Here is a 228,049-nt window from a genome sequence, read left to right on the forward strand (position 1 = left end):
CGGGTCGGCGGTGGCGACGGTGGTGCCACGGCGCATGACGGTGATGTCGTCGGCGACCGAGCGGACCTCGTCCAGCTTGTGCGAGATGAAGATGATCGAGAGCCCCTGGCCCTTCAGCACCGCCAGGGCCTCGAACAGCGCGTCGACCTCCTGCGGCACCAGCACGGCCGTGGGCTCGTCGAGCACCAGGATGCGCGCACCGCGGTAGAGCACCTTGATGATCTCGACCCGCTGCCGGTCGCCGACACCGAGGCGCTCGACCATCTCGTCCGGGTCGACCTCGAGGCCGTACTGCTTGCCGATCTCGCGGATCTTCGTGCGGGCGGCGGCGCGGTTCAGGCCGAAGCCTCCCCAGCGCCGGGGCTCGGCCCCGAGCACCACGTTCTCCAGAACGGTCAGGTTGTCAGCCAGCATGAAGTGCTGGTGCACCATGCCCACACCGCGCGCGATCGCGTCGGCCGGGCTGTGCAGGACGACCTGCTCGCCGTTCAGCGTGATCGTGCCCTCGTCCGGCTTGTGCATGCCGTACAGGGTCTTCATCAGCGTGGACTTGCCGGCGCCGTTCTCGCCCACCACGGCGTGCACCGTGCCGGGCCGGACCCGCAGGTTCACGTCATGGTTGGCGACCACGCCGGGGAACCGTTTGGTGATCCCCGACAGTTCGACCGCGGGGACGGTGGCTGCCGCGCCAGTCTCGCTCTGCGCGGCACCTTCCGACTCGGGCATCAACGGAACACCTCTTCACCCACTGCTGGACATCCGTTTCCGGGGGGACAACTGGACCGCCGCCCCTCCCCGCAGAATCGGGGCGGGACGGCGGCCAGGGTAATGCGTCAGATCTGATCGATCAGCGTCACGGGGTGGCGGACACCTTGATGTCGCCGCTGATGATCTGCTTCTTGAGCTCGTCCGCCTTGGCCTCGTAGTCCTTGACCGCGTCGTTCGAGGTCGAGTACGCGATGCCCTCGTCGGACAGGTCGAACTCCTGCTTGCCGGTGAGCACCTTGCCGTCGACGGCGGACTTGATGAAGTCGTAGACCGACGTGTCGACGCGCTTGAGCATCGAGGTCAGGATGTAGTCCTTCACCGCGGAGTCGGCGGTCAGGTACTGGTCGGAGTCGACACCGATGGCCCAGTTGCCCTTGCCGGCCGCGGCGATGGCCTTGAACACGCCGGAGCCGGAGCCGCCGGCGGCGGCGTAGATGACGTCCGCACCGGCGTCGATCATGCCCTGCGCGGTGGTCTCACCCTTGTCGGGGGCGTTGAAGCCCGCGAAGTCCGGCGGCTGGGTCAGGTACTTGACCTGGACCTTGATGTCCTTGTTCACGGACTCGGCGCCCTGCTTGAAGCCGGCCTCGAACTTCTGGATCAGCGGGGTGTTCACGCCACCGACGAAGCCGACGTTGCCACTCTTGGAGGCCTCGGCCGCAATCGCGCCGACCAGGAACGAGCCCTGCTCCTCGGCGAAGACCAGCGAGGTCACGTTGCTGACCTTCTCCAGGCTGGAGTCGTCGATGATGCCGAACTGGACGTCCGGGAATTCCTTCGCGACCTTGCCCAGCGACGTGGCGTAGGCGAAGCCGACCGCGATCACCGGGTTGTAGCCGCCCTGCGCGAGCAGGCGCAGACGCTCTTCACGGGCCGAGTCGGTCTCGTTGGCGCTGGCCTCGAGCTCCTTGACATCGATCCCGAACTCGGACTTGGCCTTGTCCAGGCCGACACCGGCGGAGTCGTTGAACGACTGGTCGCCACGGCCGCCGACGTCGTAGGCCAGACCGACCTTGACGTCGGACTTGGCGGAACCGGTGTCACCGGCGTCGCTCGAGCCGTCGGAGCTCCCGCCGCCACAGGCGGCGAGGGCGAAGGTCGCGGCGGCAGCCACCGCAACCAGCTTGGTCACCCGGAGCACAGGTGCCTCCTCTTGAATCACAGCTTTGGACGAACCAGGGGTATCCAGGACATGACGTCCAGGACAACTGCCCCGGTCCCGGCCCTGACCGGGCCGGTATCAGGGGCGACCATAGCTGTTATTCAGGGCGCGATCTGACCCGGAGACATTCGGTGGCCGAACCGTGACCGTTGAAATCTGTTCGTCATTCGCCCTGCCCACCGGAGGACTCACCGCCCCGGGCCCGGAACTCGCCAATATCAGATCGAACCTGGTCAGGAGGGGCAAGCTCGCATTGATTGCCCTCGCGGACCTACGCTCCGAACAAATCCCGCACCGCGGTCGCGGCCAGGAAGGTCGCGGCGATCGTGACCGCCCGTTCGTCCACGTCGAAGTCGGGCCGGTGGAGGTCGAAGGTCGTGCCGCCCGGCGTGCGGGTGCCGAGCCGGACCATCGCGCCGGGCACCTTCTCCAGGATCCAGGCGAAGTCTTCTCCACCCAGGCTCTGCGGGGTCAGCTGGAGCGCCTCGGCCCCCAGCTCGGCCTTGATGCTGGCCTCGGCGATCGCCACGGCCTCGGCGTCGTTGACCGTGGGCGGCACCCCGCGCTGGTAGCTGACCTCGGCCTTGACCCCGTAGGGCTGAACGATCGAGTGGATGGTCTCGGTGATGACCGCGCTGGCGACGGTCCAGACCTGGCTGTCCAGGCAGCGGAACGTGCCGGCCACCTCACCGGCGCTGGGGATCGCGTTCATCGCCACGCCCGCGTTGATGCGGCCCCAGACCATGCTCGCCCCGGACCGCGGGTCGAGCCGGCGGGAGAGGGCGGCGGGAACCCCGGTGACGACCGCGGCGAGCGCGAAGATCACGTCTTCGGTGAGGTGCGGGCGGGACGTGTGCCCGCCGTGACCGGTGAGGGTGACGCTGACGTGGTCGGCGGCCGCGGTGATCGCGCCGACCCGGGAGCCGATGTGGCCGACGTCGGTGTGCGGGTCGCAGTGCAGGCCGTAGGCCCGGGTCACGTCGTCGAGAAGCCCCTCGCCGAGCACCTTCAGGGCGCCGCCGGGCATCTTCTCCTCGGCGGGCTGGAAGATCAGCCGCACCCGGCCGGGCAGCGGCGTGCGCTCGTGCAGGTCGGCGAGCGCCAGCGCGGCCCCGAGCAGACCGGTGGTGTGCACGTCGTGGCCGCAGGCGTGGGTGGCGCCCTCGTGGGTGGACGCCCAGGGGCGCCCGCAGCTGTCGATCATCGGCAGCGCGTCGAGGTCGGCGCGCAGTACAACGGTGCGCCGGCCGGTGCCGATGTCGCACCAGAGGCCGGTGCCGCTGTGCAGCCGCCGGGGTTCGAGGCCGGCCTTCGCCAGCCGGTCGAACACCAGCCCGGTAGTGCGGAACTCCTGAAATCCGAGTTCCGGATGCGCATGGATGTCACGCCGGACGTCGATCAGCTCGTCGGCGTACGCCGCTACCAGGGAAGCAACCTCGGGAATGTTCACGATCAGGCGAGCATAGACCTGCGTGGTGTGATCCCCGGCACCCGAATGGTTGACCAACAAGTATTTAACAAACCGTTCTCAGCAGTGCGCTGCACAAAGTCAGCCCCGGCCCGAAAGACATGGCCACGAGCGGCTCCCCGGCTCTGAGCAGGCGCTGTCGCCGGATCGCGCCCAGCACCATCAGCACGGTGGGCGAGGAGCAGTTGCCGTACTCGTCCAGAACGGCCCGGCTTTCGGCGACCTGATCGTCGCCGAGCCGTAACCGTTCGGCGACGACATCGACGATCCGGCGCCCGCCGGGATGGACGGCCCACCCGGCCACCTCGTCCACCGTGTGGCCGAATCCGGAGACCAGACCGGTCATGGCGTCCTCCACCTGACCGGCCAGCACGTCCGGAACCTGGGGCGACAGGCCCATCCGGAAACCGTGGGCGGTGACGTCCCAGGTCATCAGTTCCTCGGTGCCGGGGATCGTGACGGCGGTGGTGTGCAGCAGTTCCAGGCCGACCGGGGCGTCGGGCTCGATCACCAGGGCGGCCGCGGCATCGGCGAACAGCGCGTGCGACACCACGGTCTGGAGGTCGGAGGGGTCGTCGGACTTCTGCATGTGCAGGGTCGGCAGTTCGACGCACAGCAGCAGCGCGGGCAGGCCCTGGGCCCGCACGAAGTCGGCCGCGGCCTGGAGCCCGGGTACGGCTGCGTAACACCCCATGTGGCCCACCAGCAGCCGGCGGGTGTCCAAGCCCAGGCCCAGTTGCTCGGCGATCCGGATGTCCAGCCCGGGGGTGGCGTAGCCGGTGCAGGAAACCACGACGAAGAGCCCGATTTGGGACGGGTCCAGCCTTGCCTCGGCGAGCGCGGCCGCGGCGGCGGCACTCCCGAGGGCCTGGCCCTCGGTGACGTAGCGGCGCATCCGGTCACCGGTGCTCCAGCCGCTGACGTCGGTCTCGCGGGGGTCGACGGCCGCGTGCCGGGTGGTGATGCCGGCCCGCAGGAAGATCTGCCGGGCGACCCGGTTGCCACCCAACCGAGGTGAGAAGACGTCGTCCCACAATTCGTTCTGCGCGATCGGCTGCGGAACTGCCTGGCTCTGGCCGGTGATCACGGCGCGGTGCCCCAGAAGGCCTCTCACACGGACTCCTTGATCGCGGTCGCCTGGTAGACCGTGGCCACCGAACGGGTCGGCAGCATGGTCACGTCGTCGCGGCGGCGGGTCAGCCAGGCGAGGTACTCCCCCACCGCCGGGCGCAGACCGGTCGGTGGTCGCAGTCGCACACCGTGCCGGGCCAGCAGTTCGCCGAGCCGCTCGGGCGGGACCAGCAGGTCCGGGTCGTGGATGCCGGGCGGCGGGCCCCCGGGCAGGCGCTCGGCGATGCGCACCAGGGCGACCCGGCACAGGAGGGTGTCGTTCAGGGTGTCGACGACGAGTGTGCCGCCGGGTGCCAGCACGCGGCTGATCTCGGCCACGGCGGCCGGCAGGTCGGTGAGGTGCTCGAGCACCTCACCGGCCACCACGCACTCGAACGTGTGGTCGGCGAACGGCAGCCGGGTGGCGTCCGCGGCCAGGACCCGTACCCCGCGCACCCGGGCCTGGCGCAGCGACAGCAACGACAGGTCGATGCCGGTGTGCGCCCAGCCCGACAGCCGGCCGGTGAGGTGCGGTTGCAGCAGCCCGGCCCCGCAGGCGATGTCGAGCAGGGGCGCGCCCTCGCGGGGCGGGTCGGGGATCAGGCCGGCCCGGGAGCGCGCCAGCCAGTGCAGGGCCGCGAACCTTCCGTGCGGACGCCACCACTCGTCGGTGAGGTCGTCGTACTGCGCCGGATCGTTGCGGGCCCTGCGTGACGACATGTCGCTCCCAGGAGTTGGCCAACTCCCGTATTAGCTCATATCAGCGCAGGTCGTGCCGCCCGAGTTGGGTCAGGGTCTCGACGACCTTCTTGACGTCCTGCGCCCATTCGCGCGTGGTGACGAGCACGGCGGAGGGGGTGTCGATGACCACGACGTCTTTCAGGCCCAGCACCGCGACGAGCCGTTCCCCGGCCGGCACCGCGATGCCGGAGGAGTCCACGTCGAGCACCTGGGCGGCGTCGCCCACGACCTTGAGCGCGGCGTCGCCCGGCAGCAGGGCGGCCAGCGAGGCCCAGTCGCCGATGTCGTCCCAGCCCAGGGCGGCGGGCACCACGGCGACCCGGCCGGCCTCGGCCGCGGGCTCGGCGATGGCGTAGTCGATCGCGACCTTCTCCAGCTGCGGCCAGAGCTCGTCGACCACGGCCTGGCGCTCGTCGGTGTCCCAGACCGCGGCGATGCGGCGCACGCCCGCGTACAGCTCCGGGCGGTTGCGCTCCAGCTCGGCCAGCAGCACGTCGGCGCGGGCCACGAACATGCCCGCGTTCCAGCGGTACCCGCCCTCCTCGAGGTAGAGGGCGGCGGTGTCGGCGTCGGGCTTCTCGACGAACCGCTCCACCCGGTGGGCCGACGACGCGCCCTCCAGGCCGAGGGCCTCGCCGACCTTGATGTAGCCGAACGCGGTGGACGCGTGGTCGGGCTCGATGCCCAGGGTGACGATCTCGCCGTGCCGGGCGGCGGCCACCGCGTCGGCCACCGCGGCCTCGAAGCCAGGGGCGTTGCGGATCACGTGGTCGGCCGCGAACGAACCGACCACGGCGTCGGGGTCACGCTGCACGATGACGGCAGCGGCGAGGCAGATCGCGGCGGCGGAGTCACGCGGCGTCGGCTCGGTCAGCAGGTTGGCCGCGAGCAGGCCGGGCAGCTGCTCGATGACCGCCTCGGCGTGCGCGGTACCGGTGACCACGGCGACCCCACCCGCCCCGGCGAGCGGTACGAGCCGGTCCCAGGTCTGCTGCAACAGGGTGCGGCCCGAGCCGGTGAGGTCGAGCAGGAACTTGGGCCGGGCCTGGCGGGACAGCGGCCACAACCGGGTGCCGGCCCCACCAGCAGGCACGATGGCCCAGAACCCGGGCAGGGCAGCAGACGATTCAGGTGCTAGCTCAGTCACCCGCCCCACCGTAGGGCCCCGGGCAACCTCCCTGTACCGAACTCAGCGGAATAGACCCCGGATGAGCCAGACCTCACCCGGTAGCCAGCCAACCCCTCGCCGGTCGCTGTTCACCTGCGACACCACCGCCGCTTCCCTGACGCTCACCCGGTCGGCCCACGCTGTGGCCCATGCAGCGAGTGTCTGTGGTGGGGTCCGGCGCCGAGCTGGGCCTGTTGCGTCAGAGCCTGTCCCCGGCCGAGGTCAGGCCGCTGGTCCCTTCCTTCGCCTCATCCGTGAGCGAACTCCCCGTACCCGGCCCGTCGGACCGGCCCCTGCGGGTCGCGATCGTCGCCGAGTCGTTCCTGCCCACCGGTAACGGCGTCACGAACAGCGTCTGCCGGGTGCTGGAGCATCTGCGGGCCCACGGTCACGAGGCCGTCGTGATCTGCCCCGGCCCGGCCCCCCAGGCCTTCGCCGGGTTCCCGGTGGTCTCGGTGCCTTCCTTCAGTTACCGGCAGTTCCCCGTCGGCATACCCAGCTCCAGGGTGCTGCGCACGCTCTCGGCGTTCCGCCCGGACATCGTGCACCTCGCCTCCCCCTTCGTCCTGGGCGCCGTCGGAGTGACCGCGGCCGGACAGCTCGGGGTGCCGACGGTGGCCGTCTTCCAGACCGACGTGCCGGCCTTCGCCGGGCGTCACCGCCTGGGCGCGCTGGCGAGCACGGCCTGGCGCTGGGTGCGGCGCATCCACACGCAGGCCGACCTCACGCTGGCGCCCTCGAGCTCGGCGATGGACGAACTACGCGCCCACGCGGTGCCGCGCCTGGCCCTGTGGCAGCGCGGTGTGGACAGCGACCGGTTCCGCCCCGGCCGTCGCGAGACCCCGGCCGTGCGGGAACTGCGGCAGCGGCTCGCCCCGAACGGCGAGGTGCTGGTCGGCTACGTCGGCCGCCTGGCCACGGAGAAGCGGGTGCAGCGCCTGGCCGCGCTCAACGGGATGGAGAACGTGCGCCTGGTGATCGCCGGCGACGGCCCGCACCGCAAGACCCTGGAGCGCAGCCTGCCGGGAGCCACCTTCCTGGGCTGGCAGGACGGCGAAGACCTGGCCGACACCTTCGCCGCGCTCGACGTGTTCGTGCACACCGGTACCTCCGAGACCTTCGGGCAGACCCTCCAGGAGGCCATGGCCAGCGGCGTGCCCGTGGTGGCCCCGGCCGCCGGCGGACCGCTCGACCTGGTCACCCCGGGTACCAACGGCCTGCTCTACGCTCCCGAGGACGACGCGGACCTGCGAAACTGCGTCCGGGCCCTGGCCACCGACCCCGAACAGCGCCGCTGGATGGGCGCCGCCGGCCGGGTCGGCGTGCAGCTCAACACCTGGGACCTGCTGGGCGACGAGCTGATCGAGCACTACCGCAGCGTGCTGCGGGTGCGGGCCGTAGCCGCTTCCTGACCTTCCCCCCGACGCCAATCCCCTTCTTGGAGACGGCTTGACGCGCGTCGACCCGATCGGGCCAGGCCCGGCGGCACGTCGCCCGGGCACCGTGACGGCGTGCCCCGGGCGTCATCCGTTCCTTGTGAGTGCCCCGGGAGCGACAGGTACGCTCGAAACACGATGTCCAGTTCTCACCGCGTGCTCCGGATCGTCACCGCTGTCACTGCTGCCGCCGCTCTCACCCTGAGTGCGGCCGGCACGGCCCAGGCGGCTCCCACCCAGGACAAGAAGGACGACTTCGTCCTGCCTCAAGCGGTCTCCTGGGTCGGCGGTGAAGACCTGATCAGCACCAAGACGCTGACCGACCTGCCGGACGGGGTCAAGGCGCCGCCGAAGGTCAAGGCCGCCGCCTGGCTGGTCGCCGACCTGGACAGCCGGGAGATCCTGGCCGCGAAGAACGTGCACGTGCCGCTGCGCCCGGCCTCCACCCTGAAGCTCTTCACCTCGCTGACCATCGAGCCCCAGCTCGAGCTCGATCAGGTCTACACGGGCCGCGAGGAGGACGAGGCGATCGAGGGCACTCGCGTCGGCATCGTCAAGGGCTCGAAGTACACGGTGGACGACCTGTTCCACGGCCTGCTGATGGCCAGCGGGAACGACACCGCCAACGCCCTGAGCAATCTGATCGGTGGTCAGGCGGCGGCGGTCACGCAGATCCAGGCCGAGGCGACCTCGCTCGGGGCCTTCGACACGGTCGTGCGCAACACCAGCGGCCTGGATACCAAGGGCCAGGTGAGCAGCGCCTACGACCTGGCGCTGGCCGGAGCCGCCGCGCTGCAGAACGAGACGCTGGCCAAGATCATGGTGACCCCGGCGTACGCCTTCCCGAACAAGGGAAAGTCGCTGAGCGCCAAGCGGAAGCACTACCAGATCCAGAACCACAACCGGCTGCTCGGCTACCTGCCCGGGGTGATGGGCGTCAAGAACGGCTACACCACCAAGGCCGGGAGCACGAACGTCGCCGCGGCGGCGCACCAGGGCCACCACTACATCGCGGTGGTCCTGCGGTCCGACGGCTCGGTCTTCACCCCCAGCGGTGACCTGCTGAAGTGGGCCTTCACCTACGGCCAGAAGGCCAACCCGGTCGGTCGGCTCGTGGAACCCGGTGAGCTGAGCGCGATGACGGGCCCCGGCATCGACGTCTCGGCGGCGCAGGCGACCAGTTCACCCGACTCCGGCGCGGTGGACGGCATGATCAACGGCGCCGGGTCCGACCAGCTCAAGGCGGCTCTGCCGGCCGCCAACACGGTCAGCACCACCCAGCACATGACCCGCTTCTGGCCGCTCGTGCTCACCCTCGCCCTGCTGCTCGTGGCGGCGGCCTTCGGTCTGCGCCCCGTCCTCGTGAACAGCCGGCGCTCCCGCGCCCGTCAGGTGCGTCGCCGGCAGCGCGACTCCCGGCACCTCTACTGAACCAAAACATCATGGTGGACGTCGACGTCCACCATGATGTTTTGGGTGTCAGTCGTCGTCGTGGCGGCGCAGAACACTGCCGACCGACTTCACCGCGCCCACCGCGGAGCGGGCGGCGACCAGGCCGGCGGCACCCAGAACGGCCCCGGCCGCGACCGAGACCCGGTCGGCCGCACGAGGACTCACGACCGGTGAGTACTGCGCCGGAGGCATCGGGGTCGCGGTGCGCCGGCCGGCCGCGGCCGGGTTGGTGGACGCCGCGGGGCCCGTGGACGTGGCGGTACCGGCCCGTGTGCGGGTCACGGTGAGCGTCGCCTCCGGGGTGGGGACGGTGTCGGCGAGGTGCCCACGGTCGATCGCGATCGTGGCACCCCAGGCGGCCGCGACCAGCGTGAGGCGGCAGACCAGGTTCAGCCAGACCAGCAGGATCAGGGCGACGCCGGCGGTGGCCAGGAACTTGTTGTTCGTGGCCCCCTTCAGCAGCACGCCGGACAGCAGCTTCAGCACACCCAGGCCGATACCGCCGAACAGCGCGGCGTCCCACAGGTCGTGGTTGGGCAGCTTCACGCCGGAGAGCAGGCGGAACAGCAGCATGAAGATCAGGGTGTCGACGCCCAGCACGAGCAGGGTGCCGACGATGCCGAGCACCACCCGGCCGATGGCAGACCCCTCGTCCACACCGAGCCAGCCGAGCAGCACGCCGGTGGAGGCGCTGACGAAGATGCCCGCCACCGCGGAGACCAGCATCATCACGCCGAGGCTGGCCAGCACGCCCAGGTCGCGGGCCTTCGAGATGACGAAGTTCCGCTCCAGCTTGAGCTGGCCGAACATCGCCCGGATGCCCTCGCGCATGGCGTCGAGCCAGCCCAGGCCGGTGAAGAGGAAACCGACCAGACCGATGATGCCGGCGATGGTGAGCTGGCTGGAGCTGGTCAGCGTGTCGATCGAGACGATGCCGCCGCTGCCGCCCACCGGGCTGATGACCACGGTGCCGACGCCGTCGTTCACCGCGTCGACCACCCGGCGCTGCATCGGCTTGTCGTCGCCGACGATCAGCCCGAACACGGTGAAGCCGACGGCCAGGGCCGGGAAGATCGAGAAGAACGCCGCGTAGGCCATGCCGCCCGCGAGCACACCGCCGCGGGCATTGCCGTACCGCTGCCAGGCCCGCCACGGCACCGAACCCTTGGCCCGCTCGAGCAGGCCGGCCGACCTCTTCCCCACTGTCGTCTCGCTCACGGGACTAAGTGTCCAGCAGATCGCCCTTGAAGCCGAACCGACGCCGCAACTGCCACAGCCCGTCGCGCCCGTGCTCGTAGAAGTTGAGCCCGGCGACGTCGAACGTCGAACGGTAATCGGCCAGCTCGGACTCGGCCCGGTCCATCGCCGGGTCGTCGAGGTGGTGGGCCACCGTGACGTGCGGGTGGTAGTCGAACGGTAAGGCCCGCTTGAGCGGACCGGTGCGGATCAGCCGTTGCAGGTCGGCGCAGTGCTCGGCGCCGTCTTCCAGCTTCACGAAGACGACCGGTGAGATCGGCCGGAACGACCCGGTGCCGGACAGCGTGATGCTGAACCGGGTGGTGACCGCCGCGACGGCGCGCAGGTGATCCTGGATCGCCTGGTCGTCGCCGGCGGGCACCTGGGTCGGTGGCAGCAGCGTGATGTGCGGCGGGATCTCCGCCGCCAGCGGGTCGCCGAAGTCGGCCCGGCTCTGCCGCAGGAAGTCGGCCTGCGGCTGCGGGATGTCGAGCACCACCCCGATGGTGACCACGTCTTCGGAGACCGGCCGCACCAGAGCCATGCTCATGGTTGCCGGTGGTTCCCGGTGGGTTCCCCCCGTCATCCCGATCACCGCTTCGGAGGCAGGAACCCGACCCGGTCGTAGACCTCGGCGAGCACCCGTGCGGTCGTCTCCTGAGCCCTCGCCGCCCCGTCGGCGAGAATGTCGTCGAGCGTGCCCGGATCGGCGATCAGCGCGTTGGCCTTCTCCGCGATCGGCCCGGCGAACTCCTCGTACGCGGCCGCGACCTCCTTCTTCAGGTCGCCGTAGCCCGCCCCCGCGAACTTCTCCACCAGCGTCTCGATCGGGGTCTTGCTCAGCACCGACGCGATGGTGAGCAGGTTCGACACCCCGGGCTTGTTCTCCGGGTCGAAGACGATCTCGCGACCGGTGTCGGTGACCGCCGAGCGGATCTTCTTGGCCGAGACCTTCGGGTCGTCGAGCAGCCACAGGCAGCCGGGGCCGCCGATGCTGCCGCTCATCTTCTTGTCCGGGTTCTGCAGGTCGAGGATCTTCGCCGTGGCCTTCACGATGTGGGCCTCGGGCACCGGGAACGTCTTGCCGAAGCGCTTGTTGAAGCGCTGGGCCAGGTCGCGGGTGAGCTCGAGGTGCTGGCGCTGGTCCTCCCCGACCGGCACGACCTTCGGCCGGTAGATCAGGATGTCGGCGGCCTGCAGGATCGGGTAGGTGAAGAGCCCGACGGTCGCCCGGTCGGAACCCTCCTTGCTCGACTTGTCCTTGAACTGGGTCATCCGGCCGGCCTCGCCGAACCCGGTGATCGACTCCAGCACCCAGGACAGGCGCGGGTGCTCCGGGATGTGGCTCTGCACGAACAGCACCGACTTCGCCGGGTCGATGCCCGCGGCCAGGTACTGCGCGATGTAGCGGTGAGAGCGCCGGCGCAGGGCCGCGGGGTCGTAGTCGACGGTGATCGAGTGCAGGTCGGCGACGAAGAAGAAGGCCTCGAACTGCTCCTGCAGCTCGACCCAGTTCGCCAGCGCGCCGATGTAGTTACCCAGGTGCAGGGAGTCGGACGTCGGCTGCATACCGGAAAGCAGCCGGGGTCGCGCGGGACCGGTTTCAGGCATGGCCCTCATTCTGGCACCTTCCATCGGCCAGGGGGCACCGGGCTACCGGCTACGGGCCACCGGGCCTCGCCGGGCAGACCGGCGCGCGATCATCTACGGTCGTCGAGTCAGATTCGGCTGATGCACGCGGAGACGAAGGCGGGGGTGGATATGCCGGTCGAACAGGGCGAGGTCCAGACGGTGCAGCTGATCGACGGGCCGGCGCTGGCCGTGTCCCGGATCGAGGCCCCGCTGCGGCCGTTCCTGCTGGTGCACAGCGAGTCGGCCGACTCCACGGTGTGGGGTCAGGTGGCCGGGCGACTGGTCGAGGCCGGTCACGAGATCGCCGCCGTCGACCTGCGCGGTCACGGCCGGTCCGAAACCCCGGCGACCGGTTACGACACCGACACCAGCGCCGACGACCTCTCCACCCTGCTCGACCAGCTCGGCTACACCGGTGCACGTTCGCCGATCGTGGCCGGGCACGGCTGGGGCGCCAACGTGGCCCTCTCGCTGGCCGCCCGCCGCGACGGCATCACCGGGCTCTGCCTGATCGACGGCGGCTGGACCCGCCCGGCGTGGCGCTACCCGACCTTCGAGGAGTTCTGGGCGAGCACGAATCCGGACAGCCCTCAGGACGATGGTGATCCCCTGCTGGCCCGGCGGCGCTCGATCGCCCACTCCGTCTTCCTCGGTGAACCCCGCGCCTGGTACCCGCTCATCGGGGTGCCCGTGGTGCTCTGCCCGGTCGTGCCGCCCGACGGCGTATCGGACCCCGACGGCGGCGGTACGGCCACCCGCACCGGCATCGCGGAGGCTCTCGGCGGCCTGCCCCGGGCCCGGGTGAGCTGGTACTACGGCGTCGGCGCGCGCATGCTCACCGCCGACCCCGGCCGGATCGCCGACGACCTGCTGACCCTGGCCGCGGACGCGGAGCCGAGCATCAGCTGAGCCACCGGCCAGTCGCCGTCCGTCCTCTGACCGGGTGACGTCGGCCCGAACATTCGGCCAGGACGCCCTTCTCGGCCGGAACCGGGCATCCGGCCAGGTAGGCTGCGCGTCATGACGGCCTGGACCGCTGAACCTTCGGCGAACGAGCAGTACCTGACCGCGGTTCCGGCGGTCACCGCTATGCGTAACGCCGTGCGCGACTACGACTGGGGCTCCACCTCGGCGCTGGCCCTGCTGCAGAGCCGCACCCCCAGCGGCGGCCCGGAGGCCGAGCTGTGGATGGGCACGCACCCGTCCGCGCCCTCCGTGCTGGTGCTGCCCGACGGGCGCGAGCTGTCGCTGCCCGAGGCCATCGAGCGCTTCGGTGAGCAGGTGCTGGGCCGCGACGTGCAGGCCCGCTTCGGCGCCCGCCTGCCCTACCTGTTCAAGATCCTGGCGATCGCCCGCCCGCTGTCGGTGCAGGTGCATCCGACCAGGCAGCGCGCCCAGGAGAAGTACACGACGGGCCCCGACTCGATCTACGTCGACCCGTTCCACAAGCCCGAGATGCTCTACGCGCTCGAGCCGATCGAGGCCCTCTTCGGCTTCCGCCCGCCGGCCCAGGTCGCGATGCTGCTCAGTCGCCTGCGCGCGCCCCGTCTCCAGCCGCTGATCGAGGTGCTCGGCGAGCCCGGGCCGGACGAGGCCGCCCGCCTGCACTCCGCCCTGGAGCTGCTGATCACCTGGCCGATCGAGGACCGGGCCGCCCTGGTCGCCGAGGTCGCCTCCGGCAGCAGCCGGCTCACCGCCGAGGGCAGCCCCGACTACCCCGAGGTGTTCGGCTGGCTCGACCGCCTGATCGGCCTGCACCCGGCCGACCCGATGGTGCTGGCGCCGCTGCTGCTGGACCTGGTGCGGATGGTTCCCGGCCAGACCGTGTTCGTCGACGCCGGGGTGCCGCACGCCTACCTCAGCGGTCTCGGCGTGGAGATCATGGCCGGTTCGGACAACGTGCTGCGCTGCGGTCTGACCAGCAAGGAGATCAACGTCCCGGAGCTGCTCCACGTCATCGACAGCCGCCCGCTGGCCTCCGGTGACAGCAACCTCTCCCAGCTCTCGGACGACGAGGTCGCCTGGCGCCCGCCGGTCCAGGACTTCCAGCTCAGCCGGGTCGTCGTGACCGGCAGCGCCGTGACCGCCGACGCCTCGATCAGCGGCCCGCAGATCGTGCTCTGCACCAAGGGCTCGGTCACGGTCACCGCCGCGGGCATCTCGGTGCCGCTGGAGAGCGGCCAGTCCGCCTTCGTCACCGCCACCGCCGGTCCCCTCACCCTGAGCGGTGAGGGTGAGATCTTCCGGGCCGCCCCCGGTCGCTCCCTCTGAGACCCGGGAACCTCTAGAACTGACCCCCGACCGCCCGGGGCGGTTCCTCGTCCATCATCGGCAGTGATTCGGTGAAGACGCCGATCCGCACCGACGCCGGGATGGACGCGCGGTCCAGATACCGCACGCCGCTGCGCGGGCAGAACAGCACGCGCCACGACGGGGAGCCGTCACTCTCGTCGCCCTCGATGTGCTCCAGCAGCTCGAGGTGCCAGTTCACGTAGTAGCGCGTGCTCTCCCCCACGAACTCCGGGGTCGTCGCGCACCGGCAACGCAGGTCACGCTCGGTGCGGCGGCGGCGCCAGGTCTCCAGCCGGCGGGCCCACGACTCACCGAGCGAGCGCCGGTGCCAGTGCGCCGCGTCCAGTTCCTGCCCGGCGCTCTCGTGCCCGTGACTCTTCAGCAGGTCGGCCGTGCGGTGCCGGGGGTCGTCACCGACCCCGTTCCAGGCCGCCGCGTCGAGCAGCCGGTGTGCCCCGTGCGCGTCCCCCTGCGCGGCCCGGGCCGCGGCAAGCACCGCCAGCACGGCCGCGTTGGGCACGGTGGTGATGTGGGACGCGGCTTCGGCGGCGGCGGGAAGGTCGTGCGGGGCCGCCGACACGGCGAACATGGTCCAGTCGTCGGTGCCCGGCTCCTCCAGGCGCCGAAGCCCCAGCCGGGCCGTCTGCAGCCCCTCGGCCCGCCCGGACACCATCGCGATGCAACCGCGCACCAGCTCGGTCTCACCGGGCCGCGCCTGCGACGCCATCATCCGCCGGCCCAGGAACTTCGCGCCCGCGCGCGGATCGCCCGCGAGAATCGAGGCCAGCATGCCCGCCGCCGCATCGTCCGGTTCGTCGGCATTCAGCAGGCTCTGCGCCTCACGATAAAGCCCCAGACCCACGAGACGGGCGGCCGCCTCATGTCGGGCCTGGGGCGGCAGGCTGGGTCCAGGACTCACGACTGATTGATCGGTCGGCCGTTCCGGCACCTGAGCGCGGTGCGGCTATTCGCTCTTTCGGACGTTCAGAACAGCGTCGCGGGTTCGACCGGCTCCGGTGTGGGCAGGGGTTCCAGGCCGGGCACCCGGGCCCGCACCTCGTCGTGGAAGCGGCGGGCCAGGGCGGGCGCGTCGACGTTGTCGGGGGTGTGCAGGAAGAAGGTCGGGGAGCGGCCCTCGCGCAGCCAGGTGGCCATCACCTCCACCCAGTGCTGCCAGCCCGCGACCGTGCGGGCCTCGTCGTCCCGGCCGAGGTACCGGATCACCGGCCGTTCGGTCAGGGCCCGGTCGCGCCGCGGCAGACGCGGTTTACGCTCCCAGGCCTCACGTTCCGCGTCACTCGAGGGCGGCGAGGCAAAGAAGGCCGTGGTGTCGAACGGCACCCATTCGGTACCGGTCCGCTCGCACACCCGCTCCAGTTCGCCGGGGTCGCTGAAGAACTGAGGGTGCCGCACCTCGACGGCATAACGATTCTCCGGCGGGAGCTTTCGCAGAAGACCTTCGAGCGTGGGGACGTCGGTGGGCGCGAAGGTTCCCGGCAACTGGATCCAGAGGGCCTGGATCCGGGGCCCGAGCGGCTCGACCACGTGCAGAAACTGCCGCAGTTCCTCGTCCACCCCGACGAACCGGCGCTCGTGGGTGATCACCTTCGGCAGCTTCAGCACGAACCGGAAGTCCGGATCGGTCTGCCGCGCCCAGGTTTCCACGGTCTCGCGGGTCGGCGTGGCGTAGAAGGTGGTGTTGCCCTCCACCGCGTTGCACCAGTTGGCGTAGAACCGCAGCCGCTCCTGGGCGCCGGCGCCCCGCGGCGTGACCCGGCCCGACCAGGCCTTGTGCGTCCACATCGCGCACCCGACGTGAAGCCTTTGCATGTCCAGAACCTCCACTATTCACCGGATACCTGCCATCGGACCAGGTCAACGGCCAAAATGGCAGGTTCTCTCCGATGTAGCTATTCCGGGCAACAATCAGTACCTTCCGGTTCATGTCACTGAAGGCCCGGCTGCGTTATCGGTTCGACAACATCATGGCCCGTGGGGCCTGGAGCCAGATCCTGCTGCTGGCGGCCTTCACCGTCGTGCTGGTCGCCGTGGCCACCCTGGCCACCGCCGTCCTCCAAGTCCGGCCGCCCGACGACAGCGGGAAGGAAGACTCCCTCGGCCGGGTCATCTGGCTGTCGCTGATGCACGCGATGGACCCGGGGATGATCGGCGGGGACGGCGAGGGCTGGGTCTTCCTGACCATCATGCTGATCCTCACGATCGGCGGGATCCTCGTGGTGTCGGCCCTGATCGGTGTGCTGACCCAGGGATTCGGCGACCGGATGGAGTCGCTGCGGCGCGGCCGGAGCGCGGTCGTGGAGCAGCGCCACACCGTGATCCTGGGCTGGGACCGCAAGATCTTCTCCCTCCTGGACGAGCTCGCCGAGGCCAACCGGAACCGCCGCGACGCCTGCGTGGTGATTCTCGCCGACCGTGACAAGGTCGAGATGGACACCGAGATCGCCGAGGCCATGGGCGGTTCCAAGCTGCGGATCGTCACCCGCAGCGGCAGCCCGATGTCGTTCGGCGACCTCGGCCTCCTCGCGCTGGGCCGGTCCCGCTCCGTGATCGTGATCTCCCCCGACTATCACCCGGACGGATCGCTCGTCAGCGAGAGCGAGGCCGACACCCGGGTACTGAAGACGCTGCTGGCGATCACCAAGCGGGAGAACGACCAGCCGGGGCACATCGTCGCGGAGATCCAGGACCTGCGCACGGCCCCGGTCGCACGGATGGTCGCGGGTGACCGGGTGGCCCTGGTCCAGGCCGGAACGCTGATCAGCCGGCTGCTCGTACAGTCCGGCCGGCAGCCCGGTCTGGCCGCCGTGTACAGCGAACTGCTCGACTTCGCCGGTGTCGAGATCTACGTCGTCGCGCAGCCCCAGCTGACCGGGAAGACTTTCCGGGAAGCAGTTTTCGCCCTCGGAACCTCCAACCTGATCGGCGTGCGCACCGCTGCCGGGCAGATCCTCCTGCCCCCGCCCCCGGACCGCCGCTTCGAGCCGGGCGATGAGTCCGTCGTCATCAGTGAGGACGACGACCGGATCGTGCTGGACGGGGCCACCGAACCCCCGGTTCCGGTCCGCCCCGACCTCGCGCCGCAGCCGGCGGCCCGCCCGGAGCGCACCCTCATCCTCGGATGCAGCCCCCGGCTACCGGTGGTGCTGCACGAGCTGGACTCCTACGCCCCCGACGGCAGCGAGACCTGGATCGTGGGCGAGGGCGATCCCCAGTCCCTGATCACCGGCGACTTCCAGAACATGAAGGTCACCGCCCAGACCGGTGACGTCACCGACCGCGGCCTGCTGGAGTCGCTGGGCGTCAGCGGTTTCGACCACATCCTGATCCTCTCCGAGAGCCAGGGCCGTAACCAGGAGATGGCCGACGCCCGCACCACGGTGTGCCTGCTGCACCTGCGCGACATCGGCCGCCGGACCGGCGGCCTGCGCGTCACCAGCGAGATCCTCGACATCCAGAGCCGCAACCTGGCCGCGGTCGGCGAGCCCGACGACTTCATCGTCAGCAACATGCTGGTCTCGCTCATGGTCGCCCAGGTCTCCGAGACCCCTTCCCTGCTCGACGTCTTCGAGGAACTCTTCACCGCCGAGGGCTATGAGATCTACCTGAAGCCGGCCGCCGCCTACATCGTTCCCACCGAGGTCGAGTTCGCCGTGGTCTGCGCCGCCGCCCTGAACCAGGGCCAGGTCGCCATCGGATACCAGCTGGCTCGCAACGCCCACGACCCGTCCGGCTTCGGCATCGTCCTGAACCCGGACAAGCGCTCCCTCGTCACCCTGGGCGGTGAGGACCGGGTGATCGTGCTGGCGGAGAGCTGAACCCGGCGTTCCGCATCTCGTTCTCTTTGAACCGCACGCCGTTCGACCTCACGTACCTTCATCTGGGCGGCTCGTTACAACTCTTTCTCTTTTAAGGCCGCCTTGCGCTCGGCTTCCTTTGCGCGCAACGCCGCACGTCGTTCGGCATCCCGTTCTCTTTGCTCTGCGCGGCGTTGTGCCGCTGGATCATGGCTTGGCATAGACGCCGTGATTACCAATGCGTCGCCAGACGCAGAACCACTCATCACCCTGGAAAAGGAACTGGAAGGTTGCGCGTCCGTCGGGCGACGCAAAACTCCAGGTCATCTCCATGATGCCTGGAACTCTTCGCATCTCGTCCACTCGCAGTGAGGCCGGCCATACGTAGGACCTGCGTGCCGCCTGCGCCGACGCCCAGTCGTCGCAGGCAGGGGCGAACTTGTCCAGGACAACCTTCCGAAAGGCGTCCTTGTGCTCGGGCTTCAGCTTCTTGTAGTCCGACTTGAAGCTGTCAAGGGTTCGGAACTTCACGAGTCGAGGTCGGTGAGAAACGCGTCAGCGCTGTCATGGTCGGTAAACCGGCCTCCTTGGAGATCAGCCGTGGCCTCGCGCTCGCGCTGCTGCCACTCCTCTGCCCAGAACCAAGCCTGGGTTGCGGGGACGGCCGCCTGCGGGCGCACCTCCAGGACACCGTCCGGGCGCTCCGTGATCTCTACTTGGGCACCGGGCTTGTCCAGCCCGTACCGACGCCGAAGCTCACCGGGCAGAGCGAACAAGCCTCGTGACTGGAGGGCAATAAATCCATGAAACAGAGCGTCCGTCACGTCCACCCCTCCTACACCTAGTCAGCCATCCCGATGAGGATACCTCGCCAGCAGCAAAACAGCAATGCTGCAAAGCCGCAGGACGGCGGGGTCAGAAGCTGAGCTCCAGGTCCACGATCACCGGAGAATGGTCGCTCCACCGCTCGGCGTACGAAGGCGCCAGGTCCACCTCGGCGGCAGTGGCGGCAGCGGCCAGCCCAGGACTGGCAACGGCGTAGTCGATACGCCAGCCGGCGCCCGTGTCCAAAGACCGTCGTTAACCTACCCAATGTATTAGAATCGGACATTGGGGGTGGTCGCATGGTTCGAGCACCGCGTAAGGCTCTGATCTACGTCCGGCAGTCGACGCACAAGGAAGAGTCGATTTCGCCGGAAGTGCAGATCGAGCAATGCCTTTCACACTGCCGACGCGAGGGTTACGAGGTCGTCGGGCAGCCGGTGATGGACCTCGACCTATCCGGGCGGACGTTCACCAAGCGGAAGATCCAGCCGCTGATCGACCGGATTCGCGACGGCGAAGCGAACACGGTTGTCGTCTGGCGGTGGTCGCGGTGGGGCCGGAACCTGGTCGAGTCACTGCGCTGCATCGCGGAACTGAAACAGGTAGGTGGCCGCCTCGAATCTGCCACCGAGCCCATCGATGCCAGCACTCCCGCCGGCCGGTTCAGCGTGACCCAGATGCTCGCCATCGCCGAGTTCCAGTCCGACCAGATCGGGGAATCTTGGCGCGACGCCCGGCGAGCGATGATTGCCAGGGGTCTGCCGCCGCACTGCGGTCCGAGGATGGGCTATATCTACGACAAGCCCGCCAAGAGCTACACGATCGATCCGGTCACCGGGCCGACCTTCCGTAAGTGCTACGAGATGTACCGCGACGGCAAGTCGCTTCACGCGCTTGTGCTCTACCTGCGAGACCAGGGCGTGCTCAGCCTATTGGGCAATCTCATGTCCGAGAGCGCTCTCCGGAACTACCTGGACAGCGGTTTTGCCGCTGGCCTCATCTTGCTGAACAAGCCGGAAAGCTTCTTCTCCGACGAGCGGATGGAAGAGCTTGGGATCAGCCCCGATGAACGTCCGGCGTACTTGTCAGGCAGTTGGGACCCGATCATCTCGGAAGATCTCTGGCTCGCCTACCAGGAGCGGCGACGTATCCAGTCCACCAAACCCTTACGGTCACGAAATCCCCGCCAACACCTCAGCGGACATCTGCGATGCGCTGGTTGTGGCAAGCGCATGCTGTACCGGACCGAACGCACCCGGTGGGTCTGCAGCTCACAGCTTACGAAGGGCGGAACGCAGTGTCCGGTCCATGTCAGCATCGACAACGCAGAGGCCACCGACTTCGTGAAGGATTGGCTGCGCTCGCTCGCCAGCGCGTACGGCGAATCGTTCGATGCGCTTGTAGCGGAGCGTCTGAAGAGTCAGCAGGCCGGCGCCAACCACGAAGCCTTGCAAGCCCAGCTTCTGGCCGAAGAGCGTCGCCGAGAAAATCTGGTCCGTGCCGTCTCCACCGGTGCCTTCGAGGTGACCGATGTGGCCAAAGAGATGCGTCTGATCAAGAAAGAGGTCGAGCGCTTGAAGCTGACGCTCGCCGACCTTCGTCGCCAGGGCAATATCGTCGCCAATCCTACCGGAAGCTTTGAGCAGTTGCTTCAGAGTTGGGACGAGGCAGACGCCGCGACCGTGAGCACCGCTCTGGAGCACGTGGTGGACGGCATCTACGTTTACCCGTTCCGTTCTCGACCCCGAATGATCGTACGGGCCCTTTGGGAAGGCGAGAAGAAGATTCCGCGCGCGGAGGCACCCGACTTGAACTTCGCCCAAGGACGTACATGCCTAAAGTGCCAGAAGTGGAAGCCGCGCGACCAGTTCACCGTCTACGGTGCTCAACGAAAGATGAAGCCTCGGTGCCGACGATGCACAGCGACCTACATGCGCGAGTGGAACGCTCGCCGTAAATAGTAACTACTGCCCAAATCACCGGTCGTCACCCAAAATTTCTAACAGGCACATCGGTTACCTTTCTGGCACACCCCCATCCGACCGTCGGCAACCATCGGCACCCTGCCCTTGCGCACGTAGCGACGTCCTCGCAATTGGCTTGGCGTGAGATGCGACGGGGGGCCATGATTATTCCTCATGGGAAAAGGTGCGCGGATCCGAGCATTGAGACAGCGAGCGGGACAGAAGTCCGCCCAAGTCACCGTCGGCCCTGCCGAGGATTTCCCATTTGATCCGGGACAATCTCGAGCGAGCTTCAGATGTCTAGTTTGCGACCTTTGGTGGAGCCAACCCTCCCCCTTCATCGCTGTGGTGGGGGATGGAGATTTTTCCACGCTCGCACAATCGGCGCCTTGCCCGCAATGCGGTGCTCCTACGACGACAGCTGAATTTTCAAAAGAAAAATTAGGCGACGGACGTACGCTGATTCGCCCCGTCGAAATATTTCCCGAATTTTCATTTGACTCTCGTGAACCTCTACGCGGGTCACGGACCGCCAGCAATTGCGCGTTTTGCGGGTCGCGCATTACGGGAGCGAATGACAGTCGCGAACATGTGCTGGGAAAATGGCTGAGGAAGGTAAAATCCATCAAGGATAATCGGGCAGCCGATGGATCAGGCAGATGGCGATGGACCATGGACCCTCCGTTCTTAGCTCCAGCTGGTAGTGCAGTGCTGATACCACCACCCCGCAAACTGGCCGGAAAAGCCCTGCACCCGCTTTATGTGACGGTGAAGATATGCAAGCCATGCAACATTGGCTGGATGTCCAATATGGAGGAAAGAGCCATTCCAATACTTACCCCCTTGATCAACGATAAGACGCGCCTCATCTCCCAGGAAGATCAAGAGACCATTGCTCACTGGACAATGAAAACGGCAACCTGCTACGAGCAGGATGACGCGGGCAGCGCTCAGTTACAAAAGGCGCAGATTCGTGACGTGATGTCAGGCAGACCTTCTCGATGGTCGACGGTTTGGGCTGCACGATGGGCAGATCCAAGCGATGTCCTATTACGCCACGACGTACTGCACGGCTATCTTCCCGAAACCATGCAGTTGATGGGACAGTGGGGACGCACCCATATCGGACTTGGTAATGGCATTGCCCTAATGGCGATTAGCGCTAATCGTCCATCGAACGATTTCTCTCAGGTATCACCGAAGAGTCCCTGGCAGAGAATTTGGCCGCCAAGTGGAACGGACATCACGTTAAGGGATGAGCCCTTCAAACGATCGGATCTCGACAAATTGAACGCTGACATTGCGCTAAATGCTGAGGCCTGACGTGGTGAAGCTGTGCGAACAGACGCCAGGCACCAACACATAAATGCGGAACTAGAGTCGCAGGGAGGGGATGCTGCGGCTCGGGTGAGCGCCGAACTTATCGCCGCCGCAAAACGGAAGGTATCCTCCCGGCATGGGTGAAGAAGATGCGCTTCCATCGGTTCGAAACCTTTCTCTGGACTACCAGCGCAGACTCGCGACGAGTTTGACAGTGACTTCGGAGTTCGATCTTTATCGTCCAGAAAAGGACCCATGGCCTCCAGGTGCCACAGAATACTCAGTCAGCTTCTCTGTGTCATGGTTCCGACCCGAGGCTAAAGAGGCGCCGGACGGCGACGCTCAGATTCTGGGTGAGCTGTCGCGAGACGCAGCGGATGCGGACGGCTACGTCACCGCCAGAGTCGGCTCGGCTAATTTGATAGTGGCCGACATATACGAGCGTTCGTTGTTCGAAGCGCTCGACGCTCGCTCGGGCGATCTTGCCCATATTGGCGGGGCAATACTCGACATTGGAAGCGGAGAACTGGCCGCGGAACTTCTGAGGATAGTAGACGGCGTCGGCCAGAATCTTTTGATCGTCAACACGGTGCAGATCGATGAACCATTTCGGGGCCTATCATTTGGTTTGATTGGAACAGGTCTGCTTCTTCAGCACCTTTGCAAGAGTAGTGGGGGCGTCGCCGCGCTATACCCGATGAAGCCTGGCGCACAGGACGAGGACCGAGACACGTCCTATGCCCGCCTCAGCGCATACTGGAGCCGTTTGGGCTTTGAGCTATTCCAGGACAATGTTCACGTGCTGGATCTCGCCACGGTAACCCTAGACAGGAAGATGCATGATCTCCTTGCCTAGTCGTAATCGGATAGCAACAGATTGCTCAAATGTCATAATTGGGTTTGGCTGATTTTCTCAGGCGTCCTGCCCGAAATAGCCGCACAGATTCCCCCACCATAACTAGGGCGAAAGCGTCCCAAGCTTCTTCCTTTGCCACAACACTATCCCGCAGCATTGGCCACGGGTCGGCCCTACGTCCGGCTTCAGGTTCGTCAGACACGGCGCCCATCGGCTCGGGCCGCTTGACGGTTACTCGCTGCGTCCTGTGCCACCCCAGCGGCAAGAAGCGCTTGGCCTCTGTTGTACCCGTGGCCGACGAGTTGCCAGGACGATCTGACGAGGACATCTGAGGCGACCGGCTGATCCGAGTCGACTGACGACTGCTGCTGGTATGCGCTCCGTGCCGCGCGCAACTGGCCCAACGTGGTGGAGTACCGGCGCGACTTGGAGGAGACATGTCCTCGGTAGCCGAGTTCCTTGCCCCACTTGCGCAGCTTCAGGTCATCCAGCCCGGGCAGCTCGGCCAGAGCCCACGCGGTGTGGATCATCGTCGCAGCGTGGCGACCGCGCGGTGTTTCTCCCCAGGTTTCGGGGTTCCAGCCGGTGTCCTCGCTGCCCTTGGAAGCGTATTTGGCCACGTAGGCAGCGACTTTGGCGATGCTTTCGCCGCGGTCGAGGTGTTCGCCGATGTCGCGCACGTCCACCTGTATGCCCCACCGCATGGACCAGGACTCATCAGCGCCAGCCTCTTGCACGATCCTCACCGCGTTGGCCGCCGAATGCACGGCTTCCTTCAGCACGGGTGCCGTGGCCCAGCCCGGCGCGGGTGTCAGGTCTTCAGGGTTTTCGGTGCGTCCGTCGAGGCGGATGACTGCGTGGAGATGGACCAGGCCGCGCCGCTGGAACTCGATCACCTTCACGTAGGACAACCGAACGGCCTCGCGGACCAGGGCCACAGGGACAGCGCCGTGCCGGGCGAGATGACGGGGCAGGTAGATGCAGAAGCGTTCCCACAGGCGTCCGACGTTTGCTTGCCAGACGACCGCAGCCCGGTAGTCGTAGCACTCCCCGCACAGCGGGGATCCTACGTGCGGATCGCTCTCGGCATGGCGGACAAAGCACGAGATCGAGCGCCCGTGTTCGCAGTCCGGGCCTCGCCGGGGATTGCACACCCCCCGTCCGTTGCGGTGATCGCCTCGCCTGATGCGGGTGCCGCCGGCGGGCCGGGAGGTGTGGACGGCGCCGAAGGAGGGGGCGGTGAGGGTTACGAAGACCCGGGGATGGGCGGCGACGGATTCGGGGACGCCCTTACCGCCAGCGAGACCGGCTTTGACCAGCTGGAACAGGTCGCCCTGGTAGATCCGGGCGCAGGAGGGGCAGACGGCCGCGCGGCGGTTGCGGCAGCGGACGAGGATGACGCCGTTTGGGGCGTCGCGGCTGCTGAACTCCCGGTCGACGCGGCCGGTGGTCTGGTCGATGATCCGGGTGGAGCCGCGCATGTGCAGGGGGTGAGAGCAGCCGCCGATGCGCTGGACCTGGTCGAGCCAGGCCCGGTGATCGGGGCGGTTGACTTGCTCGATCAACTCGGCCAGTTCCGGGGCCAGCCCCAGGCCGAGCGTCAGTTGCCTTCCGGATTGCCTACTCTTGCTGTTCTGTTTCCTTGCAGTCTTTTTCGCCATCCCACCTACCTGCCGTTTGCTGGTTCATGAGTGTTGCCGGGGTGCCCGGCCCGTCCGAGGCGGATTGCTGGCATCGGACGGACCGGCCCGCAGCGCTGACAGTGGTCACGATGTCCTCCTGAGTTTGATTTCGTGGTAGCTAGTTCGAGCGCCTAGAGCAGTCCGGTTCCCCGGCAGCGGCGGCATCGCAGGTTCCGGCCGGTGTCGCTCTTGCAGGAGCGGTCCCAGCTCGGGACAGAGGTTTCGCCGATGCCTCGGCATGCCGGGCAGTCAACGTCCGCGAATCCCCGTATGGACGAGGTCGGGCGCGAGGAGTGGTTCACGTGATGCTCCAGGTGCTGATCCAGTCGAAGATGTTCTGTATGCCTTCGGAGATCGAGGGGGCGAGGGTCGAGCTGGCGAGGAAGAACCCGACCAGGGCACCGGCCAAGACCTGAAACCCGCGCAACTCTCCGGCCCGCCAGACGGCCCAGAGGACGGCGCCGAACACGAGGACGCCGAGGGTGGGTAGGTCCATTACCAGCCACCTCCCAACCGGACCCGGTGCACCGCGGCCTCCACCTCGGGCAGATCCAGGCACAGACGCGCGTACTGCGAGGCCAGCGCAGCCGCTTCAGTGATGTCCATCGGATCACTGCGGACCAGGTGCCACGCCCCGGAGTCATCCCCAGCCACCGCCACCCCAGCCAGGTCGGCCGGGATCTTCTGCGCTTCCAGGACGGCTTCCGCTGGGAGGCCGGCCAGAGTCATCGCGGCGGTTTCGGCGTCCGCGACCCGATGGCAGACCCGCCCGGCGAGCTGGGCCCGCAGCAGGGTGGCGCCGGGGCCCAGGTCGGACCCGAACCGCTGCCCGGACACCCACAGGTGGATGCCGAGGGCGGCGCCGAGTTGCCCGAGGCGGATCAGGCCCTGGATACAGCGGGCCGCTTCCTCCTTGCCGGGCTTGTCCGCGGCGAGCATGAGTTCGGCGACCTCATCGACGACGACCACGATCGGCCAGGGCCGCACCGAGGACGGGAGGTCCCAGATCGAGCGGGCGCCGTGCTCGCGGCAGGTCATGGTCCGCAGCTCCAGGACCCCGAGCAATCCATCGATCGCCGCTGCTGCTTCGGCCCGGTTGACCGCCAGCGCCGACAACCGCGGCCCGAACGGCGAAAGCTCCATGCCGTTCTTGGCATCGATTCCGACCAGGCCGACCGGGCGCCGGGCCAGTTCGGCCAGCATCCGGACCGTCAGCGTGGACTTCCCCGACCGGGTGGCCCCGCACACCAGGTAGTGAGGCCGGCGGGTCAGGTCCAACAGCCACGGATGGCTGTCCTCCCGGATCCCCACACTCACCGACAAGTCCGCCGGCGTCGCCTCAGCACGAACAGGCGCCATCACCTCGGACCCGTACTCCACCCGTTCCCGACCATCCTCCTCACTGGACGGAAGCTCCACAGGGTCGTGACCGACAGCCGCGATCTCCTGTGCGTGGCGGGGTTTCGGGTGCCGTAGCGGATCGAACCCGAGGCCGACCAGCGTCACCAATCCCGGTCGCGGCACCTCCACCCGCACCCGGTGGATGCGCCACGCGTGCGCCAGTCCTTCGGCCGCCCGTTCGAACTGAGCCGGTGTCTGCCCGGGCGCCAGGCGTACCCGCACTTCCAGACCGCTCTCCCGCACGCGCAGACCGACCCGACGCGGGGCAATGACTTTCAACGGTGTCCCCCGCACGACCAGCCCACCACTAGGGCCGTTGATCAGGCCGAACCGGCCTGAGCGAGCCGCCGGAACCGACAACCCCAGTTCCTCGCTCGCCGCCGACCAGGTCCGTAGCATCCACCACACCGCGACCGGGGCCCCGAACACCGGCCACCACGACCACGGACGAACCTCCCGCAGCCGCACCGACACCCGCCACACCACGACGGCCCCAACCAGCAGGACCAGCCACGCCACCGGGGTCGCCGGGCCGAACACGCCCGAGACGAGGTTCGTGATCCGGCCGAACAGCCAGACGACCACCAGCACAACGGCAAGTTTCCTCAGGAGCGACCTCATCGGGCATCACCTCGGCCCCCAGCACCCGGACCCCCGCCCGGACCAGCAGCCGGACCACCGGTAGGCCGGCCAGCGGCCGGAGCCTGAACAGGAGCCAAAGCCGAAGCGCGCCAAGCCACCCCCGAGCGCCCGTCCCGATCCCACGGCGTGGCCTCCAGATCGACCAAGCGGACCGGAGCACCCAGGGTCAGGCCCGCCGGTTCCCCGACCACCGTCACCTGAATCACCGAGGAGTTACGCCCCTGGATTGCGCAGACCCCGACCTGGTACATCGTCTTACCGGTCTCCCGGTCCTTGCGCAGCTCCCCCGTTTCCAGGTTCGCCACCCGCGGTTCGGGGAGCATCACGCACAACCACGCCTCGAAAGCTGAGACGTCTACCGGAATCGTCCTCATCCAGACCACCAACCTCACGTAGAGCAACTCATCAACTCGTTATGACGAGTGCAGTGATCAGTAGACGCCGTGGACGGCGAGGAGTCAACTACTTATGATGACGAGTAGATGAGCCGATCATTGCCGGATATCACCGGACACAGCCGGACAGTCGCGAGGGCTGGGCTGAGACAGCGAAGCCGATCAGGCGCACAGCCGCAGATCGCACAGGGGGAAGGGGCACAGCCGATGGGCAAGCCGCCCGCGTACGACGACGAAACCACCGACGCCCCGACGCCACCGCCCAAGGCATCCAGGAACGAGGCCGCCGGCCAGAACGCTCCCGACCGGGCCAACCGCGCTTTGCGAGCCAGGCTCCCCCGCTACGAACAAATCGCCTTGACGCTCCGCGAGCGCATCGAGAGCGGCGAGCTAGCTCCTGGGCAGCCCATCCCCAGTGAGACCGCGATGATCGCCGAGTTCGGAGTCTCCCGGATCACCGTCCGCCACGCCATCGCCGCGCTCAGGGCAGCCGGACTCGTCATCACCGAGCACGGCCGGGCCACACACGTCCGCGAAAGCCTCTCCCTGGCACCGGGAAGCGGACTCGAACTTGACCCGTCCATCACGCGCACCGAAGACCAGGACGGCCCGCGCTACCGGACCTGGGACGCCGAAGGCTGGGCCGACGTCGAAACACCGTCGTGCTACCGCACAGATGCCGGAACCTACGCTGACGCGCTCGCTATCCCCGCCGCTGAGCCAGTTTTCGTGCTGGAGCGCCAGCTCATCCACGCCACCGGCGTCCAGATCATGCACCGCACCTGGCTACCGTTCGCGGTCGTTGACGATCTCCACCTGGACGACGACCCGTTCCGCCTCCCAGCCGACCTCTACCAAGCATTCGCCGCCCAGGGACACGAGCTCACCTGGACCGACCGCACCCGCGCCGAGATGCCGAGACCGGACGACGTCGCGACCCTCGACATACGTCAGGGAATCCCCCTGATCGTCCACGTCCGCATTACCCACGGCCGCGACGCACGGCCCCTACTAGTCGAGGAAACACGCATCCCAGCAGACCGAGTCACTCTGATTGGCCGTCCCATCTGAACCATCAGTAGGGCAGGATGGCCCGGTGACGACCGCACAGGATGCGTACAAGCGGATGCTCCGTGACGAGATGGCCCCTCGACTCCGAAAGTTGGGGTTCAAAGGCTCCGGACGAAAGTACGACTTGGACGTTCCCAACCACTTTGTCCAAGTGGACTTCCAGAGCTGGAGGTACAACACCGCTGAGCACGTCCGGTTCACGGTCAACCTGAGCGTGATCTCGCACGCAGAATGGCAGCGCTTCTGCGAGACCTCAGGCTTCCCTGTGGAACCGAAGCCATCGGCTGGCGTCTATGGGCCTCAAGGACCGTGGGTCGAGCGGCTTGGATCGCTCAAGAGTCCGCTCGAGGACAAGTGGTGGGACATCTTTCTTGGCAGGCCCACAGAGCCCGTCGTACTCGAGATCGTCACCGCCATGGAGCAGGACGGATTACCGGAGATTAGAAGGCGCATGGTTTCGCGTGTAAGCGGTGAGGACGACTGGCTCACCGAACAAGACTGAGTATCCCGCCATGGAACAGTTTTCGTCACTTCCGACAGGCGACATACGAAGCCAAGCATCTAAGGCGCACGGCTCACCTTCCGGTACCACGCCCTGACTCCCGATAAACCCCGCAGTCCCAGCCCGGTCCAGGTCTGTGCTCCGCACAGGCGCGTGTGGACGAGGTAGGTCGGAGCGGGGTTGATCGCGAGCCTCCCAGGGCGAGGTACCTGGTGCCCGCAGCGGGGCAGGGAAAACCACCCGGCCCCACCGCGAGACCACCACCGGGAGGGCAAGCCCATGACGCGCCGCCGTACCCCGCACTTCTGGTTCCCGGTTCTGTTGCTCCGCGATGCGCTTGGACGCTTCGCCCGGGTCCGCCGGCCGCTGACTCCGGCGCGCCGCAGGCCCCAAGTCCGGCGCCCTACCTTGCCGGTCTTCGCGCAGCTTGAGCTTGACCTCGCGTAGACCGGGGTCGAGCGCCGAGGTGTAGAAAGTTGCCCTTACTTCATCAAGCCGGACCGCTGGCGCGGTCCGGGGCCGCCCGCGCCGCGCGTGCGGCGCGGACGCCGGTCACGACGCGGCGGCCAGACCGCGTGACTGCGAAGGCCACTACGACCCGTTGAGCACGATCCCTTGTATGCGTTGCAGGCAGACGCGAAGGTCGGCAAGCGTCGCCTCCTCGCTGCGGTGTCCCTGTTCCAGGACCGCGAGATAGGCCATGCACATACCGATCTCGCGCTCTACCAGGGCCAGTCGTCGGAACTCCACCGGCACCGACATGACTACCCTTCCGTATTCGGCCATCACCGAAAGTTCCCCCGTCTCAATAGATCGGCAAACATGAGCGGGCCAGCCGGCCCATAGCCGGAGGGAAGAGATCTATGCGGCGGTGCGCCCCTCGCCGCCGGGTGGCAGCCGCCGAGACTCCAGTAGCAGCACCAGGCGGACGACCGTCGTCTCGGGGACAGCCCCGAGCACTACAACCGGCCGGCCATCGGGCGCGACACCCGCACCGAGTTCCGGAAAGTCTGCGTCCGCGAAGCCGACATCACCGAGGCAGCGTCGCAGGCGAGCAGCGAGCCGACGCGCCCGACGATAGGACGCCATCAGTTCCCGCGACTCCCCCGCCCGCACCGACTGCCACGGCACGATCAAGCTCTCTTCGCCACCGGCGAATCCTTCGTTCTCCAGGAAATCCCAGTCACGCGAGCCCATCCCGCCCAGGTCAGTGCGTGCATCACCCTTGGATGCCTCGCGCTGGCCCCACTCTGGGCCGCTGTCCCCGTGACCGTCGTCCTCGCCTTGCTTCGTCAACTCTCGCTCCCACCTACCCCGAACATTTCTGCTCAAGGCACCGGCGAGCCAGACACGCGCGTCCGATTTGTTACGCACGCCGACTACGCCCCGGTACCATCCGACACCGGGACGTGACACGTTCCAGCCGGGCCACCCTTCTCCCCGCATAGGAACGGGGTGGCCCGGCCTCCGACTCATCTCATGCAGGCGTCCCTTCTCGCTCGGACGCCGCGACCATCACGCGAAGGATGGTGGGCGCCCCGGGCGCCTCTTCGACGCCGATGACACCGGCGATCTCAGCGACCGTTCGCCGCGCGTCGTCGTGAGCCCACTGGCCGGCGGGACCGTGCAGGAAGACCGTGAACCGCCCGGTCCCCTGTTCTTCGGTGACCGTGATCGCCACGACCTTGACGCGCTCCAGCGCCTTGACCAGCTCGGTTCGATTGAGGACGCGCTCCGCTGGCTCGATCACTGCGGTCACACCCAGCGGTACAAGTTGTCGACGACCTCAGCCGGGACGAGATCCGGCAACCGGCCCGCGATGCTGAGCGACAGGCGTCCCTCATTCGTCCGCTCCAACACGATGTCGTCCTGTTCCAGCGGATGAGTCGGAGCGTGCAGCCAGCCCCGAAGCCGGTCCCGATCGATGACGGCCAGGCACGTCGGCCCGAACCAGATCATCACGTGGTCGAGCCGCGCCACGATGGACGCCTCGCAGATCGGACCCCCGTGCCGATCCATGACCGCGAACTCGAGACGCCCCGTCCAAAGGCTCGACGTGCCCTTGACCGCAAGGGCCGGCCGAAGGCGCCGAAGAGAACCCGGGACAAGGCCCCGAATGGGAACGGCCGGACCGGCGACCTCGTTCACGCGGACCACCGCCGCTCAGCCTGCGCCCCCGTCGATTGAAGGACGAGGACCGTCAGGCCACCGCTCTCCAACTTCCGACGAACCAGTTCCTGGACCCGCGGCAGCCACCCAAGATCAAGCACCGAAGGCACAGCAACAGTGCGCACCTCGCAGCGCTCAGCCGTAGCAACCAGCGCCGACAACGCCGAGAAGGCCGTCCCAGGGGTCCATTCCAGGAAGATCTCCCCGAGCGTGTACCCCTCCAGCGCGGCATACGCGACGAGCACCCGCCGCCCGTTCGTCACTTCGTCATCGGACGAGTCCGGCCGGACAGTCTGATAGCCGAACAGCATCGGACGCAGATTCGTCCCCACGTCGTGGACCGGTTGCGCGCTCCCCGTCAGGATCGCCTTTCGGCGTCCTCTCCCCGATATCCCTCGCATGCCCTACAGGGTGCGGCCGCACAAGGGTCGAAAGGTTGCCAGCTTGGCAACCCCCTTATACCTCGCCGAGCACTCCGCAACGCTCGGCCAAGCCGCGCAGTTCTGCACCGGACACACGGCGGTGGTTCTGGTTGAGGAGATCCCGGACGCCATCGCGGACCACCGGACTCAGCCGGACGCGCAGCGGTGCGGAACGCTCAGCGCGGCGAAAAGCATCGATCGCCTCGCGATGACGATCCATCCGGGAGAACGCGCGGCCCATGTCGACCCACAGGTACGACATCCGCTCACGCTGCTTCACCGGGTGAGTAGCCAACGGGCGCGCAGTCTCCAGCGCCGCCGCCGGATTCCCCGACTCAACCTCGACGGCCACTCGATGCATGATCACGTTCCACGAGCTGAACGACGTGTGCCGCGCGACCAACGTCGGCTCCTCAACCCGGGCCGCCAGGCTCATCGCATCATCCAGTTGAGCCCGAGCCGTATCGATGTTGCCCAAGCTCGCATTGGTCGCCGCGCCCACCAGGAGGCACGAACCCCGAGCCGCCAGACTCTCGCTCTCTCCCAGGGCAGTTGCCTCGAATCCAGACTGAGCAACAGAGGCCGCCCGCCGTAGCGCCCCCGCCGGCGTCAGCGCGTGAGCCTGCCCGTAAGCCGCCAGCCCCAGCGTCGCCGGATCATTCGACGCCTCAGCCGCCGACCGCAGCTTCTCCGCGGCCATCCAGGCCAGGTCGAACTCCCCCATGTTCCGCGCATAGAAGATCGCCGTGTACGCGGCGATCGCCACCCGACGATGGGCCTCCGGTGAACCGGTCTCTTTGGCAAGTTGTTGGGTCCAGCGCAGGATGCTGGGAACGATGCGCGCCTCATCCACCAGGTCGCACCGAGCCATGATCTGGTCCAGGCCGTCGATGATCGCAGCCACCTCAGCCTCCGACCGCCCCGGCCCGTCCGGATCGAGCAGCGCCAACCGCGTCGCCTGCACCCCACGGTGCGCGTCCGCGTGGGTCTGCTCGCGCGGGGCATAGGGCTGACCAGTCAGATCAGCTACCGAGACTTCCAGCGCCTGAGCAATCGTCGTCAGCAGCGCCCGCGAGTCCACCGAGCGTTCCCCACGCTCCAACCTGGAGAGATACCCCTTACTGATGCCGGCCAGGCCGGACGCTTGATCGAGGCTCAGCCCTCGCGCCCTGCGGCATTGGCGGATGCGCGCACCGGTGTTCTCAACGTCACCCACGCGACCCCCTCGCCATCGATGCACTAGAAGGTGACATTCTAGCGACGGACCGACATTGCCCGAGCGCTATCGACAGGAGTTGCCAGGTGAGCAGCGCCCGAGGAGTTCTGTACGTGATTATCTGCGGTGTTAGCAACGCCTACGAATCTTACGATTTCATCCGTAGCGCTAGATCCTTCGGTTGGGATGTGTGTGTAATAACAACTCCCATGGGAGAACGCTTTGTCAACAGCACCGAACTGCGTGATTTAACCGGTCATCCTGTTCGATCAGACTACAAACACCCCAACGACCCCGATGTGCTTCCGACTCCAGACGCACTAATTGTTGCTCCAGCCAGCTTCAATAGTGTCAACAAGATCGCGAACGGCATCACGGATACTCTGGCCGTGGGCGTCGTGTGCGAGGCAATTGGCCAGGGTAAGCCAGTTATCATCGCCCCCTGGATGAATAGGGCCTTAGCCTCACATGGTGCCTACAGACGAAGTTTGGAATATCTCGCCGAGGAACGAGTGCAGGTCGTGCTGACCCAACGCACTCAACCTGGCAAGGGCGGCGAGTTGGAGCCAGGGAACTTCCCATGGACCAAAGTCGAGGCAGCTTTGCTTGAACTTTTCTAACCCGCAAGATTTATATCGTTCTCCACCGGAGGTCTGAAGGCCTTTGACGATGGCCGATAAGGACGTCCCTGAACCGCTCCTGTGGACCTGGTTCCACTCCCGGCAAACGATCGACAGGCCCCCAAGTCTCCCAATACTGTCTGGCCTTAGCGATGGGAACCAGCCTTGATATCTCATCGTAGCCGTTACCAATTGAGCCATCGGCCAGAAGCAGCAATATTTCTTCCCATAGACCCTGAACCAGCTTCAAACGAAAACGATGCTCTACTTCGACCAATTCCAGACATATTGCCACGGCCTTCCGAGAAAGGGTTAGCCGATCAACGTAGAGTTTCCGATCACGGCTGCTCCATCGAATTGGACTGGCCTCCAACGCATCAAGAACATCGTCGATGGCTATCCAGGCAATCGATCGAGCAGCGGCTAGCGGTTTCTCCACGCGTCCTCGTGCATCCAGATTGGCAGGCAAGAACGTAGAGAAGGGCATCGCGCTGAAGGTATTTACCGCGTATGACCAGACCTCATGCGTTGCGCGCAGCGCAACGGCTGCAACCGTAAATCCAAAATCTGGATCGCCAGCAACCGTAACTTTAAATTGTTCAATACTCGGCAGTAAAGCGTTGACATTAACAAGAGCCTGAAAGCAAGGGTTAATATTCTCCATAAAGAACTCGTGAAGCGACACCGTTGCGACCCTGGCGTTAAGATCCAATGACGTCACATGCAGACCATTGGTACCGAATAAGGCTTCGGCGCGCCGCCAAGCCGGCATGCGACCCCTTTCGTCCGGGCTCGGAAGGCTTAGCTTTAATTCCAGCGAAGCAGCTTTGAAGCAAACTACTCCCGCATCGCAGCCGCGAGCGAAGGAGTCCGCCCAGGCGGCTGCGAGAACTACTCTGGCTACTGGAATAGCATCATCGTCAATGACATACTCATGGCGAGTGCCATCCCACGTAAGGCTTTCGTGCGCTTCAGCGTTTCGGAATTCCGGCAGAATCCCAACGGCGGCGACAGAAGCAACCCAACTGTCGTGCGAAAGCAAAGCCTCATGGATCTGTCTGACCATCGGGACCTCTGACCATGGAAGTCCCTTTCGCAAACAATGGTGCAACCAACCGTATTGACGGACTGGCCCCTCAACGAGTCGCTTGTAGGCGTCCGCAAATGCCAAAGCGTTAACTTCTCCGCTAAGCGCATCGCCTGATCGCGCCAGAGCAATGGAGCGAGAAATACGATCCCGCCCCTGGCGCAGCACTGGCTCGCGCTTATCAAAGTACGAGACCACTGCAGAAGATAGTTCAGGATCGCTTTCGGCGAGATAGTGGTACGTAGATTTGAGACTTGCGGCGGCCAAGACTTGATTTTCAGCACAGACTACCCACCCCACAATACAGACGGCGGCGAGTGCGTCATAAACCGGAGGTACGCCTAACGACTGGAGATGTCCCACAACCCTCTGTATCAACTCATGATTCTTCTGGTAGTGGGCTTCAAAAACACGTGAGGGCAGGAATTCGCCATGCTCATTACGCAGATCGCGATCTGGCAGATCAAAAGCCAAGGCTAAAAGGTCCTGACCTTCATTGTCATGCGTTTCACGAAGCCAATCGACGCCCGAGACAGCGAGGTTGAGAACTGGCTCCTGGAGATTCAGCACGCAATCCGCTATACCACGCATCCATACGTCAACTGAGCCCAGTAAAGAATTTGCCTCTAGAGGCTGAAATACGTCGAAGGGTCTGAGCGAGTACAACAAAGAAACGATAGCCTGCCGTGCCTGCAACAGGTTGCTTATCCACGACCTGACCGAGATAAAGCTGTCTTCGGCCCCTGACCACTCGGTAGCTATCCGAGCCAAATCAATTACTTGCCCCTCGAGAGCCCCCCTGTAATATTCCCATGCGTCCCTGCTAAGGGGGAGCGTGTGGCTGCCAGACCAAACATAGGAGGAATTCAGTTCGCCGTAGATAGGTTGAGCAAGTTTCTCCCGAGCACTCAACGGAAGCCCGCCACCCGGCAGCATAAGCCCACCCTTCACTAAGAAGGACTCACCATGTCAATCGCTAGCCAATAGCGCTTGTTGCAGGGCTTCCTTCTCGGTTAAGTTATCTAACTCCGCGTCCTCATCAACAGCCTCATCTACTTCTTCACCTTCATGACGCCAAGATTCATCTGAAGAAACTAGGGGTCGCGACGGTGATTCCATGAGTATTGGAAGGAGTATGCCTCGAAGTGCTTCGTCGCGGCGCACACGGTTCAGTCGATCACTAGCCGCCCGTTCCACAGCCCGCAGATACTTAACCGCATGCTGACCAAGATTATCTTTGACTAGTGATTCAATCGGTCGCCCCTCGCTTTCTTCCTTCTTCACGTCGTTGATCCGGTTCGAGAAGTCCTTGAGTACCTGCGTAAGGTTTTCGGGATCATTTGTCGGCAATACGTGGGCGTTCTTGCCTAGGCAGAGCAGCAGCGAATAGAAGTCTGACTTGTTCCGGAAACGAGTCCTCCTTAGCTGGCCAGCTATCGGCGCTAGTTGTTCAAAGATGCGACCAAGCTTTCTGTTTAAGTCGTTGAGAACTTCTTGCGGAATTCCTTGGCGCTCGTACGTTAGAAATAAGTCCTCCAATCCATCCTTCTTGTTCGGGAATGCTCCTGTAGCTAATGAAAAGCAGATCTCGCCAAAGAACTCGTCGTTTCGCCTCCGAAGGTAATCCTTCGAAGAGAAGACGCCAATTTCGCTGAGCAGAGGTCTCCCAGCTGCGGCTTCTACGAGTTCGAGGAACGGCCCACTGTAAGCAGCATGCCGAAGCTCTTGAGCCTCCAATGGCTCGACGGTCTTGTTGAGGCGACGAAAAACTTCCCGCAAAACAGAATTTGTTTCTTCTGGAAGCTTTCGAACGATAAGCTCGAAGCTACGAAACCGCTTCTTCAGCGCATCCTCAAGTTCGTCGAATTTTTTGTTTCGCCATTTTTCATCCAAATCACCATCGCCAATGATACGAAGTTCTCCAGCTAGGAAACTAATGCATGTTGAAATGCGCTGCTGGCCGTCCACGACGATCATTAATTCGTCGCCGTCGGCGGTCGTATCGTTCTGGACGTATATCTCCGGTACAGGTAGGCCCCGAAGTATCGAGTCCACCAAAAAGCTCTGCTGCTCGACGTTCCACACCAAATTTCTTTGGAACGGAGGGCGAAGAATCAACTCGCCATCGACATACTTCTTATAAAAATAGTTCACTGTGAAGCTGGATGCCGTCGACGCTAGCTGTTTTTCAAATTCAGGTGATGAATTATTGCTAATCACGCGAGAATCCCCTTCTTGCATTCGACGATGCCTTGGGCGACGTAGTTTCGCACGCTCCAATAGTCGCGGTAGACCCATATCTCGACATCGATATTCCGGTCTAGGAGAATGGAGGTGCGCTCTTGGATGCGCTCAATAGCGGCAATCCATGATGAACCAAAGGAAAGTACTGGCAGCAACTTATTGATGAGGATGGCACCATCAAAGAAGCGCTTACGCTGCCAAGAAATATTTTCTTTTACCAATTTATCCATGGGATCCAGGCTCGGCTGAGCCTTGTTTCGTAGATCTCGCCACGCTTGTTCAAAATGGACCTCGGAAATCACGGCGATGTCGAGATCGGATTTCTCATCAAAGGGCTTCAAATTCCGGCCACTCACTTTTCCAGGGTTAGAAGAAAGTCCGATGGCGCCTGATCCAATACAAAATATGCCGTTCGGGTCCACCTGGAGCTGGTCGGAGACAAGTCTTACAAATTTGCGAAAATCGGAATTGGGAAAAGCAAAAGGATCTGAGCGTAGAAAATGTTCATCTATCCAACGAAGAAGCGGATCACTTCCCAATAGGTCTTCCTGTTTCGGATAGTCCATCGTCTTCTTTCTGGAAGCCTTTCTGGATCTTGGTATAGGACAGTATATGTCCCGATTCTGCGTGACTCAAGGTTCTTCGTGCGACCCCTACCAAGAGAGGGCCTTACCGTCTCTCGAGTGATTAAGTGAGTGCAGATGGAGGCCATGAGACACGCCAGGCCGTGTAGCCGGATGCGGTCTCGCCAGCATAGCTAGCGCGTATCGGTGCCGCGCTCGAATCCGCTGGAGCGGTGACCCTAGAGTGCCTTGGGGTGTAGGAAACCTCAGGGAAGTGCGGCAATTCAATCCACGGCGTGAACAGATTGACGGTGTCGTCACTCTAGGTCACAAGATCGACGGCCACTCTGATTCAACTTAGCGACGCCCAAAAAGAGAAGCGCCTATGGTGCAACCGGTCGCTTCAAAGATCCTGGGCTCGTAAAAGAATCACGTCCATGTCGGCATAGACGGGCGAGTGGTCACTCCAGCGCTCAGCATAGGCAGGCGCTCGGTCTACGTCGGCAGCAACTATGTGACCGCTCAGTGCAGGGTCGGAAATTAGGTAATCAATTCTCCACCCGGCCCCTGAATCCCAAGCACGGCCTCTCCATGAGAACCATGTATAAGGCCCAGGCCCCTCCCCAGCCATCTTTCGATGAACGTCCACAAGACCGTCTTCACCGAATAGCGAATCCATCCAAGCCCGCTCCCGCGGCAAGAACCCAGACTTCTTCAGATTTCCCTTCCAGTTCTTCAGATCCACCTCGCGGTGGCAGATGTTGAAGTCACCGCAGACCAGCAGATGCCGGCCGTCGGCGGCGAGCTTGTTCATCCGCTCCCGGATCTCATCCATAAACCGGTACTTCTCATCCTGCTTCGGCGTCTCAGCCTCCCCCGTGTGGATGTAGACCGACACGACGGTCAGCAGCGAGGGATCACCCTCAGCAGAAGGCATCAGAGCGAAGTCAGCCTCAACCCAGCGCCCAGCACCGAGGAAGGACCCCAGCCCCGAGCGCACGGCCACAGGCTCAGTCCGAGACAGCACGGCAACGCCGGCCCGCCCCTTCGCAGAGGCAGACTCCTCATGCACCCCATACCAACCCTCACCCATGATCTTCATGAGCGTCGCGTCATCCGCGCGGATCTCCTGGAGGCAAAGGATGTCCGGCTGGCGTTCAGCGAGCCAGGCAGGCATCCCCCGCCGCTCAGCCGCCCGGATACCGTTGACGTTGGCAGTAGCAACCCTCAGCACGACGCGTAAACACCCTTCGTAACGTTCTGACCTGCACTAATACACGTGGCAGATTGAGGACTTGCGCTATCCCAGGCCTTCCCCCGCCACGAGAACCAGGTGTAAGGCCCCGGCCCCTCCCCCGCCAGCGAGCGCTGGACGTCCACGAACCCGTCCTCGTCAAAAAGCGAGTCCATCCAGGCCCTTTCGGCCGGCAGGAAACCGGCCTTCTTCAGGTTGCCCTTCCAGTTCTTCAGGTCGGCCTCGCGGTGGCAGATGTTGAAGTCGCCGCACACCACCAAATGACGCCCGTCCGCGGCGAGTTTGTTCATGCGCTCACGGATCTCGTTCAGAAAAGCGTACTTCTCGGCCTGCTTCGGGGTTTCGGCCTCGCCGGTGTGCACGTACACCGACACCACTGTCAGCAGTCCGGGCTCACCCTCAGCCGAGGGTGTCAGCGCGAAATCGGCCTCCACCCAGCGCCCGACCGAGATGAAGTCGCCCAGGCCGGAACGGACAGCGACCGGCTCGGTACGGGACAGCACCGCGACGCCGGCCCGCCCCTTGGCCGAGGCAGACTCCTCGTGCACCCCGTACCAGCCCTCACCCATGATCTTCATGAGCGTCGCGTCGTCGGCCCGGACCTCTTGCAGACAGAGAATGTCCGGCTGCCGCTCGGCGAGCCAGGCGGGCATGCCCCGCCGCTCAGCAGCCCGGATACCGTTGACGTTGACGGTCGCGATCCTCATGGCGCCATCCTCCCCCATCGAGGAACGTGCCCGGGACGTCTTCCACCGTGACCCGAAGAGGAGGGGAACCATGGTCACAGTTCTGGCCCTCCCCGGTTCGTTCTGTACCCCAGCCGTGTTCGACCGGCTGGCCGCCGAGCTCACACCCGACCTCCCGCTCAAGACCTGGTCCTGGCTCACCCGCCCCGGCCCCTGGGACATCCCCGCCCTCGCCGACGACCTCGCCCGGCATCTGGAGGGGCCGGTGGCGCTGCTCGGGCACTCCACCGGCGGCGCGATCGCACTACAGCTCGTCCTGTCCCGGCCCGACCTGGTCACTCACCTGGTGCTGGTCGACACCGGGGCGCACATGAAGGATCACGGCGACGTCCGGAGCATCCTGCGGGCACTGACGGCGGGCCTGGCCCCGGACCTGCTGGCCGCCGTGCTCGACCGGTCGTTCCACAGGCCCCTCGAGCCGGCGCTGCGCGAGGAATGGCTGTCCTGGGCGACCGACGTGAACCCCCAGGCCGCCCACGACGCGCTGGCCAGTCAGCACGATCTGGACTTCCGCCCGGCCCTGTCCCGCATCACCGCGCCGACCCTGGTGCTGCACGGCGAGTACGACCAGGCCCGGCCCGTGCATCATGCGCAGGAACTGGCCGACGGGATTCCCGGAGCTCGGCTACAGGTGTTACCAACCGGTCACACGCCGGTCCACGAGGCTCCGGACCTGGTCGCGGCGTGGATCAGGAGTCACATTCTGTGAAACCCCTGTCCAGGGGGCTCGACAAAGGGTAGACACGTGGCATGACCCTTCTGGACGACGCGGCCGGGATCAGCGACGATCTCGCCGATCTGCGGCACAGGCTGCATCGGCGCCCCGAGATCGGGCTCCGGCTGCAACGCACCCAGCAGGCGGTGCTCGAGGCCCTCGACGGCCTGGACCTGGAGATCACGGCGGGTCAGGAGATCGGCTCGGTGACCGCCGTACTGCGCGGCACGGCCTCTCCCGACCCGGAGACCGCGCCGGTGGTGCTGCTGCGCGCGGACATGGACGCCTTGCCTGTGCACGAGGAGGTGGGCAGCCCGTTCCGCTCCACCGTCGACGGCGCCATGCACGCCTGCGGTCACGATCTGCACACGGCGATGCTGGTGGGGGCCGCCCGGCTGCTCAACGACCGGCGGGATCAGATCGCCGGTGACGTGGTGCTGATGTTCCAGCCCGGCGAGGAGGGCTATCAGGGCGCCTCGAAGATGATCGGTGGGGGCGTGCTCGGCGCCGCCGGTCGCGCCGTGGACAAGGCCTTCGCCCTGCACGTGCTGCCGAACCAGGTGCCGCTGGGCACGATCGCCACCCGCCCCGGAGCGGTGATGGCCGCTGCGGACGGGCTTTTCGTAACGGCCCGGGGCTCCGGTGGGCATGCCGCGTCGCCGCACCTGGCCCGCGACCCGGTGCCGGCCATCTGCGAGATGGTGATGGCGCTGCAGACCGCGATCACCCGCCGCATCGACGCTTTCGAGGCCGCAGTGCTCACCGTGGGCAAGCTGAAGGCGGGCACCAAGCACACAGTGATCCCGGAGACCGCCGGTTTCGAGGCCACCGTGCGCACTTTCGACCGGGGCGTGCGTCGTCAGGTGCGCGATCTGGTGCACCAGGTCTGCCAGGGCATCGCCGACGCGCACGGCGTGGAGGTGGTGGTCGAGTACGTCGAGGAGTGCCCGGTCACGCTGAACGACGTCAGCGCAACCGACTTCGCCTTCGAGGCGGCGGCCAACCTGTTCGGCGAGTCCCGCACGCACACCCTGGCCCGGCCTCTCACCGGCACCGAAGACTTCTCCCGGGTTCTCGAGAAGGTCTCGGGGGCGATGGTTCTCATTGGTGCGTGCCCCGAGGGGCACGATCCGGAAACCGCACCGAGCAATCACTCGCCGCACGCCACGTTCGACGACGCGGTGCTTCCCGACGGGGCGGCTCTGTACACCGAGCTGGCATTGCGTCAACTCAGTATTTAAATTGAGGACGCCCGCCACTCACCATCGGTGAGTGGCGGGCGTCCTCAATTTTGAAGCTCTTACTGCCGCTCCGCCGCCTCGACGACGTTGGCGAGCAGCATCGCGCGGGTCATCGGGCCCACACCGCCCGGGTTGGGTGCCACCCAGCCGGCCACCTCGCGCACGTCGAGCGCGACATCGCCCGCCAGCTTGGACTTTCCGGTGACCGGGTCGGGAACGCCCCGGCTGACACCGACGTCGAGCACGATCGCGCCCGGCTTCACCATGTCGGCGGTGATCATGTTCGCGACCCCGGCCGCGGCGACCACCACGTCGGCGCGGCGCACGTGCTCGGCCACGTCACGAGTACCGGTGTGACACAACGTGACCGTGGCGTTGAGCTCGCGACGGGTGAGCAGCAGGCCGAGCGGGCGACCGACGGTGACGCCGCGGCCGACCACGCAGACCTCCTTGCCCTTGAGGTCGATGTCGTTGCGCAGCAGCAGATCCACGATGCCGTGCGGGGTGCACGGGATCGGGCTCGTCATCGGCGCGTTGACATTGAGCACCAGGCGGCCGAGATTCGTCGGGTGCAGACCGTCCGCATCCTTCGCGGGGTCGATCAGCTCCAGGACCCGGTCGGAGTCCAGGCCTTTCGGCAGCGGCAGCTGAACGATGTACCCGGTGCAGGCCGGGTCGTCGTTCAGCCGCTTGACCGCGGCCTCCACCTGCTCCTGCGTCGCGTCGGCGGGCAGGTCCTCGCGGATGCTGTTGATGCCGACCTCAAGGCAGTCGGCGTGCTTCATCGCGACGTACTTGGCACTGCCCGGGTCTTCACCGACCAGCACGGTGCCCAGCCCGGGAACGATGCCCTGTTCCTTCAGCCGGGAGACACGCTCCTTGAGCTCGAGACGGATGGCAGCCGCGGCGGCCTTGCCGTCGAGAAGCTGCGCGGTCACCAGGACTCCAGGCCTTCGTACAGCGGGAAGTCCTGGGCCAGCTTCTCGACCCGCTTGCGCAGGCTCTCGATGTCGGCCGTGGGCTGCAGGGCGTTCGCGATCACGTCGGCGACCTCGGTGAACTCCTCGTCGCCGAAGCCCCGGGTGGCCAGCGCGGGCGTGCCGATGCGCAGACCGGAGGTGACCATCGGCGGACGCGGGTCGAACGGGACCGCGTTGCGGTTCACGGTCACGCCGATCTCGTGCAGGCGGTCTTCGGCCTGCTGACCGTCGAGCTGGGACTCGCGCAGGTCGACGAGCACCAGGTGCACGTCGGTGCCACCGGTGAGCACCGAGACGCCGGCCTTCGTGGCGTCGGCGGCAGTGAGGCGCTCGGCGAGGATCTTGGCGCCCCGCACGGTGCGGGCCTGACGGTCCTTGAACGCATCGGAGTGAGCGATCTTGAACGCGGCCGCCTTACCGGCGATCACGTGCATGAGCGGGCCACCCTGCTGACCCGGGAAGACCGCGGACTGGAACTTCTTGGCGTTCTCCTGGTCGTTGGCCAGGATGATGCCGCCCCGCGGACCGGCCAGGGTCTTGTGTGTGGTGCTGGTGGTGACGTGGGCGTGCGGGATCGGGCTCGGGTGCAGACCCGCGGCGACCAGACCGGCGAAGTGCGCCATGTCGACCATCAGGTAGGCACCGACCTCGTCGGCGATCGAGCGGAACGCGGCGAAGTCGAGCTGACGCGGGTAGGCCGACCAGCCCGCGATGATCAGCTTCGGCCGGGCCTCGAGGGCCTTCTCGCGCACGACGTCCATGTCGATCAGGAACGTCTTCGGGTCGACCCCGTAGGCGGCCACGTTGTACAGCCGGCCGCTGTAGTTGATCTTCATGCCGTGCGTCAGGTGACCGCCGTGGGCCAGCTCCAGGCCCAGGATGGTGTCGCCCTGGCGGATCAGCGCGTGCATCGCGGCGGCGTTGGCCTGCGCGCCGGAGTGCGGCTGCACGTTGGCGTAGTCGGCCCCGAACAGGGACTTCACCCGGCTGATGGCCAGCTCTTCGGCGACGTCCACGAACTCACAGCCACCGTAGTAGCGCTTGCCCGGGTAACCCTCGGCGTACTTGTTCGTGAGCACCGAACCCTGCGCCTCGAGCACGGCGCGGGGAGCGAAGTTCTCGCTGGCGATCATCTCGAGGGTGTTCCGCTGACGGCCCAGCTCGTTGCCCAGAACAGCGGCGAGCTCGGGGTCGGCGTCAGCGAGGGACTCGTTGGTGATCGCGCGGCTGGTGGAGGCGGCGTCAGACGTCATGCGGTTACTCCAAGCAGTGTCGGTCGTCGGGTGGTCAGGTCGTGCTTCCCTTGCCCCGGGCCCAGGCGAACGACCCGAAGACGACGACACTCCACCGCTTCCCGGTGGTGACCCACCCGAACGCCAGTCGCGGCGAGGAACATCGTATCAATGCCCGCGAGTGGCCGGTCGGTTGCGTATGGCGATAAGCATCGCATCATCCGCAACAGCTGTCAGCAGTCGGCGGACGAACGTCTCAAACCGGCTGGATTGCCGTCACCCGGCGCGTCCACGGCCGGGCCTGGATGCGCACGACCTTCCCGACCCGGACCCTCGCGGAAAGCCAGCGGTTGGCCGGCAGGCTCACCACAGCGGGCGGCTCGTCACCGGGCAGCTCCGGCGTGGCCGCATCCGGCTCGATCTCGGAGGGCCGGGTCGACCAGAGCATGTAGGCGCAGCCCAGATCGCCAGGAAGAAGGCGACGAACAGGATCTTGATCAGGACATCAGGCATCAGAACTGGGCGGAGACGTTTCCGCGCTCCTCGCCCCGGGCTTCGAAGTACTCGGCCGGCGTGAAACTCCCCAGGCCGGCGACGATGTTCGTCGGCACGGCCTGGATGCTCGTGTTGTAGGTCTGCACGGCGTTGTTCAGGAACTGCCGGGCGTAGGCGATCTTGTCCTCGCTGTCGGCCAGCTCGCCCTGCAGCGCGCCGAAGTTCTGGCTGGCCTTCAGGTCGGGATAGGCCTCGGCCACCGCGAACAGCCGCGACAGCGTGGCTGACAGCTCGTTCTCGGCCTGCGCCCGCTGCCCGGCGCCCGCCCCGTTCACGGCCACCGCCTGCTGCCGCGCCTGCACCACGGCCTCCAGGGTGCCGCTCTCGTGGGCCGCGTATTCCCTCACCGTCTCGATCAGGTTCGGGATCAGGTCATGACGGCGCTTGAGCTGCACGTCGATCTGTGCGGACGCGGCCTCGACCTGGTTCCGGCGGCGCACGAGCCCGTTGTAGGCGCGCACCGCCCAGAACAGGAAAAGCCCCACGACCACCAGGACGGCAAGCGTCACCACGAGCACCATGGCCACAACGTAGCCAGTCACCGATCCCCATTCCACGCGTTTGCCCCATTCACGACCCAAGGGGCAGACCATTCGGTCCTACCGGACGAGTCATATCCTGATGTCATGGAAGAGCTGCGCTTCGGCATGACCCTCGACGACCGGCCCGCACGGGTGCAGGAGATGGGCGGGCGCGAGTTCACGGTCATCGGGGCGGCGAATCATTACCAGGAGATCGGTGTGGACGCCGAGGGTCGCCTCTTCCTGCTCGACCCCACCCCGAGCACGCCGTGCCTGCTCAGCAGCAGCATGGATGCCTTCCGCGGATTCCTGAAGGCGTTCGACGAGTTCTACGCGGGCGCCGATGCCGACCCGGAGATCCCGCGCCGCAAGCGACTTCGGCTGCTGAAGAAACAGCTCACCGCGATCGACGCCGATGCCCTGCTCAAAGACCTGCACTGGTCGGTCACCGTGGAACAGATCGAGGACGGCATTCTCTAGCGCATCGTTCACCCACCACGAAAAACGCCTCCCGGGAAAATGCTTCCCGGGAGGCGTTCTCGCGTGCGGTCTACTTGCCCCAGAGCGCCTTGTACTTCGCGGCGGCATTCGGGTTCTGTACCTCGCCGAAGATCGACCCGGCGTAATAACTCGCCGGCTCGTTGAAGTAGGCCTCGTAAGCCAGTTGACTGCCCAGGCTTTCGAACCAGGCCTTCATCTTCGCGATGTAGAACGCGTTGTCGCCGCCGTTGTTACCGGCATGCGCCGTACCCGGGTACACACCCCACTCCGGCACGCTGATCTTCTTGCCGTGGTTCTTGGCGAAGTTGGCCCAGTACGTCAGGCCCTGCTTGCCGTTCAGCTGCTCGTCCCAGGCGGACTCGCTGGTCGCACCGGGCCACATGTCGTAGGAGTCGACGCCCACGATGTCGACATACTTGTCGCCCGGGTAGGCCTTGGCCGGGTCGGCCTGACCGGCGCTGACGCCCCGGTTGACGTTCCAGTCCCAGGTCAGGGCCGGAGCCACCGACTCGGCCGCACCCACGACCTGTCGCCAGCACTCGGCGAAAGCAGCCGGATCGTTGGCCTGCCAGTTGTACCAGTCGCCGTTGAACTCCCAGCCCAGGCGGATGACGCTCGTGTCGTCCAGGCCCGCGGCCTTGATGTTCGTGGCGATCTGCTTCCACTTGTCGTTGTAGGCGCCCGAGGCGCACTGCGACAGGGTGCTTCCGTCTTCCGGGAAGGGCGGGAAGCCGAACGACTTGGTGTACGAGGTGTTCTTCCAGGAGTCGTACAGCCACTCCGGGTTGATCAGGTCGTCCCAGCTGGCGCGCGCCGGCCAGTCGACGACCACGTCGACACCCGCGCCGCGCCACTTCCCGAAGGCCGCGGCGTTGCCGGCGCTGCTGCCCGGCATGTACAGACCCGAAGCCCAGCCCAGACCGGAGGCCTTGTCACTCAGGTTGGCCAGGCCGATCTGGGTGGTCTTCCCGCTGCTGGTGGTCGTGGACGGCGAGGAGTCCTCCGTCGTCCTGCTCGCGCTCGGCGACTTCGATTTGGTACTCGTCCTGGCCGCGGCCTTCTTGGTCTTCGTGGACGTGGCCTTGCCCAGGCGTTCCTGGTTCTTCTTCAGCTCTTCCGAGGTCGGCGACGCGGAACGGTCCGCGGTGATCGCCGGCATCGAGTTGCTGTCGCTCGTCAGCGCGGCCTCTTCGACCGTGTCCTGCTGGGCGCGGTCGATGAAGTAGGCGCCGGGCACGGCAATGGTCAGCGCGATCGCCACGGCACCGAGCCAGGCGCGCTTGTTGCTGACCGCACGGCCGATCGGGCCGCGGTTGGACCGGCGGCCGGTCTTCGGGCGCTGCCCCCGCAGGGCACGGCGGCTGCTGAGCTCACCGGTGGGCGTCGGGTCGTCGACCGTGACATCGGTCTCGACGATCTCCAGCGACCCGGACGGCGGGGCCTTCACCGTGGCGCGTGCGGAGCGGACCTTGATGGAACCGGTCTGCGTCTCCTCCAGCTGGGGGATCGCGACCGTGACGGCGTCGGGGTCGGTCTCGCGACCCAGCAGCCCGAACGTCAGCTGGCGCTGCAGGGCGCGGCGACGGCGCCGCTTCTCCATGCGCTCGCGGCGGGCCCGCAGGTCGGAGCGGCTGAGCCGCTGCTCGGCCGGGGCCGGCTCGACCCGGACGCTCGTGGCCTGGGTGCTCCGGGTGCTCTTGTCCTGGCCGTCGTCGTCGGCAAAGAAAGAGGACCCCTCCAACGCACCCACTCGGGCGTTGGCAGCGGCGCGCCGCTTGCGGCGGGCCATTGCGGGGTCCAGCGGGGCAGATCGGACGGAATCGCGGGTTGCTCGGGTGGCTCGGCTACGGCGGGTGTCGAGCACTTCGCCACGGTTCGCGGGAGCCTCCCGGCCCTCACGCTCCGCAGCGGATCTGGCTCTTCGATCGCCCTCGCCCTGAGCTCTGCGTCTGCTCGTCACGGTGGTTCTCTGCTCCCATGGTCGCCCGGCTTCTTGCACGGCTGCTGGCCGCCCTTGGCCGGTTGATACGGATGCATCCCGGCCATATGTCGCAACCGAGATCGAATCGTGATGCTAGGTGACCCCGTCCCCAACCGTCTAATGTGTGGCAGACCATACCAGTGCTGGTCAGAGGCCATTCAAGGCAATCTTGGGATTCTCAGGACAGTCTCAGGTGAGACCCGCCCGACCAATTCCCAACCCTCGCAGAACGGACGTCGCGCAGGTCATGGCGGCGTGTTGGTGGTGCCAAATGATCATGTGAGCTGCGGGTCTAACGGTGAGCCATCGAACGACTACGCAGTACCGGCAGGTAGCGCGCAACGCATCTTTGCCACTTCCATAACATTCACTTAGCGTGCAAGTCCTTGAAGGTCACGAGCACTGCTTCTGATGTGCTATCAGATCCGCTCCCGTGCTCGATCGGGCCGCCTTTCCCGAGGTCGCCCCACCTCGCCGGGGCGCCGCTCTTGACCGTTCGGTGCCCTCCCACGCACGCTGCGCAGGTGACCGAGGCCTCTGCATCCACCCCATCCGCGCCGACATCCACACCTACTCCCCTCGGCACGGGCGGCTCCGCCCCGGCCGACCGCCGGCAGTACATCCTGACGCTCGCCTGTGAGGACAGGCCGGGCATCGTCTACGCCGTCGCCAGCTTCCTCATCCAGCACGGCTGCAACATCCTGCAGAGCGAGCAGTTCGACGATCACGACGGCACCGACCCGGGCATCTTCTTCATGCGGGTGAAGTTCACCGCGCTCGACCCGGTCGAGACCCTCGACCGTCTGCGCAACGGGTTCCTGTCCGTCGCCGACTCGTTCCAGATGCAGTGGCGCCTCGTCGACGCCAGTACCCGCTGCCGCACCCTGGTGCTGGTGTCGAAGTTCGGCCACTGCCTCAACGACCTGCTCTTCCGTCACCGCATCGGCGCGCTCGGCATCGACATCCCCGCCGTCGTCAGCAACCACCGGGAGTTCGAGGACCTCGTGCAGTCGCACGGCATCCCGTTCATCCACATCCCGGTCACCAGGGACACCAAGCCCGAGGCCGAGAAACAGCTCCTGGAGATCGTCGACCGCGAGAAGATCGACCTCGTCGTCCTCGCCCGCTACATGCAGGTGCTCTCCCCCGAGCTCTGCCAGGCCCTCAGCGGCAAGGCCATCAACATTCACCACTCGTTCCTGCCCAGCTTCAAGGGTGCGAGGCCCTACCAGCAGGCCCACGCCCGCGGCGTGAAGATCATCGGGGCCACCGCCCACTACGTCACGTCCGACCTCGACGAGGGCCCGATCATCGAGCAGGACGTCCAGCGCGTCACCCACGCCACCAGCGCCGAGCAGATGGCCGCCGCCGGACGGGACGTCGAGTGCCAGGTGCTCTCACGAGCCGTCACCTGGCACGCCGAAAACAAGGTCATGATCAACGGCACGAAGACCGTCGTCTTCAGCTGACCCCACCCCGAACGGCCCGGCCCCCGTCCAGGGGCCGGGCCGTTCTGCTTTGGAGCTTGTGGACGTTATCCACAGTTTGGATTCAGGGGCGGACTTTGAGGGGGAGGCTGGCTATTCTCTTTGCATGATCGGGGGACGATTCAGAGCACAAGGTGTTGCCGTCGGAGTCCTGGCCGGCCTGCTGGCCATAACCGGCTGCACAGGAGGTAGCAAGGACCCCACCCCTACACTCACAACAACAATTTTACCTTCTTCAACACCCACCCCAAGCGCGACTGCGACACCGCCAGTTGCTCCGAAGGCGGTGCGGAGTGCGAAGGGGGCGGAGGATTTTGTTCGGTATTTCTGGGATGTACATAATTATGCCTACGAATCGCTGAGCACGGACGAATTTAATTCCATCGTCCAGGTCAGCTGCACATTCTGTGCGTCCACACTCACTGACATCCGAGACGCGAAATCTAAAAACTCAACGATCTCTGGATCCACCGTTCAAATTTACTTTGTTGCCGCTCCACCAGGAAAGGTGGGTAATCGCCTACTCGTCGCCACCGTGATCTCACAACAAGCTGGAGTTGAAACGCGTCCCGATGGAAGCCAAGAGACCTACCCTTCTGTCCCCAAGACTCAAAGCTCAGTTGCTCTGCAGTGGACCGCCGACCATGAGTGGCTTGTGCACGACGTGTCTATCGACGAAGCGAGTTCCTCGTGAAGCGCCTTTTCGTGGGCACCGTGACGGGCTTAGCCATGCTGTTCCACGGTCATGCCTCCTTTGCCGAGGATGCACCCTCGAACACAGATAGATCCATAACCTCACGCGCCTCAGCCAGCAATATGGATCTTCGGGGATGGACTGAATCCAACGGCACACAAGATTCAGGCACCACGATCCCTGTCTCCACCCGGCCCAAAACCAAACACATGTACCTCCCCGCCTGCGCGGGAAACCTGCCCACCACAAGCGCAATCGTGCTGTGCAACAACGCCAATCTCATGTGCGCCGGCACACCCGCGCCTCGCGATATCGGGTACTGGGTTTTCAGTGCGCCCGTTGGTTCCAACAACTGGACGGCGACCGGTGCGTACGTCTGCCTGGGGGATGTTGATCCTGACAAACCTGCGCCCGTGGTACCGGTTCTCACGGGTGAGGATTTTCAGCGGCTGCCGTTGCCGGCTTCGCCGATCGTGATGCAGCCGGCGGATGGTCGGACGTTGGTGAATGTTCCGACGAATCTTTACGCCGAAGCTGACACAGTGACGCTTCCGACCACGATTTTGGGGCAGGCGGTTCGGGTTCGGGCTACGCCGGAGGAGTTTCGGTGGAGGTACGGGGATGGGGGCGGGCTGACCACCGAGGATGCGGGGGCGCCCTATCCTGAGCTGCGGACTGCGCACGTCTATCGCTCGTCCGGACGTCAAAAGGTTGGGCTAACTACGGTTTACAGCGGTGAGTATTCCGTCGGGGGTGGGCCCTGGCTGCCCGTGGACGGGGTCGCCACGGTGAACAGTCCGGCCAGCACGCTGAACGTTGTCTCGGCACAGAACCGCTTGGTGGCGGGGACCTCGTCCTGAAAGAAATTCGCACCTGCCCCTTGGGGCTGGGGCAGGTGCGACCGGAGGTTGAGGGTCAGTACTCGTCGGGGGTGGCCCGGCGGATGACGATTCTTGTCCACGCGCCGACGTAAACCCGGTCGCCCTCGCGGAACTCGGTGCGCTGGCCGCCCGGGATGGGGGTGGTGGGCAGCGGGGCTCCGGCGGGGGCGATGTGCGTGCCGTTGGACGACTGCAGGTCTTCGGCGAACCAGCGCTGTCCGTCGGTGGTGAGCTGGGCGTGGCGGCGGGAGACGCCGTGGTCGTTGCCGCAGTCCACCTGGGGGTGGATGTTGCGGCTCGTGGACCGGCGCCCGACCAGAATGCTCTGGTCCCACAGCGGAACCACCTGCGGCATACCGGGTGACGGGCAGGGCTCGTCGCTCTCCTGGGTGGAGTACCAGTCTGGGTCGACCCACACCTCGGCCACCCAGGTCAGTGGCGTCTGGGAGGCCTGAGTCGCGACGGGCACAGTGGGATCAGGCGGCTGGAGGGCTGCGGGTTCGGCCGCGGACGGCGCGGGCTCGGGGGTCCCGCCCACCGGTTCGGGCATGACCCCGGTGGTGAAGTCGTACCCACAGACCTCACAGAACAAGTCGTCGGCGGGCACGACCGAGTTGCAGTGCGGGCAATCCTTCTCCGGCTGACCGCCACCCGGCTGGGCCGGGGAGATCAGGTCGAGCGGGTTGCTCGGCGGAAGGGGCGGAGGGGTCGGCGTTGCACCGATCGGCTGACCGCAGACGTCGCAGTAGTCTGTCGATTCGGAGATGTGCCCGTCGGGACAGCGTGAGCTCATCGCTTGTTGACCCTTGTCGTCTTCGTCGAAGCGGTGTCGAGCGCCATCTCGTCCAGCTTGTCGACCGAGCGCTTCAGCCGCACGGTTCCGGTGGCCGGATCGTCGATGTCGACGACCTTGCGCAGCTTGCTGGTGGCCTCATCGTTACCGGTCTCGGCGGCGAGCGCGACCGCACGGCCCAGCTTCGTGGTGGCGGTGGCCTCGTCGCCGGCGGCCTTGGCGGCCAGGCCCTCCTGGATCACGACAGCCAATTCGGCCTGGCCGGTGTAGTGGGCGACGGCGGGGTCGATGCGGGTGGTGAGGGCGTCGTCGCCGGACCAGCGGGCCTTCACGAGGCCCTGCGAGACCACCGAGTCCTGTACGAGAAGCTGCACGCGGGCGGCGAGACGTTCCTGGCCGACGGGCTGCGGGGGGACGCGCACGGCCACGTGGTAGTCGCGGGACTCGTCGCCCCAGGCGCCGGTCGGGAAGGCCGAGGTCAGCGGGTTCACCTCGACCTTGCGGCTGGTCAGGTCTTCCACGCTGGGTGAGACCTGGCGCACCCACAGCAGGTGCGAGCCCTGCGGAGCCCAGACACGAAGGGTGGCCTCGGCGACGCCGCGGCCCATGGCCTTCTGCATCAGCGACTCGAAGTCCGCGGCCATCGCGGCCGGGTTCGCGATCAGGTCGACCGTGCCGAGCAGCGCGGTGGAGACGTGGCGCAGTTCGGCGACGTCCCAGTCGGCGCCGACGCCACGGCAGTCGCACTGGAACCGGCCGGTGACCGACTCGATGGCGGCCTGGAACTGGTAGGGCTGCTCGCTCTGGTTCTGCCCGTCGGTGAGCAGGATCGCGTGCCGCTGGGTGGCCTGGGGCACGGTGTCGAAGAGCTGCCCGGCGAGCTTCAGCCAGGAACCCATCGCGGTGCCGCCGTCGGCCTCGAGCCGGGAGATGGCGTCTTTCGCGGCGGCCCGGGCGCCGGGCTCCATCTGCACCATCGAGACCCGGGCGTTCGGGTACGGGAAGGCGCGGGTGGCCACGTGCGTGCCCGAGATGACCGCGAACCAGGTGCCGTCCAGGATCTGGTCGACGGCGACGGCCGCGGCCTGGCGGGCGGCGATGATCTTCGCGTCGAGCATCGAGCCGGAGGTGTCGACGATGATGATCTCGGCGGCTTCACCACCTTCGCCGCGGCCCGCCTCGCCGGCTCCGGCGCAGGTCACCGAGACAATGGCGTGTACGTCAGTGGCGCCCTCGGAGATGAACTCGTTCTGGAACACCTCGGCGCTGAAGGACGGCATCTGGCTCTCCGATCGTTCGTGGGCCACCGTGAGGCGTGGCCCGTGTGTTTCCGGGGGCAGGTCAGGCGTGCGGGTTTCCGGGGCCGGTGGGGGCCGAATCAAGGACGCCGTTGAGCCCGCTCGACGTTGCTTGCGTCGGGGTGGTGGTTTCGTCGGATGTGATCCCGTTGCCGCGCTGCGGTGGGATCGGCGCGATCCGGGCCAGGGCCACCGTGATGTTGTCCATCCCGCCCTGCGCGTTGGCCCAGTCGATGAGCCTGCTCGCGAGATGTGAGGGATCGCCCTGCGCCTCGTTCGCGAGACCCCGCACCAGCGTGGCCAGGTCGGAGGCCGGGGAGCAGTAGTTCCACAGGCCGTCGGAGCAGACCAGCAGCCAGCCCGGTCGGTCGGGTACGCGGGAGTCGCGGGTGGGCACGGTGTCGGGGCTGTCCGGTCCGAGCCAGCGGGTGATCGCGTGGGCCCGGGGCCCGTTCTCGGCCTCCTCGCGCGGCACCCCGGCGAGGATCTGCTCGGTGGCCCACGAGTCGTCCCGTGACATCTGTTCGGGCTCGCCGAAGTCGGGGATCCAGTAGATGCGGCTGTCGCCGACCCAGCCGACGACGATCACCCCGTTGTCGACGACGGCCGCGGCGAACGTGCACGACGGCGGGCTGTCCTGGCGTTCGCCCGGGCGTCCGCTGGGGTGACGGCCGGCCTCGACCGCCTGCTTGTTCGCCTCGTCACCGGCCAGGGCCAGGCGCTCGTTCCAGGCCGAGATGCGGCCGGCCACCGAGGCGACGTCCGGCCGGGGCCGGTCGAGCACCTCGCGGGCGGCCCGGGCGGCGCCGAGGCTGGCGATGTCCGAGTCGAAGGACGACGAAACTCCGTCGCAGACAACGAGAATGGCGCGGGATCCGGGTTCCGGGCGGGCCGAGACGGCCATCCCGTCCTCGTTGCGGTGGTGCCGTACACCTCGGTCGGAGACGGCCGCGACCCAGGCGGCCGGGCGCTCCTCCCAGTGGTCGCGGATCTTCACCGCGGGCGAACCGCAGTTCTCGCAGTAGCCGTCCTGGAAGGTGGTGCCCCGGCAGGTGCGACAGACCGGGCTCAGCGACTCCAGGTCGACCGGGGTGGTCGGCAGGGCGGCAGCCGGGTGGGACAGGCCCCCGGGCCGCTTGGAGGAGTCGGCCGGCACGGGTGTGATGCCGTCGGGCAGATCCTGACCACAGCCTTCGCAGAACAGGTCACCGGGCTCGGCGTCCTCCCCGCAGTTGGGGCAGACAATGCGCTGCCCCGCTGTCGGTCCCGGCGCCGGGTGCACGTCGGACGGAGGATTCTCGTTCACATCAACCTCTTGGCGTTTCGGTCAGGCAGTCGGTTCGGCAGTCGGTTCGGAATGCTCACCGCCAGGTCCAGCGGCGCACTCTGTTCGCCTCGTCGACGAGCCGGACCCGCTCGTCACGTTTCTCGGTGAGCCCCGCCAGTTCGCGGTAGGCCCCTTCCAGACTGTCTTGCAACTGTGGCGTCTGCGCGGGCACACCGCCCAGCCGGACATCGGACCGTTCTCCGGTCTGCTGCACATCGGTCAGGGCCGCGGCCAGCACGTCGACCCGCAGCTGGGCGCGGTCGCGCGGGTCGAGCCGCACGGCCGCGACACTGTCCAGCGCGGCCGACAGGGCGTCCAGCCCGGCGCCGGAACCCACCAGCAGGGCGGCCTTCTGGCGGCGGGCGCTGACGAAGCTGCGGCTCGTGGTCGGCACCATGTCCAGCGCCGCGATCGCCGCCTCCAGCTCGCCCTGCCCCTGCGAGTGCCGCTGCGAACGGATCCGGGCCAGGCCGAACGCGGCCGGGGCGGTGAAGTTGGCGTCGGTACGCAGGCAGGTCAGGTACAGGCTCTCGGCGATGTCCGGCTGGCCGCCCTCCTCGCAGGCCACGGCGAGCGCGAGCTTGGGCGCGAGCTCACCGGGCGCCTGGCCGTAGACCGCGTTGAAGGCGGCCTGGGCCGCCGTCGCGTCTCCCCGGGCCAGGGCCCCGAGCCCGGCGAGCCAGATGGCCCGCCATTCCCAGGGGTCTTCGTTGAGAATCTCGCCGACCACGCGGTCCGTGGTGTCCAGGTCGCCGGCCTCGACCGCGGTGTAGGCGGTGGCCAGGCGCACCTCGACCGAGGGGTTCAGCGCGTTGAGCAGCAGGTCGAGCTTGGCCAGGGGGTCGTCGACGCTGATCGAGGCCAGCCAGGCGGCCTGCGGGTCGGTGTCGTCCACGCGCAGGCGCGGCAGGTTGTCCCACTGCAGCCGGTCGCCCTCGACCACCGGCGGCTCGAACAGCAGCGAGGCGGTGGAGTGCGAGGCGGGCCGTTCGCCGTGGCGGTCGGCAGCCACCACCTCGCGCAGCACACCGAGCAGCTGGGTGCGCAGCTCGTCGGCGGTGGCGAAGCGGTCGCCCGGGTTGGGGGCGCAGCACTTGGCCAGCAGCCGGTACAGCGAGTCGTACCGCTGGAACAGCAGGGTGTCGGCCACGCTGGGCAGGCTGGTGGCGTAGGTGCTGGTGTTGCCGCGGAACTCTATGGCCAGCGAGAGCAGGCTGCGGCCGAGGGTGTAGAGGTCGCTGGCGACGGACGGGCCGACGTCGGGCACCTCGGGGGCCTGGTAGCCCACGGTGCCGTAGATGGCCGAGTCCAGGTCGTCGATGCGGCGCACGCCACCGAGGTCGATCAGCTTGATCGAGTCGCCGGCCTGGACGATGTTGTCAGGCTTGAAGTCGCAGTAGATCAGCCCGGTGTCGTGCAGGTACTGGAAGGCGGGCAGCACCTCGAGGATGTAGGCGATCGCCTGGTCCACCGGGAACGGCGAGTAGGCCCCGCCGGAGGCACGCATCCGTTCTTTCAGAATGTCTTTCAGCGACTGGCCGGCGACGTACTCCATGACGATGTAGCCGGCCTCGTCGTGCGTGACGAAGTTGTAGATCTCGACGATCAGCGGGTGCTCGACCTGGGCGAGGAACCGCTGCTCGGCGATGGCCGCGGCCAGGGCGTCGGGGTCGCCGGAGTTCAGCAGGCCCTTGAGCACCACCCAGCGGTCGGAGACGTTCTTGTCCTTGGCCAGGTAGATCCAGCCCAGGCCGCCGTGCGCGATCGCGCCGACCACCTCGTACTGCCGGGCGACCAGGTCACCCTTCTTCAGCTTGGGCGTGAACGAGAACGGCGAGCGGCAGTTCGGGCAGAAACCCTCCGGCCGGCCTTCCCGTCCCTGGCGTGAACGGCCCACCGGGTTACCGCAGTTCGGGCAGAACCGGCGGTTCTCCGGGACCTGCGGGTTGTCCTGCACCGCGGCCAGCGGGTTGGGCACGGGGGCCGGCGGCACGGTGGTGATGCCCGCGCCGAGCCGGGCCGCGCGGGTACGGGACGACGTGGAACCCAGCCGGCGGGTGTTGTTCGTGCCTCCCGTCGCCCGGGCCGAGCCGAGCGGCGCACTGGCCAGGCGGTTGGACGACGACGCGGCGGTGCGTGTCGACATCGCGTGGCCGGCGTCGGGGTCGGGAAGAGCACCCTGCGCCGGGGTCGGCGCACCGATCGAGGCCGGGGCACCGCAGATGTTGCAGTACCCGTCCTCGATCGTGCCCGTACAGCCGGGCTGCATGCAGGAGAGCGGAGTCGAGGTCATGTCAGATTCCTCCCCCGGGGACCGGGACGATCAGGCGCTGGTAGTTCTCCACCAGGTTGCGGGCGTCCAGGATGTGGCAGGGCACGGCCGACAGCGCTGTCTCGGCCTGCTCCCTGACGAGTGCGACGAGCGGGTCTTTCGCGCGGCCGTTGGCCTGAGCCTTGGACGCGAAGGCACGCAGCAGCCCGAGCAGGACGCCGGGTTCGCCGAGGGCCGAGGTGTAGGTGTCACGCACCTGCGTCATCGCGGTGCCGACCAGGTCGAGGCGACCACGGAAGGTGTCGAGCGCCTCCCGGGTCTGCGGCACCTTGCCGAGCCGGGACACGTCGGGCACAGCCAGTTTCGGCGCCGGCACCACGGCGGCGCGGGTGCGCTCGACGAGCTTGTCCAGCTGGTCGGCCTCGGCCTCCAGCTCCCGGCGGCGTTCCAGTGCGGCGCGGTAGTCCCGGCCCAGACCACGATGGGCGGCCGCCGCCATGATCAGGTCACGTTCGGCCCGCGCTGCTGCCGCCTCGATCGCCGCGAACGGTCCGCTGACGTCGGACCCACGCCGGGCCCGGGCCGCCAGTTCGTCCAGCCGCCGGGTGAGTTCGTCGAGATCGGGCAGCGACAGGGGCCGGGCGGCGTGCCCCCCAGCCAGTTGATCGCGGCAACGTTCCAGGGTGGCACGGGTGGCCTGGATGCGGGCGGCGACGTCGGCGGCCATCGGGTCGAACGACAGCCGCGCCCGCAGGGCTGCGGTCAGGGCGTCGGACAACCGGCAGGCCTCGGCCAGGGACAGGCCGATGGAGCCCGTCAGGTTGCCCGAGGCGGTACCGGTCCCCCAGATCACCCGGGACATCTCCTCCCGCTGCTGCGGGCCGACCCGTCCGGAGTCCCAGATCTTCGTCAGCTGGGTCCACCGGTCACTCACCGACTGCCACATGGTCATGGCCAGGGACAGGTCGCCGACGTAGCTGTCGGCCTCGTCCGAGCGGAGCGCCGCGGCGTCGATCTGGTCGAGCTCGCGCTTGCGGGCGGCCCGCCAGTCGTCGAGCGCGCCCAGATAGGTGCGCAGCTCGTCCACCCCGATCGCCTGTCCCAGCTGACCGGGGGCGACGGGGGCAGTGGCGTGCGCTACTGACGTCATCGTCGGCAATTCGACCACGACACCCACCGCTGCCGCTGGCCCAGGGGTGAACGGGACATCAGCCCCGGGCCTCCTTGAGCTCGGCCGCGGTACGCCCGTAGACCGCCGGAGGCACGTCGGGCTGGGTGCCGCTGCCGCTCATCCACTTCGTGTAGAGCCGGTCGAGGGTGCCGTCACGCCGCATGTCTTCCAGCACCACGTTGACGAACTGGGTGAGGTCGGCGGCGTCGGATGCGGTGCCGAGACCGTAGGGCACCACGTTGAGCGGTTCACCGGCCATCACCTTGGCGTACGGGTCCTGCTTGGCGAACCCGGCGAGCACCGTGTCGTCGCTGGTGATCGCCGTGGCCTCGCCCTCCTGGAACTTCACCAGGCACTCACCCACATCGCTCACCACCACCGTGGACTTCACCAGGTCCTTGATGTTCTCGAGGCTGGTGGAACCCTCGGTGGTGCAGACCGTGGCGTCGCCCAGGTCCTTGACGTTCTGGGCGTCCGAGTCGCTGCGCACCAGCAGTTTCTGGCCGGCCCGGTAGTACTCGGTGGAGAAGTTGATGTAGTTCTTCAGGTTGTCGTCGGTGCCGAACCAGCGGGCGCAGTTCATCGTCATCGTGTCCGCGACCAGGTCCACCTCGCCGTCCTGCAGCTTGGGCAGACGCTGGGCGAAGTTGATGACCTTGTACTCGACGTCGCGGTTCGGGTCGAGCCCGAGCTCCTGCGCCACCCGCTTGACCACGTCGATGTCGAACCCGGCGAGCTTGCTGGTGAACGGGTCACGCGAACCCCAGAGCGTGACGTCGCCGGCGACCCCCGCGATCAGCTTTCCGCGGCTCTTGATCTCGGCCATGGTGGAGTCGCTCGGCCAGGAGCTCGCGGACGTGGTGATACGGCCCGGATCGATGGACGCCACGGCGGACTTCCCGTCCTGGTCGCACGTGGGAATGCTGTCATCGGCGGCCAGGGCGGCGGCCGGGCGGGCCTGTGACACCGGCTGCGTCGACGTGGCGGCGGTTCCGCAGCCGGCCAGCAGCGCGGCGGCACCCACTACCGCCAGGAGGCGAGGTCGCTTCATGGTCATCACCCTCACCGGTACTCGTTGAGTCGGAACGAGACGCCCCGCCAGGCCGCCGCGGCGCAGAACAGGCCCACCAGCAGGAGCAGCACGGCCACCGGCAGCAGGAGATCACCGGTCGATGAGAGCCCCTTCGCGGTGTCGTCCTTGGCTTTCCTCAGGGCTTTCTCGGTCGAGTCGTCGTACTTCAGGAAGAGCGCGTTGGCGGAGGTGTCGGACTCGGAGGTCGCCAGATTCACCGCGCTGCGCCAGGACCCGTCGACATCGAGCTGGTTGATCTTGTCGTGCTGGGCCTTGTAGGCCTCGAGCTGGGTCTTCGAGTCACCGTCGACCAGGCTCAGCGCCTTGTTGTATTCCGTGTTCCAGGGAATGTCGTCCGGGGTGGCCGATCCCTGTTTGATCAGGGTCAGGCTCTCGGTCGACTTGGCGGTGAAGGCTGCCACCCGGGAAGCGCTCAGAGCCAGTGCCGGACGCAGGGATTCCGAGCGCACGTCGTTGGCCTTGCTCTGCGCCGCCGCCATCAGGACCGCCGCGCCCCCGAGCGTCACCACGAGCACGACGGTGGACGCGACAATCGGCAGGTTGAGATACCGGTGTGATTGCCGGCTGAGTGTGACCTGCGCGTAGAGCAGGCCCCCGATGCCGACTACAGCTGCGAGAAGCAGCAGCCAGCGGGCGAACCCGGCATCGGCGTAAGCGTCATCCACGGCCTGGGTATCGGCCGCCACGCGGGCCTCGATCAGGTCGATCGCACGGTGCCCGGTACTGACATCGTCTTTGTCATCGGGGTCGCTCAGCAGCGCATTGGCGGATGTCAGGTAGCTGGCACCGACGGAAAAGCCCTGGCGATTGTTCGCGCGCGCCGAGCCGACGAAGCCGCTGTAACGGTTAAGCACCGCATTGGCCTCACCCAGCGCCTTGGCATCGGCCGAACTGTGCTGCGCGGCGATGACCAGGTCGTTGGAGACCGCCTTCATGGCCTTGATGTAGCCGAGCCGCTGTTCCTGCGGCTCCAGCCCACCCTTGAGGAACGCGTTCGTGGCATCGGCGTCGGCCACCACCAGGTTGGTCTGCACGCCCTGCAGGAGCAGGAGATGGGACGCCGACGAATCGGCCCGGCCGAGGGCGTCGGACCGCATCTTCAGAGCCACCGCCCCCAGCACCGCGGAGACCAGGACCGCCAGGACCGCGCCGATCGCGGTCAGCCGCAGACGGCCCGGCGTTCCGGAGAACGACGGCCGGACGGCACCCCGTTGTTCGGGCAAGGTGGTCAGGCTCATGGTGCGCTCTCCGTTCCCTCGTCCGGTACGTGGGCCTCGTTGTGAACGCTCACATCCGTGCCGACGCCGGAACCCCCGAATTCGTTGCTCAGTTCATCGCTGTTTCCGTCCAGATCACCGGGCACCAGCTCACGCAGTTGCTCCAGGGTGGGCGCCTCGACGTCCCGCAGCCGCCAGGCCTGATGCCCGATCGCGGCCTCCAGCATGTTGCGCGCCCAGCGCCCGTTGCCGAACCCGACCGGCCGGTCCTTCCCCGGCAGCAGCTCGCGGAAGCGCGCCCGGGTCTTCTCACCGACCTCGTAGTCGGCGTTGCCGGCGTGCACCGCGAAGATCTGCTCGAGCTCGGCGTCCGTGTAGTCGTCGAACTCGATGACCGTGCGGAACCGGCTGGAGAGCCCCGGGTTGCTGGCGATGAACCCGGCCATCGGGCCGGGGTAGCCCGCCACGATGACCACCAGGTCGTCGCGGTGGTCTTCCATCTCCTTCACCAGGGTGTCGATGGCCTCGGTGCCGTAGTCGTCACCGGCCAGCGAGTAGGCCTCGTCGATGAAGAGCACCCCACCCAGTGCGCTCTTGACCACCTCGGCGGTCTTCGCGGCGGTCTGGCCCAGGTAACCGGCCACCAGCTCGGACCGGTCGACCTCGACCAGGTGGCCCTTCGAGAGCAGCCCGAGAGCCCGGTAGATTCCCGAGACCAGCCGGGCCACAGTGGTTTTACCGGTTCCCGGGTTTCCGTTGAACACCAGGTGCCGGGTGATGGTGACGCTGCGCAGCCCGGCCTCCTCGCGCAGTTTCTCCACGCGCAGCAGCTGGGCCTGTCGGTGGATCTCGTTCTTCACCGTGGTGAGGCCGATGAGTGCGTCGAGCTCAGCGAGCAGCTCGGCCAGCGATTTAGCAGGCACCTCAGGCACTTCCGGCTCAGCAACCGGCTCTGCCGCGGGGACCGGAGCCTGCGAGGCCATCAAGCCGGACGGGTCGGCCGGACCGGCGAAACGCCAACCCCCCGGCAGATCCTGCACCGAGGCCACTGAAGAAGGAGCCGGGGAGACGTTCACCCCGGCCAGCTGCGCAGCGGAGGCGGCCGAGGCGTTGGCCACGACCCGGATGGTCGGCTCGCCGAGTGTGCACGCCGCGGAGGCCACCTCGGTCAGGGCCTTCGCGTAGTCGGCCGCGACCGGCGAACGATCGTTCACCAGGCCGGTCAGCAGGGCGGTCGGGGCGTTGCGCCAGCGCCGCGCACTGCTCGCGGCGTCGAAGAAGTCTTGCACGGTGCGCCCCAGATGAGCGGCCCAGTCCTGCGCGCCGCCGGGCGCGGACTCGGCGATGGCCGCCGCGAACGAAGCTCCCTCGGCATACACCGGGTCGCGCTGGAGACCGGCCGAAGTACCTGCCGCCACGAGGTTCTCAAGAGCGGGCAGAAGTTCGTGGTGGTCGGTCACAACGCCCCCGGCGGGTCGAGCCGGCGCAACGGCGGGCTGGTCGGCTCGTCGTCGGTGTCAATGGTGGACGTCTGTGAGCTCCCGGGCGCGGCGGGCGGCTGGGGTGCCAGGCTGGGTTGGGCGGGCACGTTGATCTGCCCGCCGAGCTCGAGAGAGCTTCCCACGGCGAACTTCTCGGCCAGGAACTGACCGTGGGCCACCAGCGCGGCCGCATCGGCCCGGACGACCGCGTCGAGGATCTGGTCCATCTTGTAGGCCAGCAGGTCGAGCTGGTCGCAGAGCAGCAGCAGTGCGGTCTTACCGTTCGCGATGGGCCGGGTGTCGGCCCAGGAACGGGGCAGGCGCAGGTAGCCGCCGACCGCCTCGGGCAGGTAGCTGGTGGCCGTGGCGACGACCGTGTGCGCCTGGTAACTACCGGCGCCGAGCTGGTCGAGCCGCGGAATGGTCTCCCGCACGATCGACGTCACCCGGGACACCCGGGAGATCACCATCGCGGGTACCCGTGCGGCGATCTCCCGCTCGAACTGCTCCAGTTCCGCCAGCAGCTCGGCACTGCTCTTGACCTTGGGCAGCTCCAGACGGGGCTGATCCGGTTCGGGTTCCTTCCCGAACACCTTTCCGAGCCAGTCACCGAATGACACGGAGACCCCGTTCTGTCAGCATGCTCAGCGACCGATCCCCAGGTCGAGCGAACCACCGTGCGATGCCTCGGACGTGCGCTGGTCGTTGGCGTGGACGCGGTCGAGATAGCCCCGGGCCTTCGTGGTCTCGGTCTCGAGCGTGCCGATGGTGGAGGCCATCGTGTCGAGCGCCTGCACCTTGAACGTGTCGATGGCGTCCATCGTCGCGTAGATGTTGGCGAAGGCCCGCTGCAGCTCGGGCAGGCCGACCGCGGCGGAGGCGGCCCCGGCCTGGATCCGCGCCGAGTTGTCTTTCAGCATCTCCGAGGTGCTCTCGATCATCCGCGAGGTGGTGCTGTTCAGCGCGGTGATCTGGTCGAGCACGAGCTGCTGGTTGGACAGCGCCTGGGCCACGATGACCGCCGTGCGCAGGGCCGAGACCGTGGTCGTGGTCGCCCGGTCGACGCCCTTGATGAGCTCCAGGTTGTTCTTGATGATGATGTCCATCGCCAGGTAGCCCTGGATCGACACCGCCAGTTGCGTGAGCAGGTCCTGGTGCTTCTGCCGCACGTAGAACAGCACGTCTTCACGCAGGGCCTTGGCCCGCTGCGGATCGGTCGCGTCCAGCTCGACGATCGTGGCCGCCAGCCGCGCGTCGAGCCGCTCGGCGACGTAGATGTACTGGTTCAGCCGGGCCATGGTGGTCCACAGCTGCTGCTTCTCCTGGTTCAGGGAGGCATTGTCGCGACGCAGCTCGTCCTGACCGTTGTAGAGCGCCTGGATGATCGCGTTCAGCTGCTCCTGCGCGCTCTGGTAGCGCTGGAAGTAGTCCCGCACCTTGTTGCCGAACGGGATCATCCCGAGGATCTTCTTGGTGCCGGTGGCACCCTTCGGGTCCAGGTCTTCCACCGTGCGGCGCAGCTCGACCAGCGTGGAACCGACCTTCGAGCCCTGTGACAGGCCACCCTCGTTCAGGGCGCGCACCGGCACCTGGAGCAGCCGGTTGGAGCTGTCGGCCGCCTCCCGGATGTCGGTGTCGCCCATCGTGCGCACGTCATTGGTGCGGCTGGCGAACTCCGGCGACTTCGGGTCGGCCGTCATCAGGGAGCCGATGTAGTCGTTCACCTTCGCGTCGAGCCCGGGCACGGCGGCCGGGTCGACGGCCGGGGCCAGCTCGTGTGCCTGGGTCTGCGCGATCACCGGGGGCGGCTCCGGCGCGGACAGGGTCAGCGAGGGCGCCGACGGCGCCGGGGGCTCCAGCGGGCTCGGGCGGGTGGCAGCAGCCTGAAAACCGGGGCTCGTAGGCTCGCTCATGAGATCCCTTTCGCGTCAGTTCCCCGACGCCGGCACGGGCATCGGATTTCTCCCGGGGCCCGGAGCGGGCCCCATCACTCAGAACGCTTTGCCCCGGATCCACGTTGCATCCGGACGCCCGTCCGGTCTCTCGTCAGCCTATGTGCTCGCCCCGCCCGGGCGGATCACCCGCCGGGGACTTTCCACGCCAGTAACGCAATGGCGACACCCAGGACGAACATGGTCAGGACGTCCTGCTGCCGGGACCGGACCAGAAGTCCCAGGCAGAGGTAGTCCGGCAGCACCGCCCGGGCGGTGCCGCCGACGATCGCCGCCAGGGCGAGCGAGTAGCCACCGACCTGGAAGTTCACCAGCATGGTCAGTGGCAGGGACGCCGCCACCAGAAGCAGCACGACCAGGAACGCGATCCGGCGTACCGGTAGCGACGGCCCTTCCACCGAAGTTCAGCTCCCCGCTTGTCTCGTCAGCTCGACAGTGTGTGGATCAGTGGGCGAAGTGACGGGTACCGGTCAGGTACATGGTCACCCCCGCGGCCTGGGCCGCGGCGATGACCTCCTCGTCACGGATCGACCCGCCCGGCTGCACCACGGCGCGCACCCCGGCGTCGAGCAGGACCTGCAGACCGTCGGCGAACGGGAAGAACGCGTCCGAGGCGGCCACGGCGCCCTTGGCCCGGTCGGCCCCGGCCCGGTCCACCGCCAGGCGGCACGAGTCCACCCGGTTGACCTGGCCCATGCCGATGCCGACGCTGGCGCCGCCGTCGGCCAGCAGGATGGCGTTGGACTTCACCGCGCGGATGGCCCGCCAGGCGAACTCCAGGTCGGCGAGCGTGGCCTCGTCGGCCGCCTCACCGGAGACCAGGCGCCACTTCGAGGGCGCGTCGCCACCGGTGGCCGCGTCGTCACCGGCACCGGCGTCGATGCGGTCGACGTTCTGCACCAGCAGGCCACCGCTGATCGGCCGGGTCTCGACCGCCGGCGGAGCCGTGTCGACCGGCACCTTCAGCAGCCGGATGTTCTTCTTGCGGGTCAGCACCTCGAGCGCGGCCGGCTCGAAGTCGGGAGCGGCCACCACCTCGGTGAAGATCTCGGAGAGTCGCTCGGCCATCTCCACGCTCACGGTCTGGTTGGTCGCCACGACGCCGCCGTAGGCCGAGACCGGGTCGCAGTTGTGGGCCTTGAGGTGGGCGCCCGCCACACCGCCCGCACCGGTCTCGACCGCGATGCCGCACGGGTTGTTGTGCTTGATGATCGCGACGGTCGGCTCGTCACCGTGGTCGTGAGCGGCCCGCCAGGCGGCATCGGTGTCGACGTAGTTGTTGTACGACATCTCCTTGCCGTGCAGCTGATCGGCGTGGGCCAGGCCGGGGCGCTCGCTGCGGTACAGCGCGGCCTGCTGGTGCGGGTTCTCGCCGTAGCGCAGCACCGTCTCGCGCTCGTACGTGGCGCCGGAGAAGACCGGGAACGCGCTGCCGTCCTGCGCGGGGGCCAGCACGCTGCCCATCCAGGAGGCCACCGCGACGTCGTACTCGGCGGTGTGCCGGAACGCGGCGGCGGCCAGCTGCTGCCGCTGGGCCAGGGTGAACCCGCCCGCGGTGACGGCGGCCAGGACGTCGGCGTACCGGGCCGGGTCGACCACGACGGCCACCGACGGGTGATTCTTCGCGGCGCCGCGAACCATGCTCGGGCCGCCGATGTCGATCTGCTCGACGCACTCGTCGGGCGTGGCGCCGGAGGCGACCGTGGCCGTGAACGGGTACAGGTTGCTGATCAGCAGGTCGAACGGCTCGACGCCGAGCTCGGCCAGCTGCTGCACGTGCGAGTCGAGCCGGCGGTCGGCCAGCAGCCCGGCGTGCACCTTGGGGTGCAGGGTCTTCACCCGGCCGTCGAGGCACTCGGGAAAGCCGGTGAGGTCTTCGACCTTGGTGACCGGCACCCCGGCCGCCGCGATGCGGGAAGCGGTGGAGCCGGTCGAGACCAGGGCCACCCCGGCCTCGTGCAGACCACGGGCCAGTTCTTCGAGACCGGTCTTGTCGTAGACGGAGACCAGGGCCCGGCGGATCGGGAGCCGGGTGGTGGGGTCGGACGTCATGCGTTCGCTCCAAGCGGTGTTCTGCCGTCAGGGGTTTGCGCAGCAGTCGCTGCAGCTCAGGGCCCAGGCGAACGACCCAGAGGACGACACTGCACCGCTCCCCGGTGGTTGCCCACCCGAACGCCAGTCACGGCGGATTCATCCTAGCAACGCCCGCCCCGTCACCGGTTCAGCCCGCAGCTCGCCCCAGGCGCACGCGGCGGCCGTCGACCTGCCAGCCGGTGGTCGCCATCTGCTCCACCACGTCCACCAGCAGGTTCCGCTCGACGACCTTGATGCGCTCGTGCAGCGACTCCTGCGAGTCGTCGTCCAGGACGTCCACCGCCTGCTGGGCGACGATCGGACCGGTGTCGGTGCCCGCGTCCACAATGATCACCGAGCAGCCGGTGACCTTGACCCCGTGGGCCAGCGCGTCGCGAACCCCGTGCGCCCCCGGGAAGGCGGGCAGCAGGGCCGGGTGGGTGTTGATGATCCGGCCGCCGTACGTGCTCAGCAGCGGCTCCCCGATGATCCGCATGAAGCCGGCGAGCACGATCAGGTCGGGCGAGAACGTCTCGACCGCCCGCAGCAGGCCCCGGTCCCAGGACGCGCGGTCGGGGAAGTCCTTCAGCTCCACCACCGCGGTCGGGACACCGGCCGCCCGCGCCCGCTCCAGGCCCAGCGCGTCGGCGCGGTCGGAGAGGACGGAACTGATGGTGTAACCCTGAGCGTTGTCCAGAAGTGCCTGCAGCAGAGTGCCGCTGCCGGACACGATGACGGCCACCCGCGGCTGGGAAGCGGGTACCTGCGGTTCCTCGGTCACGAACGGAGACGATAGCCAGCTTCGGGCGGTACCCGGGCGCCGCGTCCCGGCGGCAGCGCATTATTTGAGAACATTCGAACGATTCGGCCGCCCAGGGCGGCCACCGAGCGAACAACGAGCGAACGACGAGGAGCCGTGCCGAGCACCCCGAATCCCGGGCCGGGCAACAACTGGCCCGACGCGCCGGAGACGAACCCGGTGCCGCCCGACGACCGCCCGGCCGAGGCGGACGGCGCACCGGCGCGGAACGGACAGGCCCAGGCGCCCTACTACCCGCCGCCCTATCCGCCGGCCAACTCCGGCTGGAACATGCCCGAACGCCGCCGCAAGACGATCGAGGAACTGAAGGCCACGGCCCTCCAGACCCGTTCCCGGCTGCGGCTTTTCATGATCATGGTGCTCGGTCTGATGATCGTGGCCCAGCTCGAGCTGCCGTTCCGGCTGGGCGGCATCCCCCTGGGCCTGGCCGCGGGCTGGGTGGGCATCAAGGTGGTGATCGGTCTCGCCGAGATGCGCCGGGCCGGGCTCGGCTCGCGCGGCATCATCTTCACGCTGTTCGGCCTGGGTATGACCGGCTACCTGATGCTGATCCTGGTGGCGCACGCCGTGTACTACCCGGCGGTCTCCGACCTGGAACAGTGCCAGGCCCGGGCCAACACCGAGTCCGCCCAGCAGATCTGCACCGACGACTACAACGAGCGGTTCGACAAGATCCTTCAGGACATGCGGGACCGCACCCAGTAACGGTCAGGGCGTCACGACGGCGGTCCGGGACGGTCGAGCCACTCCAGCGGATCCCGGGCCGCACCGGAAAGGGAGGCCGAAGAGGCCGGGCGAGGCACCCCGGCCGGCTGCGAACGGTCAGGCTGCGAACTGTCCCCGGCCAGCGCCCTGACCCCCAGTCCCACCGCCACGGTCAGCACGATCGCGGCACCGCTCTCGAGTGCCGTCCAGAGCACGAACACCGGCACGTCCGGGCCCATCGTGCCCAGGCGCCCGGGTCCCGCCGCACCCCCGGCGAGCCAGCCGAGCAGGGTCCAGACCAGCGTCATCAAGACGGTCGCCACGACCGAGCGCACCAGGGGCACCCGCACGTGATGCGGCACCCGCTCGATCATCTGGCGGGTGGACGAGGCGTCGAGGTGCAGGAAGTTCCGGCCCAGCGGCATCCGCAGCACCCGCACCCCGGTCACCACCCCGCCGACGGCCGGGATCGCGACGAGCAGCCAGAGCAGCTGCGACCCGGGCCCGGCCGGGAGCGCGCCGAGAACCGGCAGGGCGGGCAGGGTCCCGACATCGAGCTGCCCGGGGGCGACGGTGGTGCCGGAGCCGACGGAGAACCCGGCCCCGGTGGCGTAGGACGCGGCCCAGACCATCAGGTTGGGCACGACCAGGAGCTGGGCGAGCACCAGCACGGCCCCGCCGACGAGGCCCGTACCGAGGGCGTTGTGCAGGGTGACCATCCGGCTCCAGCCCAGTCCGCCCGCGACCAGCAGCAGGATGAGGGCGGCGACGAGCTGGACGCAGACGCCCAGCAGCACCGGGCGCAGGCAGCGGCGGATCACCTTGGGGCTACGGGTCTTGTCGACCATCAGGCGCAGCCCGGGCACGACCCCACCGCCGACCCAGGCGGCCATCCCGGCGGCCCCGGACAGGCAGACGATCGCCATCGAACCGGCGAACGCCTGCCCCAGAAGCGGCCTCACCGCCGGCTGGGTGCTCAGTGCGGCGACGGCCGTGACGATGCCGGCGTAGCTGAACACGAATACGCCCATGGCCTTCGGCGTCGGCGCCTTGGGCCGGGCCCGGCCGATGCCCTCACGGATCGCGTCCGCGTTCGGGTCGAGGCCACGGGCCAGCCGCACCCCACCGAACCAGCAGCTCATCACCGGCACGAGCATCAGGCCGAGCGGGACGAGCCCGAGGTGGCCGTCCGGGATCACGATGCCGACGTGGTGCGCGAGCAGCCAGGCGCCGATCCCGAACTGCACCACGTCGGTCCACGGGGCCTTGCTGTACGAGGCGGTGGCCCAGGCCAGCACCACCGGCACCATCACCACGGCGAGCGAGGCCGCCGCGGCCTGGGCGGCGACGACCGCGGCGTACAGCACCACGTTCGGCCGTCGGCCGGGTCCGCGCACCACCGTGCCCGTGGGTGTGCCGATCTGGTCCCGTACGGTGCTCATCCGGTTCATGCTGGTGCAGGAATCGCCGATGACGTGGGACTTCAACGGGGGTGTCGCCAGATCCGGCGAGAGTCACAATGCGGGCCAAAGGCGACCCGCTCGTCCTTCATTCAAAAACCAGCAAAACGGTTCGGCCACAGGAAGCCCACCACCACGGACCTCCCGCGGCCGGAACCGCGCGGGAAACCGTCCAGAGCTAGAGAGCGCTGACGATGTCCCGCATGAGCTGAGCGGTCTCGCTCGGCGTCTTGCCGACCTTCACGCCGGCGGCCTCGAGAGCCTCTTTCTTCGCCTGCGCCGTGCCGGACGAGCCCGACACGATGGCTCCCGCGTGCCCCATGGTCTTGCCCTCGGGAGCGGTGAAGCCCGCGACGTAGCCGACGACCGGCTTGGTCACGTGGTCCTTGATGTAGGCCGCGGCGCGCTCTTCGGCGTCGCCCCCGATCTCGCCGATCATGACGATCGCCAAGGTGTCGGGGTCGGCCTCGAACGCGGCGAGCGCGTCGATGTGCGTGGTGCCGATGACCGGGTCGCCACCGATGCCGACGCCCGACGAGAAGCCGATGTCGCGCAGTTCGTACATCATCTGGTAGGTCAGCGTGCCGCTCTTGCTGACCAGGCCGATCGGGCCCGGGCCGGTGATGCTGGCCGGGATGATGCCGACGTTGGACTTCCCGGGCGAGATCAGGCCCGGGCAGTTCGGCCCGATGATCCGCGTGGTGCCCGAGTTGACCGCGTGCTGGTAGAAGTCGGCAGTGTCATGCACCGGCACGCCCTCGGTGATGACGACGGCCAGCGGGATGCCCGCGTCGATCGCCTCGTACGCGGCGGCCTTGGTGAAGGCGGCCGGGACGAAGATGACGCTGACGTCGGCGCCGGTCTCCTTGATCGCCTCGGCGACGGAGCCGAAGACCGGCACGGAGATGCCGCCCTCGAACTCGACCGTGGTGCCGGCCTTGCGCGGGTTGACACCGCCGACGATCTGGGTGCCCGACTTCAGCATGAGCTGCGCGTGCTTCTTGCCCTCGGAGCCGGTCAGGCCCTGGACGATGACCTTGCTGTTCCCATCGATGAAGATCGCCATCGTTCAGGCTCCCTTGGCTGCGAGCTCGGCCGCGCGGGAGGCGGCGCCGTCCATCGTGTCCACCTGTTCGAGGCCGGGAAGGCCCGCGTCGGTGAGGATCTGCCGGCCCAGCTCGGCGTTGTTGCCGTCGAGCCGCACGACCAGCGGACGGGTCACGGCCTCGCCGCGGGACTCCAGCAGGGCGAAGGCCTGCACGATGCCGTTGGCCACCGCGTCGCAGGCGGTGATGCCGCCGAAGACGTTGACGAACACCGACTTCACCTGCGGGTCGGAGAGGATGATCTCCAGGCCGTTGGCCATCACCTCGGCGCTGGCGCCACCACCGATGTCGAGGAAGTTGGCCGGCTTGCTGCCGCCGAAATCCTCGCCCGCGTAGGCGACGACGTCGAGGGTGCTCATCACGAGACCAGCGCCGTTGCCGATGATGCCGACGTTGCCGTCGAGCTTCACGTAGTTGAGGTTCTTGGCCTTGGCCTTCGCCTCGAGCGGGTCGGCGGCGGCCGAGTCGGCCAGGGCCTCGTGCTCGGTGTGGCGGAAGCCGGCGTTCTCGTCGAGCGAGACCTTGCCGTCGAGGGCGATGATCTTGCCGTCGCCGCTCTTGATCAGCGGGTTGACCTCGACCAGGGTCGCGTCCTCGGCCTTGAAGACCGTCCAGAGCTTCTGGATGACCTCGATGAGCTGGGGCTTCACGTCGGCCGCGAATCCGGCCGCGTCGACGATCTCGGTGGCCTTGGCCTGGTCGATGCCGGTGATGGCGTCGACGGGGATACGGGCGAGGGCGTCGGGCCGCTCGACCGCGAGCTCCTCGATCTCCATGCCGCCCTCTCGCGAGGCCATCGCGAGGTAGGTGCGGTTGGCCCGGTCGAGCAGCACCGAGAAGTAGTACTCCTCGGCGATGTCGGCGCCCTGGGTCACCATGACCCGGCGCACGGGCAGGTCCTTGATCGTCAGCGCGAGAATGTCCCTCGCGCGATCGGCGGCCTCTTCCGGGGACTTGGCGAGCTTGACGCCGCCCGCCTTACCCCGGCCTCCGGCCTTGACCTGGGCCTTCACGACAACGACGGAACTACCGAGTGCAGAAGCGGCTTCGGCGGCCTCTTCGGGCGTGTCGGCCACGGCGGCGTCCAGCACCGGTACGCCGTGGGCCGCGAACAGGTCGCGTGCCTGGTATTCGTACAGATCCACGGGTGGTCCTCAACGACGGGGACGGATGTCTGACCGAGCCTAGTCCGGACAGGTTCACCGACCCGCACGTGTTGCCGTGGAGCGCGTCACGTCCAGGGACATGACAGGCTGCTCAGGTGATCGATACGCGCGGACCGGGACCCGATCGACGCTCGCCCCGTCACGGCCGACCAGCCGTGGGGCTGACCAGCGCCATCACCCTGGGCCTCGTGCTGGCCGGGTGCTCGTCGGGATCGTCCGCGGCCTCCGGGAGCGATGCGATGACACAGCCCGGTGCCACCAGTACGACGGACAGCCGTGACCTGCCCCAGGAATCGGTGTCGCCCAGCCCCACCGTCGACCCCGCTGTCGCGCAGGCTGCGGCATGCGTGCAGTCCACCGTCGATGCGCTGAGCCCGGCCGGGCGGGCCGGGCAGCTGGTCATGGCGGGTACTCCCCTGACGAACGCCGACTCGGTGGTGTCGGTGATGAAGAAGAACCATCTGGGCTCGGCGTTCCTGCACGGGCGCAGTAGTCGTTCCGCGGCCGGCCTGAAGAGGGAGATCAACCGGCTGCCGTCGGTCCGGGCCGGTTCCGCGACGATCGCGCCGCTGGTCTCCATCGATCAGGAGGGCGGCGCGGTGCAGTCACTGCGCGGTGGGCGCTGGGGCACGCTGGCGAAGGCTCGCGTGCAGGGCACCTGGAGCACCACGCGACTGTCCCAGAAGACCGAGATCTGGGCGAAACAGCTTTCCCGGGCGGGCATCACGATGGATCTGGCGCCGGTCGCCGACACCGTGCCGAGCGGTACCGAACGCCGCAACCCGCCGATCGGGGTGTTCGGCCGGGAGTACGGCACCGACACCGCCACGGTCTCCCGGGCCGTCACCACCGTCACCACCGCGCTCGAGAAGAACGCGGTGATCGCGACGGTGAAGCACTTCCCCGGGCTGGGGCGGGTCACGAAGAACACCGACACCTCCAGCGGGGTCGTCGACACCCGCACCACCGCGAACGACACCTACCTGCGCCCCTTCCAGGCCGGCATCGACGCGGGAGCGGGCGCGGTCATGATCAGTTCCGCCACCTACCGCCGGATCGACCCGGACAACCGGGCCGTGTTCTCGTCGAAGGTGATCACCGGCCTGCTGCGCGAGCAGATGGGCTACCAGGGCGTGGTGATGACCGACGACGTCGGGGCGGCCAAGGCCGTCACCGACGTCGCCCCCGGTCAGCGGGCCGTGCGGTTCATCAACGCCGGGGGCGACCTGGTGCTCACCGTGCCCAGTGATCAGGCCCGCGCGATGATGGTGGCCATCACGAAAAAGGCTGCCGTGAACCGGAACTTCAGCAAGAAGGTCGAGGCCTCGGTCACCCGGGTACTCACCCTCAAGCAGAAAGCCGGCCTGCTCACCTGTAACGAGGGCTAAAGCTTGACCACCGGCGCGTACCTCAGCAGCAACCGCTTGACGCCCTCACCGAAATCGATGTGGGCCACGGTCTTGTCGCCCTCGCCGACCACCTCGATCACCCGGCCCATGCCGAACGTGTCGTGCGTGACGCGGTCACCCGGCTCCAGGTTGACGGCCGCGCGGTTACCCGTCGATCGCGCGCCCGGACGTTGCGCCAGGCGGGCCACGGCCGGGGTGGACGACGCGCGCATCTGCGTGGACTCGCTGCGGCGCCAGGTGATCAGGTCGACCGGGATCTCGTTGAGGAACCGGCTGGGCGGGTTGTAACTGGGCTGGCCCCAGGCACTCCGGATGGCGGCGCGGGTGATGTAGAGCCGCTCCTTCGCCCGGGTCAGGCCGACGTAGGCCAGACGGCGCTCCTCGGCCAGTTCCTTCGGGTCCTGCAGCGAGCGCAGGTGCGGGAACGCGCCGTCTTCCAGGCCGGTGAGGAAGACGACGGGGAACTCCAGGCCCTTGGCGGTGTGGAGGGTCATCAGGGTGATGACGCCCTCGTCCTCCTTGGGCTCGTCGCCCTCGGTCTCCTCGTCTTCGGGGATCTCGTCGGCGTCGGCCACCAGCGACACCTGCTCGAGGAAGTCCTGCAGGGTGCCGCCGGGCGTGGTGCGCGAGTAATCCTGGGTGACGGCCACGAGCTCGGCCAGGTTCTCCACGCGGGACTCGTCTTGTGGGTCGTGGCTGGCCCGCAGCTCTTCCAGGTAGCCGGTCTGCTCCAGCACGGCCTCCAGCACGGTGCCCGGGTCGGAACCGCTCTCGACCAGGGTGCGCAACTGCTCGACCAGCTCGGAGAACCGCTTGACGGCCGTCAGCGAGCGGGTGGCGATGCCCGGCGCCTCGTCGGCCCGGAACAGTGCGTCGCCGAACGAGATGTTCTCCCGGTCGGCCAGCGCGGCCAGGGCGCCCTCGGCCCGGTCACCGATGCCGCGCTTGGGCACGTTGATGATGCGCCGCAGGTTGACCGTGTCGGCCGGGTTGACCAGCACCCGCAGGTAGGCCAGCGCGTCTTTGATCTCGCGGCGCTCGTAGAACCGGGTGCCGCCGACCACCTTGTAGGGCAGGCCCGCGCGCACCAGTACTTCCTCGAGGGCCCGGGACTGGGCGTTGGTGCGGTAGAAGATCGCGACGTCGCCCGGCCGCACCGACTCCTGCTTCTGGAGCTTCTCGACCTCCTCGGCGACGAACGCGGCCTCGTCGTGCTCGTCGTCGGCCACGTACCCGGTGATCTGCGTGCCGGTGGCCCCGGCCGTCCAGAGCTTCTTCGGCTTGCGGTCGGGGTTGTGCTCGATCACCGCGTTGGCCGCGGAGAGGATGGTCTGCGTGGAGCGGTAGTTCTGCTCCAGCATGATCGTCTGCGCCTGCGGGTAGTCGAGCTCGAACTCGATGATGTTGCGGATCGAGGCGCCCCGGAACGCGTAGATCGACTGGTCGGCGTCGCCCACCACGGTCAGCTCGGCCATCGGGATCGGTGGCGTGCCGTCAGTGCCGGGGGTGTTGGGGCTGGCCGTCGGACCGCCCGCCAGCTCGCGGATCAGCACGTACTGGGCGTGGTTGGTGTCTTGGTACTCGTCTACCATGATGTGCCGGAACCGGCGCCGGTACTGCTCCGCGACCTCGGGGAAGGCCTGGAAGATGTTGACCGTGGTCATGATCAGGTCGTCGAAGTCGAGCGCGTTGGCCTGGCGCAGCCGCCGCTGGTAACCCGTGTAGACGTCAGCCAGTACCCGCTCGCCCGGGTTGCTCTCACTGACGCGCCCGGAATTGGTCTCCTCGTCGATCAGCTCGTTCTTGAGGTTGGAGATCTGCGCGGCCAGCCCCCGGGGCGGGAACTTCTTCGGGTCGAGATCGAGTTCGCGGGCGACCAGGCCGATCAGGCGCTGCGAGTCGGCCGAGTCGTAGATCGAGAAGTTCGACTTCAGGCCGACCTTCGTGGCCTCCCGCCGCAGGATGCGCACGCAGGACGAGTGGAACGTGGACACCCAGATCGACGACGCCCGCGGCCCGACCATGGTGGCCACCCGCTCACGCATCTCGGCCGCGGCCTTGTTGGTGAACGTGATCGCCAGGATCTGCCCGGGCCGCACGTTGCGCGCGGCCAGCAGGTAGCCGATGCGGTGGGTGAGCACACGGGTCTTGCCCGAGCCCGCTCCCGCCATGATGAGCAACGGTGAGTCGCGGTGCAGCACGGCCGCCTGCTGCTGCTCGTTCAGCCCGAGGACCAGCTTCTCCGGGTCGAGGTTCGGCGCGATGGCTCGTAGATCCCGCGCAGGCGCCTCGTCACCCTGGACCAGCGTGGGCAGCGGGTAGCGCTTCGCCGAGCGTTCGGCAGCCAGCAGCCGGGCCCTGTCCTTGGGAGAAGGCGCAGCCGGCTCAGGCACGGGCTCAGGCTCAGACTCGGGCTCAGGCTCGGCATCGGGAAGATCGAATAGCGTGCTCATCGGAAATCAGCCTACGTGCCCGCACCGACAGACATGACCACCCGCAGGCCCCCGCCGGACCCTCTGGCTAGCGCAACCGCCGGACCCTCCGGCTAGAGCAACCGCCGGTCCGCCGCCCAGCGGGTCAGCTCGTGCCGGCTGGACAGCTGGAGCTTGCGCAGCACCGCCGACACGTGGGTCTCCACCGTCTTCACCGAGATGAACAGCTCCTTCGCCACCTCCTTGTAGGCGTAACCGCGCGCGATCAGCCGCATCACCTCGCGCTCGCGGGCCGAGAGCCGGTCCAGCTCGTCGTCCACCTGGGCCACCTCACCGGCGCCGGTACCGAACGCGTCCAGCACGAAACCGGCCAGCCGGGGCGAGAACACGGCATCGCCAGAGGCCACGGTCAGCACCGCCGCGACCAGTTCCGGCCCGGAGATCGACTTGGTCACGTACCCCCGCGCCCCGGCCCGGATCACCGCGATCACGTCTTCCGCGGCGTCCGACACGCTCAGCGCCAGGAACCGGGTGACCGGGTCGTCAGCCGTGTCCGCGTGGTTGGTCAGCGACGCCGAGCGCTGCAGCACCTCACGCCCACCCGGACGCACCGTGCCGCCGGGCAGGTGCACGTCGAGCAGCACCACGTCGGGCCGGTGCTTCGCGACCACCGCGACGGCCTCCTCCACGTCGCCGGCCTCACCGACGATGTCGAGCTTGCCCTCGGAGACCGCCGTGGCCAGCTCGGCGCGCACGCCACTGCGGAACACCCGGTGATCGTCCACGATCACCACCCGGACCGGCAGCTTCACGGGTCGTGCGACGTCCTTGCTCACTGTTCCTCCTCCACGGAACCGCTGTCCGGCAGCAACAGCCGGATCTCGGTCCCCTCACCTTCGGTACTGCGCACGCGGGCCGAGCCCCCGTGCCGCTCCATCCTGCCGATGATCGACTCCCGCACGCCCAGCCGGTCTTCCGGCACCGCGGCCAGGTCGAACCCCGGGCCCCGGTCGCGCACGAACGCCTCGATGCCGTCGGGCATGCACTCCACATACACCCGGATCGACTCCCCGCCCGCGTGCCGCGCGGCGTTGGCCACGGCCTCCCGCAGCGCCGAGAGCAGCGACATCGCCCGCTCGTCGACCGGCCGGTCGCCCACCGTGACCACCTCGATCACGGCTCCGTGCACGTCCTCGGCCTCGGCCGTCAGCGCCGCCACCCGGGCCGAGATCATCGTCGGGTCGTCGTCCCCGCGACCGTAGAGCCAGCCGCGCAGGTCCCGTTCCTGGGCCCGGGCCAGCCGGGCCACCTCCGGGGCGTCCGCGCTGCGGCGCTGGATCAGCGCGAGCGTCTGGAGCACGGAGTCGTGCAGGTGGGCGGCGATGTCGGCGCGCTCGGCCTCGCGCACCCGGCCCGCACGCTCGGAGTCCAGGGTGCGCCAGAACCGCACTCCCCAGGGCGCGAACACCACCGTCACCCCGAACAGCACCGCGACCGTGGCCAGCAGGGTCTGCGTGATCAGCACCGGATCCGCGTTCTGCAGCACCAGCAGCACGATGCCCAGCACCACCACGACCACCCCGAGCATCAGCCGCAACGTGGTGGCGCGCGTGGTGAAACCGGTCGACGAGAACCAGCGCGAGCGATCGGCCTCGTCGAACTGGGCGTAGGCGATCACGGCACCGGACGCCACGATCAGCAACGGCATGGTGAATCCCGCCTGCACCTCCAGCCCGGTCCAGCTCGCCAGCAGCACCGCACACGCGGCGAACAGGCACAGCCCGGCGAACAGATCGGCGCGTAACCGGCTGCGCCGGCTGGTGCGGACCTGCTCCTCCACCTCCTCCACCGCAGCAGCCACGGCGGCCGCACGGGCCTGGAGAACCGTCTCCTTCAAGGGGCCGATGGTGGACGTCGTGGAGCTTCCGGCGGTCACCTCGGCTTCCGGAGGAGCCGGGTCGGGTAGGTCGATCCGGTCCACCGGATCGGAAGGTGCCACGAGTGCGGGCGCCGGGAACGGTCGTCCCCCAATCTGGGCACCGAGAACGGGCGCGCCCGAATAGGGCGCGCGGGTGGCCGCCTGCTGGGCGGCCTGCGCCGCGGCGGCGGACGCCGAGTCGGGCACGAGCGCCCAGAGCCAGGCGTAGAGCACGGCGCCCGGGCCACCCATGAGCGTGGCCACGACGAACCCGATGCGCACCGCGCGCACCGGCAGACGCAGGTGGACGGCCACCCCGGTGGCGACCCCGGCGAGCACCCGCTGCTCCTGCGGGCGCACCAGCGGCGGGCGCCGCGACCCGGAGACAACTGACAGGGATGTACTCACCGGATCATCGTCACACGCACGGCCCCCAATTCCCTCAGGGACGAACCCGCCGTCCCGGCCCGGTGGTTCAGGGTGCTCTGGGGGGCTCCCCCGATCCCCCGGACCCCTCGGGGCGAGCAGGATCTTCGGTAGACCAGTGCCGATCGAGGGGGCCCACGACATGCCCGAGACCCAGGAGCCCAGCGCTCCACCCAGCACTCCGCCCGCCCGTCCCGGTGACGAATTCTTCGCGAAGATCCGCGAACAGGGCGTTTTCCGGCCGGCCGAGAACCGCTGGGTGGCCGGTGTCGGCAGCGGCCTGTCGCGTCGCCTCGACATCGACCAGACCCTGATCCGTGGCACTTTCGTCGCGCTCTCGATCATCGGGGGCCTGGGCGTGGCCCTGTACGGCGTGTGCTGGCTGCTGCTGCCACAGGAGCAGGACGGCCGCATCCACGTGCAGGAGGCCATGCGCGGACGGTTCAGCCCGGGCTTCTTCGCCGGGGTGATCCTGGCCCTCGCCGCCGTCGGCGGAGGCGGGCCGTGGCGCGGGAACGGCCACTGGTTCTGGGGTTTCCCGGGCACGCTGATCCTGGCCGCCCTGATCGTCGGGGGCCTGTGGTGGATGGCGAAGCGCCTGCCCCAGAACCGTGATCAAGTGCCTCCGGCCGCGATGACCACGGATTTCAGCCAGAAAGAGCGCACCGCCCACGAAGAGGCCGCCCGGCAGCACCACGAGGCGCAGCAGCTGGCCCGGGCCCGCACCGCGCCCTCGCGCCGGGTGCGTCAGCTCACCCTGGGCCTGGCCCTGATCGCCGCGACCGGGGTACTGATGGCCGAGGCGTTCGGCGACCTGCCGGGCTGGGCCGGGCTCACCGCCCTGGGCGTCGCGATCGCCGTGATCGCCGGCGGCGTGGTGGCGAACGGCCTGATGGGACGCCGCAGTCCGGGCCTGGCGGGGCTGGGCGTCCTGCTCTCCCTGATCCTCGCGGTCGGCGCCGCGGCCCAGCACGCCGGGGTCGAGACCAGCGAGCACATGGCCGCCGTCGGCACCGCCACCTGGGCCCCGGACACCCGCGAGGCCGCCGACGACCAGTACAACCTGGGCATCGGCGAGGCCGAGCTGAACCTCACCTCGGCCGGGGCCCTGAGCGGGGCCACGACCTCCGACCCGCTGGAGGTCGAGGCCAACCTGGGCGTCGGGCACCTGGTGCTGAACCTGCCGTCGGGGGTGGCGGTGCAGGTGGACGCCCGGCTCGGCGCGGGTGAGGTGTACGAGCCGGACGGCACGCGCTACGAGGTGAAGGGCAACTCGGACAACCGCTCGCGCACCTTCACCTACGGCGAGGGCGAACCGGTGCTGAAGGTCGTCGCTCAGCAGGGCGTGGGGCAGATGGAGATCAACCGGGTTCCGCAGACCACAGGGAGCAACTGATGTCCGAGCAGACCTACCCAGAACCCGGTGTCCGCACCCAGACCGTGGCCATCGGCACCATCCTGCTGATCATCGGCGTCACCACCGTGATCAGCCAGCTGGCCGGGCTCTCCCTGAACCCGGCCGCGGTGGCCTTCACGATCATGCTGGCGGTGGGCGTGACCCTGCTGGGTGCGGCCCTGAAGAAGCCCCCGAAGGGCTAGGCGGCGGCCCGCTCGCTCCGGGCGAACACCCCGACGTCGGGCTGGTCGGTGAACAGACCGTCGATGCCCGTGGCGAGGAAGGTGATCTGCTCGTCGATCGCCTTGCCGAAGTCGTTCTCCCCGCCGCTGCTGCGGTAGTCGGCGGGCAGGAACGTGTTCTCCGCCCGGAACGTGTACGGGTGCACGAGAAGTCCCTTGGCGTGGGCATTGTCGACCAGAGCGGTGGGACTGCCGAGGGCCCCGGCCGCGGTGCGCGGGATCACCAGGTTCTTGTCCGGCCCGAGCCCCTGCGCGTACCCGGCGATCACGGCCAGGCCCTTCGGGGTGATCAGGTCGGCGTAGGTCCGCGGGTCACCGGCGGCGACCAGGTCGTAGGGGGCACCGGTGGCGCTCAGCAACTGCACCACCGGGGCCCGCAGACCCATCCGGCGCAGCTGCTGGAGGTTCGTGGTCTCGAACGACTGCACGAAGATCGGCGCGTCCGCGTGGTTCAGGCCGTGCTTGCGCACCAGCCCCAGCAGGCGCTTCTCCAGCGGCCGGCCGAGGTCCTGGAAATAGGTAGGGTGCTTGGTCTCCGGGTAGATGCCGACCCGACGACCCAGGCGGCGGGAAAGCTCGGCCCGCAGCTGGAACACCTCGTCCAGGGTCGGCACCCGCAGCCGCCCGTTGTACATGGTGTTCTCCTGCCGCACGGCGGGCAGGCGCTCCGCGGCGTACAGGGTCTTCAGCTCGGCGAGCGTGAAATCCTCCGCCCACCAGCCGGTCACCTGGGTGCCGTCGAGCTTCTTGGTAGTCTTGCGGTCGGCGAACTCCGGCCGCGAGGCGACGTCGGTGGTGCCGCCGATCTCCGGCTCGTGCCGGCAGACCAGCACACCGTCCCGGGTGATCACCACGTCGGGCTCGATGAAGTCCGCGCCCATCCGGGCGGCGAGCTCGTAGGAGGCCAGGGTGTGCTCGGGCCGGTAGCCGCTGGCCCCGCGATGCCCGATGACCAGTGTGGCGCCCTTCCCGGAACTGGCCGAGACCCGTTGCGCCGGAAACGCATGCGCCGGATCGGCGACGGCCAGCGGGGTGACTGCCAGGCCGGTGATGACCGTGCGACGGTTCATCTTTCCTCCATGGCGCCCGTGGCGACCTTCGCCCGATCGGCGCCCCCGGGACATCAGCCAACCGACCCCGGCCGACGGGAGTCCCGCCAGAACGTGACGCCCGGTCGACGCGGCGATGAACTACGCATGGGTTCGGTTACCAGCGGTCCCGGCGGCAGCCGGTGTTCACCCAGGCTTCAGCCGGTCGTAGGCCGCCAGGACGCGGATCGACGTAGCGAAGTCGCCGTGCCGGGTCTCGTCCTGACGCCGCAGCGCGGTGAAAGTTCCGATCAGGTGCGTGAGTTCAACCCGGTCGAAACCGAGCAGCACGGCGTGGGCGGCGTCCAGCTCGGCCCGGGCCGTGACGATCCGGTCCGGGTCCAGATCCTGCGACACCTTCACCCCGGCCTCTTCCAGCTCGGTCACCAGCCCGGACAGGTGCGGCGCCCACACCACGGCCCGGGCGAACCGCTCCAGCACCCAGTCGGCGATCGTTCCCTCGCCCCAGGGGCACGGCCGGTCGTAGGCCTCCGGCGGGGGCACCGGAACCTGTTCCAGCTTGAAGAAGTTCACGTTGGCCCCGGCGTGCTTCTGCCGCAGCAGGTAGTCCACGGGCAGGGTGGAGAGCGCGGCCAGCAGCAGCGGCAGCCGCTCGGCCGAGATCAGCGGCAGGGAGTTGCCGACCGCGACCACCGGCAGCGGGGCCGGCAACAGGGTGCGCGGCGCGACCGTGGTGGAGACGTTGCGGTAACCCGCCAGCCAGCCGCGGTCGCACAGGTCGCCGTACCGTTCCTGCACGATCTCCCGGGGCACCCAGTAGCGCGGGGCCGTGGCCGTGCCACCGTTCGGGTCGAGCATGGCGCAGTGCTTGGCCTCCCACAGCGGCACCAGCCCCTCGCCCGGCCCGGAGCGGAAGTGCCGGGCGTCGCGCGTCATGTGCAGGGGCGTGACCAGCCGCAGCTTCCACGGGTCGTCGGTGGGCGTGCCGCCCGCCGGGTCCCGGCGCAGCAGCACCGGGGTGCGGCGGTGCGCCTGGGTGACGATGGTGGCGTCGATGGAGGACGCGAACAACGGCGCGGTGCCACTGTTCGGGTTGAGCACGCGCAGCAGATGGGCGGGCAGTTGCCAGGCCCGCTCCCCCGGCGGCTGGTCCGGCCCGGCCAGTCCCACGGCGACCTCGGCACTGACGTCGGTGTGAGCAGCCGACGGCCCACCGTCCAGCTCCACCACAGCCACCCCGACCCGTCCACTGACCCCCGCGAAGATCGGCCCCCGCGGCTCGATCAGGTGCAGCCGGTCGAGCGCCCCCGCGGCACACAGCGCCTCCAGCAGTCGCGCAGCCGAACGGTCGGAGGCGATGCCGGCCGGAACCAGCAGGGCGGCGCGACCGTGCGGCGCGAGCAGCCGCCAGCAGGTCTCGACGAACGGCAGGTAGGCATTGAGCTCACCGGCACCGGTCAGGGGATGACGCCCCGCGTCGCGCAGGGCGCGCGCGGTACCGGCGCGGTGGTCGCGCAGACCGGTGGGGATCGAGCCGCCCCAGTCGCGGGCGTGCACCTTGAGCCGCTCCCAGGGCGGGTTGGCCACTACCACGTCGAAGCCGCCCCGCCACCCGGTGACCGGTTCCGGCGCGGCCCCCTCGACGTCGAGCACCGCCGGGAACGCCGCGTGCCAGGTGAGCCCGGCCCCGGCCGCCTCCTGGTTCGGGGTGCCACCGGAAAGCCCGTCGCCGGAAAGGATCTGGAGTTCCAGCTCGGCCGGATCGGTCGGCCGCCCGGCCAGGCTGAGATCGGCCGCGAGCGCGGACCGGCACAGGCTCACCGCAACCGGGTCGGCGTCCACGCCGTGCAGGGCGCCGATGACGTCTTCCGGTGGCACCCCGAGCGACAGCAGCCGGCCCAGCGCGGCGCGCAGCAGATTGCCCGCGCCGCAGGCCGGGTCGACCACCGTGGGCAGCCGGCCGTCACCGGGTAGCGCCGGGATGGCCCGCCGGGCCAGGGAGTCCGCGTACACCGAGGGGGTGCTGAACGCCCCGCGGTGCCGGCGCTCGGCATTACCGACGGGATGCAGGGTCAGCGCCCCGCCGACCGCGGCCGGCACGTAGAGCAGCAGCGCGTCGTAGCCGGTGGCCAGAGCCCCGACACTGACGAGATCTTCTGCCTCCCAAGCATTCTCGACCGCACGGAGAACGGCTCGATCCCGCCACAACTGGGGGTCGAGGTCGTCCGGGACGGTCATCTCGGCCGCCGCGGCGAGCACCAGGCCCGCCGGGCCGGCCAGTTCCGGGGACACCCGGGACCGGCGGGTCACCGCGTCGCCCCGGGGAGTTTCTGCGTGATCACGAACCAGGTCTGTCAATCATCTCGTCGCCCCGGGCGTCGGCCGCCCGGTCCATCACGGCTTCCAGGCCCTCGCCGTCGTGGTACGCCTGCCAGGCGGCCAGCGCGTCGTGGGCGGTGGGCACGGCGCCGGCGGTGTCCAGGTCGGCGACCGGGATCCAGGCGGCCTCGTCGGTGGAACCGTCCACCTCCATCACCTGGGGCTCCTGGTCGAACGGCACCGAGCCGGCGTAGATCAGGCGCAGGGCGTGGAAGTCCTCCAGCCGGCCGTGCGGGCCGCGGCCGACGAAGTGCCGACTGGAGATGTCGATCAGAGGGCCCTCGGTGTAGGGCAGCCCGGCCTCCTCGTGGATCTCCCGGCGCAGGGCCGGGCGGGGGTGCTCGCCGTGATCGATGCCGCCGCCGGGCAGGGTCCAGGTGCTCTCGCTGCCCGCCAGCCGGCTCAGCAGCATCCGCGGGCCGCCGTCGGCCTTCTCGTTCACCAGCACCGCGTAGGCGGCGGGACGCTGCACGAAGACAGGGACCTCCTCGGGGCTCGGCCCCGGTTCCACGAGAGCGGCCGGGTCGAGCGGCGGGTCGAGCAGATCCGAATTGGTCAGCAGCAACGCCTCGCCGGAGGAGTTCCCGTCGAGGAAAGGCGCCAGGAACCGGGACAGCGACATCTTGGCCAGCTCACCGGGGGCCATGAACCGCCCGACGAACTGCGCGACCGGGCGACCCGGGTCGGGCGTCACGACCAGCGCCCCGGGCGCGGGCAGTTCGTCCGGGGGGTCCAGGGCCGCGGGGTCTTCCCCCAGCAGCCGGTCGCCCTGCCCGGAACGGCTCCGCTGATCGACCGCCGGGCGGCCGGGCCCGGGGATCCCGGCCGGGGTGCCGTGGAGCGTGACGTCGAACAGCAGGCGCAGGGTGTGCACGCTGATGCCCTCTTCGGGCAGCTCGACCACGTCGGCGCCCGCGTCGCGCGGGGTGATGGTGGCGGCCCGCAGACCGGTCTGCTCCAGCAGCCCGGCCCGCACCCGGTCACGTGGGTGCTCGCCGTGGCGCACCACGCCCCCGGGCAGCGACCAGCGCCCCTCCGGATCGCTACCGGCGGGGACACGCAGCACCAGTAGGGCCCCCGATCCGTCTTTGACCACGCCGTAGGCCGCGGTCCGCTGCACCGGACGGAGTGGGGGACGCATGGATTCGGCAGACGGCACCGTATGACGCTACCGCCCACCGGCCCGGGAAGTTGGACAGACGTCCCACCCGAATCACCCGGAACGGTCATCTGCCCTATCCTGCGGGGATGTCCGGCCGTCAGGTTGTGCGCCGTCCTCATGCGATGGCCCTGAGTCTCTACCGTCGTCTTCCCCGCTTCCTCCGCCTGTGGATCATCCGCCGGGTCGCCCCGGGCCACACGGTCGGTGCCCTGGCGTTGATCGAGCACGAGGGCACCCTGCTCATGCTGAAACAACGGCACCGCCGGGGCTGGACCTTCCCCGGCGGCCTGCTGAACCGGGGCGAGAACGCGTCCTCCGCGGTGGTGCGCGAGGTCGAGGAGGAGACCGGGCTGCGGGTCGAGGTCGGCCTGCCGTTCTCCACCGTGGTCGAGCCGGGCTCCCGCCGCGTCGACATCCTGTTCTGGGTGCGCGTCGCCGAGCCGTTCCCGGTCGAGGCCTCCGGCGAGGCCCTGGAGTCCGGCTGGATCCGCTTCGACGAGCTGACAGACCCGGAGACCACCGACGACCCCACCCGCACCGCCGTCGCCGAGCTGATCCGCTTCCAGGCGTCCACCCCGCACGAGGGCCGCCGGCTCGGTGCCTAGTCACCACAACATCGCCGGAATCGTCCTGGCCGCCGGTGAGGGCACGCGCCTGCGTCCCCTCACCGAGCTGCGCCCCAAGCCGCTGTGCCCCGTCGGCAACGTGGCGCTGCTCGACCATGCGCTCAACCGGCTGAAACCCATCACCGGCGACGGCCCGTCGAACCTCGCGGTGAACGCCTTCCACCACGCCGGGCAGATCCAGGCCCACGTCTCAGACCGGGCCCACGTGAAGGTCGAGGCCCCGGAATCCCTGGGCACAGCCGGCGCTGTGGCCAATCTCAAGCCCTGGCTGGACGGGCGCCACGCCCTGGTGACCAACGCCGACCAGTACCTGCCCGACGGCCTGAAGGGTTTCGCGGACGGCTGGGACGGCGAGCGCTGCCGTCTGCTGTGCACCCCCGCCACCACCCGGCGCGACTTCACCACGCCCGACGGGACGGCCGTCTGTTACGTCGGGGCCTGCCTGCTGCCGTGGGACCTGGTGAAGAACCTCGAGGTGGAGATCACCGGGCTGTACGAGGTGCTGTGGCGGCAGGAGATGGAGAAGGGCCGCCTCGACCTGTTCGTGCTGCCGGAGACCACGGTGGCCATCGACTGCGGCACCCCGGCCGACTACCTGGCGGCCAATCTGCACGCGTCGTCCGGCCGGAGCGTCATCGGTGAGGGCGCCCAGGTACTGGGCACCGTGACGGACTCGGTGGTCTGGCCGGGGGCGTACGTCGGGCCCGGCGAGGTGCTGGAACGGCAGATCCGAGCCGGGACCCGCGAACTGAGCGTGACAGTTGCGGGCTGATCGACGTCCCCTGTTCTCGGCTTTCGTCGCTGGTCGGGATGGCGATGGTTACTCTCCATCGCCGTCCGGACACGCGATCGGGGGATGCCAAGCTCCGACGGCACGACTAATGTCGCGACGGTGACCACCCTTGCGGCCTCCTCGCAGTCACCGGTGCTGATCACCGGTGCCGCGGGCACCATCGGCCGGATGGTGCGCCCACGCCTGGCCTCCCTGGGCTGGGAGCTGCACTCGCTCGACCGCGAACCCGACGGCGACCCGGACATCAGCAGCATCGACGTGCTCGACGGCGCCGCTCTCGACGCCGCCACGGTGGGCTGCGGCGCGGTGATCCACCTGGCCGGTATCCCGCACGAGGCGCCGCTTCCGCAGATCCTCGAGGCCAACGTGCAGGGCACGCAGGCCGTGCTCGACGCCGCGCTGCGCCGGGGCATCCAGCGGGTGGTGCTGGCCAGCAGCTGCCACGCGGTGGGTTTCTGGGAGCGCACCGCCGGCGGCAGTGACCTCGGCGTCGACGTCCGGCCCCGTCCCGACACCTTCTACGGCGTGGCCAAGGTCGCGCTGGAGGCGCTCGGCCAGCTCTACTCCGACCGGTTCGGGCTGGAGGTGGTGTCGCTGCGCATCGGCGCCTGCAAGGACAAGCCGGCCAACCGCCGCGAGCTGTCCACCTGGCTGAGCCCCGGCGACGCGGCCCGGCTGATGGACGCGAGCCTGCGCGGCCCGGTGCGCGGTCACGTGATCGCCTACGGCGTCTCGGCGAACACGCGCGGCTGGTGGGACCTTTCCACCGCGCGGGCGATGGGTTACCAGCCGCAGGACGACTCCGAGGCGTTCGCCGAGGAGATTCCCCCGGAGACCAGCCGCCGCTCCCGTACCGGCGAGCAGCCGCCGCCCGCGCCCGAGCGCGTCGGTGGCCCGTTCACCTCGTTGCCGCTGGGTGGCCTGACCCGTTCTTTCCAAAACTGAATTGAGGACGTCGGTGAGCCTCCCGAGGGAGGCTCACCGACGTCCTCAATGAAGTTCTACTCCCACTCGATGGTGCCCGGGGGCTTGCTCGTCACGTCGAGCACCACCCGGTTGACACCGTCCACCTCGTTGGTGATCCGCGTCGAGATCCGCGCCAGCAGTTCGTGGGGCACGCGGGTCCAGTCGGCGGTCATCGCGTCTTCGCTGGACACCGGCCGCAGCACGATCGGGTGCCCGTAGGTGCGACCGTCGCCCTGCACGCCGACCGAGCGCACGTCGGCCAGCAGAACCACCGGACACTGCCAGATCTCGCGGTCGAGACCGGCCGCGGTGAGCTCGGAGCGCACGATGGCGTCGGCCTGGCGCAGCGTGTCGAGACGCTCCCTGGTGACCTCACCGACGATACGGATCGCCAGGCCCGGGCCCGGGAAGGGCTGGCGCTGCACGATCTCTTCGGGCAGGCCGAGCTGGGCACCGACGGCGCGGACCTCGTCCTTGAACAACGTGCGCAGCGGCTCGACCAGGGCGAACTGCAGGTCGTCGGGCAGACCGCCGACGTTGTGGTGACTCTTGATGTTGGCCGTGCCGGTACCGCCGCCCGACTCCACCACGTCGGGGTAGAGCGTGCCCTGGACGAGGAACTTGACGTCTTCGCCGTCGCTCTCGTGGGCCTCTTCCACCACCTCACGGGCGGCGTCTTCGAAGACCCGGATGAACTCCCGGCCGATGATCTTGCGCTTCTCCTCCGGGTCGCTGACCCCGGTGAGCGCGGTCTGGAACCGCTCGACCGCGTCCACGACCTTGAGCTTCACGCCGGTGGCGGCGACGAAGTCCTGCTCGACCTGCTCGGCCTCGCCCGAACGCAGCAGGCCGTGGTCGACGAACACACAGGTCAGCTGGTCACCGACGGCCCGCTGCACGAGCGCGGCGGCGACGGCCGAGTCCACGCCGCCCGAGAGCGCGCAGATCACCTTGCCGTCACCGATCTGCGCCCTGATGCGCGCGACCTGCTCGTCGATGACGTTGCCCGTGGTCCAGTCACCGGGCAGACCGGCACCGGTGTAAAGGAAGTTGGTGAGCACCGTCTGGCCGAACGTGGAGTGCTTGACCTCCGGGTGCCACTGCACGCCGTAGAAGGCCTTCTCCTTGTTCTCGAAGGCGGCCACCGGGGCGCCCGACGACTCGGCGAGAACGTCGAAGCCGGGGGGCGCGGTGTGCACGGCGTCGCCGTGGCTCATCCACACCGACTGGTCGGCGGGGGTGCCGTGCAGCAGCGTGGATTCCTCGGTGGTGCTGACCTTCGTGCCGCCGTACTCGCGCAGGCCCGTGTGGGCCACCTCGCCGCCGAGCGCCAGGGCCATCGCCTGGAAGCCGTAGCAGATGCCCAGCACGGGCACCCCGGCCTCGAACAGGGACGGGTCGACCTGCGGGGCGCCCTCTTCGTAGACGCTGCTCGGACCGCCGGACAGCACGATGGCCGCCGGGTCCTTCTTCAGCATCTCGGCGATCGGCATCGAGGAGGGCACGATCTCGGAGTACACGTTGGCCTCGCGCACACGGCGCGCGATCAGCTGGGCGTACTGCGCGCCGAAGTCGACGACCAGGACAGGCCGGTGGTCGGTCGCGGGAACGGACTCGGGTTGACTCACCCGGTCAAGGATAGGGCCGGTTCAGGACTGCTTCTGAACGGCGTCGGGCCGGGGCTTCCTCTCCACCACGGCACCGACCATGGGCTGCACCCGGCCGGTCACCCAGCGCTCGGCGACGAACGACATCACCGGGACGGTCCCGGCCAGAACCACCAGGATCGTGCTGCCGAGGGGCAGGCGGGTACGCATCCACAGGTCCACGGCCACGATCACGTAGATCAGGTAGAGCCAGCCGTGGATCATCGGGATCAGGTGGCCGCTACCCGGGATCACCGCGCTCATGCCCTCGTTCGAGAACCAGGACAGATCGGTGTTCCGCATCTGGAAGCCCTGCATGACGATGTGCAGCGTCAGGAGCAGCAGGAAGACACCGGTGGCGTAGGCCAGCACCCGGTACCTGAGCAGGGCGTTCTTCAGGGACTGTCCACGGTTCGGGCCGGCCATGAGGGGGTTCCTTCGTCTAGGGGTTCGTCGTCGTCTTCGTCGTCGTTGCTGGGCAGCAGACCACGGTGGTCGTCGCGCACCAGGCGGAACCAGAACAGCAGGGCGATCACGGCGAAGGCCCACCACTGGATCGCGTAGGACACGTTGCCCCAGTCCAGTTCACCGTCCGAGGTGGGCGGGGGCACGGGGGTGATCGGGGTGGCCGCGGCCGGGGTCTGGCTGTCGAGCACGACGAACCCGGTGATCATCGGCTGCGGCCAGAGCGCGGCGAGCTGGGCCGCGGCGACCCGGTCGATCTGCCCCTCCGGCAGCCCGGACGTCTCCCCCGGCTTCCGCACCGACGGCGGCTCGCTGGGCTGCAGCAGGCCGACGACCGTGACCTCGGTGTCGCTGTCGGGTGCGGCGGCGGCCGCGTCGTCCGGGCCGGCCACCCAGCCCCGCACCACCGGGACCGTGGTGCCGTCGCCGGTGATCAGCGGCGTCACCACCCACAGGCCGGTCTTGCCGTCCTGCTCGCGATCGGGTGACAGCAGCTGGTTCTCACCGCTCCAGTGCCCCGACACCGTGACCTTCGCGTTGACCGCGTCGCGCTGGAAGGTCTGGCTGGGCTTCAGCACGCTCTCCAGCGGCACGGTCTTCGACGACTTCTGCGCCAGCTCGGCCTGCTGGGCCGACTCGCCGTGCTCGCGGGCGCGATCGAGCTGCCACTCGCCGAGCTTGGCCATCAAGGTGGCAGCGAGCAGCATGACCACCAGGAGCGCCAGCCATCGCGGCTTCAGCGCGGTACGAAGCACCCGGTAAAGGTAACGCGCTGCACGTGGGGGCCAGGAAACTGGGGTGCGGACGACCCTGGTCCCTCCGTACCGTCGGAGAGGTGATCACGCTCCCCGATCCGGTACCGCCCCGGCCGTCCATCACCTCACCCACCGCCTACATCCTCTCGATGGCCCGGCTCCAGCGGCGCACCCTGGCCGGGGGTGCCCTGCTGGGCGTGCTCTGGATGGGGAGCCAGGCCGCGATCCCGCTGGTGGTCGGCAACACCATCGACGCCGGGCTGGTCGCACGCGATTCCTCCGCCCTGGTCACCGGCTGTCTGGTGCTGGTCGGGCTGGCGTTCGCCTCGGCCTTCTCGGGCATGATGCGCCACCGGTTCGCGGTGTCGAACTGGCTGCTGGGCGCGCTGCGCAGTCAGCACCTGGTCGGGCACCACGTGGCCGACCACGGTCTGGCGGTCTCCGGAAAGGTCACCACCGGTGAGGTGGTGCAGGCCGTGAGCACCGACGGGCCGCGTTTCGCCGACCTGATGGACATCGCCGCGCGGGGCACCGGCACCGTCGTCGCCTTCGGCGCCGTGGCCGTCTACCTGCTCCGGATCGACCTGGCCATCGGGCTGTTCGTGGTGATCGGCATGCCCCTGCTGGCCGCCGGGCTGATTGTGCTGATCCAGCCGCTGCAGAGCCGGCAGTCCCGCCACCGCGCCCGCGAGGGTGACCTCACCTCGCTGGGCGCCGACACCGTGGCCGGGCTGCGGGTGCTGCGAGGTATCGGCGGGGAGGACCAGTTCACGGCCCGCTACGCCGAGCACAGTCAGGAGGTGCGGCGCGCCGGGGTCCGGGTGGCCGGGCTCCAGGCCCTGCTCGACGCCGCGCACGTCCTGCTGCCCGGTGCCTTCCTGGCCGGGCTGACCTGGCTGGCCGGGCACGGGGTGGTGGAGGGCCGCCTCAGCGTGGGCGACCTGGTCACGGTCTACGCCGTCACCGCGTTCCTCCAGCTACCGCTCCAGACGTCGACCGAGGTGCTGTCCCGGTGGGTGCGAGCCCGGGTGGCGGCGGAGCGGCTGATCGGGGTGCTGGGCCGATCCGTCCCCACCTCGGCGACCACCGATCTACCGGAGCCCAACGGCGTCCTCCATGACCCTCCCTCCGGATTGACCGTGCCGGTGGGATCCCTGACCGCGCTGGTCAGTGCCCGGCCGGAGACCGGGATCGAGATCGCCGACCGGCTCGCGGCGCTCGCCCCCGGCGCCCGGCTGGGTGACCTGCCGCTCGAGCATCTGCCCGCCGACCTGGTCCGCCGGCGGGTGGTGCTGAGCGAGGCCGATCCCCGGCTGTTCACCGGCACCCTGCGCGAGCAGATCGACCCGCTGGGCCGGCACACCGACGAGGAGGTGCTCGGGGCGGTGCACACGGCCGATGCCTTCGACGTGCTGACGGGACTGCCCGAGGGTCTGGACGCGCCGGTCGCCGAGCGTGGGCGCGACTTCTCGGGCGGCCAACGGCAGCGCCTCGCCCTGGCCCGCGCCCTGTTACTGGCCACCCACCCCGACGTCGAGGTACTGGTGCTGGTCGAGCCGACCTCGGCGGTCGACGCGCACACCGAGGCCCGGATCGCCGACCGGTTGCACGCTTCCCGTTCGGGGAAAACAACTTTGGTCGTGTCGTCCAGTCCGCTGGTGCTCGATCGGTGCGATCGGGTGGTCTTTCTCGATGAAGGACGCGTGGGTGCCTCGGGCACGCACCGGTCCCTTCTGTCGTCGTCCCCCCGGTATCGAGAAGTGGTAGTGCGTAGTGAGACCGTGGCTGAGGAGACCCGACGATGAGCGCCCTGCTGCCGATCGCCCCGCGGGAACGGGTGCGTCAGGAGACCACCCGGCTGCTGCACCGGCACCGCCGGGCCTTCGCCTCCTCGGTCACCGCGCACGGGGCTGCGGCCGTCGTCGCGCTGGCCGGCCCCGCCCTGCTCGGCCGTCTGGTGCAGGACTTCACCGACGGCTCCGCCACCGGCTCGTCCGTGGATCACGCGGTGGCGCTGCTGGCCGTCGCCGTCCTCGTCCAGGCCGGCCTGGCCTGGTACGCCAACCGCAGCTCGCTGGTGCTCGGCGAGCGGGTGTTCGCCGAGATGCGGGAGGACTTCCTGCGCGAGGTCACCCGGCTGCCGTTGTCCGTGGTCGAGCGGGCCGGCAGCGGTGACCTGATCTCGCGCACCACCAACGACGTCGAGGCCGTCAGCCACAGCGTGCGGTACGCCGTGCCGAACGTGGTGGTCGGCGCCATCTCCCTGGCCGTCACCGTGGCCGCGATCCTCGTCACCTCGCCCCTGGTCGGGCTGGCCGCGCTGACCGGGGCGTTCTTCATCGTCCCGACGACGCGCTGGTACCTGCGCCGCGCCCGGGACGCCTACCTGGCCGAGATGGCCGCCTACGCCCGTCTGGACGGCACGGTGAGCGAAACCCTCGACGGGGCCCGCACCGTCGCCGCCCTGCGACTCGGTGGGCGACGCCGGCAGCGGGTGGACGACGACCTGCGCGAGGTCTACCGCGCGGAGAGGTACACCCTGTTCCTGCGCACCGTGTGGTCGCCGCTGGTCGAGTTCGGCTACATCATCCCGACCGCCGCCGTGCTCGCCTGGGGTGGCTGGCTCACCCTCACCGGCCGGGCCTCGGCCGGCGAGGTCACCACCGTGGCGCTGTACGTGTCCCAGCTGATGGGCCCGCTCGACCTGATCCTGGAATGGACGGACGAACTCCAGATCGGCGGCGCCTCCCTGGCCCGCATCATCGGCATCGGGCGGATACCGGACGACCGCACCGCCTCGGCCTCCGCCGGCGATCTCCCGGACGGCTCCCGCGCCATCCAGGCCCGCGACGTGCGCTACGCGTACCGCGGTGACCTGGACGTGCTGCACGGTGTCTCCCTGACTCTGCGGCCCGGCGAAAGGCTGGCTGTGGTCGGGCCGAGCGGGGCTGGGAAGTCCACGTTGGGAAGGCTTCTGGCAGGGATCCATCCACCGAGGACTGGGGCGGTGACGGTGTTGGCTGGTGTGGGTACTGGTGTGGGTGTGGTTACTGGTGTGGGTGTGAGTTCTGGTGTGGGCGTGAGTTCTGGCGCCGTTTCGAGTGCGGGCGCCGGTGCCAGCGCGGGTGCCAGTGCGGGCGCCGGTGCCAGCGCGGGTGCCAGTGCCGGTGCCAGTGCCGGTGCCAGTGCCGGTGCCAGCGCTTCAAGCAAGAGCCCCGGCCGCGGCCCTGACTCTGGCCCTAGCCCTGACTCTGGCCCTAGCCCTGGCCCTGGCCCTGGCCCTGGCCCTGGCCCTGGCCCTGGCATCAGCCTGGTAGCTCTGCCACTCCCCGATCTGCGGCAACAGGTGGCGCTGGTGACGCAGGAACAACACGTCTTCGTCGGAACGCTGGCGGACAACCTGCGCCTGGCCCGGGCGGACTCCCCGGACACGGAACTCATGCGCGCCCTCGACGCCGTCGACGCCCTGCCCTGGGTTCTGAATCTGCCGGAAGGACTTTCGACAGCCGTCGGGTCGGGCGGCCACAGTCTCACCCCGAGCCAGGCCCAGCAGGTGGCGCTGGCCCGGCTGGTGCTGTCCGACCCCCACACCCTGGTGCTGGACGAGGCCACGTCGCTGCTCGATCCCCGCGCCGCCCGTCACCTGGAACGCTCGCTGTCGGCCGTACTCGCAGGACGCACGGTGGTGGCGGTCGCCCACCGCCTACACACCGCCCACGACGCCGACCGTGTCGCCGTGGTCGAGGGCGGCCAGATCACCGAGCTAGGAACCCACGACGAGTTGCTTCAGCACGGCGGCTCGTACGCTGCTCTGTGGAGGTCTTGGCAGGAGGGCTAGTCATTCAGTCGGGCGAGAGACCCTGCCGACCAGCTCAACGTCGCCGCCCCGCCGTCAGACAGGTTGACACCACCGTCCTTCCAGATGATCGACACCTTCGAGTATTCGTCGAACGGATCCTTGGAGAAGTACCTCCGTCCGGGATTGCTCTCCTGCCACACCGCCACCACGTCATAACCGGGCGCCAGGAGAAGCTCCGGAGAATGGATCCGCTGCGCACAGAAACCGTTCTCGCAAGACTCCTGCACCACCTGCTCGAACACCGCCAGATTGCCATTGAAGAAACGACTACCCAGGATGACCAGAACCGTTCCGACCACCGCCCCGAGCACGACCGGCCACCGACGCCACGACCGTGACGAAGCAGCGGACGAAGGATTCGCAGCGAAAGTCTCCATACCAAAATACCTTTCACCGCAACACTCGCCGTCGTCACTCCGCCGACGGACACCGGGGCACCCCGGCCGTGCGACGATCGGATGATGCCTGGCTACAGCCGCCTACACCTGGGCCACGACCACAAGCCGCACCATCCACCACGGCGGCGGGACGCGAACCTCACGAGACAACCGGCCATCGCCGAGTCATTGAGTCACCGCCGACGACGTACCGAACGTGGCCTGGTCCGCAGCCCCTCGGCCGCTGGCCCAGCCCATCCGATCACCGACCCGGATGCTGCGCCCCCTCGTGACACTGGGGAACAACTCCTCGAAACGATCCTCCACATCCTGCTGACGACTGGCCAGCACGGGCAGCAGCCGGTCGTCGCCGAGTTCGGCCCGCGCGGCCTCGGTCTGCTCCTGCGTGATCTCGGTCAGGCGCTCGCCGATCCGGAAGGCGTAAGCCGCCAGGAACGACTGCCGGAAGGTCTTGCTCCGCGCCCTGCCCCCGGCCTCCTCGATGCGGCCCGCGCGAGTCATCGCCATCGTTGCCTGCACGAGCAACGACGTGAACAGCGCCTCGACCGCCTCCAGATCGGCGTCGAACCCGATCACCGTGCAGAAACCGATGTTCTTCGTCCATACCGACCGACACCGGTTCGCCTGCGCAACCGAATTCAGCAGAACGGTTTTCGACTGCTCGTAAGGCGGATCGATCCAGATGCGCCGAGTAGCCGGCCGTCCCCCCCGCACCTGATCATTGCCACCTCCCGCCTGAACCATGGCCATGTCGATGCTGTGACGGGCCATCCGCTCTTGTGCCCCGGCGGTGAAGGCCTCCGCCTCCGCCTCGGACGTGGTCGCCTCCGCCTTCGCCAGCAACGCCCGGATACGACTCAGCACTCGTTCGTCCACCTGTTTGGGTGGAGTGGGCCGATCTCCGGCGAGGGGCCGATAATCCCCCGGTGGCGGCCCGACTCTCTCCAGTCCGGGCAACATGAGAAGAAACCCGACCAGTTCAAGTAACTCCGGCGCGAAGGCCACCCAGCCGTCCCGCTCGAGGTGTGCCTGCGCAGCGGCGCTCCCCGTCGGCCACCAGGGCGCGACCTCGAACTCGGCCACCTGCTCGTGCCAGCGAGGATCGACCGTCACCCTCGCGTAGCCAGTTAGTTGTTCACTTACCGCCTCGGCCGCCAGCGCAGCCCGCCCGGGCCCCAGACGCCTCCCGACATATCGCACGACATCGGCCGGCTCCCAACCCCTCGACCAGGTCTGCCCGATCGCGAACGGCAACCGGATCATCAGGTCGCGCGCCACGAAAGCCCGCCAGCCACCCAGGTCCGGCCTCTCGGCGAGCGCCGTGGAGAGCGCCTCGAACGCACCCCGGTTACCCACTCCGACCGTCGACATCGCCGCCTGAAGCAGGATCTCGAGCATCTGCTCGTGCGGGAGATCGGCATCTCTCATGCCCGCTAGCGCCCTGAAGACAGCCCGCTCAGCGGAGTCATCTCGTCGGCGGTCTCTGCTACCCATACCGACACCCTAGGTCGACAACCCATTGCCCCGGACGCCGACCTGGCGCCTGTGGATAAAGAGCACTTTCCACAGGCCGCTGTTCCCAAGAGTCGGCCATGTCCATCCCTCCAGGGCCGTTCCGCCCCACTGGGCACAGCACAACCATTCTCTTTGCAGAAAGCAGCATTTCAATCATTCATCTCCTCACGGGGCGCTGACCCGAGGTCCCAGAAGTCCGAAAAATGGGCTAATATTCGAACAGGAGTTCGAACGACGGTACGGGGGTTCGGTCACGATGGAGAATCAGTTGTCCGCCTGGCCCGACGTCGCTCTACCCTCCTTGAGCATGTCCGATCTCTTTCAGGCCGTCGAAAGTTCCTACCGCGCAGAAGCATCAGAGAGTCAATACCTCGGTGCGGCGGTGGGGGCCGAGCGCCTGAAGCGACACCTGGATGCCATCCAGTCCCAATGTCTGTACAAGGCGGCCAGCTTGGCCGCTCAATCACTTCCCACCCAGAGCTCGTACGAAACCGTTGACGGCATCGAGTCGATCGGCGCCGAGATCGGCATGGCGCTGGGGCTTACCCGACATCAGGCGAACGATCGGGTGGGAGAATCCGTACTGGTCTGCCCCGAACTCCCTCTGCTGGTGGCACTGGTCGATGCCGGGGATCTGGACTGGCGCACGGTCGTTGCCGTGCATACCCGAATGCGTAACTCTTTGCAGCCCGGCACTTACGAGTGGGAAGCAGTGCAGGCCGCCCTGGTCCAGTTGCTGCCCGGGATGTCGCACGGCCAGGCCCTCGCCGCGGCCCAGCGAGAGATCCAGAAGGTCGATCCCTCGGCCGCCCGAACACGCCATCAGAAGGAGAGAAAAGACCGCTGCATCAGAGCTTTTCCACTTACTGACGGAATGGGAGGCCTCTACGCGAAGCTGACGGCCGACCAGACCATGATGATCCACGCCCTGCTCGACGGCCTGGCCGATGCGTGTCGCGATCAGTCTCGCCGGGCCGGCAACCCAGACCCACGCAGCCATCAGGAACGCCGAGCCGATGCCTTCGTGGCCATCTTCCGGTCCATTCACGACCACAGCCCATTGCCGTTCGTTCCCGTGCCCCAAGAACCTGTCGGCTCCTTCGGCGGACGAGTGGTACCGCCCGGACACCCCGACGCCCCGGCCTCCCCTCCAAGCGGTGTTCCGGCACCGCGCCGAGCAAACGCCTCGGCTTCGCCCCGTCCGGGCAGGCCCGCCTCACCACGCCCCGGCTCACCGGCCCCACAGCAGCGCAACGGCGCAGCTACACAGACATCCGACGGGTCTGCCCCATCGCAACCTCATGCATCGACCTCGCGACAGCCCGACCGAGCAGGAACATCTCGATCCGACCAGCCGATTCCGATGCAGCCCGCCAGGCCCGCATCACCGCGCTCCGATGAGCCTGGTGCACCGCACTCTGAAAGCTCGGACTCACCACCAGACGCTTCGCCTCAAGGCCGGCCAGGTCCTGCGGACCAGACTCCGGAATCCATTCTGGGCTGGTGGCTGCCCCCTGCCCTGCCCCGACAGCAGGGACGCAAACCTCAGCTGGTCGTCACGATCACCATGGACACCTTGCGAGGTATCGACGACCTGCCCGGCGAGCTCCAGGGCATGGGTGCGGTACCGGCCGACCTCGCCCGCGAGATAGCCCGGCAGGCAGGGAACGTCATGGTGATCCGTGTCGATGGACGGATGCAAGATGCTTCCGGTCGGACCAACCGTCCGACCGGCCAGGGCCGCGAATCAGGGGACCCGTCCCCCAGTCAGGCCACGGGGCCTGACAACCCGAGCCCGCGGTTCCACGACAACGGCTACGACCGGGGCGACCGGGGCGACCGGGGCGACCGGGGCGACCGGGGCGACCGGGGCGACAAGTCTGGTCATCGCAACCCCACTCCTAACGACAATGGTCCCAACCACAACCCCGCGCCCGCCGACAGCGCTCCCACCAACACCCATGCACACCAGGACTACGGACCGCACGACCCGGCCCCTGAACCGCACAAACAGCGCCGTGGCCCACACGACAAGCGCAACGAACCGCCTGTCCAGCCTGGCGAAACCCACGACCAGCGCGACAGGTCCGACGACCAGCACTATGGGCTCGGCGACCAGCAGCGTAAGTCCCATGAGCAGCATCACGGACCTGGAGACCAGGCCAACTGCACCGAACCCTCGCCCCGGTACAAGCCCCGTCAGTCCGTCCTTGACCAGGTGATGGGGCGTTTCCAGCAGTGCGTACATCCCAGTTGCTCCCGGCCGGCGAAACAGTGCGATATCGACCATGCGATCCCGTTCAACCAAGGAGGGAAGTCATGTCCTTGTAACTTGGTTCCTCTATGCCGTTTTCATCATCGCCTCAAGACACATGGCGGATGGACGATGCGCCTCACCCGCCCCGACGAGCCTTATCCGACCGGCAGCATCGAATGGCGGAGCCGTCTGGGCCAGCACCGAGTACAACTGCCTCCGCCCCTTCCCGGTACCCATGGGAACTACGGGAATCGCGGAACTACCGAGCCCACCGAGCCCACCGAGCCCACCGAGCCCACCGAGCCCACCGAGCCCACCGAGCCCACCGAGCCCACCGAGCCCACCGAGCCCACCGAGCCCACCGAGCCGGAGGATTCAGCGGACCAGAAGGTGCGTCATCAATTTCGGCTCGGGGAGTGGCAGAAAGATCTGCAGAGTCTCGCGCCGCGCAACCCACCGGTTCCCCGGCAGTCCGACATCAATTTCGGAGAGCCGCCCTTCTGACCGAAAGGAAGCATTCTGCCCGTGAACGCCCGTGAACTTCCATGAACGCAGAAGCGAGATCGGAGACAGTCACGCTCAGCCACAGCCACAGCCCTCGCACCCGCACCCGCCGGACATCGAGCGGAACCACTGGCGCTGACTCTGAAGAAGACTCAGCGCCCACCCCGTGGTGGAAGGGGGATGAAACCGCTCGTTCGTTCAACATATTCGGCATAGCCTGGACGGCTCTTCGAGAGTTGTTTCTCCATCAGCGGCTTGCCCGTCTTGGCCGCCAGGAACCAGGTCATCAGCAGCGGGGACAGCAGGGTCAGCCACGACCAGCCAGCATCGGCGGCGACCAGGAACAAGCCCCACCAGACGCAGGCGTCACCGAAGTAGTTGGGGTGCCGTGTGTACCTCCACAGACCACGGTCCATGACCTTGCCCCGATTGGACGGGTCGGCCTTGAAGACCGCGAGCTGCCGGTCACCTACTGCCTCGAAGAAGAAGCCCACGCCCCACAGCAGCACACCGAGCCACAGCAAGACGCCGGGCTGGCCGGCGTCCACCATGGCGAACTGGAGGGGCAGCGCGATGAACCAGGCAACTACCGCCTGGAGCAGGAAAACCTGACGCAGCGCAGCCAGTTTCGGATTACCGGAAGCCCTCGACATCAGCTCGGTGTAACGCGGGTCATCCTTGGTCTCCCCGCGCTGACGTCCGCCGATGTGCCAGGCCAGACGGCCACCCCAGAGCAGTGTGAGCACGACCACCAGGCCGCGACGCCACGCGTCCCCAGTTTCACCGGCCGCCTCACCGCCCGTTCCACCGGCCGAAACCAGCCACCCGACGACAGCGATCAGACCGAAACTCAGCCCCCAGGTGACATCGACGACGCTGAATCGCCCCACCCGCAGCGCATAGAAGAACGTGCCCACCTGAAGCAGGACAGCCGACACCAAACTCACGGCCGCCACGGGCCACAGATCCGACAGCAGATCAGCGAACGACTGCGACATCAGAAGTCCTCAACACTCAAAAGTCATGCCCGTCAGAAGTCATGCCCGTCAGAAGTCATACCCACCCAGCAATCGCGCTCTCTCAGCAGTCACACCCCACCCAACAATCACACCCCACCCAGAAATCACGCACAGCTTAGAAATCACGCACAGCTAGCATCGAACTCATCCCACCCGGCACCCGACGCACAGCGAGGATCTGGTCCACGCCCATCCGCCCCTCCTCGAACGCCAGACCGCCACCGACGAGGTAGAGCCGCCACACCCGGGCCATCTCCTCACCGACCAGGGCCACGACGTCCGCGTAGCGCTGCTCGAACAGTTCGTACCAGGCCTGGGCGGTCCATACGTAGTGCTCGCGCATCCCGTGAACGTCCCGCATCTCCAGCCCCGCCCGCTCCAGCAGGGCCACGGTCTCCCCCACCGGACGCATGTGCATGTCCGGCGCGATGTAGGCCTCGATGAACGCACCGCCACCGGGACGGTTCGCACCCCGCGACATCTGCTGCACCAGCACCCGCCCGCCCGGCACCACCATCCGGTGCAAGGTTGCGGCGTAGACCGGGTAGTTGGCCTGCCCGACGTGCTCGCCCATCTCCAGCGAGGCCACGGCGTCGAACGGCTCGTCGGCCAGCTCGCGGTAGTCGAGCAGTTTCACCGTCACCCGATCTTCAAGACCCAGCTTTTGGACGCGTTCGCGCACGAACGCTGCCTGCTGCCCCGAGAGCGTAATGCCGGTGACCTGAGCACCATAAGCCTGCGCCGCATGAATACTGAGCGAGCCCCAGCCACATCCCACGTCGAGCAGACGCTGCCCGGCGCTCAGCCCGAGCTTGCGGCAGACCAGATCGAGCTTGGCCTCCTGAGCTTGCTCCAGCGACTGCCCGGGCTCGGTGAAATACGCACAGGAGTATGCCATGTGAGGATCGAGCACGAGCTGGTAGAAATCGTTGGACAGGTCGTAGTGATGGGCGATGGCGTCCTTGTCGCGGCGGCGGGTGTGCAACCGTCCGCGCAGCCGGGCCTGGGAGTCGGGTGGCGGCAGGGGCCTGCCGATGCCCTTCGCCGCGAGACCGAGAACCTGGGGGGCGAGAGTGAGATTCCGGGAGACCTTCTGCGTGCGAAGAGCTGCCCACACCCGCCGGAAGCCGTCCGCCAGATCGCCCTCGACGTCGATCTCACCGGTGACATAGGCCTGCGCCAGGCCGAGTTCGCCCGGATGCCAGAACAAACGGCGAAGAGCACGGGACGAACGGACGACCAGCACCGGCGCGTCCGCGGGTCCGGTCTCCGTACCGTCCCACAGGCGGATCCGGATCGGCAGGTCCTTCCCGAGCACCGCCTCGGCGATCGGGGTGACCTCGGCGGCCAGGCTCGTTGTCGTCACTGTGTCTCCGTTCCGGAACTCTGTAACCGCACTGGCCTCCGCAGGACGAACTGGTGCACGTCGAGGTAGCGCGAGCGGAAGCCCGCCTCGGAGTAGGCGAGGTAGAAGGTCCACATCCGGCGGAAGACCGCGTCGAAGCCGAGGGCATCGAGATCTCCGGAGGCCGCCGTGAACCTCTGGCGCCACAGGCGCAGCGTCTCGGCGTAGGCCGGGCCGAACGACAGGTCGCTGATCACCCGCAGCGAGGTCTCGCCGACCGCCTGCCGGAAGGCCTCGACGGAGGGGAGCAGCCCGCCCGGGAACACGTACTTCTGGATCCAGGTCCAGGTCCGACGGGACACCACGAGCCGGTCGTGCGGCATCGTGATCGCCTGGATCCCGACGCTGCCACCCGGGGCCAGGCAACGGTCGATCGTGGCGAAGTACGTGGGCCAGTAGGCCTCCCCGACCGCCTCGATCATCTCCACACTGACGATCGCGTCGTACTGCCCGGCGACGGCGCGGTAGTCGCACAGCTCGATGGTGACCTTGTCGTCGTGACCGGCCTCGGCCACCCGCTGCCGGGCCAGGCTGAGCTGCTCCTCGGACAAGGTGATCGAGTGCACCGTGGCACCCCGGGCCGCCGCCTGGATCGCGAGCTGGCCCCATCCGGTGCCGATCTCCAGGACCCGACTGCCCTCACCGACGCGACATTCGTCCAAAAGCCGTTCGATCTTGCGTAACTGGGCGGCCTCGAGATCGTCCCAGGTATTGCCCACCTCGTCGCCGAAGAGCGCCGCCGAGTAGGTCAGCGTGGGGTCGAGGAAGGTGGCGAACAGGTCGTTGGACAGGTCGTAGTGCCGGGAGATGTTCGTGCGGGCGCCGTCCGGGGTGTTCTCGTCGGTCTGCGGCTGCCGGAGCAGGGCAAACCGGCGCAGCTTCTGCAACGCCGGCGGCACCAGACGGGTCATCCGGGTGGCGAACACGGTGAGCAGCTCGACCAGGGCGTCCGCCTCCCAGTCCCCGGCCTGGTAGGACTCCCCGACCCCGATCAAACCGTAACGCCCGACCCGGGCGAAGAAGTGATCGGGCCGGATGATCCGCATGATCGGGTCGTCGGGGCCGCCCGACCCCATGACTTCAGAACCCAGCTCCACGCGAAGAGGAAGACCGGCCACCGCCCGGCGGAACAGCGCCCGGGCCACGACGGCCTGGACCCCACCGGCCGGCACCCGCGCGACGTCGGGCCACCGAACCGCCAGGTCGTCATCGGGAATCACCGCCGTCACCGCAGTCGCCGCAGTCGCAGCCACTCTCGGTTCCGTGACGCTCATTCAACGGCCTCCTGACGTACATGATCGGGACGGGGAACGACGGGCAGACCGCGCACCCACAACTTGACCCCCTGGAGACGGATCCGCGCCGCGACGGCGAGCGGGGCCAGGGGAAAACGCACAGCGAACCGGGTGATCGTGGCCCTGGTCGCGACGTGACGCCGGCCGTGCACCCGGGTCACGAAGGGTGCCTGACCGGGACGGTGCAGGGTGATGGCGAGGTCGAGGTCCGCGCCGGGTTCGGGCAGGCTCATCGTGTAGTGGGCACCGGAGGCGGACTCGAAAGGCGATACGTAGAAGTCTTTCTCGACCCGGCCTCGACCCCGGTCGTCGGTGCGTACCAGGTAGCAGTGCCGCCCGCCGTAGGTGTTGTGCACCTCGGCCACCACGCAGACCAGGTCACCGGCCGGGTCGTGGCACCAGTAGACAGTCAGCGGGTTGAACACGTAGCCCAGCACCCGAGCCGCCGTGAGCATGCGGATCCGGCCGCCCTGGAGGTCGATGCCCTCGGCCGCCAGATACGCGTCGACATTGCCCCGCAGGTCAGGCCCGGTACCCAGATGGTCCTGGGCCCGGAAACCCGCCACCACCGACGGCACACGGGGCAGGTCGTCCAGGTCGACCGACCACAGGTAACTCCGGTAGCGGAACTGGTTGCGCAGCGGGGTGGTGCGGGTGTGCTCGATGGAGCAGCGGTAGATCGCCGACTGGGCGAGCCCGACCACGGCGTTGGCCCCGGCCAGCTTCTTCCTCACCACGACCCTCCCAGCGACAGGGCCGCCGCGAGCCCGGACCGGGCACCGTCCTCGTGGAAACCCCAGCCGTGATAAGCCCCGGCGAAGGCGGTCGTGCCGTCGTTCAGCGCGGGCAGAAGCTTCTGGGCGGCCACCGACTGCGGCGTGAACTGCGGATGGGCGTAGGCCATCGTCTCGATCACGCAGGCGGCGTCCACGTCCGGCGCGTTCAGCGACACCAGGTAGCGGGTGCTGGAATCGAGCCGCATCAGCCGGCTCATGTCGTAGCTCACCCGCACCGCGTCGGCGCCGCCCGAACAGGTCGGCATCCGGTAGTTCCACGACGCGGCAGCCCGTTGCGCACTGGGGAGAACCGACGAGTCGGTATGCAGCACAGCAGGATTGACGCTGTACCGGAAGGCCCCCAGGGCGACCTTCTCGGCGTCGGTCGGATCGGCCAGCAGTCGCAGCGCCTGGTCCGGGTGCGTGGCCACCACCACGGCGTCGTAGGATTCGGCCCCTCCCGCATCGTCCACGATCGAGACCCCGCCGCCCGGGTGCCGCAGCACCGACCGCACCGGGCTGGAGAGCCGCACCTCCGCGAGCTCCTTCACCGCGAGCTCCACGTAGCGGGCCGAACCTCCCACCACCGTTCGCCATTTGGGTGACCCTCCGACACTGAGCATGCCGTGGTTGTCGAGGAAGGCGAACAGGTACCGCGCCGGGTACAGCAACGCGGTGTCGGCCGCGCACGACCAGACCGCGGCAATCAGCGGCACCACGAAATGATCCGTGACGTAGGCCGAATACCTTCCCTTCCGAAGGAATTCGGCCATGGTCAGGTCGTCGCCACCGGGCGAGGACAGCAATGCCCGGGCCGCCCGGTGGAATCGCAGGATCTCCAGCAGCATCCGGTCGAAGCGCGGGTTGAGCAGGTTGGACGAGCGGGCGACCAGACCGCCGGCACCCTGCCCTCCGGAGTACTCCAGCCCACACCCGTCACAGCGCACGGACATGCTCATGTCCGTCTCCTGCGTGCGGACGCCCAGCTCACCGAACAGCCGCAGGAGCGTCGGGTAGGTGCGGGCGTTGTGGACGATGAAACCGGTGTCCACCGCCAGTTCCCGGCCCTCGGGAGTGATCACCGAGTGCGTGTCGGCGTGGCCGCCGAGCCGGGGGGCGGCCTCGTACAGGGTCACCTCGGACGAGGTGCGCAGCACGTAGGCGGCCGTCAGTCCCGAGATGCCGCTGCCGATGACGGCGACCCGGCGCCTCATCGCGCCACCTCGTGCAGCCCCAGAATGTCCAGGACGCCCGCAGCGGTCAGTGAATCCCACCGCCGCACGGACTGCAGCATCGCGTGCCCGGCGCCGGGTATCTCGTGGTGCTCGACCGATCTGGCCACCGGCCGGATCCGCTGGGCGTACCGGGAGGTCAGTGCCGGGTCTGTCACCCGATCGGCCGTGCCGTGCACCAGCACCACCGAGCGGTCCGCGAGCTGGGCGACCGGCTCGTCCCGCGGAACCCACGGGGCCAGCGCCACCGCGCCCCGCACCGCCGGGGTGCCCGCGGCGCGTAGCGCCGTTCGTGCCCCCATGGAATGCCCGACCAACACGACCGGGCGACCCACTCGTCCTTCAATTTCATCGAGGGCCCACCGGACATCGGCCAGCGGTGAAGCCTCCGGGCCGTTCCAGCCGCGCACCTCGAAGCGCAGGTTCCAGACCTGGACGCCGTACCGGCGCACCCGCCGGTGCAGGGACTGCGCCAGCCAGTTCACCCGTAGCACCGCGGGCTGATACCAGGTCACCGGCTCGTGGCCGTTGACCCTTCCGCCGTGCAGCATCAGGGCGACGGCCCGCACGTCACCGTCGCGCCGTCCCGAGCCGAACGGTGAGCCACACACCGCCAGATGACGTCCCATGTCCCTGCTTCGGAGCAGGATGGTGGGTCGGATGGCTCGCCCTGGCGAAAAAGATCCAACCGATCGCACGAGACATCCTTCCCGACGTGACCGGACTAGGTCACGTCGGGAACAGCATGCCTCAGAGTGACGAGGTGGGCACTTTCTGTGACGATGTCAGCTGGGCTGGTACGGCGAGACGACGACCTCGACCCGCTGGAACTCCTTGAGGTCGGAGTAACCCGTGGTGGCCATCGACCGGCGCAGGGCCCCGATCAGGTTCGTCGTGCCGTCGGCCACGCGGCCGGGACCGTAGAGGATCTCTTCCAGCGTGCCGACCGTGCCCACCTTGGCCCGGGTGCCGCGGGGCACCGACGGGTGGTGCGCCTCGGGACCCCAGTGGTAGCCGCGACCGGGTGCGTCGGAGGCCCGGGCCAGCGCCGCACCGAGCATGACGGCGTCGGCGCCACAGGCGATGGCCTTGACGATCTCACCGGAGCGGGCCATGCCGCCATCGGCGATGACGTGCACGTAGCGGCCACCGGACTCGTCCATGTAGTCGCGACGGGCCGCGGCCACGTCGGCCACCGCGGTCGCCATCGGCGCGTGGATACCGAGCGTGTCGCGGGTGGTGTGCGTGGCGCCACCGCCGAAACCGACGAGCACACCCGCCGCACCGGTGCGCATCAGGTGCAGCGCGGCCGTGTAGGTCGCGCAGCCACCGACGATGACCGGCACGTCGAGCTCGTAGATGAACCGCTTGAGGTTCAGCGGCTCGGCCCGGCCCGAGACGTGCTCGGCCGAGACCGTGGTGCCCCGGATGACGAAGAGATCGACCCCCGCGTCCACCACGGTCTTCCAGAACTGCTGGGTGCGCTGAGGCGTGAGGGCCGCGGCGACCGTGACGCCGGCGTCACGGATCTCCTTGATCCGGGCCACGATCAGCTCGGGCTTGATCTCCTCGTCGTACAGCTCCTGCATACGCCGGGTGGAGACGGCCGGGTCGAGCCCGGCGATCTCCGCGAGCAGCGGCGCCGGGTCTTCGTACCGGGTCCACAGGCCCTCGAGGTCGAGCACCCCCAGACCACCCAGGTTGCCCATCGCCACCGCGGTGGCCGGGGACATCACGGAGTCCATCGGCGCCGCCACGATCGGCAGGTCGAACCGGTAGGCGTCGATCTGCCAGTGCGTCGACACCTCTTCGGGGTCGCGCGTCCTCCGGCTGGGGACGATCGCGACATCGTCGAACGTGTAGGCGCGCCGGCCCCGCTTGCCCCGGCCGATCTCGATCTCAGTCACCCCCGAAGGTTATCTGTCTGTTCAGCGGCGGCTGTAGTTCGGGGCCTCGACCGTCATCTGGATGTCGTGCGGGTGGCTCTCCTTGAGACCCGCCGAGGTGATCCGGACGAACTGACCCTTGTCCTTCAGCTGCGGGATGGTGGCGGCGCCGACGTAGAACATCGACTGCCGCAGGCCGCCGATGAGCTGGTAGGCCACGGCGCTGAGCGGGCCGCGGTAAGGCACCTGGCCCTCGATGCCCTCGGGCACGAACTTGTCGTCGGAGACATCGCCCTGGAAGTAGCGGTCCTTGGAGTACGACTTGGCCTTGCCGCGGGTCTGGGCGGCACCCAGCGAGCCCATGCCCCGGTAGGACTTGAACTGCTTGCCGTTGATGAAGACCAGGTCGCCCGGGCTCTCCTCGCAACCGGCCAGGAGCGAGCCCAGCATCACCGTGTCGGCGCCCGCGACCAGGGCCTTGGCGATGTCGCCGGAGTACTGCAGGCCACCGTCACCGATCACCGGCACGCCGGCGGCCTTACCCGCCCGGGCGGCCTCCAGGATGGCGGTGACCTGGGGAACACCGACACCGGCGACGACCCGGGTGGTACAGATCGAGCCCGGGCCGACACCGACCTTGATGCCGTCGGCACCGGCGTCGATCAGGGCCTGGGCCCCGGCACGGGTGGCGACGTTGCCGCCGATGATGTCGACGTGCGCCGCGGCGCTGTCCTTCTTCAGGCGGGCGATCATGTCGGCCACACCGTGCGAGTGACCGTGGGCGGTGTCGACGATGAGCACGTCGACGCCGGCGTCGACCAGCGCCATGCCGCGCTTCCAGGCGTCGTCGAAGAAGCCGATGGCCGCACCGACGCGCAGCCGGCCGGCCTCGTCCTTGGTGGCGAGCGGGAACTGCTCGCGCTTGGTGTAGTCCTTCACCGTGATCAGGCCCGCGAGGCGACCGTCGTCGTCCACCAGCGGGAGCTTCTCGATCTTGTGCCGGGCCAGGAGGGCCATCGCGTCGTCGGGGCTGATCCCGACCGGGCCGGTGACCAGCGGCATGCGGGTCATCACGTCACCCACGCGGCGGCCGGAGTCGGACTCGAAGCGCATGTCACGGTTGGTGATGATGCCCACGAGCTTGCCGGCGTCGTCCACCACCGGAAGACCCGAGACGCGGTAGTGGCCGCACATCGCGTCCACCTCCGCGAGGGTGGCGTCCTGCGTGGTGGTCACCGGGTGCGTGACCATGCCCGCCTCGGACCGCTTGACCAGGTCGACCTGCTGGGCCTGGTCGTCGATCGAGAGGTTGCGGTGCAGCACGCCCAGACCACCCTGGCGGGCCATCGAGATGGCCATGCGGGCCTCGGTCACGGTGTCCATCGCCGCGGACATCAGCGGCACTGCCACCTCGATCCGGCGGCTCACCTTCGAGCGGGTGTCGGCGGCGCTGGGGATCACGTCGCTCTCACCCGGCAGGAGCAGCACGTCGTCGTAGGTGAGTCCGAGCGGCATCGCCGGGATCTCGTCGTTCTGGTTCACGCTCACCAGGGGAAACCTTCCGCGTCGCTGTCCGGCCGTCAGAGAGGACGAACAGCGGCGGGGCGGGTCGTCTTCCCTGCGCTCATGCTAGTCACGATTGGAGGGTGCTCCTGACACCCGGCTGACACCCGGCCCGGACGGATCATTCCTCCGGTGCGGAGTCGACGGGTGAGGCCGCCGACGAGGCGGTGGACGGCGCCGCGCTGGCCTGGGTGGAGGGCGCCGTGGTCTGCGTGCCGGGCGCGTCCGTCGAGGTGCCGGGCGCGCTGGTGGTGGTCGGCCCGGTGGTGGCGGTCGGGTCGGTGCTCGTCGAGCTGGTCGGCGGCGTGGAGGCACCGTCCGTGCCATTGCTCGTCGTGGGCTCCGACGTCTCGTCCGTCGACGTCGCGGTGACCGGGGTGCCGGTGACGGCCGGATCACTGGTGACGCCGTCACTGGGCGTGGTCACGCTGCTGACCGGGGTCGCCCCGGGAACGCCCGGCTCGGCCGGCGCGAGCTGCTGCGCCACCGCGTCGGCCTGGGCCAGCAGGTCGGACTTCTTGCTGGCGGGCAGGTCGGCCAGGATCGCCTGGGCCTTGTTCCAGTGCTCCAGGGCCCCGTCCGGGTCGGACGCGGCCAGGCTCGCCGCGAGCTCGAGCTCTTTCTGGGCGTCCTTGCGGGCGTATCCCGAGGAGTCGACGCCGGGCAGCTTGGCCACGACCCGGCCGACACCGTTCAGCGGCGCCATCGGGTCACCGGCCACAGCCGCGCTCACGCCCCCACCGAGCACGACCATGACGGCGATCGACGCGGCGGCGACCGGGGCCGAGATCTTGCTCGCGGCCACCCGCCAGCGCTTGCTGCGCGCGGCGGTGATGGGGGTCGCGGCAGCGATGTCGGGGTCCTGGGGCACCGGCTTCTGGACGTCGGTCCCGGCGGTGTCTGCGGGTTCGGCTTCCGCAGTGGTCAGGTCGATCTGGCCGATCTGGTGGCTGGGCCCGTCGATGTACAGCGGGCGGCCGGCGAGCACCTCGACCAGGTGGGCCATGGCGCTGTCGGCGCTGGTCTCGGCGTCGATCTCGCCCAGCAGCAGGCTGAGGGCGGCGGCCGTCGGGTCGAGCAGGTCGTCGTCGGTCGCGGTGCGTGAGGCCAGCCGGTCGAGCAGCGCATCGGTGGCGGCCAGCTCGGAAAGGTCGGCGGTGGGATGGTCCGGGCCGGTCAGGTCCTGGCCGGTCTCGTCCTGGGGGGGCGAAGTACTCATGCCGTCTCCGTCGCGGGAACATCGATCATGCTCCGCAGTCGTTGCATCGCCCGGTGCTGGGCAACCCGGACCGCCCCCGCGGTCATGCCCAGGGCCCGGCCCGTCTCCTCCGCCGACATCCCGACCGCCACCCGGAGCACGAGAAGCTCACGCAACTGGTCCGGGAGCCGGTTGAGCAGCTCACGAACCTGCTGGGCGTCGCCGGCCCGTTCGGCCAGCTCCTCCGGACCGGCCGCGGTCTCCGGAGTCTCCGGAACGTCCGCGACAGGAATGGCAGCACGGTAGAAGGCGCGTTGTGCGTCAGCCACCTTGTTGGCCGCGATGCGGTAGACGAACGCCTCGAACGGACGTCCCTCGTCCCGATAGCGACTCAGCGCCGAAAGCACAGCGATGCAAACCTCCTGCGCAACGTCGTCCGCCGTGTGCTCCCCGCCGGGCATGCGGGAGAGCCTGGCCCGGCAGTAACGCCGGGCCAAGTGGTGAACGCGTTTGAGCAATCGTTCAGTGGCCGCGTCGTCACCCTGGACGGCGCGTGACGACAGCTCCTGGAAGTCTTCTGTGTCGTCCGGTTGGGACATCGCGGCATGAGGCTTCGGCGTTACACCTACGGCATTTTTCTTGCCGCCCCGGACGGCCATTACTTCACCGTATCAGGCCCCAGCGGAACCCGACCGCAACCGCCTGGGCCCGGTCCGCCGCCCCCATCTTGCGAAAGAGCCTGCGCGCGTGCGTCTTCACCGTGTCTTCGGAGAGATACAGCTCCTTGCCGATCTCGGCGTTGCTGCGACCACGGCTCATTCCGGTGAGCACCTGCATCTCACGTTCGGTGAGAGGCGGCGCCGACACGTTCGCGTCGTTGCTGCGGGGGGCCGGGACCGTGCGCCGGGCCAGGCCGTCGCTCAGGGCGTAGACCACCGTGGCCGCCACCTCCTCCCGGGACGCGTCCTTGACCAGATAGCCGCGCGCACCGCCCGCGACCGACCGGGCGACGCCGTCGGCGTCCTCGGCCATGGTCACCATCACGACGATGGCCTCGGGATGCCGCGAGAGCAACCTCCGGGCCGCCTCGACGCCACCGATACCGGGCATCCGTACGTCCATCAGCACGAGCGACGGGCGCTCGACCGGCCAGCGTGCCAGCGCCTCCTCACCCGAGGAAGCGTCCACCACGCGGGTAATGCCGGGAACGGAAGAAAGAGCCCTGTGCAAGGTTTCTCTGACCAGCGCAGAGTCATCGCACACCAGAACCGTTGCCACAGATACACCTCACGAAGCCTTGGCATCACCCATCCGTGGGAGATGTCCTCTGACCAAGGTTTCGGCTGTGAGGCCGGGGACTTGAGTGACTGCAGGCCACTCAGGCCTGGAGACCGCGCAGGACCTCGTCGATCGACTCGATCAGTGACCCGGCGGTGCGGGCGCTGGCGGGGATGGTGTCCGGGCGCCAGCCCGGCCCGGCCAGGATCACGGTCGGGGCGGGGCGCTGCCGGCGCAGGATCTGTGAGTCGGCGGCGTCGGCCCCGGGCATACGGGCGAAGAGCACGATGACCGCCGGCCCGGTGCGGCGCACGGACGATGCGAGGGCGTGCGGGGGCAGCCCGGTGCCCAGCATCCGCGTGGGCACCTCGTGCTCGGCCAGGGCCGCGGCGAGCGCGTGCAGGGGCAGCGAGTGGTAGTCCGAGTCGGCGCAGGCGAGCAGCACCATCGGCGAGTTACGGGTGATCCGGACGTTGACGGCGACGTTGCGCAGCACCCCGAGGATCACCTCGGAGAACGCGTGCTCGATGTCAATGCCTTCACCCGAGACCCGCACCCGCTCACCCAGGGCGCGCAGCACCGGCATGATCATCGTGTTCCAGGTCGGCACCACGCCCTGACGGCGAATGCTCTCCCGCAGGATGCGGTGGGTCTCGTAGGTGTCCAGCGACATGGCCGCGCGGGCCAGCCCCCGGCTCTGCGGAGTGCCGTCGGGCAGGGCCATCGCCCGGCCCCCACCGGCCGGGCCGCCGGCGGCGGTCTCGACCGAGCGCAGCACCCCGGGCCACTCGTCGTCGTTCTTGCGGCTGGGGTCGTCGTAACCGTCGCCGGGCTCACCCAGACCGGTGAGGTCGAGCTCGTCGTCGGGAGAGTCGTCCTGGGGCCGTGCGGCCCGGCCCCGGGCCGACCAGGCGGTGGGCTCGGGACGAGCGTAGCCGGTGGAGTACTCCGCCTCGCCCAGGGCAGGTTCCTCGAAACCCTGATCCAGGTCGACCTCGTCGAGGAACGAACCGGGCGGGTAACGGTCGGCGCCCAGCGCGAAGTCACGGGGGGTGTCGAGGGGCCGGCCACCCATCTCCGGCTCGAGGTGGGACACGTCGAAACCCTCGGCGGGAGTGTGATCGGCGTCCGGCTGCACGGGCCGGCCCTCGGCGGTGAGCGCCGTGGCGAGCGCGATCTTCGCGGCGTCGCTCGGGGCCACCCCCTCCAGGGTGAGCCGGCGCATGACCATGAGCCGGGCCACGTCGGCCGGGGAGTAACGGCGGTGGGCACCGGCGGTGTGCGCGGAAGGACCGAGACCGTAGCGACGGTCCCAGGTACGCAGGGTGGGCGGGGCGACGCCGAGGCGTCGGGCCACGGCGGCCACCGTGAGCGTGGGCGAGGGCGGCGTAGAGATCGCCTCCGTCACCTCATTCCGACCTTGGGCAGGCTCTTCAGCTCGGGCTATCGCCTGCCGAGACGTTTCTGACACTTCACCTGCCCCCTGGCACTAGAGAAACAGACACTAACTCAGAACGTCCCCTGAAGCCGCACCAGCCCGAACAAGCGGTGAAACGATCCTACTTGAACCGCGGATGAAGCGTTGCGGCCTCCAGGGGAATCGCTTCAAAGGTAGTTCACTGAGGCGTCAAGCGCCCCCCGAGGCGGACCGATGCACCTCTTGCCGGGACTGGAGGCGCCCCCTCCACCACACGACCAACACGCGACCTCGATACCCGGGGTCAGGTTCTTCGATCGGAATGGTGTGTCCATGATGGCTGAGATATCTCGTCTTCCCGGGCCCGTCGCCGACCTGTGGGAATGGCAGCTCGACGGCGCCTGCCGGACTGCGGATCCGCGGGTCTTCTTCCACCCCGAGGGCGAGCGCGGCCCGGCCCGCCGCCAGCGTGACGTCGCGGCGAAGTCCGTGTGCGCCCGCTGCCCCGTGATGGAGCAGTGCCGCGATCACGCCCTGCAGGTCCGTGAGCCCTACGGGGTCTGGGGCGGGCTGACCGAGGACGAACGGGAGAGCACGTACAGCAGCAGCGAGGAGCGGGACGAGTCGCTGGCTGCCAGCTAGTCGAGAAGAGCCCGGCCCCGTTCCGGGGGCCGGGCTCTTCTCAGCGACGGATCAGTGGCCGTGGCCGTGACCGGCCGCGGGCTCCTCGACCGGCTCCGGCTTGTCCACGACCAGCGTGTCGGTGGTGAGAACCATCGACGCGATGGAGGCGGCGTTGATCAGCGCCGAGCGGGTGACCTTGACCGGGTCGATGATGCCCTTGGCGAGCAGGTCGCCGTACTCCTGGGCAGCAGCGTCGAACCCGGTGCCGGGACCGCCCTGACGGACCTTGTCGACGACGACGTAGCCCTCGAGGCCGGCGTTCTCGGCGATCCAGCGCAGCGGCTCGGAGGCCGAGCGCTTCACGATGCCGGCGCCGGTCGCCTCGTCGCCGGTCAGGCCCAGGCTGTCGTCCAGCACCGAGACGGCGTGGATGAGGGCCGAGCCACCGCCGGAGACGATGCCCTCCTCGATGGCCGCGCGGGTCGCCGAGACGGCGTCCTCGATGCGGTGCTTCTTCTCCTTGAGCTCGACCTCGGTGTGAGCGCCGACGCGGATGACACAGACGCCGCCGGCCAGCTTGGCCAGGCGCTCCTGCAGCTTCTCGCGGTCCCAGTCGGAGTCGGTGCGGTCGATCTCGGCGCGGATCTGCGCGATCCGGCCCTCGACCTCGGTGCGCTCGCCGGCGCCCTCGATGATCGTGGTGTCGTCCTTGGTGATGACGACGCGGCGGGCGCGGCCCAGCTCCTCCAGGCCGACCTGGTCGAGCTTCAGGCCGATCTCCGGGCTGACGACCTGGCCGCCGGTGAGCACGGCGATGTCCTGCAGGGTGGCCTTGCGGCGGTCACCGAAGCCGGGCGCCTTGACCGCGGCGGCGGCGAACGTGCCCTTGATCTTGTTGACGACCAGGGTGGACAGCGCCTCGCCGTCGACGTCCTCGGCCAGGATCAGCAGCGGCTTGCCGGTCTGCAGCACCTTCTCCAGCAGCGGGAGCAGCTCGGAGAGGGAGGAGATCTTGTTCTGGTGGATCAGGATGTAAGCGTCTTCGAGGACGGCTTCCATCCGCTCCGCGTCGGTCACGAAGTACGGCGACAGGTAGCCCTTGTCGAACTGCATGCCCTCGGTGAAGTCGAGCTCCATCGCGGTCGAGGAGGACTCCTCGACGGTGATGACGCCGTCCTTGCCGACCTTGTCGAACGCGTCGGCGATCAGGCTGCCGACGCCCGCGTCCTGGGCGGAGATGGTCGCGACGTGGGCGATCTCTTCCTTGCCCTCGATCTCGCGGGCGGTCTCGAGCAGCTTGTTGCTGACGGCCTCGACGGCCGCGTCGATGCCACGCTTCAGGCTGGACGGGGCGGCGCCGGCGGCAACGTTCCGCAGACCCTCCTTCACCATCGCCTGGGCCAGCACGGTCGCGGTGGTGGTGCCGTCACCGGCGACGTCGTTGGTCTTGGTCGCGACCTCCTTGGCGAGCTGGGCGCCCAGGTTCTCGTACGGGTCGTCCAGCTCCACCTCCTTGGCAATGGTCACGCCGTCGTTCGTGATGGTGGGGGCGCCCCACTTCTTGTCGATCACGACGTTGCGGCCGCGCGGGCCGAGCGTCACCTTGACGGCGTTCGCCAGGGCGTCGACCCCCCGCTCCAGCGAGCGCCGGGCGTCGTCGTTGAACTCCAGAGTCTTTGCCATGCTTGTCAGTCCTTTGGATGGTTTCTAGCCACTTGGGTACTACGAGAACCACATACGCCCCGGCCGCCACGAGGGCAGACCGGGGCGGATGCTCGATCGAGGGGCTCGCCGCGTCAGCGGGCCCGTCAGATCACTTCTCGATGATCGCGAGGACGTCGCGCGCCGAGAGGATGAGGAACTCCTCGCCGGAGTACTTCACCTCGGTGCCGCCGTACTTGCTGTACAGAACGGTGTCGCCGACCTTGACGTCGAGCGGAATCCGCTTGGCGCCCTCGTCGTCGAAACGGCCGGGGCCGACCGCCAGGACCTCGCCCTCCTGGGGCTTCTCCTTGGCGGTGTCCGGAATGACGAGACCCGAGGCCGTCGTCTGCTCCGCGTCCAGCGGCTTGACGACAATTCGGTCCTCGAGCGGCTTGATGGAGACCGACACTTTGCGGACCTCCCCTTCTCGGAACGTCGATGAATGTGCAAGGACTGTGGTCCAGCGGGACATCGACCGTCGTCGCGGGTGCCGATCGGGGTCCTGCTGAGGGGTGTTGCTGGCAATCTCACGAGGAGAGTGCCAGGTTCGAATCTAGAACGGTCGTTAGCACTCGGTCAACCCGAGTGCCAAGAGTGTCGGCCCGAGCGTCGGTGGGCCGTGGGAGGATCAGCGGGTGGATCTCTCCGGAATCGCGAACCTCCTCACCCAGGACGGCTGGTCCCTGCTGGAGTCGCTGCCCCAGTACGACGAGTCCACCACGATGTCGCTGGGCGAGCAGCTGCGGCGCGACGGTCATCCGGCCGAGACGGTCGCCGCCGCCCTCACCCAGTCCCGCCTGAGATCCGCCGCCCGGGCCAAGTTCGGCCCGTTCGCCGACGGCATGCTGTTCACCCCGACCGGTCTGGAGCAGGCCACCCGGCTGCCCGTCGCGGCCCGGCACGCGCAGCGTTTCGCCGCGGCCGGCGTGCGCCGGGTGGGCGACCTGGGCTGTGGCATCGGGGCCGACTCGATGGCCCTCGCCACGCTCGACCGGGAGGTCGTGGCGGTGGAGAAAGACGAGGTCACCGCGGCCATCGCCACCGTCAACCTGCGGCACTGGCCGGAGGCCGTGGTGCGGCACGAAGACGCCATGACCACCCGCATCGACGATCTCGACGGGGCCTTCCTCGACCCGGCGCGCCGCGAGGCCTCGGGTCGGCGGCTGCTCGACCCGCGCACCGGCAACCCGCCGCTGTCGTTCGTCCGCGAGCTGGCCGGCCGGCTGCCCGCGGTCGGCATGAAGACCGCCCCCGGCGTGCCCCACCACATGGTCCCCGACGACACCGAGGCGCAGTGGGTGTCGGTCGACGGCGACGTGGTGGAGTGCGGGCTGTGGTTCGGATCGGTCCGCCGGGAGGGCGTGCGGCGCAGTGCCCTGGTGCTCGACTCCTCCGGCGGCGGCGCCGAGATCAACGACAGCTCGATGGCCGACACGGTACCCGCCGAGGTGGGCAAGGTGGGTCAGTTCCTCTACGAGCCCGACGGTGCGGTGATCCGGTCCGGGCTGGTCGCGGCCGTGGCCAACCAGATCGGCGGGCGGCTCATCGACCCGACCATCGCCTACGTCACCGCCGACCGCATCGAGCACACCCAGCTGGCCCGGGTCTACGCCGTCGACGACGTCTTCGGCTTCCAGCTCAAGCAGCTGCGCACCTATCTGCGCGACCGTGGCGTCGGCCGGATCACCATCAAGAAGCGCGGCACCGCGGTCGAGCCCGAGCAGCTACGCCGTCAGCTCCGGCTGGCCGGGCCGAACGAGGCCACCATCGTGCTGACCCGGGTGGCGGGGCGGCAGTCGGTGATCGTGGTGCGGCCCTACAAACAGAATTGAAGTCCCCCGGCCCGCTAGGGCTGGGGGACTTCAATCAGGTTTTCAGGCCTGGACCAGTGTGACCGGCATTGAGCTGTCGGCCGGGAGGGTCAGGTCGGACGGAGTCCGGCCGGTTTGAACCATCCTCGCGCCGAGCGCCGCCACCATCGCGCCGTTGTCGGTGCACAGGCCGGGCCTCGGCACGCGCAGTGTGATGCCCTGCTTCTCGCAGCGTTCCTGAGCCATCGCGCGCAGCCGCGAGTTCGCCGCCACTCCCCCACCGATCAGCAGGTGCTCGACGCCGTTCTCCTGGCAGGCCAGCACCGCCTTGCGGGTGAGCACGTCGACCACGGCCTCCTGGAACGACGCCGAGACGTCGTTGACCGGCACGCTGGTGCCCTCGGCCTCACGCTGCTCGACCCAGCGGGCCACGGCCGTCTTCAGGCCGGAGAACGAGAAGTCGAACCGGTGGTCCCGCATGTCGTGCGCGGCACTCAGGCCCCGGGGGAAACGGATCGCGGCACGGTCTCCCTCGCGCGCGGCCTTGTCGATCAGCGGACCGCCCGGGAACCCCAGCCCCAGCAGGCGCGCGACCTTGTCGAAGGCCTCGCCCGCGGCGTCGTCGATGGTGCGGCCGATGGGCTGCACGTCGTAGCTGACGTCGGGCACGTAGAGCAGGGACGAGTGGCCGCCGGAGACCAGCATCGCGATGGCGGGCTCGGGCAGCGGGCCGTGCTCGAGAATGTCCACCGCCACGTGCGCGGCCAGGTGGTTCACGCCGTACAGGGGCTTGCCCAGGGCCAGCGCCAGGGCCTTCGCGGCGGCCACGCCCACCATCAGCGCGCCGGACAGGCCCGGGCCGGAGGTGACGGCGATCGCGTCGACATCGCTCAGCGAGACACCGGCGTCGGCGCAGGCGCGGCGCAGGGTCGGCACCATGGCCTCCAGGTGCGCGCGGCTGGCGACCTCGGGCACCACCCCACCGAAGCGGGCGTGCTGATCGACCGAGGAGGCCACCGCGTCGGCCAGCAACGTGCCGCCGCGCACGATGCCGACCCCGGTCTCGTCGCAGGAGGTCTCCAGGCCGAGGACGAGGGGTTCATCACTCACGCCACCCACCCTAGTCACCCGCTTTCAGAGGTCGAAGTCGCATGATCCAGGCGTCGGTGTCGCCGGGCTGGTAGTAGCGGCGGCGGATCGCGATGCGCTCGAAACCCCGCCGGGTGTAAAGCCGGATGGCCTGATCGTTGTCGGCCCGGACCTCGAGCAGGAGGGTGGTCGCCTCCCGGGCCAGCGCCTGGTCGATCAGCGCGTCGAGCAGCTGACGGCCCACGCCGCGGCCCTGGGCCGCCGGCGCGACGGCGACGGTCTGCACGTCCGCCTCCGCGCCCGGTGCCAGCAGGCCCGCGTAGCCGAGCACTTCGTCCTCCAGCGATTCGGCCACCACGTACCAACGGGTTCCGGGGTGCGCGAGCTCCGACCAGAACATCTCCGCGGTCCACGCGGTGTCGCCGAACAGCTCCCGTTCCAGCGGCATCAGCGCCTCGACGTCCCACCAGCGCATCGCCCGCAGGCGAATGCTCACTTCAGCACACGCTTCCGGGTGATGTTGGCCTGGGCGTCGGGGCGGCGCAGGTACAGCGGCTCGGGGTCGAGCAGGAAGCGCGGGTTCGGCTGGGCAGGATCCGGTTGGGCAAGATCCAGATGGGCAAGGGACGCGAGGGCACCGGCGGAGGGGTCCAGGGGGCCTTCGAGGGGGGTACCGAAGATGTCGGGGTAGAGGTCGGCGCCCCGGCCGGCGGCCGGGAGGCCGTCCAGCTCGAGTTCGGCCGGCGCACTGACATCTGGCAACCCCTCCCGTACCGGAACCAGAACCCCGTCGATCTTCGTGACCTCGTAGCGGGCCCAGTAGACCTCGCGGCGCCGGGCGTCCGTAGCCGCGATGAAAGGGGTTGTGGCACCGTGCTGCACGGCTCCCAGGGCGACCGCGTCGAGACTGCACACGCCCCGCACCGGCAGATCGAGCGCGTAGCCCAGCACGGTGGCCGTGACCAGCCCGACCCGCAGGCCGGTGAACGGGCCGGGGCCCACTCCGGTGACGATGCCGGTCAGGTCGGCACGGGTCGCCCCGGCCTCGGTGAGCACCTCTTCGATCAGAGGGGCGAGCTGCTCGGCGTGCTTGCCGCTGCGCTCGCCGGACCGCTCGGCCACGACGCCGGTGCCGTCGTGCACGGCGACCGAGACCATGGCGGACGCGGTGTCCAGGGCCAGGGTGAGCTCGTCGGTCATGTCGTTCTCGCGTTCTCCGTCAGAATTTCTTCGTCAGATGGAATCAGATGGAAGGCAACTCGACGCCGGCCCAGCGAGGGCCGAAGCCCCGCAGGCGCACGGTGCGGGGCTCGTCGTGCACGGTCTCGGGGTCGTCCGGGCCGGAGGCACCGCGCGGGCGCTCCAGGCGGACCTCCAGGCGGTCGGAGGCCAGCCCCTCGACCAGGCCCTCGCCCCACTCGACCGCGGTGACCGACTCGGACAGGTCGGCGTCCAGGTCGAGATCGTCCACCTCGGACAGGGTGTCGAGGCGGTAGGCGTCCACGTGCACCAGCGCCGGGCCCTCGACGAGCGACGGGTGCACCCGGGCGATCACGAAGGTCGGGCTGGTGATGTCGCCGCGCACCCGCAGGCCCGCGCCGATGCCCTGCGTCAGCGTGGTCTTGCCCGCGCCCAGGTCACCGGTGAGCACCAGCAGGTCGCCGGGTCTCAGCAGGCCGGCCACGAGTCCGCCGAGCTCGCGCATGGCGGCCGCGGACGAGACGTCGGACGACACGGTCATGGCCGGTTCGTCGACAGATCCGGCCGGGTCGGCACGGTGTGCCCCACTCACCTGCGACCTCCTCGGTCTTTAGGCCTTTCGTCAACTAATTGCCGTACGGGGGTCACGGTACGGCGTCCCCACCCCCGCCGACGACTCGGCTGCCGATCCCGCACCGCCGCGGACGCGTCCGTCATCAGTTCCAGCAGGTAGGCGTTGACCAGATCGGGGTGCTCCAGCGGCAGCAGATGGCCGGCCTGGCGCACCACCACGTACTCGGCGTCGGGCAGGCTCGCGACGATGTCGTCGCTGTGGGCGCGCGGGATCAGCAGGTCGTCCTCCCCCGCCATCACCAGCAGCGCGTGGCCGTCGAGCGCGGCCAGCGCGACCCGCTTGTCGTGGCTGCCGAGACCGGGCAGGAAGTCGGAGATGACCTCCATCCGGGTCTGCGCGATCAGGCCCGACGAGAACCGCACCAGCTCCTGGGGAACCGGCGAGGCGAACGAATAGCGGCGCACCAGAAGGCTTTCCAGATCGCTGCCGATCCGGCGACCGTGGGCGACCAGGGACGGCCGGCTGGCCAGCAGCCGGGCCGCGGTCGGGGCCAGCGACATCATCGCCCGGCCCACGCCGGACAGGCCCAGGTCGAGCGGGCCCAGACCGCCCGCACTGGTGCAGAACAGCCCGACGCCCACCACGCGCTCGGCGAACAGCTCGGGCCGCTGCTCGGCGAGCGCCATCACGGTCATGCCGCCCATCGAGTGCCCGAGCAGCACCAGGGGCCCCTGCGGGGCCACCTCGTCGATGACGGCGGACAGATCGCGGCCGATCTGGTCGATCGTCGAGGAACCGTCTTCCCCGGTGCCCGAGCGCCCGTGGCCCCGCTGGTCCCAGAGCACCAGCCGGTAGCGACCACGCAACGCCAATCGCTGGTAGTGCCAGGCGTCCAGGCTGAGGGAGTAGCCGTGGGTGAGGACGACGGTGATGGGCTGGGCCTCGTCGGGCTCGTCCACCTCGACGTGCAGGGGAACGCCGTCGCTGGTCACCACCAGCGACTTTCCGTGCAGTGAGCCGAGTTCCGGGCCTCCGCGGCCGTCGGTCAGGGTTTTTCCGGATTCTCCCAGCAGCTTGCGCCGCGACGTCGCGGCGCGCTCGGCGGCCAGGCCGAGCACCGCACCGACACCCGTCGCCGCCAGTCCCATGCCGAAGGCGAGCGCGGTGCCCTTGGTGTTCCTGGCGCTGGTCGCGGTGCCGTCCGGGGCGACGATCCGCGGTGGCCGGGTGGGGCCCACGGTGCGGGTGGGTGTACGCGGATCGCCGGTGTTCCCTGCCTTCCCTGGCATCTGGGTTCCTCCTTACCGGCCCGCAGAACCGGTGTAGAGCCGCGGCACCCGGCCGCCCAGCCGGGTCACGATCTCGTAGCTGATCGTGCCGGCCGCATCGGCCCAGTCCTGCGCGGTGGGCTCACCGGGGGCGCCGCCGAAGAGCACCGCCACGTCACCGGCCGTGACCCGGCCGATCCCGCCGTCGGCCAGGTCGACCACGACCTGGTCCATGCAGACCCGCCCGGCGACGCGGAAGCGCCGCCCGGCCAGCTGCACCGGGCCGGCGCTGCTGGCGTGACGGGGGACGCCGTCGCCGTAACCCAGTGGCACCACGGCCAGCTCGGTGTCGGTGGAGGTCGTGTAGGTGTGGCCGTAGGAGACTCCCTGCCCGGCGGCCACCTTCTTGACGTTCACCACCCGCCCGAGCACGGTCATCGCCGGTCGCAGACCCAGGTCGGCCGCGCTCGCCCGGTCGGGCACCGGGCTCAGCCCGTACACCGCCAGGCCCGGGCGGACCAGGTCGAAGTGGGTGTCGGGCAGGGTCAGCGTGGCCGGTGAGTTCGCCAGGTGCCGCACCTCGAACCGGACCCCGGCCGCGGTGGCCAGATCGACGGCGGCGACGAAGGCGTCGATCTGCTGCCGGTTCACCGGGGCCTGCGGGGTGTCTCCCGAGACCAGGTGGGAGAACCCGCCGACCACCGAGATCAGACCTTCGGCCTGGAGTTTCAGGGCGTCCTCGACCAGCTGCGGCCAGTCCTCGGGGGGGCAGCCGTTGCGGTTCAGCCCGGTGTCGGCCTTCAGGTGCACCCGGGCCGGCATCCCCAGATCGCGCGCGGCGGCGGCGATCTCGGTCAGGGCCCAGCCGGCGCTGACCCCGATGTCCACGTGCCGCGCGATCGCCTCGGCGTAGGCGTCACCCGGAACCGTCAGCCAGGCCAGGGCGGGCGCGCTGATCCCGGCGGCCCGCAGCGCCAGGGCCTCGGACAGCTGCGCCGTGCCCAGCCAGGTCGCTCCCCCGGCCAGCGCCGCCCGGGCCGCGGGCAGCAGCCCGTGCCCGTAGGCGTCGGCCTTCACCACGGCCATCACCTGGGCCTTGGGTGCATGCTCGCGCAGCACCCGGACGTTGGCCGCGATCGCGTCCAGATCGACCACGGCGGCCGACGGCAGGCCGGCGGGCAGCTCGGTCCCGGACACCGGTGGAGACACGTTCATAACCGTCGATTGTGACAGCTCCGCGGTACCCCGGCTCAGTGACTCAGCAGTGCCGCCACGGTGGACGGGACCTGGTCGGCCACGTCGATGCTGGTGATCGGGCCCCCGCCGGACGCCTTCGAGCCGGCCCGGCCGTGCACGAACGCCGCCACGCTGCCCGCGTCGAACGGGCTGAGACCACTGGCCAGCAGGGCCCCGGCGATACCGGCGAGCACGTCACCGGCCCCGGCCGTCGCCAGCCAGGAGGGCGCCTCGGCCTGGCTGCGGGCGTGGCCGTCGGGACGCACCACGAGCGTGGTGGAGCCCTTCAGCAGCACGGTCGCACCGGTCAGCCGGGCGGCCCGGTGGGCGAATGCGTAGGGCTGATTCTCGACCTCCTCGCGGTGGGTGTCCTCGCCCAGGTCGGTCAGCAGCCGGGCCAGTTCCCCGGCGTGCGGGGTGAGCAGCAGACGGTCGGACCGGTCGGGCACGGCGCCGTCGGAGTCGGTGTGGGCCCGCAGCTCGGCCGGGAACAGGCCGAGCGCCCCCGCGTCCAGCAGGCACGGATGGTCGGACTCCAGGGCTTCGTGGATGGCCTCGGGCTGCTGGTCGGCGGTGTCCGGCACCACCCCGGAGCCGAGCAGCCAGGCCTGCACCCGGCCGGTGCCCGAGACCACCTCGGGCCAGGCCGAGCGCACCGCGGCGGTGGCGTCCTTCGGGCCGACGTACCGCACCATCCCGACCCCGGTGCGCAGCGCCCCGGCGACCGCCAGCACGGCGGCGCCGGGATAACCGGCCGATCCGGCGACGACACCCAGCACGCCCCGGCGGTACTTGTCCGCCCCGGGCGAGGGCACCGGCCAGAGCCGGGCCACGTCCGCCGCGGACAGCCGGCTCACCAGGGGCTCGGAGGGCAGGTAAGGGGCCAGGCCGATGTCGATGATCTCCAGGTCGCCGGCGGCGGAACTGGCCGGCGGCAGCAGCAGACAGGCCTTGGCCGCGCCGAAGGTGACGGTGAGATCGGCCCAGACGTACGGCGAGAGGGTGGCGCCGGTGTCCGGGTCGACGCCGCTGGGCAGGTCCACGGCCACGACGGCGGCGTGATCGGGGATGCGGTCGACCAGCCCGGCGGCCGGCTCGCGCAGACCCGGGCGACCGCCCAGGCCGAGCAGGCCGTCGACCACCAGATCGGCGGCCTCGAGCTGGGTCCAGGCCTCGACCGCGGTGTCCGGGCCCACCTCGACGCAGCGGCCCCCGGCGGCTGCGAGCGCGGCGCTGCCCAGCGGGTGGGACTTCTCCGCGGTGAGCAGGGCGGTGACGGCGACCCCACGGCGCACCAGGCGGACCCCGGCGAAGAGCGCGTCGCCACCGTTGTCACCGGGCCCGACGAGCAGCACGGCCCGCCGGCCGGAGATGCCCCCGGTGCGCTCGCGCAGCACCCGGGCGCAGCTGACAGCGAGGCCCGCGGCGGCCTGCTGCATCAGGGCCCCGTCCGGCAGCAGGGCCATCACCTGTTGCTCGGCCTTGCGCAGGTCTTCCACGCGATAGGCCGCCGGGCCCTTCCGGTGGCGTCCCGCCTTTGGGTTCGCTCGTGTCATTGCCACATCTAAGCAACTACCGGGGGCCCGGCATCCCTACCCGTGCGTCCGGCGGCCGAACGGGCACCGCACGTCGACCCTCCGCGCGGTGCAACCGTCTTACTCGACCGTGACCGATTTCGCCAGGTTACGGGGCTGGTCGACGTCCAGGCCCTTGGCCGTGGCGAGCTCGCAGGCGAACACCTGCAGCGGCACGACAGTGACGAGGGGGGCCAGGAGCGTCGGCGTCTGCGGGACGTAGATCACCTCGCTGGCGTAGGGCACCACGTCGGTGTCGCCCTCCTCGGCGATGACGATGGTGCGAGCGCCGCGGGCATTGATCTCCTGGATGTTGGAGACCACCTTGGCGTGCAGCGAGTCGCGGCCGCGCGGCGAGGGCACGATCACGAACACGGCCTGGCCGGGCTCGATCAGGGCGATCGGGCCGTGCTTCAGCTCACCGGCGGCGAAGCCCTCGGCGTGGATGTAGGCGAGCTCCTTGAGCTTGAGCGCGCCCTCCATCGCCACCGGGAAACCGACGTGACGGCCGAGGAACAGCACCGAGCGGGTGTCGGCCATCCAGCGGGCCATGGTGCGCACCTGCTCCAGACCGTCCAGCACCTTCTGGATCTTGTCCGGCATGGCCTGCAGCTGGCCGAGGATCTCGCGGATCTCGTCCGGGAACTTGTTGCCGCGCAGCCGGGCCAGGTACAGGCCGAGCAGGTAGCAGGCGGTGATCTGGGCCAGGAACGCCTTGGTCGAGGCGACGGCGATCTCCGGGCCGGCGTGCGTGTAGAGCGCGGCGTCGGACTCCCGCGGGATGGTCGAGCCGTGGGTGTTGCAGATCGCGATCACCTTGGCGCCCTGCTCCCGGGCGTGGCGCAGGGCCATGATCGTGTCCATCGTCTCGCCGGACTGGGAGATCGCCACGACCAGGGTGCGCGCGTTCACCACCGGGTCGCGGTAGCGGAACTCGCTGGACAGCTCGACCTCGGTCGGGATGCGGCACCAGTGCTCGATCGCGTACTTGGCGACCATCCCGGCGTAGGACGAGGTACCGGCGGCCAGGACGACGATCTTGTCCACCGCACGCAGCACGGCCTCGTCGATGCGCAGCTCGTCGAGGATCAGGTTGCCGGCCAGGTCGGTGCGCCCGAGCAGGGTGTCGGCGACCGCCTGGGGCTGGTCCATGATCTCTTTGGCCATGAACGACGGGTATCCACCCTTCTCCGCCGCCGCCGCGTCCCAGTCCACGTGGAAACGCTTGCCCTCGACCGGGTTACCGGCGAAGTCGATGATGCCGACCGAGGCCGGGGTGATCGTCACGATCTGGTCCTGGCCGAGCTCGATCGCCTCCCGGGTGTGCCCGATGAAGGCCGCCACGTCGGAGCCCAGGTAGTTCGCGCCCTCGCCGACCCCGACCACCAGCGGGGAGTTACGGCGGGCGCCGACCACGGTGCTCGGCACGTCGGCATGCACGGCGAGGAGTGTGAAGGCCCCCTCCAGCCGGTTCGACACCAGGCGCATGGCCTCGGTCAGGTCACCGACCGTCTCGTAGGCCGCGTTCAGCAGGTGCGCCGCGACCTCGGTGTCGGTCTGGCTGAGGAACTCCACACCGTCGGCGACCAGCTCGGCCTTCAGCACGGCGAAGTTCTCGATGATGCCGTTGTGGATCACCGCGACGCGACCGTTGCCCCCGAGATGCGGATGCGCGTTCTCGTCGGTCGGCCCACCGTGGGTGGCCCACCGGGTGTGGCCGATGCCCGTCGCCGCGGCGGGGGGCGGCGTGGCCGCCAGCGCCTCTTCCAGCCGGGCGAGCTTGCCCGACCGCTTCGCCGTCCACAGCTCGCCATCGACCTGAAGGGCGACCCCCGCGGAGTCATAGCCCCGGTACTCGAGCCGCCGCAGACCTTCCAGAACGACGTCGAGCGCCCCGCTGCTCGGGGACCCAGGATCCGTCGTGTAGCCCACGATTCCGCACATGGTGGCTGAGCCTAACCGGCCGCGCGGGGGTCGTTCTCCGGAACGACCGGGGTTCGCCCTGTTGCCGCCACCACTCGCAGCGTGCAGCGACTGGACGATGACACTGGGTGAATCGTCGGATCGGTCACGGACGTCCGGGCCCCGTGGCCGGGGCGCGGCGGGCAGAATGGCCCCCGTGCCGAGGAGCCCCGACCCCCTGAGCGCGCCGGAACGCCCCGAGGGCACCGGCAGCCGCGCCACGCCCTACGTGGAGCTGGACCGGGAGGCCTGGGGCGCCCTGCGGGCCAACACCCCGATGACCCTCACCGCGGAGGACGTCGACCGGTTGCGCGGGCTGGGAGACCTCATCGACCTGCGCGAGGTCGAGGAGATCTACCTGCCGATGAGCCGGCTCCTCAACCTGTACGTGGCCGGCACCGCCCGGCTGCACCAGGCCACCTCCACCTTTCTCCAGGAGAGCCCGGCCCGCACGCCGTTCGTCATCGGCATCGCCGGTTCGGTGGCCGTGGGCAAGTCCACCACCGCCCGCATCCTGCGCGAGCTACTCACCCGCTGGCCGGGCACCCCGAGCGTGGAACTGGTCACCACCGACGGTTTCCTCAAGCCGAACGCCGAGCTGGACCGGCTCGGGCTGATGGCCCGCAAGGGTTTCCCGGAGTCGTACGACCAGCGCCGGCTGCTGCGTTTCGTGGCCGACGTGAAATCGGGCCGACCCGAGGTCCGCGCCCCCGTCTACTCGCACCTGACCTACGACATCGTGCCCGGTGAGGAGGTCGTGGTGCGCCGCCCCGACGTCCTCATCGTGGAGGGCCTGAACGTGCTGCAGCCCGCCCGGGTCCGCGCCGACGGCCGCCAGGGCATGGCGGTCAGCGACTTCTTCGACTTCTCCATCTACGTGGACGCGCACACCGAGCAGGTGCGCCAGTGGTACGTGAACCGGTTCCTGCGCCTGCGCGAGACCGCGTTCGCCCGCCCGGAGTCGTACTTCCAGCGCTACGCCGCCCTCACCGACGCCGAGGCAGTGGCCACGGCCATGCGGATCTGGCACGACATCAACGAGAAGAACCTGGTGGAGAACGTGCTCCCGACCCGCGCCCGCGCCACCCTGGTGCTGACCAAGGGCGCCGACCACACCGCCCGGCGGATCCGGCTGAGAAAGCTGTAGCCCGAGCAACCTCACCGGCCCCGGACGGCGTGTATCTCCCCGAGGAGCAAGACCTTCAAAGGGGGGATTCATGGACGACGAGGCCGCCTTCCGGCAGTTCGTCACCGCGCGCTGGCCCGCCCTGGTGCAGAGCGCCTACCTGATCACCGTGGACCGCGGCGTGGCCGAGGACTGCGTGCAGGAGGCCCTGACCCGGGTGCACCGCCGCTGGCACCGGCTGGGGGACGACAACCCGGAACCGTACGTGCGCAAGGCCGTGGTGAACGCGGCCCTGTCGTGGCGGCGCCAGCGCCGCATCCGCGAGGTGCCGCTGGAGTCGGCCCCCGCACCGGCGGTCGGTCTGGGCGCCACCGAGCCGGTGGACGAGCAGCTCGTCGCCGCCCTGCGCTCACTGCCGCCGCGCATGCGTGCCGCGGTGGTGCTGCGTTACCTGGAGGACCGTTCCGAGGCCGAGACCGCACACCTGATGGGTTGCTCGGCCGGCTCGGTGAAGAGCGCCTCGAGCCGGGGCCTGGCGAAAATCCGCGCGGCTCTGGCCGATTCACCTCCGGTGGCGACCGTCGGGGCTCCGGCCCCGAACCGGGCCGGGCCGGTTCCCGCATCCGGCGCCCAGGTCACGAGCCGGTCCGAAGTACTCGACACCCGCCCGAAGCTCGACACCCGCCCGAAGCTCGCCAACAGCCCGAAGGGAGCCAAGTGATGAACCCGACCGATCAGCGGCCCGAGCCGGGCCTGCCTCCCGAACTGGCCGCTCGCATGCAGCTTCTGGCCGAGACCCAGACCCGGGACAGCCGTCCCTTCCCCCGCCTCGAGACCTCCGTCCGGCGCGACCGGATGACCCGTTTCGCCGGGCTGGCCCTGGCCGGGGCCGCAGCCGCCGCGGTGGTGGCCGTGCAGGTGCTGGCCGGGGGCGCGGCCGACCGGGCCGACCAGGGAGTCCCGAGCCGCCCGACGCCCACCGTGATCGCCACCCGGACCGCGGAGCCGACCACCCTCGAGGAAGCCGGGTACCCGGCGGGCACCGTCGGGTCGCTGGCCGGCGACACGACCTGGCTGGCCGGCATCCGCCAGCAGCGGGCGCGTGACAACGACCAGGTCGACGCCGACGACGTGCATGTCGTCGCGGCCGGGGACATCGACGACCGGGCCCGCTACGCGGTGCTGGTGTACTCCCGGGAACGGAAAGGAAAAGCTTACTGGGGCCGCGATATCTGGCTCGGTGACGCCGGGGCACCGGCTTCCCGGATGAGGAGCACGACCAGCAGCGGCCTGTCGGACAGCCCCGGCGAGGTGCCCTATGAACCGCTGACCCTGCTCGACGCCCCGGACGGCACGTACGCCGGCGCGAAGGCCGTCGTGATCGTCTCCGCCCCCGGCGCCGACACCCCACAGATCGCGACCGCCCGCACTTTCGACGTGGTGGGGACGACCGAGAAGATCGACACGACCCGGCGGTCCGTGCCCTCGGCCGGCGAAAGCACCTGGGCCGGGCCGGTCACCGAAGACGAGTACCGCCTGTTCGACGTCCAGATCGCGGTCGGGGGCGCCGAGGCCGGGGGGACGTCGACGACCCACGCCCTGGGCTACGACCTGGTGGCGGTGGCAGCACCCGGCACGGATCCCGACGAGCTCGAGTACCTCGACGGCAGCCTGGGCCGGAACCGGACGACCGGCGCACAGACCCCGGTCTGGGCCGGTACCGCCAAGGCCGGGAAGAAGGGCCAGGCCGCGGCGACGCTGCTGCGGTCGGCGAACGGCGTGTACCTCGCGGCCTTCAGCGAGCACCAGCCGGACAGTGAGGATCTCACCGGCGACATCAGCGACACCGGTGACACCGAGTACGAGGCGATCCAGCGAGGCCACCTGGTGATCCGGTCCGACAGCGATTCCGCCGCGATGGCGAGCGTCTGGACCGAGCACGGCGAGACCCGGCGCTACCTGGTGATCGCCCCGCAGAACGCCACCCAGGTCCGGGTCGGGCAGATCACGGCCGCGGTGAAGAACCGGATGGCCGTCCTGGACGTGTCCAGCCCCTTCACCGAGGACGGGGAGGACCGGGCGGTGGAACCGGTGGTCGCTCTCGCGGCGGACGGTTCGGTGATCGGGCAGCAGACGCCGCCCAAGAGCCAGGAGGACACGCTCTACCTGGCTGTCGATACCTCCGGCGGTGACGGGCGGTCGGTGACCCCGTAAAAGGACGAAGGGCGGTTCCGCACGCCGCGGAACCGCCCTTCTTTCCTTGTCTCACAAAGCTTTACACGCTCAGCGCGAGCCGGTCCTTCACCACCGCGGCCAGGCCCTCGGCCTCGGCGCTGGCCTGGCCGGCTTCCTTGGCCTCGACCATGACGCGGACCAGGGCCTCGGTGCCGGAGGGGCGCAGCAGCACGCGGCCGGTGTCGCCCAGACGGGCCTGCGCCGCAGCGACCGCGGCCTGGAGCTCGGCGTCGTCGTGGCAGCGGTTCTTGTCCACGCCCTTGACGTTGACGAGGACCTGGGGCAGGCGCTCCATCACCGAGGCCAGCTCGGCCAGCGACTTACCGGTCTGGGCCATGCGGGCGAGCAGGTGCAGGCCGGTCAGGACACCGTCGCCGGTGGTGCTGTGGTCGAGCATGACGACGTGGCCGGACTGCTCACCGCCGAGTGAGTAGCCACCGCTGCGCATCTCCTCGAGCACGTAGCGGTCGCCGACGGCGGTCTGGATCACGCGGATGCCCTCGCGCTCCATGGCCAGGCGCAGACCCAGGTTGCTCATCACCGTGGTGACGAGGGTCTTGTGGGCCAGTACGCCCCGGTCGGCGAAGGCCAGAGCCAGCACGGCCATGATCTGGTCGCCGTCGATGTCGCGGCCCAGATGGTCGATGGCCAGGCAGCGGTCGGCGTCACCGTCGTGGGCGATACCCACGTCGGCGCCGTGCGCCAGCACGGCGTCGCGCAGGTGCCCCAGGTGGGTGGAGCCGTAGTCGTCGTTGATGTTGAGCCCGTCGGGCTCGGCACCGATCACGATGACCTCGGCGCCGGCCTCGCGGAAGGCCCGCGGCGAGACCACGCTGGCCGCGCCGTGGGCGCAGTCGAGCACCACCTTGAGACCGTCGAGACGGCACGGCAGGGTGGCCAGCAGGTGGGCCACGTAGCTGTCACCGGCCTTGGCCAGACGGCGGGTGCGACCGACCTCGGCGCCGGTGGGGCGGGCCCAGGGCTCGCCCATGCGGCGCTCGATCTGGTCCTCGACCTCGTCGGGAAGCTTGTAGCCGCCACTGGCGAAGAACTTGATGCCGTTGTCGGGCATCGGGTTGTGGGAGGCCGACAGCACCACGCCCAGGTCTGCCTCGGAGTCGTCGACGAGGAAGGCCACGGCGGGGGTGGGAACCACGCCCGCGTCCTCGACGTCGACGCCCGCGCTGGCCAGACCGGCCATGACGGCGGCGGACAGGAACTCACCCGAGGCCCTCGGGTCACGCCCGACCACTGCTCGGGGCCTGCGGCCGTGGAAATCCGCGACCTCGCCGAGCACGTGCGCCGCCGCGACCGCGAGGTCGAGGGCGAGCTCAGCGGTCAGGTCGCGGTTCGCCAGACCCCGGACGCCATCCGTGCCGAATAGTCGCGCCAACGAGTTCCTCCTACGCGGGAATGTTTCACATCTAACTCGCCGATTATCCCCCCGCTGAACGCAAGACGGCCCCGGAGCCAGATAACCCCGGGGCCGTGCGTGCGCAGCTGATGTCTGGATCAGCGCTTGCTGTACTGAGGAGCCTTACGAGCCTTCTTGAGACCAGCCTTCTTACGCTCCTTGGCCCGCGGGTCACGGGTCATGAAGCCGGCCTTCTTCATCGACGGACGGTTCGTCTCTTCGTCGATCTCGTTCAGCGAACGGGCGATGCCCAGACGCAGCGCACCGGCCTGGCCGGACGAGCCGCCGCCGTGCAGGCGCGCGATGACGTCGAAGCGACCCTCGAGCTCGGTGACCCGGAACGGCTCGTTGACGAGCTGCTGGTGCACCTTGTTCGGGAAGTAGTCCTCAATGGTGCGCCCATTGATCTTCCACTGGCCCGTGCCCGGAATGATGCGGACCCGGGCGACAGCCTCCTTGCGGCGGCCGGTGGCCGAGCCGGGGGCGATGATGCTGGAGCCGCTACCCTTGACCGCCGGCGTGGCGGAGGTGTAGCTGCTCGGGGCGTCCTCTTCGAACTCCTCGGTGGCGGCGTCAGCCACTTCGGCGGTGGACTCGGTCACGGTTCTCCTTGGTGCGCTTGGCTACGGGGGTCGCGATCCGCGGGCGCCGGGTTACCGGCAGCCTCGTGGATTACTGCGCGACCTGGGTGATCTCGAAGGGGACGGGCTGCTGCGCGGCGTGCGGGTGCTCCGGGCCGACGTAGACCTTGAGCTTGCCGAGCACCTCGCGGCCGAGGGAGTTCTTCGGCAGCATGCCCCGGATCGCCTTCTCGACGGCGCGCTGCGGGTTCTTCTCCAGCAGCTCGGTGTAGCTGACCGAGCGCAGACCGCCCGGGTAGCCGGAGTGCCGGTAAGCGAGCTTCTGCTCGCGCTTCTTGCCGGTCAGGGCGACCTTGTCGGCGTTGATGATGATGACGAAGTCACCAGTATCGATGTGGGGAGCGAAAGTGGCCTTGTGCTTGCCCCGCAGGAGCACAGCGGCCTGCGAAGCGAGCCGGCCGAGCACGACGTCGGACGCGTCGATGACGTGCCAGCGGCGCTCGATGTCACCGGGCTTGGGGGTAAACGTACGCACGGTCGCAGCCTCGTTCTGATCAGAGCATTCGGGTCGACATTTTCATGTGCCACGGGCAACGCCTCTTCGAATGCATCAACGAGGTCGCTGCTCCGTCCCCGACGTGCCACGCACCAACTAGGCTCGACATGACGGACGGGTCACACAACGAGGACTCAGATTACCGGGCTGCTTCCGGGGGGTCAAAACGTGGGGTCGGCAAGCACAACTTCAGCCCGTCGATCAACCCCGCGCCGCCCACCGCCGATGGAGTGGTGGCCAGCCGCGAACCAGCTGATGAACCGAGGGATCCGATCATGGCCGACGAGCAAGAATACGAGTACGACCTGCTGGTGATCGGGAGTGGGCCGGGCGGGCAGAAAGCCGCGATCGCCGCGGCCAAGCTGGGCCGGCGCGCCGCCGTGATCGAACGCGGCGACATGGTCGGCGGGGTGTGCATCAACACCGGCACCATCCCCTCCAAGACGCTGCGCGAGGCCGTGCTCTACCTCACCGGCACCTACCAGCGGGACATGTACGGCCAGAACTACCGGGTGAAACAGGACATCACCCTGGAGGACCTGCTGGCCCGCACCCAGCACGTGATCGGCCGCGAGGTCGAGGTCATCCGCAGCCAGCTCAACCGCAACGGCGTGGATCTGGTGCACGGCACCGGCCGGTTCACCGACCCGCACACCGTGCTGATCGAGGGCGGCCCGCAGGGCACCCGCTCGGTCACCGCGCGGTACGTGGTGATCGCCACCGGCACCACCCCGGCCCGGCCGTCCTCGATCGAGTTCGACGGCAAGAAGGTCATCGACTCCGACGGCATCCTGCACCTGGACCAGCTGCCGCGGTCGATGGTCGTGGTCGGGGCCGGGGTGATCGGGATCGAGTACGCGTCGATGTTCGCGGCCGTCGGCTGCAAGGTCACCGTGGTCGAGCAGCGCGACCGGATGCTCGACTTCTGCGATTCCGAGATCGTCGAGTCGCTGAAGTTCCACCTGCGGGACCTGTCGGTCACCTTCCGGTTCGACGAGAAGGTCGCCTCGGTCGAGAACAACGCCAACGGCACCGTGACGAATCTGGTCTCCGGTAAACGAATTCCGGCCGACGCGGTGATGTACTCGGCCGGCCGCCAGGGCGCCACCGAGGCACTCGACCTGGCCGCCGCCGGGCTGGAGGCGGACCCCCGGGGCCGGATCACGGTGGACGACCACTACCGCACGAGCGTCGAGCACATCTACGCCGTCGGTGACGTGATCGGTTTCCCGGCCCTGGCCGCGACCTCGATGGAACAGGGCCGCCTGGCGGCCTATCACGCCTTCGGCGAGCACGTGAACAGCCTGATCAGCCTCCAGCCGATCGGCATCTACACGATCCCGGAGATCAGCTACTGCGGCTGGACCGAGGCCGACCTGACCTCCTCGTCCGTGCCCTACGAGGTCGGCATCTCGCGCTACCGCGAACTGGCCCGCGGGCAGATCGCCGGCGACTCCTACGGCATGCTCAAGCTGCTGGTCAGCACCGGCACGCGAAAGCTGCTGGGCGTGCATGTGTTCGGCTCCCAGGCGACCGAGCTGGTGCACCTCGGCCAGGCGATCATGACCTGCGAGGGCACCGTCGACCACCTCGTCGACACGGTGTTCAACTACCCCACCCTGTCCGAGGCCTACAAGGTGGCCGCCCTGGATGCCGTGAACAAGATCCGGGCCGTGGAGCGGTTCTTCGCCTAGGCAGGCCTGGCCGTGGCGGCGGTGCTGATGGAGAGGATCGGGCTGAGCGACCAGGACGGACTAGACGCCGACCGTCGCATCCGCCTGGACGATCACGCGCAGACCGCCCTGCACGATGCCGAAGTCGACGGGGGTGCGGGCGGAGAGCTCGCCGTCCACGTTCACCGCCTCCCCGGGATTCGTGCTGACCCGGACGTTCTGCGTGGTCACGTGGTAGACGTGGTCGTTCTCGGTGAACGCGCCGCTGACGAAGTGCCGGGCCACCTGCCAGCGTTGCCGTGGGGTGCCACGAGGGATCGCGTAGACGTCGAGCAGGTGGTCGTCGATACCGGCGTCGGGCGAGACCACCGCTCCCCCGCCGTAGAACCGGCCGTTGGCCACGGCCAGCTGGAGTAGATCGTCGAGCTCGACGTCGGGGTGATCCCCGTCGGGAAACTCCAGCCGGGCGGAGAACGGCACGAAGCGGCGGTAGGCCTTGACGGCGGCGATCGGGTAGGCGAGAGCGCCGAGGCGCTTCTTCAGCTTCGGGTTCAGCATCTCGGTGACGCCGACAGCCAGGCCGAGGGAACTGACGTTGAGGAAACGGTCGTCGCCCACCACCCCCAGGTCGACGTCCACCGCCTTGCCCCCGGCCACGGTCTCGCAGGCCTTCATCAGGTCGGTGGGCAGACCCAGGGTGCGCGCCAGGTCGTTCGCGGTGCCGGTGGGCAGCAGCCCGAGCGCCACCTGGGTGTTGCACAGCTGAGGCGCCACCGAGCTGACCGTGCCGTCACCGCCGCCGAGCACGATCGTGCGGGCGCCCGCGTCGATCGTCTCCTGCACCAGCTGGGGCAGAGTGCTCGGGTCGTCCACGGCGTGGGCGGCCGTCAGTGACACCCCCAGCTCCACGAGCCGGTCACGAGCCTGGTCGAAGGTCTCCCGTCCGCGGCGCGACGCCGAGTTGACGATGAGCACGGTCGGCGTCTCTGTCACGACGACCAGGCTAAGCCCGGAGTCTGAATGTTGTGTGAGAGGCCCCTGGGAACGCTTACCGCGCCCGCTGCACCCGTTTCTCGTCCCAGACCGGCTCGTCCGACTCGTAGACCTGCCCGTCCGACCCGAACACCAGGAACCGGTCGAACTCGCGGGAGAACCAGCGGTCGTGGGTCACCGCCACCACCGTGCCCTCGAACGCCCCGAGCCCCTTCTCCAGGGCCTCGGCCGAGTGCAGGTCGAGGTTGTCCGTCGGCTCGTCGAGCAGCAGCAGCGTGGCTCCTGAGAGCTCCAGCAGCAGGATCTGGAACCGCGCCTGCTGACCGCCCGACAGCGACTCGAACTTCTGCTCGGCCTGCTCGCTGAGTTCGTAGCGGTCCAGCACCCGGCTGGCGGCCTCGCGCGGCAGCCCGGAACGGTGCCCGTCGCCGCGGTGCAGGATGTCGAGCAGCGTGCGCCCGGCCAGCTCCACGTGCTGATGGGTCTGCGCGAACCAGCCCGGCCGCACCCGCGCGCCGAGTTTCACCGAACCGGTGTGCGGCACCTCACCGGGCCGGGCCGTCGGTGAGTCGTCCACCGGCTGATGCTCCACGTCCGGGTCGCTGCCACCGGCCGCCAGGAGCCGCAGGAAGTGCGACTTGCCCGAGCCGTTGGAGCCCAGCACCGCCACCCGGTCGCCGAACCACAGTTCGGTGCTGAACGGCTTCATCAGACCCGTGAGCTCGAGATCGGTGGCCACCACGGCCCGTTTCCCCGTGCGTCCACCCTTGAGCCGCATGTGCACGTTCTGCTCGTTCGCCACCAGCTCGGGCGGGCCGGCCGCCTCGAACTTAGCCAGCCGGGTCTGCGCGGCGTGGTACTGCGCGGCCATCGAGTCCATGAACGAGGACTTCGTCTTCAGCATCAGCACGAGCTGTTTGAGTTTGGCGTGCTCCTCGTCCCAGCGCCGGCGCAGCTCTTCCAGCCGGCTGTTGCGGTCGGTGCGGGCCTGCGCGTAGGTGCTGAACCCGCCGCCGTGGATCCAGGCGTTCGCCCCGGCCGCGTGCGGCTCCAGGGTGACGATGCGGGTGGCGGCGTGGGAGAGCAGCTCCCGGTCGTGACTGACCAGCAGCACGGTCTTGGAGGTCTCGGCCAGGCGCTCCTCGAGCCAGCGCTTGCCCGGCACGTCGAGGTAGTTGTCGGGCTCGTCGAGCAGCAGCACGTCGTCGGGGCCGCGCAGCAGGGCCTCGAGCACCAGGCGCTTCTGCTCCCCGCCGGAGAGCGTGTTCGCGTTGCGGTACTGGGCCTTCTCGAACGGCATACCGAGAGCGGCCACCGTGCAGACGTCCCAGGAGGTCTCGGCCTCGTAGCCACCGGCGTCGGCCCAGTCGGACAGAGCCTGGGCGTAGGCCATCTGGGTGGGCTCGTCCTCGTGCTCCATCATCTTCAGCTCGGCGGCCTCAAGGGCCTGCCCGGCCACCCGGACGGTCGTCGGCGCCACCGAGACCAGCAGGTCGCGCACGCTGGTGTCGTCGCGGACGCTGCCGATGAACTGCCGCATCACGCCGAGCGATCCGGACACCACGGCGGCGCCGCCGTGCGCGGAGGTGTCACCCGCCAGGATGCGCAGCAGCGTGGTCTTGCCGGTGCCGTTCGGGCCGATCAGCGCGGCGACCGCGCCGTCGGGCACCTTGAAGGTGACCTCGTCCAGCAGGGGACGCCCGTCGGGAAGAGTGAAAGAGACCTGATTGACGTCGATGCCGGACACACCTGACAGTGTGCCCGGCATCGGAGCTCAGACGCGAAACGATTTCACTCGATGATGTGGACCGCGGCCTCTTCGGCGCTCGCGGCCCCCTGGTCGATGCCCACGTCGGAGCCGATCAGGTCTTTCTCCTCGTCGGCGCCCAGACCCTCGTCCGGGTCGACCAGCCGGCCCGCGCGACCCTGACCGACCTCCGCGTAGGAGAGTTCCTCGTCCTCGATGCGGTTGTTGTCCACCGAGTCGACGTTCTCGTCCGTCGGCGAGGCCTCCAGGTCGGAGGCCAGATTCGGGTCGGGCTCCTCCTGCGCGAGGCGCGCATCGAGGCTCTCGCCCTGCGCCTCCTCGGCGTCGGTGGTGCCGAACCGGGTCATGCCCCGCGGCTTCTCCGGCGGAGAGTAACCCGCGTCGTAGACCTGCCCGTCGACGTCGTCGTCACCGAAGGCCTGGTCCAGGTCGTAGGTATCGTCGGAACCGTCGGAAGACGGCTGGTACACCTCGTCCGAGTCGCCCGGCTCAGGGGTCGAATTACTCATGAAGGCGACCTTGGCACTCTCGCGCCGAGGCCGCCATTCGTGAGCGTCCGAAGATCTTTACTTCCTCAGATCCAGACCGATCAGTACGGGGTCGTGGTCCGAGGTGCGGAACCGGTCGGGGGCGTACAGCGACGTGATCTGCCCGGCGGACTTGAAGTTGGTGTTGTAGTCCAGCACCGACGGCTCGTCGGCGTTGATGTGCACGTCCAGCACGTCTTTCACCTGACTCTTCAGGGACGGGCTGGCCAGGGCCTGGTCGAGGTAGCCGGACTGGGCGCTGAACACGTAGGAGTAGGCCTTGTCGCTGCCGATCTTCTGATCGACCATGTCCGTGTAGCCCAGGTCGTTCAGGGCCAGGATCGGGTCTTCCTTGGCGTACGAGTTCAGGTCACCGATGACCAGCACGTCCTTGTCACCCACGGCCGGCACCAGGGTCGAGTCGATCCAGCCCGCCAGCGTCGTGGCCTGCTCGGTGCGGTGGGCGTTCCAGCAGCTCTGACCGTCGCCCTGGTCGGTGTCCAGGCCGGTCGCGCCGTCGCAGCCCTTCGACTTGAAGTGGTTCACGACCACGCTGACCTTGGCGTTCTTCGGGGTCCTGAAGGTCACGGCCAGCGGATGACGCTCGAACAGATCGTCGTTCTCGACCAGGGTCTTCACCGGGGTGACCTTCGCCGGCTGGTAGAGCATCCCGACCTTGATCGCGTCGTCACCGGCCACATTGAGGACGCCGGTGGCGGCGTCCGCGTCCACGTACGCGTAGGTGCCGGGCCCGGTGGCCGCGTTCAGGGCGTCGGTCAGGGTGGCGATCGCGCTGTCGGCGCCGTAGCCGTCGTTCTCGATCTCCATCAGACCGACCACGTCGGCGTCCAGGCTCTTCAGGGCGGCGATCTCCTTGGCGGTCTGCCGCTCCAGCTCGGCGGCGTTCTCCGCGCCGCGGCAGTCGGTGGCCGCGCCACCCACGCCGTACGTGCAACCGGTGAAGGTGTTGAAGTAGTTCAGCACGTTGCTACTGGCCACGGTCACATCGCCCTTGACCTTCGAGGTCTTCGGACGGGGGTTGGTGGCCCGGAAGTCGGCGGCACCGTTCAGGGCGCCGACCGGACGCAGACGCCAGGCGTTGGGGCTGGCCGCGTTACCGGCCCAGGTGTAGGTCAGTACGCCGGTCGCGTTCTTCACCGTGTCGCCGGTGCGCAGGGTGTTCGTCGCGCTCAGCGGCTTGCCGTCACGCCCGAACACGATCGGGTCGGCGTTCTGGTTGTTCAGCGCGTCGTCGATGATCAGCTGGTTCAGGGCGTTCCTGGCCTGCAGCTGCGCCCGCTTCGGGTCGGCCGCCGGGTACACGTTGGTCGGCTGCCTCAGCCGGCCCTTGCTCGACACCGTGACCTGGCCGAACCGGCCCAGCAGGTAGTGCTCGGAGACGGTGAGCTTCTGCGGCAGGCGCACCAGCATGCCCTCGTAGCGCTCCAGGGCGGTCGCCGAGGCCAGGGGCAGCTTCACCGTGGTCGGCTTCACCGTCTTGCCGGTGGCGCACAGGTCGAGGGTGGTCGAGGTGATCTGGGTCTGGCCCTGGTACTCCGCCGCGGCACCGGTGACCTGGACCTCGTCACCCACACTGACCTGGTTCCTACCCGGCGCGTAGACGAAGATCCCGTCCGACGTGGCCTTGTCCTTGTCCCCACCGTCCTGCAGGAAGAACCCCTGGAGAGTGGGCGAGGAGCCCTCGTTGTCGCTCACCACCACGCCCCGCACGGTCACCGTGCCGGTGATCGCCGCGGTGTTGCCGCTGCCCTGGATACTCCCGATCGCGCTCACGTCGCCGGTGCACGTCGCTGCCTGCGCGGTCCCCGGAGCCAGGATTCCCAGCCCCGCCAGTCCCGTCGCCGCCGCGAACACCAGGGCGCCGGTCGCGTAATTACGCCTCGTCGTCGTCACGGTCGAGGAGCCTAAGGGTCTTCTGTGCGTTCTGGCGTGAACAGCACGTGACGACTGACACCTGATCTGTCAGCGGGCTACGGCAATGTACGTACTGATCGCGATTCCTGCGCCCGGGCCGCCAGTTCGTCGTCCGCGGGGTACCCGACCTCCTCCAGCACCAGCCCGTGCGGGGGCACCACCGCGACGCGCGGGTCCCGACGTCCCTGCGTCAGCACCTGAGCCGGCCAGTCATCGGGCTTGCGCCCCTCCCCCACCGGCAGCACGGCGCCGACCAGGGCCCGCACCATCGAGTGGCAGAAGGCGTCGGCGAGCACCGTGGCCACGAGCAGACCCTGCTCGTCGCGATGCCACTCGTAGTTCAGCAGGGTGCGGATCGTGGTCGCGCCCTCGCGGTACTTGCAGAACGCGGCGAAGTCGTTGAGTCCGGCCAGGGTGCGGGCGGCCCGGGTCATGGCGACTTCGTCCAGAGGACGCCGGTGGCTCAGGACGTCGCGGCGGCGCAGCGGGGGTGGCCCGCTGGGGTGGTCGCTGATCCGGTAGGCGTAACGACGGTGGATCGCGGAGAAGCGGGCGTCGAAACCCACGGGGGCGATCGAGGCACCGTGCACCCGGATGTCACCCGGCAGGACACCCGCCAGCCGGGTCAGGACTGCCTGCTCCGGAGCTCGGTCGCTGCGGCCGGGCAACTGGTTCCAGGCGCTCATGGGCACGTCGGCGTGCGCTACCTGGCCGTTCGCGTGCACGCCGGCGTCGGTACGGCCGGCCACCGTGAGCTTCGGTGCGACTGGCAGGCGCAGGATCGTGCCCAGTCCCGCCGACAGGGTCCCCTCGACCGTGCGGCGGCCGGGCTGGGCGGCCCAGCCGCTGAAGTCCGTGCCGTCGTAACCCAGGTCCAGGCGAACTCTCACTGTGGACCGCGGGGGCTCAACAACGTCCAAAAGCACTGGGCTCTTTCTGTTTCGGTGACCACAACGACGCGAGCCCGCCACCCCCGGGACGGGGATGACGGGCTCGGCGGCGTGGAACTTACTTCTTGCCGTCGACCGCGTCGTCGGCAGCCTCTTCGGCAACCTCGGCAGCAGCCTTGGCGTCCTTGGCCTCGTCGCTACCCGAAGCCTCGGCCTCGGCCGCAACGGCAGCGGTCTCGGACTGGGCCGCAGCGTCGACCGAACCCTCGGCGTCACCGTCGACCTTGGCGTTCTCGGCCTCGGTCGCGGTGTCCTCGGCGGCCTGCTCCGCGGCCACGGACTTGTTGCCACGGGCAGCGCGACCGGTGGCGGCCTCGGCCTCACGCACGGTCGACTGACCGGCGGTCAGCGGGTCCAGGACCAGCTCGATGACGACCATGGGGGCGTTGTCGCCCTTCCGGTTACCGATCTTGGTGATCCGGGTGTAGCCACCCTTGCGCTCCGCCACGACCGGCGCGATCTCGGTGAAGAGCGTGTGCACGACGCCCTTGTCCGTGATCGTCTGCAGCACCCGGCGGCGGGCCGCCAGGTCACCGCGCTTCGCGAAGGTGATCATGCGCTCAGCCAGGGGCTGCATGCGCTTGGCCTTCGTCTGCGTGGTGGTGATGGACTTGTGCGTGAACAGCTGGGTCGCGAGGTTGGCGAGCATCAGCCGCTCGTGCGCGGGACCACCCCCGAGACGGGGACCCTTGGTGGGCGTGGGCATGTCTGTGACTCCTAGAGATGCACAACCCGGGCACGGGGGTTCGCGTCCCGCGCCGGGCTATGGGGTTGTCAGAGCTGCTCGTCCTCGGCGAACGACATGTCGTCGTCCGCTCCGAAGCTGTCGACGACGAGGGTGGGGTCGAACCCGGGCGGGCTGTCCTTGAGCGCCAGGTTCATACCGTGAAGCTTGGCCTTGACCTCGTCGATCGACTTGGCGCCGAAGTTGCGGATGTCGAGCAGGTCGGCCTCACTGCGCCCGACGAGTTCACCCACGGTGTGGATGCCCTCGCGCTTGAGACAGTTGTACGACCGGACCGTGAGGTCGAGCTCCTCGATCGGCAGCGCCAGATCGGCGGCCAGGGCGGCGTCCGACGGGGACGGGCCCATGTCGATGCCCTCGGCCTCGAGGTTGAGCTCACGGGCCAGACCGAACAGCTCGACCAGCGTCTTGCCGGCGCTCGCCATGGCGTCGCGCGGCTGCATCGACGGCTTGGTCTCGACGTCGACGATCAGCCGGTCGAAGTCGGTGCGCTGCTCGACCCGGGTCGCCTCGACCTTGTACGTGACCTTCAGCACCGGCGAGTAGATGGAGTCGATCGGGATCCGGCCGATCTCCTGCTCACCGGTCTTGTTCTGGTTGGCCGACACGTAGCCACGACCGCGCTCGACGGTCAGCTCGAGCTCGAGCTTGCCCTTGCCGTTCAGCGTGGCGATGTGCAGGTCGGGGTTGTGTACCTCGACACCGGCCGGCGGAGCGATGTCCGCGGCGGTGACCGTGCCCGGACCCTGCTTACGCAGGTACATCACGATCGGCTCGTCGTGCTCCGAGGAGACGACCAGACGCTTGATGTTCAGGATGAGCTCGGTGACGTCTTCCTTGACACCGGGCACGGTGGTGAACTCGTGCAGCACACCGTCGATGCGGATGCTGGTGACCGACGCGCCCGGGATGCTCGAGAGCAGGGTGCGACGGAGCGAGTTCCCGAGGGTGTACCCGAACCCCGGCTCCAGCGGCTCGATGACGAACCGGGAGCGGTGCTCGGAGACCGCTTCCTCGGCGAGGATGGGGCGCTGTGCAATCAGCACTGGTGTTTTCCCTTTCGCTACAGGCGACCGCTATATGACGCCTGCTGGGGGTGAGCCCGCCGGTCCTCTGTCCGACCGGCGGGCCGGGTGAAGCGTTAGACGCGACGACGCTTCGGCGGGCGGCAGCCGTTGTGCGGCGTCGGGGTGACGTCCTGGATCGAGCCGACCTCCAGGCCGGTGGCCTGGAGCGAGCGGATCGCGGTCTCGCGGCCCGAGCCCGGGCCCTTCACGAAGACGTCGACCTTGCGCATGCCGTGCTCCTGCGCGCGACGGGCAGCGGCCTCGGCGGCCATCTGCGCGGCGAACGGGGTCGACTTACGCGAGCCCTTGAAGCCGACCTGGCCGGACGAGGCCCACGCGATGACGTTGCCCGTCGGGTCGGTGATCGAGACGATGGTGTTGTTGAACGTGCTCTTGATGTGGGCGTGCCCGTGAGCGACGTTCTTCTTCTCCTTGCGACGCGGCTTGCGCGACGCAGCGGACTGGCGTGACTTGGGAGGCATCTAAAAGCTACTTCCTGGGAGGTCGTCGGTCCGTACTCCGGACCCTTGGTGAGAGGGTGGAGCGGACTACTTCTTGCCGGCCTTCTTCTTACCGGCCACAGTGCGCTTCGGGCCCTTGCGGGTACGAGCGTTCGTCTTGGTGCGCTGGCCGCGGACCGGCAGGCCGCGACGGTGACGCAGACCCTCGTAGCAACCGATCTCGACCTTGCGGCGGATGTCGGCGGCAACCTCGCGGCGCAGGTCACCCTCGAGCTTGAAGTTGCCCTCGAGGTGGTCGCGCAGACGGACGAGGTCTTCCTCGCTCAGCTCACGCACGCGCAGGTCGGCGCTCAGGCCGGTCGCGGCGAGGGTCTCCTTGGCGCGGGTCTTGCCGACGCCGAAGATGTAGGTGAGGGCGACCTCGAGACGCTTTTCGCGCGGGAGGTCGACTCCAACGAGACGTGCCATTGCAGGGGTTCTCTTCTCTGCTCATTACCAGGTGTGGAGCAGCGGCATTTCCCTGCGTTCAACTACCGCGAGGGTCCCCGGCCCAGTTGTCCGGGGGTGTCGTACCCCGAGGTCGGGCGTGTCGCCCTGCACCTCAGAGACGTGCGCTGCTGTTTTACTCAGATCCTGCGATGGTGCGGTGGTTCTGCGGGGCTTGGATCAGCCCTGACGCTGCTTGTGGCGCACGTTGTCGCAGATCACCATGACCCGGCCGTTACGGCGGATCACTCGGCACTTGTCGCAGATCTTCTTGACGCTCGGCTTGACCTTCATCGTGGCTTCCGGGAGTGGCTGATGGAGCAGGGCATGGGCTGCGGAGATGTCACTTGTAGCGGTAGACGATGCGCCCACGGGAAAGGTCGTACGGGCTCAGCTCGACCACCACCCGGTCTTCCGGAAGGATCCGGATGTAGTGCTGGCGCATCTTGCCGGAGATGTGCGCGAGTACCTTGTGCCCGTTGGAAAGCTCCACGCGGAACATGGCATTCGGCAGCGCCTCCACCACGCTGCCTTCGATCTCGATGACACCGTCTTTCTTCGGCATGTCCTCCGCTTTTCCTGTCGATCGTTCATCGCGGCGCCCGGCCGCTACCCGACCCTCCAACTACAGGGACCGGAACGATCAGGCGTTTCATCAGACGGCTCAGACTGACGTCTAGAGGCTGTCTCAGGCCGTCATCGGGTGTTTCCGGACGACGAAGAAATTCAGCACATGAGCCGACGTAAAAGTCTACGCCATACCATGGTGGACGGCGAAATCGAGCCTAGGCCGAGGTGGCCAGGGAAGAGACCGGGGCGCCCAGTTCGGTCAGTTTCGAGACCCCGCCGTCGTGGGCCGTGAGCACCCAGAGACCGTCTTCGAGCAGAGCCACCGAGTGCTCCCAGTGAGCGGCGTTCCCGCCGTCCACCGTTGCCACGGTCCACTCGTCGGAGAGCACCCGGGTGTCCGGGTTGCCGGCGGTCAGCATCGGCTCGATGGCCAGGCAGATGCCGGCCCTGAGCTTCGGGCCGCGGTCGCGGGTGCGGTAGTTCAGCACGTGCGGGGCCTGGTGCATCTCGGTGCCGATGCCGTGGCCACCGTAGTCCTCGACCAGGCCGAAACGGTCACCGACGAAGTCCTCGACCGCCACACCGATGGCGTTGAGGCGCTCCCCCGCGACGATGGCCGCGATCCCGCGCCACATCGATTCCTCAGTGGTGTCGATCAGGTCCTGGTCGGTCTTGGCCAGTTCCGGGTCCCGCTCGCTGTCACCGGGCACCACCGCGGTGAAGGCCGAGTCGCCGTGCCAGCCGGCCAGGATGGCGCCGCAGTCGACGCTCACCACGTCGCCCGCCCTGAGCACCTTGCTGCCCGGGATGCCGTGCACGACCTCGTCGTTCACCGAAACGCAGAGGGTGGCGGGGTAGGGCGGACGGCCGTAGTTCAGGAACGACGGCGTCGCGCCCCGCCCGACGATCAGCTCGTTCGCGACCCGGTCCAGGTCACCTGTCGTCAGCCCCGGGGCCAGTGCAGCACGCACGGCCTGAAGGGCGTCGGCGACAATCAGCCCGGCGGCCCGCATGAGGCGGACCTGATCGGGCGTCTTGTACTGGATCCGGTCGCGACCGAGCATTCTTGGTTCTCTCTTGGTTGGTTCAGGCTGCGAAGTCGTCGCAGGCGGCCAGGAGCCGGCTGGTCACGTCGCTGATGTCGCCCATCCCGTCGACCCGCAGCAGCAGGTTGCGGTCCGAGTAGATGTGCACGAGCGGAGCGGTCTGCTCGGTGTAGACCTCGAGGCGGTGCCGGATGACGTCTTCCGTGTCGTCCGGGCGGCCCTCGATCTCGGCCCGCTTGAGCAGGCGATCCACCACTTCGTCCATGTCCACGGTCAGCTCGAGCACGGCGTCCAGCTTCGTGCTGGACGTCGCGATCATCGAGTCGAGCTCGTCGACCTGCGCCGCGGTACGCGGGTAACCATCCAGGAGGAACCCGACAGCGGCATCCTCCTCGAGGAGACGGTTGCGCACCATCTCGTTCGTCACCTCGTCCGGCACGTACTTGCCGGACTTCATGATCTCCTCGACCTGCTTGCCCAGCGGCGTTCCGTCCGTGACGTTCTGCCGGAAGATGTCACCGGTCGAGATCGCCGGGATGCCGAAGTGGGCGGCGACCTTCTTGGCCTGTGTGCCCTTTCCAGCGCCGGGTGGACCGAGGATCACAAGCCTCATCGACGCACCGCTCTCATCGCAGGAACCCTTCATAGTGACGCTGCTGCAGCTGGGACTCGATCTGCTTGACCGTTTCCAGACCCACTCCGACGACGATGAGGATGCTCGTACCGCCGAAGGGGAAGTTCTGATTCGCGTCGACCAGGATCAACGCGATCAGAGGGATCAATGCCACCATGCCGAGGTACAGAGCACCAGCAAGAGTAATGCGACTCAGAACATATTCGAGGTAGTCGGCCGTCGGTCGTCCCGCGCGGATTCCGGGGATGAAGCCGCCGTACTTCTTCATGTTCTCGGCGACCTCGTCCGGGTTGAACGTGATCGCCACGTAGAAGTACGTGAAGAAGAGAATCAGCGCGAAGTACAGCGCGATGTAGATCGGGTGGTCACCCTTCACCAGGTTGTCCCGGATCCAGACGACCCAGCCGGCGGTGCTGTTCTGCCCCTGGAACTGGGCGATCAGGGCCGGTAGGTACAGCAGCGACGAAGCGAAGATGACCGGGATGACACCCGCCATGTTCACCTTGATCGGGATGTATGTCGTCGTGCCGCCGTACGCCCGCCGGCCGACCTGCCGCTTGGCGTACTGCACCGGGATCCGGCGCTGGCTCTGCTCGACGAAGATGACCGCCGCCATGATCAGCAGGCCGAGACCGATCACGATGAAGAAGGTGTTGAAGCCGCGCTGCGTCTTGATCGACCAGAGCGAGCCGGGGAACGCCGACGCGATCGAGGTGAAGATCAGCAACGACATACCGTTGCCGATGCCCTTCTCGGTGACGAGCTCACCCAGCCACATGATGAAGCCGGTACCCGCCGTCATGGTCAGAACCATGACGCCGAGGGTGAAGAGGTCGTCGTTCGGGATCAGCGTCTCGGTGCAGTTGGTGAAGAGGCCACCCTGCTGACGGGAGATCGCCACGAAGGTGGTCGACTGCAGCACCGCGAGACCGATGGTCAGATATCGCGTGTACTGGGTCAGTTTGGCGGTGCCCGACTGACCTTCCTCCTTCAGCGCTTCGAACCGCGGAATGACCACGGTGAGCAGCTGGATGATGATCGAGGCCGTGATGTACGGCATGATCCCGAGCGCGAAGATCGACAGCTGCAGCAACGCACCACCGCTGAACAGGTTCACCAGCTCGTAGAGGCCGGACGAGCTGCTGTTGCTCGCGAGGTCCACACAGCGCCGTACGGCCGCGTAGTCGACGCCGGGGGTCGGGATGTACGACCCCAGACGGAAGAGCGCCATGATCGCTACGGTGAAGAAGATCTTGCGCCGCAGATCAGGGGTTCGAAACGCCCGGAAGAACGCGGTGAGCACGCAAAACCTCCTGCGCGCTGCCCAACACAGGGCAGCTCGTCGTGACGGGCCATTGGATTGGGCCGTTGGTGCGCCCGACAGATCGGCTGTGAGCCACCTGGGCCCGCCGATCTGCAAGACGCCGGTCGTGTGACCTTAACACCCCGGCGACTCCCATATTTCGGGAGTCACCGGGGTGTCAGAAATCGAGCTGGTCGAGCAGGTGCTACAGCTCGGTGGCGCTGCCACCGGCAGCAGCGAGCTTCTCCTTGGCGCTGGCGGAGAACTTGTTCGCGGTCACGTTGATCGCGACCGAGATCTCGCCGTCACCCAGAACCTTGACCAGGTGGCCCTCACGGACTGCACCCTTGGCCACCAGGTCCTCGACGGAGACGCTGCCGCCGTCGGGGAACAGGGAGCTGAGCTTGTCCAGGTTGACGACCTGGTACTCGGTCCGGAACGGGTTCTTGAACCCACGCAGCTTCGGGAGCCGCATGTGGAGGGGCATCTGCCCACCCTCGAACCGGGCCGGAACCTGGTAACGGGCCTTCGTACCCTTGGTACCGCGACCCGCCGTCTTACCGCGCTTGCCGCCTTCACCGCGACCGACCCGGATCTTGGCCGTCTTGGCCCCGGGGGCCGGGCGCAGGTGATGCACCTTCAGCGCGTGCTCGCGCTGGCCTTCTGCCATCTCAGTCCACCTCCTCGACGGTGACGAGATGCCGCACCGTGTTGACCATCCCGCGAATCTCGGGACGGTCTTCCTTGATCACAGTGTGGCCGATCCGCTTCAGGCCGAGCGAACGCAGCGATTCGCGCTGGTTCTGCTTGCCGCCGATCTTCGACTTGATCTGAGTGACCTTCAGCTGAGCCATCAGCCGGCCACCCCCGCGGCCCGGGCGCGCAGCATGGCGACCGGGGCGACGTCCTCGAGGGGCAGACCACGACGGGCCGCAACCTCTTCCGGACGCTCGAGACCACGCAGCGCGGCAACGGTCGCGTGAACGACGTTGATCGCGTTGTCCGAGCCGAGCGACTTGCTCAGCACGTCGTGGATACCGGCGCACTCCAGCACGGCGCGCACCGGACCACCGGCGATAACGCCGGTACCCGGAGACGCCGGCATGAGCAGCACGACGCCGGCCGCTTCCTCACCCTGGATCCGGTGAGGAATCGTGCCCTGGATACGCGGAACCTTGAAGAAGGCCTTCTTCGCCTCTTCAACGCCCTTCGCGATCGCGGCGGGTACTTCCTTGGCCTTGCCGTAACCGACGCCGACCGTGCCGTCGCCGTCACCGACGACGACCAGGGCGGTGAAGCTGAAGCGACGACCACCCTTCACGACCTTGGCAACCCGGTTGATCGCGACGACGCGCTCGACGAACTGGTTCTTGTCCTGGCCGCCGTCACGACCACCACGGTTGTCGCGGTCACGGCCGCCCCGGCGACCGCCGCCGCCGCTGTTCTCGCCGCCGCTGCTCGGCCCGCCGGAGTTGGTGTTACCCCCGGGCCCGCGACGCTGAGGTCCAGCCATCAGACGTTCCTTCTCTCTCGCTTCGTAAAGGTCAGCGTGCGCATGGGCTAGAGGACCAGCCCGGCCTCACGGGCGCCGTCCGCAATTGCGGCGACACGACCGTGATACCTGTTGCCACCGCGGTCGAAGACCACAGCGGTGACACCGGCGGCCTTGGCGCGCTCGCCGAGCAGCTCGCCGACACGGCGGGCCTTGGCGGTCTTGTCGCCGTCCAGGCCCCGCAGGTCCGCCTCCATGGTGGAGGCCGACGCCAGGGTCTTGCCCTGCGTGTCGTCCACGACCTGCACGAAAACGTGACGGGCGGAACGGTTCACGACCAGGCGCGGGCGCTCCGTGGAGCCCCGCAGCTGCTTGCGCACTCGCAGGTGGCGACGGGTACGGGAGGCCTGCTTGTTGCGGACCGAGCCACCGCCGCTGCGCTTGACACCGATAGCCATTACTTCTTACCCGCCTTTCCGACCTTGCGCTTGATCACTTCGTCGGCGTAGCGGACGCCCTTGCCCTTGTAGGGGTCGGGCTTACGCAGCTTGCGCAGGTTGGCGGCAACCTCGCCGACAGCCTGCTTGTCGATGCCGGACACCGAGAACTTCGTCGGGCCCTCCACCGCGAAGGTGATGCCGGCCGGCGGCTCCACCGTGATCGAGTGGCTGTAGCCCAGCGCGAACTCCAGGTTGGAGCCCTTCGCCTGGACGCGGTAACCCGTGCCAACGATCTCAAGCTTCTTGGTGTAACCCTCGGTCACGCCGACCACCATGTTGGAGATCAGCGTGCGGGTCAGACCGTGCAGTGCGCGCGACGTACGCTCGTCGTCGGGGCGCGTGACCTTCACCGTTCCGTCGTCCTCGCGGGCGACGGTGATCGGGGCGGCAACGGTGAGGTTCAGGGTCCCCTTGGGGCCCTTAACCGACACCTGCGCGCCGTCGAGGTTCACGTCGACGCCGGCGGGAACGGTGATCGGCAGTCGTCCGATTCGGGACATGCTCTCTCTCCCTTCCCGTTACCAGACGTAGGCGAGGACTTCCCCACCTACGCCCTTCTGCTTGGCCTGCTTGTCGGTCATGAGCCCGGACGAGGTCGACAGGATCGCCACGCCGAGGCCACCAAGGACCCGGGGCAGGTTCGTCGACTTCGCGTAGACCCGCAGACCGGGCTTGCTGATCCGCCGGAGACCGGCGATCGAGCGCTCCCGGTTGGGGCCGAACTTCAGCTTCACGGTGAGCGTCTTGCCCACCTCGGCGTCAGCGATCTCCCAGGAGGAGATGTAGCCCTCCGCCTTGAGGAGCTCGGCCACGTTCGCCTTCAGCTTGCTGTAAGGCATCTGAGTCTGGTCGTGGTACGCGGAGTTCGCGTTCCGTACGCGGGTCAACATGTCCGCGATCGGATCGGTCATCACCATTGGGCTTGTCCGCCCTTTCCCACCACGGTTTCGGCAACCTTCTCGGAGGCGTCGACCTGTGGCGTAGTTGCTGCTTCGAGAACCTCGGGCTCGAGGAACTCGGGGAGGTACTCCGGTACATCGTGCCGCAGCGTCACCAAGCCGGTCGGAAGGCTGGAGCGCAGCGAAACCATGCGATTGTTGCGCACCGTCCGACGACGGCCGGACCGGGGCGCCACCGAAGTGGCGCCCGGGGTCGGAATTGTCAGCTGTGACACGGCCGGCCTACCAGCTGCTCTTGGTGACGCCGGGCAGTTCGCCCCGGTGAGCCATCTCGCGCAGGCAGATCCGGCACAGGCCGAACTTGCGGTAGACAGAGTGCGGGCGGCCGCAGCGCTGGCACCGGGTGTAACCCCGGACACCGAACTTCGGCTTACGCGCCGCCTTGTTGATCAGCGCAGTCTTCGCCACGTCAGTTCTCCTTGAACGGGAAACCGAGGAGCTTCAGGAAGACTCGCCCCTCTTCGTCGTTGGTGGCCGTCGTGACGACCGTGATGTCCATACCCCGAACGCGGTCGATCCGGTCCTGGTCGATCTCGTGGAACATGGACTGCTCGTTCAGGCCGAACGTGTAGTTGCCACGCCCGTCGAACTGCTTGCCGCTGAGTCCACGGAAGTCGCGGATACGCGGCAGGGCGATGCTGACCAGGCGGTCCAGGAACTCCCACATGCGGTCGCCGCGCAGCGTGACGTGCGCACCGATCGGCATGCCCTCACGCAGCTTGAACTGCGCGATGGACTTGCGGGCCTTGGTGACCTGGGGCTTCTGGCCGGTGATCGCGCTCAGGTCGCGCACCGCGCCGTCGATGAGCTTGGAGTCGCGGGCAGCCTCGCCCACACCCATGTTCACGACGACCTTGACCAGACGCGGGGTCTGCATCACGTTCGGGTAGTTGAACTGCTTGCGCAGCTCCGGCGCGATCTCCGCGTCGTAGCGCGTACGCAGACGCGGCTGCACCTTGGTGCCCTCTTCGGTCACAGTCATGGTCACAGATCCTTACCGGAACGCTTGGCGTAGCGAACCCGCACCGTCTTGGTCTTGCCGTCGCGCTCGACGGTCTCGACCCGGGTGCCGACGCGGGTGGCCTTCTTGGTCTCGGGGTCGACCAGCATCAGGTTGCTGATGTGGATCGCCGCCTCCTGAGTGATGATCCCGCCGGTCTGCGAACCCCGGCTGGACTGTCCCTCCTTGGTGTGGCGCTTGACCCGGTTGAGGCCCTCGACCAGGACCCGCTGGGTCTCCGTGTTCACGGAGATCACCTTGCCGGTCTTGTTCCGGTCGCCGCCGTTCTTCTGGCTACGACCAGTGATCAGCTGGACGGTGTCGCCCTTCTTGATCCTCATCTTCGCCATCTCAGAGCACCTCCGGTGCCAGCGAAATGATCTTCATGAACTTCTTGTCGCGCAGCTCACGGCCGACCGGCCCGAAGATACGGGTGCCACGGGGGTCGCCGTCGTTGCGCAGAATGACCGCAGCGTTCTCGTCGAAGCGGATGTACGAGCCGTCCGGCCGGCGGCGCTCCTTGACGGTGCGCACGATGACAGCCTTGACGACGTCGCCCTTCTTGACGTTGCCGCCGGGGATGGCGTCCTTGACGGTCGCGACGATGACGTCACCGATGCCGGCGTACCGACGGCCGGAGCCGCCGAGCACGCGGATGCAGAGGATCTCCTTCGCACCGGTGTTGTCGGCGACGCGGAGCCGCGATTCCTGCTGAATCACTTGGCCTTCTCCAGAATCTCGACCAGGCGCCAGCGCTTGGTGGCCGACAGCGGACGGGTCTCCGAGATCGACACCAGATCGCCGACACCAGCGGTGTTGGCCTCGTCGTGCACCTTCACCTTGGTGGTGCGCCGGATGACCTTGCCGTAGAGCGGGTGCTTGACCCGGTCCTCGACCTCGACCACCACGGTCTTGTCCATCTTGTCGCTGACGACGTAGCCGCGGCGTCCCTTACGGTTGCCACGCACCTCAACGTCAGCCTGGGTGTTCTCACTCATGCTCAGGCCTCCGGGGTGACGGTGATACCGAGCTCGCGCTCGCGCATCACCGTGTAGATGCGGGCGATGTCCCGCTTGACAGCACGCAGCCGCATGTTGTTTTCCAGCTGGCCGGTCGCGGACTGGAAGCGAAGGTTGAAAAGCTCTTCCTTCGCCTTCTTCAGCTCCTCGGCCAAGCGCTCCTGGTCGAAACCGCGCAGGTTAACCGGGTTCAGATCCTTGGAACCGACGGCCATCAGCTTTCACCGCCTTCGCGCCGGACGATCCGGCACTTCATCGGCAGCTTGTGGATCGCCCGGGTGAGGGCTTCCTTCGCCACCTTTTCAGTCGGGAACGAGAGTTCGAACATCACGCGACCAGGCTTGACGTTCGCGACCCACCACTCCGGGGAACCCTTACCGGAACCCATGCGGGTCTCGGCGGGCTTCTTGGTCAGCGGGCGGTCCGGGTAGATGTTGATCCAGACCTTGCCGCCACGACGGATGTGACGGGTGATCGCGATACGCGCCGACTCGATCTGGCGGTTGGTCACGTACGCAGGCTCCAGAGCCTGGATGCCCCACTCGCCGAAGGTCACGGCGGTGCCGCCCTTCGACATGCCGGAGCGGCTGGGGTGGTGCTGCTTGCGGTACTTGACCCGACGCGGGATCAGCATGGTGCTCAGGCCTCCGATCCGGTGGCGGCAGGCGCGTCAGCGGCCGGCGCGGAGGCGGCGGGCGCCTCCGCAGCGGGGGCGCTGTCAGCGGACTGCTGCGGACGACGACGCTGCGGGCGAGCCGCGCGGCCACCGGGGCCACCCGGACCGTCGCGACGCGGACCACGCGCCGGGGCGGCAGCCTGCTCACGAGCGAGCTCGCGGCTGGTGATGTCGCCCTTGTAGATCCACACCTTCACGCCGATGCGACCGAAGGTGGTGCGGGCCTCGTACAGGCCGTAGTCGATGTTCGCGCGGAGCGTGTGCAGGGGCACGCGGCCCTCGCGGTAGAACTCCGAGCGGCTCATCTCGGCGCCGCCGAGACGACCCGAGCACTGCACCCGGATGCCCTTGGCACCGGCGCGGAGCGAGGACTGCATGCCCTTGCGCATCGCGCGGCGGAAAGAGACCCGGCTGGCCAGCTGCTCGGCGATGCCCTGGGCGACCAGCTGAGCGTCGACCTCGGGGTTCTTCACCTCGAGGATGTTCAGCTGAACCTGCTTGCCCGTGAGCTTCTCGAGCTCGCCACGGATCCGGTCGGCCTCGGCGCCACGGCGACCGATGACGATGCCCGGACGCGCGGTGTGGATGTCGACGCGAACCCGGTCCCGGGTGCGCTCGATCTCCACGCGGCTGATGCCGGCCCGCTCCATGCCCTTGGACATGAGCTTGCGGATCGCGACGTCTTCCTTCACGTAGTCGCGGTACCGCTGCCCACCCTTGGTGCTGTCAGCGAACCACCGGCTCTTGTGCTCGGTGGTGATGCCCAGGCGGAACCCGTGCGGGTTGACCTTCTGGCCCACTAGCGGGTCCTCCCATTCGCGGAGGCGGCCTGGGGGCCGCCCTTCTTCTCGGCCGGACCGACGACCACGGTGATGTGGGCGGTCCGCTTGCGGATCCGGTATGCCCGGCCCTGTGCCCGCGGCCGGAACCGCTTGAGCGTCGGGCCCTCGTCCACGAAAGCCTCCTGGATGACCAGGGTGCGCTCGTCGAACGCCTCGGACGCGGCAGCGGCCTTCACCCGTGCGTTCGCGATCGCGCTCTGCACGACCTTGAGCACCGGCTCGCTGGCGGCCTGCGGAGCGAACTCCAGCGTGGCGATCGCCTGCGGCGCCTGCTTCCCGCGGATGAGGTCGACGACGCGGCGGGCCTTCATGGGCGTGACACGGACATACCGCGCCTGCGCCTTGGCTTCCATCGCTACTTCCTACCTTCTGTCGCTTCTGACTGCTTGGGTGGGCGCGATCAGCGCCGGCGACCCTTGCGGTCGTCCTTCTCGTGTCCGCGGAACGTGCGGGTGGGGGCGAACTCGCCCAGCTTGTGACCGATCATCGACTCGGTGACGAACACCGGGACGTGCTTGCGGCCGTCGTGCACGGCGATCGTGTGACCGAGCATGTCGGGCACGATCATCGAGCGCCGGGACCAGGTCCGGATGACTGTCTTGGTCCCCTTCTCGTTCTGAACGTCCACCTTTTTCTGCAGGTGGTCGTCGACGAAGGGACCCTTCTTCAGACTGCGAGGCATTCTCGAAAGGCTCCTATCAGCGCTTCTTGCCGGAACGGCGGCGGCGAACGATCATCTTGTCGCTCTCCTTGTTGGGGCGACGCGTGCGTCCCTCGGCCTGGCCCCAGGGGCTGACCGGGTGACGACCACCAGAGGTCTTACCCTCACCACCACCGTGCGGGTGGTCGATCGGGTTCATGGCCACACCGCGCACCGTCGGGCGCTTGCCCTTCCAGCGCATGCGGCCGGCCTTGCCCCAGTTGATGTTCGACTGCTCGGCGTTGCCGACCTCGCCGACCGTCGCGCGGCAGCGCACGTCGACGTTCCGGATCTCGCCGGACGGCAGACGAAGCTGAGCGAAGCGGCCCTCACGGGCGACCAGCTGGACCGAGGATCCGGCCGAGCGGGCGATCTTGGCCCCGCCGCCCGGACGCAGCTCGATCGCGTGAACGACCGTACCGACGGGGATGTTGCGCAGCTCGAGGCTGTTACCCGGCTTGATGTCGGCCGTGGGGCCGTTCTCGATCCGGTCGCCCTGCTTGAGCTTGGTCGGCGCGACGATGTAACGCTTTTCGCCGTCCGCGTAGTGCAGCAGCGCGATACGCGCCGTGCGGTTGGGGTCGTACTCGATGTGAGCGACCGTGGCCGGAATGCCGTCCTTGTCGTGACGACGGAAGTCGATCACCCGGTAGGCGCGCTTGTGACCGCCGCCCTTGTGCCGGGTGGTGATCCGGCCGGTGTTGTTCCGGCCGCCGCTCTTGGTCAGCGGGCGCACCAGGGACTTCTCCGGCTCCGACCGGGTGATCTCCACGAAGTCGGCGACGGACGAACCACGGCGGCCCGGCGTCGTCGGCTTGTACTTGCGGATTCCCATGTGAGTCAGTCCTCTTGCTGTTTCTCGGATGTCGGTCTTCGGACGCCCTCAATCCAGCGACGGAATCGCCGGATAGGAACGTACGGGCGTCAGGAGACCGGCCCGCCGAAGATGTCGATGGTGCCTTCGCTCAGCGTGATGATGGCGCGCTTGGTGTCCTTGCGCTTGCCCAGGCCGTTCCGCGTGCGGCGGGTCTTACCCTGCCGGTTCGCGGTGTTGACGGCCGAGACCTTGACCCCGAAGACCGTCTCGACCGCAATCTTGATCTCGGTCTTGTTGGCCCGCGGGTCCACCAGGAAGGTGTACTTGCCCTCGTCGAGGAGGCTGTAGCTCTTCTCCGAGACAACCGGCGCCAGCAGGATGTCGCGCGGGTCCTTGTGGACGCTTCCGATGCTGCTCACTTGGCAGCCTCCTTCGCGGTGACCTTGGTGACGACCGGGCTCTCGAGGAACGAGTCCAGCGCGGCCTTGGTGAACACCACGTCGTCGGCGCACAGCACGTCGTAGGCGTTCAGCTGGTCGAAGGGCAGCACGTGGATGCCGTCCAGGTTGGACAGGCTCCGCTGGCCGACCTCGTCCGTGCGGGTCACGACGACCAGCAGGTTCTCCCGCTCGGTCAGGCCGGCAAGGGCCTTGCGCACCGCCTTGGTGGACGGGGCGTCGCCCTTCACGAGCTCGGAGAGCACGTGAACGCGACCGTGACGGTTGCGGTCCGAGAGGGATCCCCGCAGCGCGGCGGCGATCATCTTCTTCGGGGTCCGCTGCGAGTAGTCCCGCGGGTGCGGTCCGTGAACCACGCCACCGCCGGCGAACTGAGGAGCGCGGGTCGAGCCCTGACGGGCGCGGCCGGTGCCCTTCTGGCGGTACGGCTTACGGCCGCCACCGCGAACTTCGCCACGGGTCTTCGTGTCGTGCGTGCCCTGGCGGGCCGCGGCCAGCTGGGCCACGACGACCTGGTGGATCAGGGGCACGTTGGTCTGGACGTCGAAGATGGCGGCGGGGAGGTCGACGGTGCCGACCTTCTCACCCGTGCCGTCGACGACGTTCAGGCTCAGGTTGGTGGTGGTTTCGGTGGCCATCGTTTCAGCCCTTCTTCGCCGCGGTGCGAACCAGGACGATGCCGCCGCGCGGCCCCGGGACGGCACCCTTGATCAGGAGCAGACCGCGCTCGGCGTCGACGGCGTACACGCTGAGGTTCTGCGTGGTCTGCCGCTCGCCACCCATACGGCCGGCCATCCGCATGCCCTTGAACACGCGACCCGGGGTGGCGCAACCGCCGATGGAACCCGGGGAACGGTGCTTGCGCTGCGTGCCGTGCGAGGCGCCGAGGCCCTTGAAGCCGTGACGCTTCATGACACCGGCGTGGCCCTTGCCCTTGGTGGTACCGGAGACGTCGACCACCTGGCCGGCCTCGAAGGTCTCCACGGTGAGCTCCTGGCCCAGGCTGTACTCGGCGGCGTTGGCCGTGCGCAGCTCGAGCACGTGACGGCGCGGCGTGACGCCGGCCTTCTCGAAGTGCCCGGCCAGCGGCTTGGTCACCTTGCGGGGGTCGATCGCGCCGTACGCGATCTGAACCGCCGGGTAACCGTCGCCCTCAGCGTTGCGCACCTGCGTGACGACGCACGGACCGACCTGGATGACGGTGACCGGGACGAGCCGGTTGTTCGCGTCCCAGACCTGGGTCATCCCGAGCTTCTCGCCGAGCAAGCCCTTGACGGTGGTCACCGTCGGCTTACTGATCGTCTTCAGAGTCATGAGATGAGGTCCTTCTAGAGCTTGATCTCGATGTCCACGCCGGCGGGCAGGTCAAGCCGCATCAGCGAGTCCACCGTCTTCGGCGTCGGGTTGATGATGTCGATCAACCGCTTGTGCGTGCGCATCTCGAAGTGCTCGCGGCTGTCCTTGTACTTGTGCGGCGAACGGATGACGCAGAACACGTTCTTTTCCGTCGGCAGTGGCACCGGCCCCGCGACCGTCGCGCCCGTCCGAACGACCGTGTCGACGATCTTGCGGGCCGAGCTGTCGATGACCTCGTGGTCGTAGGCCTTCAGCCGGATGCGGATCTTTTGTCCCGCCATGGCGTCGTTGCGCTCTCTTTCGCTTGGTCGACAGGCGTTCGGCGAGTGGTGCTGCCGATCGGCGCTGTCTGTGGTCCACCCGGGCCGTGGTGTGCGGTCCGGGCCTCGCATTCACAAGGAATGCAGTGCAACTGCTGTCTTACTGGCGTTTCACGTCTTCTGCGACGCTCACACCCCTACTTCGGTCGGGCTGGCGAACACCGACCCCCGAGGTCGGGCGTGTCGCGTTCGCGGCCCAGAATCGCCCTACGCTTTCAACGAGGACCAGGGTCTGGGCCGATGGTGCATTGGTGGCTGCCCGGTGCCGGTCGTTCCGGGCCCCCGAAGGGGCACGACGGACGCGACGGTGCGCGAGCAACCTGTCCAGTGTGCCAGACGTAACCCGCCATTGACCAATCGCAGTCCTGGCGGTAAACGGAAAACCGCCCGCCTGAACCCGTGATCCCTTGCCGCTCCCCCGCTTTCGCTCTTCGCGAGTTCGGGTGACCGGAGCTGGAAGAGACGCCCGGCACGAAGGCGCAGACGGCGTTACGGGTCCAGACGCACGCCAGCGGCGGCAGCCTGAGAGGCTGCCGCCGCTGGTGGGTACTACTTGAGGATCTTGGTGACGCGGCCCGAGCCGACGGTACGACCACCCTCGCGGATAGCGAAGAGCAGGCCGTCTTCCATGGCGATGGGCTGGATCAGCGTGACGGACATCTCGGTGTTGTCACCGGGCATGACCATCTCGGTGCCCTCGGGGAGCTTCACAACGCCCGTGACGTCCGTGGTCCGGAAGTAGAACTGCGGACGGTAGGAGTCGTAGAACGGCGTGTGCCGGCCGCCCTCATCCTTGGACAGGATGTAGACGTTGGCCTCGAACTCCGTGTGGGGAGTGATCGAGCCCGGCTTCACGACGACCTGGCCGCGCTCGACATCTTCGCGCTTGATGCCACGAAGAAGCAGACCGCAGTTCTCGCCGGCCATGGCCTCGTCGAGCGTCTTGCGGAACATCTCGATCGCGGTGACCGTGGTGGTGGTCGACTTGTCCTTGATGCCAACGATTTCAACAGTCTCGTTGGTCTTCAGGATGCCGCGCTCGACCTTGCCGGTGACGACGGTTCCACGACCGGTGATCGTGAAGACGTCCTCGATCGGCATGAGGAAGGGCTTCTCGGTGTCACGCGTCGGCTCCGGGATGTGATCATCCACGGCGGCCAGAAGCTCGAGAACCTTCTCCTGCCACTCCGGGTCGCCCTCGAGAGCCTTCAGCGCGGAGACCCGCACGATCGGCAGGTCGTCGCCCGGGAACTCGTAGGAGGACAGGAGCTCACGAACCTCGAGCTCGACGAGCTCCATGATCTCTTCGTCGTCCACCATGTCGGACTTGTTCAGAGCCACGACGATGTAGGGGACGCCGACCTGACGCGCGAGCAGCACGTGCTCACGGGTCTGGGGCATCGGGCCGTCGGTCGCCGCCACCACGAGGATGGCACCGTCCATCTGGGCCGCACCAGTGATCATGTTCTTGATGTAGTCGGCGTGACCAGGGCAGTCGACGTGCGCGTAGTGGCGCGTCTCAGTCTGGTACTCGATGTGCGCGATCGAGATGGTGATACCGCGCTGGCGCTCTTCCGGCGCCTTGTCGATCTGGTCGAACGCCTGGGTGTCCGGGTTGAGCTCCGGCCACTTGGTGTGCAGCGTCTTACTGATCGCAGCCGTCAGCGTCGTCTTACCGTGGTCAATGTGACCAATGGTACCGATGTTGACGTGCGGCTTAGTCCGCTCGAACTTCGCCTTCGCCACGGGGTCCTCCTGTCGGACGGGTTGTTATCTGTACTTGGTTCGACGGGAATGCTGGTGGCGCGATTACTCGCCGCGAACCTTCTTGATGATCTCTTCCGCAACGTTCCGGGGAACCTCTGCGTAAGAGTCGAACTGCATGGTGTAAACGGCACGTCCCTGCGTCTTGCTGCGCAGGTCACCGACGTAGCCGAACATCTCCGACAGCGGAACCGTGGCCTTGACGACCTTGGCGCCGCTGACATCCTCCATGGCCTGGATCTGACCGCGACGGGAGTTCAGGTCGCCGATCACGTCACCCATGTACTCGATCGGGGTACGCACCTCGACTGCCATCATCGGCTCAAGGAGCACGGGGCTGGCCTTGCGGGCAGCCTCCTTCAGCACCATTGAGCCGGCGACCTTGAACGCCATCTCGGACGAGTCGACGTCGTGCGCCGCACCGTCCAGCAGGGTGGCCTTGATGCCCACCAGCGGGTAACCCGCCAGGATGCCGAACTGCATGGCGTCCTGGATACCAGCATCCACGCTCGGAATGTATTCGCGCGGGATGCGGCCACCGGTGACCTTGTTCTCGAACTCGTAGAACACGCCCTCGGACGTGTCCATCGGTGCGATCGTCACCTGGACCTTGGCGTACTGGCCCGAGCCACCGGTCTGCTTCTTGTGCGTGTAGTCGTACTTCACGACCTCCTTGCGGATGGTCTCTCGGTACGCCACCTGCGGCTTGCCGACGTTGGCCTCGACCTTGAACTCGCGGCGCATGCGGTCCACCAGGATGTCCAGGTGGAGCTCGCCCATGCCGGCGATGATGGTCTGCCCGGTCTCGTCGTCCTGACGGACCTGGAAGGTCGGGTCTTCCTCGGCGAGCTTCTGGATCGCGGTGCCGAGCTTCTCCTGGTCGCCCTTGGTCTTCGGCTCGATAGCAACCGAGATGACCGGCTCCGGGAAAGTCATCGACTCCAGGACGATCGGGTTCGTCGGGTCTGCGAGGGTCTCACCGGTGGTGGTGTCCTTCAGACCGATGACCGCGTAGATGTGGCCCGCAGCAGCCTCGTCGACCGGGTTCTCCTTGTTGGAGTGCATCTGGAAGATCTTCCCGATGCGCTCCTTCTTGCCCTTGGTCGAGTTGATGAGCTGCGCGCCGCTCGCCACCTTGCCGGAGTAGACCCGGATGTAGGTGAGCTTCCCGAAGAACGGGTGCGAGGCGATCTTGAAGGCCAGCGCCGAGAACGGAGCCTCGTTGTTGGCCGCGCGGGTGATCACGGCCTCTTCGTCGTTGAGCGGGTGACCCTCGACGTCGGGGACGTCCAGCGGGGTCGGCAGATAGTCGATCACGGCGTCGAGCATGGGCTGAACGCCCTTGTTCTTGAACGCCGAACCGCACAGAATCGGGTTGACCTCGCTGGAGATCGTCAGCTTCCGGATCGCGCCCTTGATCTCCTCGGGCGTGAGGCCTTCGCCGCCGAAGAATTTCTCGAGCAGCGCCTCGTCAGACTCAGCGACCGTCTCGAGCATCTTCTGACGCCACTCCTCGGCCTTCTCCTGAAGGTCGGCCGGGATCTCCTCGATCTCGTACGCCTCGCCCTTACCCGTATCGCCACGCCAGGTCAGCGCGCGCATGTGGATCAGGTCGATGACGCCGGTGAAGTCGGACTCAGCACCGATCGGGATCTGGATGACCAGCGGCTTGGCACCGAGACGATCGATGATCGTCTGGACCGTGAAGTAGAAGTCCGCACCCAGCTTGTCCATCTTGTTGACGAAGCAGATGCGGGGCACGTCGTACTTGTCAGCCTGCCGCCAGACCGTCTCGGACTGCGGCTCGACACCCTCCTTGCCGTCGAACACAGCGACCGCACCGTCGAGGACGCGCAGGTTGCGCTCGACCTCGACCGTGAAGTCGACGTGCCCGGGGGTGTCGATCAGGTTGATCTGGTTGCCTTCCCAGAAACAGGTGGTGGCAGCAGACGTGATCGTGATGCCACGTTCCTGCTCCTGCTCCATCCAGTCCATCGTGGCGGCGCCGTCGTGGACCTCACCGATCTTGTAGTTGATCCCGGTGTAGAACAGGATCCGCTCAGTGGTGGTGGTCTTGCCGGCGTCGATGTGAGCCATGATGCCGATGTTGCGGACCTTGTTGAGGTCCGTCAGCACGTCTTGTGCCACGTCGATCGCCTCTCTCATGAGGTTTCAGTTCCGCCGGGGAATTTCCCGCAGTGCTTCACTGCCGGGATTTCCCGGCGCCACTGTGGCCGCCGGATTCCGGCGGCCGCAGTGGTGGGTAGATGACTACCGGCTGAATTACCAGCGGTAGTGAGCGAACGCGCGGTTGGACTCCGCCATCTTGTGCGTGTCCTCGCGACGCTTGACCGCCGCGCCGAGGCCGTTACTCGCGTCCAGAATCTCGTTCATCAGACGGTCGGTCATCGTCTTCTCCCGGCGGGCCCGGGAGTAGCCGACGAGCCAGCGCAGCGCCAGGGTGGTGGAGCGACCGGCCTTGACCTCGACCGGAACCTGGTAGGTCGCGCCACCCACACGGCGGCTGCGGACCTCGAGGGCCGGCTTCACGTTGTCCAGCGCACGCTTGAGCGTGATGACCGGGTCGTTGCCGGTCTTGTCGCGGCAACCCTCCAGCGCTTCGTAGACGATCTTCTCGGCGGTGGACTTCTTACCGTCGAGCAGGATCTTGTTCACCAGCTGGGTGACCAGCGGCGAGCCGTACACGGGGTCGACGACGAGCGGCCGCTTCGGGGCCGGGCCCTTGCGGGGCATTAGCTCTTCTCCTTCTTCGCGCCGTAACGGCTGCGAGCCTGCTTACGGTTCTTGACACCCTGGGTGTCGAGCGAGCCGCGGATGATCTTGTACCGGACGCCGGGAAGGTCCTTCACACGGCCGCCGCGGACGAGCACGATCGAGTGCTCCTGCAGGTTGTGACCGACACCCGGGATGTACGCCGTGACCTCGATCTGGGAGGTCAGCTTGACACGCGCGACCTTACGCAGAGCGGAGTTCGGCTTCTTCGGCGTGGTTGTGTACACACGCGTGCACACACCGCGGCGCTGGGGGCTGCCCTTGAGAGCAGGGGTCTTGGTCTTGCTGACCTTGTCCTGCCGGCCCTTTCGGACCAGCTGCTGGATCGTGGGCACCGGTTCTCCGAACTCTCTGCTCGCTTGTGCTACCTGACTTGCTGGGTGGTGCTGGTGTTGCTGTGTCCGGATCGTCGCGAACGACCTTGCGGCCGCACCCCGCGCTCGGGCGTGTCGCGATCCTCGCGATATTGCCCGGCGACGTCCCGCGGGATGGGAGCTTCGCTTGCGCACTACACACGCTGACAGCTTCCGGACCGCCAGGAGGGCACGCGCGGCAGCCCAAGAGAACTCGGGCACGAACTGTGAGGCTACCCGCTGGCCCGCGCGAGCGTCAAAACGGCCCGCACTCGGGTCAGGGGCTGCTCCCCTGTCTCATCCGTCCGGTGGCGGGTGAACCCGGCCGGACGCCGGACCCACCCCACACCCACGGTCCCCAACCGCCCCGCGCGCCGGTTTTGTTCCTCTACGGGAACCGGAGCACGGAGACAGCCGGGAATCGACATCAGTTCTGCTACCTCAGCGGTCGTACCGGCCGAGGTCGAACTCCTCCAGCGGGACCGCCTGGCCGGTGCCGACACCGAAGTGGCCGTAGTCGACCTCTTCGTAGCCCGGCATCGCGTACATGGCGGCCTTCGCCTCCTCGGTCGGCTCGACCCGCACGTTGCGGTAGCGGGGAAGACCCGTACCCGCCGGGATGAGCTTACCGAGGATGACGTTCTCCTTGAGGCCCAGCAGCGGGTCGCTGCGGCCCTCCATGGCGGCGTTCGTGAGGACGCGGGTGGTCTCCTGGAAGGAGGCCGCCGACAGCCACGAGTCGGTCGCCAGGGACGCCTTGGTGATACCCATCAGGTCCGGACGGGCCGAGGCCGGCTGGAGGCCCTCGGCCACCACCCGACGGTTCTCGGTCTCGAACCGGGCCCGCTCGACCAGTTCACCGGGCAGCAGCTCGGCGTCACCGGACTCGATGATGGTCACCCGCTTCAGCATCTGGCGGACGATCACCTCGATGTGCTTGTCGTGGATACCCACACCCTGGCTGCGGTACACGTTCTGCACCTCGTCCACCAGGTGCACCTGGACCGCACGCGGCCCGAGGATACGCAGCACCTGCTTGGGGTCGATCGCACCCATGATCAGCTTCTGGCCGACCGTGACCTGCTGACCGTCCTCGATCAGGAGGCGGGAACGCTTCGACACCGGGTACGCGACCTCTTCGGAGCCGTCGTCCGGCACCACCACGAGCTTGCGCGAGCGGTCGGTGTCGTCGATCCGCACCCGGCCGGCGGCCTCGGAGATCGGGGCCACACCCTTCGGGGTACGGGCCTCGAAGAGCTCCTGCACACGCGGCAGACCGTGGGTGATGTCCTCACCCGCGACACCACCGGTGTGGAAGGTACGCATCGTCAGCTGGGTACCCGGCTCACCGATGGACTGGGCCGCGATGATGCCGACGGCCTCACCGATGTCCACGAGGTGACCGGCGGCCAGCGAGCGTCCGTAGCAGCGGGCGCAGGTGCCCACCTTGGACTCGCAGGTGAGCACGGAGCGCACCTTGACCTCGCGGACGTTCTTGGACAGCAGCAGCTCGATGCTCGGGTCGCCGAGGTCGGTGTTGGCGGCCAGCACGACCGCGCCGTCCACCACCACGTCCTGGGCCAGGGACCGCGCGTACACGCTGTTCTCGACCGAGTCGTGCGCCCGGATGCCCCCGTCGGGGGTCTCCGTGGCGATCGGCATGACCAGACCGCGCTCGGTGCCGCAGTCCTCCTCACGGATGATCACGTCCTGCGAGACGTCCACCAGACGACGGGTCAGGTAACCCGAGTCGGCGGTACGCAGGGCGGTGTCGGCCAGACCCTTACGGGCACCGTGGGTCGAGATGAAGAACTCGACCACGGAGAGGCCTTCGCGGAAGTTCGCCTTGATCGGGCGCGGGATGATCTCGCCCTTGGGGTTGGCGACCAGGCCTCGCATACCCGCGATCTGGCGCATCTGCATCCAGTTACCACGGGCACCGGACGACACCATCTTGTAGATGGAGTTCGTGCGCGGGAGGTTGGCTTCCATCTCCTTGGCAACCTCGTTGGTCGCCTTGGTCCAGATCTCGATGAGCTCCTGACGGCGCTCGTCGTCGGTGATCAGACCGCGCAGGTACTGCGCCTGCACCTTCGCCGCACGCTGCTCGTAGCCGTCGAGGATCTCGGCCTTGCGCGGCGGGGTGACGACGTCGGAGATCGAGACCGTGACCCCGGACCGGGTGGCCCAGTGGAAACCGGCCGCCTTGAGGGCGTCCAGCGTCGCGGCCACGGCCACCTTCGGGTAACGCTCGGCGAGATCGTTGACGATCGCCGAGAGCTCCTTCTTGCCCACCACCTTGTCGACGAACGAGTAGTCCGGCGGCAGGGTCTGGTTGAACAGGGCCCGGCCCAGGCTGGTCTCGAGGATGACCGGCTCGCCCGCGGTCCATCCCTCGGGGGCCTGCCAGTCGCTCGGCGGCACGATGTCGTCGAAGCGCAGCTTGATCTTCGCCTGCAGGTGCAGCTGACCCGCGTCGAAAGCCATGATCGCCTCGGCGATGGAGCTGAACGAACGGCCCTCACCGACCGGGCTCTCGTCATTGTCGAGAGTCAGGTGGTACAGACCGATGATCATGTCCTGGGTGGGCATGGTCACCGGACGGCCGTCGGCCGGCTTCAGGATGTTGTTGCTCGACAGCATCAGGATGCGGGCCTCGGCCTGCGCCTCGGCGGACAGCGGCAGGTGCACCGCCATCTGGTCGCCGTCGAAGTCGGCGTTGAAGGCCGAGCAGACCAGCGGGTGGATCTGGATGGCCTTGCCCTCGACCAGCTGCGGCTCGAACGCCTGGATACCCAGACGGTGCAGGGTGGGCGCGCGGTTCAGCAGCACGGGGTGCTCGGAGATGACCTCTTCGAGCACGTCCCACACGACCGGGCGGGCCCGCTCGACCATGCGCTTGGCCGACTTGATGTTCTGCGCGTGGTTGAGGTCCACCAGGCGCTTCATCACGAACGGCTTGAACAGCTCGAGCGCCATCTGCTTGGGCAGACCGCACTGGTGCAGCTTGAGCTGCGGGCCGACGACGATGACCGAACGGCCGGAGTAGTCGACGCGCTTGCCCAGCAGGTTCTGACGGAAACGACCCTGCTTGCCCTTGAGCATGTCGGACAGCGACTTCAGCGGGCGGTTACCCGGGCCGGTCACCGGCCGGCCGCGGCGGCCGTTGTCGAACAGTGCGTCGACGGCCTCCTGCAGCATCCGCTTCTCGTTGTTGACGATGATCTCCGGCGCACCCAGGTCGAGAAGACGCTTGAGGCGGTTGTTCCGGTTGATCACGCGGCGGTACAGGTCGTTCAGGTCGGAGGTGGCGAACCGGCCACCGTCGAGCTGAACCATCGGCCGCAGGTCCGGCGGGATCACCGGGACGCAGTCGAGCACCATGCCGAGCGGGGAGTTGTTGGTGGTGAGGAACGCGGAGACCACCTTGAGCCGCTTCAGGGCGCGGGTCTTGCGCTGGCCCTTACCGGTCGCGATCGTCTCGCGCAGGTTCTCGGCCTCGGCGTTCAGGTCGAAGGACTCCAGCCGCTTCTGGATAGCGGCGGCGCCCATCCCACCCTCGAAGTAGATGCCGAACCGGTCCCGCATCTCGCGGTACAGGATCTCGTCACCCTCGAGGTCCTGGACCTTCAGGTTCTTGAAGCGGTCCCAGACCTGCTGGATGCGGTCGATCTCGGCGTCGGCACGCTTGCGCAGCTGCGACATCTCGCGCTCGGCCGATTCCTTGACCTTGCGGCGCACGTCGCCCTTGGCCCCCTCGGCCTCGAGCTCGGCCAGGTCACCCTCGAGACGCTTGGCCCGGGCCTCGACGTCGGAGTCGCGCCGGTTCTCGATCTCCTTCTTCTCCACCTCGATGTTCGCTTCCATCGAGGGAAGGTCACGGTGGCGGGACTCGTCGTCCACCCAGGTGATCATGTAGGCGGCGAAGTAGATGACCTTCTCGAGGTCCTTCGGCGCCAGGTCGAGCAGGTAGCCCAGACGGCTCGGGACACCCTTGAAGTACCAGATGTGAGTCACCGGGGCGGCGAGCTCGATGTGACCCATGCGCTCACGACGCACCTTGGCGCGCGTGACCTCGACGCCACAGCGCTCACAGATGATGCCCTTGAAGCGGACGCGCTTGTACTTACCGCAGTAGCACTCCCAGTCCCGGGTCGGACCGAAGATCTTCTCGCAGAAGAGCCCGTCCTTCTCCGGCTTGAGCGTGCGGTAGTTGATGGTCTCCGGCTTCTTCACCTCGCCGTGCGACCACTGCCGGATGTCTTCGGCGGTGGCCAGGCCGATACGCAGTTCGTCGAAGAAGTTGACGTCCAGCAAGACGTGCCTGCTTTCTCCTGGGTGGTTCTTAATTTTTTACTGACCGGACTTCTCAGTCCGTGGTGAGCGGGAGGCCGGCGCGGCCCGCATCCTTCCAATTGACACGGGCCGCGCGGCGCTACTTCCGGCTCAGACTTCCTCGACGCTGCTGGGCTCACGACGGGACAGGTCGATGCCCAGCTCCTCGGCGGCGCGGAACACGTCCTCGTCCGAGTCGCGCATCTCGATGGAGGTGCCGTCGCTCGAGAGCACCTCCACGTTGAGGCACAGCGACTGCATTTCCTTGATGAGGACCTTGAACGACTCCGGGATGCCCGGCTCCGGGATGTTCTCGCCCTTGACGATCGCCTCGTAGACCTTGACGCGACCCACCACGTCGTCGGACTTGATCGTCAGCAGTTCCTGCAGGGCGTAGGAGGCGCCGTAGGCCTCGAGGGCCCACACCTCCATCTCGCCGAAGCGCTGACCACCGAACTGCGCCTTACCACCCAGCGGCTGCTGCGTGATCATCGAGTACGGACCGGTGGAGCGGGCGTGGATCTTGTCGTCCACCAGGTGGTGCAGCTTCAGGATGTACATGTAGCCGACCGAGACGGGCATCGGCAGCTTCTCGCCGGTGCGGCCGTCGAAGATCGTCGCCTTGCCGGAGCCGTCGATCAGGCGAACGCCGTCACGCGTCTTCCGGGTGGAGTCGAGGAGACCGATGATCTCCTCCTCCCGCACACCGTCGAAGACCGGTGAGGCGACCCGGGTGTTCGGCGGAGCCTGGCGACGGTCCTCGGTGATGAGCTTGGCCCAGTCGGGCTCGCCCTCGATCTCCCAGCCGCGCGAGGCGACCCAGCCCAGGTGTGTCTCCAGCACCTGGCCGACGTTCATCCGGCTCGGCACACCCAGGGGGTTGAGCACGATGTCGACCGGCGTGCCGTCCTCGAGGAACGGCATGTCCTCGACCGGGAGGATCTTGGAGATGACGCCCTTGTTGCCGTGACGGCCGGCCAGCTTGTCGCCGTCGGTGATCTTGCGCTTCTGCGCCACGTACACGCGCACCAGCTGGTTGACGCCCGGGGGCAGCTCGTCGCCGTCCTCGCGGTCGAAGACCTTGACGCCGATGACCGTGCCGACCTCACCGTGGGGCACCTTCAGCGAGGTGTCCCGGACCTCCCGCGCCTTCTCACCGAAGATCGCGCGCAGCAGCCGCTCCTCCGGCGTCAGCTCGGTCTCGCCCTTGGGCGTGACCTTGCCGACCAGGATGTCGCCGGGCACGACCTCGGCACCGATGCGGATGATGCCGCGCTCGTCGAGGTCGGCGAGGACCTCCTCGGCGACGTTCGGGATGTCCCGGGTGATCTCTTCCGGGCCCAGCTTGGTGTCGCGGGCGTCGACCTCGTGCTCCTCGATGTGGATCGAGGAGAGGACGTCGTCCTGCACCAGACGCTGGGAGAGGATGATCGCGTCCTCGTAGTTGTGCCCTTCCCAGGACATGAACGCGACCAGCAGGTTCTTGCCGAGCGCCATCTCACCGAGATCGGTGGCCGGGCCGTCGGCGATGACCGAGCCGACCTCCAGGCGCTGGCCCTCGTCCACCAGCACGCGCTGGTTGTAGGACGTGCCCTGGTTCGACCGGCGGAACTTGGCGATCTTGTAGGTGGTGTGCGTGCCGTCGTCGTTCATCGTGGTGACGGCCTCGGCCGACACCTCGGTGACCGCCCCGGCGGTGTGAGCGACAACCACGTCACCGGCGTCGACCGCGGCCCGGAACTCCATGCCGGTACCGACCAGCGGAGCCTCGGACTTCACCAGCGGCACCGCCTGGCGCTGCATGTTGGAGCCCATCAGCGCGCGGTTGGCGTCGTCGTGCTCGAGGAACGGGATCAGCGCGGTGGCGACGGACACCATCTGCCGGGCCGAGACGTCCATGTAATCGATCTCGGCGGCGGGGACCAGCTCGGCCTCGCCACCCTTCGACCGGGCCAGGACGCCGTCCTCGACGAAACGCCAGTCCTCGGCGAGAGGGGCGTTCGCCTGCGCGACGATGACGTGGTCTTCCTCGTCGGCCGTCAGGTAGTCGATGTCCGTGAGGACCTGGCCGTTCTCGACCCGGCGGTACGGGGTCTCGACGAAGCCGAACGGGTTGATCCGCGCGTAGGTGGCGAGCGAGCCGATCAGGCCGATGTTCGGGCCTTCCGGGGTCTCGATCGGGCACATCCGGCCGTAGTGCGAGGGGTGCACGTCACGGACCTCGAACCCGGCCCGCTCACGGGACAGACCACCCGGGCCCAGCGCCGAGAGACGACGCTTGTGGGTCAGGCCGGCCAGCGGGTTGTTCTGGTCCATGAACTGCGACAGCTGCGAGGTGCCGAAGAATTCCTTGATCGACGCCACCACGGGGCGGATGTTGATCAGGGTCTGCGGTGTGATCGCCTCGACGTCCTGGGTCGTCATCCGCTCGCGGACGACGCGCTCCATCCGGGACAGGCCGGTACGGACCTGGTTCTGGATGAGCTCACCGACCGTGCGCAGACGCCGGTTGCCGAAGTGGTCGATGTCGTCGACCTCGACCACCAGGTCGATCGGGTCACCGTTCTTGGTGCCCGGCATCGAGGTGCCGCCGGCGTGCAGCGTCACCAGGAAGCGGATGGCCGCGATGATGTCATCGACCGTCAGCACACTGTCGGTCAGCGGCTGGCTCAGGCCCAGCTTCTTGTTGATCTTGTACCGGCCGACCTTGGCGAGGTCGTAACGCTTCGGGTTGAAGTACAGGTTCTCCAGAAGCGTCTGCGCGGCCTCACGGGTCGGCGGCTCGCCCGGGCGCAGCTTGCGGTAGATGTCGAGCAGCGCCTCGTCGGTGCTGGCGGTGTGGTCCTTCTCCAGCGTCTGGCGGATCGAGTCGACCTCGCCGAACTCCTCGAGGATCTGCGCCTCGGACCAGCCCAGCGCCTTGAGCAGCACGGTGACCGACTGCTTGCGCTTACGGTCGATGCGGACACCGATCATGTCGCGCTTGTCGATCTCGAACTCCAGCCACGCACCGCGCGACGGGATCACCTTGACGGTGTAGATGTCCTTGTCCGAGGCCTTGTCGATCGAGCGCTCGAAGTAGACACCGGGCGAACGGACCAGCTGCGAGACGACGACTCGCTCGGTGCCGTTGATCACGAACGTGCCGCGCTCGGTCATGAGCGGGAAATCGCCCATGAACACGGTCTGGCTCTTGATCTCACCGGTGGTGGTGTTCATGAACTCGGCCGTCACGAACAGCGGGGCCGAGTAGGTCATGTCCCGCTCCTTGCACTCGTCGATCGAGTACTTGGGCGGTTCGAAGCGGTGGTCACGGAACGACAGGCTCATCGATCCGGAGAAGTCCTCGATCGGGGAGATCTCTTCGAAGATCTCCTCAAGACCAGAGGTGATGGGCACATCCTGGCGGCCACCGTCGACGGCGGCCTGCACCCGTGCCTGCCACTTGTTGTTGCCGAGCAGCCAGTCGAAGGCGTCGGTCTGCAATGCCAGGAGGTTGGGAACCTCAAGCGGTTCATGGATCTTGGCGAAAGAGATACGGCCGGACGGGCTAGTCGAGCCATTGAACGCGGTGCGCGAGGCAGCCAAGAGGGGTCCTTCCACGGGCCTGCGGGCGTAACGTGCGCGCGCTCTGGATTCTCCCGCGAATCGACGCTCGGAGGGCAGAGGTCAGCGCAAAGGCTCACCCTACCGGAAAATGGCCAGGACTGTCTAACCGGCATTTCAGCCGGTGCTGGCAACTCAGCACGTCGCCGTTCGGAGCTTGGCGCAGACGATGGGCGTAGCCCGGCTCACCTGCATCTTCACGCTCTACGGCGGTGCTTGCAGAAAGAGCATGACAAGCGCTCAGACCAGCGTCAACCCCACGCGCCGCGACATTCCGGTGACCGGTGCGCCGACTTTGCGTCGACTTCCGGTCACACTCGCGGACCACGAACGGTGCAGAGCCACATCATCCGGAGGAACGAGCCTGCTACCTGGCCGTTCGGCCGATCGGGTGACAGGGCGAACCCAGAGCTTCAAGAGGTACGGGACGACGACCGGTGCGCGACGACCGGTGCGATGTGAATCATCCCAAAGCAGCGGTTCCCCGCACCGCCGGGCGGTACGGGGAACCGTGGAGCATGCCCGGCGGTGTGCCGGGCGGAGATCACTTCAGGGTGACGGTGGCGCCGGCGCCCTCGAGGGCAGCCTTGGCCTTCTCCGCAGCGTCCTTGGCGACCTTCTCGAGGACGGCCTTCGGGGCGCCGTCGACCAGGTCCTTGGCTTCCTTCAGACCCAGGCTCGTGAGGCCACGGACCTCCTTGATGACCTGGATCTTCTTGTCACCGGCCGCCTCGAGGATGACGTCGAACTCGTCCTGCTCCACAGCGGCCTCGGCCGGAGCGGCGCCACCGGCGGCGGCCACGGCAACCGGGGCGGCGGCGGTGACGTCGAAGGTCTCCTCGAACGCCTTCACGAACTCGGAGAGCTCGATCAGGGTCAGTTCCTTGAAGGCGTCGAGCAGTTCGTCGGTGCTGAGCTTCGCCATGGTGGCTATCCCTTTCGGTACTGCGTTGCGAGACATGCTCCGCAACGAGGTCTGGAGAAGTGGATCTGCTGCGCAGGATCCAGATGAATCAGGTGGTGCGGGACTGACCTGAGGTCAGGCCTCCACGGTCTCGGCCGCGGTCTCGCTCTCGGCAGCTGCGGGAGCGCCTTCGGCCTGCTTCGCCCGGAGGGCGTCGACAGTCCGGACCGTCTTGGAGAGCGGGGCGTTGAAGAGGACGGCGGCCTTGGTGAGGGACGCCTTCATCGCGCCGGCCATCTTGGCCAGCAGCACCTCGCGGGACTCCAGGTCGGCGAGCTTGCGCACCTCGTCGGCGGTCAGCGGGTTGCCGTCAAGGAAACCGCCCTTGACGACCAGCGCCGGGTTCGCCTTCGAGAAGTCACGCAGGCTCTTGGCCACCTCGACCGCGTCACCGGTGACGAACGCGACCGCGCTCGGACCGGCCAGCTCGCCGTCGAACGCCGTGACGCCGGCGTTCTGCGCGGCCAGCTTCGTCAGCGTGTTCTTGGTGACCGTGTAGGTCGCGTGCTCCGCGATGCTCTTACGCAGCTGCGTGAGCTGGGAGACGGTCAGTCCTCGGTACTCGGTCAGGACCGCGGCGTTGGAACCGCGGAACTTCTCGGTGAGTTCTGCGATCGTCGCAGCCTTGTCTGCCCGTGCCATGGGACTCCTTCACTTCTGTTGCCGGTGCGGTCACGGCCCCAGACGTGCGAAACGCCCCGCGCAGATGCACGGGGCGTTGAGAAGTCTTCCACCCACCAGGGGCAGAGCAATCAAAGCCGATCCGGACACCTACGCAGGTCGCCCACGCAATGGCGGGACCTTAGGCCGAACTCGGTAGAGGACGGCGACCGGCGATCTTTGGCTACGTCAAGAGTACGGGGCAAGAGGGCTCAGAACAAAATTCAGCGCCGGGGCAGCCGGACGACGCTCACGAAGAAGTCGTCGATGTGCCGGACCACCTTCACGAACTGCTCGAAATCCACCGGCTTGGTCACGTAGGCGTTGGCGTGCAGGTCGTAGCTGTGCAGCACGTCTTCCTCGGCCTCCGAGGTGGTCAGCACCACCACCGGGATCTGCCGCAGCTGCGGGTCGTCCTTGACCTGGGCCAGCACCTCGCGGCCGTGCACCTTCGGCAGGTTCAGGTCGAGCAGGATCAGGTCGGGCGTCAGTGCGTCGGTGTACGCACCCCGCTTGTAGAGGAAGTCCAGGGCCTGGGCCCCGTCCCCCACCACGTTCAGCCGGCTGGCGACACCGGTGCCCTCCAGGGCCTCCTGCGTCATCAGGACATCGCCCGGGTCGTCCTCGACCAGCAGGATCGCTATCAACGCGTCACCTTCACCGTGGGCTCGAGCTCCAGCACCTTCAGGTCGGAGCTGACCGGCAGCGTCCAGCGGATGGTGGTGCCCGGGCCGTCCTGGCCCGGCTGCCAGACGCCGTCCCGGGGCTGCGCCAACGGGCCGGCGGGCGGCGGCTCGACCCAGATCTTCCCGCCGTGGTATTCGATGATCTTCTTGCACATGGCCAGCCCGATGCCGGTGCCCCCGTAGGCCTCCTTGGCGTGCAGGCGCTGGAAGATCAGGAAGACCCGGTCGGCGTACTCCTGCTCGATGCCGATGCCGTTGTCGGAGCAGGTGAACTCCCAGAACTCACCGTCCCGCCGGGCGGCGATCCGGATCCGGGGGGCCGCGCCGGCCCGGAACTTGATCGCGTTGCCGATCAGGTTCTGCATCACCTGGGTCAGCAACGGCGCCTCACCGTGCACCACCGGCAGGTCGTCGGCGGTGATCTCGGCCGCCGACTCCTCCTTGGCCGTCTCCAGGTTCAGCAGCGCGTTCTCCAGGCACTCGGACAGGTCCACGTCTGCGGAGGGCGCGCTGAGCCGGCCCACCCGGGAGAACTCCAGCAGGTCGTTGATCAGCTGCTGCATGCGCTTGGCGCCGTCCACCGCGAAGTGGATGTACTGGTCGGCCCGGTCGTCGAGCTGCCCGCCGTAGCGCCGCTGCAGCATCTGGCAGAAGCTCGCCACCTTGCGCAGCGGCTCCTGGAGGTCGTGCGAGGCGACGTAGGCGAACTGCTCGAGCTCCCGGTTCGACCGCTGCAGCTCTTGCGTCTGGTCCTCGAGGATCGCCCTTGCCTGCAGCGTCTCGCGCCGGGCCTGCTCGGCCTGTTCGACCTCGGTGATCAGCCGGTGCCGCATCATCTCGACGTCGGCGCCCAGCTGCACGAACTCCGGCGGCCCGATGCCGATGACCTGATGGCCCAGCTCACCGTCGGCCACGATCCGGGCCTCACCGGCCAGGAACGCCACCGGCCGGCTCACCCAGCGCCGCATCAGGATCCACAGCACCAACCCGGCGATCAGGCAGATGATCGCGCTGAGCACACCAATGGCAAATCCCAGGTTGGTCACGTCGGCCAGGTGGACGGCGGCCTTCTCCCGCTCCGGGCGAAGAGTATTGATGGTCTCGGTGTAGGCGCTCCTGAAGTTGTCGAAGAGCCGGCGCCCCTCGTTGACGTCTGCCGGCGTGAGGTTCGCGCCGCTGTCGATCAACTGGATCATCGGGGCGGCCCAGTCCTCGTACCAGATCCGGGCAGCCTCCTCGGCCTCCTGCATCTTCGGCACTGCGCGGGTGTCGGGCAGCACCTTGCTCAGGTCGCCGGAGACCGGGTGAGCCCAGGGCTGGCCGGATTCGTTCAGGGGCTTGAGCGAGGCCTTGTCGTGGGTCAGCGCATAGCCGCGGATCGCGGTCTCGGAGTCGAGCATCCCGATGAAGTAGTTCTGCGACGAGCGCAGGCCGGTGTAGTAGTCCCGGACCACCTCGCGCTGCACCTGCCGGGTCTCCAGCAGGGTCACCACGGCCGCGGTGACCACCCCGGTGAGCAGCGCCACGACCACGACCAGGGCGGCGGCGATGCGGCCGTGGACACCCCAGACCCGGGGCTGCCGGACCCGGTCCCACCGGGTGTTGCCGGTCACGGTCTGCGTCTGCGTCACTGAAGGTCTCTCGTCACTGGAATTCCCGGGGCCACTGCACGGCGATCACCGCGACGTCATCGGGCAGCTCTCCCCCGTGCGCGCCCTGCACCCGGTCGAGCAGGTCGTCCACCACGTCCGCCCCGTCGTCACTGATCGTGCGGCTGGACCGGGCCAGCTCGAGCAGACCGGGCACGCCCAGCTCGTGCGGCATGCCGTGGCCACGGGAACCCTCGACCAGGCCGTCGGTGTAGAAGAGCAGCCGCCAGCGGGTGGGCAGGGTGATCTTGCGGCCCCGCCAGGCCCCCGGCGGGAGGAGCCCGAGCGCCAGGCTGGCCGGGTCACCCGGCAGCGGCGTGGGCACCGGGTCGAGCAGGACCGGCGGCAGGTGGGCCGCGAGCCACAGGTGCGCGGTGAGCCGGTCGGCGTCGATCACGCAGAGCGTGGCCTGCACGAAGATCTCGTCCGAGCGCCGCTCCCGGATCAGCACGTCTTCCAGCACCGGCAGCAGGCGGTTCGGGTCGACCCCGGCCATCACCAGCGCCCGCCAGGCGACGCGCAGGCTGACCCCGAGCGCGGCCTCTTCCGGCCCGTGCCCGGCGACGCCGCCGATCAGCACGAAGACCCGGCCGTCGGGAGCCTCGACCACGTCGTAGAAGTCGGCGCCGAGCAGGTCACCGGACTGCGGCCGGTAGCGCGCGGTGACGCCGAGGGCAGGGTCGCGGGTCTGGGTGAGCGGCAGCAGGCCACGCTCCAGACGGGCGTACTCCCCGGCCCGCACCTCGCTGGCGTAGAGCTGGCGGGACTGCTCCTCGGCCCGGCGGCGCTCCATCGCATAACGGATCGCCCGGCTCAGCAGCTCGCCGTCGACCTGGCCCTTGACCAGGTAGTCCTGTGCCCCGGCGGCGACTGCGGCGGCGCCGGAGCGCTCGTCGTCCAGGCCGGTGAAGCAGATGACCGCGACGTCGGAGGCCTCGTCGAGCAAGGCATGCACGACGCCGAGGCCCTGCCCGTCGGGCAAGCCGAGGTCGAGCAGGACGCAACCGAAGCGGCTACGGCGCAGCAGGTCGCGAGCCTGCTTGAGACTGCGGGCGCGAACGATCTCGAAGTCACTGCCGGCGAGGTCCAGAAGGTCCTCGACGATCAGCGCATCACCGTCGTCGTCCTCGACGAGCAGCAGCCTGCTCTCCGAGCGTGCCGCCGGCTCTTCCAGTCGTTCAGTTTCGTACACCGGGCCTCCGCCCCACACTTTTGTGCACAGCAAACGGCGCTGGGGCCCGGCTGCTGGACCCTCACCAGGGACAGGTGTATCCCCGTCTGGCGCCGCGCCGATTAACCCTACCTTGCGGATCAGTAGAAATTACCCCTGCCAGATGCTGATGATGCGCTTTAGTGATCATGAGAAAGGCCCCGTTCGCAGAACGCGAACGGGGCCTTCCATCAGGTCGTTGCCCCGGGCGTCAGGCGCCCGGGTTCATGCCGGTGCGGAACAGGCTCAGGCCTGGTCCTCGACCAGCACGCGCACCTGGGTCGGGTCGACCGGGATGCCCGGGCCCATGGTGGTGGTCATGGTCGCCTTCTTCAGGTAGCGACCCTTCGCGGCGGACGGCTTGAGGCGCATGACCTCGTCGATCGCGGCCGCGTAGTTCTGCACCAGCTGGGTCTCGGTGAACGAGGTCTTCCCGATGATGAAGTGCAGGTTGGCGTGCTTGTCGGTGCGGAACTCGATCTTTCCGCCCTTGATCTCCTCGACCGCCTTGGCGACGTCCATCGTCACCGTGCCGGTCTTCGGGTTCGGCATCAGGCCACGCGGGCCCAGCACCTTACCCAGACGCCCGACCTTGCCCATCAGGTCGGGGGTGGCGACGACGGCGTCGAAGTCGAGGAAGCCGCCCTGGATCTTCGTGATCAGGTCGTCGGAGCCGACGATGTCGGCGCCCGCGGCCTCGGCCTGCGCGGCACGGTCACCGGTGGCGAAGACCAGCACCCGGACGGTCTTGCCGGTGCCGTTCGGCAGGTTCACGGTGCCGCGGACCATCTGGTCGGCCTTACGGGGGTCGACACCCAGGCAGAACGCGACCTCGACGGTGGCGTCGTACTTGGTGCTCGACGTCTCCTTGGCCAGCTTGACCGCGTCGACCGGGGAGTACAGCTCAGAGCTGTCGATCTTCTCCGCCGCTGCGCGGTAGGACTTGCTGCGCTTCATGGTTCTCCTCCTGGAGAGGTTGTGGTCGACGGACCGCGCTCGGCCCTGCCACGTGGTGCTGTGAAAAAAGTTCAGTACGGGGAGGGACTCAGCCCTGGACCGTGATGCCCATCGAGCGGGCGGTGCCGGCGATGATCCGGGACGCGTTGTCCAGGTCGGCGGCGTTCAGGTCTTCGAGCTTGGTCTGGGCGATCTCCCGGACCTGGGCGGCGGTGAGCGTGCCGACCTTGGTCTTGTGGGGCTCACCAGAGCCCTTGGGAACGCCCGCGGCCTTCTTGATCAGCTCGGAGGCCGGCGGGGTCTTCGTGATGAAGGTGAAGGAACGGTCTTCGTAGACCGTGATCTCCACCGGCACCACGCTGCCGCGCTGGCCTTCGGTCTTGGCGTTGTACGCCTTGCAGAACTCCATGATGTTCACGCCGTGCTGACCGAGCGCAGGGCCGATCGGCGGGGCGGGAGTTGCCTGGCCAGCATTGATCTGCAGCTTGATCAGAGCTGAGACCTTGGCCTTCTTCTTGGGGGGCATGACGCTGTTCCTTTTCCGGGTGTTATGGGTGCGATCAGATCTTGGAGACGTCGGCGAACGACAGTTCAACCGGAGTCTCTCGACCGAAGATCGAGACCAGCACCTTGAGCTTCTGGGCGTCGGCGTTGATCTCGGAGATGGTGGCCGGCAGGGTCTCGAACGGCCCCTCCATCACGGTGACGGTCTCGCCGACCTCGAAGTCGACGACCTTCACCTCAGACTTGCCGGAGCTCTTGCTGGTGCTCGCGTTCTCCGCCGGCTCCAGGGCCGGGGCGAGCATCGAGAACACCTCGTTCAGGCTCAGCGGCACCGGCTGGTGCGTGTGCCCGACGAAACCGGTGACCCCCGGGGTGTGCCGGACGGCGCCCCAGGACTCGTCGGTGAGGTCCATGCGCACGAGGACGTAACCGGGAATGCGCACCCGGCGGACCTGCTTGCGCTGACCGTTCTTGATCTCGGTCACGTCTTCCATCGGAACCTCGACCTGGAAGATGTAATCCTCCATGTTGAGGCTCGTGGTGCGGTTCTCGAGGTTGGCTTTGACCCGATTCTCGTAACCCGCGTACGAGTGGATCACATACCAGTCGCCGGGGGCGCGGCGCAGGCCGGCCTTGAACTCCTCGACCGGGTCGACGGCAGGCTCGTCGTCCGCACCGGCGGTCGGGGCCTCATCGGCCTCGTCAGCCTGGTCGGTCTCGTCAGCTTCGTCGGCCGAGGTGAGCTCGTCCTGCTCGAGGGCGTCCGCCACCTCTTCGGTGGCGGCGGCGTCGGAATCGGCCTCAGCTGCCTTGGCGGCGAGGTCGATCTCCTCCTCGGTGACTTGCGAGGTGTTCTCGGACACGCTTTGTCCTGCTTCCCTTCGTACCTTCGGCCTGGTCACGTTCAGGTCAGGCCCGCTCTCAACGCTCACGTTCGATCTTGCGATCCTCTACGGGAGCCGGCCTGGAGGCGACCTAGCTGCCGCCGCCGAACGCCCAGAGCACGAACTTGCCGAAGCCGAAGTCCAGCGCCGACACGTACAGCATCACGGCCATGACGAAGACCAGCACTACAGACGTGTAGGTGATCAGTTCGTTCCGGGTAGGCCGGACAACCTTCCGCAGCTCGGCCACGACCTGCCGCAGGAAGAGCATCGGCCCGCCCCTGCGCTTCTTCGTCGATGACGTGCTGCTCACGGTCCTCACCTGGTTGTCTAGGCCCCGTTGTCAGGCCCGGGTCCGCCCGAACCAGCGCCGAGGCGTGGATCTAGGTCGGCCCGTGGTCGCGGCCCGTATCGAACCTGTCGATACGGGCCCTTGTCGGCCTCGTGGCACATCCTGTTGCCACGAACACATCCCGCAGGGCAGGAGGGACTCGAACCCACAACCGCCGGTTTTGGAGACCGGTGCGCTACCAATTGCGCCACTGCCCTACGAGTAGAGGCTCACTTCCGGTCAGCACACCATTGGCGCACTGGCGGATCGCAACTACCCGGGCGAGAGTCTACGCATCGATGAGGCCCTTGGTCGAACCGGCACCTCATCGGGGGTGTCTGCACCGCTGTGCCGCCAGTTCTGTCCACCGACCGGTGGACGTCTGTCAGCCCGTTGGTTGCCCCTGCGTGGTGACTCCCGGAACCAGTATGACGGCATGGATACCGATTCCCTGCCCATCCGGGTACGCGGCCTGGCCAAACGCTACGGCGACCTGACCGCGGTGAGAGATCTCGACCTCGATGTCCGGGCCGGGGAGATCTTCGCGCTGCTGGGCCCCAACGGGGCCGGCAAGACCACCACGACCGAGATCCTCGAGGGATTCCGCGAGCGCGACGGCGGTGAGGTCAGCGTGCTCGGGCAGGACCCCCAGCGGGCCGGACGGGCGTGGCGCTCCCGGATCGGCATCGTGCTGCAGAGCTCGAACGACTACGCCGAGCTGAGTGTCGGTGAGCTGGTCGGCCACTTCGCCCGGTACTACCCGCGGCCGCGGGACGTGGACGAGGTGATCGGGGCCGTGGGTCTGGAGCCGAAGCGGAACACCCGGGTGCGGGCGCTGTCCGGTGGGCAGCGACGGCGTCTGGATGTGGGGCTGGGCATCGTCGGCTCCCCCGAGCTGCTGTTCCTCGACGAGCCGACGATGGGGTTCGACCCGCAGGCCCGGCGCTCGTTCTGGGAGCTGATCCGGCAGCTGCGGGACGAGGGCACGACGATCCTGCTGACCACGCACTACCTGGACGAGGCCGAGCAGCTGGCCGGGCGGGTCGGGGTGATCGTGGGCGGTCGGCTGGTGGAGGTGAACACCCCGGCTCAACTCGGCGGGCGGCAGCAGCAGCGTGCGCGGGTGGTGTGGCGGGACGGCGAGGAGCTCACCGCCGCCCCGACGAACACGGTGGCGCACCTGTCACAGCAGTACGGCGGCGAGGTACCGGATCTTCAGGTCCTGCGCCCCACCCTGGAGGACATCTACCTCGGAATGATCGGAGCAGGCGATGAATGACACTCTGCCGAGCGCTCTCTCGATCGGGCTGGCCCGTACCGGGATCGAGCTGAAGGAGTTCTTCCGGCTGCGCGAGACGGTGGTCTTCACCTTCTCCTTCCCCCTGATCCTGCTCTTCGTGTTCGGCTCCGTCTTCGATACCGATCTGGCCCCCGGTGTGTCGTTCACCCAGTACTTCGCCGCCGGGATGATCGCCAGCGGTATCGTCCTGTCCAGCTTCCAGACGCTGGCCATCGGGATCGCGGTCGAGCGGGACGACGGCACCCTGAAGCGACTGCGGGGCACTCCGATGCCGCCGGTGGCGTACTTCCTCGGCAAGATCGGCCTGGTGCTGGCCACCAGCCTGGTGCAGACCGCGGTGCTGCTGGCCGTGGGCGCCGCGTTGTTCGGCCTGGAACTGCCCACCGACCCGCTGCTGTGGCTGCGGTTCGCCTGGATCTTCGTGCTCGGCGCGGGGGCCGGCACGGTGATGGGGATCGCCTACTCCTCGCTCGCCCGCTCCTCGAAGAGCGCCGCGGCGGTGGTGAGCCCGGTGGTGATCGTGCTGCAGTTCGTCTCCGGGGTGTTCTTCGTGTTCACCGATCTCCCGGGCTGGATGCAGGCGGTCGGATCGGTCTTCCCGCTGCGCTGGCTGGCGCAGGGCATGCGCTCGGTGTTCCTGCCCGCGGACTTCGCCGGGGCTGAGGTCTCCGGATCCTGGCAGCTCGGCCCGACCGCCCTGATACTGACGGCATGGCTGGTGATCGGGTCGGTACTGGCCCTGCGCACCTTCCGCTGGCAACGACCGGGCTCCCGGTGACGACCGCACCGCACGTCTGGAACCGTTTCGCCCGCGGGTGGGGCCTCGGGTTCGCCGCCTTCATGATGGTGGCCGTCATCCGTCTGGTGACGGCCCCCGACCTGAACGCGCCGCAACGGAACCTCGCGCTGGTCTGCATCGCGGCAATCGTGCTGGCCTTCCTCGCGTTCCGCCCCGACATGCACGTGCCGGGCCGCGGGCGGCCCGAGATCGCCTATCTGCTGACCGCGATCGTCGCGACCGGGGTGGCGTGCGGTACGGACTCGTCCCTTGCTCTCCTGCTGTGCATCGTGTTCCCGCAGGTGTGGTTGTTCTCCCCGGACAATCGGACCGGGGTGATCCTGACCGGCCTGCTCGGGCTGTCCGCCACCCTCGGTTTCATGACCGGGGGCGGCTGGAACGCGGAGAACGCCGGCCTCACTCTCCCGATCATGGTGATGAGCACCGTCTTCTCCGGCGCGTTCGGCCTCTGGATCCAGGGCGTGATCGATCAGTCGGCCGAAAGATCAGAGCTGATAAATCAACTCGAGCAGACCCGCGCGGAACTCGGGCGCGCGCACCACACCCAGGGCGTACAGGCCGAGCGCGAGCGACTGGCCCGGGAGATCCACGACACCCTGGCCCAGGGCTTCACGAGCATCGTCATGCTCGCGCAGGTGGCCCGGGCGGCGCTCCCCGAGGAGGATTCGGCGCTCGACGGCAAGCTCGCCCTGATCGAGTCGGTCGCCCGCGAGAACCTCGGTGAAGCAAGATCTCTCGTTGCCTCCTTCTCTCCCGTCGGGCTGGACGGGAGCACCCTGGCCGACGCGGTACGCCGGCTCACCGGCCGGTTCGGTCAGGAGACCGGGATCACGACCAGGATCCAGGTGACCGGCGACCTGACCGGCCTCACCCGCGATCGCGAGGTGGTGCTGCTGCGCGCCGCCCAGGAAGGTCTGGCCAATGTGCGGCGGCACTCGGGGGCCGGTTCGGTGTCGGTGCGGCTGAGCGGTACAGCAGAGGACGCGATGGTCGAGATTTCGGACGACGGCAAGGGTTTCGAGATGGAGGACGAGGTGGCACCACGGGGCTTCGGGCTCACGGGCATGCGCGACCGGGCCCGGTCGGGTGGGGGCGGCATCGAGGTGGTCAGCGCTCCCGGCCGGGGAACGACGATCACCGTGCGGGTCCCCAGGGACGTGACCGGGTGATCCGGATCCTGGTGGCGGACGACCACCCGATCGTGCGTTCCGGTCTGGCCGGGCTGCTCGAGGTGGAGCCCGACCTGACGATCGTGGGCGAGGCCGCGGACGGTGCGGAGGCCGTCACCCGGGCCACCGCCTTGCGCCCGGACCTGGTGCTGATGGATCTGCGCATGCCCGGTGTGGACGGCGTCAGCGCCACCCGCACGATCACCTCCACCCTGCCGCAGACCCGGGTGCTGGTGCTCACCACCTACGACACGGACGACGACATCGTGCACGCGGTCGAGGCGGGGGCCACCGGCTACCTGCTGAAGGACACACCCCGCCCGGTGCTGGTCGACGCGGTGCGCGCCGCCGCCCGCGGCGAGACCGTGCTGGCCCCACCGGTCGCGGCGCGACTGGTCTCCCGCCTGCGCACCCCGCCGGCCCCGCCCCCGGTGAACCCGCTGACGCCGCGCGAGGTCGAGGTCTTGCGGGCGGTGGCGCGGGGCCTGTCCAACGTCCAGATCGCGCGCGAGCTGTTCATCGGTGAGGCGACCGTGAAGACCCATCTGCTCCGGGTCTTCGCCAAGCTGGGCGTCGACGACCGGACCCGGGCGGTGATGGTCGCGATGGAGGCCGGCGCGCTGCCTCCCCCTACATGACGCCCACCCGCTGGAACTCGTCGATGCCGAGCTGGTTGAACGCCCCCTTGAAGGTCTCCTGCCGGTGCAGCTGGGCCAGCTCGTACCGCCAGGTCTGCAGGTCTTGCAGCCAGAGCGCGACGAACTCGGCCAGCTCGTACGGGGTGATCAGGTTCAGCCGCTCCTGCCCCGCGCGCACGGCCCGCAACTGCACGGCCGCCTCCGGGTCGGTGGCCGCCCGGGCCTCGAGCCGGCCCGTCACCTCGGCCAGCATCGCATGCCGCCCGGCGAGCACCTGCGACCAGTAGCCCCGGTAGCGAGCGGGTTCCACCTGGCGGGCCCGCTCGGCGGCCGGACCCTGACCGACCAGTCCCAGCAGGACGTCGGCGGGCGATCGGTGCAGCAGGGCGAAGAGCCCCTCCCCCAGCACGTCTCCGAACTCCTCCCGGGTCGCGCGGCGCGGGTCGAACGGGTTGTACGGCATCTGGTCGACGCTGCCGGGCATGGCCATGCGCCGGTCGCGCACGGCCTCCCAGCAGAACAGCCAGTCCTCGTTGTAGACGCCGGGGAAGTACGGCAGTGTGCGGGTCAGGTCGACCAGCAGACAGCCGCCGGCCAGGAAGGTGCCCTGCTCCAGGCCGACCACCCGCCGGGCGTGGCAGACCACCGAGTTGTCGGGGAACTCCTGCGCCGGCCAGCTGGCCATCGAGGCACCGGAGGGCCCGAGCATCGCCGTGGCCCGCAGAATCTCCCGGGCCGGGGGTGGCTGAATATCATCGTCCAGGAACAATAATCGCCGCCAGCCGAGCTGGCGGGCGAGCAGCAGCGCGACATTGCGCTTGGTCGAGACGTCCACATAAGGCGCCTGACTCATCGCCCCGTCGGGTGCTGTTCGGGCTCGGGTCAGCAGGGCCCGGCCGGTCAGGTCACCGGCTGGCTCCCGGCGGGCCCGGGGCACGCGCGGGTCGTCGGCCGGGGTGTCGAGTGCCAGCTGCCGGGTGCGCAGCCGGCGCACGGCAACGGGCGGCTCGACACCGATCCGGAAGGCCACTCCCTGCCACCGCTCCAGCTCGAGCGCCACCTCGGCGACCTCGGCCCGGGCGCTGCACGCCACGACCAGAGGGCAGCCGAGTTCCTCGGCCAGCCGTACCGCAGGCCCCAGATTCCAGCTCGGTCTGCTCGCGGGCACCACGACCGCGGAGACCGAGCGCTGATAGTTCTCAGGCCAGTCCGAGCGGATCAGATGCGCATGCGAAGCATGGTGCGCAACCGGCCGCCAATGTTCCCCGTCCAGCATGTTTCCCCGCCTTTCCCCGTGCGATGACAGCGGGTGGCGGGAGCAATGCGCTGTCAGGCCGAGACTGTCCGCCCTCAGCCGTTACCGATGCTGACGGGGACAGGGGATTCCTGGCAACCCCCTCAGTTCGACGGCGACTGCCAGGGTGCGCGCGGACTCATGAGTAGCTTCGCGATCTCCGGTTCGGGACGCCGGTCGCGTGCCTCGGACTGCAGGCTGACCAGCACGAGTTCCCATTGCTCGTGATCCTGCCACCAGGTTCTGGCGTATTTCGTGAGACCGGGGAGGGGGATATCCCCGTGCGTCTGGAGTGCAGTGTTCATGCAGTCGACGACGCGCTCCCGGTCGGCGACCCTCTCCATGATGGTGCGCAGCAGGGTGCGACGTCCCGCCTTCACCCGCTTCCAGAAACGATTGCTCATCAGGCTCACGAAGCCCGGCCCGTGGTCTTCCACCAGGTTCATCAGGCCTTCGCCGAGGATCTCCCCCACCTCCTCGGACCGGGCGCGCACCGGGCAGAACGCGTCGTACTCCTGCTGGCGCACCGGGCCGCCCGCGGCGAGGGCCCGCTGGTAGTTGCCCGAGCGGGCCAGCAGCATGATCATCAGCAGCCAGTCCTCGTTGTAGACGTTCTCCGGGAAGTAGGCCATCTGCTGGGTGCAGCGCAGCAGCAGGGCCCCGCTGCTGATGAAGATGTCCTGGGGCAGGTCGGCCAGGGGGCGGGCATGACCGACCACCGAGTTGTCGTCGAAGCCGACCAGCGGCCAGCCGACGGCCTGCAGGTCGTCGTCCAGAGTCATCACCCGCAGGGCGTGGGCCAGGTGCTTCTCGTCGAGCGTGGAAACCCTTTCGTGCGGGGAGATGTCGTCGTCCAGGAAGAGCAGGAACTCCCAGCCCAGGCGCTGGCCCAGCATCAGGCCGAGGTTGCGCTTGCGGCCGACATCGTTGACACGGTGCAGGGCACTGAGGGGGTCTTGCGAGGACTCCAGCCCCGGGCCCCAGTCGGCGTGCACCTCGTCCAGCTCGATGAGGATCAGTGCCTCGCCGAGCATCTCGCGGATGCTGGCGGGGAACTCCGGGGCCCGGGCGTCGCGGCTGAGCACGACGAACAGGTAGCAGTCGTGGGCCTGGGCGAGCTCGGCGGCGAAGATCAGGCCGGGCTTGGTGGTGAGGAAATCGCGGCAGGTCGGCACCACGATGCCGCCGCGCCGAGGGCCGCCCGGCAGCCGTTCGCCGAGCCGGGGGCCGTAGGCGCCCAGCTCGCTGCCCTCGGGCGGGAGGACGGGCCGGCCCGGACCGTAGATGCTGCCCAGCAGGCTCGAGTGACTGGCTCGGTAGTCGGCCGCGCGATCCGGGGCAGGTGCCGTCGTGGGCCCCGGGACCGCGGGCGAGCACGGCTGAGTGTGCGTCCACGGCGTGGACGCAGGAGACATGAAGGTCATGACCCGGTTTTCGGCTCAGGCGACCGGCCGGGGGCGGGTCGCGGGCAGGAGACTCAGGAAGACTCAGGAGGTACGAATTCGGGTGGCCGCGCGCCCCAGGTCAGGCGTCATCGTGGTTCCGGCGATGACCGGAACCCTCAGCAGCATCCAGAAGTCCTCGGATTCGAGGGTGTTTTCGAGCCACTGCTCGTTTCGCGAGCGGAATCGGGCGTCGGTGAAGGCGCGTACCGCGCCGTAGGTGCCACGGCTGAACATGCCGCCGAACCGGGTCGCGGACGCGCCCGGGTTGAACGGGTTACGGGTGCGCTGGATGATCGCGACGTCGGAGAGCAGCTGGGGCACGCCCCGCAGGTACTGCCGGTTGCGGCTGTCGGAGGTGCCGGCCACCCACTCGGGCCGGTGCGGTTCGCGCACCTGGACCTTCTCCACGTCGGAGGTCGGGATGCCCTCACCGTCGAGCAGCACCTGGACCTCGCCGTCGAACTCGATGCCGTCCTCGTCCCACTGCAACCGGATCGGCACGTCGAGCTGGTCGCGCAGGACACCCAGGACGTTGACCGTGCCGTCCGGCACTTCCTGGATGTTCTCGTCCACCCCACCGAGCAGGATGAGGTGGCCGGTGAACTGGTCGGCCGAACTGACCCGGTCGTACGTCATCCACTGCACGTCGGCGGTCGGGTTCTCCGCCCGCACGTGACCGACCAGCTCGATCAGGGCGTCGATGTCGGCGTTACCGAGGTTGCGCACATAGTTGGGGTGGTGCTGGTTGGTGGTGTACTGCACCGCCGGCAGCAGGTCGGCGACCTGCGCCCGGGCATCGTCGTACCCCAGCTGCCGGGCGCTGAGGGGAGTGCAGAGAATCGTGATGGGCTGGCCGTCCGCGTAGTGCAGGAAGCGCCCGCCGAGCGCGCCGGTCTCCCGGCCGAAGTCACCCGGCTCGTCCAGAACCTCGTTGCGCAGTGCCCGCAGGTCTTCGAAAAGCCGTTCCCGCGTGTACTCCTCGTCGGGGGTGAGCTCTTCTTCCGGCAGCAGCCGGGCCACCGACCCCTCGATCGAACGCTCCGAGCAGAAGAACCGCGCATAGCCGTTGAGACGGTCTTCCGGAGGGACCGCCGATCCGCTCTCCCAGGAACTGATCAGTGCACCGCTCAGTCTCAGCGCGGTGGAGAGTTGCCGCTGGGTGACCACCTGCGAGTAGTGATGCTGCCGCAGGGACCTCAACCGGTTGCCCAGACGGGTGTTCGCTGCCTCGGCCATCTCCACCACACCCCCGCTTCACTGAAGTCCGCTGGAACTACAGTCCACGCCGACTCATCAAGTTAACCACTGAAGGGCTTCAGTCGGGGAGAGCCTGAGCGGAATTGAAACCGCGCGTGTCCTGCACTCTTCCTGCTTTGCCGGATACCCCGAACAATAGCGGGCGACAACTGTCGGGACGACATTTTCAGTGACACCAATTGATGTCACCATGTGATCGAAAATGACAACGTTGCAAGGGTTCCTGAGCTTCGCAGGTGATGATCAGCAGTCTCGGGCGGCATGGCTGAATGGCACTGAAATTTCAAGTTTTGGATCGAATCAGTACCTGAAATGGGTTGCCTTGAGGCTTCAGTGTGGTCAGACTGAGGTCAAGTATTTTTCAGCTGAACACCAGTCGCCCCGCCGCTCTCTTCAGCGACGAGGACTGACGGACCGCAGGTCTTTCGAACACCTCTGGACCCCGCGGAATCAGCGGTCGCCCTGCGACCCGCACCTTGCTCGGCCGCACGAGGGAGGGGAACCCGGTGACCGGCTACAACGCGGGCAGCGCACCATCTCTGAACACACTGATCGCCTCGGGGGACAGCGACGGAGGGCAGGGCGTGGTCGTGCTCGTCGTCCTCCTGATCTGCGCGGTGGTGCTGGTGATGGTGAGCATCATCAGCAAGTTCCAGCAGCCGTTCGTGATCGTCCTGCAGAACCCGTTCAAGCTCCTGATGAAGACCGTCATGGTGGGAGTGACGCTGACCGTGGTCGGGGTCGCCGTCATCTCCATCATCCTCGCGGCCGCCGGCACGCCGAGCTGATGCTCGCGACCGGCACGCATACCGCACCACCAGGCGAAACTGCCTGACACCACAAGCTTCCGGTTCGGTCAGGACCTGCCCCCCGTCGGGCCCCACCGAACCGGAGCCGCGCACCGAGAGGCGCGGCGCCTGGTCTGTTGTTCCGCTTGAGGGAGCAGGAACAACAGACCGGGCTCATCCAGGGCGTGGCTCCGGGTTCGCCGCCGGAGCCACGCCCTCATGATGTGGTGTCGCTCCCCCAGGCCTCGACCTCGGCCAGGAGCTGCTTCTTCACGTCGTCGGGCGCCCGCGAGGCCTCGATCGACGACGACGCCAGGTACCGCAGCCCCTCGTCGGACAGGCCGTGCACGTCACGGGCCGCCTCGTACTGGGCCGCCAGCCGCGGACCGAACAACAGCGGGTCGTCCGCCCCCAGCGCCACCCGGGCACCGGCGTCCACCAATTTCTGCAACGGCACCTCGCCCAGCGTCGGGTACACCCCGAGTGCCACGTTGGAGGCGGGGCAGACCTCAAGAGCCACACCGGCGTCGATCACCCGGCCCAGCACCTCCGGGCTCTCGGCCGCGCGCACGCCGTGCCCGAGGCGGTCGGGGTGCAGGGTGTCGAGCGTCTGCGTGACGTGATCGGGCCCCCTCAGCTCACCGCTGTGCGGCACGCTGGCCAGCCCGGCGTTGCGGGCGATCCGGAAGGCGCCGGCGAACTCCTCGGTGTCGCCGCGGCGCTCGTCGTTGCTCAGGCCGAAACCCACCACCGTGCCGGGACCCTCACCGGCGTACCGGGCCGCCAGCCGGGCCAGGATGCGTGCGTCCAGCGGATGACGCATGCGGCTGGCCGCCACGATGATCGCGACCTGGCAGCCGGTGGTCTCCGAGGCCTCCCGCGCGGCGTCGAGCACGATCTCCAGCGCCGGGGTCAGGCCACCCACGTGCGGGGCGTACGACGTGGGGTCGACCTGCATCTCCAGCCAGCGCGACCCCTCGGCGGCGTCGTCCTCCGCGGCCTCCCGCACCAGGCGGCGCATGTCGTCCTCGTCCCGCACGCAGGCGCGGGCCGAGTCGTAGAGGCGCTGGAACCGGAACCAGCCCCGCTCATCGGGGGTAAGGCGCAGCAGGTGATGCTCACGCAGGCTCTCCGGCAGCCGGATCCGGTGCTTCGCCGCCATCTCCTGCAGGGTCGCCGGTCTCATCGAGCCGGTGAAGTGCAGGTGCAGATGGGCCTTGGGAAGAGTGTTGACCGGGCGCTCCATGAACAGAGTTTGCCAGCTCCCGGTCAGTGCTCCGTCACGCAGCCGTCCCGGCTGTCGTTCCCTAGAGCTCGCAGCCGATCAGTTCGGGCTCGGGAACCAGGCGAACTCCGTAGGTCTTCTCCACCCCGTCGCGCACCTGCCGGGCCACGTCGAGCACGTCGGCGGCGACCGCCGGACCCCGGTTGGTCAGGGCCAGGGTGTGCTTGGTGGAGAGGCTCGCCGGGCCGGGAAGCCCGAAACCCTTGGAGAAGCCCGCATGGTCGATCAGCCAGGCGGCCGAGGTCTTCACCCGTCCGTCGGCGGCGGGGTAGCGCGGCGCGTCGGCGGGCAGCGCGTCGGCCTGCTCGACCGGCAGCACCGGGTTGGTGAAGAACGACCCGGCACTCCAGGTGTCGTGGTCGGGCGCGTCGAGCACCATGCCCTTGGCCGCCCGTAGTTCGAGGACGTTGTCCCGCACCTGTGTGAGGGGGACCCGGTCGCCGATCTCCACGCCGAGCGAACGGGCCAGCTCGGCGTACTTCACCGGCTCGCTGAAGTCCGCGACGACGAACTGGAACGACACCTGGAGCACCACGTAGCGCGGCCCGCCCAGGAACCGCTCCCGCTTGAACAGCGAGTCTCGGTAACCGAAGCGGCAGTCGGCCGCGGCCAGCGTGCGGATCTTCTGCTCGGCCCGGTCCCAGGTGCGCACGCTCGCGACGGTGCCGGACACCTCCTGGCCGTAGGCGCCCACGTTCTGCACCGGTGTCGCACCGGTCGAGCCGGGGATGCCGGACAGCGCCTCGACGCCGATCCAGCCCTCGGCCACGGCCCGGGCCACCACTCCGTCCCACGGTTCACCGGCCTCGACCGTGATCTCCGCGCCACCGCAGTAGTCGACGTTGTGCACGGTGATCCCGCGCGAGGCGACCTGGATCACCGTGCCCTCGAACCCGGCGTCGCCGATCACCAGGTTGGACCCGCCGCCGATCAGCAGCAGCGGTTCCCCGGCGGCGTCGGCCTCGCGCACGGCCGCCAGGATGTCGTCGGCCGAGGTGGCGATCACGTGCCGGCGGGCCGGGCCGCCCACCCGGAGGGTCGTCAGTTCAGCCAGCCTGGTCACGGCGGTCACGGCAGCCGGACCACGGCGATCGCCTTGCCCAGGACCTTCTGGCCGCCGTGCAGCGCGGTCAGGGTGAGGGTGACGGTGCGAGCCGCCTCGTCGGTCTTGGTGATCTTCCCGCTGTAGGTGATCGTGGCGCCGGCCTCGTCGTCCGGCACCGGCACCAGGTTGGTGAACCGCGTGCCGTACTCCACGACCGCGCCCGCGTCGCCGGCCCACTCGCTGACGTACTGACCGCCGAGCGCCATCGTGTACATGCCGTGGGCGATCACGCCGGGCAGGCCGACGGAGGTGGCCACCCGCTCGTTCCAGTGGATGACGTTGAAGTCACCGCTGGCCCCCGCGTAGCGGATCAGGTCGGCCCGGGTGACGGTGACGTCGGCCGGGGGCAACTCCTCGCCGACCGAGATGTCGTCGAACTTCACGCTCATGCCTCCTCCGCCCGGATCAGCACCATCGAGACCGCCGTGGTGACGGGTTCGCCTGCGGCGTCGGTGATCTCGACCCGGGTGATCACCCGGCCGTTGCCGGCCATCAGGCGGGCGTCGTCGACGTGGGCGACCGAGGTGAGACGGTCACCGGCGACGATCGGGCGGTGATGGGTGAAGCGCTGCTCACCGTGCACCAGGCGCGAGTAGTCGATGCCGGCGTCCGGGTCGGTCATCACCAGACCCTCGCAGCGCTGCGCGATCACGATCGCGAAGGTGGGCGGTGCCACCACGTCGGGGTAACCGAGCGCACGGGCGGCCTCGGGATCGGTGTGCACCGGGTCGGTGGACCGGATCGCCTGGGCGAACTCGCGGATCTTCTCGCGGCCCACCTCGTAGACCGGCGCATCGGTGTAGATCTTCCCGACGATCTCTGGGTTGACGCCCACGAGTCCCACTCCTTGGTTCTGACTCAACACGCAAACACGACGAAGGGCCGCCCCGATAACGGGACGGCCTTCCGACGGAACAACCTAGCGGGTCTCGCGGTGCGCCGTGTGGCTGGTGCAGCGCGGGCAGAACTTCTTCAGTTCCATCCGGTCCGGGTTGTTACGCCGGTTCTTCTTGGTGATGTAGTTGCGCTCCTTGCACTCGACGCACGCCATGGTGATCTTGGGACGGACGTCGGCGGACTTGCTGGCCACGGCTGTGCCTCTTTCAGATGGAGTCGCTGTCGATGAGGATCGATCTGCGCGGTATGGATAACTTCAGAGTAGCGAGGACGGGACTTGAACCCGTGACACAACGATTATGAGTCGTTTGCTCTACCAACTGAGCTACCCCGCCAGGAGCGGCCTCGCTCTGAACAAGACCAACCAGAGCCCCGATAGGGAATCGAACCCTAGACCTTCTCCTTACCATGGAGACGCTCTACCGACTGAGCTATCGGGGCCTGCCTTCCGGGCGGTGTCTTTCTCCCCGGCGGGCTTCGCCAACAGTACAGGATCCGGGGCCCGAGACAGAAATCGGCGCCCGCGCGCCCCGCCCGGACTGCCGTCTTCGCAGCTCAGGCCGGTACCGGCGGCCCGTCCGGGTCGGGGAAGACCAGAGTCCCGGGTACCGCGAATCCGCGAAAGACCATGCGCAGCAGTTGCCGGTAGCCGACCTCGGCATCGCCCGAATTCCGCCGCCCGGCCAGCTCCAGCGCGACCGCGCCGTGCACCGCGCTCCAGACCTGCTGGGCGATCAGCTCCGGGTCACCCGCGGTGAAGTACCCGGCCGCGATCAGCCCGGCCACGCGGTCGACGAGCACGGCGAACGATCCGTCGAGGCAGGCCGCCAGTTCGGGCGAGAGATCTTCACCCCCGAGCCGGTCGCCGAACATCAGGGCGTAGTGCGACCGGTGCGAGAGCGCGTACTCCCGGTACCGCACCCCGGCCAGCCACATCCGGGTGATCGCGTCGGTCTCCCCGGGGGCCGCGATCGCCTCGGTCAGCCCCGTGAACCCTCGCATCAGCAGCGCCCCGACCAGACCGTCCTTGCTGCCGAACCGGTTGTAGACGCCCATCGGTGCCACGCCGGCCTCGGTCGCCACCGCCCGCACGGTCACGCCGCCCGGCCCCTCACGCACCAGGACCGCCTCGGCGGCATCCGTCAGCGCCGCCTCCAGATCCCGGCTGGAAGTGCGCGCTCTTCTGCCCTGACCAGCAGCTTTACGTTCGCTCAACGTCGTCCTCCGCTCTGCTCCGACCGCGCCCATCCTCCCCCACGCAACCGGACGGGTTGACGAACGGGGGAACTTATTAGAACGTTGTGCCATAACTATAGGACATTGTTCTAAGGAGTTGGCCGTGCCCGAGGAAGCCCCGATCCCCCACCGCTGGTGGATGCTCGCCGTGCTGTGCCTGAGCGTGTTGCTGGTCACGGTCGACAACACCATCGTCAACGTCGCCCTCCCCACCCTGAGCCGGGACCTCTCGGCCTCGACCAGCGGACTGCAGTGGATCGTCGACGCATACACGCTGGTCTTCGCCAGCCTCCTGCTGCTGACCGGCCACCTCGGCGACCGCTTCGGCCGGCTGCGCACCCTGCAGGTGGGCCTGGTGCTCTTCGGGCTGACCTCGTTCGCCGCCTCGCTGGCCACCGGCACCGAGCAGCTGATCGCCGGGCGCGCCGCGATGGGCGTGGCCGCGGCGCTGATCTACCCCGCGACCCTGGGCCTGCTCACCAACATCTTCACCGACGCCCGGGAGCGGGCCACGGCCATCGGCATCTGGGCCGGCATCTCCGGCCTGGCGGTGGCGATCGGGCCGGTCAGCGGGGGTGTGCTGCTGGAGCACTTCGACTGGAGCGCGGTGTTCCTGGTGAACCCGCCGATCGTGGTGATCGCCCTGGTCGCCGGCCGGCTCCTGCTGCGCGAGTCCCAGGACCCGCACACCGCAGGCTTCGACCTACTCGGCGCCCTGGGCTCGGTCGCCTTCACCGCCACGCTGGTGTGGACCCTGATCGAAGCCCCGAACCAGGGCTGGACCTCACCGGCCACGATCACCGGGTTCGTCGTCACCGCCGTGCTTCTCGTGGCGTTCGTCACCTGGGAGGCCCGGCACCCGCAGCCGCTGCTCGACGTGGCCCTGTTCCGGAACCCGCGTTTCAGCGCCGCCAGCGGGGCGATCACCGCGGCGTTCTTCGCGCTCTTCGGCTTCATCTTCCTGATCACCCAGTACTTCCAGGCCGTACAGGGCTGGAGCGCGCTCCGCTCGGGCCTGGCCACCCTGCCGTTCGCCCTGGTCACCGGGGCCCTGTCGCCGGTCGCGATCCTGTTGATGAAGCGCCTGGGCACCACCGTGGTGGTGGCCGGCGGCCTGGCGCTGATGTCGGCCGGCTTCTTCCTGGCCTCCACGGTGACCCTGGAATCGCACTACTGGGGCTCGATCATCGCCGCGATGGCGCTGATGGCCGGCGGCCTGGCGATGAGCACCGGCCCGGCCACCGACGCCATCCTCGGGGCCCTGCCGCGGGAGAAGGCCGGCGTGGGCTCGGCCGTCAACGACACCACCCGCGAGGTCGGCGGCACCCTCGGCGTGGCCGTGCTGGGTTCGGTGATGAGCTCGTTCTACGGCAGCCACGTGCACGACACCCTGCTCGGCCTGGGCGTCGGCGGTGAGGCCGCGGACAGCGCCCGGGAGTCGGTGATGGCCGGTCTCGGGGTGGTCTCCGGGCTGCCCGCGTCGGTGGCCGGGCCGGCCACCACCGCCGTACGGCAGTCGTTCATCGACGGGCTCCAGGCCGGATCGCTGATCGCCTCCGGCGTCGCCGCCCTCGCGGCGGTCGCCGCGGCCCTGCTCCTGCCGGCCCGGCACCGGGACGAGGTGAGCGATCAGGTGACTGAGCTCACCCCGGTGTGACCCCCGGACGCCGCGCCGGCCGAGATGGACGCGAGGACGCCGCCGGTGGTGCCGGCGGCGTCCTTCCTCCGGTTCGCGGAAACCTCAGCGGTAGTTCACGAACTGCAGGGCGACGTCCAGGTCCGCGCCCTTGAGCAGCGCGATGACTTCCTGGAGGTCGTCCCGGTTCTTGCTGGAGACGCGCATCTCCTCGCCGGTGATCTGGGACTTGACGCCCTTCGGGCCCTCGTCCCGGATGATCTTGCCGATCTTCTTGGCGATCTCCTGGCTGAGACCCTCCTTGATCTCGGACTCCATCCGGTACTCCTTGCCGGAAGCCTTCGGCTCGCCGGACTCCAGCACCTTGAGCGAGACCCCGCGCTTGATCAGCTTGCTCTGGAACACGTCCAGGACCGCGGTCACCCGCTCCTCGCTGTTCGCCTTGATGACGACCGTCGTCTCACCGCTCCACTCGATCGAAGCGCCGACGCCCTTGAAGTCGTACCGCTGGGCGATCTCCTTCTCCGCCTGGTTGAGCGCGTTGTCGACCTCCTGCCGGTCGACCTTGCTGACCACATCGAACGACGAATCGCTGGCCAAGAGAAGCTCCTTGATGCTTGCTAGTGGGTTGTTCACAGAGGATCGCACCGGGTGCGCGCCGGCCCCGGAGGGAACGGATGCGCGAAACACCCGCGATCCTTGCTATCCTCGCATCCGCCGGACGGGCTTACGGGCCCGCACGGTGGAGCACGGCCGGTTGCCCGAGTGGCCAAAGGGATCTGACTGTAAATCAGACGGCTCAGCCTACGCAGGTTCGAACCCTGCACCGGCCACGTGCACCAGAACGGCCCCTGACCTCGTCAGGGGCCGTTCTGCTTTGGCCTCAGTGCCCCACCATCCGGGCCCCGTCCACATCACCCTCGGCCCGCAGCCCCGCCGCGACGCCCTGCCGATCCGCCTCCGGCTTGTTCTGGCCGAACTTGGACTTCGCCTCGATCCGGGTGATCCGCATCTCGACCCCGACGACCGCGCGCAGCTGCCCGGCGACGAAGGCGGCCGGGGCGTCGTCGAACTTCCACGGCTTCTCGCGGCCGGCCTCGTGCTTGTCCGTGAGCCGGCGCACCAGCGAGTCGAGCCAGGCCGGGTCGTCGTGCCAGACCAGCTCGCCGTACACGTGGGCGGTGAGGTAGTTCCAGGTCGGCACCACCCGGCCGTGCTCGGCCTTGGAGGCGTACCAGGAGGGTGTGACGTAGTGGTCGGGTCCGCGCACGATCACCAGCGACTCACCGGTCGCCGGCTGCTGCCAGTGCGGGTTGTTGCGGGCCACGTGCCCGAGCAGGGCGCCGTGCCCACCCGCGGCGGGCTCGAACAGCAGCGGGAGCAGGGTGGCGACCAGTCCCTGCGCGGTCGGGGTGATCAGGTCGGCCGCGCCGTGGCGGTGCAGGAGATTGCTCACCTGCTCGTCATCGGCGGCGAAATACGTGGGGACGTACATGGGCACGATCATGCGCGGGTCACCCTGGGCGGTCCACGGCCAATCGGGAGAGGCTGGCCGGGGAGGGTGTGGGTCGATCCGGTGAACTCCTGCGCGCGGACGGGCTGTCAGCTTGCCCGCCGGGATCGGGGAGGTGTTCGATCGATCATCGTGACCACCGGCGATTTCGTGACCGACCTGCCCAGCCTCGATGACGACCTGCTCACCGAGGGTGCGCCCGAGGCCGAGTTCAACCCGGGCATCTCGTCCCGGCTGCCGTCGAAGAACGTGGCGGCGGCCGCCCTGATCCGGGACGGGCAGGGCCGGGTGCTGCTGCTGGAGGCCGTCTACAAGCCCACCTGGGTGATGCCCGGCGGCGCGGTGGAGGACAACGAGGATCCACGCCTGGGCTGTGCCCGGGAGCTGACCGAGGAGCTCGGGCTGGAGCGCGAGCCGGGTCGGCTGCTGGTCGTGGACTGGGTGCCGCGCCACGGGGTGTGGCGCGACCAGATCCAGTTCGTCTTCGACGGGGGCGTGCTCGACCAGGCGGCGATCGACGGGCTGGTGCTGCAGGAGAGCGAGCTGCGGGCCGCCCGTCTCGTGGCTCCCGCGGACCTGGGGAGCGCCCCGCTCACGCCCTCGCTGACCCGCCGGTTGCAGCAGGCGATCGAGGCGCAGGAACGGGGCACCACCGAGTACACGACCTACGGCCGCCCGGGCCGTCAAGCCACCCGTTAAGCCACCTGGAACGAGCGCTTCGACAGGCCCCACATGTAGCCCTCGATGGTCGTGGTGACCGGGGCCTCGGGGTTCGAGGCCGCGCCCAGGGTGATGAACGCGGGCACGAAGTGCTCGACGGTGGGGTGGGAGTAGGGCAGGCCGGGAGCGCGCTTCAGGTAGTTCATCAGCGTGTCCACGTCGCCGCGGGCCAGTGCGTCCTGGGCCCAGGCGTCGAAGTCGGCCGACCAGCCGGGGATCTTGCCCATCATCGCGTCGCGGGTCAGGAACGGCAGGCCGTGCGTCATGAAGCCGGAGCCGATGATCATGACGCCCTCCTCCCGCAGCGGGCGCAGGCGACGGCCGAGGTCCAGCAGCTTCGCCGGGTCGTGCGTCGGGATACTCAGCTGGAGCACCGGCACGTCGCCCAGCGGGTACATGACCTTCAGCGGCACCCAGGCACCGTGGTCGAGGCCGCGGCTCTGGTGCTGGTGCACCGTCTCGACGTCCGGGAAGACCGACGCGACCAGGCGGCCCAGTTCCGAGGCGTCGGGTGTGCCGTACTGCATCTCGAAGTAGCGCCGGGCGAACCCGCCGAAGTCGTAGACCAGTGGGGTGTTGGCGAACGGGCTGGTCAGGCTGAGCGGCGCCGACTCCCAGTGCGCGCTGATGATCAGGATGCTCTTCGGCTTGGGCATCCGGCGGGCCCAGGCGTGGAGCTGGTCCATCCAGTCGCCGTCGTCGAACAGCGGGGGCGCCCCGTGGGAGAGGTACAGCGCGGGCAGCGCGCCGTCCTGCGGGGTCCAGGGTCGCTGGGCCCGGCTGGTGGCCAGCGCCCCGGGAAGGAAGGCGTCGAAGGCCGCACCGGGTGCTGTGGGATCCACCGTGGTCGTCATGTACTTGACGATAAAAGCATTTAGTTGAACGGTCAAGCATTGGACGAGAGCAGTCGCGGCCGTCCGGGTGACCCGGATCGGTGGTTCCGTGGTGCGGCCGTGAATCATCACTGCCACTCTCAGCGGAATCACCGTGATCACGGGGCACTCTCAAGGCCGGAAGAAGCGCCCGATCCGTCGAAAGGCTTTGCGACCATGCGTGCCACGCCCTCTGATGACGCCCCGCGTCCCGAGGCCCCTCCCGAAGGCCGGCACGCCGCGTCCGCAAGCGACCCCGCGACGCCGGCCACGGCGTCCACCATGGGCGAAGGCGACCTGCCGACCCGACCGGTGCCCGTCGGCCCCGCCGGTACCGAACCGCCCCGGCCCCCCGGGCCACCCGCGTCCCCTGCTCCGACCGGCCCGAATCGCCGGCTGCTCCTCGGAGCCGGCGCCGCCGCGGCCGCGCTGGCCCTGATCGGCGTGATCTTCGTCGCCACCCGCGGCCCGGACGACGGCGACAGCGGCGCCACGCCCACCGCGAGCGCGTCGGCCTCGGCCGCCACTACCTCGGGTACGAAGTTCGGCGTGTTCAAGCAGACGTCGGCGGACGAGGTGGCCGCCTACGAGCAGTGGCTCGGCACGGACGTCAGCTACGTGGTCGACTTCTCGGCCCGTGAGACCTGGGACAACATCGCCGACCCGCAGTACCTGCTGGACGAGTGGAAGGACACCCCGTACCGGCTGGTCTACGCGGTGGCGATGCTGCCCACCGACGGCAGCGGCAACCTTCGGTCGGGCGCGAACGGGGAGTACAGCCAGTACTTCCAGACCCTGGCGCAGAACCTGGTCGCGGGCGGTCAGGAAGACGCGATCCTGCGGGTGGGCTGGGAGTTCAACCTGTCCGACTGGCCCTGGGCCTCGAAGGACTCGGCGAGCTGGAAGAGCTACTACCGCAACATCGTCGAGACGATGCGGGCGGTGCCGGGGGCGAACTTCGAGTTCGACTGGAACGTCAACAACGGCTCCAACGCCTACGACGCGGCGGATTACTACCCCGGTGACGACGTGGTCGACTACGTCGGGGTGGACGCCTACGACGTGTCGGGCAAGGCCTATCCGTACCCGGACACCTGCGACAGCGCCTGCTACGTGAAGCACCAGAAGCGGGCCTGGGACGAGTCCGTCTACGGCGGGGACCGGGGCCTGAAGTACTGGTCGAGCTTCGCCCAGGAGCACGGGAAGCGACTCACCCTGCCGGAGTGGGGGGTGTGGCAGCGCCCGGACGGCATCGGCGGCTCGGACGACCCGGACTACATCCAGCGGATGTACGACTTCATCACCGACCCGGTCAACAACGTGGCGTACGCCTCGTACTTCGAGTACGACTACAGCGACGGCTCGGGCGGGCAGCACAGCCTGGAGAACTCGTTCCCGAACAGCGCGGCGAAGTTCAAGGAACTGTTCGTCCCGCTCTACCGGGGGTCCACGTCGTCGTGAGGAACGCTGCCTGCACGTAGCAGTGCCTCGTCCGGGCTAAGATCCTTCCGGACCTTTGTGAAGCAGTCGTAAAGATCCATTTCCTGGCGGGACCCCCCTAATCCTCCCGCCCTGTGATGGATGGGGAAGTACGACTGCATGACGACCACAGGCCGTCCGCCGAGGCCCGACACCGCCCAGCCGGAGAGGCTCCAGAGTTCCACTCCTCTGCGTGAGTTACTGAACACCATGATCGGCCTGCTGCTCGGCGAGATCGGTGACGGCGTCGAGACCGACCACCTCAGGCGATACGTGGGTCCGCTGACCATGTGCCTGGCGCTGGACCGGGATCTCGACGACCAGGCCGGTCAGGCCCGCGACGCGGTGTCGCAGGTCCAGATCCAGCAGATGAGTGATCTGGCGACCGGGATGATCATGGCGCGGCTGGGATGCGACGCGTCCACCGCCCGCACCCTGCTCGCGGGGTGGCTGGACAAGAAGGGGCTGGAGTCGGCCTCCCTGACGCCCGCCGAGGTGAAGTCCCTGCTGGAAGAGCCGGATCTCGAGAAGTTCTGAGATACGACGAAGCCCCCGGAGCGACGGCTCCGGGGGCTTCGTCTGTTCACTTCCTCAGCGGCGGTAGCCGGCCATCGACTCCAGCCGGGCGATGCGCTCGGCCATCGGCGGGTGGGTGGCGAAGAGCTTGGCCACGCCACCCCCGCGGAACGGGTTCGCGATCATCATGTGGCTGGCGTTGACCAGTTCCCGCTCGGGCGGGAGCGGCAGCTGCCGGGTACCCATCTCCAGCTTGCGCAGGGCCGAGGCCAGCGCCAGCGGGTCGCCGGTGAGCTTGGCGCCGTCTTCGTCGGCGTCGTACTCGCGGGTGCGGCTGATCGCCATCTGGATGATGCCGGCGGCCAGCGGGCCGAGAATCGAGAAGGCGATCATGGCGATGAAGTTCGGTCGCTCGTCGTCGTCACTGCCGCCGAAGAAGAAGGCGAAGTTGGCGATGAACGTGACCGCGCTGGCCAGGGCACCGGCGATCGAGGCGGTGAGGATGTCGCGGTTGTAGACGTGCATCAGCTCGTGGCCGAGCACACCCCGCAGCTCCCGCTCGTCGAGGATCTGGAGAATGCCCTCGGTGCAGCAGACCGCCGCGTGCCGCGGGTTACGGCCGGTGGCGAAGGCGTTGGGCGCCTGCGTCGGCGACACGTACAGCGCGGGCATCGGCTGGCGGGCCTCGTTCGAGAGCTCCCGGACGATGCGGTACATCGCCGGCTGCTCGGCCTCACTGACCGGTCGCGCCCGCATCGAGCGGATCGCCATCTTGCCGGAGTTCCAGTACTGGTAACCGCTGATGGCCAGCGAGATCAGCAGCGCGATGACCAGACCGGGACCCTTGGCGAAGATCCCACCGATCAGCATCAGAAATGCTGCCATCCCGCCCAGCAGGATCGCGGTCTTCAGCCCGTTGAAATGACTATGGCCCATTTCGGCGCTCCCTGACTCCTCTCGATCGGTGCCACCGGGCACCGTCAGGAAACTCAACGGTATCCGGCTTGATCACGTTCCCGGTGCTTCGGTGTTGCCGACGCCTCAGCGCAGGAGATCGGGCAACAGCCCGGCGATCGTCCCGGCACCGATGGACAGACCTACACAACCTGCCGCCGCTCCACCCAACACGATCCCTTCCGCGGGGCGCAGGCGCCACCTGGGGGTCGCCTGATCGGTCGTGGCGAGCAGGAGCGCGGTCCAGCGCAGGTAGTAGGCCAGGGCCAGGGCGACGTTGAGGGCCGCGACCACGGCGAGCGGCCACAGCTGGGCGTCCACCACCGGGCGCAGCGCCACCACCTTGGCGATCAGGCCCATCACCCCCGGAGGGAGCCCGGCCAGGCAGGCCAGGGCGAACGCCAGGACGGCGCTCGCCACCGGTTCGGTGCGGGCCAGGCCGCGGTAGGCCTCCAGGGTGTGTTCCTCACCGGCCCGGTGGTGGCGCGCGACCAGCACCACCACGGCGAACACGGCCAGACCGGCCACCACGTAGGCCAGCAGGTAGCCGAGCGAGGCGGCGACCGCCTCCCGCACGCCGTCGCGGGTGGTACCCGAGGCGGCCAGCGGCAGGACCACCCAGCCCGCCTGGGCCACGGTCGACCAGGCCAGCAGCCGCACGGCCACCTGCTGCCGCAGAGCCACCAGGTTGCCGGCGGTCATGGTCAGCGCGGCCAGCACCCCGATCAGCGGCGCCCAGGCGTCGTGCAGCGCCGGCAGCCCGATGCCCAGCAGCACCGCGGCGGCGGTCAGCCCGGCGGCCTTGGAGACGGTGGACAGCAGCGCGGCGACGGGCAGCGGGGCGCCCGCGTAGGTGTCGGGCGTCCATTGGTGGAACGGCACCAGCGAGATCTTGAACCCGATGCCCGCGAGCGCGAACATCGCCCCGGCCACCGCGACGACGAGCACCTTCTCATCCGGGTCGGAGGCGAGGACGTCGGCGATGCGGGAGAGGTAGAGCGAGCCGGTGGCCAGGAAGAGCAGGCCGATGCCGAGCAGGAGCAGGCCGAGGGAGGCGATGGCGGTGAGGAGCAGGGTGACGGCGGCCTGGGCCCCCTGGGCGTCGCGGCGCAGGGCGATCAGGCCGATCGCCGGGAGGGTCGCGGTCTCCAGGGCGACGGTGAGGGTGGCCAGGTCGCGGGCGCCGGCCAGGGCGGTGGCACCGGCCACGGTGGCGAGCAGCAGGGTGTGGTGGGCGGTGCGGTCTTCGGCGCCCGGGCCGTCGAGGGCCAGCAGCAGGCAGCCGATCGCCGCCACCAGCACGATCGCCTGCCCGGTGAGGGTGAGGTCGGAGACCAGGTAGGAGCAGCCGAAGCCGACGTCGGACGGGCTCAGGCTCTCGGGCAGGGGTGAGGGTCCGCTCAGGCCGGCCGTGCCCACCACGACCCCGATGGAGCAGGCCGTGGAGCGTTCGGTGCCCTCGAGCGCCAGGTAGGCCACGCCGCCGGCGGCGGTGAGCAGGCCGGCCAGGGTGACCAGGTTCAGCAGGGGCTTCACCGGCCGGACGGCGTCGATCAGGAGCACCAGCAGCAGCGCGACCACGGGGGCGATGACGGGGAGCAGGGCCACCGCGTCGATCCGGGGGACGCCGGTCAGCGTCCCGGTGATGTCGGTGAGCATCACGGCACCACTCCCCCGCCGGGCAGGAGCAGCCGGACCACCCCGGCGGTGGTGGACAGCAGCGGACCGGGCAGCAGTCCGAGGACGACGGTGGCCACGACCAGGGGAAGGACGACGACGGTCTCGTGGTGGGTGGCGTCGGGCAGCCCGGCCTGGTCCGCGGGGGGCGTTCCCTGCCAGATCAGCCGCAGCACGCGCAGCCAGTAGGCGGCGGCGATCGCGGTGCCGACCGCGGCGATCACGGCGTAGGGGCGGTCGAGGGCGCCGAGTGCGGAGGACTGCCAGGCCCCGGCGATCGCCAGCAGCTCGCCCCAGAACACGGCCAGGCCGGGCAGACCGAGACCGGCGACCGCGCCTAGGGTGAGCAGCCATCCCAGCCGGGGCAGCCGGTCGCGCAGGCCGGGTCCGAGAACGCTCAGGTCGGCGCTGTGGTGGCGGTCTTTCAGCGCCCCGACGACGAAGAACAGCAGGGCGCTGACCACGCCGTGCGCGATGTTGGCGTAGAGCGCCCCCTGCAGGCCGGTCGGGGTCATCGAGGCCACGCCGAGCAGGACGAAACCCATGTGCGCCACCGACGACAGCGCCACCAGCCGCTTCAGGTCGCGCTCGGTCAGGCAGGCCAGCCCGGCCCAGACGATGCCCACCACCGCGAAGCCGCCGAGCCAGGGCGCCACGTTCTGCAGGCCGGCGGGCAGCACCGGCACGGCCACCCGCACCAGGCCGTAGGTGCCGAGCTTGAGCAGGATCCCGGCGAGCAGGACCGATCCGGCGGTCGGGGCGATCGTGTGGGCCGGGGGCAGCCAGGTGTGCAGCGGCCACATCGGGGTCTTCACGGCCAGGCCGAGCACGATCAGGCCGGCCGCCACGGTCTGCGTGGTCACCGACATACCGGCGCCGCCGCGCTCGATCAGCTCGGTCAGGTCGGAGGTGCCGGTGCGGGCGATCACCAGGATGATCCCGAGCAGCATGAGCGCCGAGCCGGTGGCGGTGTAGAGCACGAACCGGCTCGCGGCGTCGTTGCGGGTCGCGGTCCCCCCGGGTTGTGTCGTGTCCCCCCAGATCCGGATCACCAGCCACATCGGGATCAGCACGGTCTCGAAGGCGATGAAGAACAGCAGCAGGTCGAGCGCGGTGAAGGTGGCCAGGGACCCGCCGGTCACCGCGAGCACGCAGGCCACCAGATTCCGGTCCGGTCCCACCCGGGTGAGGTACAGGCACACGAGTACGGACAGCAGCCCGGTGAGCAGAACCAGGGGCGCGCTGACCCCGTCCATCCCCAGATGGGCCTGCAGCCCCAGCGCGGGCACCCAGTCGGTGCGCACCTCCAGCTGCATGCGGCCGAACCCGGTCGTACCCGTCTCGTAGGTGGCGAGGACGGCCAGGGCCAGGGTGACCAGGGCGACCCCCACCCCGGCCCGCACGGCGAACCGGTCCGGGAGACCCGGCAGCACCAGGGCACCGGCGAACGGGACCAGCACCAGGGCCGGCAGCAACCAGCTCATACGAGCACCATCCCGGCCACGGTGAGCACGACCGCACCGACGAGCACCCAGACCGCGTAGCCCGTGGCCAGACCGGTCTGGGTGCGGCGCAGCACCGTTCCGGCGATCTCGGTGGTGGGCCGCACGGCCCGCACGTACGCGTCCACCACGTCGCGCTCGAGCATCTGCACCGTCCGCGCCAGTCCCAGCACCGGGCGCACCACCAGCGCGCGGATCACCGCGTCGAAGTAGAAGGCGTTCTCCAGCAGGGCTCTCGCTCTCACCGGCAGGGCCACGGCAATGTCCGGGGTGCCCAGGCGAGGTGCCGAGACCGCCCAGCCGACCCCCGAAAGTGCTAGCAGCGCACCAGTGATCGCGGTGCCAGGCTGGATCTCGACGCCGTGCAGCAGGTCGAACGGGGTCAGCAGCACCAGGCCGAAGGCCACGGTCGGGATCGCCAGCAGGTACAGCGGAAGCATCATGGCCACGGGCACCTGGCTGTGCCCGTGCGGGTTCTCGTGCGGTTCCTCGGTCTCGGCGTCACCCACCGCGGGCAGCACCGGGTCGCGTCCCATCGCGACGATCGCCCAGGCCCGCCCCGCGTACAGCCCGGTCAGCACGATCGTGAGCACCCCGGCGACCAGCACGGTCCAGCCCACCCAGGTGCCGGCGTGGGCGGCCTCGTCGGCGGCCGACAGCACAGCCTCCTTCGACCAGAACCCGCCGAACGGCGGGATGCCCGCCAGCCCCAGCAACCCGATCCCGAAGAGCACGGCCAGACTGCGGTGCGTGCGCCAGAGCCCGCCCATGTCGGCGAGCGCCGTCGAGCCGACGATGTGCACGATGCATCCGGCGGCCAGGAACAACAGCGCCTTGAAGGCTCCGTGCGAGAGAAGATGGAGGACGCCCGGGGCGGCGAGCGCCGTCGGGTCACCGGATCCCAGCTCCCGGTCCGAGGCCACGCAGACCGCGCCGAGCATGTACGCGACCTGGCTGATCGTCGAGTAGGCCAGCAGCCGTTTCAGGTCGGTCTGGGCCAGGGCCGCGAGCGCGGCGCCGACCATGCTGATCGAGGCCAGCACGGCGCCGGTCTGCAGGGCGCCCGGCACGGTCAGGTAGAGCGGCAGCAGCCGGGCCATCAGGAACACCCCGGCCGCCACCATGGTCGCGGCGTGGATCAGGGCCGAGACCGGGGTCGGGCCCTCCATCGCGTCCGGCAGCCAGATGTGCAGCGGGAACTGCGCCGACTTCCCCACCACCCCGGCGAGCAGCAGCAGGCCGGCCGTCAGCACGGTGCCGTGGCCGATCTCGTTCTCGGTGGCGGCGCGGTTCAGGTCGCTGATCGACGTGGTGCCCGCGCCCGCGATCAGCACCACCACGGCCAGCACCACCCCGATGTCACCGACCCGGGTGACCAGGAAGGCTTTCGCCGCAGCGGCTCTCGCGCTCGCCCGTTCGCTGTGGTGGCCGACGAGCAGGTACGAGGCCAGGCCCATGACCTCCCAGCCGATGAGCAGCAGCACCAGGTCGGCCGAGTGCACCACCAGCATCATCGCGGCGGTGAACAGCGAGACCGTCGCGGCGTAGGCCGGGTAGCGGGTCGGCGCGTCGGGCGTGCCCTCCCCCGCCAGGTAGGCCGTCGAGTAGATCTGCACGCAGAACGCGACCAGGGCCACCAGTACGGCGACCGCGGCGGAGAGCTGGTCCGAGCGCAGGGCCAGGTCGATGGTGGTGCCCCCGAGCTGGGCCCGGCCGAGGAAACCGAACGCCGTGACCGGGCCGTCGGTACCGACCAGCACCAGTTCGGCGATGGCGGCCACCAGGGCGCCGAGCGAGCCGAGCACGGCCCAGTCGCGGGCCCAGTCGCGGCCCATGAGCAGCCCCAGCATCGCCGAGGCGGCGGGCAGCACGATGCTGAGGATGGCGGCGGACTCGGTCACGAGGGTGTCTCCGTGTGCCTGGGCGAGGCCTCGCCCAGCTCCCGGACCGCGGTCAGCTCCACCGTGCCGCGGGCCCGGAACAGCAGCAGCACGATCGCCAGTCCCAGGCCGATCTCCGCGGCGGCGACAGTGATCACGAAGATCGTCATCACCTGACCGGGAATCAGCGGGTCGTGATAGGTCTGGCTGTGCTCCAGCCCGGCCAGACCGCCCGCCGGCAGGGCCGAGGCGGTCACGAGCAGCACGTTCGCGGCGTTGAGCAGGAGTTCCGCGCCGATCAGCACGAGCACGGCGTTGCGCCGGGCGAGGATGCCGTAGACCCCGATCCCCGCCAGGGCCGCGGCCAGGACAGCCGGTCCGAGCAGGTGGATCACTGGACCCCGCCGTCTTCGGTGAGGCTCTGCCCGGGACGTTTTTCCGCGGGAAGGTGCCGCGACACCGCGATCGCCGCCACCAGGGCCGCCAGCAGCAGCACCGAGAGCAGCTCGAACGGCAGCAGCCAGCCGGAGAACACGGCCCGGCCGATGTTCCGGGCGCTGCCCTGCTCGCCCTGGACCTTGACGGTCAGGTCTTGCAGGGCGTAGATCAGCGTGCCCGCCAGGATTCCGCCCACCGAGATCCCCGCGACCACGGCCGCCAGCTTCTGGCCCTTGGGCGCGTCCAGGCGGTCGCTCGGTTCCACCGGGGCCCGGGTCAGCATCAGCGCGAAGATCACCAGCACCACCACGGCGCCGACATAGACCAGCAACTGCACCAGCGCCACCACCTCGGCGCCGAGCACCAGGTACACACCGGCCAGCGCGCCCAGGCTGACCACCAGCCACAGGGCGCAGTGGACGACGCGTGAGCCGGTCACGGCCAGCAGTCCGCTCGCCGCCGCCAGCAGTGCGAGGGCGGTGAGGAGCAGATCCGGTCCGCTCACCGCTCACCCTCGGGACGGTCTTCCTCGCGCTCTTTCGCCAATGTCGCTTCGTACGCCGCAATTGCCTTGTCCGCGGCCGTTCTCGCCACCCCGACCTCCTTCGCCTCGACGGCTCCGGGGTCGGGCAGGGACGGGGGCGGGACGCTGGCCATCCAGCCCTCGAGCCGATCGCTCTCGTGCAGCAGGTCGCGGATGTCGAACTCGGCGTACTCGAACTCGGGGCTCCAGAAGAGCGCGTCGAACGGGCAGGCCTCGATGCAGATGCCGCAGTACATGCACAGCGAGAAGTCGATGGCGAAGCGGTCGAGCACGTTCTTCTGCCGGGGACGGCCGCCGGGCTCGGGGGCCGGGACCTCTTCCTTGTGCGACTCGATGTAGATGCACCAGTCCGGGCACTCGCGGGCGCACAGCATGCAGCTGGTGCAGTTCTCGGCGAGCAGGGCGATCACCCCGCGGCTGCGTGGGGGCAGGTCGGGCCGGACGTCCGGATACTCCTGCGTGTGGGTGTGCCGCACCAGGGCCCGGGCCGTGGTGGCCAGCCCGGAGACCAGACCCCCACCGACGCCGTGCCGGTGGCCGCCAGGGCTACCCGCGTCGTCGTGCTGTGGGTTGGTCACCGATGCATCTTGCCGTGTTCGACGTCACTCGCGCGACGCGCCTCACGGGTCAGCGCTGGGCGGGTGGAAGCTGCTGCACCGGGAAGACCGGTGCCGGGAGGCCCAGTTCTCTCGCGGCGTGTTCCTCGGCCCATGCTCTCGCCCTGCCCTTCGACAGCGTGCCGCGTACCTGGGTGGCGACCGTGAGCCCGTCGAGCATCACACAGATCCGCAGGGCGGCCTCCTGCGGGTCGGGGCAGGTGAACTCTCCGGCCTCGGCCCCGGCCGCCACCAGCCGGGTCAGGCCGTGGCGCCAGCGCGCGTCGTTGCGGCGGACCACCTCGCGGATCTCGTCGGTGTAGCGGCCCTCGGCCCAGGCGTCGATGTTGTGCGACCACACCTCGCGGTCGCCGGGATCGGAGGCGATCTGCTGGTAGAGCCGGATCACGTTACGCACGCGCTCGGCGTGGGTGCCCGGGCCGGCAATCGCCGCGTCCATGGCGTCCAGGTCGCGGTCGGAGGCCATCACAAATGCCTCGGAGAGCAGCCGCTCTTTGGAATCGAAATGGTAAAAGACCAGGCCGGCGCTGATTCCGAGCTCCGCTGCGACATCTGCCACCCGGGTCCGCGCGAATCCCTTGCGCCCGACCACCGCCGCCGCGGCCCGGAGAATCTCCTCGCGCCGGATCTCAGCCTGCTGCCGCGCCACGTCACCCACCTCAAGCGTGTTCCGACAAATGCCCGCGCCGGAACGTACACGCCACCGGCATGACCATCAATATTCCGATTGCGGTGGATTACGGCGCATCCGACACGGACCGATCTCCCGGCAAACCGGATCCCCGGGACCGGACGACCAATAGTGATATTAGCCGCTGTCCTTACCGGCGCCTCCGGGTCCGGCGAATCCGGTTCGGCGCTCACCCGCTCGCCATCACCCGGAGTGATGCGCCTGGGCCCTCGTACCCACGGGGGCGGGCACCCACCGCACTCATGCCCCGCTCCCGGAGGCCGCCCGCGTCCCCAATTTAGGCACCCAATGACAAAAGCGGGAGGCGCGCCGTACGACCTCCACCGCTCCGACACTCGTCATTAATTCATGCGCACGAAAAAAGTCCGACCGCATCATCCAGAACGCAACCGGACCCCTGCGCCACCGAACGGCATCGACAGTGCAGCGATAGTGCGCCATCCGTGCCGCCACACCCCTGTGGTCAGCGAATTCAGCACGAAATCCGGCTACCTCGCGAGATCGATAATTCCATTCATGACCTGCGCATTCTGTCTTTTTCCAGGCGCCCGTGGCGCCTCGGAACAGAATGCGCCAACCACTCCGAGCGGCCCGATCGCGGCCCTTCTGGCAGTATTCCCATTTGTGGAACGCGTGACGGGCATCGGGGGACTGTTCTTCCGGAGCAAGGATCCGGAGAGACTGGCCGCCTGGTATGAAGACCACCTCGGCGTGACGCCAGTGCCTTTGACGTACGAAGAAGCTCCCTGGATTTCCCAGTCCGGGCCGACCGTCTTCGCCGCTTTCGCTGACGACGCCGAGCACTTCGGGCGGCCCCAGCAGCAATGGATGGTCAATTTCCGGGTCCGTGACCTGGACGCGATGGTGACCCAGCTGCGGCGGGCCGGCATCGCCGTCGAGGTCGACGAGGAGATCTACCCCAACGGCCGCTTCGCCCGGGTGCACGACCCCGAAGGCAACCCCGTGGAACTATGGGAGCCGTGAGCAACTCCCCCGTAACCGATCTGGTCTTCCGCGACGTCCCGTTCGACAGCCCCGAAGCGGTCTCCCTGATCGCCGAGGTCCAGCAGGAGTACGTGGTCCGCTACGGCGGACCGGACGACACCCCCGTCGACCCGGCCGAATTCGCTCCGCCCACCGGCCTGTTCACCATCGCCGAGGCCGGTGGCGAGCTCGCCGGCTGCGTCGGCCTGCGTGGTAACCCCGCGGAGGGTGAGGGCTCGGTGGAGATGAAGCGGCTGTACGTGCGCCCCGGGTTCCGCCGTCACGGCCTGGCTCGGCGCCTGCTGGCCTCGGCCGAGCTGCGCGCGATGGCCCTGGGCTACACCCGCCTGATCCTGGAGACCGGCACGAAGCAGCCCGAGGCCGTGGCCCTTTACCGCAGCGCGGGCTACCAGCCGCACGCCGGCTTCGGTCTCTACAAGGACGAGGAAGGCTCGCTCCACTTCGCGAAGAACCTGGACTAGGTTCCCCGGACCACGACGACCACCGCGGTGAGGGCCAGCTGGGCCAGGGCGATGGGCACGAGCCCCGCCCAGGCCAGTCTCTGGAGCTGGTCCTCCCGCAGTCGTGGCCAGGCCACCCGCAGCCAGATCACCACGATCGCCACCAGCCCGGTCTTCAGCAGCGTCCAGAGCGGGCCCAGCGTGCCGGTGAACGGGCCGTGCCAGCCGCCGAGGAACAGCACCGCGGTCAGCGCGGACAGCACCACGATGCCCGCGTACTCGCTGAGCAGGAACAACGCGAACCGCAGCCCGGTGTACTCGGTGTAGGGACCGGCCACCAGCTCGGAGTCGGCGATCGGCATGTCGAACGGCGGACGCTGCACCTCGGCCAGCCCCGCCACCACGAACACGATCAGGGCCGGGGCCTGCCAGAACAGCCACCACCACTGCCAGGCCTCACCGATGCCCGTCAGCGACAGCGTGCCCGCGGCCATCGCCACGCTCGCCGCCGCCAGCACCAGCGGCAGCTCGTAGGCCAGGAGCTGCGCCGCCGCGCGCATCGAGCCCAGCAGGGCGTACTTGTTCCCGCTCGACCAGCCCGCCATCAGGGTGCCCAGCACCGCGACGGCGCTCGCCGCCAGCACGAACAGCAGCCCGGCGTCGACATCCGCCGCCACCCAGTCCGGGCTCAGCGGGATCACCGCCATCGCCACCAGGTAGGGCACCAGCGCCACCCCGGGCGCCAGCCGGAACACGCCCGCGTCGGCCCGGTCCGGGACGATGTCTTCTTTCTGCAGGAACTTCACCCCGTCGGCCACGAGCTGCGCCCACCCGTGGAAACCCCCGGCATACATCGGCCCCAGCCGCCCCTGCATGTGCGCCATCACCTTGTGCTCGGTCTGCCCGACCACCAGCGGCAGGGTGAGGAACGCGACCAGCACGGCCAGCGTGCGCAGCACCATCTCGGCCAGGAGACCGGCGTCGAGGGTCATGCGTCGCGCTCGGGTGGGGGTGGGGGACTGGATGCGTTCGGTTCGGACGAGCCGGCGGGGCCAGTGGTGCCGGCCGATTCAGAGACGGTGGAGGTTGTGGAGGCTTCCGTCGCATCGGCGGAGGTGGTCGTTCCGGACCTGACAGATGTGGCCGGATCGGCAGCCTCGGTCGGCCTGGCCACTCGGCTTGTCGCCCGGGCGATCCTGGCGGGGCGCTCGGGGATGCCTGCCCGAGGGGCTCGGCGTGGTGGCTCGGGGGCGTCGACTCGCGGAGCGCCGGGTTCATGGGGGCCCCAGGACGGGTCCGGGACTCCGGGGGGCAGGGTCTTGCGGCGGGTGGGGACCTTCGTGCCGGAGTCGCCTGGGTCTTTGGCGCCGGGCCAGGCCTTGGCGGCCCGGGCGGCCAGGACGAACGACTTGCGCAGCGGGGTGCCCTCGAAACCGTCGGGCAGCAGCAGTGGACGCAGCCCAGCCCCCGAGCCGTCGGAGAAGCCGGTGAAGGCCAGGCCGAACATCTCGTGGGTCTCGCGCTCGTGCCAGGCCACGCCCGGCCACAGCGACGTGAGGCTCGGCAGGTTCAGGTCTGCGTTCGGCACCCGGGTACGCAGCAGCAGGCGGCGCACCGTGCGGTCGGACGAGCCGAACGAGTCGGAACCGGCCAGGTGCAGCACCACGTCGAGCCCGGCCGGATCGCCGTCGGGCTCGTCCACCGCCGAGAGCCAGTCGAGGAAGTCGAGATCCAGTTCGTCGCGGGCGCAGGTGGCCGCCGCGACCCAGCCGGCAGCGGGGACATCGACCACCGGGGTGCCGGCGGCGTCTGCGCTCACCGTGACCAGTGGTGCCCCGGCCCTCTGATCGACCGGCCCCGCGGCTTCCGGATCGGCCCCGCGGCTGACCGGTGCGCCCTCGTGGCCTGCCCGGGCGCCCCCGCTCTCCGGGTCGGCACTGTCCGCCACCGCAGCCTTGCGCAGTGCGGCCGTGAACCAGGTCGCGAGTACGTCGCCCTCGGCGAGACGGGGGGTCACGAGCCGGAGCCCCTCGAGACCAGACCGCGGCTCAGGCTCGCCGCCCCACGCCGTCGCGATCCGTAGCGCGCGGCGAGGTTCTCGGTGGCGATCTTCTCCTGCAGCTTCACGATGCCCTGGAGCAGCGCCTCGGGGCGGGGCGGGCAGCCGGGCACGTAGACGTCGATGGGGATGATCTGGTCGACGCCCTTCGTCACGCAGTACGAATCCCAGTACGGGCCGCCGGAGTTGGAGCAGGCGCCGAACGAGATGGCGTATTTCGGCTCGGGCATCTGCTCCCAGAGCCGGCGCACGGCGGGGGCCATCTTGTCGGTGACCGTGCCGGAGACCACCATCAGGTCGGCCTGGCGCGGCCCGTTGGCGAACGGGATCACGCCCAGCCGGATGAAGTCGTGGCGGGCCATGCTGGCGGCGATGAACTCGATGGCGCAGCAGGCCAGGCCGAAGTTGAACACCCAGAGCGAATAACGCCGCCCCCAGTTCAGCACCAGCCGCAGGGGGTGTGGGGCGACGGCGTTCAGCGGGCCGAGCTCGGTGGGCACCTCGGACCGCAGCACCGGCATCGGCAGCGCGGTCTTGGGCGAGATGCCCCGGGCGCCACCACCTGGCCTGGTCAGATCCATCGCAGCACCCCGCGGCGGATGGCGTGGATCAGGCCGATGGCGATGACGCCGAGGAAGACACCCATCTCACCCAGCGTGGCCCAGCCGAGATCCTTGACCACGGTGACCCAGGGAAACAGGTACACCGCGTCGACCGCGAAGATCAGGTAGAGGAACGCGTAGAGGTAGTAGCGGATCTGGCTCTGGGCCCAGCCCGACCCCTCGGCGTCGACCCCGCTCTCGTAGGTGAGCGATTTCTCGGCCGAGCACACCTGCGGGCGCAGGGCCCGGGCCGCCCCCATCGCCCCGGCGAACAGCAGCACCCCGGCCGCGATCACCGTGGCGACGATCAGGTACGTCTCCAGCCCCTCCATGAGGAACGACTGTAGCGACCACCACCGACAGAACCGGGGGACAAACGCGGGCTCAGACCGGCAGACCGAACGCCGCGCGCCGGTTCGCGGGCACCAGCTCGAGGTAGTCCGGGTGCTTCTCCACGAACGCCTTGACGAAGGGACAGACCGGGAGGATCTTCGACCCCCGCTCGCGCTCGATGTCGAGGGCCGCGCGGATCAGCTGGGTGGCCAGACCCTGACCACCGAACTTCTCGCCGATCTCGGTGTGCACGAAGCTCACCACCGGGCCGGGCCCGCGGTGCTCGGTGAACCCGGCCGGCTCGCCGTCGACCCAGATCTCGAAGCGGTTCTCGTCACGATTTTCCCGTACCTCGGCCATCCGTCATGAGAACACACGGGCCCTCCTGATCATCAGGGGTACCCCAGCGTGATGACGTGGTGAATTTCCTGGTCGCGAACCGATGCCCCACAGACCCGGATGCGTTAACCGCATCTGCGAGGCCAAACCCGCAGCTATACACTCAACCGCCGAATCCTGCGCTGACCTTGGAGTATCGATGTCCCGCCGACTGCCCGCCGCCGGCACCGCAATTCTCGCCCTGCTGGCCGTCGCGGCCTGCGCACCCGCCGACTCGAACGACGGGGCGAGCGCCTCGTCCTCCAGTTCCGCGTCCTCGTGCACACCTGCCGACCTGGACACGCTGACCGCGAGCACCCTGACCATCGGGACCGACAAGCCCGCCTACGAGCCCTGGTTCGAGGACGACGACCCGACCAACGGCAAGGGCTTCGAGTCGGCCGTGGCCTACGCCGTGGCCAAGCAGCTCGGCTACACCGACGACCAGGTGAAGTGGGAGACGGTGACCTTCACCGCCGCGGTGCAGCCGGGCAGGAAGAGCTTCGACTTCGACATCAACCAGTTCTCGATCAACGACGAGCGCAAGCAGGCCGTGGACTTCTCCAGCGGCTACTACGACGTGACCCAGGCGGTCGTGGCGCTCAAGGGCAACAAGGCCGCGAGCGTCACCAGCCTGGCCGGCCTCAAGGACCTGAAGCTCGGCGCCCAGGTGGGCACCACCAGCTACAACGCCATCACGTCGGAGATCGACCCGAGCAAGACGCCGGCGGTGTTCGACGACAACGACAAGGCCAAGCTGGCGCTGAACAACGGCCAGATCGACGGCCTGGTGGTCGACCTGCCCACGGCCCTCTACCTGGCCTCCGCCGAGCTCGACGACGGTGTGGTGGTGGGCCAGCTGCCCGCCACCAGCGACACGCCGGAGCAGTTCGGTCTGGTGCTGGGCAAGGACAGCTCGCTGACCAGCTGCGTCAGCCAGGCCGTGGATGCCCTGCGCGCGGACGGCACGCTGGACAAGATCGAGACGCAGTGGCTGACCGAGTCGGCCGGGGCGCCTGAGCTGAAGTGAGTTCTGCCGAGGACACCTGGAGCCCGTCCGCCCTCCAGCGGGAACGGGACGCGTACCGCAAGCGCCAGGGTCTGCGATCGCTGCTGATCGCGGGCCTGAGCACCCTCGTCGTCGGGGGTGCGCTGATCACGGCCGTGGTGTCGGCCCCCGGCTGGGAACGCACCCGCACCACGTTCTTCAACTGGGACAAGGCCGTCGAGTCCTTCCCGGCCGTGCTGGCCGGTTTCTGGATCAACGTCCAGGTCTTCGCGGTCAGCGCCCTGTGCGTGCTGATCGTCGGCATGGCCCTCGCGGTACTGAAAACGCTGCGGGGTCCGGTGTTCTGGCCGCTGCGGGCACTGGCGACGGTGTACGTGGACGTCTTCCGGGGCCTGCCGCTGATCCTGGTGCTGCTGCTGGTCGGGTTCGGCGTTCCCGCGCTGAACCTGACCGGGGTGCCGACGGACCCGATCGTGCTGGGGTGCGTGGCCCTGGTGCTGACCTACTCGGCGTACGTCGCCGAGGTGTTCCGGGCCGGCATCGAGTCGGTGCACCCGAGTCAGCGGGCCGCGGCCCGGTCGCTGGGCCTGAGCGGACCGCAGAGCCTGCGGTACGTGGTGCTGCCGCAGGCCGTGCGCCGGGTGGTGCCGCCACTGCTGAACGACCTGGCCTCGCTGACCAAGGACTCGGGCCTGATCTCGGTGCTCGGCGCCGCGATCGACGCGGTGCGGGCGGCCCAGATCGAGACCGCGACCAGCTTCAACTTCACCCCGTACGTGGTGGCCGGGGCCCTGTTCCTGGTGCTGACCATCCCGCTGACCCGGCTCACCGACCGGGCGGCACGGCGTTACGGGGCCGTCCCGGGCGGAGGCCATCTGTGAGCGCGCTGCTCGGTATCGAGAACCTGCGCAAGAGTTACGGGCGCAGTGTGGTGCTGCGCGATTTCAGCCTGGACGTGGACGAGCACGACGTGGTGGTGCTGATCGGCGCCTCCGGCTCGGGCAAGTCCACGCTGCTGCGCTGCATCGACCTGCTGGAGACCGTCGACGACGGCGTGATCGAGCTGCAGGGCCGGGACATCACCGATCCGCGGGTGAACGCCGACGAGGTGCGCTCGAGGATCGGCATCGTGTTCCAGTCGTTCAACCTGTTCCCGCACCTCACCGTGCTGGACAACATCACGCTGGCGCCGCGCAAGGTGCACGGCGTCCCGGCCGAACTGGCGCGCGAGCGGGCGCTGGTGACGCTGGAGCGGGTGGGCCTGAAGGACCGGGCGGACGCCTATCCCGACCATCTGTCCGGTGGTCAGCAGCAGCGCGTCGCGATCGCCCGGTCGCTGGTCAACGACCCCGTGCTGATGCTGTTCGACGAGGTCACGTCGGCTCTCGACCCGGAACTGGTGGGCGAGGTGCTGGCGATGCTGCGGGACCTGAAGTCCGAGGGCATGACCATGCTGGTGGCCACCCACGAGATGGGTTTCGCCCGCCAGGTCGCCGACCACGTGTGTTTTCTCGATGGTGGACGCGTGCTGGAACGGGGGGCCCCGGAGCAGGTTCTCGGGGAGCCGACGCAGGATCGCACGCGCCAGTTCCTGCGGCGGATCATCGAGGCGGGAAGGCTCTAACAAGAACAGAATGCAGGACGCGTATCAGCTCGCCTACGCGAGCTGATACGCGTCCTCAATTCTTATCTCTGACTGCGACCCCGCAGCGCGATGGTGAGCAGGTCGGAGGCCGGGCCGCGGGGTGAGCTGCCCAGTGGCCAGACGGCCAGCAGACGGCGGTCGAGGGCCAGGCCGGTGACGGCGACCGTGCGCAGCCGGCCGGAGGCCACGTCGTCGGCCACCGCCAGCGTGCTCAGCATGGCCGGACCGGCCCCCGCCAGCACCGCACCCCGCACGGCCGCGGTACCGGACAGCTCCAGCAGCGGCTCGGTGCTCTGGTGACCCACCGCCTCGAGCGCGACCTCAAGCGCCCGCCGGGTGCCGGACCCGGCCTCCCGGGAGACCAGCGGCGTGGCGGCCAGTTCGGCCGCGTCGACCGGGCGCCGACGCCGTGACCAGGGATGACCGGCGGGAACGACCAGCACCAGGGAGTCCGTGCCGATCTCCCGCCAGGCCAGGTCGTCGGGGGCGGCCGGGCCCTCGACGAACCCCAGACCGGCCCGGCCGTCGCGCACCCGCTCGGCGACCTCCTCGGAGTTGGTCGCGGTCAGCTGCACCGACAGCTCGTCGTGCCGGGCCTCGACCTGGTGCCGCAGGGTGACCAGCCAGCGCGGCATCAGGTACTCCGCGACGGTCAGGCTGGCGGCCACGCGCAGACGGGCGTGGTGCTCGGCCCGCAACGCCGCGACGCTGGCCTCCAGCCCGGCGGCGAGTTCGGTGAGCTGCCCGGCCCAGTCGGCGACCAGGGCCCCGGCGGTGGTGAGGGTCGACCCCTGCCGGCTGCGCCGCAGCACCTGCACGCCGAGGGTGGCCTCGAGACGGCGGATGCGTTCGCTGGTGGCCTGCTGGCTGATGTGGTGCTCCCGCGCCGCGGCGCCCAGACTGCCGGTGCGGGCCACCGAGAGCAGCAGGTCGAGCGCCGTGAGTTCGGGCACCCGCGGGGACAGTGGCATGTGATCCAGGTTAGCCCCGTCACAAGGCCAACTTGTGACCGCACAGGGCCGAAGGCACTAGCCAACGGGCCGAGCCCGGCGCAAGGTGGTGCACTGTGTCCCGTCCGTGCCCGGTACACCGACGCCATCAGCGGATCACCCGAACTCAGGGGAATCTCAATGACGTGCGACCCGCCCCACAGCGAGACACTGAACCCGGTGCCCGCGAACCACGGGGTGGAACGACACTCGGGTACAGCCAGGTGCGACTGAGGAGAACTTCATGGACGACACCGCTGTGGTCCCGGCCCCCTCACGGGTCGAGCAGATCGACAGTGTGGTGATCCGTTTCGCCGGTGACTCCGGCGACGGCATGCAGCTGACCGGCGACCGGTTCACCGCCGAGACCGCTTCGCTCGGCAACGACCTGGCGACGCTGCCCAACTTCCCGGCCGAGATCCGCGCTCCCCAGGGAACCCTGCCCGGCGTCTCCAGTTTTCAGTTGCACTTCGCCGACCACGACGTGCTCACCCCCGGCGACGCACCCGACGTGCTGGTCGCGATGAACCCGGCCGCGCTCAAGGCCAACCTGTCCGACCTGCCCCGCGGCAAGACGATCATCGTGAACACCGACGAGTTCACCAAGCGGAACCTGACCAAGGTCGGGTACACCGCGAGCCCGGTCGAGGACGGCTCGCTGGAGTCGTGGCAGGTACAGCCGGTGCCGCTGACCAGCCTGACGGTCGAGGCGCTGAAGGAGTTCGGGCTCAGCCGCAAAGACTCCGAGCGCTCGAAGAACATGTTCGCACTGGGCCTGCTCTGCTGGCTGTACAACCGGCCGACCGAGGGCACCGAGCGTTTCCTGAAGACGAAGTTCGGCCGCAAGCCGGAGATCCTGGCCGCCAACCTGGCCGCGTTCAAGGCCGGCTGGGCGTTCGGCGAGACCACCGAGGGCTTCGCGGTCTCCTACGAGATCGCCCCGGCCCCGGCCCCGGCCGGCACCTACCGCAACGTCACCGGCAACACCGCCCTGGCCTACGGCCTGGTCGCCGCCGGGCACCGCTCCGGGCTGCCGGTGGTGCTGGGCTCGTACCCGATCACCCCGGCCTCCGACATCCTGCACGCGCTGTCGGGCATGAAGAAGTTCGGCGTCACCACCATCCAGGCCGAAGACGAGATCTCCGCGATCGGCGCCGCCCTGGGCGCCTCGTACGGCGGTGCGATCGGCGTGACCACCACCTCCGGGCCCGGTCTGGCGCTGAAGAGCGAGACCATCGGCCTGGCCGTGTCGCTCGAGCTGCCGCTGGTGATCGTCGACGTGCAGCGCGGCGGCCCCTCCACCGGCCTGCCCACCAAGACCGAGCAGTCCGACCTGCTCCAGGCCATGTACGGGCGCAACGGCGAGTCGCCGGTGCCGGTGATCTCGCCGCGCTCGCCCGCCGACTGCTTCGACGCGGCGATCGAGGCGGTGCGGGTGGCCATCACCTACCGCACCCCGGTGCTGCTGCTGTCGGACGGCTACCTGGCCAACGGTTCCGAGCCGTGGCAGCTGCCCTCGGTGGCATCGCTGCCCGACCTGCACGTGGACTTCGCACCGGAGCCCGAGCCCGGCGCGCCCGCCTTCCGGCCCTACGACCGTGATCCGGCCACCCTGGCCCGACCCTGGGCTCCCCCGGGCACCGCCGGTCTGGAGCACCGCATCGGTGGCATCGAGAAGGCCGACGGCACCGGCGAGATCAGCTACGACCCGGACAACCACGACAAGATGGTGCGGCTGCGCCAGGCGAAGATCGACGGCATCGACGTGCCCGACCTGGCGGTCGACGACCCGCACGGTGACGCCGACGTGCTGGTGATCGGCTGGGGCAGCACCTTCGGCCCGATCGCGGCCGGGGCCCGCGACGCCCGCAAGGCCGGCATCCACGTCGCCACCGCCCACCTGCGCCACCTCAACCCGTTCCCGGCCAACACCGGTGACGTGCTGAAACGCTACCGCCGGGTGCTGATCCCGGAGATGAACCTGGGCCAGCTCTCCCTGCTGCTGCGGGGGAAGTACCTGGTGGACGCGCGCGGCTACAACCAGGTGCGGGGTCTGCCGTTCAGTTCGGCCGAGATCTCCGCCGCCATCACGTCGCTCGCCACGCAGATCGAGGAGGGTTACTGACATGACCACGGAACTCGGTATGCCGAGCGTTCTCTCCGGCCTGGTGGGAGTGCCGCACCTGACCGCGGACGACCCGAAGCAGACCCGGAAGAACTTCACCTCCGACGCCGAGGTGCGCTGGTGCCCGGGCTGCGGCGACTACGCGATCCTCGCCGCCGTGCAGGGTTTCCTGCCCGAGCTGGGCATCCGCCGGGAGAACGTGGTCTGTGTCTCGGGCATCGGCTGCTCGTCCCGGTTCCCGTACTACCTCGACACCTACGGCCTGCACTCGATCCACGGACGCGCCCCGGCGATCGCGACCGGCCTGGTCACGGCCCGGCCCGACCTGAACGTCTGGGTGATCACGGGCGACGGCGACGCGCTCTCGATCGGCGGCAACCACCTGATCCACGCGCTGCGCCGCAACGTGAACCTGACCATCCTGCTGTTCAACAACCGCATCTACGGCCTCACCAAGGGTCAGTACTCCCCCACCAGCGAACCCGGCAAGATCACCAAGTCGACGCCCGTCGGCTCGGTGGACACCCCGTTCAACCCGGTGTCCCTGGCGCTGGGCGCCGAGGCCACGTTCGTCGCCCGCACCCTTGACTCAGACCGCAAACACCTCACCTCGGTGCTGAAACAGGCCGTGGAACATCGCGGTTCGGCACTCGTGGAGATCTACCAGAACTGCCCGATCTTCAACGACGGCGCCTTCGACGTGCTGAAGGACCGCGACGAGGCCCAGGCCCGGCTGATCCGGCTGGAGCACGGCGAGCCGATCCGCTTCGGGGTGGACGGTTCCCAGGGTGTGGTGCGGGCGGCCGACGGCACGCTCGAGGTGGCCGACATCGACGCGGCCGGCCTGCCGAACGTGCTGGTGCACGACGCCGGGAATCCCAATCCGGCCACCCAGTTCGCCCTGTCCCGGCTCGACGACCCGACGCTGTCGCACGTGCCGCTCGGGGTGTTCCGCAAGGTCGCCCGCCCGGCCTACGACGACCTGGTGCGAGCCCAGGTGACCGGCGCGGTCGAGGCCAACAACGGCCCGGCCACGGACGACGACCTGGCCGCCCTTCTGGCCGGTAAAGACACCTGGACCGTCACCGGGTGATCCGGGCCACCCCTAGAATCGTGGGATGAATCCGGAGACCCGTAAAGGCATCATCTACGGCTTCTCCTGCTACCTGTTGTGGGGCATCTTTCCGCTCTACTTCCGGCTCCTGGCTGATTCCGGGGCGCTCGAGGTGCTGTCCTACCGGATTCTCTTCAGCGGGGTGCTCTGCGTCGCGCTGCTCACGGCCCTGCGCTCGTGGCCGGAAGTCCGGGCGGTGCTCCGGAACCGCCGTCAGCTGCTGCTCCTGGGCACGGCCGCGTTCCTGATCGCGATCAACTGGGGCGTCTACATCTACGCCGTCAACAGCGATCAGGTGGTCGAGGCCGCGCTCGGCTACTTCCTGAACCCGCTGGTCACCGTGGCCCTGGGCGTCATCGTGCTGCGTGAGCGACTACGCGTGATGCAGTGGGTGGCCGTGGCGGTGGGCGTGGTCGCGGGCATCGTCCTGACCGTGAACTACGGGCACGTGCCCACGATCGCCCTCTCCCTGGCCCTCAGCTTCGGTACCTACGGCCTGCTGAAGAAGCAGGTCGGCAGCAACGGCGGGGTCAGTGCCCTGGCCGGGCTGAGCACCGAGAACCTGGTGCTGGCGCCGTTCACGATCATCACGCTGATCGTGCTGGGCGTCCAGGGCAACAGCACCATCGCCGACAACCCGCCGTGGCAGGCGCTCCTGCTCGTGTCGACGGGCTTCGTCACGGTCGCGCCCCTGCTGTTCTTCGCCTCCGCGGCCAGCCGGGTGCCGCTCTCCACCATGGGTCTGCTGCAGTACCTGACACCCGTACTGCAGTTCCTCTGCGGCGTGCTGGTGCTGGACGAGCACATGCCGGCCTCCCGCTGGGCCGGCTTCGGTCTGGTCTGGGTGGCCCTGGTTCTCCTGACCTCCGACAGCCTGCTCAACGCGCGGCGGCAGCGGTCCGATCGACTCGCCGCCGCCCGCGTCGCTGTCTCCTAGGCCTTTTCGAGGCGGATGATCACGGACTTCGAGGTCGGCGTGTTGCTGGTGTCGGCCACACTGTCCAGCGGCACCAGCACGTTCGTCTCCGGGTAGTACGCCGCCGCGCAACCCTTTGCCGTGTCGTACTGCACGATCCGGAAGTTCTCGGCGCGCCGGTCCACCCCGTCCACCCACTCCGAGACCAGGTCGACCATCTCCCCGTCGGCCAGCCCGAGCGTCCGTAGGTCGTCGGCGTTCACGAACACCACCCGGCGACCGTCCTTGATGCCGCGGTAGCGGTCGTCCAGGCCGTAGATCGTGGTGTTGTACTGGTCGTGACTGCGCAGGGTCTGCAGCAGCAGCCGGCCCGGCGGGATCTTCGGGTACTCCAGCGGGCAGGCGGCGAAGTTGGCCCGGCCGGTCCTGGTCGGGAAACGACGGCTGCGCGTGGCGTGCGGCAGCGTGAAACCGTTCGGGTCGGCCAGTTTCGTCTCGTAGTCGTCGAAGCCCGGCACCACCCGGGAAATCCGGTCGCGGATCGTGGTGTAGTCGGCCTCGAAGTCGTCCCAGGGCACGTCCACCCGGTCGCCGACCGCCCGCCGGGCCAGGCGGGTCACGATCGCCACCTCGGAGAGCAGCTGGCCGGACGGGGGCTTGAGGTTGCCCCGCGAGCCGTGCACCCGGCTCATCGAGTCCTCGACGCTGACCTTCTGATCACCCGAGGACTGCCGGTCGCGGTCGGTGCGGCCAAGTGTGGGCAGGATCAGCGCGGTCTCGCCGCAGACCGTGTGTGAGCGGTTGAGCTTGGTCGAGACCTGCACGGTGAGACGGCATTGACGCAGTGCGGCCTCGGTCAGGTTGCTGTCGGGCGTGGCCCGGACGAAGTTGCCGCCGACCGCCATGAACACGTCGATCTCACCGTCGCGCATGGCCCGCAGGCTGTTGACCACGTCGTGGCCGTGCTTGCGGGGCGGCTCGAAACCGAACTCCTGCTGGAGGTTGTCGAGGAACCACTCGGGCATCTTCTCGAAGATGCCCATGGTGCGGTCGCCCTGCACGTTGCTGTGGCCGCGCACCGGGCACACCCCGGCTCCGGGACGACCCAGGTTGCCCTGGAGCATCAGCACGTTCACGATCTCGTGGATCGTCGGCACCGAGTGCTTGTGCTGCGTGATGCCCATCGCCCAGCAGACGATGGTCTTGCGCGAGGCCAGGAACCGGTCGGCCAGGCTGCGCACCTGCGACTCGGTCAGGCCGGTCGCCCCGACCAGCTCGGCCAGGTCGAGACCCTTGATGTGAGCGACGTAATCGTCGAACCCGGCGGTGTGCTCGGCGATGAACGCGTGGTCGAGCACCTCGTCGTGCTGCAGCAGGATCTGGGCCACGGCCATCATCAGGGCCTGGTCACCGCCGATCCGGATCTGCAGGAAGTCGTCGGCCAGCGGCGTTCCGCTGCCCACGACGCCCTTCGGCGTCTGCGGGTTGTGGAAGTTCATCAGGCCGGCCTCGGGCAGCGGGTTCACCGCCACGATCACGGCGCCGTTCTGCTTGGCCGCCTCCAGCGTGGAGAGCATGCGCGGGTGGTTGGTGCCCGGGTTCTGGCCCATCACCACGATCAGATCGGCCTGCTCGAGGTCGTCGATCTGCACGCTGCCCTTGCCCACGCCGATCGCCTCGGTCAGCGCCGAGCCGGACGACTCGTGGCACATGTTCGAGCAGTCGGGCAGATTGTTCGTGCCCAGCGCCCGCACCATCAGCTGGTAGACGAACGCGGCCTCGTTACTCGTGCGGCCCGAGGTGTAGAAGGTCGCCCGGTCCGGGCTGTCCAGCCCTCGCAGCTCGGTCGCGATCAGGTCGAACGCGGCGTCCCAGCTGATCGGCACGTAGTGGTCCTGGCCGGCGGGCTTGATCAGCGGCTCGGCGAGCCGGCCCTGCTGCCCCAGCCACCAGTCGGTCTTCTGGTCGAGCTCGGAGACGGCGTGCCGGGCGAAGAAGTCGGCCCCGATCGTGCGCTTCGTCGCCTCCTCGGCGACGGCCTTGGCCCCGTTCTCGCAGAACTCCGCCACGTGCCGGTGGTCTTTCTCCGGCCAGGCGCAGCCCGGGCAGTCAAAACCGTCTTTCTGGTTCAGTTTCAGCAGTGTGCGGGCGGTACGGGTGGCGCCCATCTGCTCGTACGACTTCTGCAACGCGTGGTAGACACCGGGAACGCCGGCGGCGTAGTCCTTGTGCTTCCCGATCTGGACATCGCTCTCGTCGAAATCTTCGCGCGGAGCTCGACTCATGACCCGGACCTCACAATCGGCGGCACTGCAGAACCCACCCTTGTGACGCTACCCGAGGGGCGGGTGAGTCACCAGGCGGCCCAGCCGGATGTCAAGAGACCAAAGGACGCCTGGCCCGGGTCGGGTGCCCGGGCCACCCCGGGCACCACGACCCGAGAACTCAGATGCGATCCATCGCGGTCAGGTCGATGTCGATGTCGAAGGGCTCCGTCAGCACCAGACGTTCGCGGTGCACGCCGGTCAGGCGGTAGGACGTGGTCGCCGGGTCCAGCTCATGGACGTACACCACCGGCTTCCCGTCCTCCTTCTCGACGAGCCAGAAATTACGGATCCCGCTCGCTGCGTAGAGCAGGGCCTTGAGCTTGCGGTCGTGGTCCTCCGAAGTCACCGACACCACCTCTACGACCAGGCCCGCGTCGTCCGGAGCAAAGGCATTCCTCGTGAAATCACCGGCCGCCTCGACCGGAAGGATCAAGATGTCCGGGTACACGAGCTTCTTCGGACCGAGCTTGAGACCGACATCTATCCGAATGCGCAGGGTATCCGGCCGATCTCGACTGAGGCCGTGCTCCAGGAGCTGAATCGCTGCGGCATGAAAATTGCTCTGCGGACTCAAAAAGACCAGTCTCCCGTCAATCAGCTCCGTGTGACGGGGGAGATCTGGCAGCTCGAAGAACTCTTCCACCGTGAAGCCGTCTGGATTGATGATCCATTCGGGCAAGGGCTGATAGGGGTTCGTCACCACGCCATTGTCAGTGGTGAACCCCGTCCAGAACACGGGTTCAGCGGTCATGTCGTTCCCCCTTCGCCGTTCGCGTATTCAGGAAAATACCAAACTGTTCGGTTTTTATACAAATGCGATGACACGCAAAACACCGCAGCGACCGCCGGAGGACGGTCGCTGCGCGGTTAGGAAAAGTCAGCGGGTGCGCTCGACCACGGCTTCCGCGAACTTCTGCAGGGCGGCCTTGGCCGGGGACTGCGGCAGCGGGTCGAGGGTGCTGATGGCGTCGTGGGCCCAGCGGGCCGACTCGTCGCGAGCGGCGTCCATCACCTTGTGCTCGTTCAGCGCCTCGATGGTCTCGGCCAGCCGGGCGTCGTCGGAGAGGTCACCGTCGAGCATGCCGACAATGGTGGACGCGTCGGTGTCACCGTCGGCGGCGGCACGGCGGACCAGGAGCGTGGGCAGGGTGGGCACTCCCTCGCGCAGGTCGGTGCCCTGCACCTTGCCGGAGACCCGGCCGGCGCTGGAGAGGTCGATGACGTCGTCGGCGAGCTGGAAGGCGACCCCGACGAGCTCGCCGTAGCGGATCATGATGTCGATCGTCTGCGCGTCGCAGCCGCCGAACATGGCACCGAAACGGCCGGCGGTGGCGATGAGCGAGCCGGTCTTGTCGCCGAGCACCTGGAGGTAGTGGGCGATCGGATCGTCGGTGGGCGACGGGCCGACCGTCTCGTGCATCTGGCCCAGGCACAACCGCTCGAAGGTGGCGGCCTGGATGTCGACGGCCTCGGGGCCGAGCTCGGCGACGATGCGGGAGGCGCGGGCGAAGAGCAGGTCCCCGACGAGGATGGCGATCTGGTTACCCCAGACCAGGTGGGCCGCGGCGGCACCGCGGCGCTGGTCGGCGGAGTCCATCACGTCGTCGTGGTACAGCGAGGCCAGGTGGGTCAGCTCGACGACCACCCCGGCCTGCACGGCCTCGGGACGGTCTCCGTCGCCGAGGTGTGCGGCCAGCAGGGTGAGCATCGGGCGGACCCGCTTGCCCCCTGCCTCCACGAGATGACGGGAGGCCGTATCGGCGAGCTGGTCGGTCTGCTGGACCGCCTCTCGCAGCCGGGCCTCGACCGTTTCCATGCCGATACGGACGGACTCGGCAAGGGCGGCGTCGGCCACCGGCAGATCCAGGGAAGCGGTCACAGCACTCACGGTAAGAACACCGACGAGCTGTTGGCCAATCCGAGGGCGGCGGACGGCAGGATGCCGAGGCCGATCGTCGCGACGACACCGACGCCGACGGCGAGGGTCGTCAGGGCTCCGGGGCGGGTCACGGTTACAGCATCGCCTACCGAGTCGTTGAAGTACATCAACACGATGACGCGGATGTAGAAGAAAACGGCGATGGCGCTGGCCGCGACACCCACGACCACCAGGCCCGGACCCCACGGAGCCTGGTCGGCCGCGGCCGAGAAGACCGCGAACTTGCTGGTGAAGCCGCTGGTGAGCGGAATTCCGGCGAAGGCCAGGAGGAACAGTGTGAAGATCGCAGCGAGCCACGGCGACCGCTTGCCGAGCCCCTGCCACTGGGAGAGGTGAGTAGCCTCACCGCCGACACCGCCGTCCGGGGTGGAGGTGCGCACCATGGTCACCAGGGCGAAGGCGCCGATCGTGGTGAAGCCGTAGGCGGCGAGGTAGAACAGCACGGCACCGATACCCGCCCGGTCCATCGCCAGCAGGCCGACGAGGATGAACCCGGCGTGGGCGATCGAGGAGTAGGCCAGCATGCGCTTCACGTCGGCCTGGACGATCGCGATGATCGATCCGACGAGCATGGTCAGGGCCGCGATCACCCAGATCACCGGCTGCCAGTCCCAGCGCACGCCGGGGATGGCGACGTAGGCGATGCGCAGCAGGGCGCCGAACGCGGCGACCTTGGTGCAGGCGGCCATGAAGCCGGTGACCGGGGTGGGGGCGCCCTGGTACACGTCCGGGGTCCAGGACTGGAACGGGACGGCGCCGACCTTGAACAGCAGGCCGACCGCGAGCAGGCCGATGCCCATGAGCAGCAGGCCGTCCTTGCCGACCACGGCCGAGGCGGCGGTGGTGCCGCCGCCGTCCGCGATCGCCGCGGCGATGGCCGACAGGCGCACGGAGCCCGCGAAGCCGTAGAGCAGCGCGGCGCCGAACAGGAAGAACGCCGAGGAGAAGGCACCGAGCAGGAAGTACTTCAGCGACGCCTCCTGGGACAGGAGACGCCGGCGCCGGGCCATGCCGCACAGCAGGTACAGCGGCAGCGACAGCACCTCCAGGGCGATGAACATCGTCAGCAGGTCGTTCGAGGCCGGGAAGAGCAGCATGCCGACCAGCGAGAACAGGATCAGCGGGTAGATCTCGGTCTGCACCAGGCCGAGGCGGGAGGCGCGGGCCTCGTCCACCGACCCGGGTACCGCCGAGGCCTGCGCGGTGAACGCGCTGGACTCCGGCGAGGCCTCGTCGGCCATGGTCAGCACGGCCATCAGGGCGAGCACCAGGATGGTGCCCTGGAGGAAGAGCGCCGGGCCGTCGATGACGACCGCGCCGCCGGCGGTGGTCTTGGAGGTGTCCTGGGTGGCCAGGTAGACCACGAAGATCAGGGCGGTGGCGATGCTGACCGTGGCCAGGAAGACCTGGATGATGAACCGCTGGGCGCGCGGTGCGAAGGCCTCGACGAGCACGGCGACGAGCGCCGCGACGAAGACGGCCAGCATCGGCGCGACCGCGGTGTAGTCGACCGAAGGAGCGTTCACTTGTTCTCTCCCTCAACTGCGACGGTCGGCTCGGGGTCCGTGACGCCGACCTGCTGCATGGTGGTGCTGATGGCTGGATTGATGACGTCCAGAACGGGTTTCGGGTAGACACCGAGGAAGAGGATCACCACGACCAGCGGTGCGACCACCAGGACCTCGCGGGTGCTGAGGTCTTTCCAGCCGTTCGAGTACTCCTTGACCGGCCCGGTGAACATGCGCTGGTAGGTCAGCAGAATGTAGAGGGCCGCGAGCACGATGCCGAGTGTGGCCAGTGCGGCCACCGCCGGGTACTTGATGAACGTGCCGGTCAGCACCATGAATTCGCTGACGAAGCTCGACATGCCGGGAAGCGCCAGGCTGGACAGACCAGCCAGCAGGAAACCCGCGGCGAGCACCGGGGTGGTGCGCTGCAGGCCGCCGTACTCGTCGATGTCGGCCGAGCCGCGACGGTGGATGAGCATGCCCGCGACCAGGAACAGCGCGGCCGTGGAGAAGCCGTGGTTGACCATGTAGAGGGTCGATCCGGCCTGGCCGGTGGACGTCATCGCGAAGATGCCGAGCACGATGAAACCGAAGTGCGAGATCGAGGTGTAGGCGATCAGGCGCTTGAGGTCGGTCTGGCCGATCGCCAGCAGCGCCCCGTAGAGCACGGACACCACGGCCAGGGCCAGGATCGTCGGGGCGGCCCACTTGCTGGCCCCGGGGAAGAGCGGCAGGCAGAGGGTCAGCATGCCGAAGGTGCCGATCTTGTCGAGCACGCCGACCAGCAGCACCGCCACCCCGGCCGGGGCCTCGGCGGCCGCGTCGGGCAGCCAGGTGTGCACCGGCCAGATCGGCGCCTTGATCGCGAAGGCGATGAAGAGCGAGATGAACATCAGCCGCTCGGCCGCCGGGCTGGAGAACTGCAGCCCGGTCAGCTGGTCGATGAGGAAGCCCTGCTCGCCACCGGGACCGGCGTGGTAGAGCGCGATCACGCCGACCAGCATGATCAGACCGCCGGTGAGCGAGTAGCTGAGGAACTTCACCGCGGCGTACCGGCGGCGCTGCTCGTTGCCGCCGAAGGCCCCGATCAGGAAGTAGACCGGGATCAGGATGGCCTCGAAGAACACGTAGAAGAGGAAGAGGTCACGCGCCGCGAAGACGCCGACCATCATCGCCTCGAGCACCATGATCAGCCCGTAGAACAACCGGGCCTTCTCCTCGTCCACCTCGTTCCAGGCGGCCAGCACGCACACCGGCACCAGCACGGTGGACAGTGCCACCATCACCAGGCCGATGCCGTTCACACCGAGCGCGTAGCTGACGCCGAACTCGCCGATCCAGGAGTGCAGTTCGGTGAGCTGGATCTCGCCGGCGCGCGCCGTGTCGAACTGCAGCGCCGCCACCACGGTCAGTACGAACGCCACCAGCGAGACGCCGAGGGCGACATGCCTCGCCCGCGGCGCGAGCGCCTTGGGCAGGGCCGCGATCACGGCCGAGCCCGCCAGAGGGACGGCTCCGATCACCGTCAGCCAGGGGAAGTCCATGGGTTCCTCAATCAGTGATTACAGGCGGACGGCGAGCATGCCGCCGAGGAGGATGACGACGCCCGCGAGCATCGACGCGGCATAGGAACGGACCAGACCGGTCTGGAGGAGGCGCAACCGGCCGCCGAGGCCGCCGATGAGGGCGGCCAGACCGCGCACGGCACCGTCCACACCCCGGTTGTCCACGAACACCAGCGCGCGGGTCAGGTACTGGCCCGGGCGCATGAACAGGCCCTCGTTGATGTCGTCCTGGAACAGGTCGTGCCGGGCGGCGCGGGTGAGAAGGCTTCCGCGGGGCGCGGTCACGGGGACCGAGGCCTGCCAGTACATCCGCCAGGCCAGGGCCACGCCCACCGCTACGAGAACCAGCGTGGCCCCGGTGATGACGGGCACCGAGAGCACCGGCTCTTCTTCACCGTGGGCACCGGTCACCGGCTCCAGCCAGTGCACGAGCCCGTTGGTGACGCCCAGCGCCAGACCGAGGAAGGCCGAGCCGATCGCGAGGATCATCATCGGCACCGTCATCAGGGCCGGCGACTCGTGCGGGTGGGCATCGTCGTTCCAGCGCTTCTCCTTGCCCTGGAAGGTCATGAAGAAGAGGCGGGACATGTAGAAGGCGGTGATACCGGCGGCCAGCATGGCGGTGAGCCCGAAGACCCAGGGCCGCCAGCCCTCTCCGATGAACGCAGCCTCGATGATCTTGTCCTTGCTCCAGAAGCCGGAGAGGAGCGGGAAGCCGATGATGGCCAGCCAACCCAGCCCGAACGTCACCCAAGTGATCTTCATGACCCCGGAAAGACGTCCGAAAGTGCGCATGTTCACCGAGTCGTTCATGCCGTGCATGACCGATCCGGCGCCGAGGAACATGCCGGCCTTGAAGAAGCCGTGGGTGAGCAGGTGGAAGATCGCGAAGGCGGCACCGACCGGGCCCAGCCCGGCGGCGAGCATCATGTAGCCGATCTGCGACATCGTCGAGGCCGCCAGGGCCTTCTTGATGTCGTCCTTCGCGCAGCCCACGATCGCCCCGTAGACCAGGGTGATCGCACCGACGATGACGACCACCAGCTGGGCGTCCGGCGCACCGATGTAGACCGGGCCCGAGCGCACCACCAGGTAGACACCGGCGGTGACCATGGTCGCGGCGTGGATCAGCGCGGAAACCGGTGTGGGACCGGCCATCGCGTCGCCCAGCCAGGACTGCAGCGGGAACTGCGCGGACTTTCCGCAGGCGCCGACCAGGAGCAGCAGGCCGATGACCGTGAGCTTGTTCTCGCTCGCGGAGTCGGCGTTCGCGAAGACGTCGGTGAACGAGACGCTGCCGAACGCGGCGAACATCGCCATGATCGCCAGCGAAAGTCCCACGTCGCCGACGCGGTTGACGATGAACGCCTTCTTCGCGGCGGTGGCGTAGGCCGGGTTGTGGTTCCAGAAACCGATCAGCAGATAGGACGCCAGACCGACGCCCTCCCAGCCGACGAACATCAGGAGGTACGAGTCGGCCAGGACCAGCAGGAGCATCGAGGCGACGAAGAGGTTGAGGTAGGCGAAGAACCGGCGCCGGTCCGGGTCGTGCTCCATGTAGGCCACGGAGTAGACGTGGATCAGCGAGCCGACGAACGTCACCAGCAGCACGAACGCGATCGACAGCTGGTCGACCAGCAGCCCGGCGTCGAGCTGGAACGTGCCCGCCTGGATCCAGGTGAACAGGTGCAGGTGGATCGCGCGTTCCTCGGCGTCCGCGCCCAGCAGGCTGAAGAAGAGCAGCGCGCCCCAGACGAAGGCGGCCCAGCTCATCACCACACCGAGCCAGTGGCCCCACTTGTCGGTCTTGCGGCCACCGACCAGAAGGATCGCGGCGCCCAGGGCCGGCAGGGCGACCAGCAGCCAGGCGCCGGACTGAACGGTGCCCTCCGCGGCCTGGTACACCCCCGGCTCGGCGGCGGAAATCAGCGTCACAGCCGTGCCTCTCAGTACTTCAGCAGGTTGGCGTCGTCGACCGACGCGGACCTGCGGGTGCGGAAGATGGTGAAGATGATCGCCAGTCCGACGACCACCTCGGCGGCCGCGACGAGCATCACGAACAGTGCGATCACCTGGCCATCGATGTTCCCGTTGATCCGGGAGAAGGTGACGAACGCCAGGTTGGCCGCGTTCAGCATGAGCTCGACGCCCATGAAGACCACGATCGCGTTCTTCCGGACCAGCACGGTCACGGCACCGATCGAGAACAGCAGCACCGACAGGTAGAGCCAGTGAATCTGGTTCATGACCGGTCCCCTTCGGTCTTGGTGGTCGCGGTCCTGGTGGTGGTCTCCAGGGTGGACGTGCTGGTCGCCCCGGTCTCGAACCCCGGGTTCCCGGGGCCCTTGAGGGGGTGGCCCTGCGCGTCCGCCTGGTTCTGGGCGTTCGGGCTGATCTCCGCCTCGATGATCGCCACGTCCTCGGCGACGGTGAGCACGGACTGGTTCTGCCCGCGGGCGACGAGCACCCGCGACACCGACAGCTCGGACGGGCTGCCGTCGGGCAGCAGGGCCGGGATGTCGACGGCGTTGTGCCGGGCGAAGACACCGGGCGAGGGCAGCGGGGCCTTGATCGCGCCCTCCCGGATGCGCTTGATCGCCAGGTCGCGCTGCGTCGCCTTCGGGGTGAGCCGCTCGCGGTGCGCCAGCACCATGGCGCCGAGCACCGCCGTGATCAGCAGGGCACTGGTGGCCTCGAAGGCCCAGACGTACTGACCGAAGATCATCTTGGCCATCGTCGTCATGTTGCCCTCGGCGTCGACGTTCTGCAGACCCTTGGCCCCGTCGTAGGTGGCCTGGCCGATCACCGTGATCATCAGGCCGGCCAGGCCGAGACCGAAGAGCAGGGCCAGCCAGCGCTGCCCCTTGATGGTCTCGACCAGCGAGTCCGAGGAGTCGACGCCGACCAGCATCATCATGAAGAGGAACAGCATCATCACGGCGCCGGCGTAGACGAAGATCTGCACCACCCCGAGGAACGGGGCCTGGAGCGCCAGGTAGACGATGCCGAGGCAGACCATCACCAGTGCCATGCACAGTGCGGCGTGAACCGCCTTGCGGCAGAACAGGAGTCCGAGCGCGGCGGGCACAGAGATGATCGCGATGACCCAGAACAGCCAGTTCTCACCGCTGCTGCCGTAGTCGGAGGCACCGGGTGAGGTAGCCAGCAGGAGCGCGGTGTTCACCGGTCGCCCCCCTTGACCGACTCGACCTTCCCGGCCTTCTCGTCCTCGCCGTGCCGCGCGTCCACCCATTCCTGCTGCTCGGACACCGACTGGGTGACCTTGCCCTGGTAGTAGTCCTGTTCGGTGGTGCCGGGCACCATCGGGTGCGGGGCCGGGATCATCCCGCCGAGCACCGGGGCCAGCAGGTCCTGCTTCTCGAAGATCAGGCCGGCCCGGGTGCTGCCCTTGAGCTGCTCGTACTCGTTCGTCATGGTCAGGGCCCGGGTCGGGCAGGCCTCGATGCACAGACCGCAGAGAATGCAGCGCAGGTAGTTGATCTGGTAGACGCGGCCGTAGCGCTCACCGGGTGAGAACCGGTCTTCCTCGGTGTTGTCCGCGCCCTCGACGAAGATGGCGTCGGCCGGGCAGGCCCAGGCGCACAGCTCGCAGCCGATGCACTTCTCCAGCCCGTCGGGGTGCCGGTTCAGCTGGTGACGCCCGTGGAAGCGGGGTGCGGTCGGGACCTTCTGCTCCGGGTACTGCTCGGTGACGACCTTCGTGAACATCGTCGCGAAGGTGACACCGAACCCGGCGATCGGGGCGAAGGCCGAGAGCCAGCCCCCACCGTCCGACGAGGTCTCGTTCGAATTGTGGTCAGCCACCGCGGACCTCCTCAAGTGCGGGTGTTGCGTCGGTGGGACTCGGAGCCTGCCCGTTGGTCCGGATCAGCCGCTGGCCGGGCATCGCCGGCACCGGGAAACCGCCCGCGAACGGGTCGACCGGGATCTCCGGGTCGGCCGGCTTCTCCTGCGGCGGCGTGCCTCGCAGGGCCTCGACCGCGGCCCAGATCAGGGCCAGCACCAGCACCACGCCACAAAGGATCATCACCCGGTCGCGACGGTCGATGCTGCCGAACTGGTCCATGGCCCGCACGACGGCGACGGCCATCGTCCAGAGCAGGGCGGCCGGGATGAGGATCTTCCAGCCGAAGCGCATGAACTGGTCGTAGCGCAGACGCGGCAGCGTGCCGCGCAGCCAGATGTACATGAACAGGAAGAGACAGGTCTTCAGCGCGAACCAGATCAGCGGCCAGTAGCCGGTGTTCGCGTCGTCCCAGAGCGAGATCGGCCACGGGGCCCGCCATCCGCCGAGGAACAGCGTGGTCGCCAGCATCGAGACGGTGACCATGTTGACGTACTCGGCCAGGAAGAACAGGGCGAACTTCAGCGAGCTGTACTCGGTGTGGAAACCACCGACCAGCTCACCCTCGGCCTCGGGCAGGTCGAACGGGGCCCGGTTGGTCTCGCCGACCATCGCGATCACGTAGATGACGAACGACGGCAGCAGCGGCAGGCACCACCAGATCGACTGCTGCGCCTCGACGATCGCCGAGGTGGACATCGAGCCGGAGTAGAGGAACACGCTGACCAGAGAGAGCCCCATCGCGATCTCGTAGGAGATCACCTGGGCCGAGGAGCGCAGACCACCCAGCAGCGGGTAGGTCGAGCCGGACGACCAGCCGGCCAGCACGATGCCGTAGACCCCGATCCCGGCCACGGCCAGGATGAACAGCACCGCGACGTTCATGTCGGTGAGCTGCAGCGGGGTATCGATGTCGGTGAACGGGATCCGGACCTCGGGACCGAACGGGATCACCGCGAACGAGGTGAAGCAGGCCGTGCAGGCGATCAGCGGTGCGATCACGAAGACGACCTTGTCGGCCGCCGCCGGGATGATGTCTTCCTTCAGCGCCAGTTTCACGCCGTCGGCGAGCGACTGGAGCAGGCCGAACGGTCCGTGACGGTTGGGGCCGGGACGCGACTGCATCCGGCCCACCACGCGGCGCTCGGCCCAGATCATCAGCAGCGTCGCGACGACGGCCACCGCGAACAGCAGCACGGCCTTCACCAGGACGACCCAGACGGTGTCCTCGGAGAAGTTCGCCGTCGGGTTCTCCGCGAGAAGCGCGGGCGTGAGCACGATCAGGCTCCCATCAGCTGGTCACCGGCGAGCCGCACCGAGACCGCGTCACCGTTGCCGGCCGCCAGCTTCGAGCGGACCGGGCTGCCCGGGGAATTGCTGGGCAGCCAGACGACGCCGTCGGGCATCGGGGTGAGGGCGAGCGGCAAGGTGATCTCCCCACGGTCGTTGAACACCGTCACGTTGCTCGAGATCCCTTTCTGCACGCCCAGTTGCGCGGCGGTGGCCGGGGACATCCGGGCGACCGCGCGGTGCGCGGTGCCCGCCAGGTACGGCTCGCCGTCCTGCAGCCGGCCCCGGTCGAGCAGCATCGACCAGGTCGAGAGCACGGTGGTTCCGGCCACCGGCACGGTGTGGTGTTCGGGCCGGTCCGCCTTCGCGCCCTCCCAGCGGCCCAGGGAGGCCAGCTCGGCGGTGCCGGACAGCTCGCCGCGCAGCCCGATCCAGACCCCGACCTCGGAGGCCAGGGAGTCGAGCACCTCGCCGTCGCTGAGGGCGTCGGAGGTGAGGGCCTGCGGGAACTCCCGGTGCCGGCCCTCCCAGTTCAGGTACGTGCCGCCCTTCTCGGCGGGCGGGGCGACCGGCAGCACGACATCGGCGTAGGCCGTCACCGCGCTGGCCCGGACCTCGAGGCTGACCACGAACGACGCGGTCTCCAGGGCGGCCCGCGCGGCGGCCGGGTCGGGCATGTCGTCGGGGTCGACACCACCGACGAGCAGACCGGCCAGGACGCCGGCGGCGGCGGCGTCGACGATCCGGGTGGCGTCGCGACCGGGCTGGGAGGGAAGGCTCTCCACGTCCCAGGCCGCGGCCATGTCGACGCGGGCGGCCGGGTCGGAGACCGGGCGGCCACCGGGCAGCAGACCGGGCAGGGCGCCGGCCTCGACCGCGCCCCGCTCCCCGGCCCGGCGCGGCACCCAGGCCAGCCGGGCGCCGGAGCTCGCGGCCAGGGCCAGAGCGGCCTGGTAAGCACCGGGCGACTCGGTCAGGCGCGGGCCGAGCAGGATGATCGAACCGGGCTCGGCGACCGCCTCGGCGGCGGCCGCGCTACCCAGCGCGGTGGCCTCCTGACCGGGAACGGTCTGGAGCAGCGAGCCGGACAATTTGATCAGGCCACGGCTGGCCCAGGGGGCGATCGAGTAGACCTTCTTGCTGCCCTTCAGCACCGACTTGCGCAGCCGCAGGAAGACGCTGGCCGCCTCCTCCTCCGCCTCCAGACCGGCGAGCAGCACCGACGGTGCGGCCTCCAGCGCGGCGTAGGTGACGCCCAGGCCGGTACCGGCCACGGCGTGGCTGAGGAAGGCCTCCTCCTCGGCCGAGTGGGCCCGCGAACGGAAGTCGATGTCGTTGGTGCGCAACACCACTCGCGCGAACTTGGCGTAGGCGTAGGCGTCACCGACGGTGAGACGGCCGCCGGGCAGCACGCCCACTCCCCCGGCTTCGCGGGCCTTGAGCAGGCCCTTCGCCGCCACCTCGAGCGCGTACGGCCAGCTCACCGGCTCCAG

Annotated in this window: 223 protein-coding genes, 4 tRNA genes, 1 pseudogene and 2 riboswitches (2 of these 230 only partly in view); of the genes and pseudogenes, 51 read left to right on the forward strand and 177 right to left on the reverse strand. The window is 68.5% G+C overall.

Annotated features, from left to right (window positions below):
* The 6 genes from LR393_RS07145 to LR393_RS07170 form a co-directional block, all read right to left on the reverse strand.
* A protein-coding gene (locus tag LR393_RS07145; RefSeq protein ID WP_231482524.1) for an ABC transporter ATP-binding protein crosses the window boundary here: on the reverse strand, positions 1-726 show its 5' portion. The gene continues 840 nt to the left of window position 1, outside the view; 726 of the gene's 1,566 nt are visible here — the first part of the coding sequence; the start codon lies at positions 724-726; its stop codon lies beyond the left edge, outside the window.
* Between the two features lie 127 nt (positions 727-853).
* Positions 854-1,909 carry a BMP family lipoprotein gene (locus tag LR393_RS07150; RefSeq protein ID WP_231482525.1) on the reverse strand — a complete coding sequence of 352 codons (1,056 nt, stop codon included), beginning with the start codon at positions 1,907-1,909 and terminating at the stop codon, positions 854-856.
* Positions 1,910-2,201: 292 nt separating this feature from the next.
* Positions 2,202-3,380, reverse strand: a complete 1,179-nt coding sequence (locus LR393_RS07155) for an amidohydrolase (RefSeq protein ID WP_231482526.1) — start codon at positions 3,378-3,380, stop codon at positions 2,202-2,204.
* Between the two features lie 64 nt (positions 3,381-3,444).
* The gene (locus LR393_RS07160) at positions 3,445-4,512 is read right to left on the reverse strand and encodes a type III polyketide synthase (protein WP_231482527.1); all 1,068 of its coding nucleotides are present in this window, start codon (positions 4,510-4,512) and stop codon (positions 3,445-3,447) included.
* Complete coding sequence (locus tag LR393_RS07165) at positions 4,509-5,228, reverse strand: methyltransferase domain-containing protein (protein WP_231482529.1); 720 nt, start codon at positions 5,226-5,228, stop codon at positions 4,509-4,511. The genes LR393_RS07160 and LR393_RS07165 overlap by 4 nt, the downstream gene beginning before the upstream one ends.
* Before the next feature lie 40 nt (positions 5,229-5,268).
* Entirely contained in the window at positions 5,269-6,396 is a 1,128-nt protein-coding gene (locus LR393_RS07170; RefSeq protein WP_231482533.1) for a mannose-1-phosphate guanylyltransferase, read from the reverse strand.
* Between the two features lie 170 nt (positions 6,397-6,566).
* Here LR393_RS07170 and LR393_RS07175 point away from each other — a divergent pair, with 170 nt between their 5' ends.
* Entirely contained in the window at positions 6,567-7,829 is a 1,263-nt protein-coding gene (locus LR393_RS07175; protein ID WP_231482534.1) for a glycosyltransferase family 4 protein, read from the forward strand.
* Positions 7,830-7,991: 162 nt separating this feature from the next.
* The gene (locus tag LR393_RS07180) at positions 7,992-9,284 is read left to right on the forward strand and encodes a D-alanyl-D-alanine carboxypeptidase family protein (protein WP_231482536.1); all 1,293 of its coding nucleotides are present in this window, start codon (positions 7,992-7,994) and stop codon (positions 9,282-9,284) included.
* A gap of 48 nt (positions 9,285-9,332) precedes the next feature.
* Here LR393_RS07180 and LR393_RS07185 read toward each other — a convergent pair whose 3' ends face one another.
* From LR393_RS07185 to trpS, 3 genes are read right to left on the reverse strand one after another with little or no spacing between them, the layout of a single operon-like run.
* The gene (locus LR393_RS07185) at positions 9,333-10,523 is read right to left on the reverse strand and encodes a YihY/virulence factor BrkB family protein (protein WP_231482537.1); all 1,191 of its coding nucleotides are present in this window, start codon (positions 10,521-10,523) and stop codon (positions 9,333-9,335) included.
* 4 nt (positions 10,524-10,527) lie between these two features.
* Positions 10,528-11,091 (reverse strand): 2'-5' RNA ligase family protein, encoded by a 564-nt coding sequence (locus tag LR393_RS07190; RefSeq protein ID WP_231482539.1) that lies wholly within the window; start codon positions 11,089-11,091, stop codon positions 10,528-10,530.
* Between the two features lie 41 nt (positions 11,092-11,132).
* Positions 11,133-12,161 (reverse strand): tryptophan--tRNA ligase, encoded by a 1,029-nt coding sequence (gene trpS, locus LR393_RS07195; protein WP_407937295.1) that lies wholly within the window; start codon positions 12,159-12,161, stop codon positions 11,133-11,135.
* Between the two features lie 111 nt (positions 12,162-12,272).
* Here trpS and LR393_RS07200 point away from each other — a divergent pair, with 111 nt between their 5' ends.
* Together LR393_RS07200 and manA are read left to right on the forward strand one after the other, a co-directional pair.
* Positions 12,273-13,082, forward strand: a complete 810-nt coding sequence (locus tag LR393_RS07200; RefSeq protein ID WP_231482541.1) for an alpha/beta fold hydrolase — start codon at positions 12,273-12,275, stop codon at positions 13,080-13,082.
* 111 nt (positions 13,083-13,193) lie between these two features.
* Positions 13,194-14,444 carry a mannose-6-phosphate isomerase, class I gene (gene manA / locus LR393_RS07205; protein WP_231482542.1) on the forward strand — a complete coding sequence of 417 codons (1,251 nt, stop codon included), beginning with the start codon at positions 13,194-13,196 and terminating at the stop codon, positions 14,442-14,444.
* Between the two features lie 13 nt (positions 14,445-14,457).
* On the opposite strand, the gene LR393_RS07210 is transcribed toward manA, so the two are convergent.
* Together LR393_RS07210 and LR393_RS07215 are read right to left on the reverse strand one after the other, a co-directional pair.
* Positions 14,458-15,384 carry a hypothetical protein gene (locus LR393_RS07210; RefSeq protein WP_231482543.1) on the reverse strand — a complete coding sequence of 309 codons (927 nt, stop codon included), beginning with the start codon at positions 15,382-15,384 and terminating at the stop codon, positions 14,458-14,460.
* Between the two features lie 65 nt (positions 15,385-15,449).
* Entirely contained in the window at positions 15,450-16,295 is an 846-nt protein-coding gene (locus tag LR393_RS07215) for a DUF72 domain-containing protein (RefSeq protein ID WP_231482544.1), read from the reverse strand.
* 113 nt (positions 16,296-16,408) lie between these two features.
* Here LR393_RS07215 and LR393_RS07220 point away from each other — a divergent pair, with 113 nt between their 5' ends.
* The gene (locus LR393_RS07220) at positions 16,409-18,301 is read left to right on the forward strand and encodes a CASTOR/POLLUX-related putative ion channel (RefSeq protein WP_231482545.1); all 1,893 of its coding nucleotides are present in this window, start codon (positions 16,409-16,411) and stop codon (positions 18,299-18,301) included.
* 186 nt (positions 18,302-18,487) lie between these two features.
* On the opposite strand, the gene LR393_RS07225 is transcribed toward LR393_RS07220, so the two are convergent.
* The 3 genes from LR393_RS07225 to LR393_RS07235 form a co-directional block, all read right to left on the reverse strand.
* Entirely contained in the window at positions 18,488-18,811 is a 324-nt protein-coding gene (locus LR393_RS07225; RefSeq protein ID WP_231482546.1) for a hypothetical protein, read from the reverse strand.
* The gene (locus LR393_RS07230; protein ID WP_231482547.1) at positions 18,808-19,104 is read right to left on the reverse strand and encodes a hypothetical protein; all 297 of its coding nucleotides are present in this window, start codon (positions 19,102-19,104) and stop codon (positions 18,808-18,810) included. Before LR393_RS07230 ends, LR393_RS07225 begins: the two co-directional genes overlap by 4 nt.
* Positions 19,105-19,195: 91 nt before the next feature.
* Positions 19,196-19,351, reverse strand: coding sequence for a hypothetical protein (locus LR393_RS07235; protein ID WP_231482549.1), 156 nt, complete (start codon positions 19,349-19,351; stop codon positions 19,196-19,198).
* A gap of 53 nt (positions 19,352-19,404) precedes the next feature.
* Here LR393_RS07235 and LR393_RS07240 point away from each other — a divergent pair, with 53 nt between their 5' ends.
* From LR393_RS07240 to LR393_RS07250, 3 genes are all read left to right on the forward strand, one after another.
* Complete coding sequence (locus LR393_RS07240) at positions 19,405-21,066, forward strand: recombinase family protein (RefSeq protein WP_231482551.1); 1,662 nt, start codon at positions 19,405-19,407, stop codon at positions 21,064-21,066.
* Between the two features lie 177 nt (positions 21,067-21,243).
* The gene (locus tag LR393_RS07245) at positions 21,244-22,392 is read left to right on the forward strand and encodes a hypothetical protein (RefSeq protein WP_231482552.1); all 1,149 of its coding nucleotides are present in this window, start codon (positions 21,244-21,246) and stop codon (positions 22,390-22,392) included.
* Between the two features lie 133 nt (positions 22,393-22,525).
* Positions 22,526-23,245 (forward strand): hypothetical protein, encoded by a 720-nt coding sequence (locus LR393_RS07250; protein WP_231482553.1) that lies wholly within the window; start codon positions 22,526-22,528, stop codon positions 23,243-23,245.
* Positions 23,246-23,439: 194 nt separating this feature from the next.
* Here the strand turns inward: LR393_RS07250 and LR393_RS07255 are convergent, their stop codons facing one another.
* The 4 genes from LR393_RS07255 to LR393_RS37310 all read right to left on the reverse strand — a co-directional run bounded on the left by LR393_RS07255 (position 23,440) and on the right by LR393_RS37310 (position 27,344).
* Positions 23,440-24,906 carry a replication initiator gene (locus LR393_RS07255; protein WP_231482554.1) on the reverse strand — a complete coding sequence of 489 codons (1,467 nt, stop codon included), beginning with the start codon at positions 24,904-24,906 and terminating at the stop codon, positions 23,440-23,442.
* A gap of 319 nt (positions 24,907-25,225) precedes the next feature.
* Complete coding sequence (locus LR393_RS07260) at positions 25,226-25,423, reverse strand: hypothetical protein (protein ID WP_231482557.1); 198 nt, start codon at positions 25,421-25,423, stop codon at positions 25,226-25,228.
* Entirely contained in the window at positions 25,423-26,949 is a 1,527-nt protein-coding gene (locus tag LR393_RS07265) for an FtsK/SpoIIIE domain-containing protein (RefSeq protein ID WP_231482558.1), read from the reverse strand. The genes LR393_RS07260 and LR393_RS07265 overlap by 1 nt, the downstream gene beginning before the upstream one ends.
* Positions 26,946-27,344: an SCO3933 family regulatory protein gene (locus tag LR393_RS37310; RefSeq protein WP_456238318.1), complete on the reverse strand. Its 399-nt coding sequence runs from the start codon at positions 27,342-27,344 to the stop codon at positions 26,946-26,948. The genes LR393_RS07265 and LR393_RS37310 overlap by 4 nt, the downstream gene beginning before the upstream one ends.
* A 228-nt stretch (positions 27,345-27,572) precedes the next feature.
* Here LR393_RS37310 and LR393_RS07270 point away from each other — a divergent pair, with 228 nt between their 5' ends.
* Both LR393_RS07270 and LR393_RS07275 read left to right on the forward strand, forming a co-directional pair.
* Positions 27,573-28,436 carry a GntR family transcriptional regulator gene (locus LR393_RS07270; protein WP_231482560.1) on the forward strand — a complete coding sequence of 288 codons (864 nt, stop codon included), beginning with the start codon at positions 27,573-27,575 and terminating at the stop codon, positions 28,434-28,436.
* Positions 28,437-28,461: 25 nt separating this feature from the next.
* Complete coding sequence (locus LR393_RS07275) at positions 28,462-28,938, forward strand: DUF4304 domain-containing protein (RefSeq protein ID WP_231482562.1); 477 nt, start codon at positions 28,462-28,464, stop codon at positions 28,936-28,938.
* Positions 28,939-29,529: 591 nt separating this feature from the next.
* Here LR393_RS07275 and LR393_RS07280 read toward each other — a convergent pair.
* The 6 genes from LR393_RS07280 to LR393_RS07305 form a co-directional block, all read right to left on the reverse strand.
* Positions 29,530-29,727: a hypothetical protein gene (locus LR393_RS07280; protein WP_231482563.1), complete on the reverse strand. Its 198-nt coding sequence runs from the start codon at positions 29,725-29,727 to the stop codon at positions 29,530-29,532.
* 72 nt (positions 29,728-29,799) lie between these two features.
* Complete coding sequence (locus tag LR393_RS07285; protein ID WP_231482564.1) at positions 29,800-30,234, reverse strand: hypothetical protein; 435 nt, start codon at positions 30,232-30,234, stop codon at positions 29,800-29,802.
* A gap of 181 nt (positions 30,235-30,415) precedes the next feature.
* Positions 30,416-30,697, reverse strand: coding sequence for a hypothetical protein (locus LR393_RS07290; RefSeq protein ID WP_231482565.1), 282 nt, complete (start codon positions 30,695-30,697; stop codon positions 30,416-30,418).
* On the reverse strand, positions 30,694-31,086 hold the full coding sequence (locus LR393_RS07295) for a hypothetical protein (protein ID WP_231482566.1): 393 nt from the start codon (positions 31,084-31,086) through the stop codon (positions 30,694-30,696). Before LR393_RS07295 ends, LR393_RS07290 begins: the two co-directional genes overlap by 4 nt.
* Positions 31,083-31,418: a hypothetical protein gene (locus LR393_RS07300; RefSeq protein WP_231482567.1), complete on the reverse strand. Its 336-nt coding sequence runs from the start codon at positions 31,416-31,418 to the stop codon at positions 31,083-31,085. The genes LR393_RS07295 and LR393_RS07300 overlap by 4 nt, the downstream gene beginning before the upstream one ends.
* A 145-nt stretch (positions 31,419-31,563) precedes the next feature.
* Positions 31,564-32,745 (reverse strand): helix-turn-helix domain-containing protein, encoded by a 1,182-nt coding sequence (locus LR393_RS07305; RefSeq protein ID WP_231482570.1) that lies wholly within the window; start codon positions 32,743-32,745, stop codon positions 31,564-31,566.
* A gap of 86 nt (positions 32,746-32,831) precedes the next feature.
* Between LR393_RS07305 and LR393_RS07310 the strand changes: the two genes are divergently transcribed.
* The gene (locus tag LR393_RS07310; protein ID WP_231482571.1) at positions 32,832-33,365 is read left to right on the forward strand and encodes a flavoprotein; all 534 of its coding nucleotides are present in this window, start codon (positions 32,832-32,834) and stop codon (positions 33,363-33,365) included.
* 10 nt (positions 33,366-33,375) lie between these two features.
* On the opposite strand, the gene LR393_RS07315 is transcribed toward LR393_RS07310, so the two are convergent.
* The 5 genes from LR393_RS07315 to LR393_RS07335 form a co-directional block, all read right to left on the reverse strand.
* Positions 33,376-35,022 (reverse strand): hypothetical protein, encoded by a 1,647-nt coding sequence (locus tag LR393_RS07315; RefSeq protein WP_231482572.1) that lies wholly within the window; start codon positions 35,020-35,022, stop codon positions 33,376-33,378.
* 399 nt (positions 35,023-35,421) lie between these two features.
* The gene (locus LR393_RS07320) at positions 35,422-36,672 is read right to left on the reverse strand and encodes a DUF262 domain-containing protein (protein WP_231482582.1); all 1,251 of its coding nucleotides are present in this window, start codon (positions 36,670-36,672) and stop codon (positions 35,422-35,424) included.
* Positions 36,669-37,262: a hypothetical protein gene (locus LR393_RS07325; protein WP_231482583.1), complete on the reverse strand. Its 594-nt coding sequence runs from the start codon at positions 37,260-37,262 to the stop codon at positions 36,669-36,671. The genes LR393_RS07320 and LR393_RS07325 overlap by 4 nt, the downstream gene beginning before the upstream one ends.
* A 400-nt stretch (positions 37,263-37,662) precedes the next feature.
* Positions 37,663-38,493 (reverse strand): exodeoxyribonuclease III, encoded by an 831-nt coding sequence (locus LR393_RS07330; protein WP_231482585.1) that lies wholly within the window; start codon positions 38,491-38,493, stop codon positions 37,663-37,665.
* Positions 38,487-39,221 (reverse strand): exodeoxyribonuclease III, encoded by a 735-nt coding sequence (locus LR393_RS07335; RefSeq protein WP_231482589.1) that lies wholly within the window; start codon positions 39,219-39,221, stop codon positions 38,487-38,489. The genes LR393_RS07330 and LR393_RS07335 overlap by 7 nt, the downstream gene beginning before the upstream one ends.
* 70 nt (positions 39,222-39,291) lie before the next feature.
* On the opposite strand from LR393_RS07335, the gene LR393_RS07340 reads away from it, so the two are divergent.
* A complete protein-coding gene (locus LR393_RS07340; RefSeq protein WP_231482590.1) occupies positions 39,292-39,969 on the forward strand; it encodes an alpha/beta fold hydrolase in 678 nt (225 codons plus the stop codon).
* A gap of 41 nt (positions 39,970-40,010) precedes the next feature.
* Positions 40,011-41,216 (forward strand): M20 metallopeptidase family protein, encoded by a 1,206-nt coding sequence (locus tag LR393_RS07345; RefSeq protein ID WP_231482591.1) that lies wholly within the window; start codon positions 40,011-40,013, stop codon positions 41,214-41,216.
* 59 nt (positions 41,217-41,275) lie between these two features.
* Here the strand turns inward: LR393_RS07345 and LR393_RS07350 are convergent, their stop codons facing one another.
* The 4 genes from LR393_RS07350 to LR393_RS07365 all read right to left on the reverse strand — a co-directional run bounded on the left by LR393_RS07350 (position 41,276) and on the right by LR393_RS07365 (position 44,510).
* Positions 41,276-42,154 carry a bifunctional methylenetetrahydrofolate dehydrogenase/methenyltetrahydrofolate cyclohydrolase gene (locus tag LR393_RS07350; RefSeq protein ID WP_231482593.1) on the reverse strand — a complete coding sequence of 293 codons (879 nt, stop codon included), beginning with the start codon at positions 42,152-42,154 and terminating at the stop codon, positions 41,276-41,278.
* Positions 42,151-43,449, reverse strand: coding sequence for a serine hydroxymethyltransferase (glyA, locus tag LR393_RS07355; protein WP_231482595.1), 1,299 nt, complete (start codon positions 43,447-43,449; stop codon positions 42,151-42,153). The genes LR393_RS07350 and glyA overlap by 4 nt, the downstream gene beginning before the upstream one ends.
* Before the next feature lie 52 nt (positions 43,450-43,501).
* Positions 43,502-43,590: riboswitch (ZMP/ZTP riboswitch) on the reverse strand.
* Positions 43,591-43,684: 94 nt separating this feature from the next.
* Positions 43,685-43,876 (reverse strand): hypothetical protein, encoded by a 192-nt coding sequence (locus tag LR393_RS07360; RefSeq protein WP_231482596.1) that lies wholly within the window; start codon positions 43,874-43,876, stop codon positions 43,685-43,687.
* A gap of 64 nt (positions 43,877-43,940) precedes the next feature.
* A complete protein-coding gene (locus LR393_RS07365) occupies positions 43,941-44,510 on the reverse strand; it encodes a LemA family protein (protein ID WP_407937297.1) in 570 nt (189 codons plus the stop codon).
* Between the two features lie 99 nt (positions 44,511-44,609).
* Between LR393_RS07365 and LR393_RS07370 the strand changes: the two genes are divergently transcribed.
* Positions 44,610-44,984: a hypothetical protein gene (locus tag LR393_RS07370; protein ID WP_231482598.1), complete on the forward strand. Its 375-nt coding sequence runs from the start codon at positions 44,610-44,612 to the stop codon at positions 44,982-44,984.
* Between the two features lie 70 nt (positions 44,985-45,054).
* On the opposite strand, the gene LR393_RS07375 is transcribed toward LR393_RS07370, so the two are convergent.
* Positions 45,055-46,746 carry a glycoside hydrolase family 26 protein gene (locus LR393_RS07375; protein ID WP_231482606.1) on the reverse strand — a complete coding sequence of 564 codons (1,692 nt, stop codon included), beginning with the start codon at positions 46,744-46,746 and terminating at the stop codon, positions 45,055-45,057.
* Between the two features lie 764 nt (positions 46,747-47,510).
* On the opposite strand from LR393_RS07375, the gene purU reads away from it, so the two are divergent.
* From purU to LR393_RS07390, 3 genes are all read left to right on the forward strand, one after another.
* A complete protein-coding gene (purU, locus tag LR393_RS07380; protein ID WP_231482608.1) occupies positions 47,511-48,455 on the forward strand; it encodes a formyltetrahydrofolate deformylase in 945 nt (314 codons plus the stop codon).
* Positions 48,456-48,579: 124 nt separating this feature from the next.
* Complete coding sequence (locus LR393_RS07385) at positions 48,580-49,167, forward strand: DUF6318 family protein (protein WP_231482610.1); 588 nt, start codon at positions 48,580-48,582, stop codon at positions 49,165-49,167.
* Complete coding sequence (locus LR393_RS07390) at positions 49,164-50,027, forward strand: hypothetical protein (protein WP_231482611.1); 864 nt, start codon at positions 49,164-49,166, stop codon at positions 50,025-50,027. The genes LR393_RS07385 and LR393_RS07390 overlap by 4 nt, the downstream gene beginning before the upstream one ends.
* A gap of 55 nt (positions 50,028-50,082) precedes the next feature.
* On the opposite strand, the gene LR393_RS07395 is transcribed toward LR393_RS07390, so the two are convergent.
* From LR393_RS07395 to purN, 13 genes are all read right to left on the reverse strand, one after another.
* A complete protein-coding gene (locus LR393_RS07395) occupies positions 50,083-50,841 on the reverse strand; it encodes an FHA domain-containing protein (protein WP_231482616.1) in 759 nt (252 codons plus the stop codon).
* On the reverse strand, positions 50,838-52,121 hold the full coding sequence (locus LR393_RS07400) for a vWA domain-containing protein (protein ID WP_231482618.1): 1,284 nt from the start codon (positions 52,119-52,121) through the stop codon (positions 50,838-50,840). The genes LR393_RS07395 and LR393_RS07400 overlap by 4 nt, the downstream gene beginning before the upstream one ends.
* Positions 52,122-52,182: 61 nt before the next feature.
* Positions 52,183-53,445 carry a PP2C family serine/threonine-protein phosphatase gene (locus LR393_RS07405; RefSeq protein ID WP_231482619.1) on the reverse strand — a complete coding sequence of 421 codons (1,263 nt, stop codon included), beginning with the start codon at positions 53,443-53,445 and terminating at the stop codon, positions 52,183-52,185.
* Positions 53,446-53,500: 55 nt separating this feature from the next.
* Entirely contained in the window at positions 53,501-55,759 is a 2,259-nt protein-coding gene (locus tag LR393_RS07410) for a serine/threonine-protein kinase (RefSeq protein ID WP_231482620.1), read from the reverse strand.
* Position 55,760: 1 nt separating this feature from the next.
* Positions 55,761-56,888, reverse strand: a complete 1,128-nt coding sequence (locus LR393_RS07415) for a hypothetical protein (protein WP_231482621.1) — start codon at positions 56,886-56,888, stop codon at positions 55,761-55,763.
* 58 nt (positions 56,889-56,946) lie between these two features.
* On the reverse strand, positions 56,947-57,960 hold the full coding sequence (locus tag LR393_RS07420; protein WP_231482622.1) for a glutamate ABC transporter substrate-binding protein: 1,014 nt from the start codon (positions 57,958-57,960) through the stop codon (positions 56,947-56,949).
* 11 nt (positions 57,961-57,971) lie between these two features.
* Entirely contained in the window at positions 57,972-59,240 is a 1,269-nt protein-coding gene (locus tag LR393_RS07425; protein WP_231482624.1) for a hypothetical protein, read from the reverse strand.
* Entirely contained in the window at positions 59,237-60,637 is a 1,401-nt protein-coding gene (locus LR393_RS07430; RefSeq protein WP_231482627.1) for an AAA family ATPase, read from the reverse strand. The genes LR393_RS07425 and LR393_RS07430 overlap by 4 nt, the downstream gene beginning before the upstream one ends.
* 38 nt (positions 60,638-60,675) lie before the next feature.
* A complete protein-coding gene (locus LR393_RS07435) occupies positions 60,676-61,320 on the reverse strand; it encodes a hypothetical protein (RefSeq protein ID WP_231482628.1) in 645 nt (214 codons plus the stop codon).
* A 24-nt stretch (positions 61,321-61,344) separates the two neighbouring features.
* On the reverse strand, positions 61,345-62,613 hold the full coding sequence (locus tag LR393_RS07440; RefSeq protein WP_231482630.1) for a toxic anion resistance protein: 1,269 nt from the start codon (positions 62,611-62,613) through the stop codon (positions 61,345-61,347).
* A 164-nt stretch (positions 62,614-62,777) separates the two neighbouring features.
* Complete coding sequence (locus LR393_RS07445) at positions 62,778-63,050, reverse strand: DUF3017 domain-containing protein (protein ID WP_231482637.1); 273 nt, start codon at positions 63,048-63,050, stop codon at positions 62,778-62,780.
* 46 nt (positions 63,051-63,096) lie between these two features.
* Complete coding sequence (gene purH / locus LR393_RS07450; RefSeq protein ID WP_231482638.1) at positions 63,097-64,704, reverse strand: bifunctional phosphoribosylaminoimidazolecarboxamide formyltransferase/IMP cyclohydrolase; 1,608 nt, start codon at positions 64,702-64,704, stop codon at positions 63,097-63,099.
* Positions 64,705-64,758: 54 nt separating this feature from the next.
* A riboswitch (ZMP/ZTP riboswitch) is annotated at positions 64,759-64,845 on the reverse strand.
* Between the two features lie 28 nt (positions 64,846-64,873).
* Positions 64,874-65,506: a phosphoribosylglycinamide formyltransferase gene (purN, locus tag LR393_RS07455; protein WP_231482645.1), complete on the reverse strand. Its 633-nt coding sequence runs from the start codon at positions 65,504-65,506 to the stop codon at positions 64,874-64,876.
* Between the two features lie 135 nt (positions 65,507-65,641).
* On the opposite strand from purN, the gene LR393_RS07460 reads away from it, so the two are divergent.
* On the forward strand, positions 65,642-66,250 hold the full coding sequence (locus LR393_RS07460; RefSeq protein ID WP_231482646.1) for a hypothetical protein: 609 nt from the start codon (positions 65,642-65,644) through the stop codon (positions 66,248-66,250).
* Between the two features lie 11 nt (positions 66,251-66,261).
* On the opposite strand, the gene LR393_RS07465 is transcribed toward LR393_RS07460, so the two are convergent.
* The 3 genes from LR393_RS07465 to sucC all read right to left on the reverse strand — a co-directional run bounded on the left by LR393_RS07465 (position 66,262) and on the right by sucC (position 69,961).
* Positions 66,262-67,692 carry a cell division protein PerM gene (locus LR393_RS07465; protein WP_231482647.1) on the reverse strand — a complete coding sequence of 477 codons (1,431 nt, stop codon included), beginning with the start codon at positions 67,690-67,692 and terminating at the stop codon, positions 66,262-66,264.
* Between the two features lie 196 nt (positions 67,693-67,888).
* The gene (gene sucD, locus LR393_RS07470) at positions 67,889-68,776 is read right to left on the reverse strand and encodes a succinate--CoA ligase subunit alpha (RefSeq protein WP_231482648.1); all 888 of its coding nucleotides are present in this window, start codon (positions 68,774-68,776) and stop codon (positions 67,889-67,891) included.
* A 3-nt stretch (positions 68,777-68,779) separates the two neighbouring features.
* A complete protein-coding gene (gene sucC / locus LR393_RS07475; protein WP_231482649.1) occupies positions 68,780-69,961 on the reverse strand; it encodes an ADP-forming succinate--CoA ligase subunit beta in 1,182 nt (393 codons plus the stop codon).
* Positions 69,962-70,221: 260 nt separating this feature from the next.
* On the opposite strand from sucC, the gene LR393_RS07480 reads away from it, so the two are divergent.
* Positions 70,222-71,370, forward strand: coding sequence for a glycoside hydrolase family 3 N-terminal domain-containing protein (locus tag LR393_RS07480; RefSeq protein ID WP_231482650.1), 1,149 nt, complete (start codon positions 70,222-70,224; stop codon positions 71,368-71,370).
* On the opposite strand, the gene pcrA is transcribed toward LR393_RS07480, so the two are convergent.
* The 3 genes from pcrA to LR393_RS07495 all read right to left on the reverse strand — a co-directional run bounded on the left by pcrA (position 71,367) and on the right by LR393_RS07495 (position 76,149).
* Positions 71,367-73,844 carry a DNA helicase PcrA gene (pcrA, locus tag LR393_RS07485; protein WP_407937296.1) on the reverse strand — a complete coding sequence of 826 codons (2,478 nt, stop codon included), beginning with the start codon at positions 73,842-73,844 and terminating at the stop codon, positions 71,367-71,369. The genes LR393_RS07480 and pcrA overlap by 4 nt on opposite strands.
* Positions 73,845-73,936: 92 nt before the next feature.
* Positions 73,937-74,659 (reverse strand): response regulator transcription factor, encoded by a 723-nt coding sequence (locus tag LR393_RS07490; protein ID WP_331282917.1) that lies wholly within the window; start codon positions 74,657-74,659, stop codon positions 73,937-73,939.
* Complete coding sequence (locus tag LR393_RS07495; RefSeq protein WP_231482653.1) at positions 74,656-76,149, reverse strand: ATP-binding protein; 1,494 nt, start codon at positions 76,147-76,149, stop codon at positions 74,656-74,658. The genes LR393_RS07490 and LR393_RS07495 overlap by 4 nt, the downstream gene beginning before the upstream one ends.
* A 160-nt stretch (positions 76,150-76,309) precedes the next feature.
* Here LR393_RS07495 and LR393_RS07500 point away from each other — a divergent pair, with 160 nt between their 5' ends.
* Entirely contained in the window at positions 76,310-77,563 is a 1,254-nt protein-coding gene (locus LR393_RS07500; RefSeq protein ID WP_231482655.1) for a PspC domain-containing protein, read from the forward strand.
* Positions 77,563-77,766 (forward strand): hypothetical protein, encoded by a 204-nt coding sequence (locus LR393_RS07505; protein WP_231482656.1) that lies wholly within the window; start codon positions 77,563-77,565, stop codon positions 77,764-77,766. The genes LR393_RS07500 and LR393_RS07505 overlap by 1 nt, the downstream gene beginning before the upstream one ends.
* Here LR393_RS07505 and LR393_RS07510 read toward each other — a convergent pair.
* The 3 genes from LR393_RS07510 to LR393_RS07520 all read right to left on the reverse strand — a co-directional run bounded on the left by LR393_RS07510 (position 77,763) and on the right by LR393_RS07520 (position 82,353).
* A complete protein-coding gene (locus LR393_RS07510; protein WP_231482658.1) occupies positions 77,763-78,875 on the reverse strand; it encodes a glycerophosphodiester phosphodiesterase in 1,113 nt (370 codons plus the stop codon). The genes LR393_RS07505 and LR393_RS07510 overlap by 4 nt on opposite strands.
* Positions 78,876-79,040: 165 nt before the next feature.
* Complete coding sequence (locus tag LR393_RS07515; protein WP_231482661.1) at positions 79,041-81,164, reverse strand: Eco57I restriction-modification methylase domain-containing protein; 2,124 nt, start codon at positions 81,162-81,164, stop codon at positions 79,041-79,043.
* Positions 81,165-81,192: 28 nt separating this feature from the next.
* Positions 81,193-82,353 (reverse strand): NUDIX domain-containing protein, encoded by a 1,161-nt coding sequence (locus tag LR393_RS07520; protein WP_231482663.1) that lies wholly within the window; start codon positions 82,351-82,353, stop codon positions 81,193-81,195.
* Between the two features lie 128 nt (positions 82,354-82,481).
* Between LR393_RS07520 and LR393_RS07525 the strand changes: the two genes are divergently transcribed.
* The 3 genes from LR393_RS07525 (at position 82,482) to LR393_RS07535 (ending at position 84,759) form a co-directional block, all read left to right on the forward strand.
* On the forward strand, positions 82,482-83,000 hold the full coding sequence (locus LR393_RS07525; RefSeq protein WP_231482664.1) for an NUDIX domain-containing protein: 519 nt from the start codon (positions 82,482-82,484) through the stop codon (positions 82,998-83,000).
* Entirely contained in the window at positions 82,993-83,793 is an 801-nt protein-coding gene (locus tag LR393_RS07530; RefSeq protein WP_231482666.1) for a nucleotidyltransferase family protein, read from the forward strand. Before LR393_RS07525 ends, LR393_RS07530 begins: the two co-directional genes overlap by 8 nt.
* A gap of 120 nt (positions 83,794-83,913) precedes the next feature.
* Positions 83,914-84,759: an NAD-dependent epimerase/dehydratase family protein gene (locus LR393_RS07535; RefSeq protein WP_231482668.1), complete on the forward strand. Its 846-nt coding sequence runs from the start codon at positions 83,914-83,916 to the stop codon at positions 84,757-84,759.
* Positions 84,760-84,815: 56 nt separating this feature from the next.
* Here LR393_RS07535 and guaA read toward each other — a convergent pair whose 3' ends face one another.
* The 3 genes from guaA to LR393_RS07550 are packed head-to-tail and all read right to left on the reverse strand — an operon-like array spanning position 84,816 to position 87,646.
* Complete coding sequence (gene guaA / locus LR393_RS07540; protein WP_231482671.1) at positions 84,816-86,408, reverse strand: glutamine-hydrolyzing GMP synthase; 1,593 nt, start codon at positions 86,406-86,408, stop codon at positions 84,816-84,818.
* Positions 86,409-86,429: 21 nt separating this feature from the next.
* Positions 86,430-86,852: a DUF3817 domain-containing protein gene (locus LR393_RS07545; protein ID WP_231482673.1), complete on the reverse strand. Its 423-nt coding sequence runs from the start codon at positions 86,850-86,852 to the stop codon at positions 86,430-86,432.
* Positions 86,822-87,646 (reverse strand): SURF1 family protein, encoded by an 825-nt coding sequence (locus LR393_RS07550; protein WP_231482675.1) that lies wholly within the window; start codon positions 87,644-87,646, stop codon positions 86,822-86,824. Before LR393_RS07550 ends, LR393_RS07545 begins: the two co-directional genes overlap by 31 nt.
* 80 nt (positions 87,647-87,726) lie before the next feature.
* Between LR393_RS07550 and LR393_RS07555 the strand changes: the two genes are divergently transcribed.
* Positions 87,727-89,451, forward strand: coding sequence for an ABC transporter transmembrane domain-containing protein (locus LR393_RS07555; protein ID WP_231482676.1), 1,725 nt, complete (start codon positions 87,727-87,729; stop codon positions 89,449-89,451).
* Positions 89,448-91,484 carry an ABC transporter ATP-binding protein gene (locus LR393_RS07560; RefSeq protein ID WP_231482679.1) on the forward strand — a complete coding sequence of 679 codons (2,037 nt, stop codon included), beginning with the start codon at positions 89,448-89,450 and terminating at the stop codon, positions 91,482-91,484. The genes LR393_RS07555 and LR393_RS07560 overlap by 4 nt, the downstream gene beginning before the upstream one ends.
* Here LR393_RS07560 and LR393_RS07565 read toward each other — a convergent pair.
* Positions 91,481-91,882 carry a hypothetical protein gene (locus LR393_RS07565; protein ID WP_231482681.1) on the reverse strand — a complete coding sequence of 134 codons (402 nt, stop codon included), beginning with the start codon at positions 91,880-91,882 and terminating at the stop codon, positions 91,481-91,483. The two genes, LR393_RS07560 and LR393_RS07565, sit on opposite strands and share 4 nt — an antisense overlap.
* 186 nt (positions 91,883-92,068) lie before the next feature.
* Positions 92,069-93,181 carry a DUF2786 domain-containing protein gene (locus tag LR393_RS07570; protein ID WP_231482683.1) on the reverse strand — a complete coding sequence of 371 codons (1,113 nt, stop codon included), beginning with the start codon at positions 93,179-93,181 and terminating at the stop codon, positions 92,069-92,071.
* 544 nt (positions 93,182-93,725) lie between these two features.
* Here LR393_RS07570 and LR393_RS07575 point away from each other — a divergent pair.
* Complete coding sequence (locus tag LR393_RS07575) at positions 93,726-96,179, forward strand: HNH endonuclease signature motif containing protein (protein WP_231482684.1); 2,454 nt, start codon at positions 93,726-93,728, stop codon at positions 96,177-96,179.
* A gap of 152 nt (positions 96,180-96,331) precedes the next feature.
* Here LR393_RS07575 and LR393_RS07580 read toward each other — a convergent pair whose 3' ends face one another.
* From LR393_RS07580 to LR393_RS07635, 12 genes are all read right to left on the reverse strand, one after another.
* Positions 96,332-97,177 carry a DUF1295 domain-containing protein gene (locus tag LR393_RS07580; RefSeq protein ID WP_231482688.1) on the reverse strand — a complete coding sequence of 282 codons (846 nt, stop codon included), beginning with the start codon at positions 97,175-97,177 and terminating at the stop codon, positions 96,332-96,334.
* Between the two features lie 136 nt (positions 97,178-97,313).
* Positions 97,314-98,564 (reverse strand): SAM-dependent methyltransferase, encoded by a 1,251-nt coding sequence (locus LR393_RS07585; RefSeq protein WP_231482692.1) that lies wholly within the window; start codon positions 98,562-98,564, stop codon positions 97,314-97,316.
* Positions 98,561-99,877, reverse strand: coding sequence for an SAM-dependent methyltransferase (locus LR393_RS07590; RefSeq protein ID WP_231482693.1), 1,317 nt, complete (start codon positions 99,875-99,877; stop codon positions 98,561-98,563). The genes LR393_RS07585 and LR393_RS07590 overlap by 4 nt, the downstream gene beginning before the upstream one ends.
* Complete coding sequence (locus LR393_RS07595) at positions 99,874-100,632, reverse strand: DUF1365 domain-containing protein (RefSeq protein ID WP_231482696.1); 759 nt, start codon at positions 100,630-100,632, stop codon at positions 99,874-99,876. Before LR393_RS07595 ends, LR393_RS07590 begins: the two co-directional genes overlap by 4 nt.
* The gene (locus LR393_RS07600; RefSeq protein WP_231482699.1) at positions 100,629-101,888 is read right to left on the reverse strand and encodes an NAD(P)/FAD-dependent oxidoreductase; all 1,260 of its coding nucleotides are present in this window, start codon (positions 101,886-101,888) and stop codon (positions 100,629-100,631) included. The genes LR393_RS07595 and LR393_RS07600 overlap by 4 nt, the downstream gene beginning before the upstream one ends.
* Positions 101,885-102,535 carry an alpha/beta fold hydrolase gene (locus LR393_RS07605; RefSeq protein WP_231482700.1) on the reverse strand — a complete coding sequence of 217 codons (651 nt, stop codon included), beginning with the start codon at positions 102,533-102,535 and terminating at the stop codon, positions 101,885-101,887. Before LR393_RS07605 ends, LR393_RS07600 begins: the two co-directional genes overlap by 4 nt.
* A gap of 156 nt (positions 102,536-102,691) precedes the next feature.
* Positions 102,692-103,813, reverse strand: coding sequence for a GuaB3 family IMP dehydrogenase-related protein (locus LR393_RS07610; protein WP_231482705.1), 1,122 nt, complete (start codon positions 103,811-103,813; stop codon positions 102,692-102,694).
* A gap of 21 nt (positions 103,814-103,834) precedes the next feature.
* The gene (gene guaB / locus LR393_RS07615) at positions 103,835-105,307 is read right to left on the reverse strand and encodes an IMP dehydrogenase (protein WP_231482907.1); all 1,473 of its coding nucleotides are present in this window, start codon (positions 105,305-105,307) and stop codon (positions 103,835-103,837) included.
* A gap of 169 nt (positions 105,308-105,476) precedes the next feature.
* Complete coding sequence (locus tag LR393_RS07620) at positions 105,477-106,574, reverse strand: hypothetical protein (protein WP_231482707.1); 1,098 nt, start codon at positions 106,572-106,574, stop codon at positions 105,477-105,479.
* Positions 106,571-107,152: an RNA polymerase sigma factor ShbA gene (shbA, locus tag LR393_RS07625; protein WP_231482711.1), complete on the reverse strand. Its 582-nt coding sequence runs from the start codon at positions 107,150-107,152 to the stop codon at positions 106,571-106,573. Before shbA ends, LR393_RS07620 begins: the two co-directional genes overlap by 4 nt.
* Before the next feature lie 64 nt (positions 107,153-107,216).
* Positions 107,217-107,831, reverse strand: a complete 615-nt coding sequence (locus LR393_RS07630; protein WP_052530831.1) for a response regulator transcription factor — start codon at positions 107,829-107,831, stop codon at positions 107,217-107,219.
* A 100-nt stretch (positions 107,832-107,931) separates the two neighbouring features.
* Positions 107,932-109,239: a MerR family transcriptional regulator gene (locus LR393_RS07635; protein WP_231482713.1), complete on the reverse strand. Its 1,308-nt coding sequence runs from the start codon at positions 109,237-109,239 to the stop codon at positions 107,932-107,934.
* Between the two features lie 345 nt (positions 109,240-109,584).
* On the opposite strand from LR393_RS07635, the gene LR393_RS07640 reads away from it, so the two are divergent.
* Positions 109,585-109,890, forward strand: a complete 306-nt coding sequence (locus LR393_RS07640; RefSeq protein ID WP_231482908.1) for a WhiB family transcriptional regulator — start codon at positions 109,585-109,587, stop codon at positions 109,888-109,890.
* Positions 109,891-109,941: 51 nt separating this feature from the next.
* Here the strand turns inward: LR393_RS07640 and groL are convergent, their stop codons facing one another.
* Together groL and groES are read right to left on the reverse strand one after the other, a co-directional pair.
* Entirely contained in the window at positions 109,942-111,555 is a 1,614-nt protein-coding gene (gene groL / locus LR393_RS07645) for a chaperonin GroEL (RefSeq protein WP_231482714.1), read from the reverse strand.
* Positions 111,556-111,685: 130 nt separating this feature from the next.
* A complete protein-coding gene (groES, locus tag LR393_RS07650; RefSeq protein WP_231482716.1) occupies positions 111,686-111,985 on the reverse strand; it encodes a co-chaperone GroES in 300 nt (99 codons plus the stop codon).
* A 226-nt stretch (positions 111,986-112,211) separates the two neighbouring features.
* Between groES and LR393_RS36255 the strand changes: the two genes are divergently transcribed.
* Entirely contained in the window at positions 112,212-113,408 is a 1,197-nt protein-coding gene (locus LR393_RS36255) for a class I SAM-dependent methyltransferase (RefSeq protein WP_231482717.1), read from the forward strand.
* Between the two features lie 42 nt (positions 113,409-113,450).
* Here the strand turns inward: LR393_RS36255 and tsaD are convergent, their stop codons facing one another.
* The 8 genes from tsaD to glmS form a co-directional block, all read right to left on the reverse strand.
* A complete protein-coding gene (gene tsaD, locus LR393_RS07660) occupies positions 113,451-114,497 on the reverse strand; it encodes a tRNA (adenosine(37)-N6)-threonylcarbamoyltransferase complex transferase subunit TsaD (RefSeq protein WP_231482720.1) in 1,047 nt (348 codons plus the stop codon).
* Positions 114,498-114,507: 10 nt separating this feature from the next.
* Positions 114,508-114,972 (reverse strand): ribosomal protein S18-alanine N-acetyltransferase, encoded by a 465-nt coding sequence (rimI, locus tag LR393_RS07665; protein ID WP_231482725.1) that lies wholly within the window; start codon positions 114,970-114,972, stop codon positions 114,508-114,510.
* Complete coding sequence (gene tsaB / locus LR393_RS07670; protein ID WP_231482728.1) at positions 114,969-115,676, reverse strand: tRNA (adenosine(37)-N6)-threonylcarbamoyltransferase complex dimerization subunit type 1 TsaB; 708 nt, start codon at positions 115,674-115,676, stop codon at positions 114,969-114,971. The genes rimI and tsaB overlap by 4 nt, the downstream gene beginning before the upstream one ends.
* Positions 115,677-115,719: 43 nt before the next feature.
* A complete protein-coding gene (tsaE, locus tag LR393_RS07675) occupies positions 115,720-116,217 on the reverse strand; it encodes a tRNA (adenosine(37)-N6)-threonylcarbamoyltransferase complex ATPase subunit type 1 TsaE (RefSeq protein WP_269326876.1) in 498 nt (165 codons plus the stop codon).
* Positions 116,218-116,264: 47 nt separating this feature from the next.
* Entirely contained in the window at positions 116,265-117,539 is a 1,275-nt protein-coding gene (locus LR393_RS07680; RefSeq protein WP_231482731.1) for an alpha/beta fold hydrolase, read from the reverse strand.
* 12 nt (positions 117,540-117,551) lie between these two features.
* On the reverse strand, positions 117,552-118,733 hold the full coding sequence (gene alr, locus LR393_RS07685; RefSeq protein WP_231482732.1) for an alanine racemase: 1,182 nt from the start codon (positions 118,731-118,733) through the stop codon (positions 117,552-117,554).
* A gap of 35 nt (positions 118,734-118,768) precedes the next feature.
* Positions 118,769-120,310 (reverse strand): NAD(P)H-hydrate dehydratase, encoded by a 1,542-nt coding sequence (locus LR393_RS07690; protein WP_231482734.1) that lies wholly within the window; start codon positions 120,308-120,310, stop codon positions 118,769-118,771.
* 99 nt (positions 120,311-120,409) lie between these two features.
* Positions 120,410-122,272: a glutamine--fructose-6-phosphate transaminase (isomerizing) gene (glmS, locus tag LR393_RS07695; protein WP_269326817.1), complete on the reverse strand. Its 1,863-nt coding sequence runs from the start codon at positions 122,270-122,272 to the stop codon at positions 120,410-120,412.
* A 166-nt stretch (positions 122,273-122,438) separates the two neighbouring features.
* On the opposite strand from glmS, the gene coaA reads away from it, so the two are divergent.
* The 3 genes from coaA to LR393_RS07710 all read left to right on the forward strand — a co-directional run bounded on the left by coaA (position 122,439) and on the right by LR393_RS07710 (position 125,630).
* Positions 122,439-123,437, forward strand: a complete 999-nt coding sequence (gene coaA / locus LR393_RS07700) for a type I pantothenate kinase (RefSeq protein WP_345718737.1) — start codon at positions 122,439-122,441, stop codon at positions 123,435-123,437.
* Between the two features lie 70 nt (positions 123,438-123,507).
* Positions 123,508-124,137, forward strand: coding sequence for a SigE family RNA polymerase sigma factor (locus LR393_RS07705; RefSeq protein ID WP_231482738.1), 630 nt, complete (start codon positions 123,508-123,510; stop codon positions 124,135-124,137).
* Positions 124,137-125,630, forward strand: coding sequence for a hypothetical protein (locus LR393_RS07710; protein ID WP_231482740.1), 1,494 nt, complete (start codon positions 124,137-124,139; stop codon positions 125,628-125,630). Before LR393_RS07705 ends, LR393_RS07710 begins: the two co-directional genes overlap by 1 nt.
* A gap of 61 nt (positions 125,631-125,691) precedes the next feature.
* On the opposite strand, the gene glmM is transcribed toward LR393_RS07710, so the two are convergent.
* From glmM to rplM, 3 genes are all read right to left on the reverse strand, one after another.
* Complete coding sequence (glmM, locus tag LR393_RS07715; protein ID WP_231482742.1) at positions 125,692-127,044, reverse strand: phosphoglucosamine mutase; 1,353 nt, start codon at positions 127,042-127,044, stop codon at positions 125,692-125,694.
* 119 nt (positions 127,045-127,163) lie between these two features.
* The gene (gene rpsI / locus LR393_RS07720; RefSeq protein ID WP_345718736.1) at positions 127,164-127,667 is read right to left on the reverse strand and encodes a 30S ribosomal protein S9; all 504 of its coding nucleotides are present in this window, start codon (positions 127,665-127,667) and stop codon (positions 127,164-127,166) included.
* Between the two features lie 70 nt (positions 127,668-127,737).
* Positions 127,738-128,181 carry a 50S ribosomal protein L13 gene (gene rplM / locus LR393_RS07725; RefSeq protein ID WP_231482744.1) on the reverse strand — a complete coding sequence of 148 codons (444 nt, stop codon included), beginning with the start codon at positions 128,179-128,181 and terminating at the stop codon, positions 127,738-127,740.
* Between the two features lie 296 nt (positions 128,182-128,477).
* On the opposite strand from rplM, the gene sthA reads away from it, so the two are divergent.
* Positions 128,478-129,896: a Si-specific NAD(P)(+) transhydrogenase gene (gene sthA / locus LR393_RS07730; protein ID WP_231482746.1), complete on the forward strand. Its 1,419-nt coding sequence runs from the start codon at positions 128,478-128,480 to the stop codon at positions 129,894-129,896.
* Between the two features lie 60 nt (positions 129,897-129,956).
* On the opposite strand, the gene LR393_RS07735 is transcribed toward sthA, so the two are convergent.
* The 52 genes and pseudogenes from LR393_RS07735 to LR393_RS07990 all read right to left on the reverse strand — a co-directional run bounded on the left by LR393_RS07735 (position 129,957) and on the right by LR393_RS07990 (position 173,413).
* Positions 129,957-130,868: a lipid kinase gene (locus LR393_RS07735; RefSeq protein WP_231482748.1), complete on the reverse strand. Its 912-nt coding sequence runs from the start codon at positions 130,866-130,868 to the stop codon at positions 129,957-129,959.
* A gap of 55 nt (positions 130,869-130,923) precedes the next feature.
* The gene (locus LR393_RS07740) at positions 130,924-132,615 is read right to left on the reverse strand and encodes an ABC-F family ATP-binding cassette domain-containing protein (protein WP_231482750.1); all 1,692 of its coding nucleotides are present in this window, start codon (positions 132,613-132,615) and stop codon (positions 130,924-130,926) included.
* A gap of 44 nt (positions 132,616-132,659) precedes the next feature.
* On the reverse strand, positions 132,660-133,145 hold the full coding sequence (locus LR393_RS07745) for a DUF5709 domain-containing protein (protein ID WP_231482752.1): 486 nt from the start codon (positions 133,143-133,145) through the stop codon (positions 132,660-132,662).
* Positions 133,146-133,202: 57 nt separating this feature from the next.
* Positions 133,203-135,077: an ExeM/NucH family extracellular endonuclease gene (locus tag LR393_RS07750; protein WP_231482753.1), complete on the reverse strand. Its 1,875-nt coding sequence runs from the start codon at positions 135,075-135,077 to the stop codon at positions 133,203-133,205.
* Positions 135,078-135,154: 77 nt separating this feature from the next.
* Complete coding sequence (locus tag LR393_RS07755) at positions 135,155-135,988, reverse strand: tRNA pseudouridine synthase A (RefSeq protein ID WP_231482754.1); 834 nt, start codon at positions 135,986-135,988, stop codon at positions 135,155-135,157.
* 118 nt (positions 135,989-136,106) lie between these two features.
* Positions 136,107-136,754 carry a 50S ribosomal protein L17 gene (rplQ, locus tag LR393_RS36260; protein ID WP_331282918.1) on the reverse strand — a complete coding sequence of 216 codons (648 nt, stop codon included), beginning with the start codon at positions 136,752-136,754 and terminating at the stop codon, positions 136,107-136,109.
* A gap of 68 nt (positions 136,755-136,822) precedes the next feature.
* On the reverse strand, positions 136,823-137,839 hold the full coding sequence (locus LR393_RS07765; RefSeq protein ID WP_231482756.1) for a DNA-directed RNA polymerase subunit alpha: 1,017 nt from the start codon (positions 137,837-137,839) through the stop codon (positions 136,823-136,825).
* Between the two features lie 95 nt (positions 137,840-137,934).
* Positions 137,935-138,342: a 30S ribosomal protein S11 gene (gene rpsK / locus LR393_RS07770; protein ID WP_231482762.1), complete on the reverse strand. Its 408-nt coding sequence runs from the start codon at positions 138,340-138,342 to the stop codon at positions 137,935-137,937.
* 66 nt (positions 138,343-138,408) lie between these two features.
* A complete protein-coding gene (gene rpsM / locus LR393_RS07775) occupies positions 138,409-138,789 on the reverse strand; it encodes a 30S ribosomal protein S13 (protein WP_231482763.1) in 381 nt (126 codons plus the stop codon).
* Positions 138,790-138,987: 198 nt separating this feature from the next.
* Positions 138,988-139,101, reverse strand: a complete 114-nt coding sequence (gene rpmJ, locus LR393_RS07780) for a 50S ribosomal protein L36 (protein ID WP_214154137.1) — start codon at positions 139,099-139,101, stop codon at positions 138,988-138,990.
* A 49-nt stretch (positions 139,102-139,150) separates the two neighbouring features.
* Positions 139,151-139,372: a translation initiation factor IF-1 gene (gene infA, locus LR393_RS07785; protein WP_052530803.1), complete on the reverse strand. Its 222-nt coding sequence runs from the start codon at positions 139,370-139,372 to the stop codon at positions 139,151-139,153.
* 220 nt (positions 139,373-139,592) lie between these two features.
* A complete protein-coding gene (gene map / locus LR393_RS07790) occupies positions 139,593-140,441 on the reverse strand; it encodes a type I methionyl aminopeptidase (RefSeq protein ID WP_231482765.1) in 849 nt (282 codons plus the stop codon).
* Between the two features lie 22 nt (positions 140,442-140,463).
* Complete coding sequence (locus LR393_RS07795; RefSeq protein WP_231482766.1) at positions 140,464-141,036, reverse strand: adenylate kinase; 573 nt, start codon at positions 141,034-141,036, stop codon at positions 140,464-140,466.
* A gap of 13 nt (positions 141,037-141,049) precedes the next feature.
* Complete coding sequence (gene secY, locus LR393_RS07800) at positions 141,050-142,360, reverse strand: preprotein translocase subunit SecY (protein WP_231482772.1); 1,311 nt, start codon at positions 142,358-142,360, stop codon at positions 141,050-141,052.
* A gap of 205 nt (positions 142,361-142,565) precedes the next feature.
* Entirely contained in the window at positions 142,566-143,030 is a 465-nt protein-coding gene (rplO, locus tag LR393_RS07805; RefSeq protein WP_231482774.1) for a 50S ribosomal protein L15, read from the reverse strand.
* A gap of 1 nt (position 143,031) precedes the next feature.
* On the reverse strand, positions 143,032-143,214 hold the full coding sequence (gene rpmD, locus LR393_RS07810) for a 50S ribosomal protein L30 (RefSeq protein WP_231482776.1): 183 nt from the start codon (positions 143,212-143,214) through the stop codon (positions 143,032-143,034).
* Positions 143,214-143,873: a 30S ribosomal protein S5 gene (gene rpsE / locus LR393_RS07815; protein ID WP_331282919.1), complete on the reverse strand. Its 660-nt coding sequence runs from the start codon at positions 143,871-143,873 to the stop codon at positions 143,214-143,216. Before rpsE ends, rpmD begins: the two co-directional genes overlap by 1 nt.
* Before the next feature lie 47 nt (positions 143,874-143,920).
* The gene (rplR, locus tag LR393_RS07820) at positions 143,921-144,310 is read right to left on the reverse strand and encodes a 50S ribosomal protein L18 (protein ID WP_231482778.1); all 390 of its coding nucleotides are present in this window, start codon (positions 144,308-144,310) and stop codon (positions 143,921-143,923) included.
* Positions 144,310-144,852 carry a 50S ribosomal protein L6 gene (gene rplF, locus LR393_RS07825; protein WP_231482779.1) on the reverse strand — a complete coding sequence of 181 codons (543 nt, stop codon included), beginning with the start codon at positions 144,850-144,852 and terminating at the stop codon, positions 144,310-144,312. Before rplF ends, rplR begins: the two co-directional genes overlap by 1 nt.
* Before the next feature lie 18 nt (positions 144,853-144,870).
* On the reverse strand, positions 144,871-145,269 hold the full coding sequence (rpsH, locus tag LR393_RS07830) for a 30S ribosomal protein S8 (protein WP_231482780.1): 399 nt from the start codon (positions 145,267-145,269) through the stop codon (positions 144,871-144,873).
* Complete coding sequence (locus LR393_RS07835) at positions 145,263-145,457, reverse strand: hypothetical protein (RefSeq protein WP_231482781.1); 195 nt, start codon at positions 145,455-145,457, stop codon at positions 145,263-145,265. Before LR393_RS07835 ends, rpsH begins: the two co-directional genes overlap by 7 nt.
* A 76-nt stretch (positions 145,458-145,533) precedes the next feature.
* The gene (locus LR393_RS07840; RefSeq protein ID WP_052530793.1) at positions 145,534-145,719 is read right to left on the reverse strand and encodes a type Z 30S ribosomal protein S14; all 186 of its coding nucleotides are present in this window, start codon (positions 145,717-145,719) and stop codon (positions 145,534-145,536) included.
* Position 145,720: 1 nt separating this feature from the next.
* Positions 145,721-146,293 carry a 50S ribosomal protein L5 gene (gene rplE, locus LR393_RS07845; RefSeq protein ID WP_231482785.1) on the reverse strand — a complete coding sequence of 191 codons (573 nt, stop codon included), beginning with the start codon at positions 146,291-146,293 and terminating at the stop codon, positions 145,721-145,723.
* 2 nt (positions 146,294-146,295) lie between these two features.
* Positions 146,296-146,661 (reverse strand): 50S ribosomal protein L24, encoded by a 366-nt coding sequence (gene rplX / locus LR393_RS07850; protein WP_231482787.1) that lies wholly within the window; start codon positions 146,659-146,661, stop codon positions 146,296-146,298.
* Position 146,662: 1 nt separating this feature from the next.
* Positions 146,663-147,031 carry a 50S ribosomal protein L14 gene (rplN, locus tag LR393_RS07855; protein ID WP_214154112.1) on the reverse strand — a complete coding sequence of 123 codons (369 nt, stop codon included), beginning with the start codon at positions 147,029-147,031 and terminating at the stop codon, positions 146,663-146,665.
* Positions 147,028-147,309, reverse strand: a complete 282-nt coding sequence (gene rpsQ / locus LR393_RS07860; protein WP_231482789.1) for a 30S ribosomal protein S17 — start codon at positions 147,307-147,309, stop codon at positions 147,028-147,030. Before rpsQ ends, rplN begins: the two co-directional genes overlap by 4 nt.
* 23 nt (positions 147,310-147,332) lie before the next feature.
* Positions 147,333-147,545 (reverse strand): annotated as a pseudogene (rpmC, locus tag LR393_RS07865) (50S ribosomal protein L29); the annotation flags it as partial.
* A complete protein-coding gene (gene rplP, locus LR393_RS07870; RefSeq protein WP_231482799.1) occupies positions 147,545-147,964 on the reverse strand; it encodes a 50S ribosomal protein L16 in 420 nt (139 codons plus the stop codon). The pseudogene rpmC and the gene rplP, both read right to left, overlap by 1 nt.
* Positions 147,965-147,969: 5 nt before the next feature.
* Entirely contained in the window at positions 147,970-148,806 is an 837-nt protein-coding gene (gene rpsC, locus LR393_RS07875) for a 30S ribosomal protein S3 (RefSeq protein ID WP_231482801.1), read from the reverse strand.
* Positions 148,806-149,201, reverse strand: coding sequence for a 50S ribosomal protein L22 (gene rplV, locus LR393_RS07880; protein ID WP_231482803.1), 396 nt, complete (start codon positions 149,199-149,201; stop codon positions 148,806-148,808). Before rplV ends, rpsC begins: the two co-directional genes overlap by 1 nt.
* A 47-nt stretch (positions 149,202-149,248) precedes the next feature.
* On the reverse strand, positions 149,249-149,530 hold the full coding sequence (gene rpsS / locus LR393_RS07885) for a 30S ribosomal protein S19 (protein WP_052530784.1): 282 nt from the start codon (positions 149,528-149,530) through the stop codon (positions 149,249-149,251).
* Positions 149,531-149,546: 16 nt separating this feature from the next.
* Positions 149,547-150,383, reverse strand: coding sequence for a 50S ribosomal protein L2 (gene rplB, locus LR393_RS07890; RefSeq protein WP_231482805.1), 837 nt, complete (start codon positions 150,381-150,383; stop codon positions 149,547-149,549).
* A gap of 89 nt (positions 150,384-150,472) precedes the next feature.
* A complete protein-coding gene (gene rplW / locus LR393_RS07895) occupies positions 150,473-150,775 on the reverse strand; it encodes a 50S ribosomal protein L23 (RefSeq protein WP_231482911.1) in 303 nt (100 codons plus the stop codon).
* 5 nt (positions 150,776-150,780) lie between these two features.
* Entirely contained in the window at positions 150,781-151,461 is a 681-nt protein-coding gene (gene rplD / locus LR393_RS07900; protein WP_231482806.1) for a 50S ribosomal protein L4, read from the reverse strand.
* 4 nt (positions 151,462-151,465) lie between these two features.
* A complete protein-coding gene (rplC, locus tag LR393_RS07905) occupies positions 151,466-152,137 on the reverse strand; it encodes a 50S ribosomal protein L3 (protein WP_231482807.1) in 672 nt (223 codons plus the stop codon).
* Between the two features lie 14 nt (positions 152,138-152,151).
* Positions 152,152-152,460: a 30S ribosomal protein S10 gene (gene rpsJ / locus LR393_RS07910; protein WP_052530780.1), complete on the reverse strand. Its 309-nt coding sequence runs from the start codon at positions 152,458-152,460 to the stop codon at positions 152,152-152,154.
* Positions 152,461-153,048: 588 nt separating this feature from the next.
* The gene (gene tuf, locus LR393_RS07915; protein ID WP_231482808.1) at positions 153,049-154,245 is read right to left on the reverse strand and encodes an elongation factor Tu; all 1,197 of its coding nucleotides are present in this window, start codon (positions 154,243-154,245) and stop codon (positions 153,049-153,051) included.
* A 63-nt stretch (positions 154,246-154,308) separates the two neighbouring features.
* Positions 154,309-156,411 carry an elongation factor G gene (fusA, locus tag LR393_RS07920; RefSeq protein WP_231482912.1) on the reverse strand — a complete coding sequence of 701 codons (2,103 nt, stop codon included), beginning with the start codon at positions 156,409-156,411 and terminating at the stop codon, positions 154,309-154,311.
* Positions 156,412-156,546: 135 nt separating this feature from the next.
* Entirely contained in the window at positions 156,547-157,017 is a 471-nt protein-coding gene (gene rpsG / locus LR393_RS07925; RefSeq protein WP_231482812.1) for a 30S ribosomal protein S7, read from the reverse strand.
* Positions 157,017-157,391 (reverse strand): 30S ribosomal protein S12, encoded by a 375-nt coding sequence (gene rpsL / locus LR393_RS07930; RefSeq protein WP_052530777.1) that lies wholly within the window; start codon positions 157,389-157,391, stop codon positions 157,017-157,019. The genes rpsG and rpsL overlap by 1 nt, the downstream gene beginning before the upstream one ends.
* Positions 157,392-157,850: 459 nt before the next feature.
* Positions 157,851-161,726: a DNA-directed RNA polymerase subunit beta' gene (locus LR393_RS07935; protein ID WP_231482814.1), complete on the reverse strand. Its 3,876-nt coding sequence runs from the start codon at positions 161,724-161,726 to the stop codon at positions 157,851-157,853.
* A gap of 129 nt (positions 161,727-161,855) precedes the next feature.
* On the reverse strand, positions 161,856-165,332 hold the full coding sequence (gene rpoB, locus LR393_RS07940; RefSeq protein WP_269326820.1) for a DNA-directed RNA polymerase subunit beta: 3,477 nt from the start codon (positions 165,330-165,332) through the stop codon (positions 161,856-161,858).
* Positions 165,333-165,894: 562 nt separating this feature from the next.
* The gene (gene rplL, locus LR393_RS07945) at positions 165,895-166,275 is read right to left on the reverse strand and encodes a 50S ribosomal protein L7/L12 (RefSeq protein ID WP_231482816.1); all 381 of its coding nucleotides are present in this window, start codon (positions 166,273-166,275) and stop codon (positions 165,895-165,897) included.
* A gap of 114 nt (positions 166,276-166,389) precedes the next feature.
* Positions 166,390-166,956, reverse strand: a complete 567-nt coding sequence (gene rplJ / locus LR393_RS07950; RefSeq protein ID WP_231482817.1) for a 50S ribosomal protein L10 — start codon at positions 166,954-166,956, stop codon at positions 166,390-166,392.
* Between the two features lie 242 nt (positions 166,957-167,198).
* Positions 167,199-167,621: a response regulator gene (locus tag LR393_RS07955; RefSeq protein WP_231482818.1), complete on the reverse strand. Its 423-nt coding sequence runs from the start codon at positions 167,619-167,621 to the stop codon at positions 167,199-167,201.
* Positions 167,618-169,291: an ATP-binding protein gene (locus LR393_RS07960; RefSeq protein ID WP_231482819.1), complete on the reverse strand. Its 1,674-nt coding sequence runs from the start codon at positions 169,289-169,291 to the stop codon at positions 167,618-167,620. The genes LR393_RS07955 and LR393_RS07960 overlap by 4 nt, the downstream gene beginning before the upstream one ends.
* Positions 169,292-169,304: 13 nt before the next feature.
* Entirely contained in the window at positions 169,305-170,501 is a 1,197-nt protein-coding gene (locus LR393_RS07965; protein WP_231482820.1) for a PP2C family protein-serine/threonine phosphatase, read from the reverse strand.
* Positions 170,502-170,765: 264 nt separating this feature from the next.
* A complete protein-coding gene (gene rplA, locus LR393_RS07970; RefSeq protein WP_231482821.1) occupies positions 170,766-171,476 on the reverse strand; it encodes a 50S ribosomal protein L1 in 711 nt (236 codons plus the stop codon).
* 88 nt (positions 171,477-171,564) lie between these two features.
* Entirely contained in the window at positions 171,565-172,002 is a 438-nt protein-coding gene (rplK, locus tag LR393_RS07975) for a 50S ribosomal protein L11 (protein ID WP_231482822.1), read from the reverse strand.
* A gap of 34 nt (positions 172,003-172,036) precedes the next feature.
* Entirely contained in the window at positions 172,037-172,843 is an 807-nt protein-coding gene (nusG, locus tag LR393_RS07980) for a transcription termination/antitermination protein NusG (RefSeq protein WP_345718735.1), read from the reverse strand.
* A gap of 112 nt (positions 172,844-172,955) precedes the next feature.
* Complete coding sequence (secE, locus tag LR393_RS07985) at positions 172,956-173,177, reverse strand: preprotein translocase subunit SecE (RefSeq protein WP_231482824.1); 222 nt, start codon at positions 173,175-173,177, stop codon at positions 172,956-172,958.
* Positions 173,178-173,340: 163 nt separating this feature from the next.
* Positions 173,341-173,413: transfer RNA gene (locus tag LR393_RS07990), tRNA-Trp, on the reverse strand.
* A 218-nt stretch (positions 173,414-173,631) separates the two neighbouring features.
* Here LR393_RS07990 and LR393_RS07995 point away from each other — a divergent pair.
* Genes LR393_RS07995 through LR393_RS08010 form a run of 4 tightly spaced genes read left to right on the forward strand, consistent with a single transcriptional unit; the run spans position 173,632 to position 177,101 of the window.
* The gene (locus LR393_RS07995) at positions 173,632-174,474 is read left to right on the forward strand and encodes an ABC transporter ATP-binding protein (RefSeq protein ID WP_231482826.1); all 843 of its coding nucleotides are present in this window, start codon (positions 173,632-173,634) and stop codon (positions 174,472-174,474) included.
* Positions 174,467-175,273, forward strand: a complete 807-nt coding sequence (locus LR393_RS08000) for an ABC transporter permease (RefSeq protein ID WP_231482828.1) — start codon at positions 174,467-174,469, stop codon at positions 175,271-175,273. Before LR393_RS07995 ends, LR393_RS08000 begins: the two co-directional genes overlap by 8 nt.
* Positions 175,270-176,463 (forward strand): sensor histidine kinase, encoded by a 1,194-nt coding sequence (locus LR393_RS36265; RefSeq protein ID WP_231482831.1) that lies wholly within the window; start codon positions 175,270-175,272, stop codon positions 176,461-176,463. The genes LR393_RS08000 and LR393_RS36265 overlap by 4 nt, the downstream gene beginning before the upstream one ends.
* Entirely contained in the window at positions 176,460-177,101 is a 642-nt protein-coding gene (locus LR393_RS08010) for a response regulator (RefSeq protein ID WP_231482832.1), read from the forward strand. The genes LR393_RS36265 and LR393_RS08010 overlap by 4 nt, the downstream gene beginning before the upstream one ends.
* On the opposite strand, the gene LR393_RS08015 is transcribed toward LR393_RS08010, so the two are convergent.
* The 3 genes from LR393_RS08015 to LR393_RS08025 all read right to left on the reverse strand — a co-directional run bounded on the left by LR393_RS08015 (position 177,094) and on the right by LR393_RS08025 (position 181,076).
* Positions 177,094-178,377, reverse strand: a complete 1,284-nt coding sequence (locus LR393_RS08015; RefSeq protein WP_231482837.1) for a hypothetical protein — start codon at positions 178,375-178,377, stop codon at positions 177,094-177,096. The genes LR393_RS08010 and LR393_RS08015 overlap by 8 nt on opposite strands.
* Positions 178,378-178,499: 122 nt before the next feature.
* On the reverse strand, positions 178,500-179,810 hold the full coding sequence (locus LR393_RS08020; RefSeq protein WP_231482840.1) for a hypothetical protein: 1,311 nt from the start codon (positions 179,808-179,810) through the stop codon (positions 178,500-178,502).
* A 72-nt stretch (positions 179,811-179,882) separates the two neighbouring features.
* Positions 179,883-181,076, reverse strand: coding sequence for a helix-turn-helix domain-containing protein (locus tag LR393_RS08025; RefSeq protein WP_231482841.1), 1,194 nt, complete (start codon positions 181,074-181,076; stop codon positions 179,883-179,885).
* Positions 181,077-181,603: 527 nt separating this feature from the next.
* Here LR393_RS08025 and LR393_RS08030 point away from each other — a divergent pair.
* The gene (locus tag LR393_RS08030) at positions 181,604-181,885 is read left to right on the forward strand and encodes a hypothetical protein (RefSeq protein ID WP_231482843.1); all 282 of its coding nucleotides are present in this window, start codon (positions 181,604-181,606) and stop codon (positions 181,883-181,885) included.
* A 217-nt stretch (positions 181,886-182,102) separates the two neighbouring features.
* On the opposite strand, the gene LR393_RS08035 is transcribed toward LR393_RS08030, so the two are convergent.
* The 8 genes from LR393_RS08035 to LR393_RS08070 form a co-directional block, all read right to left on the reverse strand.
* Complete coding sequence (locus LR393_RS08035) at positions 182,103-183,131, reverse strand: adenosine deaminase (protein WP_231482844.1); 1,029 nt, start codon at positions 183,129-183,131, stop codon at positions 182,103-182,105.
* 61 nt (positions 183,132-183,192) lie between these two features.
* Positions 183,193-184,233, reverse strand: a complete 1,041-nt coding sequence (locus LR393_RS08040; protein ID WP_231482846.1) for a UDP-N-acetylmuramate dehydrogenase — start codon at positions 184,231-184,233, stop codon at positions 183,193-183,195.
* A gap of 5 nt (positions 184,234-184,238) precedes the next feature.
* Positions 184,239-184,664 (reverse strand): MaoC/PaaZ C-terminal domain-containing protein, encoded by a 426-nt coding sequence (locus LR393_RS08045; RefSeq protein WP_231482847.1) that lies wholly within the window; start codon positions 184,662-184,664, stop codon positions 184,239-184,241.
* Positions 184,661-185,110 carry a MaoC family dehydratase N-terminal domain-containing protein gene (locus tag LR393_RS08050; protein ID WP_231482848.1) on the reverse strand — a complete coding sequence of 150 codons (450 nt, stop codon included), beginning with the start codon at positions 185,108-185,110 and terminating at the stop codon, positions 184,661-184,663. Before LR393_RS08050 ends, LR393_RS08045 begins: the two co-directional genes overlap by 4 nt.
* Positions 185,111-185,194: 84 nt before the next feature.
* Positions 185,195-185,365: a 50S ribosomal protein L33 gene (gene rpmG / locus LR393_RS08055; protein WP_285594366.1), complete on the reverse strand. Its 171-nt coding sequence runs from the start codon at positions 185,363-185,365 to the stop codon at positions 185,195-185,197.
* Between the two features lie 69 nt (positions 185,366-185,434).
* Positions 185,435-185,507: transfer RNA gene (locus LR393_RS08060), tRNA-Met, on the reverse strand.
* 33 nt (positions 185,508-185,540) lie between these two features.
* Positions 185,541-185,613: transfer RNA gene (locus LR393_RS08065), tRNA-Thr, on the reverse strand.
* A 114-nt stretch (positions 185,614-185,727) separates the two neighbouring features.
* Positions 185,728-186,387, reverse strand: a complete 660-nt coding sequence (locus tag LR393_RS08070) for a TetR/AcrR family transcriptional regulator (protein ID WP_231482849.1) — start codon at positions 186,385-186,387, stop codon at positions 185,728-185,730.
* Positions 186,388-186,511: 124 nt separating this feature from the next.
* On the opposite strand from LR393_RS08070, the gene LR393_RS08075 reads away from it, so the two are divergent.
* Positions 186,512-188,065, forward strand: coding sequence for a DHA2 family efflux MFS transporter permease subunit (locus LR393_RS08075; RefSeq protein ID WP_231482851.1), 1,554 nt, complete (start codon positions 186,512-186,514; stop codon positions 188,063-188,065).
* 84 nt (positions 188,066-188,149) lie between these two features.
* Here LR393_RS08075 and LR393_RS08080 read toward each other — a convergent pair whose 3' ends face one another.
* Positions 188,150-188,644 carry a YajQ family cyclic di-GMP-binding protein gene (locus tag LR393_RS08080; RefSeq protein ID WP_231482852.1) on the reverse strand — a complete coding sequence of 165 codons (495 nt, stop codon included), beginning with the start codon at positions 188,642-188,644 and terminating at the stop codon, positions 188,150-188,152.
* A gap of 151 nt (positions 188,645-188,795) precedes the next feature.
* Between LR393_RS08080 and LR393_RS08085 the strand changes: the two genes are divergently transcribed.
* Positions 188,796-188,877 (forward strand) — tRNA-Tyr (locus LR393_RS08085).
* Between the two features lie 50 nt (positions 188,878-188,927).
* Here LR393_RS08085 and LR393_RS08090 read toward each other — a convergent pair.
* The gene (locus LR393_RS08090; RefSeq protein ID WP_345718758.1) at positions 188,928-189,539 is read right to left on the reverse strand and encodes an FMN-binding negative transcriptional regulator; all 612 of its coding nucleotides are present in this window, start codon (positions 189,537-189,539) and stop codon (positions 188,928-188,930) included.
* Between the two features lie 150 nt (positions 189,540-189,689).
* Between LR393_RS08090 and LR393_RS08095 the strand changes: the two genes are divergently transcribed.
* The gene (locus tag LR393_RS08095) at positions 189,690-190,256 is read left to right on the forward strand and encodes an NUDIX domain-containing protein (RefSeq protein ID WP_231482854.1); all 567 of its coding nucleotides are present in this window, start codon (positions 189,690-189,692) and stop codon (positions 190,254-190,256) included.
* Here the strand turns inward: LR393_RS08095 and LR393_RS08100 are convergent.
* Complete coding sequence (locus LR393_RS08100) at positions 190,253-191,131, reverse strand: dioxygenase family protein (protein WP_231482855.1); 879 nt, start codon at positions 191,129-191,131, stop codon at positions 190,253-190,255. The genes LR393_RS08095 and LR393_RS08100 overlap by 4 nt on opposite strands.
* Positions 191,132-191,326: 195 nt before the next feature.
* On the opposite strand from LR393_RS08100, the gene LR393_RS35080 reads away from it, so the two are divergent.
* Both LR393_RS35080 and LR393_RS08110 read left to right on the forward strand, forming a co-directional pair.
* Positions 191,327-192,610, forward strand: coding sequence for a glycosyl hydrolase (locus LR393_RS35080; protein WP_269326823.1), 1,284 nt, complete (start codon positions 191,327-191,329; stop codon positions 192,608-192,610).
* A gap of 138 nt (positions 192,611-192,748) precedes the next feature.
* Complete coding sequence (locus LR393_RS08110) at positions 192,749-193,165, forward strand: hypothetical protein (RefSeq protein ID WP_231482856.1); 417 nt, start codon at positions 192,749-192,751, stop codon at positions 193,163-193,165.
* 54 nt (positions 193,166-193,219) lie between these two features.
* Here the strand turns inward: LR393_RS08110 and htpX are convergent, their stop codons facing one another.
* The 8 genes from htpX to LR393_RS08150 all read right to left on the reverse strand — a co-directional run bounded on the left by htpX (position 193,220) and on the right by LR393_RS08150 (position 201,405).
* On the reverse strand, positions 193,220-194,080 hold the full coding sequence (gene htpX, locus LR393_RS08115) for a zinc metalloprotease HtpX (protein WP_231482857.1): 861 nt from the start codon (positions 194,078-194,080) through the stop codon (positions 193,220-193,222).
* A gap of 105 nt (positions 194,081-194,185) precedes the next feature.
* Complete coding sequence (locus LR393_RS08120) at positions 194,186-195,757, reverse strand: NADH-quinone oxidoreductase subunit N (RefSeq protein WP_231482916.1); 1,572 nt, start codon at positions 195,755-195,757, stop codon at positions 194,186-194,188.
* Positions 195,757-197,259, reverse strand: coding sequence for a complex I subunit 4 family protein (locus tag LR393_RS08125; protein ID WP_231482858.1), 1,503 nt, complete (start codon positions 197,257-197,259; stop codon positions 195,757-195,759). Before LR393_RS08125 ends, LR393_RS08120 begins: the two co-directional genes overlap by 1 nt.
* Positions 197,256-199,178 (reverse strand): NADH-quinone oxidoreductase subunit 5 family protein, encoded by a 1,923-nt coding sequence (locus LR393_RS08130; RefSeq protein WP_231482859.1) that lies wholly within the window; start codon positions 199,176-199,178, stop codon positions 197,256-197,258. The genes LR393_RS08125 and LR393_RS08130 overlap by 4 nt, the downstream gene beginning before the upstream one ends.
* The gene (gene nuoK / locus LR393_RS08135) at positions 199,175-199,552 is read right to left on the reverse strand and encodes an NADH-quinone oxidoreductase subunit NuoK (RefSeq protein WP_231482860.1); all 378 of its coding nucleotides are present in this window, start codon (positions 199,550-199,552) and stop codon (positions 199,175-199,177) included. Before nuoK (LR393_RS08135) ends, LR393_RS08130 begins: the two co-directional genes overlap by 4 nt.
* Positions 199,549-200,100 (reverse strand): NADH-quinone oxidoreductase subunit J family protein, encoded by a 552-nt coding sequence (locus tag LR393_RS08140; RefSeq protein ID WP_231482861.1) that lies wholly within the window; start codon positions 200,098-200,100, stop codon positions 199,549-199,551. Before LR393_RS08140 ends, nuoK (LR393_RS08135) begins: the two co-directional genes overlap by 4 nt.
* Complete coding sequence (locus LR393_RS08145; RefSeq protein ID WP_231482862.1) at positions 200,097-200,717, reverse strand: 4Fe-4S binding protein; 621 nt, start codon at positions 200,715-200,717, stop codon at positions 200,097-200,099. Before LR393_RS08145 ends, LR393_RS08140 begins: the two co-directional genes overlap by 4 nt.
* A gap of 49 nt (positions 200,718-200,766) precedes the next feature.
* A complete protein-coding gene (locus tag LR393_RS08150) occupies positions 200,767-201,405 on the reverse strand; it encodes a TetR/AcrR family transcriptional regulator (protein ID WP_231482863.1) in 639 nt (212 codons plus the stop codon).
* Positions 201,406-201,963: 558 nt separating this feature from the next.
* Here LR393_RS08150 and LR393_RS08155 point away from each other — a divergent pair.
* Both LR393_RS08155 and LR393_RS08160 read left to right on the forward strand, forming a co-directional pair.
* Positions 201,964-202,431, forward strand: a complete 468-nt coding sequence (locus LR393_RS08155) for a VOC family protein (protein WP_231482864.1) — start codon at positions 201,964-201,966, stop codon at positions 202,429-202,431.
* Positions 202,428-202,913, forward strand: coding sequence for a GNAT family N-acetyltransferase (locus tag LR393_RS08160; protein WP_231482865.1), 486 nt, complete (start codon positions 202,428-202,430; stop codon positions 202,911-202,913). Before LR393_RS08155 ends, LR393_RS08160 begins: the two co-directional genes overlap by 4 nt.
* Here the strand turns inward: LR393_RS08160 and nuoH (LR393_RS08165) are convergent.
* From nuoH (LR393_RS08165) to LR393_RS08185, 5 genes are read right to left on the reverse strand one after another with little or no spacing between them, the layout of a single operon-like run.
* Positions 202,910-203,884 (reverse strand): NADH-quinone oxidoreductase subunit NuoH, encoded by a 975-nt coding sequence (gene nuoH, locus LR393_RS08165; RefSeq protein ID WP_231482866.1) that lies wholly within the window; start codon positions 203,882-203,884, stop codon positions 202,910-202,912. The two genes, LR393_RS08160 and nuoH (LR393_RS08165), sit on opposite strands and share 4 nt — an antisense overlap.
* The gene (locus LR393_RS08170; RefSeq protein ID WP_231482867.1) at positions 203,881-204,909 is read right to left on the reverse strand and encodes an NADH-quinone oxidoreductase subunit C; all 1,029 of its coding nucleotides are present in this window, start codon (positions 204,907-204,909) and stop codon (positions 203,881-203,883) included. The genes nuoH (LR393_RS08165) and LR393_RS08170 overlap by 4 nt, the downstream gene beginning before the upstream one ends.
* The gene (locus tag LR393_RS08175; RefSeq protein ID WP_269326897.1) at positions 204,906-205,472 is read right to left on the reverse strand and encodes an NADH-quinone oxidoreductase subunit B; all 567 of its coding nucleotides are present in this window, start codon (positions 205,470-205,472) and stop codon (positions 204,906-204,908) included. The genes LR393_RS08170 and LR393_RS08175 overlap by 4 nt, the downstream gene beginning before the upstream one ends.
* 50 nt (positions 205,473-205,522) lie before the next feature.
* Entirely contained in the window at positions 205,523-205,885 is a 363-nt protein-coding gene (locus tag LR393_RS08180; RefSeq protein WP_231482868.1) for an NADH-quinone oxidoreductase subunit A, read from the reverse strand.
* Between the two features lie 52 nt (positions 205,886-205,937).
* On the reverse strand, positions 205,938-206,246 hold the full coding sequence (locus LR393_RS08185; protein WP_231482869.1) for a GNAT family N-acetyltransferase: 309 nt from the start codon (positions 206,244-206,246) through the stop codon (positions 205,938-205,940).
* Positions 206,247-206,424: 178 nt separating this feature from the next.
* On the opposite strand from LR393_RS08185, the gene LR393_RS08190 reads away from it, so the two are divergent.
* From LR393_RS08190 to LR393_RS08200, 3 genes are read left to right on the forward strand one after another with little or no spacing between them, the layout of a single operon-like run.
* Positions 206,425-207,294 carry an ABC transporter substrate-binding protein gene (locus LR393_RS08190; protein WP_231482870.1) on the forward strand — a complete coding sequence of 290 codons (870 nt, stop codon included), beginning with the start codon at positions 206,425-206,427 and terminating at the stop codon, positions 207,292-207,294.
* Positions 207,291-208,154, forward strand: a complete 864-nt coding sequence (locus LR393_RS08195) for an amino acid ABC transporter permease (RefSeq protein WP_231482871.1) — start codon at positions 207,291-207,293, stop codon at positions 208,152-208,154. The genes LR393_RS08190 and LR393_RS08195 overlap by 4 nt, the downstream gene beginning before the upstream one ends.
* A complete protein-coding gene (locus LR393_RS08200) occupies positions 208,151-208,897 on the forward strand; it encodes an amino acid ABC transporter ATP-binding protein (protein WP_331282923.1) in 747 nt (248 codons plus the stop codon). Before LR393_RS08195 ends, LR393_RS08200 begins: the two co-directional genes overlap by 4 nt.
* Positions 208,898-208,959: 62 nt before the next feature.
* Here LR393_RS08200 and LR393_RS08205 read toward each other — a convergent pair whose 3' ends face one another.
* On the reverse strand, positions 208,960-209,889 hold the full coding sequence (locus LR393_RS08205) for a LysR family transcriptional regulator (protein ID WP_231482872.1): 930 nt from the start codon (positions 209,887-209,889) through the stop codon (positions 208,960-208,962).
* Positions 209,890-210,151: 262 nt separating this feature from the next.
* Here LR393_RS08205 and LR393_RS08210 point away from each other — a divergent pair, with 262 nt between their 5' ends.
* The 3 genes from LR393_RS08210 to rarD are packed head-to-tail and all read left to right on the forward strand — an operon-like array spanning position 210,152 to position 214,083.
* Positions 210,152-212,032, forward strand: coding sequence for a 2-oxoacid:acceptor oxidoreductase subunit alpha (locus tag LR393_RS08210; protein ID WP_231482873.1), 1,881 nt, complete (start codon positions 210,152-210,154; stop codon positions 212,030-212,032).
* Between the two features lies 1 nt (position 212,033).
* Entirely contained in the window at positions 212,034-213,125 is a 1,092-nt protein-coding gene (locus LR393_RS08215) for a 2-oxoacid:ferredoxin oxidoreductase subunit beta (protein ID WP_231482874.1), read from the forward strand.
* A 25-nt stretch (positions 213,126-213,150) separates the two neighbouring features.
* Positions 213,151-214,083 carry an EamA family transporter RarD gene (gene rarD, locus LR393_RS08220; protein WP_231482875.1) on the forward strand — a complete coding sequence of 311 codons (933 nt, stop codon included), beginning with the start codon at positions 213,151-213,153 and terminating at the stop codon, positions 214,081-214,083.
* Here rarD and LR393_RS08225 read toward each other — a convergent pair.
* The 11 genes from LR393_RS08225 to LR393_RS08275 all read right to left on the reverse strand — a co-directional run.
* A complete protein-coding gene (locus LR393_RS08225; RefSeq protein WP_231482876.1) occupies positions 214,080-216,347 on the reverse strand; it encodes an FdhF/YdeP family oxidoreductase in 2,268 nt (755 codons plus the stop codon). The two genes, rarD and LR393_RS08225, sit on opposite strands and share 4 nt — an antisense overlap.
* A gap of 160 nt (positions 216,348-216,507) precedes the next feature.
* A complete protein-coding gene (locus LR393_RS08230; protein ID WP_231482877.1) occupies positions 216,508-217,140 on the reverse strand; it encodes a Uma2 family endonuclease in 633 nt (210 codons plus the stop codon).
* A gap of 126 nt (positions 217,141-217,266) precedes the next feature.
* Complete coding sequence (locus LR393_RS08235; protein ID WP_231482878.1) at positions 217,267-218,268, reverse strand: polyprenyl synthetase family protein; 1,002 nt, start codon at positions 218,266-218,268, stop codon at positions 217,267-217,269.
* A gap of 5 nt (positions 218,269-218,273) precedes the next feature.
* A complete protein-coding gene (gene nuoN / locus LR393_RS08240; RefSeq protein WP_269326900.1) occupies positions 218,274-219,815 on the reverse strand; it encodes an NADH-quinone oxidoreductase subunit NuoN in 1,542 nt (513 codons plus the stop codon).
* A 35-nt stretch (positions 219,816-219,850) separates the two neighbouring features.
* Positions 219,851-221,380 carry an NADH-quinone oxidoreductase subunit M gene (locus tag LR393_RS08245; RefSeq protein ID WP_231482880.1) on the reverse strand — a complete coding sequence of 510 codons (1,530 nt, stop codon included), beginning with the start codon at positions 221,378-221,380 and terminating at the stop codon, positions 219,851-219,853.
* A gap of 18 nt (positions 221,381-221,398) precedes the next feature.
* Positions 221,399-223,330, reverse strand: a complete 1,932-nt coding sequence (nuoL, locus tag LR393_RS08250; protein WP_269326901.1) for an NADH-quinone oxidoreductase subunit L — start codon at positions 223,328-223,330, stop codon at positions 221,399-221,401.
* Positions 223,331-223,347: 17 nt separating this feature from the next.
* Positions 223,348-223,647: an NADH-quinone oxidoreductase subunit NuoK gene (gene nuoK, locus LR393_RS08255; protein WP_231482882.1), complete on the reverse strand. Its 300-nt coding sequence runs from the start codon at positions 223,645-223,647 to the stop codon at positions 223,348-223,350.
* A complete protein-coding gene (locus LR393_RS08260; RefSeq protein ID WP_231482883.1) occupies positions 223,644-224,585 on the reverse strand; it encodes an NADH-quinone oxidoreductase subunit J in 942 nt (313 codons plus the stop codon). Before LR393_RS08260 ends, nuoK (LR393_RS08255) begins: the two co-directional genes overlap by 4 nt.
* Positions 224,582-225,226, reverse strand: a complete 645-nt coding sequence (gene nuoI, locus LR393_RS08265; RefSeq protein ID WP_231482884.1) for an NADH-quinone oxidoreductase subunit NuoI — start codon at positions 225,224-225,226, stop codon at positions 224,582-224,584. The genes LR393_RS08260 and nuoI overlap by 4 nt, the downstream gene beginning before the upstream one ends.
* Complete coding sequence (gene nuoH, locus LR393_RS08270) at positions 225,219-226,544, reverse strand: NADH-quinone oxidoreductase subunit NuoH (RefSeq protein WP_231482885.1); 1,326 nt, start codon at positions 226,542-226,544, stop codon at positions 225,219-225,221. Before nuoH (LR393_RS08270) ends, nuoI begins: the two co-directional genes overlap by 8 nt.
* 2 nt (positions 226,545-226,546) lie before the next feature.
* A protein-coding gene (locus LR393_RS08275) for an NADH-quinone oxidoreductase subunit G (RefSeq protein WP_231482886.1) crosses the window boundary here: on the reverse strand, positions 226,547-228,049 show its 3' portion. Its footprint extends 1,122 nt past the window's final position; the window shows 1,503 of its 2,625 coding nt (coding positions 1,123-2,625); its start codon lies off the right edge, out of view; it ends in the stop codon at positions 226,547-226,549.

Origin of the sequence: Kineosporia mesophila (assembly GCF_021129235.1) — a bacterium.
Lineage (GTDB): Bacteria > Actinomycetota > Actinomycetes > Actinomycetales > Kineosporiaceae > Kineosporia > Kineosporia mesophila.

Excerpts from the sequence above, each read along its gene's own strand:
- LR393_RS07165 (WP_231482529.1), bottom strand. The coding sequence starts at position 5,228 with ATGTCGTCACGCAGGGCCCGCAACGATCCGGCGCAGTACGACGACCTC.
- LR393_RS07175 (WP_231482534.1), top strand. The coding sequence starts at position 6,567 with ATGCAGCGAGTGTCTGTGGTGGGGTCCGGCGCCGAGCTGGGCCTGTTG.
- LR393_RS07180 (WP_231482536.1), top strand. The coding sequence starts at position 7,992 with ATGTCCAGTTCTCACCGCGTGCTCCGGATCGTCACCGCTGTCACTGCT.
- LR393_RS07190 (WP_231482539.1), bottom strand. The coding sequence starts at position 11,091 with ATGAGCATGGCTCTGGTGCGGCCGGTCTCCGAAGACGTGGTCACCATC.
- trpS (WP_407937295.1), bottom strand. The coding sequence starts at position 12,161 with ATGAGGGCCATGCCTGAAACCGGTCCCGCGCGACCCCGGCTGCTTTCC.
- LR393_RS07200 (WP_231482541.1), top strand. The coding sequence starts at position 12,273 with ATGCACGCGGAGACGAAGGCGGGGGTGGATATGCCGGTCGAACAGGGC.
- manA (WP_231482542.1), top strand. The coding sequence starts at position 13,194 with ATGACGGCCTGGACCGCTGAACCTTCGGCGAACGAGCAGTACCTGACC.
- LR393_RS07215 (WP_231482544.1), bottom strand. The coding sequence starts at position 16,295 with ATGCAAAGGCTTCACGTCGGGTGCGCGATGTGGACGCACAAGGCCTGG.
- LR393_RS07220 (WP_231482545.1), top strand. The coding sequence starts at position 16,409 with ATGTCACTGAAGGCCCGGCTGCGTTATCGGTTCGACAACATCATGGCC.
- LR393_RS07240 (WP_231482551.1), top strand. The coding sequence starts at position 19,405 with ATGGTTCGAGCACCGCGTAAGGCTCTGATCTACGTCCGGCAGTCGACG.
- LR393_RS07245 (WP_231482552.1), top strand. The coding sequence starts at position 21,244 with ATGGGAAAAGGTGCGCGGATCCGAGCATTGAGACAGCGAGCGGGACAG.
- LR393_RS07250 (WP_231482553.1), top strand. The coding sequence starts at position 22,526 with ATGGGTGAAGAAGATGCGCTTCCATCGGTTCGAAACCTTTCTCTGGAC.
- LR393_RS07255 (WP_231482554.1), bottom strand. The coding sequence starts at position 24,906 with ATGGCGAAAAAGACTGCAAGGAAACAGAACAGCAAGAGTAGGCAATCC.
- LR393_RS07260 (WP_231482557.1), bottom strand. The coding sequence starts at position 25,423 with ATGGACCTACCCACCCTCGGCGTCCTCGTGTTCGGCGCCGTCCTCTGG.
- LR393_RS07265 (WP_231482558.1), bottom strand. The coding sequence starts at position 26,949 with ATGAGGTCGCTCCTGAGGAAACTTGCCGTTGTGCTGGTGGTCGTCTGG.
- LR393_RS37310 (WP_456238318.1), bottom strand. The coding sequence starts at position 27,344 with ATGAGGACGATTCCGGTAGACGTCTCAGCTTTCGAGGCGTGGTTGTGC.
- LR393_RS07270 (WP_231482560.1), top strand. The coding sequence starts at position 27,573 with ATGGGCAAGCCGCCCGCGTACGACGACGAAACCACCGACGCCCCGACG.
- LR393_RS07300 (WP_231482567.1), bottom strand. The coding sequence starts at position 31,418 with ATGCTGTTCGGCTATCAGACTGTCCGGCCGGACTCGTCCGATGACGAA.
- LR393_RS07325 (WP_231482583.1), bottom strand. The coding sequence starts at position 37,262 with ATGGACTATCCGAAACAGGAAGACCTATTGGGAAGTGATCCGCTTCTT.
- LR393_RS07335 (WP_231482589.1), bottom strand. The coding sequence starts at position 39,221 with ATGAGGATCGCGACCGTCAACGTCAACGGTATCCGGGCTGCTGAGCGG.
- LR393_RS07340 (WP_231482590.1), top strand. The coding sequence starts at position 39,292 with ATGGTCACAGTTCTGGCCCTCCCCGGTTCGTTCTGTACCCCAGCCGTG.
- LR393_RS07345 (WP_231482591.1), top strand. The coding sequence starts at position 40,011 with ATGACCCTTCTGGACGACGCGGCCGGGATCAGCGACGATCTCGCCGAT.
- glyA (WP_231482595.1), bottom strand. The coding sequence starts at position 43,449 with ATGACGTCTGACGCCGCCTCCACCAGCCGCGCGATCACCAACGAGTCC.
- LR393_RS07360 (WP_231482596.1), bottom strand. The coding sequence starts at position 43,876 with ATGCTCTGGTCGACCCGGCCCTCCGAGATCGAGCCGGATGCGGCCACG.
- LR393_RS07370 (WP_231482598.1), top strand. The coding sequence starts at position 44,610 with ATGGAAGAGCTGCGCTTCGGCATGACCCTCGACGACCGGCCCGCACGG.
- LR393_RS07385 (WP_231482610.1), top strand. The coding sequence starts at position 48,580 with ATGATCGGGGGACGATTCAGAGCACAAGGTGTTGCCGTCGGAGTCCTG.
- LR393_RS07395 (WP_231482616.1), bottom strand. The coding sequence starts at position 50,841 with ATGAGCTCACGCTGTCCCGACGGGCACATCTCCGAATCGACAGACTAC.
- LR393_RS07400 (WP_231482618.1), bottom strand. The coding sequence starts at position 52,121 with ATGCCGTCCTTCAGCGCCGAGGTGTTCCAGAACGAGTTCATCTCCGAG.
- LR393_RS07410 (WP_231482620.1), bottom strand. The coding sequence starts at position 55,759 with ATGACCTCGACTCCGCTCTCCTGCATGCAGCCCGGCTGTACGGGCACG.
- LR393_RS07415 (WP_231482621.1), bottom strand. The coding sequence starts at position 56,888 with ATGACGTCAGTAGCGCACGCCACTGCCCCCGTCGCCCCCGGTCAGCTG.
- LR393_RS07420 (WP_231482622.1), bottom strand. The coding sequence starts at position 57,960 with ATGAAGCGACCTCGCCTCCTGGCGGTAGTGGGTGCCGCCGCGCTGCTG.
- LR393_RS07425 (WP_231482624.1), bottom strand. The coding sequence starts at position 59,240 with ATGAGCCTGACCACCTTGCCCGAACAACGGGGTGCCGTCCGGCCGTCG.
- LR393_RS07440 (WP_231482630.1), bottom strand. The coding sequence starts at position 62,613 with ATGAGCGAGCCTACGAGCCCCGGTTTTCAGGCTGCTGCCACCCGCCCG.
- purH (WP_231482638.1), bottom strand. The coding sequence starts at position 64,704 with ATGACGTCCGACCCCACCACCCGGCTCCCGATCCGCCGGGCCCTGGTC.
- LR393_RS07465 (WP_231482647.1), bottom strand. The coding sequence starts at position 67,692 with ATGAGCACCGTACGGGACCAGATCGGCACACCCACGGGCACGGTGGTG.
- sucD (WP_231482648.1), bottom strand. The coding sequence starts at position 68,776 with ATGGCGATCTTCATCGATGGGAACAGCAAGGTCATCGTCCAGGGCCTG.
- LR393_RS07480 (WP_231482650.1), top strand. The coding sequence starts at position 70,222 with ATGACACAGCCCGGTGCCACCAGTACGACGGACAGCCGTGACCTGCCC.
- pcrA (WP_407937296.1), bottom strand. The coding sequence starts at position 73,844 with ATGAGCACGCTATTCGATCTTCCCGATGCCGAGCCTGAGCCCGAGTCT.
- LR393_RS07500 (WP_231482655.1), top strand. The coding sequence starts at position 76,310 with ATGCCCGAGACCCAGGAGCCCAGCGCTCCACCCAGCACTCCGCCCGCC.
- LR393_RS07505 (WP_231482656.1), top strand. The coding sequence starts at position 77,563 with ATGTCCGAGCAGACCTACCCAGAACCCGGTGTCCGCACCCAGACCGTG.
- LR393_RS07510 (WP_231482658.1), bottom strand. The coding sequence starts at position 78,875 with ATGAACCGTCGCACGGTCATCACCGGCCTGGCAGTCACCCCGCTGGCC.
- LR393_RS07525 (WP_231482664.1), top strand. The coding sequence starts at position 82,482 with ATGTCCGGCCGTCAGGTTGTGCGCCGTCCTCATGCGATGGCCCTGAGT.
- LR393_RS07545 (WP_231482673.1), bottom strand. The coding sequence starts at position 86,852 with ATGGCCGGCCCGAACCGTGGACAGTCCCTGAAGAACGCCCTGCTCAGG.
- LR393_RS07560 (WP_231482679.1), top strand. The coding sequence starts at position 89,448 with ATGAGCGCCCTGCTGCCGATCGCCCCGCGGGAACGGGTGCGTCAGGAG.
- LR393_RS07565 (WP_231482681.1), bottom strand. The coding sequence starts at position 91,882 with ATGGAGACTTTCGCTGCGAATCCTTCGTCCGCTGCTTCGTCACGGTCG.
- LR393_RS07575 (WP_231482684.1), top strand. The coding sequence starts at position 93,726 with ATGTCCGATCTCTTTCAGGCCGTCGAAAGTTCCTACCGCGCAGAAGCA.
- LR393_RS07580 (WP_231482688.1), bottom strand. The coding sequence starts at position 97,177 with ATGTCGCAGTCGTTCGCTGATCTGCTGTCGGATCTGTGGCCCGTGGCG.
- LR393_RS07590 (WP_231482693.1), bottom strand. The coding sequence starts at position 99,877 with ATGAGCGTCACGGAACCGAGAGTGGCTGCGACTGCGGCGACTGCGGTG.
- LR393_RS07600 (WP_231482699.1), bottom strand. The coding sequence starts at position 101,888 with ATGAGGCGCCGGGTCGCCGTCATCGGCAGCGGCATCTCGGGACTGACG.
- LR393_RS07605 (WP_231482700.1), bottom strand. The coding sequence starts at position 102,535 with ATGGGACGTCATCTGGCGGTGTGTGGCTCACCGTTCGGCTCGGGACGG.
- guaB (WP_231482907.1), bottom strand. The coding sequence starts at position 105,307 with ATGCCGCTCGGACTCACCTACGACGACGTGCTGCTCCTGCCGGGTGAG.
- LR393_RS07620 (WP_231482707.1), bottom strand. The coding sequence starts at position 106,574 with ATGAGTACTTCGCCCCCCCAGGACGAGACCGGCCAGGACCTGACCGGC.
- shbA (WP_231482711.1), bottom strand. The coding sequence starts at position 107,152 with ATGTCCCAACCGGACGACACAGAAGACTTCCAGGAGCTGTCGTCACGC.
- LR393_RS07640 (WP_231482908.1), top strand. The coding sequence starts at position 109,585 with ATGGCTGAGATATCTCGTCTTCCCGGGCCCGTCGCCGACCTGTGGGAA.
- groL (WP_231482714.1), bottom strand. The coding sequence starts at position 111,555 with ATGGCAAAGACTCTGGAGTTCAACGACGACGCCCGGCGCTCGCTGGAG.
- tsaB (WP_231482728.1), bottom strand. The coding sequence starts at position 115,676 with ATGACCGACGAGCTCACCCTGGCCCTGGACACCGCGTCCGCCATGGTC.
- tsaE (WP_269326876.1), bottom strand. The coding sequence starts at position 116,217 with ATGACCGTGTCGTCCGACGTCTCGTCCGCGGCCGCCATGCGCGAGCTC.
- LR393_RS07680 (WP_231482731.1), bottom strand. The coding sequence starts at position 117,539 with ATGCCAGGGAAGGCAGGGAACACCGGCGATCCGCGTACACCCACCCGC.
- alr (WP_231482732.1), bottom strand. The coding sequence starts at position 118,733 with ATGAACGTGTCTCCACCGGTGTCCGGGACCGAGCTGCCCGCCGGCCTG.
- LR393_RS07690 (WP_231482734.1), bottom strand. The coding sequence starts at position 120,310 with ATGACACGAGCGAACCCAAAGGCGGGACGCCACCGGAAGGGCCCGGCG.
- glmS (WP_269326817.1), bottom strand. The coding sequence starts at position 122,272 with ATGTGCGGAATCGTGGGCTACACGACGGATCCTGGGTCCCCGAGCAGC.
- coaA (WP_345718737.1), top strand. The coding sequence starts at position 122,439 with ATGGCCCCCGTGCCGAGGAGCCCCGACCCCCTGAGCGCGCCGGAACGC.
- LR393_RS07705 (WP_231482738.1), top strand. The coding sequence starts at position 123,508 with ATGGACGACGAGGCCGCCTTCCGGCAGTTCGTCACCGCGCGCTGGCCC.
- LR393_RS07710 (WP_231482740.1), top strand. The coding sequence starts at position 124,137 with ATGAACCCGACCGATCAGCGGCCCGAGCCGGGCCTGCCTCCCGAACTG.
- sthA (WP_231482746.1), top strand. The coding sequence starts at position 128,478 with ATGGCCGACGAGCAAGAATACGAGTACGACCTGCTGGTGATCGGGAGT.
- LR393_RS07745 (WP_231482752.1), bottom strand. The coding sequence starts at position 133,145 with ATGAGTAATTCGACCCCTGAGCCGGGCGACTCGGACGAGGTGTACCAG.
- rplQ (WP_331282918.1), bottom strand. The coding sequence starts at position 136,754 with ATGCCCACGCCCACCAAGGGTCCCCGTCTCGGGGGTGGTCCCGCGCAC.
- rpsK (WP_231482762.1), bottom strand. The coding sequence starts at position 138,342 with ATGCCTCCCAAGTCACGCCAGTCCGCTGCGTCGCGCAAGCCGCGTCGC.
- rpsM (WP_231482763.1), bottom strand. The coding sequence starts at position 138,789 with ATGGCACGTCTCGTTGGAGTCGACCTCCCGCGCGAAAAGCGTCTCGAG.
- rpmJ (WP_214154137.1), bottom strand. The coding sequence starts at position 139,101 with ATGAAGGTCAAGCCGAGCGTCAAGAAGATCTGCGACAAGTGCCGAGTG.
- infA (WP_052530803.1), bottom strand. The coding sequence starts at position 139,372 with ATGCCGAAGAAAGACGGTGTCATCGAGATCGAAGGCAGCGTGGTGGAG.
- map (WP_231482765.1), bottom strand. The coding sequence starts at position 140,441 with ATGCTCGGTCGCGACCGGATCCAGTACAAGACGCCCGATCAGGTCCGC.
- LR393_RS07795 (WP_231482766.1), bottom strand. The coding sequence starts at position 141,036 with ATGAGGCTTGTGATCCTCGGTCCACCCGGCGCTGGAAAGGGCACACAG.
- rplO (WP_231482774.1), bottom strand. The coding sequence starts at position 143,030 with ATGGCAGAAGGCCAGCGCGAGCACGCGCTGAAGGTGCATCACCTGCGC.
- rpmD (WP_231482776.1), bottom strand. The coding sequence starts at position 143,214 with ATGGCTCAGCTGAAGGTCACTCAGATCAAGTCGAAGATCGGCGGCAAG.
- rpsE (WP_331282919.1), bottom strand. The coding sequence starts at position 143,873 with ATGGCTGGACCTCAGCGTCGCGGGCCCGGGGGTAACACCAACTCCGGC.
- rplR (WP_231482778.1), bottom strand. The coding sequence starts at position 144,310 with ATGGCTATCGGTGTCAAGCGCAGCGGCGGTGGCTCGGTCCGCAACAAG.
- rplF (WP_231482779.1), bottom strand. The coding sequence starts at position 144,852 with ATGTCCCGAATCGGACGACTGCCGATCACCGTTCCCGCCGGCGTCGAC.
- rpsH (WP_231482780.1), bottom strand. The coding sequence starts at position 145,269 with ATGGTGATGACCGATCCGATCGCGGACATGTTGACCCGCGTACGGAAC.
- rplE (WP_231482785.1), bottom strand. The coding sequence starts at position 146,293 with ATGACTGTGACCGAAGAGGGCACCAAGGTGCAGCCGCGTCTGCGTACG.
- rplX (WP_231482787.1), bottom strand. The coding sequence starts at position 146,661 with ATGGCGAAGATGAGGATCAAGAAGGGCGACACCGTCCAGCTGATCACT.
- rpsQ (WP_231482789.1), bottom strand. The coding sequence starts at position 147,309 with ATGAGTGAGAACACCCAGGCTGACGTTGAGGTGCGTGGCAACCGTAAG.
- rplP (WP_231482799.1), bottom strand. The coding sequence starts at position 147,964 with ATGCTGATCCCGCGTCGGGTCAAGTACCGCAAGCAGCACCACCCCAGC.
- rplV (WP_231482803.1), bottom strand. The coding sequence starts at position 149,201 with ATGGAAGCCAAGGCGCAGGCGCGGTATGTCCGTGTCACGCCCATGAAG.
- rpsS (WP_052530784.1), bottom strand. The coding sequence starts at position 149,530 with ATGCCTCGCAGTCTGAAGAAGGGTCCCTTCGTCGACGACCACCTGCAG.
- rplB (WP_231482805.1), bottom strand. The coding sequence starts at position 150,383 with ATGGGAATCCGCAAGTACAAGCCGACGACGCCGGGCCGCCGTGGTTCG.
- rplD (WP_231482806.1), bottom strand. The coding sequence starts at position 151,461 with ATGGCCACCGAAACCACCACCAACCTGAGCCTGAACGTCGTCGACGGC.
- rplC (WP_231482807.1), bottom strand. The coding sequence starts at position 152,137 with ATGACTCTGAAGACGATCAGTAAGCCGACGGTGACCACCGTCAAGGGC.
- rpsJ (WP_052530780.1), bottom strand. The coding sequence starts at position 152,460 with ATGGCGGGACAAAAGATCCGCATCCGGCTGAAGGCCTACGACCACGAG.
- rpsG (WP_231482812.1), bottom strand. The coding sequence starts at position 157,017 with ATGCCCCGCAAGGGCCCGGCCCCGAAGCGGCCGCTCGTCGTCGACCCC.
- rplL (WP_231482816.1), bottom strand. The coding sequence starts at position 166,275 with ATGGCGAAGCTCAGCACCGACGAACTGCTCGACGCCTTCAAGGAACTG.
- rplJ (WP_231482817.1), bottom strand. The coding sequence starts at position 166,956 with ATGGCACGGGCAGACAAGGCTGCGACGATCGCAGAACTCACCGAGAAG.
- rplA (WP_231482821.1), bottom strand. The coding sequence starts at position 171,476 with ATGAAGCGCAGCAAGTCCTACCGCGCAGCGGCGGAGAAGATCGACAGC.
- rplK (WP_231482822.1), bottom strand. The coding sequence starts at position 172,002 with ATGCCCCCCAAGAAGAAGGCCAAGGTCTCAGCTCTGATCAAGCTGCAG.
- LR393_RS07995 (WP_231482826.1), top strand. The coding sequence starts at position 173,632 with ATGGATACCGATTCCCTGCCCATCCGGGTACGCGGCCTGGCCAAACGC.
- LR393_RS08000 (WP_231482828.1), top strand. The coding sequence starts at position 174,467 with ATGAATGACACTCTGCCGAGCGCTCTCTCGATCGGGCTGGCCCGTACC.
- LR393_RS08015 (WP_231482837.1), bottom strand. The coding sequence starts at position 178,377 with ATGCTGGACGGGGAACATTGGCGGCCGGTTGCGCACCATGCTTCGCAT.
- LR393_RS08020 (WP_231482840.1), bottom strand. The coding sequence starts at position 179,810 with ATGTCTCCTGCGTCCACGCCGTGGACGCACACTCAGCCGTGCTCGCCC.
- LR393_RS08025 (WP_231482841.1), bottom strand. The coding sequence starts at position 181,076 with ATGGCCGAGGCAGCGAACACCCGTCTGGGCAACCGGTTGAGGTCCCTG.
- LR393_RS08035 (WP_231482844.1), bottom strand. The coding sequence starts at position 183,131 with ATGGAGCGCCCGGTCAACACTCTTCCCAAGGCCCATCTGCACCTGCAC.
- LR393_RS08045 (WP_231482847.1), bottom strand. The coding sequence starts at position 184,664 with ATGAGCGTGAAGTTCGACGACATCTCGGTCGGCGAGGAGTTGCCCCCG.
- LR393_RS08090 (WP_345718758.1), bottom strand. The coding sequence starts at position 189,539 with ATGTACGTCCCCACGTATTTCGCCGCCGATGACGAGCAGGTGAGCAAT.
- LR393_RS08100 (WP_231482855.1), bottom strand. The coding sequence starts at position 191,131 with ATGACGACCACGGTGGATCCCACAGCACCCGGTGCGGCCTTCGACGCC.
- LR393_RS35080 (WP_269326823.1), top strand. The coding sequence starts at position 191,327 with ATGCGTGCCACGCCCTCTGATGACGCCCCGCGTCCCGAGGCCCCTCCC.
- LR393_RS08110 (WP_231482856.1), top strand. The coding sequence starts at position 192,749 with ATGACGACCACAGGCCGTCCGCCGAGGCCCGACACCGCCCAGCCGGAG.
- htpX (WP_231482857.1), bottom strand. The coding sequence starts at position 194,080 with ATGGGCCATAGTCATTTCAACGGGCTGAAGACCGCGATCCTGCTGGGC.
- LR393_RS08120 (WP_231482916.1), bottom strand. The coding sequence starts at position 195,757 with ATGCTCACCGACATCACCGGGACGCTGACCGGCGTCCCCCGGATCGAC.
- LR393_RS08125 (WP_231482858.1), bottom strand. The coding sequence starts at position 197,259 with ATGAGCTGGTTGCTGCCGGCCCTGGTGCTGGTCCCGTTCGCCGGTGCC.
- LR393_RS08155 (WP_231482864.1), top strand. The coding sequence starts at position 201,964 with ATGACCTGCGCATTCTGTCTTTTTCCAGGCGCCCGTGGCGCCTCGGAA.
- nuoH (WP_231482866.1), bottom strand. The coding sequence starts at position 203,884 with ATGACCCTCGACGCCGGTCTCCTGGCCGAGATGGTGCTGCGCACGCTG.
- LR393_RS08175 (WP_269326897.1), bottom strand. The coding sequence starts at position 205,472 with ATGCCGGTGCTGCGGTCCGAGGTGCCCACCGAGCTCGGCCCGCTGAAC.
- LR393_RS08180 (WP_231482868.1), bottom strand. The coding sequence starts at position 205,885 with ATGGAGGGGCTGGAGACGTACCTGATCGTCGCCACGGTGATCGCGGCC.
- LR393_RS08185 (WP_231482869.1), bottom strand. The coding sequence starts at position 206,246 with ATGGCCGAGGTACGGGAAAATCGTGACGAGAACCGCTTCGAGATCTGG.
- LR393_RS08190 (WP_231482870.1), top strand. The coding sequence starts at position 206,425 with ATGTCCCGCCGACTGCCCGCCGCCGGCACCGCAATTCTCGCCCTGCTG.
- LR393_RS08205 (WP_231482872.1), bottom strand. The coding sequence starts at position 209,889 with ATGCCACTGTCCCCGCGGGTGCCCGAACTCACGGCGCTCGACCTGCTG.
- LR393_RS08210 (WP_231482873.1), top strand. The coding sequence starts at position 210,152 with ATGGACGACACCGCTGTGGTCCCGGCCCCCTCACGGGTCGAGCAGATC.
- LR393_RS08215 (WP_231482874.1), top strand. The coding sequence starts at position 212,034 with ATGACCACGGAACTCGGTATGCCGAGCGTTCTCTCCGGCCTGGTGGGA.
- rarD (WP_231482875.1), top strand. The coding sequence starts at position 213,151 with ATGAATCCGGAGACCCGTAAAGGCATCATCTACGGCTTCTCCTGCTAC.
- LR393_RS08225 (WP_231482876.1), bottom strand. The coding sequence starts at position 216,347 with ATGAGTCGAGCTCCGCGCGAAGATTTCGACGAGAGCGATGTCCAGATC.
- LR393_RS08230 (WP_231482877.1), bottom strand. The coding sequence starts at position 217,140 with ATGACCGCTGAACCCGTGTTCTGGACGGGGTTCACCACTGACAATGGC.
- nuoN (WP_269326900.1), bottom strand. The coding sequence starts at position 219,815 with ATGCTGGCCGTCTTCGTCGCGGCGCTCGTCGCCGTGCTCGTCGAGGCC.
- LR393_RS08245 (WP_231482880.1), bottom strand. The coding sequence starts at position 221,380 with ATGGACTTCCCCTGGCTGACGGTGATCGGAGCCGTCCCTCTGGCGGGC.
- nuoK (WP_231482882.1), bottom strand. The coding sequence starts at position 223,647 with ATGAACCAGATTCACTGGCTCTACCTGTCGGTGCTGCTGTTCTCGATC.